The following is a 216,162-nucleotide window of genomic DNA, read 5'->3' on the forward strand; positions in this document are numbered from 1 at the left end:
CTTCGACAGAACCGTTGCGATTGCAGCGGTCAGCGTGGTTTTACCGTGGTCGACGTGGCCGATGGTGCCGACGTTGACGTGCGGCTTGGTCCGTTCGAATTTACCTTTTGCCATTTTGAACTCCTAATGATTTGATTAGATTGCTCAGGCACACGCCCGACGGTCTGGTTTGAATTGCTTCTGTGCTGCCTGCTGCGAATTCTGGTGCCCTTGACGTGGATCGAACACGTGGCCTCTCCCTTACCAAGGGAGTGCTCTACCACTGAGCTACAAGGGCTGTAATTTGTTGCATGCGATGCATCAAGCATCTGAACGGAAACTGGAGCGGGTGAAGGGAATCGAACCCTCGTCGTAAGCTTGGAAGGCTTCTGCTCTACCATTGAGCTACACCCGCGAGGTATCGTTCACTTTATCTTCACTTACTTGCTACTACCCAGTTTTCCTTGCAAAAACTTGGTGGAGGGGGCTGGATTCGAACCAGCGTACTCATAGAGAACAGATTTACAGTCTGTCGCCTTTAACCACTCGGCCACCCCTCCGCGGGAACCGCAGAGTATGAAGCATCTACTCACAACTGTCAACCTTATTTACTGATGCCTGACTGCTGCATTTGCGTATAAAGAAGAAGTTGGCTGCTTCGGGGCGTGATTATAAGCTCCCGATTTGAGAATGTGCAAGGGTTGGCGCGAAAAAGTCGACTTTTTTTCGCATTTTTTTATTCCCCCTGGCTACAAGCCGCATTTTCCCGTCATTCGTCCCGCTTTTTGCCTGTTTACCTTGTGTCAGGCGGATGCATCCAGGAGTTGCCTAGAGGCTTATATTTGCGCAACAACTGCTGATGCAGGCCCGATAGCACGGGCAATTTGGGGTTGCGCGGGTCCAGGCGGCGCACACCGGCAATAAAAGTCAGCGCCTGCTGCCCCATGCGTTCATCCCACCCTTCGTGTTCCAGGCATTTCAGTACCGCCACGGCCGCATTGAACATCACTTGCGGATTGTCGGGCAGGCGCGTGACGGCTTCGCCCATCAGATCGACGGCACCGCGGAAATCGCCTTCTCCCGCCTTGGCGGCGCCCGCCGCCACCATATCGGCCACTTCCTGGCGGCTTTGCCGCGCCAGTGCCTTGGCCAACTCCTCGCGCCCCGCCTGTTCGAACACGGCCATGGCGCGCGCCATGGCCGCGCTGTCGGGCGCATTGCGCATGACTTCGCGCATCACCTCGGCAGCACCGTCTTCGCGCCCATGCGCCAGGCAATGGCGCGCCAGTTCCGTCTTGAGCATGTTCGATCCACCCACGCTGTGGCGGTTGGCGGCCAGGGCGGCGTCGAGCGACTGCTGCAGCCGCTCCTCGTTGCCCGTATGTGCATGCAGCATGGCGCTGCACAGGGCGCTGCACAATTGCGTATTCTTTTGCCCGCCCATCGACTTGTCGAGGTCGCGGATCACGGCACCCACCTGCAAGGGGTCGCCCTTGCGCACCAGGGTCTGCACCAGGCGCACATGGTCTTCCGGGTCGCGGAATTCCGAATACTTGGCCTTGCTGACCACCAGCTTCAGGGCTTTTTCCGCCATCTCGATATCGTCGGCCGCCAGGGCCGCCTCGCCCAGCCGGCGCAAGCGGCGCACGGCATGCGGCGACAGGGCCACCGCCTCGCTCAGGGCTGCCTGCGCCAGTTCCGGCTTGCCTTGCGCCAAGTGCGTGCGCGCCAGCCAGTCATAGGCATCGAGAAAACGCTTGTTGTTTTCCAGCAACCCCTCCAGCGTACCCTGCGCCGCTTCGTAGTCGCCCAGCAGGAACTGTGTCTTGGCCTGCCCCAGACGCGCCCAGCCGATGGCCTTGGCGTCGTACAGGGCGGCATAAATCGGCTCCGCGTCGGCTGCCTCGCCCAGCAGCAAATGCAATTCCGCGCGCAGGCGCAGGAAATCAGTCGCGTAGCGCGGATACAGGCTGGCGCCCTCGGCGCAGGCGGCGATCGCCGCGCGCTCGTTGCCCACGTCGATCAGTTCATACACGGGCACGAAGGCATTGCGCTTGTCCAGCGCGCGGCCGATGCGCTCGAGCATGTTGTCAGCGGTGAATGGTTTGAGGATGTAATCGGTGGGCAACAGCTCGACAGCGCTGACCACCTTGGCGAAGCTGCCCTCGCCCGTGACCATGAAAAACATGGTCGATGCGTGCATTAATTTGTGGTGGCGCAAGTCTTCCAGCATCTGCTGGCCATCCTGACCGCCGTCGAGATCGTATTCGCACAAAATCAAATCATACGATTTGCTGCCCAGCATGCGGATCGCCTGGCCAGAGCTGGCCGCGTCATCGATCTTCGCCAGGCCGCACAGGTTGAGCATATTGTGCAGGCTGGCGCGCATGCCGGGATGCGGCTCGATGATCAATGCGCTAAGGCCCTTGAGTTCTTTCATGTCGTAATGTCCGAAAACTCTGCGGCGCGCCACACTGGTGCGTGGCGCCGGCCAGCATGAGGCAGCCGAGTATATGACGGCGCCGCGCGCAAGGGAATGGTGTCGTGCAGAAAAACGCCAGGGAAGCTGACCAGGAAGTGGCAACTCAAGCGGTGGCGCGCTCCGGATGCCACAGTTGCGGCTCGTGGTCGATCAAGTCCAGCAGCGCCGTCACCACTTCCGGATCGAACTGGCTGCCGCTGCGCTGTTCGATGTATTCGCGTACCTGCGGATACGGCCACGGCTCCTTGTAAGGCCGCTCGTGCAGCAGGGCATCGAAGACGTCGACCACGGCAACGATGCGCGCGGCCATGGGAATAGTGCGCCCCTTCAGGCCGTCCGGATAGCCGGCGCCGTCGAAATGCTCGTGGTGGCCGCCGGCGATCTGCGCGCCATACTTGAGGTAGCTGGCACCGTCGACCATATTGGCGGCCCGCTCGAGAATGCTGCGCCCGACACTGGCATGCAGCTGCATCTGCACCCGCTCCTCGTCGGTATGCTTGCCCGGCTTGAGCAGCACGGCATCCGGCGTGGCCACCTTGCCCACATCGTGCAAGATGCTGGCCAGGCCGATCATGTCGAGCAGCTGCGGCGTGAGCTCGTCGGCATACACGCCGCGCTGCTGCATGCGGCGGGCGATGGCGTCGGACAATTGCTGCACCCGCCGCACATGGCCGCCCGTGTCGCTGTCGCGGAACTCGGCCAGGTCGGCCAGCGCCACCACGGTCGCTTCCTGCGCCTTGCGCAGCTGGCCGAACATGTACAGGTTGTCGAAAGCGGCGGCGATGCGCTGGCAAAACACTTCCAGCAAGTCGCGCTGGATTTGCGCCAGCGGCCACGGCGGCGTGACGGAAATGGCCAGCTCTCGGTTGCCTTCCGTGTGAATGAACAGCACATTGGCCGGATGCTCGAACTGGCTGCGCTTTTCCGCAAACGCCTTGGCGATGGTGGGGGTGAGTGCATGGTCGGCCGGCAGGGCTTCAGACTCGGCCAGCATGGCATAGCTGCCCGTGGCGGCGACCACCTCGGGCCGCCCGGCGCCGCCCTGCATCAGGCACAGCACGCCGTCGGCACCCACATCGAGTATGGCGCTGACCTGGTTGAGCACGCCGGAAGCGAATTCGCGCAGCGAATGAATCTGGTACAGATTGGTGGCGCCGGCGAGGATCTTGCCCAAGCCGATGCGGCTGCGCTCGAGCATCATCAGGCTCTCGTAAGCGCGCAGGGCCGAGATGACGGTGGTAAACAGCTTTTGCGTCGTCAGTTCCGTCTTGGCCTTGTAATCGTTGATGTCGTATTCGATGATGACGCGCTGCTCGGGCGCCTGGCCCGGCTGGCCCGTGCGCAGCACGACGCGCACGATGGAGTTGTTCAGGTCGGCGCGGATGCGCTTGGCAAGGATCAGGCCGGCGTCATCCGTTTCCATCACCACGTCGAGCAGCACCAGCGCGATATCGGGCGTGTCGCGCAGGATCTCATACGCTTCGCGGCCGCTGTAGGCAGAGAACAGTTCCAGTTCGCGTCCCTTGAAACTGACATTGCGCAGCGCCAGCCGCGTGACCGCATGCACATCCACATCATCATCGACGATCAAGACACGCCACAGGCGCTGGTCGGGCGCGGCCAGCCCGGCAGGACTGGCCACCGGCTCATCCTCGTCGAGCAGCCAGTTATCATCTGCATCGGCTTTGAGGTCGGTCATGAATACTCCTAATGGATAAGTTCGATGTGGACGCTGCGTTGAGGCATATCAAGCATAATCAGATTAGATGCTGCTTACAACAGGATTCTTTGCACCCTCTTCGCCAACGGCCGGCGCGGGTGCCGATGCACCGCTGCGCGTAGTGCCCCCACAATTGTCCTGGCCCGGCGCGACTGCCTGGTAGCGCACTTCATACTTGCCTGCGCTGAGCTGCTCCACCAGCAGCTTGTCGTTAGCGAGGATGTACAGATAGCGCACGTTCGAGCGCCGCTCCGTGTCATACAGTTTGACGAACACGGGCGCGGTATTGTTGCTGTTGTCGATGCTGACGGCCAGCTCCTCGCCCTTGTTACCGATCGGGAATCCATCGACATAGCCGGAATGCACAGGCCAGGGTTCGCCATTCGGCGCCACCAGCGATGCGGACTCTGCCTTAGCTACGCCATCGCAGGCGGGCTGGATGGTTTTCAGACTCAGCTGGGAAACGGCCAGCACGCGGATCTCGGGCGTCTTCGCTTCCTGGGGTTCCGGTGCATACGGCTTGCCCACCGCCCAGCTATCGATGGCCACGGCCTCGCCTTTCGATGACGGCGGCGCGGCACTGGCCGTCGGCGCATGGGGCTTGGCGCCATCGCGGGCCAGCCCGCTCCAGGCCGATGCCAGCGCGGACGGCATGGGCTGGGAGGTATCGAGCATCAGCAAGGCGCCCAGCCAACCCAGCAACACACAGACGAGCAGGCTCAGCCACCAGCGCCAGTTGCGCCAGACGGGCTGCAGGCCGCGTCGCGGCTTGCCCTTTGCTGGCGGCACATCCTGCGCCCACGCGTGCTCTTGCGGCTGGGCATGGCCTTTCGCGCGGCCATCGCGGCTCTTGCCTTCTTCATGATGGGTGCTTTCCAGCCATTCGATTTCCCACTCTTCGGCGGCAATCCACTCGTCATGCTCGCGGCGCCGCTGCGGATCGGACAAAGTGCCATAGGCGCTGTTGAGGATCGCCATGATGCGGGCGGCTTTTTCGTCGCCGGGATTCTTGTCCGGGTGGTATTTCTGGCTGAGGGCTTTGTACGCGGCACGTATGACTTCCTGCGGCGCCAGGCGCGCCACCTTCAGGTTGTCATAGTGTGTATGTATCTTTCCCATCGTTTTATCTTGAAATCGGTGCGCGGCGACGGGTTCTTGCAGGATGGAACCGTGCTGTGTCGATCATCATAAACGATATGACAAGATAATAACCACCGGCGGACAGGAAATTGCAGGGCGAGACTGCCCTGCCTTGATATTGCAGCGCTTACAAGCGATGACTGCGGTCAGCGGACAACAGGGCTTCCGGCAACTCCACGCGGTGCCCCACCGCCAGCACCTTGAACAATTCCCCCATCTCGGCCGGCGATACCAGCTTTTGTACGGCGCTGGCCTGCGGCAGGTAGGTTTTGACCTGCTCAGGATCGGTGCGCAGCAGCAAGTCACCGATGCCAGCGCCCAGCAGGAAGGACGCCTGGTTCATGTACGCGAGCACATCGAGGCCGGCGTCCTGCGCCGCCACCGCCATGGCCGTGAAGTCGACGTGGGCCGTGATGTCCTGCAAGCCGGGCAGATAAAAGGGCTCCGCATGGGCGTGGTGGCGGTAATGGCACATCATGGTGCCCGTGGCGCGCAGGTCCAGGTAATATTCATGCGCGGGGAAGCCATAGTCGAACAGCACGGCCGCGCCACCCTTGCCATTGGTCAGCATGCGCGCCAGCGAGCGCATGAAGCCGCAGGCGACGCCGTGGATTTCGCTGACATAGCCAACCGGCAAGGCATCGGCGTCCGGCACCTGGGCGGCGATCTGCGCGGCGACGTCGGCACCGGCCAGGCGCTCGACAAAGACGAACTGGCCATCGGCGATGCTGACATCGAGCTCGCACCAGCCGGCGGGCGTCTTGCTGATCAGGTTGACGGGCATGGCGTCCAGCACTTCATTGCCGAACACGGCGCCTTCAAAAGCGTCGGGAAAGCCGTCGAACCACACCACTTGCGGGAAGGCGGCCAGCGCCAGCTCCTGGCGCGCGCGCAATTCGCCGGATAACTCGACGATCGCATACTGTTCTATAGGGATGCCGGCGCTGGCCGCTTCCGTCAGGATATCGAAGGCCAGCTTGCCCGTGCCGGCGCCGAATTCGAGGATGCGCGGGGCCGTTTGCGCCATAATAGCGGCTGCCACATGGGCCAGGGTGGCGCCGAACAGGGGAGAAATCTCTGGCGCGGTTGTAAAATCGCCATCTTTGCCCAGCTTGGCGGCGCCGCCGCTGTAATAGCCGAGGTCAGGCGCATACAGCGCCAGTTCCATGAAGCGGACAAAGGGAATGGCGCCGTCATTGCGCGCGATTTCGGCGGCAATCTGGTGCTGCAAGGCATGGGACGCGGCCAGCGCGTCGCTATCGGGTGCGGGAAGAGACATTCCCGCATTGTAGCGAATTGGCGGGCCACGGCGCCAGTAGCAGCCATGGCGGCCGAGGCGGCCATGCGCACTTCACTCACAAGCACAGTAAAAATAAAGACATGACTCCAGCATCGACATTGCCACACAGCACACCCCGGGTCGCCCTCGTCACGGGCGCGGCGCGGCGCATCGGCCGCGCCATTGCGCTGGGCCTGGCGCGCGACGGCTGGGATATCGCCGTGCATTACCGCGACTCGCGCGATGAAGCACTCAGCCTGGTAGCGGAAATCACCGCGCTGGGCCGCCGCGCGCAAGCGTTCCCCTGCGACCTGGCGCAGGAAGGCGCCGTGCGCCAGCTGTTGCCACAGGCACAGGCGGCGCTGGGGCCAGTTACTTGCGTGGTCAACAACGCATCGTTGTTTGAATACGACAATGCGGGCGATTTTTCCGTCGCCGCGCTCGACGCCCACATGCACGCCAACCTGGCCGCCCCCATCCTGCTGGCGCAAGCGCTGTACCAGGCCACCCCAAGCGGCGGGCAAGCCGTGGTCATCAACTTGCTGGATCAAAAACTGTACAATCTCAATCCTGATTTTTTGTCGTACACCCTGTCCAAGGCGGCGCTGCTGTCGGCGACCACCATGCTGGCCCAGGCGCTGGCGCCTAAAGTGCGCGTGGTGGGCATTGCCCCCGGCATCACCATGGTCTCGGGCGAGCAAACGCAAGCGAACTTTGCCAAGGCGCATGAAAACACGCCGCTGGGCCGCTCCAGTACGCCCGAGGATGTGGCCGACAGCGTCTGTTACGTGGCCGGTGCGCGCGCGCTGACGGGCACTACCCTGCTGGTCGATGGCGGCCAGCATTTGATCGGCTTGCCGCGCGATGTCATGTTTTTGACCAAATAATCAGCAGCCCTACCAAACAACCAGCATTCCAGCATCCCCTAAAAGGTAAAACTATGTCGTCCGCCCTGTCCCACCCTCGCCTGGCCGATTGCCGCCGCCTGTTCCTGCGCAATTACGAAATCCTCATCAACATCGGCGTCTACGACTTCGAGAAAAAGGGCGAGCAGCGCGTCCTCATCAACGTCGACCTGTACATTCCCCTGGCCCTGTCGACGCCGAAGGATGACCAGCTGGAAGAAGTGGTCGATTACGACTTCATGCGCGAAACCATCGCCAAACGCATGGCACAAGGCCATGTACAGCTGCAGGAAAGCCTGGTCGACGACGTGCTGGCATCCATGCTGGCGCACCCCCACGTGCGCGCCGCCCGCGTGTCGAGCATGAAACCGGACGTGTATCCCGACTGCGAAGGCGTGGGCGTGGAAGTATTCAAGATCAAGGATGAAGCATGAACAACATGAGCAATACCGCAGTGATGGAAACGACGACAACGGCCGTGGAATTCCCGGCCAACGTGGAAGCGCAGAAACTGGCGCGCAAGAAGGCGGAAAAGATCGCCCTGGAAAACAACAAGCTGCACAAGCGCCTGTGCCGCCTGGTGGGGCAAGCCATCGGCGATTTCAATATGATCGAAGACGGCGACAAGGTGATGGTGTGCCTGTCGGGCGGCAAGGATAGCTATGCGCTGCTGGACATCCTGATGACCTTGCGCGAACGCGCGCCGATTCACTTCGATATCGTCGCCGTCAACCTGGACCAGAAACAGCCGAACTTCCCACCGGAAATCCTGCCAGCCTACCTGACGGAACTGGGCGTGGCCTTCCACATCGAAAACCAGGATACCTACAGCATCGTCAAGCGCCTGATCCCGGAAGGCAAGACCACCTGCTCGCTGTGCTCGCGCCTGCGCCGCGGCATCCTGTACCGCGTGGCCGACGAGCTGGGGGCCAACAAGATTGCCCTGGGCCACCACCGCGATGACATCCTGGAAACTTTCTTCCTGAATATGTTCTTCGGCGGCAAACTGAAGGGCATGCCAGCCAAGCTGCAGTCGGACGACGGCAAGCACATCGTCATCCGCCCGATGGCGTATGTGAAGGAAGAAGATACGCAGCGCTATGCCGAAGTCAAGGGCTTCCCCATCATTCCATGCGACCTGTGCGGCTCGCAGGAAAACCTGCAGCGCAAGCAGATCAAGGGCCTGATGCGCGAATGGGACAAGAAATTCCCCGGCCGCGTGGAAAGCATCTTCTCTTCGCTGTCGAACGTGGCGCCGTCGCACCTGATGGACCCGAAACTGTTCGGCTTCAAGGATTTGAAGGCGGACGGCATGGCCAACCCCATGGGCGACATCGCCTTTGACGAAGAACCGTGCTCGACGCCGACGACGTTTGGCACCATCCCGCTGCAGCAAGGCTGACCTTGAGGCACGGCGCCATCATGGCGATGGCGCCATCGTCTGTCTTCATTTAAAACTCTTCCCAGTCGTCGCCGGCCAGCGCTTTCACGGGAGCTGACGGCTTCGCCTTGACGGCAATGCTGCGCGCTGCAACACGCGGCGTCGGCGCAGGGCGCGCGACTGCCGGCTGTGGCGCCGGGCGGCGCAGCAAACCTGGCTGTTCGCGCAGCTTGAATACGCTGACCACTTGCGCCAGGCCGTGCGCCTGCTCTTGCAGCGAACCGGCCGCTGCGGCCGCCTCTTCCACCAGCGCCGCATTTTGCTGCGTCACCTGGTCCATCTGCGTGATGGCCTGGTTGACTTGCTCGATGCCGTGCGTCTGCTCCTGGCTGGCACTGGAAATCTCGCCGATGATGTCGGTCACACGCTTGACGCTGGAAACCACTTCATCCATCGTCGCGCCAGCCTGGTCAACCAGCTTGGCACCCACGCCCACCTTGCTGACCGAATCGTCGATCAAGCCCTTGATTTCCTTGGCCGCCTGGCTTGACCTCTGCGCCAGGTTGCGCACTTCGGACGCCACCACGGCAAAACCGCGCCCTTGCTCGCCGGCCCGCGCCGCTTCCACTGCCGCATTGAGCGCCAGGATATTGGTCTGGAAGGCAATGCCGTCGATCACGCTGATGATGTCGACGATCTTGCGCGACGATTCGTTGATCGAGCCCATGGTCGCCACCACTTCGGCCACCACCGAGCCGCCGCGGCTGGCGATGCCGGCCGCCGTGATCGCCAACTGGTTGGCCTGGCGCGCATTGTCGGCATTCTGCTTGACGGTGCTGGTCAGTTCTTCCATCGACGAGGCCGTTTCTTCCAGCGAACCGGCCTGCTGTTCCGTGCGCGATGACAGGTCCAGGTTGCCAGCGGCGATTTCCGACGATGCCGTGGCGATGCTGTCCGTGCCGCTGCGCACCTGGCTGACGATGCTGACCAGGTTGTTGTTCATATTGCCCAGGGCCGTGAGCAGCGCCCCCATCTCATCCTTCGCCGTCGTGGCGACGGTCTGCGTCAGGTCGCCGGCGGCCACCGTTTCGGCCAGCGCCAGCGCCTGGCGCAGCGGACGCGTGATGCCCGTCGTCAGCAGCCACGAGCACAACACGCCGAACGCTACCGCGAACAGGGTCAGCAGGCTGATGACGGTGGTGTCATGCACGGCGGAGGCATCGATCTGCTTGGCCGTCGCATCGATGCTTTCCCGCTGCAAGGTCACCAGTTCCTGCAGCAGATCCTGGTAAACCTGGGCGGCCGGGGTAAACGCGGTGTCGAGGATTTTCGCCGCACCTTCCACGTCGCCATCGGCCTTGGCCTTGACGGCGCCATCGCGCGAAGCGCTGTACACCTTGCGCTGCTCAAGGATCTTGGCGAACAGGGCTTTTTCCTTCTCGCCCGCGACCAGCGGCTCGATCTGCTTGAGCAATTCGGCCGCTTTCTTCACCGAGGCGGCCGAGTCTTCCTTGAAATATGGCCCCAGCGCCGGGTCGCTGCTCTTGACGATAGCGGCCGTGCGGCGGATCGAGGCAAAGTTCAAGCCATACCAGTCGGTAATCAGGCGTTCCTTGGTCAGCGGTTCGGCCATCATGGCGCGCGTGGACGTCGCCACCTCATTCAGGCGCCACACGCCCACAGTAGCGATCAGAACGGTCATTGCCAGGATCAGGACAAAGCCGATACTCAGGCGCTTGCCGATTTTGATATTTGCGATAAAGCCCATGGTGTATTTTCTCTAAAATAATGCGTTGAAGATATTTCTAATTCCTTACGGAATTATTTATATTGCAGATTATACATTGTTGAAATATATGTAGCTGGTTTATTGATTTTGAGAAATGTTTCTGTTAATTTAAAAGTCTCCTCGGCAACTACAGGCGCGCGGCACATCTCCACACGTCTGCTACTCAAAGAAATCTATGAAATTTTCCGCCTCACCAATGACCAGCATCACCCTCGCCGCCACCCTCGCCTGTGCCGGTAGCGCCCACGGCGCAGCCCTGCCGCCGGCCATCGCAGCGCAACTGCATGCCAACTATCCCGCCGTGGAAAGCCTGTACCTGGACTTGCACCGCCACCCGGAACTGGCGTTCCAGGAAGTTCAAACGGCAAAAAAACTGGCCGAGAAAGTCAAGGCGCTCGGCTTTGACGTGACCACCGGCGTAGGCGGCACGGGCGTCGTCGCCATCTTGCGCAACGGCCCCGGCCCCGTCGTCATGCTGCGCACCGAAATCGATGCCCTGCCCGTGCTGGAAAAAACCGGCCTGCCGTTTGCCAGCAGCGCCGTGACGAAAAACGCGGCCGGCGAAAGCGTGCCAGTGATGCATGCCTGCGGCCACGACGTGCACATGTCGGCCTGGTATGGCAGCGCCAAGCTGATGGCAGACAACCGTCAGCAATGGAGCGGCACGCTGATGCTGGTCGGCCAGCCGGCAGAGGAACCGCTGCTGGGCGCGGCCGCCATGCTGAAGGACGGCTTGTTTACGCGCTTCCCGAAACCGGACTACGCGCTATCCTTCCACGACGAAGCCACGCTGCCATCGGGCACCGTCGGCTACCATGCCGGCTACTTCCGCGCCGCCGCCGACACCATCAGCATCACCGTGTATGGCCAGGGTGGCCACGGCGCTGCACCGCACGACACGCGCGACCCCGTCGTGATGGCCGCGCGCATCGTGCTGGCACTGCAAACTCTGGTCTCGCGCGAAAACAATCCGATGGACCCCGTCGTCATCACCGTGGGCAGCATCCATGGCGGCACCCAGGCCAACATCGTGCCCGACCAGGTCACCATGCAGCTGACAGTGCGCACCTTCAAGGATGCCGTGCGCAAGCGCGTGCTGGCCAGCATCGCGCGCGAAGTCAAGGGCGAGGCGTTTGCCGCTGGTGCGCCGAAAGAGCCGCTGGTGGAGATTCGTCCCGGCACGGACGCCGTCTACAACGACCCGGACCTGACCCTGCGCATGGTGTCTACCTTGCAAAAATCGCTGGGCGCGGCCAACGTGACGGAAATGCCGGCCAAGATGACGTCGGAAGACTTCGCCAACTACGGCCAGGCCGGCGTGAAAGCGGTGCTGCTGCATATCGGCGCGGTGGAGCCGGCCAAGCTGGCCGCCGCCAAGGCCAGCGGCAAACCGCTGGCCGGCCCGCACTCGCCGCAATGGGCGCCCGAGTACCAGCCGACCATCAAGGCGGCGATCACGGCGGAAACGTCGATCCTGCTCGACTTGCTGGGCAAGAAACAGTAAGCAGGCAGCTGTATCCGGGGGAGCTTTCTCTCCCGGTTCGTCTCCCATTCCCGTCGGTTTGTTCGGATGGCCACTTGCTGTAAATGCCAGCTATTTGGCCGCAAAACAATTCTGAACGGCACACCGTATTGGCCGGTCTGCCAAGGGGCATAGGTCCGTTGACCTGCCGCATGCCCGACAGGTGATCATCATCGCAGGTGCACTTTCTGCAATTTTCTTCCATCAGAACCATTTCCGCTCCTTCTGTTTGATCTACTTGCATGAGCCACCTCATGCTTGATGATAAAACGACGATGGCATCCCATTACACAGGCCACTGAACCTTGCAAGAACGACATCATGGATCAGATCGAGGCAATCGAAGCGAAGCGGGGGAAGTGATGCTGGAGTCAGACCGGCAACAACGTTAGCTCAGAGCTCGGAGTTAACTCAACCGGGGGGCTGACCCCGGAGTTTCCGCTTCCGCCGCTGCAAACGCCGCCGCATCGCTCTCGAACATGTCTTCCAGCTCCTCGCGCGCCTGGCGCGTGAGCGACATGACTTTTTGCTGGTCCTGGAAATGCGGCGCCACTTCCAGCAGGGTTTTGAGGTTATGCCGGCCAAAGATGCCGGCCGCGTGCTGCGCCCGCTCCGCGCTGAAGCCCACCTGCTGCAAGGTCTGCTCGCCCAGCAGCAGCGCCGCGGCAAAGGTCTCGCGCTCGATCAGGGTCACGCCGCGCTTCATCAATTCATAGTAATGCGTGACGTTGCGTGCGCGTGCCAGGATCGTCAGTTCGGGCAGGCGCAGGCGCACGGCGTCGACCAGGGCCAGGCTGTCGTCCACATTGTCGATGGCGATCACCAGCGCCTTCGCCTTTTCGATGCCGGCCGCCACCAGCAGATCGACGCGCGTGGCGTCGCCATAAAACACCTTGAAGCCGAACTTGCGCAACAGCTCGATCTGGTCCGGATCGTGGTCGAGCACCGTCACGCCGATCTTGTTCGCCGCCAGCAGGCGGCCGATGATCTGGCCGAAGCGGCCAAAGCCGGCGATGACGATGGGGTTGTCCTGCGCCTCGATATGGTCGTCGGGGCGGCGCTTCTTTTCGCCTTGCAGGCGCGGCGCGACGAATTTGTCGTGCGCCAGCAGCAGCAAGGGCGTGGCCACCATCGACAGGGTCACCACCACGACCAGCAGCGCGGCCGTCTGCGGCGCAAAGACATGCGCGGCCTCGGCGGCGGCAAACACGACGAAGGCGAATTCGCCCCCTTGCGACAGCAGCAGCGTGAAGAACAGCTGCTGGCCGCGGGGAATATCGACAAACTTCGACAACACATATAGCAAGGCGATTTTGACCGCCAGCAGGCCCGCCACCAGGGCCAGGATCAACAATGGCTGGGCGCGCAGCACGCCGAAATCGACGGACATGCCGACGGCGATGAAGAACAGGCCCAGGAGCAAGCCCTTGAACGGTTCCAGGTCGCTGATCAGCTCATGCCGGTATTCGGAGTCCGCCAGCAGCACGCCCGCCATGAAAGTGCCCAGCGCCATCGACAGGCCCACCGATTCCATCAGCACGCAAATGGCAATCACCAGCAGCAGGGCAAAGGCCGTGAAGATTTCGCGCAAGTCCGTTTTGGCGATGAAGCGCAGGATGGGGTTGACCAGAAAGCGCCCGCCGATCACCAGCGCCGCCAGCACGGCGGCCAGCTTGGCCACGCGCAGCCAGCCCGGTTCGCCGCTGTGCGTGACCAGCCCGCCCAGCAGCGGCACCAGCGCGATCATGGGAATGGCGGCGATATCCTGGAACAGCAGAATGGAAAAGCCGGCGGAACCGGCCGGCGTGCTCATCAGTTTTCGTTCGCCCAGGGTGGCCAGCACGATGGCCGTCGACGACAGAGACAAGCCCAGCGCGCCGACCAGCGCCGTGCGCCAGTCCACGCCGAACGCCATGGCTACGGCGCACAGCCCCGCGCTGACGAGGCCCACCTGCGCCCCGCCCCAGCCGAAAATGGGGCGGCGCAGCAGCCACAATCGTTTGGGTTCGAGCTCCAGGCCGATCAAAAACAACAGCAGCACCACGCCGAATTCGGAAAAGCTGAGGATCACCTCGACATTCTTGATCAGGCCCAGGCCCCAGGGACCGATGACGACGCCAGCCACCAGGTAGCCCAGCACGGCGCCCATGCCCAGGCGCTTGGCCAGCGGCACCATGATGATGGCGGCCACCAGGTAAAACAGTATGTTGATGAGAAAGCTGTGGTGTTCCATGCGGGTTCCGGAAAAACGTGATTGGAATCGCAATCATGCCTGATTCCGGCCCAGGCATGTCCAAATCCATGCCTGAAAGCAGGTTGGCACAGACAGCCAGACGATTGATCTGGCGCAGATGGCGCACGTCAAATAGGCGAAAAATCAAGCATGGTAGCCTGAGTGTCCCGGATACCCGGCCTGCCAATCGAGGAGCGGCCATCATGAGAGAACAGTCAGACGGCAACACCGAGTCCAGGTCGGCGCTGGTGGAAGAACAGCCACCGATGCCTGCGCCGAGCAGCGAGCTAATGGCATTGCTGCGCCAGGCCCACGCGCTGGGCACAATGAAAGATCCACCTTCACGTTCGATCACCACCAGCCTGATACTGTTCACCCTGGCCAGGGCCGATGACCTTGTGCAGCCATCAATACAGGCTACGCCCGAAGCGCTCTTTTTTAGCCGCGCACTCAAGGAACTGGCCGGTGAGAGGTTTCAGGCGACATGGTCCGGATACTTTCCGTTCCAATACAGCAGTATCAGCGCCCCCTTGGCCAGCGGGACCAGTCCGGACGAGCTTACCTATTCGACGAATGCCGAAAAATGGCTGAGAGATGCGGCCTTCGCGGCACGCCAGGCCGGCCGCGACAGCATCACGGTGAGCGACTTGATCGGCGCGCTATGGTCCTTAAAGGAAGGCAAATGCATGTCCTTGCTGCACAAGATGGGTATCGACATGGCACAGCTGCAAGCCGCCTACGAACGGCATCCGCTGGCCAAGGCGGCCCAGCAAACACCCGAGAACGTACTCGACATTCTGGCGCATGACCACCCTTCATTGCTGGACTACATGGAATTTTCGCAATACGCGATCGCGATCGTGGCTTTCCTCACCAGTGACCAAACCCGCGGCTCCATCAGTATCAGCATCCAGGCGCCGTGGGGCGCCGGCAAATCTTCGCTGATGCGCCAGATTCAGCATCAGCTCGATCCTCCGAGGCCTGCCGAGCCAGAAAGCGGCACGTTCAAGACGCGCGATGTGCTGCGCTTTCTCGACCGGAAATCCGGGCCCGACAAGCAAGTATTCGTCGACGAAAGCAAGCGCTGGACCGTCTGGTTCAATGCCTGGAAATACGAAAGTTCCGAGCAAGTCTGGGCCGGCCTGGTGGACGCCATCGTCAGTCAGGTCAGCGACCGCTTGAGTCCTGTCGAACGCGAGCTATTCCTGTTGCGCCTGAATCTGTCGCGCATAGACGATGGCGTGGTGCGCAGAAAAATCTATGACCGGGTCGGCACTTTCTGGTGGATCAAGGTGCGCCGCTGGCTGCTGGGGGCCATGGGCCTGATCATCAGTCTGGTGAGCGTGTCGCTCATTCCGCCCGATAGTCTGCCTGCGGCGATCAGGACATGGCTCGATGCCGCTGCCGTGGCCATTCCGACAGCCATCGGCACGCAAATTGCGATTACCGTGTATGCGGTACAGGCCTTCTTCAGCAGTAGAAAAAAGGTAGCGGACGAGCCTGCCAAATTCAGTCTGGCGGAATATGTACGCGTGCCCGACTATGCCAGGACGGTCGGCATCATGCACCAGATTCACCAGGATTTGCGACGCGTGATGCACTCTCTGCCCCAGCGTCACACGCAACATGGCGATGGCACGCCCGTCATCGCGCCACTGGTCATCTTCATCGATGACCTCGACCGTTGCTCGCCCGGCAAAATTGCCAGCGTCGTCGAGGGTATCAACACGTTCCTGGCAGGCGACCAGTCCGAATTCCTGTTTGTGATCGGCATGGATCCGCAGATCGTGGCGGCGGCGCTCGAGCACGCGCACAGGGACATCAAGAAGCAATTGCCCTCCTATGAAAAACTGGTGCCGCTGGGATGGCGCTTCATGGACAAATTCATCCAGCTGGCGTTTACCATTCCGCCCAGCCGGCATTTGAAAAATGGCAAATTTATCGATTATCTGATCGGCTCGGAATCGCAGGCCGGCGCTACCGCGTCGGCAGGATCCGCGGCACAACAGGCTTCCCATGCCGGCGCAGCGGAAGCGCAAACGCATGCCCGGACGAAAAGCGAGGCGCCACAGGACGCCAGTGAGCGGCAGCGCCGGGCCAGCTCGCAATTCATGCGGGATGGCAAAGACGTTCAGACCGTCCTGCGCGGCATTAGCAAAGAGTATGCGTGCGGGCCACGGGAAATCAAGCGCACGCTCAATTTCGTGCGCTTTGTGCTGTTGCTGCGCATTGCACGGATAAGCCATGGCTTGCCGGTGCCGTCGCTGGCGCAATACCAGCGCTGGATCGTGCTATGCATACGCTGGCCGGACATGGCCCTATGGCTGCAATGGGGTGGCTCGATGCCGCCCCATGCCAGCACCACGCCCAGCATGGATGATGTGGTCTCCAGGCGCTTGTGCTGTCTCGAGGAATGCAGCGCCTTGCCCGACAATGACCGTGAAAAATGGAGCACCAGCGCCGCTATCCGGCTAGGCCTGCCTTTCGGCCAAGTGAGCTGGCTGGAAGATCCCGATATCTACCATTTTTTTTCGCATGAAACATCGCTGCCAAGAGAAGAGCGCCTGTCCAGCGGCGCGGTGATCGGGTTTTATTAAATTGCCGCGAATGCGCGGTCAGTGCCGGCGATGAGAGACAGTCACGCCTCTCCATCAGCATGGCTCAGGGAGTCTTTCCGTCAATCTGCGCGCGCAGTGCTGCCACATCGACGCGCTTGAGGTAGCTTTCGATATTCTTCCACACGGCGTGATAGCCGTAACCGCCATTTTTAAGCTCGTCGATCGCCTTCTCGCGCGGCCAGTCCTGGTACAGCATGCGGTACATGGCGGCCATCATGCCCGTGCGGTCGGCGCCGTGCAGGCAGTGCAGCAGCACGGGTCCCTGCTGCCCGGCGGCGCGGATGGCGCGCATGGTGTCGATCACGTGCTTGTCGCGGATGGCCCAGGTATTGATGGGAATGCGCACGGCACGGATGCCGCTGCCATCGAGCACCTGCGTATCGGAGTGAAAGGAGCGCAGGCTGATCACCGTCTTCACGCCCAGCGCCTGCAGCTGGGCCACATCGCTACTATCGAGCTTGGCGCTGCGGTACAGGACGGGCGTGACCTGGTGCAGGTTCGACAGCTGCGGCAGCGGCGTGGCCCAGTCCGCATGGCGTTCCGGCGTCGCCGCCGTCTGCGCCACGGCAGGCGCGGCGGCCAGCCCCAGGGCGAGGGTCAAAAGTACTGCATGCAACATCATGGCTTCCTTGTTATCGAAGAGCGGCGCCAGCGCGCCCGTCGTCCAGTACCAGCGCCAGCACGTCGGCGGCGGCGCGCGGGCGCCCCAGGGCCAGCGCTTTCGCGCGCATCGATTGCAACTGCTGCGGATGGTTGAGCAAATGGCGCACGCGGTATTCCAGCGTCACGGCATCGAAGGCCTTCAGGGCCACGCCCTGCTCCAGCAGATAGTCGGCATTGCGCTCTTCCTGGCCGGGAATCGGCGCATTGACGATCATGGGCAAGCCCAGGGCCAGGCATTCCGAGGTGGTCAGCCCGCCCGGCTTGGTGATCACCAGGTCGGTGCACGCCATCAGGCGCTCGACTTCACCGGTAAAGCCTTGCGCCAGCAGGCGGCCCGGGTACTGGCCGGCCAGCACCTGCAGCGCCGCCAGCGCGGCGGCGTTTTTCCCCGCCAGCACGATCAGCTGGAAGTCGCCTGGCAGCGCCAGCAGGCGCGCGGCGACGGTATCGAGGCTGCCCAATCCCGCCCCGCCGCCCATCAGCAGAATCGTCGTGCGCTGCGGGTCGAGGCCGAATGCCTGCGCGCACTCCACGCGCTCGGGCACCTGCGCAAACGCGGGCATGATGGGAATGCCCGTCACGTGGATGCGGTCGGCGGGGATGCCTTCGTGGCGCATGCGGAACGCCACCTCGTCGGTGGCGGCAAAATAGCCTTGCATCCGTTCTTGCACCCACATGCGGTGCAAATCGAAGTCGGTGACCTGTACCCACACGGGGCAGGCCAGCTGTCCCTGGCGCAGCGCGCGCGACAGCAGTTCGGCCGGCAGAAAATGCGAGCAGATGATGGCGTCGGGCTGGAAGGCGGCGATCTGCGCCATCAGGGCGCGCGTGTTGAGGCGCTCGATGCCACGGCGCAGGCGCTGCATCTGGCTATCCTTGGGCGCGTCATGGCTGGCATGGTACAGATAGCCCCACAGCGCGGGCGCCTTGTTGACCAGCTTGATGTAAAAATCCGTGTACAGCTTGCGAAATGCGGGCGTGACAAAGTCCATCACATCCAGATGACGGGCCAGCGCAGGGGGACCGGCGCCGTCATCGCGCACCGCATACGCCTCGATGGCTTGCGCCGCGCGCATGTGGCCAGCGCCAGCCGAGACGCTCAACAGGAGAATTTTTTTCTGCTTTTTTTCTGTCATGGGAAACCGATGCATGGAACAGGTGGCCGCTGACGCGGAGGATAGAAAGAATAGTACTTCCGCATCACGGTCATAATGAGCCTTATCAATCCATGAAACTGACGGGCGCCACGTCGACGCGCATGACAGGATACAGGTTCAAGCGCTCATCCCAGGAAGCGTGGCGGCGGGCGAAAAACTCCAGGCGCGCATGCGGATTCTTTGCAAACGCGGGCTCGTCGGCCAGCTTCTGCCGGAATTGCGCCGCCAGCGCCGGGTCGGCCGCCAGCTGCGCGCGCGCCACGTCTTCGGCCACATAGTCTTCCATGTATTCCTTGCGCTCGAACGCCGTGTTGAAGCTGCCCCAGGCCAGCAGCGAATCGGGCGCGCGCGGCTCGAGCAGCGCCATCACCAGGCGCGCCTTCGGCTGGTTGACGGGTACATACAGCACGCCCGCATCGACCAGGCGCACTTCCTTCTGCCATTCGCCCTGTACCGCCAGCGTCTGGCGTCCTTCGAACGACTGCGCGCCAAACTTCACTTGCGTGGCGCGGAAGACTTCCACATTCTGTTTGGCGATGATGCTGCGCATTTCCTGGTAGGTGATGCCGTGCTGGCGCAGTTTGGCACCCACCATGGCCGCCTGCGCGCGCGGCACCAGGTAACCGGCCTTCGGCGCGGCCACCTGCAGGTCGGGCACGATCTCGTCGCGCAACGGTACGTTCCAGATTTGCGGCGTCTTTTCGTCATAACGCGTCATCAGCGCGCCCGAGACCTCGGACGGCGTGCGCGTATAGGCATAGCCGCGAAACGCGATCATGCGGCTTTTCTCCGTGGTCCTGTAACTGAGGGGAAGCGCGCTGCCGGCCAGCTGCATCGCGCGCAGGTCCGCCTCCATGGCTGTTTGTCGCCATGCGGCGCCGTGCTGCGCCATGTGCGACAGCAGGGAAATGATGGTGTTGCGCGTGATGCGCACGCGGGTCGGGTAGTCCTTCCACGAATGGGTTTCCACCAGCACGCCGAAACGGTTACGCAACAGGAAATAGCCGTGCGAAAAGCGCGGGTTCGGCGTCGAATCGACAAAACCCGACTGCGGATTGTCTTCTTCGGCAAACGCCATGTAGAACGGCTTCGGATCGGAACCCTGCTTCGCCAGGTCGGCCAGCACACCGTCGCGCAGCGCCGTTCCCGCTATGCGCAAGGCCGCATCGCCCGCATGCACGGGTTCGACCTGGATCGAGATATCGGGTTCGAACTGCGCGCCGTCCGTCACGTGCAAGTCGACGTACGCCAGCGGATCCCAGGCATTCACCAGCGCCAGCATGTGCTGCATCTCGGGAGAGTCGGCCTTCATGTAGTCGCGGTTCAAATTGAAATTCTGCGCCGTGCTGCGCCAGCCCATTTCCTGCGGCCCACGCTGGTTCGGGCGGTTCCAGGCACCGAAGCGCTCGTGGCCATCGACATTCAACACGGGCACGAACAGCAGCACCTGCTTGTCCAGCGCGCCGGCGGCTGCCTTGCCTTCCAAGACTTCGCGCAGGGCCAGGAAGCCTGCATCCTTGCCGTCGATTTCGCCCGCATGGATGCCGCCCTGCACCAGCAGTACCGGTATCTTGCGCAGCTTGGCCGCTTCCGGCGTCAGCGCGCCCGTGTTGGAAACGGCCAGCGCCAGCATGGGATGGTTTTCCGGCGTGCGGCCGAATTCAAAGCAGCGCACCTGTTTTGGATGATGGTCCTCGAAGCGCCGGCACAAGGCTTCCACCTCCTTGTAGCGGCCCGTCTCCTTGAAACCCGAGTACTCGGCCACCGTCTTCAGGGAAAACTGCCGCATATCGCGTGCGGCATGCGCGTTGACGGCAAACAGGGAAAACACGGCGGCGGACAGCAGGGCATGGCGTAGCATCGGACTAGCTCCATCAAGGGGACAAGCGGGCAATTATAGAGCGGCGGTCAGGTAAAAATGCTGCGGCCAATAAAAAAGCCGGAACAGCGTCAACTGCTCCGGCCTTGCTCTGGCAAACGTGAATTACGAGCCGAAGTGATAGTTAAATTCGACCCATCCCTGGCGGCCCTGCGGGCTGTAGCTGCCCACCGGATAGTACGGCCAGCCGCCGCTGTCGTCGCGCTTGATCTTGTCGAACACGTTGTTGACGATCAGTGACAAGGTGGCGCGGTCGTTGATGCGGTACACGGTGCTGATATTGGCCAGTGCCGTCGGCGTCAGGTAGCCGGTACCGGCGGCGTTCGGGATCTTGCTGTAGCGGCTGACCAGCAAGGTGTTGGACCAGTCGCCAGCGCTCCAGTTGACGCTCAGGTTCAGCTTGTCGCGCCAATCCGAATTGCTCAGCGATTTGAGCTCGTCGATCTCTTCGTCGCCGGCAAATTGCTGCGATTTATTGCTCAGTACCTTGGCGTAATTGGCCTTGAAGGCAAAGCGCCCATAGTCCGACGTACGCAGCAAATACTTGACGCTGATGTCGATGCCGCTGCTGCTCTGCTTGGCAGCATTGATAGGATTGACGGTGATGGTCTTGATCTCGCCGGCGCGGTTCAGGGCATTGGCCGCGAAACGCTCGACGCGGCCCAGGGTGTCGGCGCAGGTAGGCGAAGCGGCATCGAGCTTGCCCAGGCGGCAATCGGCTTCATCGCGCAGGATCTTGTCCGCGCTCAGGTTCGTCACCAGATCGTCGATCTTGATGTTCCAGTAATCGACGGAGACGTCGAAATTGGAACTTGGCGACCAGACGGCGCCCACGCCGAACGACTTGCCTTTTTCCGACTGCAGGTCGCGACTGCCGTTCTGCACATAGTCGGCGCCCGGCGACTTGCTGGCGAATTCGCACTTGTCGATGGCCTGGCCGGCAGCGTTGCAACGGTAATAATCGGTGGTGCTCGAATAGTAGCCGGTGCCGCGTGCCTTGTAGATGTAGTTCATGTCCGGCGCGCGGAAGCTGGTGGCGTAGTTGGCGCGGAACAGCAGCTCAGGCGCGGGACGCAGTTCCAGGCCGCCGTTGTAGGTGAACTTGCCTTCATGGCGGCCGGCAAAGCTGTAGCGGTCGTAACGGCCGGCCAGGGTACCGGTCAGCTTTTCATGCAGCGGCAGATTCACTTCCGCTCCCAGCGCATAGCGGGTACGCGTGCCGGCCGTGATATCGGACTTGGTGGCGACGTTGAAGTAACCGTCGTTCAGGCGCGCATCGGGAACATTGCTGAAGCCCTGCTTGCCCACTTCGGCAATAGTGGCGATCTTCGCCGCGCCAGCGGGCAGCTGGAACAGATCGCCATTGGTGGCCAGGCTCAGGGTATTCGTCCAGGCCTTGTCGTCGCTGTCGGAATTGCCCGTGATGCTGTCGAATTCGGCCGCCGTCACGCGGCGCGACAAGCGGGCCGGGTCCGGTGCGTAGATCGGCACGCCGGCAGCGTCGGTGCCCAGTTTCGGCCCCAGGAAGAAGCTGTCGATGTTGGCCAGCGCGCGCGGCGTGTGGCTTTCGCTCTTGTACACCGAGGCGTTGTAATTCGCTTCATACTGCCACGATGACGTGCCGGGAATGCGGCCCTTGGCGCCCAGCGAGATGGCTGTGGCCAGGTCGTCCCACTTGCGGTTGTAACGCTCCACGCCACCCATTTCCTCGGGCGACATATAGCGCGTCCACGCTTCGTAGCGATTGGTATTCTGGTTACGGAAATAGCTGCTGCCCGTCGACGACGACGTCCACGTGGGGCCGCGCGTATTGTTTTCTGTCGAGTTCTTGCCGATCAAGAAGTCGGCAAACAGGGTCGTTTCCGGCGACAGCTCGTAGTTGGCGCTGCCGAACACGTTCTGGCTACGGTTCTTCGTTTGCGTGGTCCAGTAGGTCGGCCCCACTTTCGGGCTGGCGCAATAGCTGCCGTTCTTCGCCTGGTACTTGATGACGCTGCCGCCGTACATGTCGCCAAACTGGCTGCACGTATCGCCCAAATCCACGTAAGTGCCGGAGGTGCCCGCTTGCACCACGCGGCGCGAAGCGATATTCGTCGGCGTGCCCGATTTGCTGGACATGAAGTCGCGGTCCAGGCTGGACAGCGGATCGCGCTGGCTCAGTTCCACGCTGAACAGGGTATGCAGCTTGTCGAAATTGCCGCCTCCCGTCAGTTGCACGCGCTGGTTGCCTGCGCCGCCGCGCGTGGTGCCGCCCGCCTTGACGTTGATATCGAAACCTTCCGTCTGCTTCTTCAGGATCACGTTCACCACGCCGGCGATCGCATCCGAGCCATAAATGGCCGAGGCGCCGCCGTTGAGTATCTCGATGCGGTCGACAATGCTCGACGGAATATTCGCCAGGTTGGTGAAGTTGACCGTGCCTTCATAGGCGACGGGGAAGTCGGCCAGGCGGCGGCCATTGAGCAGGATCAAGGTGTGGTTCGGACCCAGGCCGCGCAGGCTGATGGTATTGGCCGACGGCGTGAACGTGTTGCCGAAGTCCTCGCCTTGCGTAAAGCCGCTGTTCTGTACCTGGTTGGTCAGCGCATCGAAGACGTTCTTGTAGCCTTGCTTGGTGATTTCATCGCCCGTCAGGATGGTGACGGAGGACGGGCCTTCCAGGCTGGCGCGGGGAATGCGCGAACCGGTGACCACGACGGCTGGCGGGGTGGCCGCTGCCTGCTGACCCGCTGCGGGCGCTTGCGTCTGTGCGTGCGCCTGCCATGCGGTGCCGCCCAGGATGGCCAGTACGGCGACGGTGAGCGGTGGCAACTTGAATTGTATAGGCATCTTTGCGCTTCTCAAGGTTAGGGAGAAGGCGAAAGATATCAAGATGCCAGCAATTACAGAACGAATGGATTCATCTTTCCATATATCAAAATTGTTATATAGAAAGATTCATGAGCAGGAAAACGCCAGGCGCCATGGGGATTCCATGGCGGAAGCATGCGCTTTAACGGCGAATGATGGCAATTTCCTGATAGGCCGGCCGCAGCAAACGCATGGCCGTGTCAGCCGGACTCTCCATCGAACTCAACAGCCTGGTCGCCCCCGTGGCCGGCGTGCAGCTGCCGCTGCTGCGGTAGCGCAGCGCCGCCGCCAGCATGCCTTCCGCCGCATCGCCCAGCTGGTGCTGGTAATCGTCCGTCACGTCGCAGGTCGGCACCATGCCATCGGCAAAGTCGCCAAAGCCCTTGGCGTTGACGCCCTGGAACTGCACGGCAAAATACGTGGTGCCGCAATTGGGCGTGGGATAAAAACCGTAGGGCTTGCCGCACGTCGTGCCGCCGATCAGGTTGACCTGCACGTCCACGCCGCGCAAGCCGTTGATGATCGCTTCGCTGGCCGAGCAGGTATTGCCCGTTGTCAGCAAGGTCACCCGCTTGAGGCCCAGGGACGGCAGCGGCGTGCCCTTGGCGAGGGGATTCGGGCCGCCGAAGCCCTGGCTTAGCGCATGAAATGGCACGGGCGCTTCCGGACGCGTCTTGTCGTTGAAGAGCGTCTGCTCGAAGGTCTTGCCGGTGGTGACTTGCGGGCCGGCAATCATGTACGCAAGTTCGCTGGCGACATCCAGATAGCCGCCGCCGTTGTAGCGCACGTCGAGCACCAGGTCGCTGATGCCGGCCGCCTGGAAGCGGCGCATGGTCTCGACCAGCTGGCGCTCGGCGACATTATTGTGGGTGTTGAAGGTCAGATAGCCCACCTTGCCCGTGGGCGTGTCGATGATGCGCTCGTTTTGCACGGCGCTGGTGCTGACCTCGACCGCCTGCAGGGTGGCGCTCAGCGGCGTCCCACCACGGCTGAATCCCAGCGTGTGCGTGCCTTGCGCTGCAGGGAACAGGCCCGCGTTGATGATCTTCACACTGGCAGTGTCGGGGGAATTGACGAAATCGGTTCCGTCAACGGTTTGCAGCTCGTCGCCGCGCCGCAAACCCGCCAGTGCCGCCGGCGAGCCTGGCTCGACAATGGTGACCACGGCCTTGCGCGGCGGCGTGGTGCGCGTCAGCGCCAGCAACATGCCGTAGCCAAGCTCCACGCCATTGAGCGAGGCTTCCCATTCCGCCGTCGTATACGTGAAATGGAACTGGTCCTTCGGCTTGCCGGAAGCCGTCGTGGCCGTCGTTTTGAGCACATCGAAATACGCTTTCGGCGTGGCAAAGCTCTGCGGCTGGTAGGTGGTCGGCACTTCGCGGTACCACAGATAGGTTTCATCGATCCAGCTGCGCACCCACGTCAGTTCATCGAGCAAGGTGCCCTGCTTGTCGATGCTGCTGCCGCTGCGCGGCGCCTCGCAGCGGTTCGCGACCGTGGATGAAGCGACCAGCGCCGTGGGGCCTGTCGGCGTCACGGGCGGCACGACGGCCGTGCTGTCGCTGCCGCCGCCACCGCAGGCACTTAACAACAATACGAGAGGAACGGCCAGGGAAGAGAGGCGCAGGGAAGGCATGAGGAACTTTCCTAAAAGAAATTATCGGAAAATTATAATGTGTTTTGCCAGCAAGCGTTGTTTTCTTTAACACAGAAAAATGGCGCCCGCAGGCGCCATTGTTACAACGTCATACTAAAAACATCACGCCACGGTCGCCGCCACGGGTGCTGCCACGATGGGCGGCAACGGTGTCGGCGCGTTGAAGGCGATCAGCAGACTGGCTTCCTTCTCTTTCGCCGCCTCCAGGTGACGCTCCTTCACGTGACCATAGCCGCGGATATCTTCCGGGATGCTGGCAATGGCCACGGCTTGCGCCAGCTTGGCCGTCGTCAGTTTCGGCAGCAAGCCGCCCACCGTCGCACGGTATTCAAGAATCAGCGCACGTTCCATCTTGCGCTCGGCCGTATGGCCGAACACGTCGAAGGCCGTGCCGCGCAAGCCCTTGAACTTGGCCAGCACGCCGAACGCCTTCAGCATCCACGGGCCATACTCTTTCTTGATCAGATGGCCCTGGGCATCCGTTTTCGCCATGATCGGCGGCGCCAGGTGGAATTTGAGCTTGATGTCGCCTTCGAACATGGCGGCGATCTTCGCCTGGAAGGCGCCGTCCGTGTACAGGCGCGCCACTTCGTACTCGTCCTTGTAAGCCATCAGCTTGTAGAAGTAGCGGGCCACGGCTTCCGTCAGACGCAGATGCGGGCCATTCAGGGCGCTTTCGGCGGCGCGCACCTGGCCGACGAAGTCCAGGTATTGCTGCGCATACGCGCGGTCCTGGTAGGCCGTCAGCAAGGCCACGCGTTTTTCGATGATGTCGTCAAGCGTGTCGATACGCTTGAATTCCACCACTTTCGCTGGCGTCGTCATGCGCACCAGACTGGCCGTATCGTGGGCACCTGCGCGGCCCCAGTTGAAGGCGGCCTTGTTGAACGCTACCGAGACGTTGTTCAAGTCGATGGCCTTCATGATGGACGCTTCGGTGAGCGGCACCTTGCCCTTTTGCCAGGCATAACCGAGCATGAACATATTCGTCGCGATGGAGTCGCCCATCAGCGCCGTGGCGATCTGGCCTGCGTCGATGAAGTCCACGTGGTCGCTGCCGCACGCTTTTTCGATTTCCATGCGCGCCGAAGCGCCGGGGAATTGCCAGTCCGGGTTCTTCACGAAGGCGGCCGTCGACGAGCTGGTCGAGTTGATCATGGCCCAGCTGCGTCCTTCTCCCATGCGCGACAGCGCATCGCGGCTGGCCGTGACGATCAAGTCGCAGCCGATCACGAGATCAGCCGCACCCGTGCCGACGCGCGTCGAGTGGATATCTTCCTGGCGGTCCGCCAGGCGCACGTGCGACATCACGGGGCCGCCTTTTTGCGCCAGGCCGCTCATGTCCAGCACGGAACAGCCCTTGCCTTCCACGTGCGCCGCCATGGCCAGGATCTGGCCGACGGTGACGACGCCCGTGCCACCGATGCCGGTCACCAGGATGCCGAATGGCTCCGCCGTCGAAGGAATGGCTGGTGTCGGCAAGGCCGGCACGGCTGGCGCATCCTTGTCAGCGGCAGCTGCCTTCTTCGGCTTTTTCAAGCCGCCGCCTTCCACCGTGACAAAACTTGGGCAGAAACCCGTGGTGCACGAGAAATCCTTGTTGCAGGACGACTGGTTGATCTGGCGCTTGCGCCCCAGGTCCGTTTCCAGCGGTTCCACCGACAGGCAGTTCGATTGCACGGAGCAGTCGCCGCAGCCTTCGCAGACGGCTTCGTTGATGACGGCGCGCTTGGCCGGGTCCGGATACTCATTGCGTTTCCGGCGGCGGCGTTTTTCCGAGGCGCAGGTCTGATCGTAGATCATGGCCGACACGCCCGGCATGTCGCGCAATTCGCGCTGCACGTCCATCAGCTCCGAACGGTGGCGCACGGTGACGCCTTCCGCCCAGGCGTAATCGTCCGGGTATTTTTCCGGTTCGTCGGTGACGACGATGATGGGACCGACGCCTTCGGCGGCGATCTGGCGCGAGATGATGGCCGGAGACAGGGGGCCGTCGAATTCCTGGCCGCCCGTCATGGCCACCGCATCGTTGAACAGGATCTTGTAGGTGATGTTCACCTTGGCCGAGACGGCCGCGCGGATGGCCAGGATGCCCGAGTGGAAATACGTGCCGTCACCGAGGTTGGTAAACACGTGCTTTTCATTCGTGAACGGCGCCTGCCCCACCCAGGTGACGCCTTCGGCGCCCATGTGGGTAAACGTCGACGTCTCGCGGTCCATCCACAGCACCATGTAATGGCAGCCGATGCCGGCCAGCGCGCGCGAACCTTCCGGCACCTTGGTCGAGGTATTGTGCGGGCAACCGGAGCAGAAGAACGGCGTGCGGTCTTTCTGCGGATCGGGTTTCGCGCTGATCGCTTTCAGCACATTCTCTTTGGCTTCCAGGTAGGCAATGCGTTCCTTCACACGCTGCTCGACAGGATGACCGGCGTAGTAGCGCGAAATGCGGCTGGCAATCGCGCGCGCGATCATGGCCGGGTTCAGCTCGTACGTGGCCGGCAGCAGCCAGTCGCCGTGTCCCGTGCCCTTCTGGTTGCTCCATTCGCCCGTGTCGTCGAACTTGCCGACCACGCGCGGACGCTCGCCATCCTTCAGGTTGTACAGTTCTTCCTTCAGCGCGTATTCGAGGATCTGGCGCTTTTCTTCCACCACCAGGATTTCGTCGAGGCCCTTGGCAAATTCATGCACGCCGTCCGCTTCCAGCGGCCAGGTCATGCCGATCTTGTACAGGCGGATGCCGATGTCGGACGCCGTCTGCTCGTCGATGCCCAGGTCGGCCAGCGCCTGGCGCGTGTCCAGGTAGGATTTGCCGGCCGTGATGATGCCGATGCGCGCCTTCGGGCTGTCCCAGATGATCTTATTGAGCTTGTTGGCACGCGCATACGCCAGCGCCGCATACCATTTGTAGCTGTTCATGCGGACTTCTTGTTCCAGCACCGTATCGGGCCAGCGGATGTTCAGGCCACCGGCCGGCATCTCGAAGTCGGTCGGTAGCACGATCTGGACGCGGTCCGGGTCGAAATCGACGGCGGCGCCCGACTCGATGATGTCGGTCACGCATTTCATCGAGACCCACAGGCCCGTGTAGCGGCTCATGGCCCAGGCATGCAAGCCGTAGTCGATGTATTCCTGCACCGACGACGGGTACAGCACGGGGATGCCGCAGGCGTTCAGGATATGGTCGGACTGGTGCGCCGTGGACGAGGATTTGGCCGCATGGTCGTCGCCGGCCAGTACCAGCACGCCGCCGTGCTTGGCGGAACCGGCGTTATTGGCGTGCTTGAACACGTCGCCGCAGCGGTCGACGCCGGGGCCCTTGCCGTACCACATGCCGAATACGCCGTCATACTTCGCGTCTTCGAACAGATTCGTTTGCTGCGTGCCCCAGACAGCCGTGGCGGCCAGGTCTTCGTTCAAGCCCGGGTGAAATTTGACGTGGTGTTCATCGAGGTATTTCTTGGCCTTGATCGCCGTCATGTCGACGGACGTCACAGGCGAACCGCGGTAACCGGTGATGTAGCCGGCCGTATTCAGGCCAGCCTTCAAATCGCGCTCGCGCTGCAGCATGGGCAGGCGGATCAGCGCTTGCGTGCCCGTCATGAAGGCGCGGCCACGCTCCAGCGTGTATTTGTCGTTCAGGGAAATCTCGGACGCGTGCGCGCCCGGCTCAAGACTCGAGCCCTTGATAGCTGCATTCATTACTTGTCTCCATTATTCTCTGTGCTACGCGTGCAAAGTCGGTTGAACTCACACGTACCGGCCGCGCTTTGTGAGCATGCCGGTGCGGAAAAATGACTTGTTTGTCGTAGACTACCACAGGAATGCGCACAGTTCTTTGCTGCGCTGCACTCCCCGGCTGGTGCTATTTTTACTACTGCTTGTTACAAAGCAACATTACGCCGCATTCGTATCTTTCAGCACGCCGCGCTTGATCTGGTCCAGCTCGATCGACTCGAACAGGGCGCGGAAATTGCCTTCGCCGAAGCCCTGGTCGCCCTTGCGCTGGATGATCTCGAAGAAGATCGGACCGATCACCGTCTGCGTAAAAATCTGCAGCAGCAGTTCGCGTTCCGTTTCCGTGCTGTGGCCATCGATCAGGATGCGCAGGCGGCGCAGTTCTTCCAGCTGCTCGCCGTGGTTCGGCAAGCGGCGGTTGACCAGCTCATAGTAAGTTTCAATCGTGTCCTGGAAATCGATACTCGTATCGCGCATGCCTTGCACGGACGCGTAGATATTGTCCGTGCCCAGGGCGATGTGCTGGATGCCTTCGCCATGGTATTGATCCAGGTATTCGGCAATCTGCGATTTGTCGTCCGACGATTCATTGATCGGGATACGGATCTTGCCGCAGGGCGAAGTCATGGCCTTGGATTTGAGGCCCGTCAGCTTGCCTTCGATGTCGAAATAGCGCACTTCGCGGAAGTTGAACAGGCTTTCATAAAAGCTCGCCCATTCCTTCATGCGGCCACGGTGCACATTGTGCGTCAGGTGGTCGATATATGTCAGGCCGTGGCCGACGGGGTTGGCAACGGCGCCGGGAATGGCGACGAAGTCGACGTCATAAATGCTGATGTCGCCGATGCCGCCCGGTGCGGCCGCGTCCGGCTTGTCGGCGCCCTTGCCGCGCCAGCGGTCGACGAAGTACAGCAGCGAATCGCCGACGCCCTTGATGGCAGGGATATTGAGCTCCATCGGCCCCGTTTTATTGTCGAAACCCCAGGCCCCCAGTTCCAGCGCGCGGCGGTACACAAAGGCCGCGTCGTCGACACGGATGGCGATGGCGCACACGGACGGGCCGTGGTGGCGGGCAAAGCGCTGCGCGAACGAATCTTGTTCGGCATTGATGATGAAATTGATGTCGCCCTGGCGGTACAGGGTCACATCCTTGTGGCGGTGGCGCGCGATGGCCGTGAAGCCCATGTTCTCGAACAGCTTGCCCAATGCTTTTGGGTCTGGTGCTGCATACTCGACGAACTCGAAACCATCGGTACCCATCGGGTTATCCCAAGGCTGAAATTGCATGATGTCTCCTCCAAGAAGTAGCGCACAGTATAGGCGTGGGTCACGGGCATTAAATGCCAAAGATCTCCCGAACAATCATGATTTGCGCAATAATATTGCGTGAAATGAGAACCACCGGAGGAAGCATGAGCAAAATTACGCTGGATAAAACGGACCGCAAGATCCTTGCCGTCCTGCAGGCCGATGGCCGCCTGTCGAATCAGGACGTGGCCGAACAGGTCAGCCTGTCGCCGTCGCCATGCTTGCGCCGCGTCAAACGGCTGGAAGAAGCGGGCGTGATCCGCCAGTACGTAGCCCTGCTGGACCCGGAAAAGATCGGCCTGGGCTTGCTGGCCTATGTGAATGTGCGGCTGGAAAAGCACAGCGACGCCACCGCGCACAGCACGGCGCGCGTGCTGGCGCCCAACCTGGTGACGAATACCTCGCCGCGCGCCGACTTCGCCGTGGCCGTCGCGCATTGGCCAGAAGTCGTGGCTTGTTATGCGATGACGGGCGAAATGGATTATCTGCTGCGCGTGCACGTGGAAGACATGGAGCATTTTTCGCGCTTCATGATGGCGACCCTGCTGCGCCACCCGGCCGTGCTGGACGTGAAATCGAGCTTTGCCTTGCAGCGCATCAAGGATACGACGGCCCTGCCCTTACTGTGACGGCGGTGACGGTGGCTCGGGCTTCTTCTTGCGACCCGGCAAGCGATCCCACAGTTTGAATGCGGCGCGCGCGTTCGCCTTGAACGTGTAGTCGAACATGGCGAACTGCTCCTGCACCGCTTCCTGCAGCATGCTGGTCGGGTTCGGGGGCAATAGTTTCAGATAGGCATCAGCTTCGCCATAGTCGCGCTGAATTTCCATGCCCGCCTTCTTGGCGATATGCATCATCGTCTTGTTCGACGACAGACAATGCATGTACAGGGTATCGACATCGTTGTTACGGCAATGAATCGCCGCCCGCTCGAACAGTTTCGAACCGACGCCCATGCCGCGCATGGATTTCGACACGGACACGCCAAACTCGGCCACCTGCTCCTTATCCGTCACGACACTTTTCGCTGGCGACTTGTCCTTCGGCGCGAACGCCAGATGCCCCACGCCCACCAGCTTGAACAGGCTGTTGTAGACGCCATAAATCATGTCGCGCGAGAAATCCATCTTCTGCACGTACTGCGCCACCAGTTCATCGGGCAAGGCGCTGCCGAAACGCAGCAAACGATCGCTTTTTTCGAGCGACAGGAAATGCTTCATCATGCGGCGCCGGTCGCGCTCATGCAACTGCTTGACCAGCACGGTCGGGCGCCCGCCGCCGCTACGGCTGAGCCAGCGGCGAAACGGATTTTGAAATAGCTTGGGTAAGGTCACGACGACTCCAGGGGCGGTGCGGCGGCACGTCAGGCCGATATTGTGCAGTGCAACATTGTTGCGCCATTGTAGCCTATTCCCGCCATTCAAGCCTGGGCCAGGAATGCTTGCACGGCCGCCACGCGCGCCGCATGGATGACTTCGGGAATGCGTTTCGGCTCCGCGCAACCCTGCGCCAGCGCACCCGCGTTGACGGCGCGCGCCGCGTCCAGCCCGCCCTGCAGCCGTGCCGCCGGCGCAAAGTTGCCCGCGACCAGCCCATCGCACGCCACGGCCTGCAGCAGTTGCGCAAAGCGCTGCGGCTTGCGCAAGCCATCGCAGCGTTCGCACAAACTCACTACGGCTTCGGCGGTCAAGTCCAGCGCGCCGTTGATATTGTGCAACTCGCGCGCCGCCATGAGGGCCAGCTCGCGGCACTCGTTGGGCACGCGCAGGCGCTCGCTCAGCTGCTCGATGGCATCCTTGCTCACATGCAGCATCAGGGCGGCGAAGCGCACAGGTAATTCATGACCTTGCGCGGCGGCATGGTCGATGACCTGCAGCAAGCGCTCGCTGATGCTGATTTCGCCCATGATGCGCGCCAGCGCGCCGCACTCGTGCAGCACCGCCAGCATGCGCGAAGGGTGGCTTTCCAGCAGCCCCTTGGCCACTTCCTGCCACACGCGCTCGGCCACCAGAGCGTCAACTTCGCCATCAGCCACCATCCGGCGCATCAGGGCCATGGTGGCCGGTGCCACCGTAAAAGCGTCAAAACGGGCGGCAAAGCGTGCCAGGCGCAAGATGCGCACGGGGTCTTCGCCGAACGCGTCGGAAACGTGGCGGAAGATTTTGTTGCGGATATCCTCGATCCCGCCGAACGGGTCGGTCAGGCTGCCGTCTTCGGCTTGGGCGATGGCGTTGATGGTGAGGTCGCGCCGCACCAGGTCGTCTTCCAGGGTGACATCGGGTGCCGTGTGGAAGACAAAGCCCCGGTAGCCGGGCGCCGTCTTGCGCTCTGTGCGGGCCAATGCATATTCTTCCTGCGTCTTCGGGTGCAAAAACACGGGGAAATCCTTGCCGACGGGGCGAAAACCCTGGCGCAGCATGTCTTCGGGCGTGGCGCCGACGACGACGTGGTCGTGGTCTTTCACGGGTAAGCCCAGCAGTTGGTCGCGCACCGCACCACCGACCGTGTATATCTTCATCATCAACTTCTCTCTAATCGGGTAATTCCGCGTCGTGTTTGGCCGCCACTTCCGTCTCCGCCAGCGCTTCCGTGATCCAGCGCGCCACGGCCGGGTGCGCCTGCACGCGCTCGCAATACGCGTTCAGGGCCGGCGCCAGCGACACGCCATACGTACGGAAACGCATGACGACGGGAGCGAAATACGCGTCGGCGATGGAAAAATCGCCAAACAGGAACTGATGGTGGCCAAAGCGCGACAAACACTCTTCCCAGATTTCGCTGATGCGGCCTATGTCCGCCTGCGCGGCAGCCGTGCGGCCCCGGCCCGGCAACCTGGCCTTGATATTCATCGACATATCCGTGCGCAAGCCGGCAAAACCGGAATGCATTTCCGCGCAGACACAGCGCGCCATGGCGCGCGCGGCCACGTCTTGCGGCCACAGGTGTTTGTCAGGAAACTGCTCGGCCAGGTATTCGCAGATGGCCAGGCTGTCCCAGATCGTGATCTCGCCCGCCAGCAGCACGGGGACCCGGCCGCAGGCCGAATATTCGGCGATTTTGGTGGCCGTGTCGCTCTGATCGAGCAGCACGCGCACTTCCTGGAACGCAATGCCGAAAGCTGTCATGGCCACCCACGGGCGCATCGACCACGATGAGTAATTCTTGTTGCCGATGATGAGGGTCAGGCCCGGCTCGCGGGCGGCGGCCAGGGTTTGCGTCAGGCTGGGATCAAGGATGGTCGTTTGCATGGTCGGGTATCAATTCATTGGGTTACGGCAAATCGGCCGCGATGGCGCTGTTTTTCGGTCCCACGGTACCCAGGCGCGCTTTCAGCGATTGCGGGCGCTTCTCGAACAGGGCCGCGTAATAGGTGGCGTTGGCCATCACGTTTTTCACGTAGCCGCGCGTCTCCGTGTACGGAATCGTTTCGGCGAAGACGGCGCCTTCCAGCGGACGCGTCATGGTGGCGCGCCAGATGCGCAAGCGCCCCGGCCCCGCGTTGTAGGCGGCGCTGGCCAGCACTTGCGAACCATCGAGGCCACCGAGCACCATATTCAGGTAATTTGTGCCCAGCAAGACGTTGGTGCGCACATCGCTCAACGTTTCCGTGACGAAATCGGTGAGGCCGATCTTCTTGGCCACGTAGCGGGCCGTCGATGGCATCACCTGCATCAGGCCAGAGGCGCCCACATGCGACTGCGCATCCATGATGAAGCGCGATTCCTGGCGGATCAAGCCATACACCCAGGCTTTATCCAGGCCCAGCGTTTGCGTGGCCGGATGCATGACGTCGTCGTGCGGCGTCGGGTAGCGCTGCGTATAGTCCACTTCCAGGCGCGTGCGGTCCGAGGTATTGACCATGCGGTCGAGCACATTGTTCTGGCGCGCAAATTCCGCCGCCGCCAGATGCTGGCGATCCGTCATTGAGCGCAATTCCCAGTTCCACTCGCGCGTGCCTTCGAAGCGCAAGCGCATGTTGAAAAATTTCAAGGCGCGCTGCAAGCCCGGATTGGCGGCCATGGCGGCAATTTCCGCAGGCGTGACGGGCTGGCCCGGCGGCGGCAAGACCAAATGGTTGCCCAGCTCTTCATTGGCCAGCAAGCCGTAGAAATTGGACTGCTCGGAAATCGTGCGATACAGGGTGTCGGCCTGTGCATTCGGGCGACCCGGCGTTTCCGCCTGTTGTGCGCGCGCCATCCAGTAGACCCAGGTGGGGTCCGTGCGCAGGGAGGCCGGCATGGCCTGGATGGACGACTTCACCACGGCCCAGTTGCCTTCGCGCAAGGCAATGCGCGTTTTCCACTGCATCTGCTCCTGGGTCAATGGCGCGCCATTGGATTTTTGCCAATATTCAAACGCTTCCGGCGCCAGCGAATACGATGCCTGCAGGGCCAGGCTGGCCCAGCCGATGGCCTGCTCCTGCGCCGTCAGCTGCGCGCTGGCCTTTTGCAGCGCCACCACGCCCAGCTTCAGGGTGCTTTTCGCCATGCGGCCGACGGCCACCAGGTACATCTCGTGGTCGGCGCGACTTGGCCCCGGTCCCTTGGCCAGCATCAGCGCCGGCAAGTCGATGGCTTGCGCCATCTTCGCGTCGGATGCACCCAGCAGCAGCGCAATGCGGCGCGCCGGGCCCGTGGCATTCGTCTGGCCCGCCAGGCGGATCTGCGCCCACAGATCATTCGTGTCGAACTGGCCGTTTTGCGCCAAGACTGCGATCAGGCTGCCGCACGCTTCGCCATAGCCGGGCGGCGAGACGAGCAGATTGCGCGCCTCGGCCGCCACGTTCTGGCCCTTGGCGGCGCGCGACATCAGCGCGTAGCACTTGAGCTGGGTGTCGTCATCGAGGGCGAATTGCGGATATTGCTCATCAAACACGACCCAGTCGCGCTTGCGGCCCAGCTCCAGCAGCCAGTCGTTGCGGAAACGGTCGGCGATGGCGCTGCCCTTGTAGCGGTTCAGGTAATCGCGAAATTGCGCCTCGGTCAGCTGTTTGATGCGCGGTTTCAGCCGATAATAGTCAACATACGATGGAATCTGGTAATTCGTCAGGCGCCCCGCATAAAAGTCGACTTTTTCGACGTCATCCTTGCGCGCGGCGTCGCGCAGCAGCAGGAAGGCATCGTCCTCGCTGCGCGTGTCGGGTGCGGCAGGAGAGACGGTGGCGGATACCTGGGCCAGGGCGGCCAGGGGAGACAGGGCCGATGCAACACACAGCATCGTGCCGGCAATCCATTTCAGTGGGGAAATCAATGTACGACTCTCAATCTTAACTTGATGGTGATATGAATAGCGACCCTAGAATAACATGCGATCCGGCTACGCGGCCACCCATTGCGCCACAGGACAAAGCCGGCTTGCGCAAGGCCCTGCTGGCGGCCCGCCGCGCCCTGCCCGATGCCACGCGCGCACGGTGGGATGCGGCCATCGCGCAGCGCCTGCTGGACTGGTGCGCGCAAGAAAAAATCGGTGAACTGGGCGTGTACTGGCCCCTGCATGGCGAGCCGGACTTGCACGGCGCGTATGCGCAGCTGGCCGCGCGCGGCGTGAAATTATGCCTGCCGGTGGTGCTGGAAAAGCATGCGCCGCTGGCATTTTCCGACTGGAGGCCCGGTGTAGCGATGGTCAAGGATGGCATGGGCGTGGCCGTGCCGTCCCAGTTGCGCCTGCGCCCGGCGCCTGCCACCCTGCTGGTGCCCTGCCTGGGGTTTAATGAGCAACGTTACCGGCTCGGTTATGGCGGCGGGTATTACGACCGCACCCTGGCGACCACGCCGCGGCCGCGCACCCTGGGCATCGCCTATGCCTGCCTGGCGGCCAGTTTTCCCAACGGCGCATACGACATCGCCCTCGATCACATCATGACCGAGGGCGATCTTTACTGTCAGACGCGATAACCCCGAGGGATTACTTCACCAGGCGCTGCCACAATGCGGTCGTGGGCGCCGCCTGGTTCATGCTATAGAAATGCAAGCCTGGTGCGCCGCCTTCCAGCAAACGCTCGCACAAGCCCGTCACCACGTCCAGGCCAAAGGCCTTGATGGACGCGCTGTCGTCGCCAAAGCTGGCCAGTTTCAGACGCACCCAGCGTGGAATTTCCGCGCCGCACATGTCCGAAAAGCGCATCAGCTGCGTGTAATTCGTGATCGGCATGATGCCGGCCACGATAGGCACGTTGATGCCCATCTTCTGTGTCTGCTCGACAAACTGGAAATACGCATCGGCATTGTAAAAGTACTGGGTGATGGCAGCATCGGCGCCGGCCTGTACCTTGCGCGCGAACGCCTGCAGGTCGTCTTGCGGCGAACGCGCTTGCGGATGCACTTCCGGATAGGCGGCCACTTCGATATGGAAATGGTCGCCCGTCTCGGCGCGGATGAATTCCACCAGCTCGTTGGCGTAGCGGAATTCGCCCGAGGCGCCGTAGCCGCTGGGCAAATCGCCGCGCAAGGCCACGATACGGCTCACGCCGGCTGCCTTGAAGTCGGCCAGCACGGCGCGGATCGATTCGCGCGAACCACCGACGCAAGACAGATGGGGCGCGGCTTGTTCGCCGGCCGCCAGGATCTCGCGCACGGTGTCCAGGGTACCTTGCTGCGTGGTACCGCCGGCGCCAAAGGTCACCGAAAAATACTTCGGATGCAATTCAGATAACTTTGCACGCGTGGCGCGCAGCTTTTCCGCCCCTTCCGGGGTTTTCGGCGGGAAAAACTCAATACTGAAGTTATGCTTTTCCATCGTCATTACTCAAAAGTAAGGTCGACAAGGCCCAGGAAATGATGCTGTACAAAATGGCACCGCCCACGGCAGACCAGAAACTGGCGACATGGAAACCAGCTATCACCTGCGCCACCAGCCAGAACATGAAGCCGTTGATGATCAGGATGAACAGGCCCAGCGACAGGAATGTCACGGGCAGAGTCAGCAAGATCAGCAATGGGCGGATCAGCGCATTGACCAGCCCCAGCACGGCAGCGGCCAGCAGCGCGGTCCAGCCGCTGCTCATCGTCACCGAGTGCATCAGGTAAGGGACGGCAAACAGGGCTGCCGCATTGATAAACCAAATCAGTAGCAAGCGCATTTCTCTAGCCTGTCAAAAGTAGGGTCAGGCCGGCGGCGGGCGCCGGCCCTCAGAGGGTGAGTTACAGCCCCGGACTACCGATTAGTAACGGTAGTGCTCAGGTTTATAAGGACCTTCCGTGCGCACGCCGATGTAGTCGGCTTGCTCTTGCGTCAGTTCCGTCAGCTGCGCATTCAACTTTTTGAGTTGCAAACGGGCGACTTTTTCGTCCAGGTGTTTTGGCAGGGTGTACACGCCGACCGGGTAGTTGGCCGTGTTCGCGTACAGCTCGATCTGGGCGATCGTCTGGTTGGCGAACGACGAGCTCATCACGTACGACGGATGGCCCGTGCCGCAACCGAGGTTGACCAGGCGGCCTTCGGCCAGCAGGATGATGCGGCGGCCCGACGGGAAGATGATGTGGTCGACTTGCGGCTTGATATTTTCCCACTCGTATTGCTTCAACGAAGCAACATCGATTTCATTGTCGAAGTGACCAATGTTGCAGACGATGGCCTGGTCTTTCATGCGCGTCAGGTGATCGTGCGTGAGGATGTGATAGTTGCCCGTGCAAGTCACGAAGATGTCGCCATGTTCGCAGGCGTAATCCATCGTGACCACGCGGTAGCCTTCCATCGCCGCCTGCAGTGCGCAGATCGGATCGACTTCCGTCACCCATACTTGCGCCGACAGGGCGCGCATGGCTTGGGCCGAACCTTTACCCACGTCACCGTAACCGGCGATGACGGCCACTTTACCGGCGATCATCACGTCGGTGGCGCGCTTGATGCCGTCGACCAGGGATTCGCGGCAGCCATACAGGTTGTCGAACTTCGACTTCGTGACGGAATCGTTCACGTTGATCGCAGGGAAAGCCAGCTTGCCTTCCTTGTGCATTTGATACAAACGGTGCACGCCGGTGGTGGTTTCTTCCGTCACGCCCAGGATTTCTGGCAGACGCTTCGAGTACCAGGTCGGATCGACCAGCAAATGCCGCTTGATCGAGTTGAACATGCAGATTTCTTCTTCCGAACCCGGATTCGCCAGCACCGACAAATCGGTTTCCGCGCGCACGCCCAGGTGCAGCAACAGGGTGGCGTCGCCGCCATCGTCGAGGATCATGTTCGAGTAGACAGCCTTGCCGTCCGCGTTCGGCCATTCGAAGATGCGGTGCGTGTATTCCCAGTAGTCGTCGAGCGACTCGCCCTTGACGGCGAACACAGCCGTGCCGGCGGCAGCGATGGCGGCGGCAGCGTGATCTTGCGTGGAGTAAATGTTGCACGATGCCCAACGCACTTGCGCGCCTAATGCTTCCAGGGTCTGGATCAGCACGGCGGTCTGGATGGTCATGTGGATGGAACCGGTGATGCGCGCGCCTTTCAAAGGCTGCGCTGCCGCGAATTCTTCGCGGATGGCCATCAGGCCAGGCATTTCCGTTTCAGCAATCTTGATTTCTTTGTCGCCCCATGCGGCCAGAGTGATATCAGCGATGGTGTAGTCGTGTTGCGATTTGAGTACGGCGTTCATCACGCCCTCCTTTCAGTTGAAAAAGGTACGTGAGCGCAGTTGCAGGATATTCCGAGCCTGGCGAATTTCTTCGTCGCAACGCTCCTCGGACACTGGATTTTAACAGCGCAAAGGCCGCTGCGCCAGCCAAATTCGCCATACTTGCTACGTTACAACATCCAACCGCCCATAAAAAAAGCGCCCGTGGCCAGCTGGCCGGGGCGCTTTTCTTGCAAGCGGGCTAGATTACTTCAGGCCGGCGGCGTCGCGCAGCAGGGCGACTTTGTCGGTGCGCTCCCACGTGAATTCCGGCTCTTCGCGGCCGAAGTGGCCATAGGCGGCGCTCTTCTGGTAGATCGGACGCAGCAGGTCGAGCATTTGCACGATGCCTTTTGGACGCAGGTCGAAGTGCGCCAGCACCAGTTTGGCGATTTCCGCGTCAGGAATCACGCCCGTGCCTTCCGTGTAGACGGTGATGTTGATCGGCTTGGCCACGCCGATGGCATAGCTGACCTGCACCTGGCATTGGCGCGCCAGGCCGGCGGCGACGATGTTTTTCGCCACGTACCGGGCTGCGTATGCTGCGGAACGGTCGACTTTCGATGGATCCTTGCCCGAGAACGCGCCGCCGCCGTGCGGGGCTGCACCACCGTAGGTATCGACGATGATCTTGCGCCCGGTCAAGCCGCAATCGCCTTGCGGGCCGCCGATGACGAAACGGCCCGTCGGGTTGACGAGGAATTTGGTCTCGGTCAGCCATTCGCGCGGCAGGATGGGCTTGATGATTTCTTCGATGACGGCTTCTTCGATCTGCTTGTGCGAGATTTCCGGCGCATGCTGGGTCGACAGCACGACGGTGTGCACGCCAACCGGGCGGCCATCGACGTAGCGCAGGGTCACTTGCGATTTTGCATCCGGACGCAGCCATGGCAGACGGCCATCCTTGCGCAATTGCGACTGGCGCTCGACCAGGCGGTGCGCGTAATGAATGGCGGCTGGCATCAGCTCGGCCGTTTCATCGCAGGCGTAGCCAAACATCAGGCCCTGATCGCCAGCGCCTTGATCCAGGTCAATCCCCGCACCTTCATCCACGCCTTGCGCGATGTCGGGCGACTGCTTGTCATAGGCCACCAGCACGGCGCAACCCTTGTAGTCGATGCCGTATTCCGTGTTGTCGTAGCCGATACGTTTGATGGTTTCGCGCGCCACTTGAATATAATCGACATTGGCGTGCGTGGTAATCTCGCCAGCCAGCACCACCAGACCCGTGTTGCACAGGGTTTCGGCAGCCACGCGGGCGGTCGGATCCTGGGTCAGGATGGCATCAAGGATGGCGTCGGAAATTTGATCGGCAACCTTGTCGGGATGGCCTTCGGAAACGGATTCGGAAGTGAAGAGATAGTCGTTTGACATTGCAAGCTCCTGATTACTATGTGAATGTTCTGTCGCAGTAAAGAGGATTTTGCCTGCGACGCTTTAGCGATATTTATATTCCGCTTCGCAAGTTGTCTATTAACTCAGCGGTTACTGCATACGTGGTATTTTACGCTTCTTAAAAAATTTTGGCACAGCAACCCGCCATTCCTGGAAACAGCTTATTCATGTTAGTCCCAATTTTCCGCTTTTTATCCATCTTTCCCCTGCCCGTCCTGCATGGCCTGGGCGCTGCGCTCGGCTGGGTGATTTACGCCATATCCCCATCCTACCGGCGCCGCATGCGCGAGAACATGCAGGGTGCGGGGTTTTCGCAACACTTGCATACGGCCGTGGCCGAAGCGGGCAAGAGCGTACTGGAATTGCCCTTCATCTGGTGCGCGCCAGCCGAGCGCGTGGCGCGCCATGCGACGGTGGAAAACTGGGAACTGGTGGAAAAGGCGTTGCAACACGGCCGCGGCATCGTCTTCCTGACGCCGCACCTGGGCTGCTTTGAAATCGTCGCCCAGCAAATCGCCCTGCGCACGCCGCTCACCGTGATGTACCGGCCGCCCAAGCGCGCCGCGCTGAAACCGCTGATTGAAGGCGCGCGCGCACGCGAAAACCTGATGCTGGCGCCGGCTAATATGTCGGGCGTGCGCATCTTTGCCAAATGCCTCAAAAAAGGCCAGCCCATCGGCCTGTTGCCGGACCAGGTGCCACAAGAGGGCGAAGGCGTGTGGGCCGATTTCTTCGGCCGTCCCGCCTACACCATGACCCTGCCGGCCAAGCTGGCGCAGATGGGCGGCGCCGAAGTCATCATCACCTACGCCGAACGCCTGCCGGGCGGACGCGGCTATGTCGTGCATTTCGTGCCGTTCACCGAGTCGCTGGACAGCACCTCGGCCGGGCAGGCGCGCACCATCAATGCCGCCATGGAACAATTGATCGCGCGCAGTCCCGCGCAATACCTGTGGAGCTACAACCGCTACAAGGTGCCGCGCGGCGCGCCGCCGCCCACGCCAGCGACGCCGGATGCCGTCAAGGAGCAGGCATGAGACTGCTGATCGCCTTCATGTGGCTGCTGCACTGGCTGCCCTTGCCCATCCTCGGCCGCTTCGGCGTGGCCGTCGGCAGCGTGCTGTTCATCGCCATGCCCAAGCGGCGCGAGATCGCCCTGACAAATCTGCGCCTGTGCATGCCGGAATTGACGGAACAACAACGCGTGGCCCTGGCGCGCCAGCATTTCCAGGCCTATTCGCGCAGCGTGTGGGAGCGCAGCATCCTGTGGTGGTCGTCGGAAGCGCGCCTGAACCGCCTGATCAAGAAGGTGCCCGCCTTCCCGGGCCAGCAGATCGCCGCCAAGCCCACCATCTTGCTATGCCCGCACTTCGTCTGCCTCGACGTGGCCGGCGCCGCCACGGCCATGGAAATTTCCGCTTCATCGATGTATGTGCAGCAAAAGAATGCCGCCTTCGACCAGGCCTTGCGCAACGGCCGTTCGCGCTTCAAGCCGCCCAAGCTGTTTACGCGCCAGGACGGCATCAAGACGATTTTGCGCGCGCTGCGCGACGGCTTGCCCTACTTCATGCTGCCAGACATGGATTTCGGCGAGAAGGATGCGGAATTCGTGCCCTTCTTCGGCGTGCCCGCCGCCACCCTGACGGCCACGGCGCGCCTGGCGCTGGCCGCCAAGGCGCAAGTGATTCCCGTCATCGCCACCTTCCTGCCCAATTACCAGGGCTGGAAAGTGACCTATTACCCGGCCTGGGACGATTATCCGGGCGACGACATCACGGCCGCCACGCGCCGCATGAACGAATTCATCGAAGAGCGCGTGCGCGAAGCGCCGGCCGAGTATTTCTGGACGCATAAACGCTTCAAGACGCGTCCGGAAGGCGAAGCGTCGTTCTATAACCAGCACAAGTGATACGGCAGAACATGAAACTCCACTTTACCAAGATGCATGGCGCCGGCAATGACTTCATCGTCATCGATGCCATCAATCAAGATATCGACTTCACGCCGGCCCAGTGGCAGCGCCTGGCCGACCGCCGTTTCGGCATCGGCGCCGACCAGATCCTGGTGGTGGAAAAGCCACGCCTGCCCGGCTGCGACTTCCGCTACCGCATCTACAATAACGATGGCGGCGAAGTCGAACAATGCGGCAACGGCGCGCGCGCTTTCGTCAAGTTCGTCAGCGAAAAAGGCTTGTCAAGCAAGGACAGCATCCGCGTGGAAACCATGGCCGGCATCATTGCGCCGCGCCTGGAGCGCGATGGCAGCATCACGGTCGACATGGGTGCGCCCGTGCTGGAACCCGTGCTGGTACCGTTCGATGCAAACGGCCTGGACGGTGTCACGGAAGGCGACGACACCTTGTGGCCGCTGGACCTGGCGCTGCCAGGCCAGACGGCCCCCGTGCTGGTATCTGTCGTGTCGATGGGCAACCCACATGCCGTGCAAGTGGTCGAGGATGTCGACGCGCAAGACCTGGAACAATCGGGACCGCTGATCGAGCACCATCCGCGCTTTCCCCGCCGCGTCAACGCCGGCTACCTGCAGATCGTCGATCGCCATCACGTGAAACTGCGCGTGTTTGAACGGGGCGCGGGCGAAACGCTCGCTTGCGGCACGGGCGCCTGCGCCGCCGCCGTGGCCGGCATCCTGCGCGGCCGGCTCGACTCGCCCGTGCGCATCAGCGCGCGTGGCGGAGAGCTGTCGATCGCGTGGCAAGGCCCGGGCCATCCTGTCCTGATGACAGGCCCGGCCGTGACCGTGTTCGAAGGCACGATCGAGCTGTAGTCAAAGCGGCAAGCCGCCTCACATCATGCCGCCAGGAACTGCTGCTCCTGCGCGACACCCAGCTCGGCCAGGTAGCACTTCAGGCGGTACAGGCGTTGCCGGTAATTGCCTTCTGGCCCCGTCACGCCGCAATCGACGCGTTCGAACAGGCGCACTACCTGATCGAGCAGCTGGCGCTCCTGCGCCGTGCGGATCAATACCAGGCGCCGCTTGCCGCGCCCATGCGTGGCGCTGATATCGATCAGCAGGCAATGCCCCTGGTCGGCCGCATGCAGATCGAGCAGCAGCGCCTCGGCACGCGACAGATGAAAGCGGCGCGCCAGCTCCAGGCGCGCCGCCAGCAAGGGGTGACTCTGGCCCAGCTGGCGCAGCTGCCCATCGGCCTGCAGGGCGGCGCACTGGCCCCAGTCGCCGGGCTCGCCGTGCGGCGCGATCTTCGCCAGCGCCGCCTCCGCTTCACTGCTGCCTTGCGCCTGCGCCTGCAGCAGCCAATAGGCGGCACGCACATCGTTGTTGCCCCCATCGCGGCGATTGCGCCAGGCATGCATGCCGCACTCGAGCTGGGCCGGGCCATGCCCCAGGTCGGCGGCACGCTCCAGGCAGGAATGGGCTTCGACCACATTGCGCTGGGAAAATTCCGGTTTTGTATAGATGCGCGACAGCACGAACCAGGCTTCGGCCAGGCCCTGTTCGCCAGCCTGCGTCAGCCAGCGCACGGCCCGCTTGAAATTGGCCGCGCCATTGCGCGTGGCCAGCCGCTGGCCATGCGCATCCATGCGCGCATAGCCGAGTCCCAGCTCCAGCTGCGCCGTGCGGTCGCCGCCTTGCGCGGCCAGCTCGCAACATTGCCAGCCCTCGACATCGCCGCCTGGCGCCATCGCCTGGGCACAACGCGACAGCAACAGCACCTGCTGCGTGTCCAATGCGATCATGCGCGCCCCGGCGGCGGCCTGGCGCTGCAACAGCTCGCGCGCCAGCGGCAAGCCTTGCGACAGGAAGCCGGCATGGTTGCCCTGGCTCCAGGCCTGCTCCAGCCAGGCGTACAGGGGCGCGTCGCCGTCAAGCGCATGCTCGCCAGCGACGCCGGTGTCCGGCATGGAGGCTGCGGACGATCCTTCTTGCATGGATAACAACCATTGCGCATCGGGCAAACCGGCACACACGGCGGCGTCCAGCGCCACGCGCGCCTTGGCGCGCAAGGTTTCACAACTGCTGGCGTCGTTGCCCAGCACCAGTTGCGCCAGCACCAGGCCGGCCTGCACCAGACCCGCATCGAACGCTTGCGCGTAATACGGAATCAGCGTCCTGGCTGCCGCTTGCGCCACTTCGAACGGCACGTGCATGCCAATCAGCAAGCATGCTTCCTGGCTATCCTCCTGGGCCGCCCGCGCCAGCCAGTGCAAGGCGGTCGGCAAGCTCTGCGGCACACCCTGTCCGAACAGATACAGCCGTCCCAACGCCAGCTGGCAAGCCACATCGCCGGCGCGTGCACCCTTGATCAATCCTAATGTTTCGCGATTTGCCATCGATTCTCGATATTGAGTCAATGATTCTAATAATAGTGCGTCGTCTCCGGGCCCATCAGTGCAGGCCGTCCCTTAGTGTAACGTCCTTGCGTCATAAATCCGACTCAGCCGGCTTAAGAACTTGATTCAACGCAACAATCTCCAGGCCAAAACACGCCAAGATGGCAAGGCGCCGCCACCGTGGCGATGGGAGAACGCTGGACATCGGCGCAGGATCGGCAGAAACCACGCGTTACAAAAATACAACAGGGCCATGGATTTATGACGCTTTTCACCAATCTTTTCACGCATATTTGACCAATCCCGCACGTCTTGCGTGCCGACGAATTAAGGTTCATTCATCGAAACGCGATCGTTAGCGCATTTCAATCTGCTCGGATCTCGGACGGAACTCACTTTTAATAGGGAATAAGACATGAAAAAATCACTCGTTGCCCTCGCACTCTTCGGCGCCTTTGCCGCAACCGCACAAGCGCAGTCGTCCGTTCAAATCTACGGCACGATCGATGCAGGCCTGGGCAAAGCGACTGGTTCGACCACCGCCGTCACCAAGCGCGACAACAACAAGCTGGGTTTCAAGGGCACGGAAGATCTGGGCAATGGCTTGAAAGCTATTTTCCAACTGGAAATTCGCTATGAATCCGATACGGGTACGCTGGAAGGCAACTCCCGTCCGCTGTTCCAGGGTCAAAGCCGCGTCGGCCTGCAAGGCGACTTCGGTACCGTGCGCCTGGGCCGTGGCCTGACCGCCTTCCAGGAAGCGAGCACCGCGTTCGAACCATGGTCGGGCATGCCTACGACAGCAGGTTTCCAGACCGACATCACGGTCGCCGGTTACACCAGCGATCCGCTGAGCGCAACGGGCAATTCGAAAAACCGCTTCTCGAATGCCGTGTTCTATAACTCGCCAGTCATCAACGGCTTCCAGTTCAACGCCACCGTGGCCGCCAAGGAAGCCAATGGCTTCGGCGGCATCGGCCTCAACCAGCCAACGCCTGCTAACGTGGCCATACGTGCGAATCCAAGCGGCAACTACGCAGTGCTGGCAAACGCTGCGCCAGCGTCGAATCCATACTCGGTGTCGGGCACCTACACCAACGCGCAGTTTGCCGCCATGGCAGCCTACGAACGCAACGGCGTGCAAGCCAAACTGTGGTCGGTTGCCGCATCGTTCAATCCGGTCACGGAATTGAAACTGATGGCGTCGTATCAGCATCAGGATGATGGCAACTACAAGATCATCAATACCGATACCAAGGCATGGCTGATCGGCGCCAACTATGACGTCGGTCCGGGTAAGATCCGCGCCGGCTACGGTCAGAAAACGCCGGATGGCACCGTCAAAACCAAGCAAGCTTCGCTGGGCTACGATTACAACCTGTCGAAACGCACGTATGTCTACGCAGACATTTCGAATAAAAAAGCGGCCAACACGAGCAACTACAATGCATCGACCACCACCAACTACGTGGGCATCGGCGTACACCACAATTTCTAATCCCCCGCACGTCACCCTTCACGGGTGACTGCTGAGCAAGGAATGCAAGGCGGCATGGGCAACCATGCCGCTTTTTTCATGCGCGCGCGGAAAATGCATCGGCGCCCCGCCCTTTGCGCCTATGCCGGTGCACTCTCGGTTAGAATGAAGCGTTCATCCTTCACTGACAGACATTCTCAATGACCGCCACACTCGATTCCAGCACCGTCGCCCAATACCTGAGCGAGCATCCGACTTTCTTCGAAGAGCATACCGCGCTGCTCGGTGAGGTCAAGCTGAGCAGCCCGCTGACGGGACGCACCATCTCGCTGCAGGAGCGGCAGATGGAAGTGATGCGTGACAAGTACAAGGCGCTCGAACTGCGCATGTCCAAGCTGAGCCGCCTGGCCGAGGAAAATGGCGACATCGCCAGCAAATTCCACGGCTGGAACCAGGCCATGCTGCAAGTGCGCAGCGATGCCGAGATGCCGCGCGTGCTGGTCGACGCCCTGCAAAGCAATTTCGACGTGCCCTATGTCAGCCTGCGCCTGTGGCAAGTGCTGCCGGAACACGCCAATGGCTGGTTCACGGAAGATGTCACGGCCGACGTGCGCATGTTCGCCAACAGCCTGCAAGCACCGTACTGCGGCAGCAACCGCGACTTCGAAGCCGTGCACTGGTTGCAGGCCGACAAGATCGAATCGACCGTCATGATCGCCCTGCGCGCCCCGAACACCACGGGCACCTTCGGCTTGCTGGTGCTCGGTTCGCCCGACAGCGAACGCTTTACCTCCAGCATGGGCACCGACTTCCTCGTGCATATCGGCGCCACGGCCAGCGCCGCCCTGGCCGCGCTGCGCGCCGGCTCGCCTGCCTGAGAACGCCATGGGCAAGGCCGAATGGCTCGACGCCTACCTGGCGCAGCTGGCCACGCAGCGCAAGCTGTCGCCGCATACGCTGGACGCCTACGGGCGCGACCTGCGCGCCTTGCTGGAGCTGAGCGGCAACACGCCCTGGACGGCGCTGGCGCACAATGAAATACGCCGCTACACGGCCAAGCTGCATAGCGGTGGCCTCGACCCGCGTTCGATCGCCCGCAAGCTGTCGTCGTGGCGGGGCTTTTTCAACTGGCTCAGTGGCGAGACCAAGCTCGACGCCAACCCTGTCGACGGCATCCGCGCCCCCAAGCGGGCCAAGACCTTACCCAAGGCCCTGTCGGTGGACGATGCCGTGCGCCTCGTGGCGCCCGCGCAACACCAGCAGGGCGCCGCCGAGCTGGAACAACTGTGCAACCGCGCCATGTTCGAGCTGCTGTATTCGAGCGGCTTGCGCGTGTCGGAACTGACCAGCCTGGATACCCATTACTGCAAGGCCGAGGACGGCCGGGACGCCTCGCTGGGCTGGCTCGACATGGCCAGCTTCGAAGTCATCGTCACGGGCAAGGGCAGCAAGATGCGCAAGGTGCCCGTCGGCAAGGCGGCCCTCGTCGCCTTGACGGCCTGGCTGGGCGTGCGCCCGCCAGCAGCCGATGGCAGCGCTGCCTTGTTTTTAAGCACGCGCGGCACGCGCATCTCGCCGCGCGTATTGCAGCTGCGCCTGAAGGCGCATGCGCTGGCTACCGACATTCCCGCCAACGTGCACCCGCACGTGCTGCGCCACTCGTTCGCCTCGCACGTGCTGCAATCATCAGGCGACTTGCGCGCCGTACAGGAAATGCTGGGCCATTCCAGCATCACCTCGACCCAGGTCTACACGGCCCTCGACTTCCAGCACCTGGCGCATGTGTATGACCAGGCGCACCCGCGCGCCAAGCTCAAATAAGCAGCCGCGCCCGTTGACCAGCCTGATGCATATCAAGCGGATCGGCGCGCATTTGCAAGCATTTGCAAAATTCCGGCATAATCGTCCGCATTCTTCCGCTTGCGCGGTGGCACCATCGATTACAGCATAGGCATCCTTCATGGCACTGATTCCAACCACCATCCTCACCGGTTTCCTGGGCGCCGGCAAAACCACCTTGCTCAACCGCATACTGCAGGAAGACCATGGCATGCGCATCGCCGTGATCGAGAACGAGTTTGGCCAGGAAAACATCGACAATGAAATCCTGGTGCAGGATAGCAACGAGCACATTATCGAGATGAACAACGGCTGCATCTGCTGCACCGTGCGCGGCGACCTGATCGTGGGCCTGACGGAACTGGCGCGCAAGCGCGACGCCGGCCTGCTGGCGTTTGACCGCGTCGTCATCGAAACGACGGGCCTGGCCAATCCCGGCCCCGTGGCACAGACCTTCTTTGTCGATGAAGAAGTGGGCAGCCACTACATGCTCGATGCCATTATCACGGTAGTCGATGCCCGCCATGCAATGAAGCAACTCGATGAATATGAGGAAGCCCAGCGGCAAGTGGGCTTTGCCGACAAACTGCTGCTGTCAAAAACCGACCTCGTCAGTGAAGAGGACGTGGCCACGCTGACGCGCCGCCTGAAGCGCATCAATCCCCGCGCGCCCATCGCCAAGGTCGATTTCGGCCGCGCGCCGCTGGCCGAAGTGCTGGACATCCGCGGTTTCAACCTGAATGAAAAACTGGAACTGGACCCGGATTTTCTGGCCACCGAAACGGAGCACGTGCATGATCATGATCATGATAAAGCGCACGACCATGCGCACGGGCACGCAGATGAGCACGGCCACGAGCACAAGCATGCGCACGAGCACAGCGACGCCTGCGCCACCGATTGCGGCCACGCGGACCACCACCATGCGCAGCACAGCGACGATATCGCCGCTTTTGTTTTCAAGAGCACGCAACCGTTCGACAGCGCCAAGCTTGACGAGTTCCTCGGTGGCCTGGTGCAAGTGTATGGCCCGCGCATGCTGCGCTACAAGGGCGTGCTGCTGATGCAGGGTGCCGAACGCAAGGTGGTATTCCAGGGCGTGCACCAGTTGATGGGCAGCGACCTGGGTGCCAAATGGGGCGAGAATGAAGTGCGCGGCAGCAAAATGGTGTTTATTGGCAAGAATCTACCAAAAGACATTTTTATTCGCGGACTCGAACAATGTTTGGTATAAACTAGCCGGGTTTTGCAAAGTATTCTTTGCAAAGCAGAAACAAAAGGGAAAGTTAAGCACGCTTTCCCGCTGTCCGACACCCATCTTGCTGGTATAAACCAACAAGTAGTCGTCTCTGATCGGCTAGGCAACAAATCGGGATGGCAATATAAGGCAAAGCGTGCCAAAATCAGCGACGAAAACGGCCCATGTCGTTGGCCTGTCATGAAATGCTGGCAAACTGCCGCTGGCGACATGCCAGGCATGCAAGCGATCCACCCAACACGCCCGTTGTCGCGCGCAGAGCGCGACTGGCATAGAGCGGTAAAAAGTTATCAACATGGCACCATAGCCGGCCGGTAGTTCTGGCTTTCGCCGGCAAGCCAAGGTCGCAAGCAGTACATCCGGACAGCAATGCCCAGCGGAACCTGTACAGTTGCTCGGCATCGCCGCATCAACTGATCAATTTGAAAACTCTGTCGTATCGAAGGTAAGCGAAGTTATGACCAAAACTAATAAATCGACCCCGGCCGCCAACCAAGACATCCCTCTCATCAGCGAAGACCAAATTCGCGCCATGAGCGAAGATGACTACATGAATCCGGCACAACTGGCATTCTTCAAGGCGCGCCTGCAGCAGCTCGAGAAAGACTTGCTGAAAAACGCCGGCGAAACCACGGAACACTTGCGTGAAACCGTGCTGGTCCCGGACCCTGCCGACCGCGCCACCATCGAGGAAGAGCATGCGCTGGAACTGCGCACGCGCGACCGCGAACGCAAATTGCTGAAGAAAGTGCAGCAATCGATCGCCAGCATCGACGCCGGCGACTATGGCTGGTGCGAAGAAACGGGCGAGCCAATCGGCATCCCGCGCCTGATCGCCCGTCCGACCGCCACCCTGTCGCTGGAAGCCCAGCAACGGCGCGAACTGAAGCAAAAACTGTACGGCGACTGATCGCCCTTCCCCTTGCGGGGCCGCCCCGGCTGCCCCGCAAGAGCGATAAAAAAGCACGCAAGCTTCGGTTGCGTGCTTTTTTTTCGTCTTGCGCCGACTACACTGAAGCAGGCACTGCGGCTTGCAATTGCCTTTTCCATCCCCACTTTTGAGCCATGGGCGCGCACCGCATGACGCTGCACGCATAGGCACGAATCTTTTGAGGTCACTATGGAACAATTTCACGGCACCACCATCCTCTGCGTCCGGCGCGGCAAGCAAGTCGCCCTGGGCGGCGATGGCCAGGTAACTTTGGGCAACATCGTCATGAAGGGCACGGCCCGCAAGGTGCGTAAGTTGTATCAGGGCAAGGTCCTGGTCGGCTTTGCCGGCGGCACGGCCGACGCCTTCACCCTGCTCGACCGTTTTGAAGGCAAGCTGGAAAAGCACCAGGGCAATCTGCTGCGTGCCTCCGTCGAACTGGCCAAGGACTGGCGCACCGACCGCGTGCTGCGCCGCCTGGAAGCGATGCTGCTGGTGGCCGACAGCGAGTCGACCCTGGTCATCACGGGCAATGGCGATGTGCTGGAACCGGAAGACGGCATCGGCACCATCGGCTCGGGCGGCACCTACGCCCAGTCGGCCGCCAAGGCGCTGCAGGAAAACACAGACTTGTCGCCGGCCGAAGTGGTCAAGAAATCGCTGACCATCGCCGCCGAGCTGTGCATTTACACGAATATGTCCCACATCATCGAGACCTTAGACTAAATCTAAGCGCGCCAGAGCAAAGAATAGAAAGCCAACTATGATCATGAACATGACCCCGTCGGAAATCGTCACCGAACTCGACAAGCACGTGGTGGGCCAGGCCAAGGCCAAGCGCGCCGTCGCCATCGCTCTGCGCAACCGCTGGCGCCGCCAGCAGGTGGCCGAACCCCTGCGCCATGAAATCACGCCCAAGAATATCCTCATGATCGGCCCCACCGGCGTCGGCAAGACGGAAATCGCGCGCCGCCTGGCCAAGCTGGCCGAGGCGCCGTTCATCAAGATCGAAGCAACCAAGTTCACGGAAGTGGGCTATGTGGGGCGCGATGTCGACACCATCATCCGCGACCTGATCGACATCGGCATCAAGCAGACACGCGCGCTGGAGATGAAAAAAGTGCGCGCACGTGCCGAAGATGCGGCGGAAGACCGCGTCATCGATATCCTGGTGCCGCCGGCACGCGACTTCGGCTTCGCGCCGAATACGGCTGCGGCGGTGGACAGCGGCAGCGGCGACAGCACGCGCCAGACCTTCCGCAAGCGATTGCGCCAGGGCGAGCTCGATGACAAGGAAATCGAGATCGAGCTGGCCGAGGCAGGCCCGCAGATGGAAATCATGGCGCCACCGGGCATGGAAGAAATGACGGAACAGATCAAGTCCATGTTCTCGGGCGTGGGCGGGCAGCGCAAGAAGGCGCGCAAGGTCAAGATCCGCGAAGCATTGAAACTGCTGGTCGAGGAAGAAGCGGCCAAACTCGTCAACGAAGATGAGCTGAAACAGAAGGCCATCCAGAACGTCGAGCAGAACGGCATCGTCTTTCTGGATGAAATCGACAAGATCGCTTCGCGCTCGGAGTCCGGCGGCGCCGACGTCTCGCGCGCAGGCGTGCAGCGCGACCTGCTGCCGCTGGTCGAAGGCACGACCGTCAACACCAAGTACGGCATGATACGCACGGACCACATCCTGTTCATCGCCTCGGGCGCCTTCCACCTGGCTAAGCCGTCGGACCTGATTCCCGAACTGCAGGGACGTTTCCCCATCCGCGTGGAACTGGAATCGCTGTCGATCTCGGACTTCGAGCGTATTTTGACCAGCACCGACGCCTGCCTGACGATGCAGTACGAAGCCTTGCTGGCGACGGAAAACCTGACCTTGAAATTCGCGCCGGAAGGCATCACGCGCCTGGCGGAAATCGCCTATTCGGTCAATGAGCGCACGGAAAACATCGGCGCGCGCCGTCTGTACACGGTGATGGAAAAACTGCTGGAAGAAGTGTCGTTTACGGCCAGCGAAGGCAGCAGCAGCAGCACGGAAAACCTGCTGGTAATCGATGCCGCGTATGTCAACGAACGCCTGGAGGCGCTGTCGGTCAACGAAGACCTGTCGCGCTACGTGCTGTAGTCAGGGAGGGGAAGCGATGGCAAACAAGGCCTTGGCGACGCGGCAGAAAATGCAGTTCCGCGTCGAACCTTCGCAAAAACCACGTAACCCGGTGGCCACGGCCGCCTTGCAGCGCACTGCCGGGGCGCACGTGAAAACCGTGTCCGGCCAGCGCCAGCAGGAAAAACGCCTGCTGGCGACATTGCTGCTGAAAGTAGAAACGGACAAATAGGCCGCCCGCGGACACCCCTAGTCAGGGGCGTCCGCCATCAGGCCACTCTCTGCCGCTGCAGCATCCCCTTAGAAACGGTAGGACGCGCCCAGCGAAAACATGTCGACCTTGGTCGTTTGCTTGTCGTTGTACTTCACGGGTACGCGGTCCCAGTCGAGGTGCAGCGACCAGTTCTGGTTCAGTGCATATGCCGTGCCGATGCCGTAGATCAGGCCTGCCTTGTTCTTCTTGTCCGAACCGCCGCCCAGATAATCGACCTTGCCCTGCGTGTAGGCCACGCCGGCGCGCCCGCTCAGGGTGAACGCGTCAAACTGGTAGCCGAGCACGCCCTGCACGCCGACGCCGGTGAACTTGCCGCGGCCGGCGCGCTTGCCGACGCCCGTGTCGAAGCCCGACTTGACCTCTCCGCCCAGATACCCCACCAGCTCAACCGAAGACAGGGCCACGCCGCCCTGAAACGGCAGCGCGTCGACACTGTAACCCAGGTAGGCCTTGCCATTGCGCTTGCTGCTTTTGTCGCAATCGCCTTGTCCTGGCACGCAATCGAGGCCGGTATTGGCGCGAAAGCCGTAGCTGGCGCCCGCGTAGACGGGACCCGGCGCAGGTTCGGCTGCGGCCGCCACGGCATGCAGGGAAGCGATGCTGGCCAGCGCCAGCAGCGCTGCGGGGAAACGGAAAGATGGGAACATGGATAACCTCTACAAGTGGATGGATTGCCTGGTTGTAGCGCGCTGCGCGAGCCACAAGCGGGAGTGTCATCTCTTTTACCGAGAAGTACTATCACCTTGTGCAAAGTGCCATTTGCGGCTACATTCGGTACCGTCATCCGCTACCAAACTTGTAAAAAAGGATATCTCGTGAGTTCACCTGAACTGCTTTTGCGCGTGCTGCGCACCCAATTGCGTGCCGCCGGCATCACGTACAAGGTATTGGCCGAGCGCATCGGCATGAGCGAGTCGAGCGTCAAGCGCATGTTTGGCCAGCACGATATGTCGCTGTCGCGCCTGGCCCTGATCTGCAAGGCCTCGGGCATCGCCATGGAAGACGTACTGCGTGGCGCAGCCGACATCACGCCGCATGCCGACACGCTCACGCTGGTGCAGGAAAAGTCACTGGTGGCGCATCCGCGCCTGCTGCTGGTGGCAATCTGCTGCCTCGGTCACTGGAGCCTGGAGCAGGTGGTGGAAACGTATGCGCTGACGCAGGCCGAATGCATCAGCTGCCTGGCCGAGCTGGACCGGCTGGGCTTGATCGAACTCAAGCCGCTGAACCGCTACAGCCTGCGCGTCTCGAACGCCTTCCACTGGCTGGCCGACGGCCCGGTGCAGCAGTACTTCCGCGAACACGTGGTGGCCGATTATTTCAGCGGGCATTTCGATCGCGCCGGCGAGACGCTGATGTGTATCCCGGCGCGCCTGTCGCTATCGAGCGCGCAGGAACTGGTGCAAAAGATCCGCCAGCTGGCCGAGGAACTGGCGCGGCTGCACCAGAACGACCGGCGCCTGGCACCCGCCGAGCGCGATGGCTTTACCCTGCTGCTGGGATTTCGCTCATGGGAATTTGCCGCCTTCACGGCCCTGCGCCGCAGCACGGCGCCCGCCGCCCCGGCGGCGCCTTACCAGACCGGTCCCAGGAACAGATAAAGCGTGCTCTCGCCGCCCTTCGATGCACCCGAGGCCACATACACGGGACCGAAGCGCGTATCGACGGAGATGAAGGCACTGCTCGCCTGCGTGAATTTGGTGGCCTTCCAGCGCTCGCTCTGATCGAAGCCACCGCCCATTTCCAATGAAAAGCCGGCCCGCACGGCGCCGCCCAGAGTGCTGGGCAGGGAGCCGATGCGACGCGCCATCACGAAGCGCGCCAGGGCTACGCTGCGCCCCGTCACCGAATTGAATTCCGTGCCAGACAGGCGCAGGAAGCCGCCCAGGCTGAGCGGCGCCTCGCCCCGCTGCGCACGTGCCCATTCGCCATACACATGGCCGGCCCAGTTGCCGCTGCCAAACGCCTTCAAGCCCGTAATGGCCGAGCGCCCCAGACCCGTCTCGCCCGACCCGGTGGTCGAGGAGCGCGTCCAGGTAGCGTCGAGCAGCACGCCGCGCGTAGGGAAACCGGGCGAATCGAGCGTGTCGACGCGGAACTGGACGAACTGGTTGGTGCCCAGTGCCCGCTCCTTGGGATAGGTCGGGTCGGCGGGAATGCTGATGTCCGCCTTGACTTCGCTACGCGTGACGCCAAACTGCAGATCGCCCCAAAAGCCGAACTGGCGCCCCAGCACCAGGCTGGCACTCTGGCCGCTGTAGGCGACGCGCGCATTGCGCCGCCCCTTGTCGAACAGGTCGATCGCCTGAGAGCTGTACTGGATCGACGGCGCGATATACCACGGGTTGCCGGCACCCAGCGGCTGCCAGTACTGCACCCCGAAGTTGCGCGTGGTACCGATCTGCACCATGCTGCGCAATTCGCCGCCCCAGCTGTTCAAATTCGAGCGCACATGCAGCAGCTTCAGGGCAAAGGTATTACTGTCCTTGAAATCGCTGGCCATTTCCAGGCCCATGCGCAGGCGGCTGCTGGCCCACGGCGCTTCGACCGCCTTGATGGTGACCGAGCGCTGGTCGCCGGCATCGACCACGTCCGTCTCCACGCGCGCCACGTCGCCCCGGCCATACAGCTTGGCCGCCGCCTTGAGCACATCTTCCTGGCTGACCGCCTGCCCTTCCACCAGCCCCGACTGCGCCTGCAGGATGCGCGGATTGATATCGCCTTCGCTCTCCACGGCCAGGCGCGTGAGCGGCAAGGCCACATCCAGCAAGGCCGGCGCGGCCAGGCGCAGCTGCTCGCACGCCGCGTACTGTTCCGGCGGCAGGGCCAGCGGCGCCAGACGGGCGGCCAATGCCTGCGCCGCCTGCTCGCCGGCGCGCATGGCGCGCGCATAGTTTTCAAAGTCGAGGAAGCTCACGCCCGTCAGGTCCGGCGCCACCAGGATATCCTGCGGCTGCAATTCCTTGAGCGAGCGCTGCACGTTCTGTTCCGTGAGTATCTGCAGCATCTGCTGCGCCACGCCGATGGCGCTGCCCAGCTCTTTTTCCGGCGCCAGCGGCGTGCCCACGTTGACGGCGATGATGATGTCGGCACCCATGGCGCGCGCCATGTCGACGGGCAGGTTGCGCACCAGGCCCCCGTCCACCACCAGCCGGTTGTTCACGCGCACGGGAGCAAACACGCCCGGCACGGCCAGCGAGGCGCGCATCGACAGGAACAGCGGCGTGTCGACCAGCTCCACCAGCTCGCCATTGACCAGGTCCGACGCCACCGAGCGGAAAGGCAGCGGCAGCTGGCTGGCGGCACGGTCGCGCATGCCGGCCGGCAGCAGCCGGTTCAGCGCCATTTCCAGCGCCGCATTGCTGGCCGCGGCCGGCGGCGTGGAAATGCCGTTGCGGCTGGTGCCAAACTCGATGCGCGACGGCAGCAATAAATCTTCCTCGCGGCGGCGGAACGCCAGTTCATCGCGCGGCGGACGGTCGGCCACCACGCGCGCCCAGTTGGTTTCGCGCGCCATCTTTTCCAGGTCGGCCACGGAAGCGCCGGCGGCATACGCGCCGCCCACCACGCCCCCCATGCTGGTGCCCACCACCATGTCGATCGGCACATGCAGCTCCTGCAGCACCTTCAATACGCCGATATGCGCGAGACCGCGCGCGCCACCGCCCGACAGCACCAGGGCGATGCGCGGGCGCGCCGGTACGGACTCCGCCTGAGCGGCTGCCGGGGAAGCGGTGGCGGCGGCGCCAGCTTGTGGCAAAGCGCACAGCGCCGCCACGCAGCCTGCTGCCAGGACGGCACGGATCGAAAACATGAGGACTCCTGTCACGATGGCGGCACGGCGCCATCAGCATGATGGTAATGGGGTAGGCGGGGTAAATCCGACAATCAGCTCAATTCGACGGCGGCGTGCTGGTGGTGCTCACTTGCGGCGCCGGCATCATGGTTGCCGGACGCTGCTGCTCCATCGGCAGCGGCGGCGGCACCAGGTTCGTGACGGGCGCAGGGGCCGGTGCCGGTGCCGGGGTAGCAGACACTTGCGCCGGCAGGGCCAGCGCCTTGTCGTCGGCCACCAGGTCGATGCGCTTGCTCACGCCTCCATCGCGCAGCAGCACATGGCGCGCATGCACTTCCAGCACTGTCACGCCTGGCACCACCTCGGCGCCTTCGGGCAGGGCTACGGAGGGCTTGCCATCGGTCGAGATGATGGCCACGCTGCCGCGGCCGTTGCTGGCCGCTACCACGCCCTTGAGCTGGTAGTTGCTGGCCGTGGCCACGCTGATCTGCCCGCCGAACAGCGAAGCACCCGCCTCCACGCTGGCATCCTGCACCACCGGCACGGCGGGTGGATTGATGGGGCGTTGCGGTGCCTTGAACAGCTGCATGGCCCAGTAGGCCAGCGACACGGACAGCGCCACGACGGCGAGCAAACTTGTAAATTGAGGCAAACGCTTCATGGTTTCCTTGAGTTTCTTATCTGACGAGCTGATTGATTTCGATAATCGGCATCAGCACGGCCAGCACGATCAGCAGCACCACCACGCCCATGGCCAGGATCAGGGCCGGCTCCAGCAAGCCGGCGATGGTCAGGGTGCGGCGTTCCAGGTCCTGCTCCTGCGCGCTGGCGGCGCGTTCCAGCATGGCCGGCAGCTCGCCCGTGATTTCGCCGGCGCGTATCATGTGGATCAGCATGGGCGGAAAATGCTTTTGCGCCGACAGGGCGCGCGCCAGGCTGACACCCTCGCGCACGGCGCCGCTGGCCTCGGCCACCAGTTCCTGCATCGCCACATTGGTCAAGGTATCGCGGCTGGTATCGAGCGCGCGCAGGATCGGCACGCCGGAGCCCGTGGTGATGGCCAGGGTGCTGGCGAAACGCGCCGTATTCAGGCTGCGCTCGAACTTGCCGTACAGTGGTGCCGTCAGCAGCCAGGTATGCCAGCGCCGTTTCAAGGCAGGCTGCTGCAGCGCGCGGCGCCAGGCCACCCAGGCGCCGACGAGGGCAATCGCCACGACGATGCCGTAGTTGCGCACGAAGTCCGACAACGCCAGCATGATCACCGTCAGCATGGGCAGCTTTTGCTTGGTATTGGCGAACACGGAAACGATCTGCGGCACCACGTAGGTGAGCAGGAAGATCACGATGGAAAACGCCACCACCGTGACGATGGCCGGATAGGTAAACGCCAGCTTGACCTTCTGCACCAGCGCATTGCGCCGCTCGATATAGTCGGCCAGGCGCGACAGCACGCGCGACAAATGGCCGATCTGCTCGCCGGACGCCACCAGCGCCCGATAAATTTCCGCAAAATCGCGCGGATGGCGCGCCAGCACGTCGGAAAACGCGGCGCCACCGATCACTTCCGAACGGATCGAGGCGATCAAGTCGCGCAGGTACGGCCGCTCGGCCTGTTCCAGCAGCGCGGAAAACGCTTGCTCCAGCGGCAGGCCCGCTTCCAGCAGGCTGGCCAGCTGGCGCGTAAACAGGGCCAGCTCGGTACTCGACAGGCGTTCGCCGAAGCCGCGCCGCTTGGTGACGCCGGCGGCATCGACCTGCGCGGCGATCGGCTCGACGGCCAGCGGCACCAGGCCTTGCACGCGCAGCTCGGCGCGCGCGGAACGGGGACTGTCGGCATTGAGCACGCCCTTGCGGGTGGCGCCCTGGGCATCGACGGCTTCATAACGGAATGCGGGCATGGTGGCGGGCCTAGTCTTTGGTCACGCGCAGCAATTCGGCTTGCGTGGTGGTGCCGTCGCGCAGCCAGCGTTCGCCGTCGTCGCGCATGCTCGTCATGCCGTCCTGCAGCGCGACGGCGCGCACGTCCGCTTCCGACGCGCGGTTGTGGATCTGCGCGCGGATCTGCTCCGTCGTGCGCAGCAGCTCGTATACGCCCACGCGGCCCTGGTAGCCGGTCTGGCCGCACTGCTCGCAACCGACCGCCTGCCAGTATTGCCCGTCGAAGGTCTTGCAGGAGCCGCACAACTTGCGCACCAGACGCTGCGCCAGCACACCAAGCAAGGAGGACGACAGCAGGAACGGTTCGATACCCATGTCCAGCAAGCGCGTGACGGCCGCCGAGGCATCGTTCGTGTGCAGGGTCGCCAGCACCAGATGGCCCGTCAGCGAGGCCTGCACGGCGATCTGCGCCGTTTCCAGGTCGCGGATTTCGCCGATCATGATTACATCGGGATCTTGCCGCAGGATCGCCCGCAGCGCCTTGGCAAAAGTCATGTCGATGCGTGGGTTGACCTGCGTCTGGCCCACGCCAGCCAGGTCGTACTCGATCGGGTCTTCCACCGTCAGGATGTTCGTCGTCGTGGCGTTGAGCATCGACAGCGCCGCGTACAAAGTCGTCGTCTTGCCCGAGCCGGTGGGCCCGGTAACGAGCACGATGCCGTGCGGCTGCGTGATCAGGCCATCGAACTGCTTCAGCATGGGCGCGCTCATGCCCAGGTGCTGCAAGTCGAGGCGGCCCGCTTCCTTGTCCAGCAGACGCAATACGGCCCGTTCGCCATGCCCGGTCGGCAGGGTCGAGACGCGCACGTCGACGGGTTTCCCGCCCACGCGCAGGGTGATGCGGCCGTCCTGCGGCAAGCGTTTTTCGGCGATGTCGAGCTGCGCCATGATCTTGATGCGCGAAATGAGCGAACCGTGGATGGCCTTGCGGGGGCGCACCACGTCGCGCAGGCTGCCGTCGATGCGAAAGCGCACGACGGAGGTCTGCTCGAACGGTTCGATGTGGATATCGGAAGCGCCTTCGCGCAGCGCCTGCGTCAGCAGCGCGTTGATCATGCGGATGACGGGCGCGTCGTCGGACGATTCGAGCAAGTCCTCGATGGCCGGCACGTCCTGCAGCAGCTTGGTCAAGTCCAGGTCGGCGTCGAATTCATCGGCCATCTGCGACGCGTCGCCGCCGCCGCCCGCGTAGGCGCCGGCAATGGCCGCATCGAGTTCGCCGCGCGACAGCACCGTCAATTGAATCTGGCCGAAACGGCGCGACACTTCGGCAATGGCCGCCGGTGCCGTCGATGCGGCCACCAGCACGTCGACCGGGGCGCCATCGACGGTGCCGGGCCGGGCCAGCAGGCCGAAATCGCGCGCGTAGGCGTAGGGAAGCAGATTACTCATGGCTGTCCCATCACTTCTGCTGCTGCGGCGGCGTGGCCGCGTTGGCCGGCGCGCCTGGCGGCGGCGTCGGTGCCGGCGGCACAGGGCGCGTCACCATGTTGCCGCCCAGCGGCTGGCCATCCTGCAGGGCCGGCAAGACGGGCGTGCCCAGGTCTTTCAGCATCAGATTGCCCGTGGCCGGCACGGCTGCCGTCTCGGCCGAGCGCATGTAGTCGTAGCGGTCGGCCGCCAGGCTGCCGCTCTGCTCCTTGTTGCGCACGATGACCGGGCGCAGGAAGATCATCAGGTTGGTTTTCTTGCGCTCGCGCGTCTGGTACTTGAACAGGTTGCCAATCAGGGGGATATCGCCCAGGCCGCGCACTTTCTCCGCGTTGTCGCCCGTGCTGTCCTCGATCAGGCCACCGAGCACGATGATCTGGCCATCGTCTGCCAGCACATTGTTTTCGATCACGCGGTTGTTGATGGTGATGCCGCTGACGGCCGTCGACGTGGATTTGTCCACGCTCGACGTCTCGTGATAGATGCCCAGCTTGATGGTACCGCCTTCGGAAATCTGCGGACGCACCTTCAGGGTCAGGCCCACTTCCTTGCGGTCGATGGTCTGGAACGGGTTCGTGTTGGTGCCGGCCGTGCTGGTGTACTGGCCCGTCAGGATAGGCACGTTCTGGCCCACCTTGATGGTCGCCAGTTCATTGTCCAGGGTGATCAGGTTCGGCGTCGACAGGATATTCGCGTTGCCGTCCGATTCCAGCGCATGCGCCACGGCGCCCAGGCCCAGCGCGCCGTTGATCTGCTTGAAGATGCCGACCGTCAGACCGCCCGTCGGCAAGACCTTGCCGCCGCCCGTGGCGATGGCGCCGATGTTGTTACTGGTGCCGGAAGCGAACGATTGCAGCGCCCCGACGCGGTAATTGCTTTTGCTGTCGCCCGTCAGGCCCAGCCACTGCACGCCGAATTCGGACGCCTTGGACGACGTCACTTCGACGATCAGCGCCTCGATGTAGACCTGGGCGCGGCGCACGTCGAGCTGGTCGATCACGGCGCGCAGGTTACGGTAAACGGCCTCGTTACACGTCAAAATCAGCGTATTCGTCGATGCATCGGCCTGGATGAAACCGGCCGCGCCGCCCGACGACAGCTGCTGCGGCCCGTTGTTCAGCGAAGCGCCACCCGTGCTGCCGCTTTGCGTATTGCCGCCCAGGCCAGTGCTGTTCATGCCGCTGTTGTTCTGGCTGATCTGGTTATTCGTGCCCTGGTTGCTGGTGCCCTGCTGCGCCGTGGCAGCCGTGCCATCCGACGTCACCACCGAACGCAGGGTTTGCGCCAGCTTGGTGGCGTCCGCGTTCTTCAGGTACACCACGTGCACATTGCCCAGCTGCGTGGTCGGCTGGTCCAGCTTGGAAATGAGCGACTTGGCCAGGTTGGCGCGCGCCGCCGACGGCGCGCGCAGCACCAGCGAATTGGTGCGCGGGTCGGCCAGCACGGACACCTTGCCCGTGTCGGCGGCCGCGCCGGCGCCCGCATTTCCGCCTTCCATCAGTTTATTCACCATCGAAGCCAGGTCGGAAGCGATGGCATAGCGCACGGGGATCACGTCCAGGTCCGTCGAGGCGGGCACGTCGAGCGCGGCGATGATCTTCGCCATGCGCTTGAGGTTATCCGCGTAATCGGTGATCACCAGCGAGTTGTTGCCCGGGTTGGCGTTGATCGTGTTGTTCGGCGAAATCAGGGGCCGCAGCACGGCCAGCAGGTTGGCCGACGATTCGTAGTTCAGGTAAAACACCTGAGTGGCGATCTGGTCGCCCTTCACCTGGCTGGCGCCATTGCCTACCTGGGTCGGCACGGACTGCAGCTTGGCGTCCGCTTCCGGCACCACTTTCGCGTAGCCGTCGCCGGAGACCACCGCATAGCCCTGCAGGCGCAAGGCTGAGGCCAGCAGCCCGAAGGCCTGCGTCTTGCTGATCGATTTTTCCGACACCAGGGTGATCGTGCCCTTGACGCGCGGGTCGATGACGAAATTGATGTTGGTGTAATGGCCCACGGCCTTGATCACCGATTCGATGTCGGCGCCGACGAAATTGAGCGCCGCTTCATCGCCGGGCGCGGCCCAGGCGGGTGCCGGCATGCCGGCCACGGAACAGCACAGCAAGGCGGCGGCCGACAGGCGGCGCAGCGAGAAGGAGAAAGTATGGGGGCTCACGGATGGTTTTTTCATTGTCTGAACTCTAAGGCGATGATGTTTTTTTCGCTATTGCTACGGCGCTGTCCCAGCAAATTCAACAAACTCGCCAAGGTCTCTTCATATCCTGCTGCGGCCTGGGCCTGGCCGGAAAACTGCATGCGCCCCTGTTGCAGGCTGCCGCTGCCGTCGAGCAGCAGCGGTCCCTTGATGGAGCGCAAGGTCAACGTCGCCTGCTGCCCCTGCCAATCGAAATCAAGCTCGTAGCTGCCCAGCGGACGCAGCGACGACAGGCGCGACGCCATGTCCGTCATCTGCAAGGTGGTGCGGCCGACGGCGGAAAACTGCCGCTGCTCCAGGGCCAGCTCCAGCGTGCTCCACGACAGGCGCATGCTGCCCGTCGGCGCCACGGTATTTAACGGCGCGCCCAGGCCACCGAGGCCATCGGCCGGCAACAGCAGTGCCGCCGGACTGACCTGCCAGTGCGACCACGAACCGCGCAAGTTCACCGGCTGCGACAGCGCCTGCGGGTTTTGCAATTCCACGTCCGCCGATCCCCACAGCACCGAGGGCGAAATGCGCCAGCTGAAACGCCCCGGCAGCAGGGGCGTCACGGCGCCGTTCGCGCTGGCCGCCCCGCCGATAAAGGCCGAACCGCGCCACAGGGTACCTTGCGCGTCGCCCAAGGTCAAACGTCCGCCCGTCTGCTTTTCCACGATGCCGGCGACCCAGCCGGCCGGGAAAAATACCAGCAGGGTGACGCAGACGCTGAAGATGATGGCCAGCAGCCAGCCAAGCAAGCGCCTCATCGTGCCGCGCCCGGGCTCTGGTGCAGGGTCAGGCTGGCATCGACCAGCCCTGCCTTGCCCTGTGCCGTGATCTTCGCTTCCTGCACCGCCACGCGGCCTTCGCGGCGCAAACCGTCCAGCCACAACATGACGCTGGCAAACGGCACGCCATTGAGCTGCACGCGCGCGTATTCGCCCGTCAGCGACAGCGATTGCGGGCTCAGGCCGCGCGCCTTCAACGAGGCGTCGAGGCTTTCACGGCCCATGGGCGCGACCTGCACGGGCGCCTGGCGCGCCAGTTCGCCCGCTTCGCGCGCCAGCGCCTGCAACTGCGCCGCGTTCTGGCGCAGCTCGGGCAAGCTCTTTTGCAAGGCGATGCGGCCCGTCCAGGCCGGTTCGAAGAACACCGCGTAGACGACGGCCAGGCCCGCCACCACGCCGCCGATGGTCAAGAGCTTGCGCTCCTGCTGCGTACGTTCGGCCCAAAAGGCCTGCATGGCCTGCTGCTGCCGCGTCAATGCGGCGCGCGCCTTGTTGACTGCTGCACTCATGTTTTTGCTCCCGTGGCCGGCGTGATTTTCCACACGCCCGGCGCCGTTTCATTCAAGGCCAGCTTGCGCGCGGCCAGGCCGTCGCGCACCTGCGCCTGGGCGCTGGCGTCGAGCAAATCCGGTTTCAGCTTGACGATCAGGCTGCGCTCGCGGTATTCCAGCGAGGCCACCACGCCGCGCCCGGCCAGGCCGCCCAGCGCCTCGCCCAGCGCCGCGCTCATGCTGGTGAAGTCATCCATGCTCGCCTGCCCGCTTTGCAGGCGGGCAGCAGCGATATTGCGCCGCATCTGCTCCGCTTCCAGGCCATACACGGGCGCTTCATTCGGATACGCGGCCTTGAAGGTTTGCTGCATCGAGGTGCGCACGGTGGCGGCCTCGCGCTTCAGGCGCATCCATTCGATATTCATGCCGGCCAGGTTGACGATCACGGCCAGCAGCGCCAGGCGCAGCGGCCAGCGCCAGCGGCGCCATTCGGTGGCCGATCCCGTGGCCGTGCCCAGCGCGGGCGCCAGGTCCAGCCCCGCGCCCTTGGCACCGGCGATCCAGTGCGCCCAATGCTCGCTCTCCAGCGTCACGCCATCCATGCCGGCAGCGAGCTGTTGATATTGTGCCAGCTCGGCCTGCGCCACGTAGACCGTCAGCGGCACGTCGCCGGCAAACGCGCGCGTCGTCAGCAGCGCCTGCTGCGGCTGAGCCGGCAAGACCAGGCCCAAACCCTCTTGCGGCGCCTGGCGCAAGGCCAGTTCCAGGCCGTCACCGGCCGCGTGCAAGGATGCCGTCACACTGCCAGGCTGCAAGGGCAGGCACAGCTGCGATGGCAGCAGCACCACCTTGCGCGCGCCCTGCGCCAGCAAAGCCTTGACCAGTACCTCGGCCCAGGAGCGCTGCGCCACGGCCACCGTGCGCATGCCGGCAGCGTCGGGCGCGCCGGCGGCCAGCAGGCAATCCTGAGTGTCACCGAGGATATGTTCTTCCACCAGTCCAGGCAAGGCCGCGCGCAGGCGGGCGCCGGCCAGCGGCGGAGTTTTCAGGCGCAGCAGGGTCACGTCGGCCGCCGCCAGCAGCAGTACCACCTGCTTCGCGCCGGCGATCAGCTGACCCAGGCTACCCAGCGACGCGCTGCCCTGCTGCAACAGGGCGCCGCCGTCGCCGGCCAGCACGAAGGAACAGGCAGGCGCGTTGTCGGTGGACGCCTTGGCCGGGTGACGGATATACAATATTGTCAAAGTGACTCGCTTTCAGCTGTTAATTTTCCCGCAACCAGACCAGGCTGGTGGTGCACTTCGGATCCGTTTTTCGATTAACGAGCGCCACGGCATCGAGGGCCGCGCGGTCCAGCCGCACTCGGATGACGGTGAGGAAATAGCGGCTTTTCACATCGACTTCCACGCCAGCAATTACCGCCTTGTTATTGAGCTTGATATTATTTCGGAAATCTGGTCCATCGACAAACTTTTTACGTGGATTACTCAAGGTCAGTGCACTTGCCTCAGATACCGACATGTCGGTAATGGCCGCCAGCACCTCGGGCGACGCCGTATTCACGTTCACCGCCGTCATGTCCCCCACATTCAGTTTCGGCAGCACGATGATAAAGTCGCGCAGCTTCTCGATGGCTTGCGGCGTATAGCCGGGCACGGCCAGCAAATCATCGACCTGCGTGAACGCCACCGGTTCGCTGCCGCCGCCCGTACTGTTGGCCGGGGTCTTGCCATCGGGGGCACGCAGTTTCGGCCACGTGCGCACCACGGCATCGGCCGTGGCCTGCGCCAGGGAACTATCGAGCCGCAAGTTGGCCAGCAGCCGCTGGTAGGCCTGCACGTTGGGCTGACTGACCACGACCTCGCCCGCGGCGGTGACGATGGCCAGGTTGATAATATTAAACCGCGCCTGCGCATCAAGCGCGCGGCCCGAGACGGTGGCGTCGAACTTTTCCGTGTCGACTTTTTCGCGGTCCACATAATCGTCCAGCCGCGCTTCCTCGATGGGCGTGGCCCAGATCCCGTCCGCAGTTGTCAGAAAATTATTAGGATTCGAAAGACATTCCTGGCGCAACCAGAAGCGGGCGAAGTCGACCATGCCGCGCATGGCCCACTGCGTCTGCAGGCGCAAACGCTGGTTTTCCATCGAACGCACCTGCACCTGCTGCTGCCAGAACAGGCTGGCGACGACCGTGATGGCCAGCGCCGTCAGCAGCAGGGCTGTGATGACGGCTACGCCACGCTGGCGCGCAGGGAACTTGACGGGCTTCATCCCGGCCCCAATAGGAAGACTTTGGACAGGCCCGCATCCTGCCCCGGCATTTGCAAGGTCACTTCCAGGCCCGGCACTTGCGTGGAGATGGTGGCGCCGGCCGTCAGCACATTCCAGGCGCCATTGCTCCAGCCGCGCATGACCATGCTGTCGACGCCGCGCATCAGGGCCACGTCGGCGTTGGAGGTAACGGTATCGTCGCGCGCCGCCTGCCACAGGGTGTCGAGCACGGCCAGGTCGCGCGTGCCATTCGACTCGCGCCGTGTCAGCACGCCGCCGCGCAGACGGTAAGTGACCACTTGCAACTGCTGCGACTCCTGCTCCGACGCGGCCAGGCGCACCAGGGTCAGGCGGTCGGTCTCGGCGCTCAGGTTGGTGCGGCCATTCAGCAGGGTATTGCCCTGGCCGGCACCGGCCAGGTGGTCGCAATCGCTTTGCATCTGGGCAAACGCCAGTTGCATGCCACGCGCCTGCTCCAGCTGGCTGGTCAGCACTTCGCGCGAACGCATGATGCTGTCCAGGCCACGCCAGCCCAGCACGGCGACCATGGCCAGGATGCCGATCGCCACGAGCAGCTCGATCAGGGTGAAGCCCGCGGCGCAGTGATTGCGGCGCGCCATCAGTCGTTGAACGCCAGTAAAACCAGACGCACGATGCGCCGGGCCGGGTATTGCACGTCGTACACGTTGACGCGCACTTGCCGGATGCGGGGATTCGGCGTGGCCACCACCTCCTCTTCACAGATGAGTTTTAAATCGCCCTGTGGGCAGTCGACCGTGCGCTTGCCCGTCTGCGGGAAGGTTTTCGCCAGGCGCAGCCGCACCAGATGGTTTTCCGCCGACCAGGTGGCCATCATGGCGCTGCGCAAGCCATCGCTGTTCTGCGTCAGGCTGCCCACGGCGCGCAGCGAGGCGCCCAGGGCCGTGCCGACGATGACCAGGGCCACCAGTACTTCCAGCAAAGTGAAGCCGCGCGGGTGGCGGCGAAATGAGCGCCGCATCATTGCTCGACCGTGAAGTGGCCGATGCCGTCGGCGCGGATGGCCACGCTGCGCTCGCCGCTGGCCAGGGTCAGCACGAAAGGCTTGTCGACCGGTTCGCGGCCGAAGATGATGCGCAGTGGCTGGGCCACGCTGTTCGACGGCTGCACGCTGAGCAGCATGGGCGTGTTGGCAAACGCGCGCTCGCGCAACAAATCGTCCTGCGTCACGGGTTGCCACAGCTTTTCATTGAGCACCAGGAAACGGTATTGATTTTCGTCCGCCTCGAACGCCACCTGCCGGCTGCGCACGATGGCTTCATCGCGCGCCAGCTGCAGCAGCAGGGCGATGCGCTCGGCTTCCTTTTGCAAGGCTTGCTGGCCATTCGGCATGGCGTTCAGCGACACCAGGCCCAGGGTCACCCCGATGATGACCATCACCACCAGCAATTCGATCAGCGTGAAGCCGCGCTGGTGCAGCTGGCGACCGGTGGTCATGGCAGGCATGCAATGGAAAACTTACAGTTCCCAGGAGCCGATATCGGCATCGTCGCCGCTACCGCCTGGCTGGCCGTCGGCGCCCAGCGAAATCAGGTCGACTTCGCCTTTCACGCCCGGCGACAGGTACTGGTATGGGTTACCCCATGGATCTTTCGGCATCTTTTCCAGGTAGCCACCCGCCTTCCAGCCATTCGCGGCCGGTCCCGTGGTGGGTTTTTCGATCAGCGCCTGCAAGCCCTGCTCGGTGGTCGGGTAGCGCTGGTTATCCAGGCGATACAGTTTCAAGGCTTGCATCACGGTGGCGATGTCGACTTTCGCCGCCGCCACTTTCGACTCGCCCGTGCGGGCGATCAGCTTGGGCACCACCAGCGAAGCGAGGATGCCCATGATCACCACCACGACCATGATTTCGATCAAGGTGAAACCGCGCGCGCGGCGCTGGCGGGTCGGATGGTTTGCTGCGTTTTGCATAAGAAAGAGAGAAGAAGGTGAGTAATGAGTGCAGAGTATAAAGCGGAAATATGACAAAGCCTGTCATATGGGGAAAAATTTCTGCGCGGCTTCTCAGAGCGGCAAGACCACGTCACCGCAAACGGCGCAGCCGGGGTCGCGCGCCACCTGCATGCTGCTCCATTCCATGTGCAAGCCATCGAGCAGCAACAGCCGTCCCGCCAGTGATTCCCCGACGCCCATGATGAGTTTCAGCGCCTCGGCCGCCTGCATGGCGCCCACCACGCCCACCAGCGGCGCGAACACGCCCATGGTCGAGCACGCCTCATCCGTGAACTGCTGCTCGTGCGGAAACAGGCAGGAATAGCACGGCTGCGTGCCGGTGCGCGGGTCGAAGACGCTCACTTGCCCGTCGAAACGGATCACGGCGCCCGACACCAGCGGCACCCTGGCCGCCACGCAGGCGCGGTTGACGGCGTGGCGCGTGGCGAAGTTGTCGGTGCAGTCGAGCACCACCGTGCTGGAGCAGACCAGTTCGGCCAGGCGCGCACCGTCGAGGCGCTCTTGCAAGGCGACGATGTCAATCTCGGGATTGATGCCAGTCAAGGTTTCGCGCGCCGATGCCACTTTCGGCTGGCCCACGCGGGCCGTCGTGTGGGCGATCTGGCGCTGCAGGTTGGTCAGGTCGACCGTATCGTCATCGACCAGGGTCAGCTTGCCGACACCGCTGGCGGCCAAATACATGGCGGCCGGCGAGCCGAGCCCGCCCGCACCGATCACCAGCACATGCGCGTCGAGCAAGGCTTGCTGGCCTTCGATGCCGATCTCGTCTAGCAGGATATGGCGCGAATAGCGCAGCAGCTGATGGTCGTTCATGGCCACGACTACGGTTTTTGCACAGGGATTTTCTTGTCGTCCGCCTTGATGTCGGAAGCAATTTCCGGCTTGGCGCCGATCTTCTCGCCCTTCGCGTCGACCTTGGCCAGCTGCACCGGCAAGCCCTGGAAGTGGTTCAAGGCTTGTTGCAGCTGGAAGTCATCCTTGGCGCCGTATTCGAGCGGCTTGCGCTTTTTCGCCGTGGCGATCAGGCGCTGCTCTTCTTCCAGTTGATCCTGCATGCCTTCCATGGTCGGCTTGGCCGCTTCCGGCTTGCCATCGTTGCTGCTCAAGTGTTTTTCCAGGTCCGCCTCGCGCACGCGCAGGCTGTTCCAGCCATCGCCTTCGGCCGTTTCATCGACCAGCAAGTCGGGCACGATGCCGCGCGCCTGGATGGCGCGGCCTTTCGGCGTGTAGTAGCGGGCCGTGGTCAGCTTGACGGCCGTGTCGGCGGTGATCTGGCGCAAGGTTTGCACGGAACCCTTGCCGAACGTCTGCGTGCCGATGACGGTGGCGCGCTGGTAATCCTGCAAGGCGCCGGCGACGATTTCCGAGGCGGACGCGGAACCGGCATTGACCAGCACCACCAGCGGCACGGTTTTCAGCGCGGCCGGCAGCTTGGCCAGCGGGTCAGCCTTGGCGCCCGGTGGCGCATAGAATTCGCGGCGGCCATAAAACACTTGTTTCGATTCCGGCAACTGGCCCTTGGTGGAAACGATCACGGAATTACCCGGAAGGAATGCTGTCGCCACGCCGATGGCGCCCGGCACGACGCCACCGGGATCGTTGCGCAAGTCCAGCACCATGCCCTTGAGCTTGGGGTCTTGCGCATACAGCGCGTTGATCTTTTTGACCATGTCATCGACGGTCGGTTCCTGGAACTGGGCGATGCGCAGCCAGGCATAGCCAGGCGCGACCATCTTGGCCTTCACGCTTTGCACGCGGATTTCCTCGCGCACGATGGGGAAGACCAACGGCTTGCTTTCGCCCTTGCGCGACATGGTCAGCACCAGCTTGCTGCCGGGCTGGCCGCGCATCTTCTTGATGACGTCCTCCAGCTGCAAGCCTTTCAGCGGGATATTGTCGAGACGGGTGATCAGGTCGCCCGCCAGGATACCGGCCTTGGCGGCGGGGCTGTCCTCGATGGGCGAGACGACTTTCACGTAGCCGTCTTCCATGCTCACTTCGATGCCGATGCCGACAAACTTGCCCTGCACGCTTTCGCGCATTTCCTTGAAGGCATTCTTGTCGAGGTAGACAGAATGCGGGTCCAGCGACGACACCATGCCGGAAATGGCTTCCGTCAGGAGTTTCTTGTCTTCCACCTTCTCGACATAATCGGACTTGATCAGACCGAAGACGTCGGACAGCTGGCGCAGCTCGTCGAGCGGCAGCGGGGCATTCGTGATTTTCTGCGCCACGGCCGGGAACTGCAGCGACATGCCGATACCGGCCAGGACGCCCAGACCAATCAGGCCGATACTTTTGACTTTAATACCCATGTATTCTTCGCAATCTACAAATTCGCTGGGGAACTTAAAACTTCACCCAGGTGGCGGGGTCGAAGGCGCGGCCCTGATGGCGCAATTCAAAGTATAGCCCTGATTCCTCGTTGCCGCCGCTGTTGCCCGCGCTGGCAATGGCGTCGCCGCCCTTGACGGCATCGCCCACCCGTTTCAGCAAGGATTGGTTATTGCCATAAATACTCATGTACTGGCCGCCATGGTCGACGATGATCAAATTGCCGAAGCCGCGCAGCCAGTCGGAAAACACCACGCGGCCGCCGGCGATGGCGTGGATCTCGCTGCCTTCGCCCGTGCGGATGAACACGCCCTTCCAGCTGGGGCCGTCACCGCGCTTGCTGCCGAAGCGGGCGGCGATCTTGCCCGCCACGGGCGCGCGCAACTGCCCTTTCATGCTGGCAAAGGCGCCGGCCGGCGCGGCCGGGCCCAGGCTCGGGCGTTCCGGCTCCGGCTCCGGTTCCGGCTTGGGCTCGGGCTTGGGCGCCACCTTGGCTACTTGCGGCGGCTCGTCTTCATCGATCGGTTCCAGTTTCACAGGCGGCGGTGGCGGCGTCTGCGGCTTGATCTTGCCCGATTTGTTTTGTTGCTCTTTCGCCAGGCGTTCGCGTTCGGCCTGCGCCTGGGCGGCCTTGGCGCGCGCGGCCAGCAGGCGTTCGCGTTTTTCCGCCGCGATCTTGGCATCGGCGGCCGCTTTCGCGGCGGCGCGCTGCTCGGCCAGCAATTGCTGGCGTTTCTTTTCGGCCGCGGCAGCAGCAGCCTGCTCTTCGATCAGTTTCGCCAGCTTGTCGACCAGGTTGCCCATGCGCTGTTCGTCGCGCTCGACATTGCCCACTTCCTTGCGCTGCGCCACCAGGCGTTGCGACAAGCTCGTCAGCAGGGCGGCGCGGCGCGCCTTTTCCTGCACCAGCAGGGCCTTCTGGTCGCGCTCTTCCTGCGCGATTTCTTCCAGCTCATCCTTGGCGTTCTGCACGTCCGCCTGGTTTTTCTCGACCGCCAGCAAGTTGGCGCGCAAGGCTTCCAGCAGGCGCGCCTGCGCCTGTGACACATACGCCATCAGTTGCAAGTCGCGGTTGATGCGGTTCGGGTTGTCACCCGACAAGAGCAGCTTGATGCGGTCTTCGTTGCCGGCGACATATTGTTCACGCAGCAACTTTGACAGCTGCGTTTTCTGTTTCTCGACGGTGGCCGTCAGTTGCTGGTGCTCCTGCCCCAGCGCATTGAGTTTCACACCCGTCGCGCTTTGCTCCTGTGCCAGGTCGCGCAAGGCGCGGTTGGCGTTGGAAATGGCCTCTTCCGATTCGGCCAGAGTATCGGCCGCGTCATCCTTGGCGCTTTCCGTGCGGCTGATGTCGCGCTTGAGCGCCGTCAGCTTTTGTTGCAATCCAGCACGTTGTGCTTCCGCAGCCGCTTTCTGCTTGCTGCGTTCGGTGGGCTTGGCACCCTGTGCGGCACCGCTCGACAACAGCAGCGCTGCGCACAGCATGGCGCCGGCGCGCCACGCCGGCAGGGGTCGTTCAGCAGAGGGGGCGATCGCTGTGCCGCGGAAGAAAGACAACAAGTTACTTGGCCTTCCCTTGGTTCGCCACGGCCGCTTGCGCTGCCGCAATCGCTGCCGGGTCGCCCAGGTAGTAATGGCGAATCGGTTTCAGGTCGGCATCCAGTTCATACACGAGCGGCTGGCCGTTCGGAATGTTCAGGCCCACGATATCGCTGTCGCTGATGCCATCGAGCATCTTGATCAGCGCGCGCAGGCTGTTGCCGTGGGCCGAAATGATGATTTTCTTGCCAGCGCGGATGGCCGGGGCGATTTCTTCATCCCAGGCTGGCATCACGCGCGCCACGGTGTCCTTCAGGCATTCGGTCAGCGGAATCGATGCTTTCGGCAAGCCGGCATAGCGCGGGTCGTTGTATGAGGCGCGGTCGTCGTTCGCTTCCAGCGGCGGCGGCGGCGTGTCGTAGCTGCGGCGCCATACCAGTACTTGCTCGTCGCCATACTTGGCGGCCGTCTCTCCCTTGTCCAGGCCTTGCAGGGCGCCGTAGTGGCGCTCGTTCAAGCGCCAGTCGTTCTTGATCGGCAAATACATCATGTCCATCTCGTCGAGCGCCAGCCACAGGGTACGGATGGCGCGCTTCAGGACGGAAGTGTAGGCCACGTCGAACGTAAAACCTTCCTGCTTGAGGATCTGGCCGGCGGCCTTGGCTTCGTTGACGCCCTTTTCCGTCAGATCGACGTCGGTCCAGCCAGTGAAGCGGTTATCGAGGTTCCAGGTGGACTCGCCATGACGCATGAAAACGATTTTGTACATAGTTCTATCTTCTCAAGGGGTTCAAATCAAAAAAGCAAAACGTAAAAAGACCTCGTCCAGCTTCTATTTTATAATGCGCGGATTGACTTAAACCATTGGACCCTACGTGAAATTCATTATCGACCACATTTTTCTGTTTGCCATCGTCATTATTTCCGGCGGCGCCCTCCTCTGGCCATTGCTGTCGATGCGCGGCAAGCGCGCGACCGTGCTGGAAGTCACGCAACTGATCAACCGTGGCAAGACCATCATCGTCGACGTGCGCAGCGCGGAAGATTTCGCCACGGGCCACTTGCCTGACGCGAAAAACATGCCGCTGCCGGAACTGGCAAAACGCCTGGGCGAGCTGGAAAAATTCAAAACGCGCCCCATTGTAGTGGTTTGCCAGAAAGGTTCGCGTTCGGCAACGGCAGTCGGCCTGCTGGGTAAAGCCGGTTTCGCTGAGGCAACGAGCCTGGAAGGCGGACTCGACGAATGGAAAAAGCAAGGTTTGCCATTGAAAACCTTGTCGCTGGCCAAATAAGTCCGTATTACAACACCCAACAAAACCGTAGCGAGCGGATGGGAGTTGTGGTTGAGAAGCGCAACTGTGCGAAGGCACAGTGAGCATCGCAGACCGCAAATCACGACGCGCAGCAGGTTTGGTTCGGTGTTTTTAACTGAAGGAATCATCATGACCGTCCCAGTAATTGTGTATAGCACCGCCGTGTGCCCTTATTGCGTGCGCGCCGAGCGCTTGTTGGAAGCCAAGGGCGTGACCGTGCAAAAGATCCGCGTCGACCTCGACCCGGAAGAGCGCATCAAGATGATGGAACGCACGGGCCGCCGCACGGTGCCGCAAATCTATGTGGGCGACACCCACGTGGGCGGATTCGACGATTTGTATGCGCTCGATCAAGCTGGCAAGCTCGACCCCTTGTTAAATGGCACGGCAGCCTGATATAAAGCGGGTTCGAGAAATTGCTTGGTTTTTTGTCGTATTGTTTTGATACAATTGCCTCGCACCTGATCTGGCCGCGCCTATCCGGCGCGGTTTGAATACCGCAAGTACCATATCTGAACGGTGTGCCGTTCTTGTCCTTTACAACGAAAGCGTTCCATGTCTGACGAAAATCTGCAACCAGTCTTCCAAATCCAACGCGTCTACCTGAAAGACATGTCGCTGGAACAACCAAATTCCCCAGCTATTTTCCTGGAACAAGAAGCACCAGCCATCGAAGTCGCTCTGGACGTGGGCGCTGCGCCTCTGGCCGACGGCATCTTCGAAGCCACCGTGACCATCACCGTGACCGCCAAAGTCGGCGATAAGGTCGCTTTCCTGGTAGAAGGCAAGCAAGCCGGTATCTTCGAAGCACGCAACATTCCTGCCGATCAACTCGATCCGCTGCTGGGAATCGGCTGCCCGAACATCATCTACCCTTACCTGCGCGCCAACATCGCCGACGTGATCACCCGTGCAGGCTTCCCGCCAGTGCACCTGGCCGAGATCAACTTCGAAGTGTTCTACCAACAACGTCTGCAAGCTATTGCTGACGCCGCTGCCGCAGCACCAGCAGCCAGCGAAACGCACTAAGAACATCTCACCAAACCTGCTGCGCGGCGCGCCTGGCAAGCCGCGATGCTCGCTGTGCTCTAGCACAGCTGCGCTTCTCGGCCACAATGCACTGCCCCTCGCGACGGTTTTGTGAGTGCTCTATACTGCAGCTAAGAAACGGCGGCCTGGCCGCCGTGTTTCGTTAAGGTTCAAAAAATATCATGTTGAATAGTGCGCTCTTGAGCAAGTTCCGCTGGATGGCCGGCGCCGTGCTGCTGCTGGCCACCGCCGCCAGCCACGCCGTCGATTTCAAGACGGTGGGAGCCGCCCCCGTGATCCTGTACGACGCGCCGTCCGCCAAGGGCGGCAAGCTGTATGTGGCGCCACGCGGCATGCCGCTGGAAGTCGTGCTCAGCTACGGCGATTGGGTCAAGGTCCGCGATGCCAGCGGCGAAATGGCCTGGACCGAAGCCAAGGGCCTGTCGGCCAAGCGCACCGTCGTGGCGCGCGCCGCGAACCTGAAGGTACGCGCCAGCCCCGACGACACCGCCTCGCCCATCATCCTCGTCGACAAGGGCGTGCTGCTGGAAATGAGCGAGCAGCCCAGCTCCGGCTGGGTCAAGGTGCGGCACAAGGAAGGCCAGAGCGGCTACGTCAAGACCAGCGAAGTGTGGGGCCTGTAAGCACCGCGCCCGTTCCCCCTGCCCCGTTGAGGTTGCATGCAAGTTTCTCCTGAAGTCACTCCCGATATGATTCCCGCCGTCCGCAAGATCACCATCCTGGGTGCCGGCGCCTGGGGCACTGCCGTGGCCATGGCTTTGGCCAGCCGCCACGACGTGCTGCTGTGGGGCCGCAATAGCGATGCCATGGCCGCCATGGCCGCCAGCGGCGAAAACAGCTATCTGCCCGGTTTTACTTTGCCGCCGCAGCTGCGCATAGGCGCCGATTTCGACGCCGCCGTCGCGCATGCCAGCGGCGAACGGGGCCTCTTGATCGCTGCCTGTCCCGTGGCAGGCCTGCGGCCCCTGCTGCTGCAACTGAAAGACAAGGCCATCGGCAACCTGGTGTGGCTCTGTAAAGGCTTTGAAGGCGGCACGGGCCTGCTGCCGCACCAGATCGTGCAGGAAGTGCTGGGCGACATGGTCGCCGGCGGCGCCCTGTCCGGCCCCTCGTTCGCACAGGAAGTGGCGCGCGGCCTGCCGTGCGCGCTGACCATCGCCTCGCACAGTGCCGCCTTGCGCGGCGCCGTCGTCTCGGCCTTGCATGGCGGCACCATCCGCGTGTATGCGAGCGAAGACCTGGTGGGCGTGGAAGTGGGCGGCGCCGTCAAGAACGTGCTGGCGATTGCCACCGGCGTCGCTGACGGCCTGGGCCTGGGCTTGAATGCGCGCGCCGCACTGATCACGCGTGGCCTGGCGGAAATCACGCGCCTGGGCACGGCTCTGGGGGGCCAGACGGAAACGTTCATGGGCTTGACGGGCATGGGCGATTTGATCCTGACGTGCACGGGCGACCTGTCGCGCAACCGCCGGGTCGGACTGGGCCTGGCGCAAGGCAAGGCGCTGGCAACCATCGTGGCCGAACTCGGTCATGTGGCCGAAGGCGTACCCTGCGCGAAAGCCGTGCGCGAACTGGCACGCCGCATGGGCGTCGACATGCCGATCACCAACGCGGTAGCCGGCGTGCTGTTCGATGGCGACGTGCCGCACGTGATGGTGCAGCAGCTGCTGTCGCGCGATCCGCGCGCCGAGGCGGCCTGACCACGTGTACGAGTAATAACGCCTAACAAAACCGTCGCGAGCGGCAGTGAGTTGTGGCTGAGAAGCGGAACTGTGCGAATGCACGGGGACGCCGAGTCAGTGAGCATCGGAGGCCGCGACCCGCGCCGCGCAGTAGGTTTGGTTAGGTGTCCCTAGCGCCCCGCCTTGGCCATCAATATCGTCAGCAGCACCAGACTGTCTTCGCGCGCGGCCAGCGCATGCGCCTGGCCGCCGTGCAGGTACAGCATCTGCCCCGGCCCCAGCAACTGCTCCCCGCCATGCGCCGTCACCGCCACTTGCCCTTGCAGGCACAGCAGGGTGATTTCACCAAGCACATGATGCTCGGGCATGATCTTGCCCTTGGGCATGCACATGCGGATCAATCCCAGTTCGTCCGTCTTGGCCAGCGCGATGGCGGAAAACTGCGACAAGTCGTCGCCATTCCTGCGCAGCACCTCGATCACCTGCCCTGAACTTGCGTGCTCCAATGCCATCATGTGCTCCTTCAGCAATTACTCGGGGACTTCCTCCGGCTCTTTCGCGCCGCGCATCCACTCGACCAGCGGCCACGCATCCTGCAAGCCTTCCGCCAGGGTCAGCAGCAGTTTTTCCGGTTCGTTCACGGGCAGCGGCACTTCGGTCCAGACAAAAAAGCTCTTCAGCTTGATGAATTCGATATGTTCGACATCCGCCTCGAAACCCTTGGGCGGGCGCTGCAACTTGCCCTCGTTCTGGATGGTGCCGAAACGCGCCTTCAAGCGCTTATTTTTCAGCACTTTGGAAAAACCTGGCGCGTCGTTGACCATGTGTTCGCGCAGCGCCTTCAAGCGACCCGGTGGCGGCATGTATTCGCCGGCGCCGAACAACAAGTTACCCTGACCATCGATCTGCAGATAATACGTGGGGCCGCCCGCCTTGCTGGGACGGCGCATGTCATTCGGCGCGATGGCGGCCGAAAAACGCGTTTTATACGGGCTCTTGTCGTGCGCAAAACGCACGTCGCGGTTGATGCGAAATAAGGCCTTCTTCGGATTGCAGTACTTCACGGCCGGATCGAACTTGCCGAGTTCAGCAATGAGTGACGTCACCAGCGCGAGGAATTCTTCGCGCAGGATGTCGTAGCGGGGCTTGTTCATGACAAACCAGGGACGGTTGTTGTTGTCGCTCAGTTCACGTAAAAATTGGGTCAAATCACGCACATGCATGTGTCAAATTCCGATCAGCAACTATTTGGAAAGCTCTTTCGGGAGGGGGCGCTTGCCCACCATCACGTCGAGCGCCGCTTCGCGATTCTTGCGCAGCACCGTCATTTTAGCTTTTCCGCCGGGCGGCAGTTGGGCGATCAGGTTCAGCATTTCCGTCGTGTCGCCCACGGGCTTGCCTTCCACCGTCAGCAGGATGTCGCCAGGCACGATGCCTGCCTTGTCGGCCGGCCCGTTGCGCACCACACCGGCAATGATGGCCCCGCTTGAGCGCTGCAAGCCGAAGCTTTGCGCCAGCTCGGGCGTGATGTCCTGCGTTTCCACGCCGATCCAGCCGCGCACCACGTGGCCATCCTTGATGATGGCTTCCATCACCGTCTTGGCCGTCGAGACGGGAATGGCGAAGCCGATGCCGACCGAGCCGCCGCTTTGCGAATAGATCGCCGTGTTGATGCCGATCAAGTTGCCGCGCGTATCGACCAGGGCGCCGCCCGAGTTGCCGAAGTTGATGGCCGCATCCGTCTGGATGAAGTTTTCAAAGCTGTTGATATGCAGATTGTTGCGGCCCAGGGCGGAGATGATGCCCATGGTCACCGTCTGGCCCACGCCGAACGGGTTGCCGATGGCCAGCACCACGTCGCCCACGCGCGCCAGTTCCGACTGGCCCAGCACGATGACGGGCAGTTTGTCGAGGTCGATCTTGATCACGGCCAGGTCCGTTTCGGGATCCAGGCCCACGACCTTGGCCGGCGCCTTGCGGCCATCGGTGAGCACCACTTCGATTTCGTCGGCGGCTTCCACCACGTGGTTGTTGGTGAGAACATAGCCTTCATGGCTGACGATGACGCCCGAACCGAGGCTGTTTTTCAAGTTCTCGTCATCCTCGCCGTCCGGGTCGCGGTCGCCGAAGAAACGTTTGAAGAAGGGATCGCGCGCCAGAGGATGGGCGCCGCGCCTGGGCACTTGCAGAGTGAGGATATTGACGACGGCGGGCATGGCGCGCGCCGCCGCGTCGCGGTAGGAACCGGGCGCCAGGCTGCTGGACGCCGTTTCCACCACGGGCACCGGTTTCGCAGCAGAGCCCAGTTGCTGTACCCGGCTGGCCGGGCGCAGCGCGCCGTACACAAAGTACAGCGCCAACGCGATGGTCACGGTTTGTGCAAACAATAACCAGAATCGTCGCATAGCGTTCTCTGCCCAGGTCAGCCGGCCATTGCCGGAACGACTTATTTTGCCAGATTGTTGCTGTTGCGTGCGTTCTGCTGCAGGGAGTCGCGGATTTCACGCAGCAGCACGATGTCTTCCGGCGTGGCCGGCGCCGGGGCCGGCGCGACCGGTTCGCTGCGGCGGGCCTTGTTCATCAGGCGCACCATCTGGAAGATGATGAAGGCAAGAATGACAAAGTTGAGCAAAATGGTCAGGAAGTTACCGTAGGCCAGCACGGCGCCCGCCTTTTTCGCTTCCACCAGGGTCATCGTCGTGGCCTGGCCGTTCAGGGGCAGATAGTAATTGGCGAAATCGAGGCCGCCGAAAATGCGGCCGATAGGCGGCATGATCACGTCTTGCACCAGGGAATCGACAATCTTGCCGAAGGCGCCGCCGATAATGACACCGACCGCCAGATCGACGACGTTGCCTTTCATTGCAAATTCTTTAAATTCCGTCATCATTGCCATGAATTTCTCCTTCGGATATGTATAAAAAACATGCCGATCATACTATTGATTCCCGGTGCCACCAACTTATGGTTGTCGGCAGGACCAATTCGGGCACAGCCGGGCGCATCTAGTTCGAAAGAACTAGCCACCTCCTGCAAAAGTATATAAATTATGGTACAAGCAACGTTTTTGTTCTATTCGTTGTTTGCTTCACTTATAATTTGCGGTTGCCAGAAGTGGCTTTTTCACTTCCGGATAATCAACAAGAAACTGGCACGGGCTGCGCCATTGGCCGAAGTTCCGCAGGGATGTTGCCACTTTACCGTACAAAGATGCGGGTTGCGGCAATCAGTGGGAAAGAGCTTCGGCGACGGGTTTTTCGCGGCTGCCACTCATAATAAAGATTCGCATTTTGACTGATTGGGGTTTGCATGAGTAACGAAAAGCAGGTCGATTCAGGCCGTCGCGGCTTGCTCGTCGCCACGTGCGCGGCGGGCAGTGTAGTTGGATTGGCAACCGCAGGAGCCTTGGTAAGCACCTTCCAGCCGTCGGAGCGCGCGAAAGCGGCTGGCGCGCCGGTCGAAGTAGACATCACCACCTTGCAACCCGGCGAAATGCGCACCGTCGAATGGCGCGGCAAGCCGGTCTGGATTCTGAAGCGCACGCCGGAAATGATCGCGTCGCTCAAACAAACCGATGGCAAGGTCGCCGATGCCAAGTCCCAACGCAACCCCGACGAATTTACGCCACCGTACTGCATGAACGAGGCACGCTCGATCAAGCCTGAAATTCTCGTCGCCGTCGGCATCTGCACCCACCTGGGCTGCTCCCCTTCCTCGAAATTTACCCCCGGCCCGCAACCGTCGCTGCCCGATGACTGGGAAGGCGGCTTCCTGTGCCCTTGCCACGGCTCCACCTTCGACATGGCAGGCCGCGTGTTCAAGAACAAGCCGGCGCCGGACAACCTGCAAGTGCCGCGCCATATGTACCTGAGCGACACCAAATTGCTGATAGGTAAAGACGAGAAAGGCGAGGCTTGATCATGGCTGCTTTTAAAGAAACGAAATTCCCGGCAGACGCTCCCGTCGCCGAAAAAGCGCTGGGCTGGGTCGATGACCGCTTTCCCCTGACCAAGCTGTGGAATGACCAATGGGGCAAGTACTACGCCCCGAAAAACTTCAATTTCTGGTACATCTTCGGCTCGCTGGCCATGCTGGTGCTGGTCTTGCAGATCGTCACCGGCATCTTCCTGACCATGCACTACAAACCGGATGCGGCCCTGGCCTTCAATTCCGTCGAGTACATCATGCGCGAAGTACCGTGGGGCTGGCTGGTGCGCTACATGCACTCGACGGGCGCCTCGGCCTTCTTCATCATCGTCTACCTGCACATGACGCGCGCCCTGCTGTACGGCTCGTACCGCAAGCCACGTGAGTTGATCTGGCTGTTCGGTTTCGCCATCTTCCTGTGCCTGATGGCAGAAGCATTCTTCGGCTACCTGCTGCCATGGGGCCAGATGTCGTACTGGGGCGCACAAGTGATCGTCAACCTGTTTGGTGCCATCCCCTTCATCGGCCCTGACCTGTCGCTGTGGATACGCGGCGACTACGTTGTTTCCGACGCGACCCTGAACCGCTTCTTCGCCTTCCACGTGATCGCCATCCCGCTCGTATTGCTGGGCTTGGTTGCAGCGCACTTGATCGCCCTGCATGAAGTCGGCTCCAGCAACCCGGACGGCATCGAAGTGAAGGAAAACCTGGGCGCCGATGGCCACCCGCTCGATTCGATTCCTTCGCATCCTTACTACACCGTGCACGATCTGTTCGGCGTGTCGATCTTCCTCGTCATTTTCAGCGCCGTCGTGTTCTTCGCGCCGGAAATGGGCGGATACTTCCTGGAATACAACAACTTCCTGCCCGGCGATTCGCTGAAAACCCCGCTGCACATCGCGCCAACCTGGTACTTCACGCCGTTCTACTCGGTACTGCGTGCCACCACGGCCGACTTCATGTACGTGCTGATGGGTGTCGTGGCCGCCTACGTGGTGTTTATCTGGCTCAAGTCGCGCCTGCCGACGACCGTCAAGTCGGCCATCGCCGGCATCGCCATCGTCGCCATCATCGGCATGCTGCCGCAGGTGCTGGACGCGAAATTCTGGGGCGTGGTGTTCTTTGGCGGTTCCGTCGTGATCCTGGCCTTCCTGCCATGGTTAGATCATTCGCCCGTGAAATCGATCCGCTACCGTCCGGACTGGCACAAATATGTGTACGCCATCTTCGGCCTGTCGTTCCTGATCCTGGGCTACCTCGGTACCCAGGCGCCAACGGATACGAAAACCATCGTGTCGCAAGTGTGCACACTGATTTACTTCAGCTTTTTCCTGCTGATGCCATGGTGGAGTGCAATGGGCAAGTTCAAGACCGTGCCGTCGCGTGTGACGTTTCACCCGCACTAAGCCGCTCTCACGCCACGCTCAAAGGACCTTACATGAAATTTTCAAAAAAACTGCTCGCCATCCTGGCCTTCGTGCCTGTCATGGCTCTCGCCAGCGAAGGCGGCTTTCCGCTGGACAAGGCACCTGACCGCCAGACCAACATGGCAGCGCTGCAACATGGCGCCAAATTGTTCGTCAATTATTGCCTGAATTGCCACGCCGCCGTGTCGATGCGTTACAACCGCCTGCGCGACCTGGGCTTGACGGAAGTCCAGATCAAGCAGAATCTGTTGTTCTCCGGTGATAAAGTAGGCGACCTGATGACAACAAGCCTGGCACCGCAGGATGCCAAGGCCTTCTTTGGCGTCGTACCGCCGGATTTGTCGGTAATTTCGCGCGCGAAATCATCTTCCGCTGGCACAGGCGGCGACTACCTGTATACTTACCTGCGTACGTTCTATAAAGACGACACTCGGCCGACCGGCTGGAACAACATGGTCTTGCCGAATGTTGCCATGCCGCATGTATTATGGGAATTGCAAGGTGTCCAGACTGCCAAGTTCGTGGAAGAAAATGATCCGCACGAAGCTGGCAAGAAGATCCACAAATTTGCCGGCTTCGAGCAGGTCAAGCCAGGCACGTTAAACAAGATCGAGTATGACAATGCGGTAGCCGACCTGGTCGGCTACATGGAGTGGATGGCCGAACCGGCACAGCAAACACGCAAACGCCTGGGCGTGTGGGTGCTGCTGTTCCTGTCGGTATTTGCTCTGCTGGCATGGCGCCTTAACGCGTCGTTCTGGAAGGAAGTCAAATAAGTGAGGCGCCGGCCATAGGCCGGTTTATGCCTGTTTCTGCGTTGTCCGCATGAGTGGACAAGCGACCTGGGGTGAGCCGTTCGCGGCTTCACCCCCTTTGTTTCTAAGGAACTATAAAAAATGATGGTTCTCTATTCGGGTACAACCTGCCCATTTTCGCAACGCTGCCGCCTGGTCCTGTTTGAAAAAGGCATGGACTTCGAAGTGCGCGACGTCGACCTGTTCAACAAACCGGAAGACATCTCGACCATGAACCCGTATGGCCAAGTGCCTATCCTGGTCGAGCGCGAACTGATCCTGTATGAATCGAACATCATCAACGAGTACATCGATGAGCGCTTCCCGCATCCGCAACTGATGCCGGCCGATCCGCTGATGCGTGCCCGCGCGCGCCTGATGCTGTTCAATTTCGAAAAAGAACTGTTCGTGCACGTGCACGTGCTGGAAAGCGAACGCGCCAAGAGCAACGACAAGGCCCACGACAAGGCACGCGCGGAAATCCGCGACCGCCTGACGACCCTGGCGCCGCTGTTCCTGAAAAACAAGTACATGCTGGGCGACGAATTCTCGATGCTCGACGTGGCTGTCGCGCCGCTGCTGTGGCGCCTGGACCACTACGGCATCGAACTGTCGAAGACGGCTGCGCCGCTGATGAAATACGCTGAACGCATCTTCTCGCGTCCTGCGTACATCGAAGCGCTGACTCCTTCCGAAAAGGTCATGCGCCGTTAAGATATTCCCGGCAAGCCACGCTTGCCGGGGCATCTTGGGCCAACTGTCATTCTTTGCTCTTTTATTGAATTAGTTGTCCCATCGTTTCATTGAACTACCGGTGCGCCCGCCTCATGCCTGACGGGGGGGCGCTCCCGCCTCACAGTGCCTATCATGTCTGAAATCTCAACCAAACCTTATATGCTGCGCGCCATCTACGAATGGTGCACCGACAGCGGCTACACGCCTTATCTCGCGGTCAAAGTCGATTCGCGCACCACGGTACCGATGGAATACGTGAAAAAGGGCGAAATCGTGCTCAACATCAGCTTCGGCGCCACCAGCGGCCTGAAGATGGACAACGACGCCATCCGCTTCCACGCCCGCTTTGGCGGTGTCTCGCGCGAAATCTACGTGCCGGTCGACAACGTGATGGCCATCTACGCCAACGAAAACGGCCAGGGCATGGCCTTCGAGCCCGTGCTAGGCAACGATGACCCCGACGCGCAACCGACCGACAGCCCCGCCTCGACCGACGTACCGCCACCAGTACTCGCCCCGGTCTCCAGCGCCCCGGCCCTGTCCTCCGTGCCGACCAGTTCCCCCGAACAGCGCGACAACGCCACGCCCGGCGACGACGAGCCACCAAAAAAAGGCGGCCGCCCGACCCTGACACGCATTAAATAGCGTATAATTCGCAACGCGCAGTTTTTGCCGACTTAGCTCATTTGGTAGAGCAGTTGATTTGTAATCATCAGGTGGCCAGTTCGAAACCGGCAGTCGGCACCAATAAATTCAAGCACTTAGCCCAATCCTCAGGATTGGGCTTTTTGCTTTCTGGACGCCATGTAACCCCTGTGTAACCCGGCTTGATCAATCAAGCCAGACGGGCCAGCGACCTGTCGCACCATGCATAGGCGATCAAAGAGCCCAAACGGCTCTTATCGAATCATCGTATGTACAGGTGCGACGCCCTTCTCTCAAGCACCAAGAACGCGCCGGATAGCCTCTACCGGCCAGGCCAGCCGGCCGTTCACCCGAACCGGTCGCAGAGGTCCATTTTCGGCGGACGCCCATACCCGCAGTGTCTGCGGTTTTCTCCCCAAGTGGTAAGCAGCACATGCAGTATCGACATGTGTCCGCCGTTCCACGTCAAGCGGCATGAAGCCCTGCCAAGATTGAGAACTTGCCATCTGGTGTTGTACTGCTCGCGGTTGTTGCTGATCCATCCATCGCCTCGAAATTTGAGCGCCGAACAACAGGCCAACCTCAATGGTCAGCGCCACATTGTCCAGCACATGTCCGACAACGCCGGGGCACTGCCCCAGCCCAAGAATACTGTTCCGTATCGACGTCGCCCCTGACGCGCAGTCAATACCCAAACGCCTTTCCGCGCTTGCCCCCGCCCCACCCGGTTTCTAAAGTCGAGCACAATTCTCTTCCGGTCCTCCGCTTCGCACTACCTACAAAAACAGCTCATTGCTGGCGCAAAACCCGTTTTCCATATTCGGAGATGGCGCGGCAAACGTCGCCCCATCCATTTGGCTTGACTCATTTTTCAGGGCGGCCACTAGACTGACCTGAACCGGCGAAGAACTTTTGTGATGACGAGAACAGGCGCTGTTGATCATCTACAGCAAGCAAACTCTAAGGCAAAATTGAAGTCGTTTCGGGATGGTTCCCTTTTCGCGTATTTGCTGCAGCATCTGACGTACGCGACGTGTAGTAACTCCTAAAATCTGCGCAAGGTCAGCGGTAGATTTGCCGCTTAAATAGCGTGCGACCGCCAGCATCTCGGCCATGGTCGTCTCGTCCGACAGGAACGTTTTTTCTTCGCTATCGTCGGCAGCCGGTACAGTCCTATTTTCAATCAATGTGCGTGCTTGGGCGCCAATAATATCGTCACTGTCGAACGAGATTGCGAACGTGTGGTAATCCCCCCACCAAATGATCGCGTTTAAAAGTAGAATTTTCCAAACTCAGATTTTTTGAAAGTTCTGCATGAAGACGTCCCGTTTTACCGATAGCCAGATCATCGCCATCCTCAAGCAAGCCGAGGGCGGCTCGCCAGTCCCTGAACTGTGCCGCGAACACGGCATCAGCAACGCCACGTTCTACAAATGGCGCTCCAAGTTCGGCGGCATGGACGCCTCGCTGATGGCCCGCATGAAGGAGTTGGAGGACGAAAACCGGCGCCTGAAAAAGATGTATGCCGAGGAGCGTTTGAAAGCCGAGATCGTCGCGGAGGCCCTGACAAAAAAATGGTAGCGCCATCTCAGCGGCGGGAGATGGCGCAATGGGCCGTGGCCCAGCGTTCAGCCACCATAGGACTGGCCTGCCATGCGTTCGGCATCAGCCAGACCTGCTATCGCTATCGTGCCAAGCTCGACGCGGAAAATGCTGTTGTGGCTGACTGGCTGGTACGCCTGACCAACAACCAGCGCAACTGGGGCTTCGGCCTGTGCTTCCTGTATTTGCGCAACGTGAAGGGGTTTAAATGGAACCACAAGCGTGTCTACCGGATCTATCGTGAGCTGGAACTTAACCTGCGGATCAAGCCGCGACATCGCCTGGTGCGCGAAAAACCGCTGCCGCTGGCCGTGCCTGCACAAATCAACCAGACCTGGTCGATGGACTTCATGCACGACCAGCTGGCTGATGGCCGTAGCATCCGCTTGTTCAACGTGATTGACGATTACAACCGTGAGGGTCTCGGCATCGAGGTTGATTTCTCATTGCCGTCCGAACGCGTCATCCGCTCCCTCGACAGGATCATCGAATGGCGTGGCAAACCCCAAGTCATTCGCTGCGATAACGGCCCGGAGTACATCAGCGCTGTGACGTTGGCCTGGGCCGCCAAGCGCGGCATTCGCATCGACTTCATCCAGCCTGGCCAGCCGCAGCAGAACGCTTATGTCGAGCGCTATAACCGCACGGTGCGCTACGATTGGTTGGCCCATCACCTGTTTGAAACGCTCGATGAGATCCAGGATTTTGCAACCCGCTGGCTGTGGACTTACAATCATGACCGGCCCAATATGGCACTTGGCGGCATCACGCCAAAACAGAAGCTTGCCCTGGCCGCTTAACCTCTACTTTTAGCGCGCTCTAAAAATGGGGGGATTACCCATGATGCTACGCCCCTGTGCGATGTCGCTAACTTTTAAACTCAGTAAGTCGCAGCCGCGAAGCTTACTATCGATGGCAAGGGTCAGCGCACGAGGTTGTTGCTATCGGAGCAAGTAAGAGGTTTTGTTTGGCGCACTTAGATTTGAAGGCGGCGCGGACTGGTACCCAGCAGTATACAGGGGTACGTCTTCGGACCCGACGTTGTACGTTTAAATTCGCTTAACATCTCGTTTAATAGACCAGCTACTCAATAACCAGACGGGATGTCGAAGTAACGAACACCATACTTTTGACCGCACCGGCAAACAGCTGCCGTCCAACACATATGTTAGGCCGCTCCCTCGTAAAATTGGAAATTAATCGACTTCAAATTTCTGAAAACGGGAGGTGTGTAATCAAGATCCGGGATACTATTTAATTTCACATACGGACTATCTCCGGACAGTTCGAGCGATTTGTCATAGATTGGATAAGAAAAATTTCTTATGTGTGACAGGGTGGCTCCCTCAATGCGGTCTAGTTGCTCAGAAAATTGATTGCACTGCGCAGAAAGAAGCCGCAGCAATGCGCTATCAGAAAAAATGTTCTCTTTATAACACTCCGCGTATAGCACCGCTAACGAAACAAGTTTATCGTTATCCTTACTTGGGGTCACACTGTCTGGCCTGCCAAGAAAAGGTATAGCGAGATACGAGTACGCGACGTCGTCGATTGATCTCTCATCTCCGCTACCACGCATATCTTCCCCCAACGCTGCGACCAGTGCCTCGTCGGAAGAAAATTGAGCGGTATGATGCATCTTTTGGCTGCGAAAAGCTGCACCTATAATACCGCGGTCTACAGGGAATATTCGCCCTGAACCGCGCTCGGCCTCCTTCGACGATGCAATGTAATTCACGGTCTGTTGCAGATAAACCTTATCATGTCGACACATTGTACGATGAAGTGTTACCCGGTAGCCAGTCTGCTTTCCCCATACACTCAGTATGCCCGCGATACCGGCGAGAAATGGGATAACCAATAACTGAGTGGTTTCAGCTATGTCTTCGTATGTATCACGGTTTGTGTTCATAATTTCGCTCCCGGAAAAGTTGGAAACCAGCCCGCCGGCCAAAGTATATTTGACTGTTGGGTTCCATCTATCAAGCGTTTTAATGTGGGTTCTGGCAATGGATCATGAAAAATATTTTTTAGCACATCGATTGGCTTCGTGCCATGTCGGCAAATGATATCTTCATCAGATGGACGATAATTCCCAGCGACTTCGTCTAGGAGCGCAAAACTGGGAATGAAAGCTCCGCATCGATAAAGAAGAAACACCAGTAGCTTATTTAGCACTGAGCTTTTCTGCTCTAGAGCTGACTCAAGGCTACGACATTCCCCTTTAGGCCCGGCGAGATGCAATATGACGCGCGTATCTTTTCTAAGTCTTACGCGCAAAAGTTCAAGAGCCGATTCTAGCCTCGCTCCCGCCAAGAGATCTTGGAATATCATCCAATATGTTTTCTTCACTTGCCTGGCTCGTAGTGCTTTGCGCAGCTCAGCTTCTAATTGTTCAGGCTGCGCACCGAAGATTTCATAGACAATCCTGTCCTGGCGAAACCTTTCAACGGTAAGCCTTAATAGATCGACAAGTGCTCCATCACCGGCACCAGAGATAATATAGGTGCGCGCCTCATTTGTAATTCGTGGTTTACTTAAATCGTCATTCTGCCAATACAATCTTTTGACGCCATAAGGTCCAGAATTTTCACGGCCGAAGCCCGTTGTAATAACTATCAAATCAAACGATTTTGATTCTCCGAGACTGCGCTTTTTCTGGAAAAACCCTTTTGATGCTTCGGTTTCATACCCTACCCAAGAAATCTTGCGCGGATCGGAAATCTTAAGCTCCTTGACGTCAAGGAAAACTTCCATGCGCTGTGATCCTACGTCTTCATAAAGTTTAGCAAACTGTTTCAAAATCTGTGACGCAACGTCTGAGGCTCGACCTTCTCGCCATGTGAGAAAGGGGAGCGTGGCTGTAGGCTGACGGCTACCGAAGTCCGGCCACTCATAGATATTGGGATGAAGCCAGCGAGAGTCCGAACCTTGCTGCAGAGGACACAGATCAGCATGTTGCTCAAATAAGCTTACTTCGCATGATGGATGTTTCAAAATAAAGCTCGAAGCCGCCGTAATCCCAGCAATGCCCCCACCAATGATCGCAATTTTTGGATTTGCCGCGTTTATAAGATTATTCTGCGTCAGAACATAGGTAAGGTTTAGTGACCGTACTTGTTGATTGTAAACAGTTACGCCTGTTTGAGTTACCCCGACCACATAGATTCCCTCACTAAAACGGCTTGCATCTAAGTATGAATTTAGCAAGTCACGATTCGCTTCACCGATCATTTTCACTCCCTCTTGTTATAAATTATTTGGCTTCATTCAGAAGAGTTCAGTATTTCGAAGCGACTCGCGGAAAAATAAAGAGGCGAGGTCTGACAAAGTCCAGCTTTTGTAATCGTCTCGTGTTCTTGATCTTGGTATTATCCAGCGCTCCAACGCAAGTTGACCGATTTCTGAAATGTTTCTAAGATTGCGAATATCGGGAGGCGCATCGGCACCATCTTTTAATATGGAAATTGCGTTTGTTGCTAGCTCAGAAATAAAAACTTCTCGCCTTACACCGTGACGTAATAAATCGTCTGTAATTCCAAGTTTGGAGAATGCCGCACGAATGTTGCGTAGCCGCCAATTACTTCCGTCTTCAAAGGAGTGACTATCCGCATAGCTATGCCCAAGTTCTCTGAGATAAGATCGTAGCTCGAAAAATATTGGATCAGGAATGTGGAAATGTCCCCACCCTCTAGTATACCCTAGACTCTTAAAATAATGATCCGAATCGAGCTTTAGTCGATTGTAAATCGAAGACCGCCCCAAAGATGACGACGTCGTAACAGCTATTAAATTTGCTTTCTTGTTCTCTTTAGAAAGTATCCCGGTGCTATGATTGTATTTCCGGTTAAATTCTTGATAGACCTCAAGACTGCGCGGCAGGCAACCAACGAGCTTACCGCCCAGCAAAATGTTATAGGGAGGAACGGAGCCTAATACGAACGCGTCCATAATATTTACGAGACGCTGTTTCCTTTCTTCTCCACTCCATCCAATGTATCCGTCGCGTACCGCCAAGTTAAACACTGGGTCGCCAAGTGCGAATATCCCTATCAGTTTCTCGTTATGCTGATCCCAAACCAGGAAACGCATCCGTCGCCCGTAGCCACGCGAAACAGGAACTGACCAGGTGAGGCTGGCCATTTTAAATAGCGAAGCTTGCCATGTATGGCTTTTTACTAGTTCTAATCGAGGGATAATTTTTAAGGGATCAATGTCTTTGCCAGATGCGAAATATGGCAGCAATTTAGGTAAGTTTACACTTATAAATTTGGAGTTCCCTCCTAAAAGATGGTCCTTTTGAATCCCGTGTAATAATCGGATTTGGTCCTTTGAATGCTGCGGCGCAATAAGTCCAGTTCCCGGATCATGGACGTAGCCCATCTTAGAAAAGTGGCCATAGACGCGCGTTAGGATTGCCTTTTCTTTTAATGCTCTATACTTTTCGATGGCCAGTTCATTCATAAATTAGTTTCAAATAAATCTATGCATCAGTCGGTTATTATTGCTGATTTCCGCTATTGAACAGCGCCATAACGGATCTATCTACACGTCCATGAAAAGTAACGAGATTTTTACAATTTCAGCCACCGATAAAATTTTAATCTCGTCCCGCGTTTGATTTTCGACGACCCGCCGTTGAAAAGAAGAACGCATATTTTGGGGAGGCGACTCTACGTTTGGGTCGCATAGTTAACTGCGTCCTGTGATTACGGGAGAATAGCAAGTTTGTCGCAAGAAAGATATTAAATTGTCGCGAACACTGGACGTCGACGAGGGTCCTTATTGTGAGCACTCAGCATTAGCTATGAGAGCGCTTTACGAGCGTCGTTTGTTAGCTTGGCATCGTCAGATCTTCCGCTCGAATTAAGAACGCCTAGCAAACCTCTCGATATACCTCCAACAGATGAGCGTGCAGGCTAGCGAGAGGAAAGCCGAGTGAATGTCGGTTCGACGTTCAAAGAGGATACGTAGTCGGCGAAATCGATGGAGCCAACCAAGTGTTCGCTCTACGACCGATCGCCATCAGCCAAGCCTTTCGCGCGACTGCACTCCAGGCATTCCCATCCTTCCATTTTTACTGCGTTAGCATTGCCGAAAGTCAGCTTTTGGCCGAATCCGGCAGTTCGGACCAGCATAGCAGGTTGTCAGAGTGAAAATCTAGCGGCTGCATCGGCAGGCTGCATTCGACCAATGCTGACATCCAGCCAACCTTGGCCAAACGTCTGTCAGAGAAAATTGGAAACGAGATCAGGGCTCATTTTTTAAAATAACAGGAGAAAACGGGTAGCGAAATCTATCCCATTTCGGTTCTTGAAAGTCACCGATCCGAATGAACGGAGCTAAAGCAGCTGTTGCTTCTCGCCCGTTACTTGGTTTTGGGTAGAGATTTTTCCGGAACCACGACAAGCCCTTCAATCACCTGGCTGGAGGCCTCATGCATGCTCGCGGCCAGCGGCGTGCCGGCGGAGATCGCCGCCCGTGTACTGGCCTGGAGCACGGCGCCAAGACCTTAGGGCACCCAGCCAGCACGACGGATGACCAGCGGACGGCGATGATTTCACGGTTCAAAGCCGGCGAGTCGATAAGCGCCTTGGCTCGGGACGACGACGTCTCGCGTGTGTGCGTGATGCGTATCGTGAAACCGGCTTCTACCGGCGCCCCTTAGAACTACTAATCCTGTCCTTCCGGCTGCTCGAAGAGCAGTTTTCCGATCCACCAAACCGAGCGGCCGAAGTTGAGAATGAGCCGCTCACCTTGCCTAAAAAACGAATGATCCTCATCAATTTCAGCCAGCTTTAACGCATCTGTTATTTTGGAACTGGTCGGATGTGCATCACCCAATCGCATGTCGTAAGCGCCAGCAATCGGACCAAACACTAGGCGAGCTTTCTCAGGACCTACCCTCTGAGCCAAGACATCTTGAAGGAGCTTGTTCGAACCAAGCTTTTCCTTGTCTGCATGAGTCGAAAGCTTGCGAAGCGCGCGCACATCAAGTCGCTCTGAGAACACGCGGACAATATCTTTCGCTAATCGCAGCAATGACGCTTGATCCTTGCTTACGAAACGGGAAATTTGTTGCATCACTGCCGTATCGTCTATGTCGTGCGTGTACAGGCTAACATTGAACTTCTGCCGGAAGCCATTCTGTAGCAACCGCATGGAAACGAACAGCAATTCTTCAACAGCGTGTGTGGTCGCCGGTTTGACTTTTACTTGCGACGCTAGCAATTCACCAGAAACTTTCCCATCGGGGACAACATTATGGGCAGCCCAAATGTGCTGCTCCCATGGGGCAAGGCGAGCAACGTCGTGAGCATAGACCGTAATTAAATCAGAGGAGTTAATCCCAAAGTGCACCACATAACCAGATGTGGAATGGATGCCACCTGTTTCAGCCGTGGCCCAACTCAGGGAAAAGGCGCGATGGTTGAGAAGCTCATTGACAATGGCGGGACGAAACCAGAGCCATCGGCCAATCTCTTCGTGGTTGAGGTCGGCAGATGCCATTCGTGTTCCATCTGTCTCGACGATGAATTGAGGGAGATTCTTTTCTTCATCCCCCCGAACACGCACACTCTGCCCTTGATGTTCGATCCATTCGTTTCGGTAAAATTGGCTCTCTACCCGGACTCCGCTGTAGCCACTGCGATGGCCCTGAGCTTGCTCATAGCCAGTATTGTCATTGTGTTCCGGCCCCATCACCGGGGCGTCTTCATCCTCGTCAACATCCGTTCGCCATACCCGGAAAGAGGACCAACTGCCCCCATAAACATGATCTAAGTCGCGTATCAAAAGCTCAAACTGTCCGCTGTCTCTTTCCTCTTCGTGATCCTTTAAGGTCTCATATGCACTGCCCTCCAATGCCGCCACATTCTCAACTCGTTGGCGAAGATACGATAGGCGGAGCGAAAGATTCCTGGCCGCCAAATAATCCATCAGGAATTCACGTTTGATCTCGATTAGGCGATGATTTCCTTGCTCATCAAAGAATTCGCGCGCCACGACAACAAAATCTTCTGCTGGCCTCACCCAATTGTGTCCATCTTTTATCAGGTGCAGAGCAATAACCAAATCGGGATTGAGAATCCAGAGCGTCCCCCCGACCACCGGCTGAGGATGCTCGAAAACGAGTCGAACCCCAATTGGCTCTTTGTCGTTGTATTGGTACTGTTCAACAGAAGCGTAGTAGCCATCCTCGTAAGCGTACGGTGTCCCGCCTCGACCGATGCCAAGATCGCTCCACGTTAGCGTCTCAGCGAATTCCCGCTGCTCCGGCGGGAACGCAGCGGAGCCACATCCGAAATATTCGTCAACGTAGCCAATCTCCTTCACATTGCCTCTCTCTTCTTCACGGGATTCCCTGAGGGGAATCCAAGTCGCGTTTGAGAACGATCGGCGAATTTCTTTTGTTTGAAGAATCCAGTCTTTATCCATCTCCAACCCCTTGGCGTCTGGTGAATTTCCTATTTTGCTTCAAGAACGACCGCTACTGGCCGGACGCAGGCTATCATCGACCGCCAGCAACCCAGAGCTGACAGATGAAGGCATATCTGCACGAGATTCTAGTTAAACGAGAAAATATTCGGGCTGAACATCACTCACGCAGAACCAAGAGCCTGGCCAAGAGCCTGAAGGCCTACAGCGCAAGCCGCCAAGGCGGCGCCGCATGAATTCCATTTGGATTGAGCAGAAAATGTGGCCGACATGTCCCATCCATCGAGCGAGACACTCCCAAGATTGGGTGTTTCGCCCTTTCGAAGCGCTTCCTTTTTTCGTTGATCAACTGCTTCTTCGCGACTAATTTTTACCGTACTTGCATAGAGCCAAGCAGCCGCCGACATAAATCCGGAAACGACAGATGCAGTGGTAATGGTTACCAAAATCAAATGAGCCATGTTTTTTGCCTTGATTTTATTGACGAATCGTATTTCGACCGATTTAAAAAGTCGCTGTCATCGTGCGTTTTTGGCCGAACTCGGCCGTTGAGTCAGCGTAGCAAGTTGTGGCGCTGAAAAATCACCGACAATCTCGACCGGCCGGACCTGACCCGAAGTGGCCATGCATTGAACACATTGCCTCACCATCGGTAATGCGTCCAGAACATTCTCGCTTATCGGCTGTCTTCCCTAGTTTTTTCGTCGAATTCCTCGTACGCGCCGCGACCGCACCAATATGCCTCTGCCGCTTCAGAGCCTTCGCGACTCTCAGCTTCCTCAAGCTCAGCCTGACGGTCCAATTCTTCATGATCATTTTGCCTCTCCTTCACTAATTGAATGAGCTTGGAGGGCGAGTTGTTTTTTGCATGCGCCCCACGAAATATGCTTGGAGAGCGCGCCCCACATACGGAGCAAATAAATTTTGATCTATCTTGAATAGTGAGATAAGGTGAGCGGTTACTAGTGTGTCGGAGCCTTCCGCTAACCTCTTTGAGCCATGTTCCGTTTACTCTATGGTGGTGATAACACGCATCGCAGACGATGCAGTCGCCCGGTGCAATCTGCGGGTGACAAGGGCAAAAGTTAGTGCGTTCGTTCGCGTAGCGCTCCCCATATTTCAATCTCTTTACGCTGGTTGACATCTGGCACTCTGGACATGCCTCTAGGCCGTCCGGCGCTCGCCAAACCATGCTACAGGGCGCACACCCAAGGTATTGCGTTTCTATTTCCATCAATTACTCCGGCGTTGGTAGCCCGCTTTGCTAGTGACCGCTTTTGGCCGAGCCCGGCCGTTCGGCCCAGCATAGCAGGTTGTCAGATGAAAAATCCATTGCGCCACACGACAGGCTGGATTCGCACTCCAAACCCGCCATTCGTGCCTCATTAAAGCCGCCGCTAAAACTTGAATACTGTGGTGGTCAAGTTATTTCGGATACAACGATAGGTTCACGTGCTGCCATTTTCCGTTCGTAGACAGTGGGCGGCAGATTGACCAGTGCCGAATTGATACACTTGCAGTCGTAGAAGCCGACGATGCAATCGGTGATGTTGGCCCTGGCCTCGGCATGATTGGCATACTGCCGAGGCCAGACGCGCTCCATCTTGAGGTTCAGGAAGAAGCGTTCTGCCACTGCATTATCCCAACAATTGCCCTTGCGGCTCATACTGCAAATGAAACCGTGCCGCCTCAGCATCTCCTGGTGCAGCGCGCTGGCATATTGGCTACCCCGGTCCGAATGGACGATCAATCCCGGCGCGGGTTGCCGCTGCCCGATGGCCATGCTCAAGGCATCGCAGACCAGTTTGGCGGGCATGTCCGGCGCCATCGCCCAGCCAATCACCTTGCGTGCATACCGATCGAGGACGGTGGCCAGGTACAGCCATCCAGCGCCGGTCCGGCTGTAGGTGATGTCGCTGACATAAGCGAGATTCAGCCCGGCCGGATTGAACTGCCGGTTCAGCGCATTGGCGGCGACCGGCAAGCCGTGTTTGCTATCTGTCGTATGTACGAATTTACGCTTCCAGACGGGCTTCAGGGCCGCCTGGCGCATCAGCCTGCGCACTTTGTGGCGCCCCATCTGGAAACCAGCGTTGGCCATGGCCGTAACCAGTCGGCGGCTTCCGTAGCTCTGGCTTGCCATGAACGAGAACTGCTCTTAGATATCGACTTGCGCAAGGAAGAACGGGACTTACGATAACTCTTGTCGCGGTCACATATACCGCTCAACCAACCCCACTAAGGGAGTTATTTGATGAGTACCGATAAAGTCATGAACCTGACCATTTTTACTACCGACTGGGCGAAAGAAGATCGCCGATCTGTGAAGGCCTACCTCAATGGCAAAGGCGACGGCCGGGTCCTGTGGTGGAACATCAATCGTTGGGCTCACCAGCATTTCTGGTCCAAAGCTTCACTCGAGAAGATTATGTTTTGCTTCCACTCACGCCACCAAACGCTCACCTTGCTCAACCTGGAATATCGAGCCGACGTCCAAGAGGTGGCAAAGGCAATCCAGTCCGAGGGAGTTGTGGCAGGAATTCGATTCGCGATTTCCTCAGCCTGTAAGACGCGTTTTTCTGAAGGATCCACGTACTCGCAGCTCTCCTGCCATAAGGATACCAAGCCATGAACGAGGTTGGCGAAGTCCGGACATAGTGGTTTCACCCTGAACATCATGAAGACAAAAAAATGAACAAACTTATTGAGCATATTAAAAAAGTAGCGATCGACGACATCCACCTTTTTTTCGAACCGTTCACCATAGTGACACGCCTGATTCGTCGCCTGGCCATAGCCGTGATTTCTCGTTTCAGAAGATCGAAGACAAAGGACAAGAAGGAAGGTGATCAATGAAAAGTAGCGCTTTCTATTTGTTACTTTATTTCCATCCGCTAGTGAAAATGCTCCTCACAATTGTGTGTCGGGTTTTCGGCTTCCTCGCGGTCATCATGCTGATCGCGATATTCTTCAACGACTCTTGGGCGGACATTCTCGCGATTACTGCACTATTCTTTGTGGTATCGATCAGCGCCGCGATTCTTCAGGCAAAGTACACCAGGCTTCTGCTGAAACTCCAACCTGATGAGACTGAATACATTTTTTACGACTGATTGAACAGCCAAGGCCGACCGTCACCTGATAGGCGGCCTTGGTACCTCACATACCTCGGTGAAACACGAGGAGAATCTGCAGCATCTTCCGGCCAACTGTTCGTTATCTCTTCCCCGCTTTATCTGTCCTTCAGCTATTTCTGATACATCCGTTATTCAGATATCTTGACTTTATCTGCATTTCAGATAATATTGATATATCTGAATAACGGATACCACACATGTCCTTCTCACCCACCACCCACCGTCTCCTCACGGCGTCGCAGCTCGGCCAGTTGCTCGCATCGACCCGCAAACGGCATAAGATCACCCAGGCGACTGTAGGTACGCGTGTCGGCTTGAGCCAGAATCGCATCTCCTACCTGGAGAGTCATCCTGACGAAATCAGTGTCAAGCAGTTACTCAGCTGGTGCTCCGCACTCGAGCTGGAGCTGCAGTTGGGCGAGCGCGATACCTCCACCACAAGCAATTCGGCCGAGTGGTAATCATGGGCCGCCGCTCACACAGCCAGACGCTCCATCTTTGGGCAAATGGCGACTATGTAGGACGCTGGACGGTCAAGGCCAACGGCGACTCCGAACTCCAGTACGATGCGTCCTGGCAAAGCTCAAGGCTCGGGCGCCCGATCTCGCTGTCGCTGCCGTTCAATCTACGCAATGAACCGCTCAAGGGTGCCAGTGTTGCAAACTACTTTGAGGGCTTGCTGCCGGACAGTGACATCATTCGCAAACGCGTTGCGACCCGGTTCAAGACAGGCTCTCTCGAACCGTTCGACCTGCTCGCGGCTATCGGCCGGGACTGCGTCGGCGCCTTGCAGCTGCTGCCCGAAGGAGGCAAACCGGAAGGACTGGCCCAGGTCGATGGCATCGCACTTGACGAGGAGGACATCGAGCGGCACCTGCTCGAGGTGGTCAGCTCGGAGCGACACGGCGCCACCGATGACGCCGACGATGATTTCCGCATTTCGCTGGCTGGCGCGCAAGAGAAAGACGCCTTCTTGTGGTGGGATGGGAAATGGATGAAGCCGCGTGGCGCTACGCCCACAACGCACATCTTCAAGCTTCCGATCGGGATGGTAGGCGGAAAAAAAGCCGACTTCAGCACGTCGGTCGATAACGAGTGGCTATGCCTGCGGCTGTTCAAGGAGTACGGGCTGCCCACGGCAAATGCCGAGATTGCGACCTTCGGCGAGCAGCGGGTGCTCGTCGTCGAGCGTTTTGACCGCGTACGATCAAACGATGACAAGCAGCTATTCCGGCTGGTTCAGGAGGATTTTTGCCAGGCAACGGGAACATCACCGCTGCTGAAATACGAAAATGACGGTGGGCCGGGGCTAAAACAGATGTTTACCTTACTGCAGCAATCGCAGCAGAGCGCTGCCGACATGTACACGCTGATGGCCTCCCAACTTCTATTCTGGATGCTGCGCGCACCCGATGGTCACGCTAAAAACTTCAGTATCCAGCTACTCGCGGGCGCCGGCCGGTTCAAGCTGACGCCCATCTATGATGTGATGTCCGGCTATCCTGTGATCGGCCCTGGTCCCAACCAGTGGGCCGAACGCAAACTCAAGATGGCGATGGCGCTACTCGGAAGCAACCGGCATTACCTCGCGCATGGCATACAGCGGCGACACTTCAATAGCACTGCAAAAGCGGTCGGCTATGGCGCGGACGCCGAACCGCTCCTGCTCGATTTCATTGCCCGCACACCTGCCATTGTCGACAAAGTGCGCAGCGAACTGCCTGTGGGATTTTCGGAGAAAGTGGCCGACAGAATTCTGGACGGCCTAATTGCCTCAGCGGAAGCCCTTCAACGGATGCCACCAGCCTGACCGGGTACCTCGCAGACGGCGCGGCCGCGCATCGGGCAGCAACACGAAAAAAAACAGGATTTTAACCTTGGTAAGCGTATGTTTAACATTTCAGAGAGTCAGCCTGCGCGGCAAGTCATCAGCAGCAGTGCCAGCAGGCTGAATATCATGTATTCATCTTATTTGCATGTTGGCTTTGTAAAATGAGAGCGATTTCGGGTCCTCGCCCAAGTAGCGAGCCCGATCTGCGATGAGTTCGTCGAGCGATTGCGGGCTCGTCAGGCTTGCCTTTTTCTCCGTGACAATCCTCATCGCTTCGCGCAGCAGGTCGGGCCAAATCAACGGTATATAAACCTTGACCAGCCAAGCCCTGAGAGTCTTGACCGCATGCTCGCCCTTTGCTCTGAAGGAAATGACTGACATGTTGAAAATAATACCCTCTTCGTTAGGGACAATAATACGATGCCGAAGTGGATGCCAATAGTACAACCAAGTAAATAGGTCCACGAGGTGCCAGCGACCCGGGAATGCCAGCGATACGTCGCGCGCCGCAAACTCAAATTCGACGCACGGAAGGCCCATTTCCTCCTTCACTCCTTCGGTAACAGATTCGCTCAACAGTCCCCACGAAAAAGGATACGAATGCGTTCGAACCATAGGGCATTCGTGTTCAAACAGATCCAAGGCGCTTTGGTCGACAATCGCTTTTTTATTACTATCCAATCTACTTCTCCTCTTGGTTTTACAACAAAAAATCTATTAACAGGGCCTCAGCCGTGGCGCGCAGCGCAAGTGGGATTTCGCGTTCCGGTGTCATCCACTCCACGCCGTTGCGACGGGAGTTCTTCGCCCACAGCATATGAATCTGCTTTTCAGGCACGTCGAGGCCAAGGACGGTCATAGTGTTTACGATCAATCGGCAGTCGCTCACCCGCTCGGCGGGGACATCCGGCAATCCGACCACCTCAAGAATTCGCAGCGCTTTCTGAATGGTCTCCACACCTTGATCGTCCGCCTGGCCGCATCCGCCAGCCTTGAACGAACCGATGTAAGCGCTAGTGACGGACGGCCGGTTGTGTCCTAACGCTTGCGCCACCTTCGCCTTCACTACACCCACTCCGTCGCCATTCAACTGCCCTGCGTCTCCACCCATCGTGGGCGGCATCAGTCCAAGCAGTAATGCTTGGTTCTCGGCGAACTGCGCTCGTAGGCCGTGCCCGGTTACGCCGGCGTCGGCCTTAGTGAATCCAAGCGACGTCATCAAATTTTCATACCGTCGAATGTTTTGCTCGAGGGTGACGGCCTTGCCGGTTTCCGAGTACTCCCACCCAAGCGGTTTATTTTTGGCGACACGCACCTTGACGTAATCGAGTAGCGCGCGCTGCGCGCTTGACGTGATCTGGATATTGCGCCAGCGCCCCCCCTTCCCCATTCCTGGAAAGACCTGCAGGTATTGGCCAAAGTCCTGGGCGTGCGGATTGCATTTCAATACTTCTTCGCGGCGCAGACCGAAGCCGAGCTCCAGGCGCAGCATCAAACCGAGTCGGCGATCGCGCTCGTCCACCTCTTCAAATTTCGTTACCAGGTCAATCCCTTGTCCAGACCACGACTTCGTTGTTTGCGCGGCCGTGCGGACCTTCAACAACTGCGGGTCCACATCCGGGAGATATTTCTGCACGGCGCCTACCATCCCTGGCTTGCCAAGCATCGCGCAAAACACGCGCAGGCGGGAAAGCTCGTTCTGAATGGTCTTGATCTTCTTTTGTTTGCAGTACCACGAATCCTTCACGAGTACGTCGATGTGCCGCTCCCCCAGGTTCTTCGGGTCCTGAATCTTGTAGCCGAGCTCGTGCAGCCGTCGGCCCGCTGCGTTTACGACTTCCTTCGTTAGTGTCTGGGTTCGTTCGGACGCCACCTTGCCATTTACTCGACGGGTGCCGGCCGAATCCATAATCGCGTTCACTTTTTGCTTCCACATTTAGCGCTCCAAGAAACTATCCATACTGCTTATCGCCGGAGGCGGAAGCATTGGCATCTCGATGCGGCGGGGGTAAGGCGCCCGTCGTAAATAAACCGATTTCGCATCCGTGAGCCTTACTGCCAATCACGAATACGCCGATCCCTTGCGGTAATCGGTCTCTCTTCCGAGGAAGAGAACTGAACGTTAAAGCGGTTTCTCGCTGCGCATTCCTGGAACAAGTCCGGGCGTGAGGATGCGCGCCTCTAGGTGGCGGGGAAACCAGTGGGAGCTGGCGTGAGATTCATAGGTGCCGTGCGAACGAGCACAAGCGGCCTGAGGGGTGACTAGCCCGATCACGATGTTTGCAGTTGAAGTATTGGAGGCTGGTGCTCTTCGGAGCGAAGAGCGAATGGAGATATGGCTATAGCGTGGCCGTCCGCCCTAACGACTCAAGCAGGAACGCCGATCTGTGATCGAGTTTTCCCTGCCATTGCGCTGAAAAGCCGATGACGACACGTTTTGGGGATCACTCTGTACCTGCCTGTAGAGCCTTGCAGACAAGACTAGGCCAGATAAGAGCTGATTTTTTGATGGTGATTAGTGCTAGCGATCGGATGAAAGCGAGCGATGCCAAACGCTTGGCGTTGCGGAAAGCTGTTCTCTCTCAGTGGACAGAACAACTTGAAAATTAATCTATAAAAATGCCGAAAGGCCGACGCTGGCTACTTTATCCAAGCGTGGCTAGCGTGTCAAGAAACATTGTTTGCAGTGCCGCCTGTCTGGATTTCCGCACCTGGTGATAGCTAATGACGGCGCATTTTCGAACCTCGATATTCGACACGGACTGCTTTCTGGTTCCGGTTGCGGCTCATGGTCGCGATAGAAACCTGACTTGCGCACGCCGGCTTGCGCTTTACATTAAATCTTTCACTGACACTTGGAGTTTTAAATGGAAAACATCTCAATCGCAATCGATGGCGGCCACTCAATGTTCAAAATACGCGCAGCCTCGCTGGCTTCGCCAGCCGAGCGTCATTCGTTTCAGATCCCCACTGTCGTTATCCCCGCAATCACGCTGACGAACGAGCAAACACGACAAAAAGCTGAACTCGAGACTGTCGAGGTGGATGGGCGCAGATACTTCTTCGGCGATACCGCGTTGCGGCAAGGCCGCTCGGAAGTGTACACAGGACAAAACGCGGATTGGATCGAGAGCCCCCAGCACGATGCATTGGTGCTGGGAGCATGGCGCAAGGCCATGCAGGCATTTGGCAATCCTTCGGCAAGGGTGCATCTGGTGATGGGTTTGCCAGCCAAGTTCGTAGGGCCGCAGCGCGACACGCTGCGCGACCGCATCGTGGCTTTGCTGACACCACGCCTTCTGCCAGGCCAAACGCTCAGGGTGATGGTGCAGAGCCAGGCGGATGCACCGCTGCAGTGGCTCTCGATCCAGAATAACGGTTGTCTCCATCCACAGCGAGATCTCGACAACGAGGCCTGGGGCGTCATCGAGATCGGCCACTACACAACCGACTTCGCGCTGTGCGATCGCGGCTCCATGATGGAATATGCGGCCATATCGTGCGCAGGCATGCATCTGGTCTACGACGGCATGTCCAGCGCACTGGCGCAGGCCAAGCTGCCAACATCACTGGACGTGGTCGATGCGGCAGTGCGTAGCGGAAGCATCAAACACTTCGGGCAGCGCGTCGACGTCTCTCCCTTGCTCAATCAGGCGAAAGCAGGCTTCGAAGCCGTCGTCATGGATGAAGCCAACCGCGTATTTGGCCAAAAAGCAGCCGTATTGGACGGCATCATCATTGGCGGTGGAGGTGCTGAAATTCTTCTTGATGGACTCAAACAACGATATCCCAATGCTGTGACCAGCGACGAACCGCGGATGATGGTCGCGGAAGGCTTCTGCCGTCTGGGCCTGCTGTCACTGCTGCAGTCCTGATCCAGGGATCTGCCATGTCGACACCAATGGATAAGCCGCCGAAAATCGGTACCGAGATCACGGTCCGAATCAGCCTGACTTTTCAGGAGGCACCGGACGTTCACACGCTGTTGGCGATGACGCCAGTGCGCGAACGAGGTAAGCTCGTGCGCCTGGCCTTGGAGCGATACATCGCGGAGATAGGTCATCCAGCAGGTGACGTCGAACAGCAGATCCATGCAATCTCGTCATGGCTGAGATCTAGAAGTGGACGGGAAGAATCGATAGTGGCTGCTGCAGGCAGTTCCGAAGCGACCCGCTTGGTCAGGGCTGTGAGCACAACCCACATCCGCGATACAGGAAAGCCTGAGCCAGCATCAGATGAACTACGTCCGAAAGAAACATCCGGTTCTTCATCACCCATTGCGAGATGGCTTCAGACCTAAGCGGACAATCTGATGAGCGATTGAATCCGTAGACTAAGCCGGTCCATAAAGGAAGGTCTAGATGGCAACTAGAAACGTGCATCGACGAACATATTCTGACCATTGGTGACAGAAACGCGAGAAAATGCTTTTTTGTCACCGTCAACGATGAATTCACACCGTCAAACCAAGCGAATAGCCAATTGCCAGAACGTGCCATACTGATCCACGGCTGACATTTGCCAAAAAGATACTTACACATCACATCCTGCCGAGATGGCTGCGCGGTTGCTGTGCACCGGAAGAGGTTAGAATACGATGATAATTTTCCTGAAAGAAACACATGGAACAACACGACGATTTGCTGAATTTTGCTGATGATGCCGACGACGAACTCGATAAACGAGAGCGCCCAGATTTTTTTGCGCAAGCAGTACTATATGGAACTGACTGGACTGTTAGGACGATACTTCAACAGATTGAGGACGGAAACATCGATCTGTCTCCCGATTTTCAACGTCGAGATGCCTGGTCGTCTAAGAACAAGAGTAGATTTATTGAATCAGTCGCCCTTCAGATCCCAATTCCTCAAATAGTATTGGCAGAAAGAAAGGAGCAGCGAGGTACCTACATTGTGCTCGATGGAAAACAAAGGCTGATTACGCTAGCTCAATTTGCGGCAGAATTAGATGCTACGCATCCTGTAGTTTCTATGTCAAAGGAAAGCCCCCCTTTGCGACTAAGTGGCTTAAAAATATTGGATCAGTTAAACGGAAAGTCCTACGAAAATATTGGCAAAGATCCAACATTATCAACAATAAAAACGCAGTTTGACAATCATACCATTCGTAGCGCCTTAATCCGAAATTGGCCGGATGAAGATTATTTATACGAGGTTTTTATTCGTCTAAATACCGGTAGCGCAAAGCTCTCTCCGCAGGAACTACGTCAGGCAATGAAACCGGGAGCGTTTACCGAATTCTTAAGCGTAAAATCTTCGAAAAGCGATATATTACAGAAGATATTGAATATAAACGGACCCGATTTCCGCATGCGCGATGTCGACTTATTGTTGCGTATGATTTCATATTCTTACCGACTTCCCGCTTATAAGGGCAATCTAAAATCATTCCTAGATGAAACACACGATCAACTTAATCAAAAATGGGATGTACACGGAACGCTCATCGCACAACTAGTTGACGAAATCGAGACCAGTTTAGTTTTTTTGGCAAAGAATTTCGATTCTCCTCTTAGAGTGGGGCGCAGAGTGAAAAATGGTGAGTGTGAATCAGCGGTTAACCGGGCGCTTTTAGATGTGCAGTTAGCATCAGTCATGTCGAAGAATAATAAACGCATCTATGAAGAAAATGGAATTAATTTCTCTGATATAACATACGAATTGTGCATGAATAATGCTGAATTTGTTGACGCGATATCCGGAACGACAAAATCCATCGCCGCTGTTCGGACTAGATATTCTATTTGGCGGTCGGCCATTGAATTGCGAGTAGGTAAAATTGAAATGGCGGAACTGCCATAATGCCAGCGCCCTCATTGCATTTCTCAAATTTGCGTTTGGCACATGATACTTTAGTTTCCATTTACCTACCCAACATTGCAGCTATTGGAATTCCGACTCCGCAGGAGCAGGAAATGACACGGGCGTTTGTTGCCTTGGCACACGCGGAGATCGAGTTTTATTTCGAATCTATTTGTGAAGAAATTGTTATAGCTACCGAAACTGAATATAAGGCAGGACGTATTACATCAGTTGCGCTGGGACTAATTACATTTTCTGGCCTTCCCATTCTTAATGGTGGCGATCGGTTAATTCCAGACAAAAAAGGGGTTCTTCGAAAGACCTCGGAACGATTCTACTCAGCGGCTGCTATTTACCGAAAGACCTTGGCAGATAATCACGGCATTAGACAAAAATATTTGGGACTGCTACTTACTCCGCTCGGATTAACTCAAGAAAATGTTGATCCAAACTGGATCGTGTTGATGGATGCCTTTGCAGGAAAAAGAGGTGCAATAGCGCATAAGTCGATGTTTCATATAGAGGCCCAATCAAAAAATATTAATCCAATCGACGAGGCACTTCAAGTCAAGAGATTATTATTTGATGATCCAAAATTGAAAGTGGCGGGGTCGATTTCCTCTATTGAAAGTTTCGATGCTTGGGCCATGCATCAGATTGTTACGCCAAATAATAAAATTCTTCAAGGTCATCGAAGATATAACGGATTCTTCAAGAAAATGCTTTGGCGGATTGTTCAGATCGCCGAGAGCTATTGATTCGTCGATGCACGCCCCCCCGTTTGCGAAGGCGCGTGGCGGCCCCGCCCTGCAGTCGCTTGACCAGGTACATTGCCGCATCCTCGGTCTCCAAGTAACTTTTCACGCAATCCTGCCGGTTGGGCGCGGCCGCGTTCACCCGATGGATCTGATTCTTATGGCCGCACATGAAGGCGATGACATTATCGAACCGTGCGCACGGTCCCTAACCCATCAATTTTAGTTTCTGAGGGTGTCGCTAAGCTTGACCATGCCCCGCTTGAAGCCGCTTCGGACAATCTGCTCAAGAAGATGGGAGTTCCAGTTTTCTATGTATGACGTCGAGCCATAAGTTTTTTTTTCGCTTTTGTGACCGACGAAAAAGCTACCGTCCGCGCTCCATACCTGGACATCATTCCAACTCAAGCGGACTCGTGCGTTCGGCGATAAAAGCCGGCGCTTCGTGAGGGTCACAGCATCGTCCTCGACGGTGATGTCGCCGAAGTTCATGCTGCGGCCCGCCGCTAATTGCTCGATGATGCTGACCACCAGCCGCACGCAAACCGCCTTCCAAAGCGCGTCGAGAAATCCCGAGTAGGTAGCCTCCTTGCGCAGCTCGACGACGTGCTGCGAATGCGCATCGCCAAAGGCGACGGTGTAATTCGTTCCGGTTGGGATCCCATTGAAGGAATTGCGCACTCCACCCCAACGAACTTTCGTGATCGTGTCGAGCGGAAAGGTCTCCCCCTTCCAACGGATGCCGTCTGGCCCGACAGCGAGCTCGTTTTTAAACATGACGCCCACCTCAGCCCGGAACGAGATTTCCCGAGCCAATCGCACTCGATTCTCCTCCTCCTCGCGTGTTTGACTGCGAAGCTCCGCGATGGTTTCCGCGTCCTCGTGCAAACGCTCCACGACTTCCGGCAGCTCCGCGAAGAGCTCCTGGAGCAACACCGTCATCCGATGGGCCTGATCCAGCATGTGATGATCATTGTTGAGGTCGATGCCAAGGCTGCGCAACTCGTAGGCGACGTCTCGACTTGGACGATGCTGGATGCCACGTGATTTTGCGCTAAGTTGGATGGGCTGCGCGACGCGGTCCCAATTGCGCGCGACGCGTTCAAGTCTGTCCATGATCGGAGCGACAGCCGGTTGACCAAGAGGCGCGGCCTCCCTGACGCTTTCGATCAATGTGGAGATGTTGTCGGATTCCTGCTGGAGAAAGCCCTGCGTCTCGAGTTCATAGGCGTCCGCCAGTTCGTCGATCAGCGCCGGGCCTTGTTCTTCGCCATTCTCAGTCGCCACCGAAACCACGTCCGTCATGGCGTCTACGAGCCTGTCAGGATCCATCGAATTGAGCATGTTCCTCAATACGGTGCGATAAGCCTTGCGGCGCTCGACCAACACCTCCTCGATCAATTCGACCGCCTTGATTTCAGGGAACCCGGAAATGGCCCGGTCCTCATTGACGTCCCTCAGAACGTCGTTGGCATCGATTCCCTCAACGACCCATGCGAAGCTGCGGATGTATTCAGAGGCAGACTCCGCTGTCTCATTTTCACAGGCCAATTCGAGGGCGGAGGCCATCAGATTTGCCCTGGCAAGTTCGGGAAGGCTTTGGTCCGATCGGAAGGATGTGGAATCCACGAGCAAGGCCGCCGCGAGTTTTTCGGCAACGCGCGGCGCCACGCCAGGCATCCAAGACATCTCCGCAGAGAGCCTAGTCCTTGGGTTGGTTAAATCCGAGCGAGCCTTCTGGCAGGTATCGTGGTCGATGTGCAGCGCACGCTCTTCGGCCATGTCGACAATCTTGCGCCGATCATCCCTGGTGGTGATTCCGAGCACGTGGAACGGATTCGCGTGCAGCGAGGCAATCTTACTCATTTCTCTGTGGTCCTAATTTTTGTGTCAAACATCTATTGTATGCAGCCGGGCCCTCCAAGAGTTTTTGGCCGGAGCAAGCGCTTTCGATCGACTCGCGTCGCGCATCGCTCAAGTTCGACAAATCGACATTGCGCGGTCCGGCCTTAAGTGAAGCAAGTTTCTTCGACAGACATCGGTTGTATGCCGCCGGGCCTTCCAGCAGTTTGGGGGCCGAGCACGCACTCTCCATCGATTCCTGCTCCGACTGGCTCAACGCCGACAAATCGATGTTGCGAACTCCCGCTTTGAGCGAAGAAAGTTTTCTCAACAGGCATGCATTGAATTCCGCCGGGCCTTGCAGAATTTTTTGAGCTGAACACGCGCTTTCAATCGATTCTCGCTCGGGCGCGCTCAGCCCTGTTAGGTCGATATGTCGAGGCCCCGACGCGAGGGTAGATTTTTTTTTCGACGCACACGTTTCGTAAGCCGCTTCCCCATAAAGGGTCTTTTGATCCGCGCAGGCGCTGTCGATGGATTGTTGCTCGTCATCGCTCAGGAACATTTGCGAAGCGGCTGGTTCAGGCCTCTCGCCATGAGATTGCCCGATTGTGAATGGCACCGGCTCGTCATTGCGCTCGGCCACAAGAGGGGCTGAAGTCCCCGCCCTTGCCTGAATCCATTCGGTCTTCGACGTCGACGCGATCGACTCCTGTTGAATCGCCAACTCGCGCTCGACCTGCTCTACCTGGCCCTGGCGATACCTGAACTCAGCGCAGCGACTGTTGTAATCATCGATCCTGGCATTGAAAATGCCCACCTCGCGTTCGTATGCATTATTGATGACATTTTCAATCGCGTTGATCCTAATTTTCTCGCGCTTACACCAACGGATCTGCGCGATGCCTAAAACAATATTGCGGCCCACGGGAGGCACTTGCTCATCCGATGTCGCCAAATCAGCATTCGTCGGAGCTCCGATGGTCGCATCGGGCAAGAAGGTTGTCGCCGGTTGGCTTTGAGTCAAGGGCGGCTGAGAGCTGTCGCCGGAGCCGGAGCTGGTCATCCAAATCACGAAGACCGCGATGCCGGCGGCGATCCATGCCAAGCCGGTTTTGCTGGACCTGGCAGCGGGAGACAATTCGGCTTGGAAGGGTTTTGGTTTGGCGCTCGCGGGATACTGCAGCGGGAGCGACTGGGCGGCCTGCGACACTCGCGGGGAGGCCTCCGCCGCCGCGGGAGCCCGCGCAGCATCCTCCGAGACGTCCGACACCATGGACGACAAGCCGGCGAATCCCTTCGCTCTCTTTTTGTTCGATTCGGAATCTGTCATATCTCTCTCCGATCAAACGAAGCCAATACGCCGAGCCGGCTCGTCGCCGGTTCTCGAACACGCTTCGTCCATGGCCGCCAGCAAAAAGGCTTGCCCAAGTTTTTCTGCCCCAGCCTTCGCGGCACGTCGCGAGCCTTCGCGTACAATGAACACGACGTCAGAAAGCGGGCGGCCCGCGAGTTGCTCTGCCAACGTGGTTGGATCGACGGTACCATCTTTGGGGAGCGTCTCCAGCAGTTTTCCCAGCAAAGCCAGCACCTCCTCAGCACTTGCATAGTCCACCTTGATCACGTGGTCAAACCTTCCCCTTCTCATAATGGCCGAGTCGATCATATCGATGCGGTTTGTCATTGCGACGATCAATACTTCATTGGCGGACGCCTCGGGTATGCGGCGAAGGAACTCCGCGACCTCTTCGACCCGGTGGTGGCTTCCACCTCCGCCCATGCCCCTGTCGGCGAGGAATGCCTCCATTTCGTCGATGACCAGGACAGAAGGGGAGTTTTGAATCGCCTTCTCGAACACTTCAGCGACCTTCTTGCTGGTTTCGTGGATGTAGGGGCTGGCCACGCTCGACGCGTCAATTTGAAAACTCGGCCAGCCGAGGTATTCGATGAGCTGCTCGACCGCGAAAGTCTTGCCGCACCCAGGAGGGCCGTGGAGAACCACCGCCGCCGGGAAGCCGACGCCGAGCGCCTTGTAGCGCTTTTGGTGGACAATGATGTCGACGACATGCTCGTTGAAGAACGCCTCCAGCTCTGGCCGCCCCGACAGTTTGAATGGCCCTCGGAAAATCTTCGCAAGCCCATCTCCAGCGTACTGAAAGGTGCCGCCTTGCGCCATCGACGATGAGGCTTCAGCGCCAGAGGTCGAGTTAGCCGCCGGCGACGTAGGAACTGTGGGCATTAGTTCCTTAACCGCAAATCCGGCGGCAGTCACGACGTCACGCAGCTGCTCGGGGCCCATCCACGACAGCATGTCACGCAGCTGGCGGAACGACTTGGCGGACACCTGCGCCCCGCCAGTGAGCCAGGTTCCAACGACCACGTCATCGTCCATGCCAGAAGCGGCCACGTACGTGGGCAACAGACGGCTGAGCTTCTCGACATAGATGCCGTCCTGCAGCGGGCTTTGCGGATCAATGTCGCGGGTGGCGCGAAACGCCATGGCGAAGGCCAGGGCCTCGCTCTCAGTATCTGGCGAACGGCAATCGAGCGTTGGGGCCAATATCTGGCCGGGACCGCAGGAAACCTCGCAAAATGCAGCCGAGCCGAAGGAAAACGCCCGCAACTCCTGCTCCTCAACCAAGCCGGATTCGATCCATCTAGCCGCGAGATCCACATTCACAAGCAAGGCGCGGCCGCCGCCCTCCGTCTCGACGATTTGCCAGTCGGAGCCGCCGCGTGACGCTTTGCCGCAGTGGGCCCCGTCGGGCAGCTCGAACCCGATGGGCAGCCAGTTTTCAGTCCGCATGAATCAACCCACCACAATGTTCGAGCCGGCGGCCATGTCATCCTCGCTGGCGATTCCAACGCGGATCGAGTCGAGGTGCGAGACGACCTGCCGAAGCTTGTCGATGTCGTTGGCTTGGAGGGCTTGCTGGCCGACCTTGCATAGTTCGGCGTGCTCAGCGGCATCGGTGAACAGGAAGGCGTCCTCGGCCAGCCATTTGAAGCGATCGATCACGAACCAGTCTTGCCTCCAAAGGATCGTGAAATTTTTACCGCGGAGCTCGTCAAGATGGGACTCGAAGTCGCCGCCGTTGTTACTTATCAGGCGCAGTGCCGTCTTAGCGAGGTTGTCGAAGGCCGCCGCTTCGGCGGGCCGCGCGAATTGGCGGACGCGCGCTTCGAAAAACTCGACGGATCTGTCGAGCTCCAGCTGGCGGATGACTCTGAGGTTGTCCTTGCGAGCTTGGGCCATCAGCTTCTTGGCCTCTTGGATGTCATCCATCGACTGCTTGGCGGTCTCCGGATCGCCGTCACTTCCGTTGGCAGCGGCGGCGCGGTCCAAACGCTCACGGGCTTGGACCAAGCGTGAGTCGTCCACTTTGGATTCGATCTCGTCGAGGCGCGCGGCGACGCGGCTGGCCTCCTCGTCGATGCGCTTGGAGGCTTTGGTGTAGTCGATTTGGCCCTCCTGGCGGGAGTAGAAGTTGCGCCCGCTGTTGAATGTTCCTCCGATCGATGGGACGGAAACGTCCAGTACAATGTTGCCGGAGTCGAGAACCTCATATTCGCAAATGAGATCGGCGCCTTTGGCGATCACGCCATCCGAGAAGTCGGCTCCCCGAATCTCGAATATGCCGATGAAGCGATTGTCCGACACCGGATCTTCAATGCCGCCTTCCCACAGCTTCAACTTGATGGAACCCGCCGCGCCAGCGCGAAGGGACTCGGCGGCCTTGAATGTCTTTTTGCCCTTTTTGGGCAATTGGTCGCCTTCGCGCACCAGGTGGTCTAGGACCAACCGTCCCCCCATCTTCTCCAACGCCTCGACTCCTACGGAGTGCGAGGCCGGAATGGCGTCGATCTGAGCGGCGGTGCGAGAAATGACGATCCTGTCCTGCGCGAGCTTGACGGGGCCGCCTGCGGCGTCGAAGACGAATACTTTGAAGAGGTTCTCGCCTGGCTTGGACAAGGCCACTTCGACGACGGCACCATCATTGAGATGCACCTTGCCTGATGACCAGCCGGTGTCCAAGCTGTCGACCTGGAAAGCCGCGCCATCCACCGTCTGCCCACCGACCTTGGCGACCACCTTGGCCTTGGCGTCGGGAGTCCGAGCCTGATAGTTGAACGACAAGTCGAGACCGCCGCCAGCGGCCAAGGCTCCGCGCCCACTCTTGCGGCCGCGGTTTTGGCTGGACCAGTCGATGGACTCGGCGAAGACCGCGGCCCCTTCCGCGACGGCGGTCATAGGGTTGACGTCGGTGGATGCTGCGATGCCCAGTTCAAAGGCCACTTTGTCGCGCAGAGGTTTGTATTGGGTCGGACCACCGACGAACACGACTCGGCCGATGTCGTGAGGGCTCAGGCCCGCCTTCTCCATGGTCTCGCGCGCCGACGCGATCGACTCCTCAAGCTTAGAGGCGATCAATTCGTCGTAAACAGCCCGGGTGATGGAGATGTCGATGTAGACATCCGCGCCGGACTCATCCTTGACGCGCAGCTCACTGTCGTCGAGTGTGACGACAGCTTCCTCGCTGGAAGACAGCTCGATCTTGGCTTTTTCCGCAGCCCACGTCGCCATGTGGCGCAGCGTGGCGTAGCGCCTGTCGGAGGAAAAGTCCTCTGGCAGATCGAAGTTCGTCAACAGCCAGGGCTTAACGACATTGTCCAGCAGCAGGCGGTCGAAATCCCGGCCTCCGCACATGGCGATGCCGCCATGTGCGAGGAGGCTCACCCTGCCATTGATGCTCTCGGCGATGGCGATGTCGAGGGTTCCGCCGCCCAGATCGTAAACGAGAAACATGCCGTCGCCCTTGCGGTGACGCATCACGCTCATGACGGCGGCGACGGGCTCTTGCATGAGCGCGACCTTGCCAAGGCCAGCCATTTCGGCAGCCGCCATGGTCGCATCTTTTTGCATTTGGTTGAAGGCGGCCGGGACCGTGATAACGGTGCCGGTGTCTGGCGCATTGCGAATCTCCTCGGGCAGGTAGCCGAAAAGAATCCGCAATATCTCAGCGCTGCATTCCTCCGGGGTCATGGTCAGGTCCACAGCCGGGAGCTTCACCGGCGTGCTCGTGCCCATCAACCGCTTGAACAGCGTCGCCGCGCTTTCAGGGGCGCGGGCAGCATTGTCGTAGGCGCGCTTTCCAACGTACTTGTTTCCGCGCCGGTCGATGAAAATGGCCGAGGGGGTGACATCGTTCTGGTCCGGGCTTTTGAACAAACGCAGGGTCTCGCCATCATAGGCGCTCACCGCGCTGTTGGTGGTCCCGAGATCAATTCCGATGTAGTTCTTCATGATTGAGATGCTTTCGCGACCATGACGGTTCCGCCCCGTACAAGGCCATCAGGCCCCATCACGATAGGTTCGACCGTCTGTTCGATGACTAGGATGTCGTCCGGGCCGAAATCGGCGATATTCAGGGCGGAGACTGCCATACCGGTATCGTAAGGTTGTCCTTCCAGACTAACGATGCGCAATCCAAAGCTTTCGAGGCCATCGTCGAGCTTTTTGAGGAAGTAGCGCGCTTGATTGGCGTAGCGTGAGGCCTCGCCGGCGTCGAGCTTGGAGATCATTCGACCAAAAACACGCGCGAAGCGCCAACCTTCGATTGAGATGTCAATCAATGCCTTGTGTTCGGAGTCAACTGCCGAAGCGCTAGTCGAGTGGTCCATTCAACTTCCTTTGTTGTTGTCGCGTCTTGGACCTGACTGACGGACCTTCCATTTGACAAAAAGTGGAAGGCCGATTCCATTCACACGGTGGTCAGAGCGTCATGTTGTTATAAGTGATACATCCATTATGACTTATGGCGACATTCAAATCCAGCAAGAAGGATAGATTTCGGGAAAGTTTCGGTATGGGGAAGCAATGTCCGGCGTTCGGCCGATCCGTGACCGATCCATATTTTTCGAACGGCTACTCATATCCTCGGAAAAGCCCGTCGCAGAAATTTCAAAGATTCAGAGGTGTGCGATCAACCCGCTACTAGGTCCGTCGGGTATGCTAGGATGGATAGGCATGCACACCGCTGTACGCGTCAATCGGAAGCAACCATTGTCCAGCTAAGCGCTTACAACGCGCAATATTGCCGGAAAAAATACAGGCTCCACACCCGCTTGCTCAAGAATCCAAACTTCAATCTTCGCGTGCCAAACACGAAGCAGGTCAAGCGGTCGGCGAATGTAATTTTGCTCCCGCACCCCTTGCGGCGCGTGCCCTTGAATCTGCGCGGCGATACCGTTCGGCATCTCGATCCACTCGCTTAATGTGGCAAATGATCTTCGCAGGCCGTGCAGTGTAAGTTGCGGCAAATTCGCCACCGCGACGGCCTCGTTATGCGCGATTCGCGGCTCTGCGATATGTCCCGATGCAGAAGCGGGACTGGAGAAGACAAAGGCATTCCTGCGCGGCAGGCTGGCCAGGAGCTGAGCAACAAAGGGAGTCAGCGGGACCATCCGAAAATCCTCGACCTTGTCGGACAGTTTGATACTGCCCCACTGGAAATTCACGTCTGCCCACTTCAGTGCCGCGAGCTCCTCGCGCCTGGCGCCGGTGAGCAGCAGAACTTGCAGGTAGGCGGCAATGACCGGGTTTCCGATCTTGCGCACGGCGCTGAACCATGACTCCAGCATCTCGCGTTGGAGAACGTCATGGCGCCGCTTCTCTTTGCCGAGGCTCTCGCGCACTCGCGCGCTCTTTGTCGGATTGCTAGTGACCATGCTCGAATACGTCTTGTGCGAAACGCACCAGTTCATGAAGGCTTTGAGCAGTCGCCATGCCAGCCGTGCGCTGGATGGACGGGTCTTTGCTTCTTCTCGCGCCCAGGCTTCCACGCGCTCGTTTGTCAGATCGATGAGGCGAAGCGCGGACAAGGACCACAGTGGACCGGCTTTCGTCAGCGCTGGACTGCGTTTTCGCGGCTGGCCGCCATCCTGAATGATCTTGCGATGCGCGGCAATATGATGCTCTGACCAGCCGGCTTCTCGCGTGGCAATGCGATCAGCAATGTACTCAGGCCAGACGCCGCCCAAGGTCACTGACTCCCGCAGCTGCTTTTCCTGTTCCGCCACAATGACAGCTTCCTGCATTGCGCGCGCGTCTCGCTCTGCAGCAAGCGCATCTTCCCGTACCTTTCTCGGATCCTGTCCGTTGTCGAGCAGGACCTTGAGGCGCCGTGCTTCGGCCTGGGCCTTGGCAATGTCCCATGTGCGAGGATCACCGATCGTCAGCCGGATGGTGGCGCCGTCCAACTTACCCTGAAAAATATAGGACTTCGCGCCCTTCGACGTCACCCGCAAACCGAGGCCTGGTGAAGCGGTATCCCAAAGGAATGACTGACTTTTTCCACCCTCACAGGCGAACTCTTCCACCCTACCCGCCGCGAACTTTATTTTTTTCACTATTACCTCAAGAAGACGTGCTGTGTAAGCGCCATGTAACCGCCATGTAACCCAAATGGTAGCATAACGATCAACAGTCATCTGCAGGAAATAAAAATAGAAATTTCGTAAGTATATGATTTTTAAGAATATAGTTGAAAATTTCAACGTTCATCAACGATCCTGAATATCGACTTGCGATGATTTGTAATCATCAGGTGGCCAGTTCGAAACCGGCAGTCGGCACCAGAATTCAGTAGGAAATCAAAGGGTTACCCGCTTCGGCTGGTAGCCCTTTTTTCTTTTGTCACGCCTGTGAAAGCCATCCAGGACACTGAAAAGCATCGTCATCGAGGTTGACGCATTGCTGCACCGCGCAATGACGTCCAGCACATTTAGGCGCAAGATGAGCATGTGCTTGCGCAAAGCAGGCTCCCGATGTCCGGCCTTCCTACCTGGGGAAACATCATGTCCGCACACACTTACAAGCTGATCGAACTGGTCGGTACGTCCACCGAGAGCAGCGATCAGGCGATACGCGATGCCATTGCCAAGGCGGCGCTGACGGTCAAGCACATGGACTGGTATGAAGTGACAGAGTCGCGTGGCCATATCGTCGACGGCAAGGTGGCGCACTTCCAGGTCACGCTGAAGGTCGGCTTCCGGCTGGAATAGCGTACTGGGGCGCATTCACCGCCGCCCAGGCAGTCCCCGGCTCTCCAGCCACTCCCGGCCGCCGGCCTCCAGCGCGGTCTCAATGACCTTTTCCGGCAAGCTGTATACCGTCGCCCAACTGGCGCGACCATCCTGCGTGTTGGCGGGAAAGCTGTGGGTTTCAATCGGCCAGTGGTATTTGCGTTTCAGCGCTTTGACGATGGCGGCCAGGGAGACGCGGCCTTGCAGGGGTTCGGCGCCGGACTGGTCGCGGTTCGACAGCAGCACGGCCAGGACCTGGCCGCGGCCCGTGCGTGCGCCGGGGAAGGTGGGAGTTTTGTTTGCCATGGCCTATTTTACGGGCAATGATCGGACGAGATCCGATGTACCGCAGCTTTAATATGGCGCAAGCGCCGCTCTCGCAGCCTGGGCCACTCATCACGGGGCACGGGAGCCTAGCATCCACAGCTGAACATCCATGCCATGCAATGGCAAGCCCTTGCCGATATTTCCGCCGTCGATCCGCTGCTGCCTGCGGATCTGGCTTGCTTTCGCGAATTGCGCGACGTACTGCAGCGCTATGGCGCGCTCGACCACTTCGGCATTTTCCTGATCCACCACCATTTCGACATCGCCGACGATGAGGAACTGATGAAATACACGGATGTGGAAGCACGCACGCTGACGGTGAAACCTGTCAAGAAAAGCGACATCGACTGGCAGCACACGACGATTACCAACTGGAAATTGACGGAAGGCGAGGAAGTGGTGCGCATCGGTTGCGGTTGCGCAAGCAATTCGGGTGGCCGCAAAACCACTACGCACCCAGTTCCATTCACGCGCCGGCGCCAGCCGACATAGCAAACGGCACGTTCAAAGCACGCCAGCAGAGGCGTTTTAACCGAGACGTGCCAGCGCCTGGCGCGCCAGCTGCAATTGCTGCAGATAATAGCGGTGCAACACGGCCGGCTCACTCAGGTCGCGCCCCAGTACCAGGCGCAGCTCGCTGGCAGGGCAGTCGGCGGCCTGGGTCTGCACCTGCGTTTGCACCTGCGTCCCCAGCTGGCGGGCCAACTGGCGCGCCGCCTGCGCTTGCGCGGGCCGGTATTCGACGCGCGTGCGCGCTACCTGGAAGCTGGTTTCATTGGCCAGGCGCACCACTTGCACGGGAACGCCGGCCAGGCTGCGCGCCAGCGCGGCGGCCATGCCCGGCACGCCGTTGCCATTCACAATTTCCAGACGCGGCTGCGGCGCGGGCGCCGCCGGCATGGGCCGCTCGGGCACTGCGGCGGGTACGCTGCGCACCGCTGCCGGTACGCGCTGCAAGCGGGCCATGCCATCGCTCTGCGTGATTTCCACGCGCGCCATGGCGCGCGCATCCTGCACCGGCGCGGGCGCAGGCGCGGTCACCGGCTGCGGCGGCGCCGCGTCGCGCAACAAGGCCATGTCGCGCCGCAAGTCGTGTTCCTGCAAGCTGGCCGCCTGGCGCCGCATGAGGGCTGCGCGCTCGTGCTGTCCCAGGCGCTCCAGCACCTGCGCCAGATGCTGCCAGGCCAGCACATTGAGCGGATCGAGCAGACACGCCTGTTCCAGCGCAGTTGACGCTTGCGCGTCGCGCCCGCTCAGAGAATAGGCATGGCCGAGATTGCTGAACAGATAGGCCTGCTGCGGCCGCGCCATGCCCGTTTCCTGCGTCAGCGCCTGCCACTGGGCGATGGCCGCGTCATGCTCGCCCCGCTGCGCGTGCAGCACGGCCAGGCCGTTGCGCGCGTTCACGTGGCGCGGCGCATGGCGCAGGGCTAGCTCATAGGCCGCCTGCGCAGCGGGCAGGTCGCCCCGCTCGAAAGCCTGGCGCCCCGCCACATAGGCGGCATCGGCGCCAGGCCACGCCGGCACCGGCGCATGCGCCAGTTGCGTGGTACAGGCGGCCAGGCACAGGCAGGCACAAGCGGCGGCGAGGCGGGAGAGTGTCAAGCGCATGGTGACTCCTTTCAGCGGCTGGCCATGGCCGGCACGAGCACGCGATAGACTTCGATCACGGCCGGCCCCATGAGCACCAGCATCAGGGTGGGAAAGACGCAAAAAATCAGCGGGAACAGCAGTTTCAGGGCGATCTTCGCCGCCGCCTCCTCGGCCAGCAGACTGCGCTTGCTGCGCAGGTTTTCCGAATGCACGCGCAGCGAATCGCCCATGCTGGTGCCGAAGCGTTCCGATTGGATCAGCATGGCGACGAGGGTATCGACATCTTCCACGCCGCTGCGCAGGGCCAGGTTGCGCAGCGCCTTTTCCTTGGAAAAGCCGGCGCGCATTTCCATCAGCACCAGTTGCAATTCCTGCGCCAGCACCACGCTTTTGATGTGGATTTCGCCCGACACCTTCACCAGCGCGCGCTCCAGGCTCAGGCCCGCCTCAACGCACACGGTCAGCAAGTCGAGCGCATCGGGGATGTTTTCAAAGATGTCGCGCTGGCGCCGTTTGGCCGTGCTGGCCAGCACCAGGTTCGGCAGGTAATAGCCGATGGTGGCGCTGACGCACAGCAGCAACAGCAGCACGCTGCGCAACTGCGCCGCCATGGCGCTGGCCGCATACAGCCCCAGCACGGTGGGAAACAGCAGGGCCAGCATGGTTTTCGCCGCAAAGTACAGGGCGGGCGCACTCGCTTGCCGCCAGCCCGCGTTCATGAAGCGCGTGCGCAGCGGCGAACGTTCCCAGCCCTCTTCCGGCAGCGACAGCTTGCTGAACGGCTGCGCCACGCGTGCCACCCGCTCCACCCAGCCATGGTCGGCCACCGCGTCGCTGGCAGCCGGCACCATGGCGCCAAACAGGCGCTGGCGCAAGGGGCCGGGAAAGAAGATCAGCCACCCCAGCAGGGCCAGCGCCACGACCACGACGAAGACAATCACGAGAAACAGCAGTTGCGAACCGTTCATGCCACCCCCTGTTGTTATATCCTGATACGTATCACATTGCGCATCCAGACCACGCCCAGCGCCACCATGCCGGCCGCGTACCACAGCAGTTTGATGCCGCTGGGATCGGTCCACAGCAGGCGGATGTATTGCGGGTTGACCAGCGCCATGACGCCGATCATCACCACCGGCATCAGTCCCAGCACCCAGGCCGACATGCGCCCCTCGGCCGACAGCACGCGCACCTGTCCCAGCAGTTTTAAACGGGCGCGGATGATGCGCGCGATGGTGACCAGCACTTCGGCCAGGTTCCCACCCGATTCGCGCTGCACCAGCACGGCGATGACGAGGTAGCGCAAGTCCGTCAGTGGAATGCGCGCGGCCAGGTTTTGCAGCGCCTCGTTCATCGGCACGCCGTAATTGATTTCTTCATGCGCCATCTTGAATTCGCCGCTGATCGGCTCGCTCAACTCTTCGCCCACCATTTGCAGCACATTCGAAAACGAGTGGCCGGCGCGCAGCGCGCGGGCCAGGAAATCGGCCGCTTCCGGCAATTGCGCCTCGATCTTTTTCAGCCGCGCCGCGCGCGCGCGCAGGACGAACAAACACGGTGCGCTCACGGCGCTGGCCAGCAGCAGCAAGGCGCCGGGAAAAGGCATGGAGCAGGCTACCAGCAGCAGCAAGGCCGCCAGCAACAGGGCCACGGTGACGCCGATGAATTGCGCCACCGACCAGGACAAGCCCGATTGCAGCAGCAGGTAATCGAGCTGCGCCGCCTGCGGCGTGCGCCGCAGCAAGCGCTCCAGGCCGGGCGCACGCGCATAGCGGCGCTGCTTGAGGATGGAGACCCGCTCCCCGCCCGCCTCGCCGCGCGCCGCCATCAGCCGCAAGCGCCGGTTGATGCGCCGCGCCGCGCCGCCGTATGTGCCCGACCACCACAGCCAGGCGCCTTCCACCATCAGGATGCAGGCGGCAAACAGCAGCACGGCGAAGCCGTAGAAGACCAGGTCCATGATCGCTCCCCCTTACTCATAAATTCGATCCGGGTCAAACACCGTGTCCGGCACGGGCGCGCCAAACATGCGCAGGCGTTCCGTGAAGCGTGGCCGCACGCCCGTGGCGCAAAAGTGGCCGAGCACCTTGCCATCAGCATCGACGCCGGTCTGCTCGAAGCGGAAGATTTCATGCATGGCGATGATGTCGCCTTCCATGCCAGTCACTTCCTGCAGGCTGACCAGCTTGCGCGCGCCGTCCGTCAGGCGCGACACTTGCATCACCACTGTCACGGCCGAGCAAATCTGCTGGCGCGTGGCGCGCGGCGTCAGGTTCACGCTGGCCATGCCGACCATGTTTTCCAGCCGCGCCAGCGCATCCCTCGCCGTATTCGAGTGGATAGTCGCCAGCGAACCCTCATGGCCCGTGTTCATCGCCTGCAGCATGTCGAGCGCCTCAGCGCCGCGCACCTCGCCCAGGATGATGCGGTCAGGCCGCATGCGCAGCGCATTGCGCACCAGCGCGCGCTGGCTCACTTCGCCCTTGCCCTCGATATTCGGCGGACGCGTTTCGAGGCGTACCACGTGCGGCTGGCGCAGCGCCAGTTCGGCCGCATCCTCGATGGTGACGATGCGCTCGCTGCCGGGAATGAAGCCGGACAGCACGTTGAGCAGGGTCGTCTTGCCGCTGCCGGTGCCGCCCGAAATCAGGATGTTGACCTTGGCCTGGCCCAGCGCCTGCAACACCTGCACCATGGGCGGCGTCAGGCTCTTGTAGTCGAGCAGGTTGGCGATGCTCAAAGGCTGCACGGCAAAACGGCGGATCGACAGGATCGGGCCATCGACGGCCAGCGGCGGAATGATGGCGTTGACCCTGGAGCCGTCCGGCAGGCGCGCATCGACCATCGGGCTCGATTCGTCGACGCGCCGTCCCACGCGCGAGACGATCTTTTCGATGATCTTCATCAGGTGCGCATTGTCGTGGAACGTCACGTCCGTCAGCTGCAGCCGCCCGCCCCGCTCGACATACACCTTGTCGCAGGTATTGACCAGGATGTCGGACACGCTGGCATCGGCCAGCAATGGTTCCAGCGGGCCAAAGCCCAGCATCTCGTGCTGGATGTCGAGCACCAGGCTATGCCGCTCGTGCTGGTTCAGCACGATGCGCTCTTCCTCGATCACGCGCTGCACCAGCAGCGCCAGTTCGTGCTTGAACTGCTCGGCCGTCAGGCGCTTCAGGCGTTCCAGGTCGATACGGTCGAGTATCGTCTGGTGCATGGTCTTTTTCAGCTCCTGGTAAGCGTGCAGCGCCAGCGCCCCTTGCCCATTGCTGGCGGGGCGCACCGTTTCATTCGCCGCCAGGCGTTCGCGTAAAGTCATCTCGCCTCCCATGATGGCCCCCGGCGGGAGCCTTGACATCTATTGCAGTCCTAAGCCTCGCTGCGGCTGAACAGACGGTCGAACAGGCCGCGGCTTTCCGTCACGCGGCGCGCCGTCACCAGCTCCACCAGCTCGGCCAGGCTGCGCGCCACGGCGCTGGTGCGCGACAGCTGCAGCAGCGGAATGCCCTGGTTGACGGAGTCCGTGGCGGCGACGTAATCGTTGGGCACCGTGTGCACCACGTCCGCGCCCAGCGCCTGTTCCAGGTCCGCCAGGCGCAGGCGCCCGCCCTTTTCATAGCGGTTGACGATCAGGCGCAAGCGCTCGCCCGGATAGCCGAGCGAGCGGAAAATATCGAGCAGGCGGCGCCCGTCGCGGATGTCGGGCAAGGCCAGTTGCAGCACCGGGTAGATAGCGTCGGCGTTGTCGAGCGCGCGCAGCGACAGCGCATCGATCTGGCGCCCCACGTCGAGCACGATGTAGTCGTAGTGCTGGCGTGCCACGGCCAGGATGCGGTCCATGTGCTCGGGCTGCATGTCGACCTTGTGCGCGGGGTCGTCGGCCGCCGCCAGCACGCCGAAGTTCGGCGTCACGTGCACCAGGCACGAGGCGAGGAAAGCGCCATCCATGCGCGCGATCTGGGCGCAGATATCGGACAGGGTCATGGCCGGCTTCTGGTCCGAGACATACAGGGTGGCGTCGCCGAACTGGCCGTGCAGGTCGATCAGCAGCACCTTGCAGCCGGCCAGGCTGGCCAGCGCGTAGGAAAAATTCGTCGACAGGAAGGTGGCGCCGCTGCCGCCCTTGCACGAAATGAAGGCAAGGACCTTGCCGTCGCGCATCTGCGTGACGCCGGCCTGGATATCGACGCGGTCCATCGCTTCATGGAAGGCCTTGTGTACCAGCGGCAGTTGCAGCACTTCGCGCATGCCGGCGCGCATGGCGCGGATCAGCACATCCTGCTGCTGGCCGCGCGTGAGCAACATCAGCACGGCCAGCGGATACTGGCGCGCCAACCGTTCCAGCAAGTCCGCCTCGTCGGCGTCAAGGCCGCTGGCGTCGACGATCACCAGTTCGGGCGCTTCGGGCAGCATGCGCTCGACGGCGTCGCGCAGGCCACTGCGCCGTTCCAGCAACCGCAGCACGGGCATGCGGGCCGCGCCTTGCGCCGCGATTTCATCGTGCAAGCTGGCGTCGCGGGTAATCATCAAGGCTTTCATGCCCCCTCCTTCACTCAATACAACACATTCGGCTGCGCCCGCGGATCGGCGCTCATGGACAAAAACCGGGATTGTCCGGATAGCCCAGCGACTCGGCCACCGCCATGGTGGCCCCGCTGGGAAAACGTATGGCGCCTGCGCCGGAGGGAAACATCACCCCCAGCAGCGGCAGGACGGGCCGGTACGGCACTGCCTCGCAGCGCGCGCCGTCGCTCGGCACGCACAGGCGCGCGCGCACGAAGCGGATGCAGCTGGCGCCATGCGGGTCGTCCAGGCAATTGATGCGGTTGCGTTGCGGACAGCCTGGCATCACCGTCACGGGCACTGCCGCCAGCGCGGCGCCGCCGCTGCTCTCCGACAAATAATCGATGCGCACATTCGCGTCGCTGATGCCGCCGCCCAGCGGCAGCGCGCCCGGCGTGGCGCGCAGCACGGCTTGCGTGCGCACGGCCTGCAGCGCGCCGGCATTGCTGAAATCGGTGACGGCGGCGGCGCGCGCCGCCCGCCGGGTAATTTCGTGCACCATGTTCCACACGTACACGGCGCGCGCCACTTCCAGCATGGCAAACAGGAAGAGGAAGAACAGCAGCGCCAGCATGGCGAACTCGACAGCGAAGACGCCGCCCTGGCGCTGCCGCCACTGCCAGATATGCAGGTTAGTTGACATAGCGTAATGTCGCATTCGCACGCAGCGGGATCGGCGCCAGCTGCGGCAGCCACTTGCGCGTCAGCTCGGGCAGGATATCGACGGGCATGTCCACCGACACCTTGATGCGTACCTGCAGCGGCGCCGTCGGGTAGTTGCCGCAGCTGTAAAAGTCATCGTTATAGATGCAATCCACGTTGACTTTCCCGCTGCTCATGCCTGGCCAGGATTCCAGCATCGCCTGCCGCACCATCTGCCGGGCAAACACGACACCCTGCTCCGCCGCATCGGCATTGGCCATCTGCGACAGAGGCATGGTCGCCAGGTAGCGCGCCGCATCGTGCGTACTTTTTTGCAGGGCCGTGTACACCAGCAGCGCGCGGCCGAACAGCAGCACGAAGGGCAGCAGCGCCATAAAAAACAGCAGGATCAGCGCCAGCTCGATGGCGGCGACACCGCCCTGACGACTTGGCACGCGGCAAAGCGGCTTCATTGCAGCAGCTCCGCCGGGCCGATCAGCGTACCCTCGGCCACCAGACCGGCAAATTCGGCGCTCAGCACGCCATTGCTGGCCGGCGCCGTCATGAAGAAACGGCCGATGCCGCGCACCTGGGCCAGCACGTCACTACCGGCCGGCACGGGGCAAGCCAGCAGCGCAATATGCAGCAAACGCCGCTGCGCCACGCCCGTGTTGCCGGTCGGCGCCGTCTGGTAAGCCAGCGTCTGGTATGGCGGCGTGGCAGGATAGCCGGACTTGGCGGCCGGCGCGGCCGGGGCAGCGGGATACAGCCTGGGCCAGTCGCTGGTGGCAAACGGCAGATAGCCGCCGGGCGGCTTCACGCTGCTGTACTTGACTGCCTTGGCAAACGACCACAGCGGTCCATAACTACCGAGCGTGGGAGGCGTCGCGTTCGATTCCGGGTCGGCCACGGACAGCAGCGGATTGCCGGTGCTCAGGGCGCTTGGCGCATCGGGCGTATTCGTCATCCACCAGTTCGCCGCCGTATTCGGATACGCGCGGATGTTCGTGTCGGGCGGCGCCGTGACGGGATGGCAGCCGCTGCCCGCATGCTGATTGAAGCGCGCGTTGAAGGCGGGCCACAGCGCGGCAGGAAAGGGCCGATGCACGTGCACCGACGCACTGCCGATGCGCGGATACAGCACCGTGCCGCTGCAGACAAACGGCAGCACGCTCGCCTCGCTGACGTGCAACGACGATCCAAGCATGCCCGGCCGGCCCAGCGGATTGAGCACGAAATGTTCGGCCGCCGGGCCATGCGGGTTAAGCTTCAACAAGTTATACGCCACGCCACGGCGAAAGCCATATTCCAGCAACTCGACGGCCGGCAGCAGGGCGGCATTCGTACGCGGGCTGGCGGCACTGCCCGACAGCGCGCAGATGGCCAGCGGGGTCAGGTGCAGGCTGGACCGTCCCGCCACCGCGCGCGCGCCCGTGTCCAAGGTGCGCAGCGCCGGCGACCAGGCGCCCAGGAACGCCGTCGCCACCCGACCCAGCGACGGGTCATTGGCCTGCGTATCGACGCGCACGAACAGCGCCGTGGTGGCGTCGGGCACGGCGCCCGCCGCATGCCACTCGCTGGCGGGAGCGTCGGGTGTGCTGGCGAAACGGATGCTGGCATCCGACAGGATGGCGCCCTCCATGCGGCGCCGCCATGCGCTCCTGTCGGCCGCACTGTGCTTGGCTTTCGCTACGGCAATGAGCAGACCCTCGGGCGTGCCGACCAGTTCCGCCGCCGCCGCCAGCGCCGCGTTGTCGGCCAGGTTCTGCAATTCCGTCTTGCGGCCGATGACCTGCCCCACGTCGAGCGCCAGCCCGATAAAGCCCAGCACCACGATGAGCAGGATGGAAAAGGCGATCAGCATCGCCCCGCGCTGGCACCGGCGTCTATTTGCCATTGCCGCTTCCCAACATGAATTGCACGGGCTGCGGAGCCTGCGCGTTCGGTTCGGCAAACGAAGCGCGGTAGCGCTGCATGACGGCGTGCGCACTGGGGCCATCGAGGCCATCGGCTGGCAGGCGATTGCCGAGGCTGGCCGGATCGCGCACCTGCTGCGCCATGGCCAGGCGCACGGCGTCGCCGAAGCGCCGGTCCAGCTGCGGCGTGCTGCCGTGCGCGCAGGCGGCCAGCTGCAGTACCAGCAGCAGCGCCGCCAGGCGCCGCAGCGACATCAAAAGCGAGTTCGGCATGGCATGTCTCCCCATCTCATTTCAGCTCGAAACCATTCGCCGCGCGCAGCGTCGGCACGGACGGCGGCGCCAGCGTCCCTTCCATCTTGCCGCCCAACATCAAGTCCGTGCGCGAAGGGGGCGCCAGCTGCGCCGTCGGCAGCACGGTATCGGCCGGCAAGGGCTTCACCAGGTGCGCGGTAATGACGAACAGCAATTCCGTGCGGTCATGCTGGAAATCCGTGCTGCGAAACAGCGCACCCAGGATGGGCACTTCGCTGAGCCAGGGCACGCCCGTGATGTTGCTCACCTGGTTGTTCTTGATCAAGCCACCGATGGCATAGCTCTGGCCGTCGTACAGCTGCACCGTGGTCGAGGCGCGCCGCGTGGTGATGACAGGCAGGATAGAGCGGCCGCTGACGCCGGCGGCGGAAATGCCCACTCCTTCGCGCGACAGTTCCGACACTTCCGGCGCCACCTTCAGGTTGATGCGTCCGCCCGACAGCACGGTCGGAGTAAAACGCAGGCCGACGCCATACTCGCGCTCTTCCAGGGTGATCTTGTTGTTGTCCTGGCCGACGGGAATGAAGATCTTGCCGCCGGCCAAAAAACTGCCTTCCTGCCCGCTGATTGCCATCACCGTCGGCTCGGCGAGGATGCGCACCAGGCCATCCTGTTTCTGCGCCTCGATGGTCAGCTGCTGGCCATTCGACTTGCGCACGTGGAGCAAGCCATTGGCCGTGCCGCTGAGGAAATTCGACAGCAAGGTGGTGGCCCAGCTGCCGGACGCGAAGCGCAAGGTGGCTCCCACTTCCAGCCGCTCCAGCAGGGACTTCGACACTTCGGCAATCTGCACGGCCAGCATCACCTGCTGCGGCGCACTGACGTCGAGCATATTGATGACGCGGCTGTTCGCGCCGCCAGCGGGCGCCGTGGCCGCCACCGGCGCAGCCATGGCGCCATCGGCGGGCCTGGGCAGCGTTAACGGAGCGGTGGCGCGGCGCACGTAGGCGTGTGCCAGCTCGACGGCGCGCAGCACGGCGCCCGCATCCTGCACCGTGCCCGACAACACCAGTGTATCGGCCACGGCCGTCACGCGGAGGGCTTTTTCTTCCGGCATCAGTGACGCCAGGGTCGCTTGCAAGCTGGACGGGTCCATGCTGACGCTGACGTTCACCACGCTGCACACGCCGCTGCGTCCCTGGATGATCATATTCGTGCTGCCCACATCGACGCCCACCACGTACAGGGTGTCGGGTGCCACCAGCATGGCTTGCAGCACGGCCGGATTGCCGACGCTGCGGGCCAGCACCGCCTCGGGCAGGCGCAGCATGCTCGACTTGCCCACCTGTAGCTGCAAGTTGCCGGGTGTAGCCGCTTCTCCGCCGCAGCGCGGGCCGGGATCGGCCGCCGCGCCGGCAAGCGGCAACAGCAGGCAGCACAGTGTCAGCAGGGCGCGGTTCATGAGCGTGTCCATGGTTGAGCAAGGCAACAAGACTAAAAGCATTCGCGCGACTGGCGCGTCCCGTCGATGACGCCGCTGCACTGGCGCGGCGGTTCCGGCGGCGCCTTTGCCACGCGCACCGGGCGCGGCGCGGCGGCCAGCACGGGCGCGGCGATGGCGGGAGCGGGCTCGGCCTCATGCGGTCCGCCCAGCAGGGTCAGCTTGGTCGCGCCCGCCGTCACGCCCGGCTGCGGGTCGACCTGGTTGCGCAGCACCAGCGACAGGCTGCCCACGCTGCGCGCCAGGTCCAGGTTTTCCGCCTGTTCCGGCGTCACTTCCAGGGTCACCGCATTGACCACGCGCGGCTTGGTCTCGTCGCGTCCCACTTCCTGCGCCACGGCCAGCACCAGGATGCGTTCGAGGACGATCTTGGAAATGTTGCGGCTTTGCGGAAACGCGCGCTCGCCGGCATCCTGCTGGGTGCTCACGATGATATCGACATAGTTGCCCGGCAAGGCAAAGCCGGCAACGCCGATCACATCGTTGACGCGCACGGTGATGGCGCGCCGCCCTTCCGTGATCAGGGCCGACAGGCCGCCCAGGGTGCCCACCGGTGCCAGCTTGGCTTCGCTCAGCGGTTCGCCGCGCAGCACGCTGGTTTTCAGCACCCGTCCCGCCAGTTTTGCCGGGTCTTGCAGCGCGCCCTGCGGCAGGCTTTCCGCAGGCCACTCGGCCAGGCGCAGCATCTCGGGTGTCAGACGCTGGCCCAGGTTGACATCGCTGGCGGCGACGACGATCTTGCCCTTGCCGGCCGGCGTCTGGCGCAGCAGCCAGTGCGAGGCCAGCAACACGGCCAGCAGGCCCAGCACCACCGCCAGGGCCATCATCAGCAGGGCGCGCCGGTGTTTCATGCGATGCGCTCGCACAGGCTGGCGGTCGGCATGTCGCAGCTGGCAAACAGGCTGTTCCAGGCCTGCTCCAGGGCGGCCACCGTCAGGCGCGCTTCGCAGCCGGCAAAGCCGGCAAAGTCGCCTATGCGCGCCAGCAATTCCTGCGGATAGCTGGCCAGCAAGGGCCGTCCCTGCGCCGCATGCAGCTGCAGCAGGTGGTTCACGGCCAGTTCATCGATGGCCATGCCGGCCAGGCGGCATTGCTGGCGGAACAGGGCGCGATAGGCGCTCTCGGCCAGCGGCCCCACCTGCACCTTGTAGCCGATGCGGCGCAGCAAGGCAGGATCGAACAGCTCGCCCGGCGGCATATTCGTGGCCAGCACCAGGGCGTTGTCAAACGGCACGCTAATCTGCACGCCGCCGGGCAAGCCCAGCTGGTCGCTGCCGCGCGCCAGCGGCAGCATCAGCCGCGTCAGCAGCTCTTGCGCGCCCAGGCGCTGGCGGCCCAGGTCATCGATGATCAGCATGCCGTTATTGGCCCGCACATGGGGCGGTGCCTGGTAGCAGCCGCCGCTGGCGTCATGGCGCAGCTCCAGCATGCCGGCGTCGAGCTCGGCGCCCACATGGATCACGGGACGCTGGCACAGCACCCAGCGGATGTCGGTGCTGCGCCGCTCCAGCGCCTGGCGCGCATGGCTGACATGCTGCGGCGCGGGCGGCAGGTGCTGGGCCGGATCGTACAATTGAATGATGTCCTGGCCGACAACGATGGCGTACGGCACGGCGACCAGCCCGTGCAGCAATTGGCCCAGCTGCAGCGCCAGGGTCGACTTGCCGCTGCCGGGCGGACCGTACAGCAGCAGCGAGCGCCCCGAATGCAGGGCCGCGCCCACCACGTCGAGCATGCCCGGCCCAGCATGGGCGCTGCCCAGCACGGCGGCCAGGTCATCGCTGCCCACGCGCTGTTCCTGCGCCAGCCACGACTGGCGTGTCACCATGGCGCGGTACGCTTCCAGCGTGACGGGAGCGGCGCCGATATACGCGCAGCGCTCGAGGAAGGCGCTGGCGCGCTGCTTGCCGGCACCCGTCAGTTGGTACTGCACGTCGATCTCGGATTCGCCGCGCCAGGCCACTTCGGCCATCTGCTCGGCCACCATGAAATCGAGCACTTCGCGCAAGACATTGATCGACAGGCGCAAGCGCGTCGTCAGTGCGGACAGGTGCGTCTTGCCGCCCACAAACATCAGCTTGGCGATCAGTTCGACCACCAGCGGGCGCTCCAGGCCCGTTTCGCGCAGGCTCTTCGGCTGCGGCGGCAAGGGCGGCATCAGGTTCGCGTCGGCGGGGCGCGGCGCACTCTCGCTGCTCATGGAATAGTCGACCTCGGTCATGCTGTGTCTCCAAGCCGGTTAAGACTGCATTGAACAGAGTTCATTCTAGCCAGCGGGAACCGGCGCCCATTGATTCAGAGCAATGAATGCCAATCAGAAATAATGCCGCCCTTGCACCGCCAGACAGCCCAGGGCAATGGCCAGTCCGTACGGCATGTTGCCCACGCTGGCGCCGCTGCCCAGGGCGGCGGGCGCCAGGGGAATGCCAGCCATGCGCGCGATCATTGGCCACAGCAGCTGGCGCAGATTGCCCAGGCAGGCACGCCACTTGCCTTGGTACGTGATCATCAGCACGGCCATCAGGCCGCCCAGCACAAAGGTGGCGAAACAGATCTGCAGCACGGGCCAGGGACCGGCAAAGGCACCCACCATGGCGATCAGCTTGACGTCGCCAGCGGCCATGCCGCGCAGCACGTATAGAGGCAGGAACAGGAAGAAGCCCGTCGCCATGCCGCCCAGCCACAACGACGGCACGCTTTGCGGCCACAGCCACAGGTGCAAGGTCAGCGCGGCGAGGATGCCCGATAGCACCAAACCATTCGGTATCTTGCGTCGGATCAAATCACTGACGGCGGCTCCCGTCACAAAGCACAACAACAGCAGGTCGCACAAGGCAGTTGCAGGCATGGCATACCCCATGAAAAAAACCCGCCACCGGACGGCTGATGGCGGGTACCCGCTTAGGGCGTCAACACCAGGTTCGATGAAATGTCGGTGAGGACGGCCAGCAAGTTGGTCTTGATCAGCAAGAAACCGGCCGTGATGGCGGTAGCCATCAAAGCCGCAATCAAGCCGTATTCGATTGCCGTAATGCCATCCTCATCCTTGACAAACTGCTGTACTGCCGACAGGAAGGTATGCATGACAAGCTCCCAAAAGTGAATCACAAGTCCCTGGCGCAATCGGGTGTGAAACATTGCCCATTCCTGCTAATATGTTTCCTGCCGTAAATTTCTGCGCCATTGCGTTGACTATAAAGCGTCTATATTTTGGCAAATTGACGCGCCACAAGTTTCCACATGGAAATTATCAAACCTTGTTGAAATGAGGGCTGACGCAAACAAATGTTGCGATCAGGATTGAAAGCCTTCGTCAATGCAAGTTTTTTGCAACGCAGTGCATGAATCTCATGTATTTACATGAAATATTGCATACGTTAATTGCCTATTAGGCAAAAAGACATTATCCTGCTTAGCTCTTCTTTGGAAAGGCCGCTCGCCCTGCGGTAAAGAGCGTCATGCCACCAAATAAATCTTGGCTTCTTGTAGACGGACGCGAATTGCTTGATGCAATGCTGCTATGACGACACTTGTGTGACTACTTTCCAGAGAACGACAATGGATTCCCTACTGAAACACATGGTGGACATGACCGGGCACCGCGACCATACGATGCTCGACATCTCCGTGATCTCGGCAGTTCAGGAACTCGCTTCCGCGTCGCAGACCCGTGTGCTGGCACTGACCACCGTGCGTGGCCAGGTGTTCGTGCGGTCGCGGGCCATCATCGTGGCGGGCAGCGTGGCCCGCATGGAAGAGCATAACGACCCTACTCTGCCGGGCGAACCGCTGTCGGACTATCCGGCGCTGGCTGCCTGCATCGCGCACCATGAAGCGAGCGCCGATACCCTGTGCGCCGACGGCCGCCACCTGCTGTGGCTGCCCATCTGGATCGGCGACCAGGTCACCACCTGCCTGGAAATCACCAACCCCACGCCGTACACGGGCGCCACCATCCAGGTGATCGGCGGCATCGTCAGCGTGTACCGCAATTTCCAGAACCTGCTCGACTACAGCGAACGCGATTCGCTCACCGGCTTGTTGAATCGCAAGACCTTCGACGACCAGCTGGCGAAAATCCTGCATAGCCGCGGCGAACCGGAAGCGGAGAAGCCGCGTCCCGTCGATGAAGAACGGCGCCACCATACGGACACGGAGCGGCAATGGCTGGCCGTGATCGACGTCGATCATTTCAAACTGGTCAACGATAAGTTCGGCCACCTGTATGGCGATGAAGTGCTGATCCTGATCGCCAACCAGCTGCAATCGTCGTTCCGCTCGCAAGACCGCATCTTCCGCTTCGGCGGCGAGGAATTCGTCGTGCTGCTGCGCTCGATCACCCTGGAAAATGCGCAGAAAATCATCGACCGATTCCGCACCAATGTCGAGGCGCATGACTTCCCGCAAGTGGGCAGAGTCACCGTCAGCGTGGGCTTCGTCAGCATCAACGCCTACGAGGCACCGGTCATCATTCTCGGCCGCGCCGACCAGGCCCTGTACTACGCGAAAAGCCATGGTCGCAACCTGGCTTGCCACTATGACGAGCTGGTCGCCAAGGGCCTGTTAACTACCATCGCCTCGAACGATACGGCGGAGTTCTTCTAGGCATCCGCTAGCGATAAAAAGCGCATGGGATCAACCTGCCACTTGGCGGCCGACTCATGGCCGACGATCTTGTCGCCGCCGCCGAAGCCTAAGCCGCGCGACAGGTCGACTGTCTCGGGCTTGATGTAGGCATTGCTCTTCGTACTGAAAAACACATTCACTTTCGGCGCCAGCAGATTGCTTTCGTGCGCCTCGATAACGACGGCCAGGCGGCCCGATTCCAGCATCACCATGGTGCCGACCGGATAGATGCCCACGCAGCGCATGAAATCCTGCGCGAACACGGGGTTGAAATGAAATTTGCTCCACTCATAGATCTTGCGCAGGGCTTCGGCAGCGGGAATACCCTTGTGATAGCTGCGGTCGGACGTCAGCGCGTCATACACGTCGACGATGGCGGACATCTGCGCCAGCTCGCTGATGGCGTCGCCGGCCAGCTGGTCCGGGTAGCCGCTGCCATCGCGCCGCTCATGGTGGTGCAAAGCGATGTCGAGGGGAATGGCGCCCAGCTCGGGCGAACGGCGCAGGATGTCGTAGCCATCGCGCGGATGGCGCTTGATCAGGGCAAATTCTTCCGGCGTCAGGGGGCCGGGTTTGTTCAGCACGCTGTCGGGCACTAGCGCCTTGCCCGTGTCGTGCAGCAAGCCGCCCAGGCCAGCCTGGTGCGTGGTGTCCCCATCGACGCCCCGCGAGCGGCAAAACGCCACCAGCAGCGCGCACACGCTAACGGAATGCAAGAAGGTGTAGTCGTCCTTGCTCTTGATGCGCAACAAGCCGACGAGGGCGCCGGGATTGCGCAAGATCGATTCGGTGATATCTTGCACCGTGTGCTGCACGCGGTCGATCTCGACGGCCTTGCCCAGGCGCACATCGGCCATCACCGTGCGCACCAGGCTCGATGCCTGCTGCCGCACCTGCGTGGCACGCGCCAGTTCCATGCCCAGCGACACGCGCGTGACCACCTGCGGCGGCGTGGCGATCTGCACCAGTTCGCGTTCCGTCTCTGCCCGCGCCTGCGCCACCGTGGGCGCATCCTGCACGTCGAGCCCCTTGCCGCTGTCGATCACCACGTCATGGATGCCGGCTTGCACGATCTTGCGGATTTCATCATCGCTGCGCAACAGGAAACGGTTGCGCACGAACGGATGCGTCATCCAGTCGCAACTGAGGTCGTGGATGTACATGCCCACTTTTAATTGAGACGAATCAACTTTCTTGAGCATGCTGTCTTTCCACAAATACACGTCTGGAGCACCGAAGGCGCTAGAATGAGTATAACAAAATTGTTATTCTGCTGGCCGCGTTTGGCGCTGCGGCGCAACAGCCTGTTTTTTCCGCTCACCACACAGCGTCTGGGACCCATGGAACTGCGCCAACTACGCTACTTTGTTGCCATCGTCGACCACGGTTCGCTGTCGCGCGCGGCCCTGATCCTGCATGTGGCGCAGCCAGCCCTGACGCAGCAGCTGCGCCAGCTGGAAGAAGAACTGGGGGTGCAGCTGCTGCACCGCTCGGCCCAGGGCGTGCTCAGCACGGACGCGGGCAAGGTATTTTACGAACACGCGCAGGCGATCCTGAAACAGGTGGCCGACGCCCGCTCGGCCGTCACGCAAAGCGCCACGCGTCCATCCGGCAACGTCACCCTCGGCTTGCCGCACAGCATCTCCGGCGCGCTGGCCCTGCCCTTGCTGCTCGCCGCGCGCGAGCGCTACCCCGAAATCACCCTGCAGTTGACGGAAGAAATCACGGGCAACCTGAACGAACAATTGAAATCAGGCCGCATCAACCTGGCCGTGCTGTTTGACGATGGCCAGCTCACGCCGTTTGCCTGCAGCCCGCTGGTGGAAGAAGAGATGCGTTTTATCTGCCGCAGCGATTCGCCGTTCGCGCCCCCGGGCCATGCGCTGTCGTTCCCGCAAGCACTGAGTGCCACCCTGATCCTGCCGGGCTTGCAACATGGCGTGCGACCGCGCATCGACAGCCGCGCGCGCGAACTGGGCCTGGAAACGGCGAACGTGATCGAGATCAACTCGATCGCCATCCTGAAATCGGCCATCCTGGCCGGCATGGGCGCCACCATCTTGCCGGCCGCGCCCCTGCTGGCCGAACTGGACAGCGGCGCCATGCGCAGCTATGCCATCCACAGCCCCGTGCTGTCGCGCACGGTGGCCCTGTGTGCGTCGAAGAACATTCCCCTGACGAATGCGGGCAACGCCGTCAAAAACCTCGTCCTGCAAGTGGCCGCCGAGCTGTGCGGCAGCGGACGCTGGGTGGGGGCGCATGTGCTCTCGCCCATGGCATAAGTATTTCTTATACCCCCATCGCCAAAGCGTATTTGCCGCTTCCTTCTCCCCGTTCTACACTGACCACATTAACTATTTTAAATTTAAAATAGCTATGTGCCGCCCACACGCGGCCATCCCGTCTGCACAGCGCGCGCCTTACCGGGCGCGACCTTGTACAGCCGCTATCTGAAACACCCTTTTGGAGACAGCCATGTCCGTGACCACGGAAAACGGCTCCGCAGCGTTCGCTAGAAACGCCGGTGCCGCGCCATCTACGCCCCCCGACACTTCCCGTTTGACCACCGTCAGCCTCGACGACAAATACACGGCCACTTCCGGCGCCATCTTCCTGTCCGGCATCCAGGCCCTCGTACGCCTGCCCATGATGCAGCGCCTGCGCGACCAGGCTGCCGGATTGAATACGGCCGGCTTCATTTCCGGCTACCGCGGTTCGCCCCTGGGCGGCCTCGACGAAAACCTGTGGAAAGCCAAGAAACAGCTGGAAGCCCACCACGTGCAGTTCGTGCCCGGCGTCAACGAAGACCTGGCCGCCACGGCCGTCTGGGGTTCGCAGCAGGTCGACCTGATCGGCCCGGCCAAGTACGACGGCGTGTTCGCCATGTGGTACGGCAAGGGCCCGGGCGTGGACCGTTGCGGCGATGTCTTCAAGCACATGAACCATGCGGGCACGGCGAAACTGGGCGGGGTGCTGCTGGTGGCCGGCGACGACCATGGCGCGTACTCGTCGACCCTGCCGCACCAGTCCGACCATCTGTTCTCCGCCTCGATGATTCCCGTGCTGTACCCATGCAATGTGCAGGAATACCTGGACCTGGGCATCCACGGCTGGGCCATGTCGCGCTTTTCCGGCTGCACGGTGGCCTTCAAGGCGCTGGCCGACACGGTCGAATCGTCGGCCTCCATCGATGCCGACCCATTCCGCGTGGAAGTCAAGATTCCACAGGATTTCATCATGCCCGAAGGCGGCCTGAACGCGCGCCTGTCGAGCATTCCGCTGGGCCAGCAGGCGCGCAACCAGGAAGCGCTGATGCAGGACTACAAGATTTATGCGGCCCTGGCCTACGCGCGCGAAAACAAACTCAACCACACCACTATCGACAGCCCGAACGCCAAGCTGGGCATCATCGCTTCCGGCAAATCCTACCTCGACGTGCTCGAAGCACTGGAAGAGCTGGGCATCGACGAGCAAATGGCGGCCGACGTCGGCATGCGCCTGTTCAAGGTGGCCATGCCGTGGCCGCTGGAACCGGACAGCGTGCGTGAGTTTGCGCAAGGTCTCGATGAAATCCTCGTGGTCGAAGAGAAGCGGCAAATCGTCGAATACCAGCTCAAGGAGCAGCTGTACAACTGGCGCGACGACGTGCGTCCGCGTGTCATCGGCAAATTCGACGAAAAAGGCGAATGGGTGGCACCGCGCGGCGAATGGCTGCTGACCTCCAAGGCGGATTTTTCCGTCTCGCAAGTGGCGCGTGTCATCGCCAGCCGCATCGCGCGCCTGATTTCCGACCCCGTCACCTGCGACCTGATCAAGGCACGCCTGAGTTTCCTCGACGCCAAGGATGCGGTCCTGAAAAAGGCCGTGAACACGCCGTTCCGCCCCGCGTTTTACTGCTCCGGCTGCCCGCACAATACCTCGACCAAGGTGCCGGACGGCAGCCTGGCGCTGGCCGGCATCGGCTGCCACGTGATGGCCACGTCGATCTACCCGGAAATGAACAAGCTGACCACGCACATGGGCGGCGAAGGCGCTCCGTGGATCGGCCAGGCCGCGTTTTCCACATTGCCGCACGTGTTCCAGAACCTGGGCGACGGCACGTATTTCCACTCGGGGTATTTGGCCATCCGCGCCGCGCAAGCCGCCAAGGTCAACATCACCTACAAGATTCTGTATAACGACGCCGTCGCCATGACGGGCGGCCAGCCCGTGGACGGCTTGATCACCGTGCCCATGATGGCGCAGCAAGTGGCGGCCGAAGGCATCGCCCGCATCGCGCTGGTGACGGAGGATCTGTCGCGCTATAGCGACCGTTCGAACCTGCCCGCCCATCTGACCTTGCACGACCGCAAGGACATGGATGCCGTGCAGCGCGAATTGCGCGAAGTGCAAGGCGTGTCGGTGCTGATCTACGACCAGACCTGTGCGGCCGAAAAACGCCGGCGCCGCAAGAAAGGCGAATATCCGGACATTGCCAAACGCATGGTCATCAACGACGCCGTCTGCGAAGGCTGCGGCGACTGCGGCGTGCAGTCGAACTGCGTGTCGATCTTGCCGAAAGAGACGGAATTTGGCCGCAAGCGCACCATCGACCAATCCTCGTGCAACAAGGATTACTCGTGCGCCAAGGGCTTTTGCCCCAGCTTCGTCACCGTCGAGGGCGGCAGCCTGAAAAAAACAAAAACAGGCGCCGGCAAGCCGGGCGAGACGGATAACTTCGGCCCCTTGCCGGAACCCACCCTGCCAGCCTGCGACGCGCCGTATAACATCCTCATCAATGGCATCGGCGGCACGGGCGTCATCACCGTCGGCGCGCTGATGGGCATGGCAGCCCACCTGGAAGGCAAGGGCGCCTCCGTGCTGGACATGACGGGCATGTCGCAAAAGAACGGTTCCGTCACCTCGCACGTAAAAATCGCCAAGTCGCCGGCGCATATCCGCGCGCAGCGCATCGCCACGGGCGAAGCGGACCTGATTTTAGGCTGCGACATGCTGACGGCCGGCGCGCAGGATGCCGTGTCGAAAATGCGCCCGGGCCGCAGCCTGGCCGTCGTCAACCTGCATGAGCAGCCGCCGGGCACGTTTGCGCAGAATGCCGACTGGCAATATCCGACGGCGGAAGTGCGCCAGCTGATCGAGGAATCCGTGGGCGGCGCCGACGCGGCCGACTTCATCGACGCGACCAAGCTGGCTACCGCGCTGATGGGCGACTCGATCGCCGCCAACCTGTTCATGCTCGGTTACGCCTGGCAAAAGGGCCGCATCCCGTTGACGGAAGCGGCGCTGCTGCGCGCCATTGAACTCAATGGCGTAGGCATCGAATCGAACAAGAAAAGCTTCCTGTGGGGCCGCCGCGCCGCCGTCGACGTGCGCCGTGTCACGCAGATCGCCACGCCATCGCAAGCGATCATCGTGCAAATGCCGCAAAGCCTCGATAGCGTCATCAAGAAGCGCGTGGAGTTCCTCACGGCGTATCAAAATGCCGCGTATGCGGACGGTTATCTGACCCTGGTCAAACAGGTGCGCGACCGCGAGAATACCCTGGGACTGGGCCAGAAGCTGTCGACGGCTGTGGCCAAGAGCTACTTCAAATTGCTGGCCTACAAGGACGAGTACGAAGTGGCGCGCCTGTACACGGATGGCCGTTTCGTGGAGCAATTGCAGCAGCAGTTCGAAGGGAATTTCTCCGTGAAATTCAACCTGGCGCCACCGCTGTTCGCGAAAAAGGATGCGAAAGGGCATCTGGTGAAGGCGGAGTTCGGTTCCTGGATGTGGCGCGCCTTCAAGCTGCTGGCGAAAGCCAAGGGTCTGCGCGGCGGCACGTTTGACGTCTTCGGCTATACGGCCGAGCGCAAGATGGAGCGCGCCCTGATCGTCGAATACCGCGAACTGCTGGCGGGAATGCTGGTCAACCTGACGCCGGAAAACCTGGCTACCTGCGTGGAATTGGCGAGCCTGCCCGAGAAAATCCGCGGCTTCGGCCACGTCAAGGAAGCGGCCGTCGATACTTACCGCAAGGACAAAGCGCGATTGCTGGCGGTGCTGGCCGATGGAAGCAAGCACGCGGCCTAAGCCAGTCAAAGGCCTTGAAGTAAAAACGCAGAGCCTCGGCTCTGCGTTTTTTTTCATTCAGGGCAACGCCCCACCGTCGCCCCCGGCAACAGCACCGGCTGCCAGATTTCCTGCAGCTTTTCCGGCGGCGTGCCTGCCAGTAAGGATTGCAGCATCTCGACCATCTTGGCGCCGGCGCGGCGCAGGTCGGGCTGGTCGATGGTGGTGACATTGATGCCGATCAAGGTGTCTTCCACATTGCCCCAGACGATGACGGAGATTTCCTTGCCGATCTCGATGCCCGCATCCATCAGCGCGCGTACCACGCCCACGCCGGACAGATGGTTGTCGACGATGACGGCCGTGGGGCGGGGCGAGCAAGTCAGCAATTGCTGCATGGCCTGGTAGCCGCTGCGGCGATCAAAAGTATTGTCGAGCAGATAGTGCGGGTCCAGCGGCAAGCCCGCTTGCGCCATGCAGCGGATAAAGCTTTCCTTGCGCTCGTAGGCGAAATGCAAGTCCAGCGGCGCACTCAACAAGGCGATGCGCTGGTGGCCGTGCGCCGCCAGGAAGGACACGGCCAAGTCGATGCCCGTATCGTTGTCGTAGTCAAAATACGCATACGGCGCGTCGATGCGCGTGCGACCATTCGCGACAAAGGGAAAGCCCACCTTCGTCAGGTAGGCGATGCGTTCATCGACGACCTTGGTACGGCCCACCACCAGGCCATCGACCTGGCGCCCGCGCACCATGGTTTCATACGAAGGCTGTTCATTCTGCGGCGACACGGGGGCGATGATGAGACTCATCTTCGACGCTTCCACGGCGTCCGACATGCCATTCACCACGGAAAGAAAGACGCTATCGCCCAGGTCGCTGGGCAGCAGGGGATAGATCATGCCCAGCACATTGGTGCGGCCGACGGCCAGGCTGCGCGCCAGCGGGTTAGGCCGGTAGCCGACTTTCTTGGCGGCGGCCAGGACGATTTCACGGGTGCGGGAATTGACTTCCGGATAGCCGTTCAACGCCCTGCTGACCGTCGTTTTCGACATGCCGAGGGCAATTGCGAGGCTCTTGAGATTCATGTGTTAACTACCTGTCTGTATGGCAAAAGAAACCAACTCTGACCGTCAATTATAGCCCAGAGCGCCAAACAGACCGCGCATTACCGTGCACAGCAATGGTAGAAAAACAACAACATATTGACACTTTGAAAAGTACCTTTCAAAGGCGGACATTTTTGCCACATCCGCAGCATGGCAGCGGAAATCGCATACTAACAAGGGCAAAAATCGACAGTGTGCACTCACTTTACCAAGCATGTGGGAGCTTCGGCATGCCGGTTTGGCAACCCAGGGCGCGCACGATAAAATTATCAAGAAAGCATAATGGACTGGAACTATGCGAGAATTTGTCCTGCTCTTGATTCAGGTAAAGATTACCTGCAGATATGTCGCGCCCCCGGCCTGACCTTTCCCCTTCTGCGCGCGCCTGGATATACTTTCAAAGGTGAACAATGTGGTCACGCTAACGTCCGTCAACAATCTGCAAGCCTCGCTGGCCACGGCGCAACGGCGCGTCGAGCAAGGCCAGAACCATGTACAGCGCGACAGTGAACAACTGGCGCAAAGCCGCCAGTCGCTGGCGCGGGAACAGGAATCGCTGAGCCAGACGCAGCGCAGCAGCCAGCAAGCCCCGGCCGCCGTCAAGGCGCCGCAGCTGGAGCAGGCGATCAAGGTGGCCGTGCCGCAGCAAGCGGCTCCCGCTGCGCCGAAAAGCACGCCCCAGCTGAACAGCTATGGCCAGACCCTGGGCCGCCTGATCAACGTGACAGCGTAAAGCGCGCCTATTTGGCCATTTCCTCTTCCAGCATCGCCAGCCACCACTTATCTCCGTTCTGCGGCTGCGTCAGGTCGACCACCTCGCCCATCTGCGGCGTGGCCAGGTTCACGCCCTGCTTCGCCGCCAGCCCCGTGATGCGGTCGAACGGTTCATGCCAGGCATGCAAACCCAGGTCAAAGGTGCCGTTATGCACGGGCATCAGCCACTTGCCGCGCAAGTCCAGGTGGGCTTGCAGGGTTTCCTCCGGCTGCATGTGCACGTCAGGCCACAGCTTGTCGTAGGCACCCGTCTCGATCATGGTCACGTCAAACGGCCCGTACTTGTCGCCGATCTGCTTGAAACCGCCGAAATAGCCGGAATCGCCGCTGAAAAACACGCGCACGTCCGGCGCGTCGATGACCCATGACGCCCACAGGGTTTGATTGCCATCAAACAAGCCGCGTCCCGAGAAATGCTGCGAGGGCGTGGCGACGAGTTTCACGCCGCCAATCGTTGTGCCCTGCCACCAGTCGAACTGCTGCACCTTGGCGGCCGGTACGCCCCATCGAATCAAGGTATCGCCCACGCCCAGCGGCGTGACGAAGTGCTCGGTCTTGGCGGCCAGTTGCAGCACGGCGGCATGGTCGAGATGATCGTAATGGTCGTGCGACAAGATGACGGCCTTGATCGGCGGCAAGTCCGCGATGCTGATCGGCGGCTGGTGGAAGCGCTTCGGCCCCGCCCACTGTACGGGCGAGGCGCGCTCGGAAAATACGGGGTCGGTGAGGAAGAATTCATTGTTCAGTTTCAGCAGCAGGGTCGAATGGCCGAGGCGAAACAGGCTGTTGTCCGGCGCGGCCAGCAGTTGTGCCTGGCTCAAGGCTTGCACGGGCACGGCTGCAGCCGGCACCGTGCTGTCGGGCTTGTCAAAGAAAAATGTCCACATCAACTTGAGCGTGGCGGTCGTGCCCAGCTTGTGCATCTGCACGGGATTGCGAAACTTGCCGTCGTGGCGTTGTAAGGATTCAACAAGCGCCGCAGACTCGGCGCGCAAGGTGCAAGAACTCATGATGATCAGGACTCCCAAGAATAAGATGCGGTGCAAGTGCATATGTGGCTCGGTAAATAAAATGCAAGGATTAAATTACACTACACAGTGTAGTTCCTATTTTGAGCAAAGTAAACCAAGAGGTGTAAAATATTGTTTTCAAAGGAGATTTCCCGCCATGGCCGCACCGCAACGCCTCACCGACCGCAAGCGCGTCGCCATCGTCGATGCCGCTATCGCCGAGTTTCGCGAGCACGGTTTTGATGCGACCAGCATGGACAAGATCGCCGCCACGGCAGCCGTTTCCAAGCGCACCGTGTACAACCATTTCCCCAGCAAGGATGAGCTGTTTGCGGAAATCCTGCAGCGCATGTGGGAAAGCAGCGTGGCCCAGCCAGCCGTGCCCTATGTTGCCGACCAGCCGCTGCGCCCGCAGGTGCTGGCCTTGGTCGAGCAGAAAATGGTCTTGCTATGCGATGCGGCATTCATGGACCTGGCGCGCGTGATCTTTGGCGAAACCATCCACTCGCCCGAGCGCGCGCAAGCCATGGTGGCGCGCCTGAATGAAAAGGAAACAGGCCTGAATATCTGGATCCGCGCGGCGCAGCAAGATGGGCGCATTAAGGCGGGCGAGACGCTGGAAGTGGCGCACCTGCTGATGTCGCCTTTAAAAACCTTTGCCTTCTGGCCGCAGATCACCCTGGGTGAGCCTCTGCTGGGCCCGGCACGCCGGCGCGAAGTGACGGAACTGGCCGTCGATATTTTCCTGTGCTATTACGGCGTGGCAAAACAGACGGCATAAACGGGCGGCAAATGGGCAGACAGCGTCTGCCAATGCTCGCCCGCGTCGCCGGAATACCAGGCGTCGCCCGTGGTGGAGGCCATCAGCAGGCTGCGCCCATCATCGGCCAGCGCCAGCCCGTGACGGTAGACAAGGTCGTAGCAATGCTGCTGCGGCAAGCCCGCGCGCAACACCTCAAACGTTTTGCCACCGTCGCGCGTGCGCGTCACAGCCAGCGCGCCATCGATGGGAATGCGCAGCACGTCCGCCTGCGCCGGCACGAACCAGGCCGTGTCGCCATCGCGCGGATGCACGGCCACGGCAAAGCCGAAATACGACAGTGACGCCGTGGTCACTTCCTGCCAGTGCCAGCCGGCATCGGGCGTGCCGACGCTGCGCACGATGCGGTGCGGGTCTTGCACGGCTTCGTTTTCTAGTCCGCTTTGCCGACGATACAATGGCGCATGCCCTAAAATAGGGCCGGGCACACAAGGAGGCCAGGCATGACGATTACCCCGGAAGAACTAGCGGTGCTGATGCAGGAAGTGGAAGTGGCCGATCCCATCGATTTTGCCGACCTGCCTTTCGACGAGCAGGAATTGCGCGGCCTGATCGCCAACCACCTGTGCGAGATGGCCGACGCGATGGAAAGTTTCAGCCCGGAAGACCGCAACCTGGCCTTGCTGGCCGTGGCGGCCAAGCTGGTGCTGGAAAACCTGGTGCTGCACGTGCAGTTGCTGCGCCGCCACGGCTTGCCCGTCAGCGACAGCGTGGACGCGCTGCTGCAGCGCCTCAAGGGCGGCAAGCCGTTGTGAGAGCCTATTCCGGTAGGGAGCGTCTGCTGCTGGCAGTGTATTCGGGAGCGCGGACAAGGCGTGAGGAGGACGCGTGGCGAGCCACGCGACGACGAGCAACGCAGTCCCCGCTTCCGAGGCGCGCCAGCAGGAGATGTATTCATCTACCGGGATAGGCTCAAAGTCAGGCGCCCGTGCGCACGGCGCGCGCCTGGATAGTGATATCGCTTTCAGCCACAGCAACGCAGGGCAGGATATAGCCGTCGAGCCGCTCATCGGGGCTGATGCCGGGCCAGTCCACCGTGTAGTGTATTTTTCCTTCGGGCATGTGGCAGATGCACGTGCGGCAGGTGCCGTTGCGGCAGGAACTGAGCAGGCGGATGCCGGCCAGCTCGGCGGCGGCCAGCACGGTGGTGCCGGCCTCGGCCGGGAATTGCCAGCCTAGCGGGAGGATGGTGATAGTAAAGGGTGCGCTCATGCGCCCAGTTTAACAGTCAGCCATGGTCGTCCACTGCGCGCCAGCCGCATGGCTGCGCAGCACGGCTTCGGCAAAGGCCAGGCCCGCCACACCATCATTGACGGTAGGCAGCCAGCGCGCCGCCTCCGGTATGGGCGCCCCTGCCTGCAAGGCGCGAATGCGCAAGGCGGCATCCAGATACAGCTGGGCGAATGCTTCAAGATAACCCTCCGGATGGCCGGCCGGCACGCGCGTAGCGTGGCGCGCGGCCGCGCTGTCGACCCGCCCCGGGCGCAGCAGCTGGCGGTTGCCGCCCTGCGGCGTACACCACAGTTGGTTCGGCTGTTCCTGGTCAAAGTCCAGCTGCGCCTTGCTGCCGAACAGGCGCAGGCGCACCGTGTTTTCACAGCCCGTCGCCACCTGGCTGGCCCACAGGGTGCCCTTGGCGCCATTCGCATAGCGCAGCATCACCTGCACATGGTCGTCCAGGGTGCGCTTGGGAACAAAGGTGGACAATTCCGCCAGCACGGCGTGCGGCGTCAAGCCGCTGACGAACTGCGCCAGGTGATAGGCGTGCAGCCCCACATCGAGCAGGGTGCCACCGGGCCCGGCCTTGCGCGGGTCGTTATGCCAATTGCCCTCGTTCATGCCGCCTGCCGTGATCGCATCGGCCAGCCAGTCCTGCGAATACTCGACTTGCACGAGGCGCAGCTCGCCGATCTCGCCCGCCTCGACCATGGCTTTCGCATGGCGCAGCAGCGGGTAGCCGCTGTAGGTATGCGTGAGCGCAAACAGCAGGTTCTGACGTTGTGCCAGCGCCGCCAGCGCCTGGCCCTCCGCCAGCGAAATACCCAGCGGCTTGTCGCAAATCACGTGGATGCCCGCTTTCAGGAAAGCCGTGGCGACGGGCGCATGTAAATGGTTGGGCGTGACGATGGCCACCGCTTCGATACCATCCGCCTTGGCAGCCTCCGCCTGCGCCATGGCGCGGTAATCGCTGTAGCAGCGTTCGGGCGCCAGGTGCAGCGCAGCGCCGCTGTCGCGCGCACGCTGCGGATCGGACGACAGGGCGCCCGCCACCAGCTCGTACTGGTCGTCGATGCGCGCCGCGATACGGTGCACGGCGCCGATGAACGCGCCCTGCCCGCCCCCTACCATGCCCAGCCGTAAGCGTCGCTGCATGTTCTTTCCTTATTTCAAGCCAAGCAAGTGATGAATTTGATCCTGGTCCACCGCACTGCCCGCAAAATCATCGAAAGCGCGTTCGGCCACATGGATGATGTGTTCGCGGATGAAGCGTGCCCCTTCGGCCGCCCCATCTTCCGGGTGTTTCAGGCAGCATTCCCATTCCAGCACGGCCCAGCCCGGGAAGTCGTACTGCGCCATCTTGGAAAAAATCGCCTTGAAATTGATCTGCCCGTCGCCGAGCGAGCGGAAGCGCCCGGCCCGGTCTTGCCAGTCGCCATAGCCGCCATACACGCCCTGGCGCCCGTTGGGCCGGAATTCCGCATCCTTCACATGGAAGGCCTTGATGCGCGCATGATAAATGTCAATGAAGGCAAGATAGTCGAGCTGCTGCAGCACGAAATGGCTGGGGTCGTACAAAATGGAGGCACGCGGGTGATCGTTGACGGCGGCAAGAAAGCGCTCGAACGTCACGCCGTCGTGCAAATCCTCGCCCGGATGCAATTCATAGCAGAGGTCCACGCCGGCCGCATCGAACGCATCGAGGATGGGCAGCCAGCGCTTGGCCAGTTCCCCGAATGCTGTCTCCACCAGGCCAGCGGGACGCTGCGGCCACGGGTACAGATACGGCCAGGCCAGCGCGCCGGAAAACGTCACGTGCGCAGCGAGACCCAGGCGCTGCGAGGCGGTGGCCGCCCACAGCAATTGCTGCGTGGCCCAGGCCGTGCGGGCCGCGCTATCGCCACGCACGTGCTCAGGCGCAAAACCGTCGAACAGGGCGTCGTAGGCGGGATGCACGGCGATCAGCTGGCCCTGCAAGTGCGTCGACAATTCCGTCACCTGCAAGCCATGGCGCGCCAGCAAGGCCTTGACATCATCGCAGTACTGCTGGCTGGCGGCCGCCTGTTCCAGGTCGAACAAGCGCGGCGCCGTGGGCAGCTGCAAGCCCTTGTAGCCCAGGCCGGCCGCCCATTGCGCCAGGTGTTCGAGCGAATCGAACGGCGCTTCATCGCCGAGAAACTGGGCCAGGAAAATGGCCGGGCCCTGGATGGTTTTCATAAAAAGTCCTTATCAACCCCAGGGGCAAAATCCGGGGTCAGACCCGACGGGTCTGACCCCAGCACTTGCTGTTGGGTGCATTACGAAAAAATCAAAAAGGCGAGTTCGGAAAGTAGAATTGCCTGGCGTTCTCGCGCGTGATCAGCACCGAGGGAATGATCGTGTTGGCCGGCAATTTATCCCCTTTCAGGCGCGCTTCCGTCGTCAGCTTGATGGCGTCGTACATGAACTTGGGCGAGTACGACACGTCGGCCACGATCAGCGGGTCGGAGCCGTCCATGATTTTCTTCACGGCGCCCTTCGCGCCCGCGCCGCCGAACACTTGCTTGATGTCCGTGCGCTTCGCTTGCGCGATGGCCTTCTGCACGCCGATAGCCATGTCGTCATCGGCCGCCCAGACGGCGTCGATATGCTTGAAGCGCGTCAGATAATCCTGCATGACCTTGAAGGCATCGTCGCGGTTCCAGTTGCCATACTTGGCGTCCAGCACCTTGATCTCGGGATGGCCTTTCATGACGGCAGAAAACGCATCGTAGCGCTCGTTGTCCAGCGTGGTCGGCATGCCGCGCAGCACGACGATATTGCCCTTGCCATTCAGGCTCTTCGCCAGATACTCGGCCGGCAGCTTGCCAAACGCCGTGTTGTCACCGGCGATGTACGCATCCTGCGACTGCGTATTCGTCAAGCCGCGGTCCACCACGGTTACGTACACACCCTTGTTTTTCACTTGCGCCACGGGCTGCGTCAGGGACGCCGACTCGATGGGGAAGATCACCAGAGTGTTGATCTTGTTCACCGTCAACATATCCTGCAACTGGTTTGCCTGTTCGGGCGCCGTGGCGGCCGTCTTGACGATGATCTTCAGGCCCGGATGGGCTTTTTCCAGCTCCGCCTTGGCCTGGTTGGCCCACCACACGATGCCCGAGGTAAAACTGTGCGTGGCCGTGGGAATGGCCACGCCGACGACGAGCTTGTCAGCGGCCTGCGCCTGCGCACTTGACAGCGCCCACGCCTGCATCACCAGCACTGCCATCCCTGCTACCCGTATAAAGCTCTTCATGCTGCTCTCCTCCAAGGTTGTGAGCGCCCGGTGGCCGCCCTTTCAGAACGCCGCTCTTTTTCTATTTGCGGCCTCGCTGCAGGAAGGCGACGGCGATGATCACCACGCCTTGCACTGCGGCATTCAGGTAGACACTGATGATGCTGGTCAAATTCAGAATATTGCTGATGACGGAGAGCAGGATGGCGCCGATGACGGTGCCGACGATGCGCCCTTCTCCCCCTTTCAGGGCCGTGCCACCCACGACGACGGCAGCGATGGCTTCAAGTTCCCACAGCAAGCCCGTAGTCGGCGTGGCCGAGCCCAGACGCGGCACGTACAGCACCGTGGCGATGCCCACGCACACGCCCAGCAGCATGTAGGTGGCGATCTTGACCTTGTCGACATTGATGGCCGCATAGCGCGCCACTTGCTCGTTGGAACCAATCGCCTGCACGTGGCGGCCAAACGTCGTGCGGTTGAGGATGATGGCGCCAGCCGCCGCGACGAACAGGAAAATCCAGATCGGAATCGGCGCGCCCAGCACGCTTGTGTAGTAGACGGGGCTGTACAGCTCAGACAGGGTCGCGTCCAGGGTCAGCGCGCCGCCATCGGCCAAATACGTCAGCACGGCGCGGAAGATGCCCAGTGTTCCCAAGGTGACGATGAACGGTTCGATATTGCCCTTGCTGATCAGCAAGCCATGCATCAGGCCGAAGCCCGCGCCCAGCACCAGCGCCATGGCGATGCCCAGCACCAGCATGGTGATCGGCGCCAAGCTCCCCCCCGCCCCTTGCGCCAGCGCATTCATGAAATAAATCATGCAGCCGGCGATCAGGGCCGCCATGGAGCCGACGGACAGGTCGATGCCGCCCGAGATAATCACGAAGGTCATGCCGACGGCGATGATGCCGATGAAGGCCGTGCGCGTGAGCACGTTCATCAGGTTGTCCAGGGTGGCGAAGTCGCCATTGAGCAAGGTGCCCGCGATGCACAGGGCCAGCAGGCCCAGCACGGGGCCAAAGCCCTTGATGCGCGCGCCAAAGCGGGCAACGGCGGCGGCAATCGGGGATACGGTGGTGTCAGTGCGTGCCGGTTGCATGGGCAATCAACTCCTCTTCAGTCAAGTGGTCAGCAGCCAGAGTGGCTTGCAAGGTGCCGGCGCGCATCACCGCCACGCGGTGGCACAAGCCAATCAATTCGATCAGTTCGGACGAAATCACGATCACGGCGCGCCCTTCGGCGGCCAGGCGGTGGATCAGAAAGTAAATGTCGCGCTTGGCGCCCACGTCCACGCCACGGCTCGGCTCGTCGAGCACGACGACGCGCGGGTCCGAATGCAGGTATTTCGCCAGCGCCAGCTTTTGCTGATTGCCGCCCGACAGCATGCGCGCGCGGCTGTCGAGGTCGCCCGTGCGGATATTGAAGTCCTCGACGGCCGTGGCCAGCGCCTGCTTCTCCGCCTTAACATCGAGCCAGGGCCGCGCATAGCGCTCCATCGTCATCATGGTGAGGTTTTCGCGCAAGCCCAGGTGCACATGCAAGCCCTTGCCCTTGCGGTCTTCGCTCAGGTAGGTCATGCCGTGCTGCATGGCTTGCCTGGGTGTGCGGATGTCCACGGGCTGGCCATTGAGAAAGATCTTTCCCGCGCTGCGCGGGCGCAGACCCAGCAGCGCCTCGAACGATTCCGTGCGCCCCGCGCCCACCAGGCCCGCAAAACCCAGCACCTCGCCGGCGCGCACCTCGAACGACAAGTCTTTCGACCAGCCGGGCACGCACAAACCCTCCACTTTCAGGAGCACAGGAGCTTCTTTCGCCAGCGCCGCCTTGGCGGGGAACATGTCGGACAATTCGCGTCCCACCATCAGGTTCGCCATCTGCTGGCGCGTCAGGCTGGCCGTCGGCTCGCGCGTGACGAAACGCCCGTCGCGCATGACGATGACTTCGTCCGTGTTGCGCTCCACTTCGTCGAGCTTGTGGGAAATATACAAAATCGTGACACCATCCGCTTTCAGCTGGGCCATCACGGCGAACAGGCGCTGGGTTTCCGATGACGTCAGGGTGGCCGTGGGTTCGTCCATGATCAGGAAGCGGGCGCGGCGCGACAGGGCCTTGGCGATTTCCACAAGCTGCTTTTCAGCCACGATGAGGTCGCGGATTTTTGTATCGGGCGACACCTCCAGGCCCACCTGTTTCAGGTAGCGCGACGCTTCCATGCGCATGGCGGCCTCATCGAGCAGCCAGCCACGCGTCTTTTCATGGCCCAGAAACATATTTTGCGCCACCGTCAAGTGTTCGGCCAGGTTGAATTCCTGGTGGATCAGCACGATGCCGGCGCTCTCCGCCGCGCGCGAACTGCTGAAGCGCCGGGGCTGGCCATCGATCAGCAGCTGCCCCTCGCTCACGGCTTCGTAGCCGGCGAGGATTTTCATCAGGGTCGACTTGCCCGCGCCGTTTTCGCCCAGCAAGCCATACACGCGTCCGGGCGACAAGGTAAAACTGACGCCATGCAAGACGCGCACGGGGCCAAAATCCTTGCACACCCCCTCGAAACCGACGGCAACGCTCACTATGCACTCCCTCGCAGAATTAATCGGTGTTGCAGTAGCACACCCGGCACGCTGGCCACAGGGTTGGCCAGGCGCTGCAGCAATAATCGGGCCGCCGTCTCACCCAGTTCGCGCATCGGCTGCGCGATGGTGGTGAGACCGGGAGCTATCTGCGCGGCAATGGCGATATCGTCGAAGCCGATGACGGCCACGTCTTCGGGCACGCGCTTGTTCAGCTGGCGCAGCGCGCTCAGCACGCCGATGGCCAGGGTGTCGGAGACGGCAAAGATGGCGGTGGGCACATCCGGTCCCGCCATCATCTGCAGGGTGGCGGCCGTGCCCGCTTCGTAATCGAGGCTTTGCACCGTGTGCACCCATTCCGGCTGCACGGGCAAGCCGGCGCCCGCCAGGGTGTCCAGATAGCCTTGCTGGCGTTGCCGCGCGTACAGATAGCGCTCGTCCGAATTGATCAGGCCGATGCGCGTGTGGCCGCGCGCCAGCAAATGCGCAACAGCATCGGACGCAGCCCGGTGGTTGTCGATGCCGACATAGGGCACGGCCACGGCAGGGTCGAATTCGCAGCACGCCACCCACGGCAAGCTGACGGATTCATGCGACAGGGCATGCTGCACCGTGTCCGGGTCCAGGCAAATGGCGCCGTCGGCGCGGTGCATGCGCAGCAAGTCGAAATACGAGCGCTCGCGGCCCGCATCGGCGCCCGTGTCGCACAGCAGCACGAAATAGCCGTGTTCGCGCGCCACCGTGTCGATGCCACGCACGATCTGCGCATAGAAGGGATTGCCCACGTCGGGCACCATGGTCAGCAGCATGCGGCTCTCAGCCGTGCGCAGGCTGCGCGCCAGATGGTTCATGCGGTAGCCGAGCGCCGCCACGGACGCCAGCACCTTGTCGCGCGTGGGCGCCCGCACTCCTGCCTGCTCGTTCATCACGCGCGAGACGGTGGCCACCGACACGCCCGCATGCGCAGCAACGGCGCTGATGGAGACGGTTTCTGTCGGCAAAAGAGAAGGAACGGCTGGCTGCATGGGCTTTTGAATTAAAATGTAATCGATTACATTTATAGGCCAGTCAGGCGCGCCATGCAAACATTATCGATGCTGCAATGCGCAAAAAATGTACAAAAAGCGGCCCTGCACGGGCCGTTGGAAGCTGCTATTTCTGGAGTGGGAAGGCGCTCTGCTGCACGGCAAAACCATCGTGTCGCAGAGAAGGGTTAGCTTACTTCATCATCGCGCAAAACGTTTCGGGATTGCCGTCAAGAATGACGCCGCTGGGCCAGCGGTGGCTGCGCTGCTGGGCACGCAGCAAGGATGCGGCCAGGGCCGAATCGCCATCGACGGCGTAGACGAAGACGGGCATGCTCAGGCTGGCGGCGTCCATCAGCAAATTCGGATTGGCATCCAGGCTGCGCGCATCCACGTGCACGCCGGCAGGCATGCCGATCTGCTGCTGCACGCGCTGCAGCCACGGCTTGTCGAGCTTGGGCGGACGGGCATTTTTCGCGATATAGCGGCTGACCCGGTTCGCGCCGGCCGCCTGCGCATTGCGCGCGTCAAACACCAGCAAACCCAGATAACCCTGCGGATCGGCGCGGCGCGCACAAGCGAGGTTGTTCGGCACGCCCGAAGTCAGGAACCAGTTGCCATGCTTGATGTTCGCACGCAACTGCCCCACCAGGGTGGCGATGGGCGCGCACGACGACACGACATCCTTGATTTCCGCATTCAGGGTTTTAGCCGGGAAAGCCGTCGCCAGGTCGGCGACATCGCTGACGAACGGCGGCGTTTCCGCCGTCAGCACGCCGCGGTTCTTCATGCTGGCGGCGCGCCAGTCGTCGGCCGTCAGTTGCTTCACGGTACGCGGTGATCCCGTGTCGACGACTCTCCCCGTCAACAGATCGTGATGCACCACCCAGCTGCCGTCGCCCAGCAGCTGCAAATCCGTCTCGACACCGTCCCAGGTGCCGAAATACGTGTTGCGCAGCGCGCTCAGCGAGTTTTCCGGCGCATTGCCGGCGCCACGGTGGGCATGCACCTTCATGCCCAGGCAGTCGGCGTGGACAGCCGTGCTGGCCATGCAGAGCAGCAGGGCCAGTGCGGCCGCCTTATTTTTGTTGCGGATGATAACCATATTCGATTCCCTGCAAAACATTGATGCGGATCGCTTCGTTGACGGGGTAGCTGTAGCCCTGCCCCACCGCCACGACGTGCGTGATATTGGCCAGCAAGCCCTTGCCGGCGATTTGCCAGCGCGTGCTGTCGTCGGCCGCCTGGCGGTTCCAGTCCAGCATCTGGCGAAACAAGTCGCTGCGCGTGACATTATTGTCCGAGAGGCTGAAGATACCCCAGGTTCCCAGGAAGGCGCCGGCCAGCACGCCCGTGGCGATCCAGGCGGAACGACGGCTCAGCTGGCCATCGGCGCCCGCCTGCTCACCCCGGCGCGTCGCCAGCACCAGCAAGCCCACCGTGGCGATCAGGTACAGCAGTTTCGAGAAGTGGCCGATGGCGCCCAGCAAGGAGAAAAACAGGGCCACGGGCGGTACGATGGCCGCGCGCGCCGCTTCCTTGCCCTCTTCAAAGTACTTGCCGCCCACCTCGAAGTCGTTGGGGCTGGCGCGGTATTCCACCAGCTTTTCCGCCGTCTGGCGCGCGGCGAACTGGTCGAACAAGCGGCTGAACTCGGCAGGGCTCGCATATGCGTCTTGCACCACGGCGCCTTTGGGCAGCCGCAAGCCCTTGCTCGCTTCGCTACCGTCGCCACCGTCGGGCCCGTCGCGCAGCACGGCCTGGATGCCGGGGCGCGCCACGAAGGCGGGGAAGGACAAGCCAGGCGGAATACGCTCGCCCTTGATGCTCAAGCCCTTGCTGGCCGCTTCCGACGCATAGCGGCGCTTGACTGCCAGGCGGAACGATATCTGGTCGGCCGGGTGCCAGTTGGCCGAGACGGGCACTTTCTTGCGCACATTATTGACCACCGCCGCGCGCCGGCGCGCCGGCACCGATTCCGGTTGCCAGCCATGGCGCGACAGGCTTTGACGGTAATCGCTCCATGCCGATTCCTGCTGCTGGCGCAAACCCGCATCGTCGTCGGGAATCATGCCCGAATACAATTTCCACTTGTCGTGCACTTCGCCGATCGCCTGCTGGTACTTTTCGTAATACCCGGCCGCGCCGCCAGCGATCTTGCGGACGTTGAAATTGATCAACTGCTCCTTGGCGGGTTCCATGCGCTCGTCCAGATGGCCGACCGACACGGCCAGGAAGGGAAACAGCGCCAGGAAGGCCTTGCCTTCGGGCTTGGCAAACAGGGTGGGATCATCCACCAGGCCCTGCAATTGCAAGCTGCCGCCCACCAGCGAGCGCTGCATCAGGGTGGTGTTGAAGGCCAGGCGGCGAAATTGCGCATCGCGCGTTTCGACCAGCACCGTGACCGTGGTCTTCAAAATGCCGAATACGACCGCAGCCGTGGCGACACAGCAAAAGATGATTTTTTTCCAGCTGGGGCCGCTGCCATTGTTCTTCTGGCGGCGGCGCCACATCAGTTGCAGCACCACCAGCGCGGCGGCGATGCCCGACAGGCTGCGGCCATAAAATTCCACGCCCTCCACGTCGTGCGGCTTGACGTCGCCGCCCACCACGTCGAGCAGGCGGGCATTGAAGCCCAGCTCGAAGCACAGGTAAATAATCGTCAGGACGATCAGGATCAAGGTCTGCCGGATCTGCAGACTGCGTAAACTCGCGGCCATCTTATTTCCTCAAATCGATGACGACGGGCTTGATCTCTTCGGCCTGGAAGATCATCGGCGCTGCCGACGCTGAAGTGGCGGTACGCGGCGCGGGCAGGCTGATGGCGGCGGGTGCCGACGCCCTGGCCTGGGCCTCCTGGCGGCGCGGCCTGGCGCTGGCGCGGCTGCCCGTTTTCGGCGCGCTAGCGGGCGCCGGGGTGGCAGCCGGTGGCGCAGGGATCACGCGGCCGCTGTCGTTGCCCGGCACGGTGGCGATCGCCGGGCCGGTGGCGCGCAAGGCATCGTCGGCAAACGGCTGCGCGCGCGTATCGACGCCGGGCGGCACGGCCACGCTGGCGTTGAGCAGGCGGTTGTCCGTGTAGATCATGCGCGACAGGCGGTTGTAGTTGGGAAAATCGATATTCAGCGATTTCGCGTCCGCCGCCAGTTCCACACGGGGGCGGTCCTTGCAATTACCCACCGTCCACTGCAGCACGTCCGTGCCCTGGAAAGCCAGCACTTCATAGCGGTAGGCGCAACCGCGCTCCTGGGTTTCGACGATCACCACGGTGCGCTCGCCCACGTTTTCCACGCGCGCCACGCGGGCCGTGATGGCGTTGGCCAGCGGCACGACGCGAAACGCCTGCGACAGCTTGATCGAATACTTGCCTTGCGGGTCCTTGCGCAAGGTGCCTTCCGTGCCGTCGCGCAGGCGGAAGGTGGAAATCGGCGTGCCGAACAACTCGGCCGTATCCAGTCCCACCATCACGCCGCCACGGCCGTTCGGCGTCATGGCGCAACCCGTCAACAGGATGCCAGCTGCCACGCCGGCGACTAATTTGCGCCAATGCGCGGATGCAAAATTCTTATACGTTGTCATACTGGATAACTTTCTCTTATTTCACAATTCAGGGATTGACGACGGCCAGCGGATTGCCCGGACCTGGCGGCGGCAAGACTTTCTGACGGTCGCGCGACAGCAGGGTAAAGGCGCCCAGGGTGTCCGGTCCGGCGACAATTTCCAGCTGCTCGCGCTGCAGCCAGGTACGGATTTCCGCTTCTGTTGCCTCGGCGCGGAACAACACGCGCAGGCGCACGCCCGTCTCGACGCCGCTGCGTTGTGGAGCACCGTTGCGGAACTCCGCATTGCCGACGACGGCATTCTCTTTCGGCAGGAACAGCCATGCCGATTGCGCCACCATCACGCTGGCGGCCACGGCCGTGACGAGCTTCAGCCAGCGGCTGGCGTTGGCCGCCTGCACAGGCTTAGCTACCGGTGCAAGCGCATCGGCGCTAGCGATCTGCAACTGCTGCAGTCCCTGGCGCAGCAATTGCCGGTAAGCCACGCGGCCATCCTTGCCCAGCTCGCTCGACAGGGGCGTGCCCGTCAGCACATAGTCGTCGCCAGGCAAGGCCACGCGGGCGATCACGCCCGGCGCCGCCTTGGCGGCATTGGCGCGGCCATGCATTTCCAGCCAGCGCGCCGCCTGCAAGCGCTCCTGGCTGAACACGCCCAGGCAAGCGCCCAGGTCCGTCACGGCCAACGTCACGGGCAGGTCGCACAGCACCAGCCCCGCACGCGGGTCGACGGGTGCGTCGCGCTCCTCGACCACGAGGCCGCAGGCATCCGCATACGCTGTGTCGGGCGTGACGAGCCAGCCGCGCCAGCGCTGCCGCGGGCTATCCCAGGCATCGAGCAGCACGGCGCCAAAGCCGGGGCGGCGCGCCAGCACATGGATTTGTCCGCCTGCGATGGGCCGCGCGGCCAGCGGCGCGGCGTCGCTGCGGCGCGCAAAGCCTGCCAGCACGTGCTCCGGCACGGCAATGCCGCGCCAGTCGGGGGTATCACCGCTGACATCCGCGTCCAGCAGCTCGGCGGAAGATGGGGGGGATGGCAGGCGCGCGGCAACGATGGCCAGCGAGGGCGTCAATGCAGTCATGCCGGTGGCCTTTCATCAGTATTGTGAGAATTGGACACGGTGTCCAGTTGCAGGGATAACGCGGCCACGCACAAAATATCCAAAACTATTTGTGCCGCCTGCATATCGCGCGCGGTCAAGGCATCGCCCACGCGCAGCTTGAGCAGGCTCAAGACCCAGCTGCCCAGCAGGGTAGAACGGTGGGCCGGTTCGACGATCTGGCGTCCCGCGCTGAGGCTATCGCCGTTCTGCCTGTGCACCAGGCCCAGCTTGCCGCCGTGGTAATGCGCGGAAGCGATCTGCTCGGCCAGTTCCCTGACGGGCATGCCGCCACAGCCGCAATGGCGCAGCAGCAAGATCAAGTCCCGCGGCAAGGTGGTGATAAAACTGTCGGCCGCGTCGCGCACCTGCTGTGGCGTGAGCTGATAGTCGCGCAGCGGTTCCGCATAGGCGTCGGGCGCGCGCAGCTCGCAACCTTCTTGCGCATCGGCATCTTCGTCATCGCGCTGCTTGCGCAGCTGGTCGATAATGAAGCGCTTGAAGTACAGGAACAAAGCACCCACGTGGTGGGGTGCGGCGTCGCTATCGCTGTGGAGGACTTTTTCAATGAAAAACTGGTGGCGCAAATCCGCGAGGGAATCGCCGAGCGACGCCGCCTCGCGCGGACGGCACGGCGTCAGCGCGGCGATGACGCGCTGGTAAAACTCGCCCAGTTCGCCTTGCGTCAGCTGCGGGCGGCGGGTCCAGAAAGCATGAATTCGTTCAAATTGTTCCGATTGCACAGCCGGTCCGATCGTGTGTTGGGCGGCACGCGCCACTGGCCGGGGGCGACGCGCACCGTGCGCTGGCCAGACAAGAGAAACTTGTCAGTAAGGTAAAATGCATTTAAGCAATTTTCTCATATCACAGTAAAAATCGCTAACTTTTGTTACATTCACGACAATTCCCGAGACGCCCATGCATCGCCTGATTCCCCTGTTCTTGAGCCTGTTCTTTTTGCTGGGCAGCAACGTAGCGCACGCCGCCGTGCCAGCGCCTGTGCAAGCGACTCCCGGCAAGCGCATCGCCCTGGTGATCGGCAATGCGGCCTATCCGCAGCCGCTGTTGAATCCCGTCAACGATGCGCGCGCCATGGCCGAACGCCTGCGCCGCCTGGGCTTTGAAGTACTGTTGCGCACGGACATCAATGCGGCGCAGCTGCAAAAGGCGTCGGCCGAGTTTTCCATGCAGGCACGCGGTGCCGATATCGCCCTCGTGTTTTACGCGGGCCACGGCGCGCAGGCGGGCGAAGCGAACTATGTGCTGCCGCTGGGCGCCAACATGAATGCGCTGAGCGCAGCGGCCATCGCCGCGCAGGGCGTGTCCGTTTCCAGCCTGGCGGGCGATTTGCAGCGCACGGGCGCGCGCGGCGCCGTGCTGATCCTCGACGCTTGCCGCCAGGAATATACGCGCGGCGGTGCAATGGTGCCCGTGCCCGGCGGCAGCAATGCGGCCAGCCACGGTTTTGCCGACACGCAAGCGCCACGGGGCGTGGTGATCGCCTATTCGGCGGGACCGGGCGCCCTGGCGCGCGATTTCTGGTCGCCCGATTCGCGCAACAGCCCCTACACGAGCGCCCTGCTCGACGCGCTCGATGCCCCGGGCTTGCCGATGGGCGACGTCTTTTCGCAGGTGGCGGCAAGGGTGGCGGCCATGACGCACGATGTGCAAAAGCCCCGCGTCTCGTTTGGCGAAACGTCGGCGCGTCTGGTGCTGAACATGGGCAGCGGCAAGGGCGTCAGCCCGCCTCCAGCCAGCGTGCTGACCGGCTCGCAAGGCCAGGGCGGCATGCGCGCACCGGTCCCGGCGCCAGCGCCAGCGGTGGAAAATCCAGCCACAGCCGGCGCGAAGGTGTGGCCAGGCAACGTCTTACAAGACATCAACTATGAAATCCGCATGCAGATCGCGGCACGGCCGTTTCCCCGCCAGCAGCTGGAAAAGCGCGCGCGCGGTGGAGATTTAGTAGCGCTGACGGCCCTCGGCTATGGCATCGGCGGCGGCGATGCGGGCATCAAACAGCCGAAGGCGGGCATGCAGTGGCTGGAAAAGGCCGCCGCGAAAGATTTCCCGATCGCCCAGACCTATCTGGCCGAATTGCTGATGGTCAAGGGCGACCAGGCATCCTTGAAACGGGCCGGCGTGCTGCTGGACGCCGCTACGCAAGCGGGCTACAGCCCCGCCCATGCGTATAAATTCGACCTGGCGCGGCGTACGGGTGCGCCGCCGCAGGATGCGGCCCGGCATTTGCAGGATGCCTTCATGGGTTTGATGAAGGATTACCAGGGCGCCGCCAAGGACGTATTGCAGCCGCCGAAAAAATAACTCAAAATACTTTTGGATTTTCCTGAACTGCCCCCGTTATCCGTGGGTACATGCAATACAGCATGACAGTGACCAGGGAAATCTCATGCAACCATTCACCACCACCGGCCAACGGGGCCGCATCCTCGCCTACCAACCGAGCGGACAAGGTTCCGTCAGCGTGGCCGGCATTCAACATGCGTTCGACGTCACTACTCACTGGCGCTCGGACGTGGCGCCCGCCATCAACGCCGTCGTCGACGTGCGCTTCGATGACGCTGGCAGCCTCGCCACCGTCAGCGCCGTGGCGACGCAGCAACTGGCGCAGGAAGAGATGGCCGGCGCGGCGAAACTGGCGCGCGACAAGGGCCAGCAGCTGTGGGGCCAGGCAGTCTCGGCGCTGGGCATCAAGGTGCTGGCCAGCCTGGGTGTATTGATCGCCGGCGCCTTTATCTTCAACACCATCGGCATCCGTTTGTTCGCCTCCGTCTCGCGCACCTATTGGCAGTTGCTGGGCCTGTCCGCCGACAGCCTGGAAAGCTTTGCCCGCGATGGCGGCGGCGGTTTTACCTCCGCACAATGCTTCTTCCTGCTGGCGATTGCCGCCTGCTGCGCCACCATGGCCAGCAGCCACCCGAAAGCGGCGCTGGGCAAGTGCGCGCCGCTGCTGTTCGTCGTCATCCACAGCAGCGTGCTGTTCATCAAGATCAAGGGCGCCGTCAGCGATGCGGGCAACGCCATGGGCGGCATCATGGGCAGCCGCGCGGCCCGCATGGCCGAGCAGATGGCCAGCGAAATGCTGGGGCAAGTGTGGCAAGGCTTGTCCTTCGGCATCGGCTTTTACCTGGTGCTGGCAGCCAGCATCGTCCTGGCCGCTTACGGCGTTGGCGAATACAAGCGCAAGAACGTTTGCTAAACCCGTCGGCCAAGTCACCTCTTACACACTCATTGAAGGAAATATCATGCAACGTACCCTCCCCGCCCTGCTCGCCATTACCGTCCTGCTGTCCGCCTGCGGCAAGTCCGACACCGCCGCGCCGGCCGCTTCTGCCCCCGTCGCGGCGAATGTCGCCGACCTGGCCGCGAAAGCGCAAGTCAAGGCGGCCGCCGCCAGCCTGCCGCAAGCGGACACTGCCACGCCAAGCGCCAGCTATGTCGACATCAGCAGCGGCAACCAGTTGATGTATAGCTACATCGCCCTGTCCGGCGTGCCGCCCGACTACGCGGCCGTGGCACAGCGCATCTCGCGCGAATATGCGGGCAGCAACGACGCCTTCCGCAAGCAGGAAGTGCTCGATGCGCTGAAACCGCAGATCGACGCCAAGGTCAGCGAAGCGAAAACCACACGCTACCTGCGCTACCAGATCAATGGCCAGGGCGCGCTGTCGCCATACGCGATGGACAAGGCCGCCTTCCCCGCCAAGTTCGCCGAAGCGGGCACGTATTACTACATGTACGACAACGGCGACTACAAGCTGGCGTTCACGAATGGCGACGGCTACTCGCTACTGAAAGTGGACCAGGAGGCGGCCCGCAAGATCGAGGCGGCGCGCAGCGGCTACAAGGACTTCGCCATCATCGTGTATGCCTACGCCCAGGAAGCGGACATGGCCAGCAACCAGGTCAAGGCGCAGATCGTCAAGGTGGCGATCAAGCTGAACGGGGAAGAAATTCCCGTCAGCCAGGCGCGGTAGAACGGGCTCGGTTACACTGTTCGCCACATTGCATCGGGATCGGGACATGGGCGAACAGACACTGGCGGAACAACAACTGGCAAACGGGCAACGGCTGCAGCAGCAAGGCAAGCTGATCGAAGCGATCAACGCCTACCAGGCTGCCTATAAACTGGACCCGGCCCTGGCGGAAGCGCAGCATTTCCAGGGCCTGGCCATGCTGGAACTGGGCCAGGGTACCATCGGCCTGGGCCTGTTAAAACTGTCGCTCAGGCAGCAGCCGGACAATGCCCTGTTCCACTACAACCTGGGCAATGTGCTGCGCGGCACGGACAGCGAGGCGGCGCTGGCCAGCTATGCCACGGCTGCGCGACTGGCACCGCACGAGCACGATTTCGCGATTCTTCATGCGGAATTGCTGATGGGAAAACAGCGGCTGGCCGATACCATCGCCGAACTGGAACGGGCCCACGCCCTGCGCCCGCAGCGCTGGCAAACCCTGCAGGGATTGGCCGAACTGTATTACCGCACGGGACAGCAGGATCTGGCTTTGGCCCGCTATGCGCAGGCCCTGGCGCTGCATCCGGCGCTGGCGCAAACGTGCCGCATCGGCTTTGCCAGTCCGCAAGCGGAACAGGCAGAAACGCTGACACCGATCAACGTCTCGCCAGCGCTGCAGGATTTCCTGCGCGAAACGGATTTGCACATCCTCGACGATTTCCTGCCCGATCCCAGCGCCGGGCGCGCGCAGGCGCTGGCTTTACCATTTGAGCAGCAGCGCTATGCGGGACAGAACTATCCTGGCAGCCAGACGGCGGGCCAGCCTTGCCAAGCCATCATGGAACGAATCGCCACGGCGCTGGGCCGCCCCATCCGTTTTATTTCGCCTGACAACGGCTCGTACCGCCTCAGCTATGCCGACGCCATGGCACGCACGGATATCCATGTAGATAACGAGACGGGGAATAATTTCAATTTCTATGCGGGCGTGCTGTATTTGAACCCGCCCGAGCAGTGCCAGGGCGGCACCACCTTCTGGCGCCACCAGCCCAGCGGCTGGTACCGGCGCTTGCCCGAAGCGGACGTGAAAGCGGGCGGCTACGCCAGCTTCAAGGATTTCCAGAAGCGCTGGTTGCCAAACAGTAAAGTGCAGAAATTCAACGACTTACAGGAACAGCGCGACAGTTGGCAAGCGCTGCTGGAAGTGCCGATGCGCCACAACCGCCTGATCGTGTACAAGGGCCATTACTTTCACTCGATCAGCAATGTGTTTGGCGACACGCCGGAGAATGGCCGGCTGGTGCAGCTGTTCTTTTTTGAAGTGCCGGAGTGAACACGCCGGGCTAGTGCCGGATGACGCAGCATAAATCCGGGGTCAGACCCGGCGGGTCTGACCCCAGCTCTTCAGCCGTCGAGTCAATACATGTCAGCGGCCGTGGCGCGTACAGCTTTTAAAAGCATATCCGCCCCCGGCGACAGCAAATGATCCTGCTGCCGGATGATGCCGAACGCATCCATCTTGCAAGGCAGCTCGATGGGCAAAATGCTCAGCACGTTCAACGACGCGTAGTAATGCGCCACTTCCGTGGGCATCACGTGCAATGAATCCGTTTGCTGCAGCAAGGACGTGATCAGCAGCAAGGCGGTGGTGTCGACCACGTCGACGGGCGGTTCCAGGCTGGCGCGGCGGAACATCATGTCGAAGCGGTGGCGCAGGATGCTGCCTTGCGGCGGCAAGATCCACGGCTGGCCCGCCAAATCCTTCAATTGCAGATTCTTGCGCGACAGCAGCGGGTGGCCATTGCGCGCCACGGCGCTGGCCGGCTCTTCCGTCAATTCCTCGTAGATGAGGCCGGCGCTGCTTTCCTTTTCCAGGATGCGCCCGATCATGAAATCGAGCGTGCCGTGCTGCAGCATGTCCATCAGGGTATTGCTGTGCTCCAGGTGCACGCCGATGCGCATCAATGGCGCCTGCTGCTTGATGCGGGCAATCGCGCGCGGCAGCAAGGCCATGGCCGGCGTCATGATGACGCCCACTTCCACCTGGCCCGTCAGGCCCGACTTCAGGGCGACGATGTCGTCATGCGCCAGGGAGAGGCTCGTCAGGGCCATGCGCGCGTGGCGTATCATCGTTTCGCCGTAAATGGTCGGCTCCATGCCACGCGGCAACCGGTCGAACAGGCGCACGTCGAGCATCTCTTCCAGGTCCTTGATTTGCTTGGACGCGGCCGGCTGCGTCATGTGCAATTCTTCCGCCGCGCGGTGGATGTTGCGCTGCTCGTCCAGGGCAATCAACAGCAGCAATTGCCGCGTCTTCAGGCGGGCTCGCAAGAACCAGTTGGGGTTGAGGGTATCCATCAATAAATCATATCATGATCGATATCAGTTTTAATTCAATATCGATACTACTGATATCGGTGTGTCTGGTGCATCGTCAGCAAGCGTTCAGGATGCCTTGCAGGCGGCGCCGGGATCGGCTGCGGGGCCATCCGTTTGATGGATGAACTCGATGCCGCCGTCCGGCTTGTACGCAAGTGTGTGTTGCTTCAACATAAAGCTTAACTCTCGTTGGTATTTTTCTGCCCCATGGCCATCAATCTCTGCACGACGCAAAAGACGAACAGCAGGCCGCCAATGACGATCTTGGTCCACCACGAGCTGAGCGTGCCGTCGAAGGCGATCAGGGTCTGGATGGTGCCCAGCACCAGCACGCCTGACAGGGCGCCCGCCACGTAGCCGTAGCCACCGCTGAGCAGGGTGCCGCCGATGACGACGGCGGCTATCGCGTCCAGTTCCGTGCCTTGCGCATGCAAGCCATAGCCGGACAGCATGTAAAACGAAAACAGCACGCCGCCCAGCGAGGCGCAAAAGCCGCTGAAGGCGTAAATCAGCACCTTGGTGCGCCCCACGGGCAAGCCCATCATCAGGGCCGACTGTTCATTGCCGCCGATCGCATACACGGCGCGGCCGAACGGCGTGGCGTGCGCCAGCCAGATGGCCAGCAGCAAGGTCAGCACGGCAATCACCACGCCGGGCGAGACGAAGCCGCCCAAGAGCCCCAATTGCGTCTGCGACATGGCCACGAACAGCGGGTTATCGATGGTGATGGAATTGATGCTGATCAAATAGCACAGACCCCGCGCCAGAAACATGCCAGCCAGGGTGACGATGAATGGCTGCAATTTGAAATAATGGATCAGCGCACCCATGCCGGCACCAAAAATGGTGCCCAGCGCCAGCACGGTGGCGATCACCAGCAGCGGCGGCCAGTGCGCCACGTGGAGCAGCCAGGCGGCGATCATGGTCGACAGGGCCAGCACGGAGCCGACAGACAAATCGATGCCGCCAGAGACGATCACGAAGGTCATGCCGACGGCGATGACCAGCAAAAAGGCGTTATCGATCAATAAGTTAAAAATGACCTGCGTCGACAGCAAGCCCGGATAGGCGGCGCCACCCAGGCCCAGCATCACCACCAGCAGCAGGACCGTGACGAGCGAGGTGAAATACGGGGTGTGCAGCAAGCCCTTCATGCTTTTCTCCGATGCAGCAATTGCTTGAATTGCGACGATTGCGACAGGCAGACGAGGAAGACGACGACCGACTTGACGACCATGTTCACTTCCGGCGGCACGCCCAGCGAATAGATGGTGTAGGTGAGGGTCTGGATGATGAGCGCGCCTATCATGCTGCCCACGAGACTGAACTTGCCGCCGGCCAGGGACGTCCCGCCCAGGGTGACGGCCAGGATGGCGTCCAGTTCCAGCATCAGGCCCGCATTGTTCGCGTCCGCGCTCTTGATGTTCGAGCTGATCATCAGTCCCGACAAGCCCGCGCAGGCGGCGCAAAACACGTAGACGAAAAAGATCAATGTCGCCGTCCTGATACCGGCCAGGCGCGCGGCGACAGGATTGATGCCGACCGCCTGGATGAACAGGCCCAGCGCCGTCTTGCGCATCAGCACGGCCGTGATGATAAACACGGCAGCCACGAGGAACAGCGAGAACGGCAAGCCGAACAGGTAGCCGCTGCCGATGAAGAAGTACGGTTGATAGTAGACGGTGACGATTTGCCCATCCGTCAACAGCTGCGCCAGGCCCCGCCCGGCCACCATCAGAATCAGGGTCGCGACGATGGGTTGCAAGCCCAGGCCGGCCACCAGCACGCCATTCCAGGCGCCGCACAGCAAGGCCGCGCCCAGGGCCGCCGCCAGGGCCCAGCCCATGGGGATGTTGCTCACATACGTCGCCACGCCATTCTCCATCACCATGGTGCCGCCGATCAGCATGGCGGCCACGGTGCCGGACAGGGCCACGACGGCACCCACGGAAATATCGATGCCGCGCGTGGCAATTACCAGGGTCATGCCCAGCGCGGCCAGCATCAAGGGTGCGGCGCGGTTGACGATGTCGATCACGCTGCCGTACAGATGGCCGTCGCGCACTTCCAGGTGGAAAAATCCTGGGATGGCAAAGAAATCGACCAGCAACAGCAGCAACAGCGCGGCCAGGGGCCGGCTCAGGGGATGGTGTAAAACGGTATGCACAATGGATGAATCCGTGGTGGCAGCCGCCCGCGCCACAGGGGCGGTGGGCGACGGTGTGGTCATGCTCATGCTGTATCTCCGGCGATCACTTGCAGCACGGAACTGTCATCGAGCTCGCCACGCGCATAGTCGCCGCAAGCCTTGCGGTCGCGCATGACCAAAATACGGTCGCTGCAGCGCAGCACTTCGGGCAATTCGGACGAGATGAACAGAATCGCCATGCCCTTGCGGCACAGCTTGCTTACGTAAGTCATGATTTCCTGCTTGGCGCGCACGTCGATGCCGCGCGTCGGTTCGTCCAAAATCAGCATGGCGGGCGACGTCACCAGCCAGCGCGCCAGCAAGGCCTTTTGTTGATTGCCGCCCGACAAGCTGCCGATCGGCGTCTCGATGCTGGACGTCTTGATGCCCAGCGCCTTCACATATTCGTCGGCCAGCGCCTGCTGGCGTTTGAACGGGATAGCGCGCAGCAAACCCATGCGGGCTTGCAAAGCCAGGATGATGTTTTCGCGCACGGACAGCGACAAAATCGCCCCCTCGTGCTTGCGGTCTTCCGAGCAAAAGCCGATATCGTGGGCAATCGCGTCGCGCGGCACGCTGAACTGGCGCAGCTTGCCCTGCATGGTGATGCAGCCGGAATCGGCCTTGTCGGCGCCGAACAGCAATCGTGCGAGTTCCGTGCGGCCCGATCCCAGCAAGCCGGCCAGGCCCAGCAATTCGCCCTGGCGGATGTGGAAATCCATGGGCAGCAAGGCGCCCTTGCGGCCCAGTCCCTGTGCTTCCAGCACGCTGGGACCAAAGCTGGCGGCGCCCGCGTCTTGCGCCAGATCCAGCGCTTGTTCCGGTGTATCAAACGCCACGCCGATCATTTTATTCACCAGTGCCAGGCGCGACAGCTCGCTGCACGCGTATTCCCCTTCGCGCTCGCCATTGCGCATCACCGTGATGCGGTCGGAAATGGCGTAGGTCTGGTCCAGGAAGTGGGTGACGAACAGGATCGCCATGCCTTGCTCGCGCAGGCGGCGCAGCACGGAAAACAGCAGAGTGACTTCCGCCTCGTCCAGGCTGGACGTGGGTTCGTCAAGGATCAGCACGCGGGCAGAAATGTTCAGCGCGCGCGAAATGGCCACCATTTGCTGGATGGCCAGCGGAAAGCTGGACAGCTGCGCCGTGACGTCGATATCGATCTGCAATTGCTGCAGCAAGGCACGCGCCTGGTGCTGCATGGCACGCCAATCGATGAGGCCAAAGCGGCGTGGATAACGGCCGATAAAAATGTTTTCCGCCACCGACAGGTTCGGGCACAGATTGACTTCCTGATACACGGTGCTGATGCCCAGCGCCTGCGCATCCGAGGTGGATGCGGGCGCGATGGGCTTGCCGTCGAGCAAGATCTGGCCGCTGTCGGGCGTATAGACGCCCGTCAGCACCTTGATCAGGGTCGATTTACCGGCGCCGTTTTGCCCCATTAAGGTATGCACTTCGCCCGGATACAGGCGCAGGGCAACATCGCTGAGGGCTTTGACGCCGGGAAAGGATTTGCTGATGCCGCGCAACTCCAGCAGGGGAGTTGGCGCGGCGTTGTGATGCGCTTGCGTCTTCATCATGCGGCAAGCTTAGTACTTACGGTTCGGAAATTCCTTGGCGGCCACCTCGGCAGGGAACACGCCTTCCACCGTCGTGATGCGCGCCGGCACGGGCTTGCCGGCCACCACGTCGCGGGCGATGGACATCAGTTGCGGGCCCAGCAGCGGGCTGCATTCGACGGTGACATTCAGCTTGCCGGCGATCATGGCTTCGAATGCGCCTTTCACGCCATCGATGGAGATGATGATGATGTCCTTGCCCGGCTTCATGCCCGCTTCTTCGATGGCCTGGATGGCGCCGATGGCCATGTCGTCATTGTGCGCGTACAGCACGTTGATCTTCTTGCCTTCGGCCTTCAGGAAGGCTTCCATCACTTCCTTGCCCTTGGCGCGCGTAAAGTCGCCCGTTTGCGAACGGATGATCTTCAGCTTGGGATTCTTGCCGATGACTTCCTGGAAGCCTTCCTTGCGGTCGATGGCCGGGGCGGAGCCGACCGTGCCCTGCAGTTCGACGATATTCAAGGTGGTATCCGGGGTTTTCTTGGCGTGCTCGAGCAGCCATTGGCCGGCGCGGCGGCCCTCTTCCACGAAATCGGAACCAATGAAGGTCACGTACAGCGATTTGTCGGCCACATTGACGGCGCGGTCCGTCAAGATGACGGGAATCTTGGCCGCCTTGGCTTCGCGCAAGACGGTATCCCAGCCCGATTCAACGACAGGCGAAAAGGCGATGACGTCGACTTTTTGCGCGATGAACGAGCGCAGCGCCTTGACCTGGTTTTCCTGCTTTTGCTGCGCGTCGGCAAATTTCAGGGTGACGCCGTCTTTCTTGGCGGCATCCTTGATGGAGACGGTATTGGCGGTGCGCCATTCGCTCTCGGCGCCTACCTGCGAAAAGCCCATGACCAGGGGCTTGGCGGCAAACGCCGACGAGGTAGCGAAGGTGGTGGCGGAAAAGGCCAGCAGCATGGCGCTGGCGAGGAGGTTGCGGCGGCTCAAAGTCATTCTTGTCTCCAGTTTTTTTTGGAATACCATCACAGCCGGATGCCGGATGGGCGGTTTTTTATGAACCCATGGTAGGAGAAAGCAACATAGCCATCCAATCAATTCTTTTTCGCTTGCGATACCGATTTTCGTATCCCCTGGCACACAACTCCTGGCCCCTTAGCGTTTGGCAGCTGGTAATTGGCGGCTTTGATAGCGGTTCAAGTCGCGCGCATCGACTTGCGGCCAGCCCTTGGTATGCGGAATCGAAGAGTCCAGCCCCACCCACATGCCTTTGTAGATGCCCGTGCCCAGGTGCTCGGCGCACTGGCCGTAGTCATTCTTGTTGCTTACGGGACCGGGCCTGGCTAGACAGTACGCTGGTACATCAGTACGATGACATCCGACCCTGCAACAACGCCCTGGACGTTTTGTCAGACCCAGCCGGCATCCACGATGAACTCCTGGGAAGAACACATCGCACTGTCATCGGAAGCGAGGAACAACACCATGGCGGCGATGTCTTGTGGCATCAGCTTGCTTGGCAAGCACTGGCTTTTCTTGATTTCCACTTCCGCCGCGTCGTCGACCCACAGGTCGATCTGGCGCTGCGTCATGACCCAGCCGGGCGTGACCGTGTTGACGCGGATATTGTGGGCGCCATAATCGCGCGCCAGGCCCCGCGTCAGGCCCACGACGGCCGCCTTGGTGGTGGCATACACAGGATAGCCGCCCGACTTCATGTGCCAGGAAATCGAGCTGACATTGATGATGGAACCGCCGCCCTTGCGCTTCATGCCCTCGAACACGGCCTGGCAAGTGAAGAACATGGGACGTTGATTGATCGCAATGCGCTCGTTCCAGTATTCGAGGGTCACGTCCTGCGCCTGGTGGCGCTGGTCGTTGGCCGCATTATTGACGAGAATATCGAAGTCGCCCAGCTTCTCCGCCAGTTCCGCCATGACGGCTTGCAGCGAGGCAATATCCGTGATGTCGCAATGGCGGAACAGGGGTGCCGCCATACCCGCTTCGGCCAGGCGGCGGCACAGGGCCTCGCTCGCTTCCACGGCAATATCGACAAACGCCACCAGCGCGCCCTGGGCGGCAAATTCCGCCACCATGGATTCGCCGATGCCGCTGCCCCCGCCCGTAATGAACACGCGCTTGCCCTGCAAGCTGCCATATTTCGCCAATTGCTTCATCTTGTCTCCACCTGTTTATGTGTATTTTTTATGATTAAAGTTTGCCCAGCACGCCATCCTTGCGGCGCCATATCCCCAGCCGATTATCATCGCGCAGCGCTTCCGGCAGCAAGTCCTGCAGCAGGTTCTGGTACGACACGGGGCGCAGGAAGCGGTTGATGGCTGCCGTGCCCACGGACGTGCTGCGGCCGTCCGACGTGGCCGGGAACGGGCCACCGTGCACCATGGCCGTCGACACTTCCACACCCGTCGGGAAACCGTTGGCCAGGATGCGGCCCACGCGGCGTTCCAGCACGGGCAGCAAACGGCGCGCATCAATCAGGTCGCCCGCCTCCATTTGCAGGGTAGCCGTCAGCTGGCCTTCCAGGCTTTCCGTAATCGCCAGCAATTGTTCCATGTCGCGGCACGCCACCAGCAGGGAGGCCGGGCCAAACACTTCATCGCGCAAGTCGTGCCTGGCCAAAAACGCCTCGCCCGAAGTGACGAACAGGGCGGCGGCGCCCTTGCCTTCCTCGCCCGCGTTTTGCACCAGCGATGTCACGTCGGCGTGCTGCGCCAGCGCGGCCACACCCTTGGCATAGCTGCTGGCGATGCCAGCCGTCAACATGGTGGCGGCGGGCGCGGGCGCCAGCGCTTCGGCGGCAGCAGCGGCAAAGGCCGTAAAGTCAGCGCCGGCCAAGCCCAGCACCAGACCGGGATTGGTGCAGAACTGGCCCACGCCCATCGTCAGCGAGGCGGCAAAGCCGCTGGCAATCGCCGCACCACGGGCAGCCAAGGCTTGCGGCAGCACGAACACGGGGTTAATGCTGCTCATTTCAGCATATACGGGAATTGGCTGCGCACGTTCGGCCGCCACCTTCATCAGGGCGATGCCGCCCGAACGCGATCCCGTAAAACCGACGGCCTGGATGGCCGGATGGGCCACCAAAGTCTGGCCGATGCCATTGCCCGTGCCCGACAGCAAGGCGAACACGCCGGCCGGCAGCTGGCAAATCCCGATGGCTTTCACGATGGCGCGCGCCACCAGTTCAGACGTGCCCGGATGCGCCGAGTGGGCTTTCAGCACGACAGGGCAGCCGGCGGCCAGCGCCGAGGCCGTATCGCCACCGGCCACGGAAAAGGCCAGCGGGAAGTTGCTGGCCGCAAACACGGCGACGGGGCCCAGGCCGATCATGCGCAAGCGCAAGTCTGGACGCGGCGGCACCCGCTCAGGCAGGGCGCTGTCGATGCGCGCATCGGTCCACGATCCTTCGCGCAGCAAGCCGGCGAACAATTTCAACTGACCCACCGTGCGGCCACGCTCGCCTTCCAGGCGCGCGCGCGGCAAGCCGCTTTCCGTCATGGCGCGCACGATCAGCTCGTCGCCCAGTTCGCCGATTTGCGCGGCGATGGTGTCCAGAAAATCGGCACGCTGCGCATCCGTGGTGGCGCGGAAAGGGTCGAACGCCGCTTGCGCCAGACGGCAAGCCTCGTCGATTTGCGCGGCATCGACCATGTGGAAGGCGGGCGCAATGTGTGCGCGCGCGGCCGGGTCCCACGCTTCGAAGGAGCCGCCATTGCCCTTGACGGCGACGCCGCCGATCAATGCATCACCGGTGATATTGACACTCATAATGTGCTCACTTTCGCAAATACGGTTGGGAAGACGTCGAGGCGGTTGCGCAAGGCAGGGCCAAAGGCCGGCGCTTCGATTTCAAAGGTTTCGCCCGGCGCCACGCTCACGCCATCGGCAAAGCTCAGGGTGGCCGTGCCGAAGAAGTGCACGTGCACGTCGCCAGGGCGCTTGAACAGTGGATACTTGAAGTGATGGTGTTCCAGGTTGGCAATCGTGTGCGACATATTGTCTTCGCCGCTGACAAAGGCCTTTTCCCAGCGCACATTGCCTGCCGCGTCGAGCACGCGCGAAGTACCAGCGATGTGCGCGGGCAATTCGCCCACCAGCAAGGCCGGGCCTACGCTGCACATGCGCAGCTTCGAGTGAGCCAGGTACAGATAATTCTGGCGCTCCGTGACGTGGTCCGAGAATTCATTGCCGATAGCGTAACCGACTCTATACGGCTGGCCGTCGTCGCCGATCACGTACAGGCCGGCGATTTCCGGCTCTTCGCCGCCATCGAGGGCAAAGTCCGGCATACGCAGCGGCTGGCCGCCAGCGCGCACGATGGAGCCGTCGCCTTTATAAAACCACTCGGGCTGGGCGCCAGCCGTGCCCTCAGCCGGCTTGCCGCCTTCCACGCCCAGACGGAACATTTTCATCGAGTCGCTCAAGGACTCCGCATCGCCGCCGATCTTCTTGTGCATGGCGTCGCGCGCACCGGCACTGCCCAGATGGGTCAGGCCCGTGCCCGTCACGTAGCAGTGCGCTTCATCCGCATGGTCGAGCGGTGCCAGCAGGCGGCCGCTGGCGGCCACGTCCGCATACAAATGCATGGTATTGCCGACGCTGGCGTTGACCAGTTCCGCCAGGTTGCCCTTCTTGCGGATGGCGTCCTGCGCCAGCGCATACGTCGTGTTGTAGCCTTCGATGACGCGGATCTGGTCGTCTTGCAGCAGGCCGACCAGACGCCCGCCATGTTCATTCTTAAATTGCAGCAACAGCATGGGATTCTCCGCTTAATGTGAGTGACGCGGCACGGCGGAACCGCGATTGCCGACCAGGAAGTCGAAATCGCAGCCTTCATCGGCTTGCAACACGTGTTCGATGTACAGCTGCTGGTAGCCGCTCTTCGGTCCAGGCGCGCTGCCCAGCTCGCGCTTCGCCAGGCGCTCGGCGATTTCCGCATCGCTGATGTCAATATTCAGGCTGCCGGCGTGGCAATCGAGGGCGATCATGTCGCCATCCTTGACGATGCCCAGCGGGCCGCCCGCCATGGCTTCCGGCGCCACGTGCAAGACGACGGTGCCGTAGGCCGTGCCGCTCATGCGCGCATCCGAGATGCGCACCATGTCGGTGATGCCTTGCGCCAGCAGTTTCGGCGGCAAGCCCATGTTGCCCACTTCGGCCATGCCGGGATAGCCTTTCGGGCCGCAATTTTTCATGACCAGCACGGAGTCGGCATCGACATCGAGGTCCGGGTCGAGAATGCGCGATTTATAGTGCTCGAAATCCTCGAAAACGACAGCCTTGCCACAGTGCTGCATCAAATGCGGCGAGGCGGCTGACGGTTTCAGGACGGCGCCACGCGGCGCCAGGTTGCCGCGCAACACGCAAATGCCGCCATCGGCCAGCAGCGGGTTGTCCAGGGTGCGCACCACTTCATCGTTATAGATGGGCGCTTCGACGCAGTTGTCCCAGAGCGACTTGCCATTCACGGTCAGCGCATTCTTGTGCGGCAGCAAATCGCCTTCGCCCAGGCGGCGTATCACGGCCGGCAAGCCGCCCGCATAGTAAAACTCTTCCATCAAGAAACGGCCCGACGGCAGCAAGTCGACGATGGTTGGCGTGCCACGGCCCACACGGGTCCAGTCTTCCAGCTCCAGGGGCACGCCGATGCGTCCGGCAATCGCCTTCAGGTGGATCACGGCATTGGTCGAGCCACCGATGGCGGCGTTGACCTTGATGGCGTTTTCAAACGCTGCGCGCGTCAGCACTTTCGACAGGCGCAGGTCTTCGTGCACCATTTCGACGATGCGGATGCCCGACATGTGCGCCAGCACGTAGCGGCGCGAATCGACGGCGGGAATGGCCGCGTTATGCGGCAGGGACGTGCCCAGCGCTTCAGCCATGCTGGCCATCGTCGAGGCCGTGCCCATGGTGTTGCAGGTACCGGCCGAGCGCGACATGCCGGACTCGGCCGACATGAACTGGTGCAGGGTGATGGAACCGGCCTTCATCTGTTCGTGCAACTGCCACACGGCCGTGCCGGAACCGATGTCCTTGCCGTTCAGCTTGCCGTTCAGCATGGGGCCGCCGCTGACGACGATGGTGGGAATGTCGACGCTGGCCGCGCCCATCAGCAGCGCCGGTGTCGTCTTGTCGCAGCCCACCAGCAGCACGACGGCGTCCATCGGGTTGCCGCGGATCGATTCTTCCACGTCCATCGAGGCCAGGTTGCGCGTCAGCATGGCCGTCGGACGCAGATTCGATTCGCCGTTCGAGAAGACGGGGAATTCCACTGGGAAACCACCCGCCTCCAGGATGCCGCGCTTGACGTGTTCGGCCAGCTGGCGGAAATGCGCGTTGCAGGGGGTCAGTTCGGACCAGGTATTGCAGATGCCGATGATGGGCTTGCCATGAAATTCGTGGTCAGGTATGCCCTGGTTTTTCATCCAGCTGCGGTACATGAAGCCATTCTTGTCCTGCGAGCCAAACCACTCGGCCGAGCGCAAGGCAACCTTCTTTTTTGTCTCAGACATGCCATTCTCCTGGTTGTGCCATGCCGGATATAAGCTCGTCGGCCCGGGCAGCGATGTTGGAATACTAAAGAATCCAGCCATGCCTTTCCAATCAATTTTTAATGCGTTCCGATATCGAAAACGGTATCTTCATGTCCCAATGAAAACGCCCTGCGGGCGCGTGGCGGCAGGGCGTGGGCTGTTTTTTCTCGGGTGCTTACTCGGTGGAAAAGCGGTACACGGTTTGCGTCTGATACACCTGACCCGGGCGCAAAATGGTGCTGGGGAAGTGGGACTGGTTCGGCGAATCAGGGAAATGCTGGGTTTCCAGGCACAGTGCGCCGCGGTAGCAGATGGGGCCCTGCTTGCCGTGCTGGCTGCCGTCGAGGAAATTGCCCGAATAAAACTGGATGCCCGGTTCCTGCGTGTACACCTGCATCACCCGCCCCGAAACGGGCTCGCGCACGCTGGCGGCCAGCGTCATCCCTTGATCTGCCTGTTGATTAAGCACAAAGTTATGATCGTAGCCGCGGCCGATGCAGATCTGCTCATGCGGCAGGGCGATGCTGTCGCCGATGACGGTGCTCTGGCGCAAGTCGAACGGCGTGCCGGACACGTGCGCCAGTTCGCCCGTGGGGATGGACCCGGCATCGACGGGCAGGTAGCGGTCTGCGTTGATCGTCAGCGCGTGGCCGAGGACAGTGCCCTGCCCCGCCAGGTTGAAATAGCTGTGGTTGGTCAGGTTGACAGGCGTGGCCTGGTCCGTCACGGCGTGGTAGCGCAGGCTCAGGGCGTTGTCGTTGTCCAGTTCGTACACGACGGTGACGTCAAGCTTGCCCGGATAGCCATCTTCGCCGTCCGGACTGCTGCGCGTGAACGTCACGCCCACGGCATCGTCCCTGGTGAATGGCTCCGCCTGCCACATCACCTGGTGAAAGCCCTGGTTTCCGCCATGCAAGTGATTGGGCGCATTGTTGACGGCTAACTGGTAATCCTTGCCGTCCAGACTGAAACGTCCCTCGGCGATGCGGTTGCCGAAGCGCCCGATGACGGCGCCCAGGAAAGCGCTGTTGGCCAGGTAGGGTTCGATACGCTCGAAACCCAGCACCACGTCGGCAAAGTTACCGTCGCGGTCGGGCACGTGGATTACGCTGATGATGGCGCCAAAATCGAGCACCTTCACCTGCATGCCCTGGCGGTTCGTCAGGGTAAACACGCTGACGTGTTGTCCATCGGGCAGGTCGCCGAACGGCGCTTGCGTCACTGAAACAGAGTCAACTGGGGTCATGGCGTAGGGTCCAGGTTTTACAGGGTCGATGAGCGGCCAAACACGGGCATGCCTTGCGCATCCCGGCGCAGCGGTTGGATAAACGTGTGGCGAACCGGATTCCACAGCGGGTGGCCGACGATGTCCGTGTAGGTGCGGGCATGGTATTGCGGATCGCATACATACGGTGCTGGAACAATTTATCTTTGATTTCGGGGCTCGGTGCGGCGGCCAGGCCGGCGATGCTGTCGGCGCGGCACACCCCGCTGACGGTCACAACCGACACTCCCACCGCAGGCTCGCCACTGGCGTCCGCCACCACCGCGTCCTGCGCCCATACCGAAGCCGTCCTTAGCAGGCCGATACCGACCGATGCCGCAACGGCTGCCTTCGAGATGATTGGACGAGGAGAAGTGGCCGCGAGCGGGCCGGTGGTGTTGCGCATCATGCATCTCCAGAGACTGTATTGATATTGTTATGCTGCTTGCATGTCGTTCGCATGCTCGGCATTTATCTTAGGGGCTGGACGATAATCCCACCAATCAATATTTCCGCAGTTTCGATATCAATTTTGATATCGGCGTCTGACCGATACTGGCGCTTGCAAAGCGATAATGGCAAGGGCTTCAGGGGCGTTTTCGGGTAAGCGACGCACAAAGAGTGGCATCCCTGGCACGCAGCGATACAGACCATGTCAGGCTTGCGGAAGTCATAGTGGGAGTGGGGATACGGCATGCAGCCAGCATGGCAATGCTGACTGGATAAAACGGGAGTCTTGATTTGTCTGGTGCGGCTGGCGGGGATCGAACCCACGACCCTTGGCTTCGGAGGCCAATACTCTATCCACTGAGCTACAGCCGCGTAGGGGGAATTTCTGAAGTGATGCGAAGGATACCGTTTTTCTTTACCTACGTCTACGGAAACTGTCGTATCACTGGCAATTGCATGTCACTGCTCAATTTTTGTGCCTATAATTGTGGGTTTCATAAAGGTTTACATCCAAGCATGTAAAAATGCTACCTTACACGGCCATCAGTTTCAAATCTGGACTAAGGACATCATGAGCGACGCACATAACGAACAACAATCAGCGATCAAAACGCCTAAACAATTGCTTGCCGCCGTAGCTGGCTTCTTCCTCCTCACCGTCATTGGCATCATCTTGCTGGTGCAGTTCGTCACGGCGCAAAAACTGACGGGCGCGGGCACGGACAGCCAGTCGCCGGAAGCCATAGACGCCCGCCTGAGTCCGGTGGCCAATGAAGGCTTTACCTTCAAGGATGCCAGCGGTCCGAAGGTGCTGCAAGGCGGCGAAGCCGTCTACACAGCCACCTGCGTGGCGTGCCATGGCGCCGGCGTGGCCGGTGCACCGAAGTTTGGCGATGCGGGCAGCTGGTCGGCACGCCTGGCCCAGGGCTACGATACGGTCCTGAAACACGCCATCGAAGGCTTGCGCGCGATGCCGGCCAAGGGCGGCAATCCCGACCTCGACGATGTGGAAGTAGCGCGCGCCGTGGTCTACATGGCCAACGCTTCGGGCGGCAAATTCAAGGAACCGGAAGTGCCGGCGCCGGCCGCAGCCGCTGACGGCGCTGCTCCTGCAGCCGAGCCTGCCAAATAATTCAGCCAGCGCGCTGGACCAGGAACCGCCCGGATGGGCGGTTTTTTTTCGCCCGCAGTTTATGCCAGATCACCCGACGTAAAAAAGCCGCCCGGCTTGCGCGGGGCGGCTGGCAACTTATGCCTGGGACAACTGTCTTACCACATGATGACGCGGTCTTTCGGTGGCAGATACATCTTGTCGCCCGGTTTCACGTCGAAGGCCTGGTAGAAGCCGGGCTGGTTGCGCATGGTACCGTTGGCGCGGAACTGGCCTGGAGAGTGCGGGTCCGTTTTCAGCAAGACCAGTTGCTGCGCTTCGCGCATCTTCATGCGCCAGACCTGAGCAAAGCCCGCATAGAAGCGCTGCTCGCCCGTGAAACCGTCGATGACAGGGGCTTTCTTGCCATTCAGCGACAATTTATACGCTTTGTAGGCGATCGCCACGCCGGAATTGTCGGCGATGTTTTCGCCCAGGGTCAGTTCACCGTTGACGAAGTGGCCCTTGACGGGGCTGAAGCCGTTGTACTGCGCCACCAGTTGCTTGGTTTTCTTGGCGAAGTTTTTATGGTCAGCCTTGGTCCACCAGTCGCGCAGATTGCCGTCGCCGTCGTACTGGGCGCCCTGGTCATCGAAGCCGTGGCTGATTTCATGGCCGATCACGCCGCCGATGGCGCCATAGTTGACGGCATCGTCCGCATTGGCGTCGAAGAACGGCGCTTGCAGGATGGCGGCCGGGAAGACGATTTCGTTCAGTTCCGGGTTGTAATAAGCGTTCACGGTTTGCGGCGTCATGCCCCACTCGTCGCGGTCGATGGGCTGGCCCAGCTTGTTCAATTCGCGGTTGTAGTTGAGCAGATGCGAACGCTGGATGTTGCCGATTAAATCGTCCTGCGCCACCGTCAGGCCCGAGTAATCGCGCCATTTGTTCGGATAGCCGATCTTGGTGGTGAACTTGGCCAGCTTGATCTGCGCCTGTTTCTTGGTGACAGGGCTCATCCAGTCGAGCTTGTCGATGCTTTGCTTGTAGGCCGTCATCAGGTTTTTCACCAGCGCTTCCATGCGCACCTTGCGCTCGGCCGGGAAATATTGCTCGACGTACAGTTGGCCCACGGCTTCGCCCAGCGCGCCTTCGACGGCGCCCACGCCGCGTTTCCAGCGCGGACGCATTTCCGTCACGCCCGTCAGGGTGGTGCCATAAAACGCGAAGTTTTCATCGACATACGCTTTCGGCAGGTAGCCGGCGTTGGCGTGCAGCAAGTGCCACTGGAAATACGCTTTCCATGTGTCCAGCGGCGTCTTGTTGGCGATCTCGGCAAAGCCTTTCAGGTAGCTGGGCTGGCTGACGATCACATAATTGACCTTGCCGGCGATGCCCGTGTCCTTCAGGTAACGGGCCCAGTCGTAGCCTGGCGCCATGGCAGCCAGTTTCGCCAGTTCCACCTTGTTGTAGGTCTTGACGGGATCGCGGTTCTGCACATTGCTCCATTGCGCCTTGGCCAGTTCCGTTTCCAGCGCCAGGATAGCCTTGGCGTTGGCAGCAGCATTCGCGTCGCCGGCCAGGCTGAGCATTTTTTCCACGTGGGCCAGGTATTTGGCGCGCGTGTCGGCCTTGCCCTCTTCCAGGTAGTAATCGCGGTCAGGCAAGCCCAGGCCGCTTTGCACGATGTCGGCCACGTATTTGGTGGAATCCTTGGCGTCCTGGTGGATGCCGAAGTCATACGGCGAGGTCACGCCCAGCTTGCTGAAATGGGCGATCACGGCAGGCAACTCCGCCTTGTCGTGCAGTGCGGCGATCTTCGCCAGCTCCGCGTTCAAGGGCGTCAGGCCCAGGCTTTCCAGCTTGGCTTCATCCATGAAGCTGTTATAGAAATCACCGATTTTCTGGGCATTCGAGCCAGCCGCGCGGGCCTTGTCGGCGCTAGCACCTTCGACGATGCCGCGCAGCTGCGTTTGCGTATCGTCGGCCAGCTTGGCAAAGCTGCCCCAGCTCGACTTGTCGGCAGGAATGACGGTTTCCGCCAGCCATTTGCCATTCAGGTGCTGGAACAGGTCGTCCTGCGCGCGCACGGCAGGGTCGACGTATTCGATGGCGATGCCGGACGTCAGCGCCGCAGCGGCGGCGGCCGTGGCGGTGGCAGGCGCGGCAGCGGTTTTCTTGGCGGTATCAGCGGCGCCAGCCATGCCGGACACGCCGGCCAGCAAACTCAGGGTCAATGCACTTAACAAATATCGATTCACAGTAGTTAGTCCTCAGTATTGTGTGGAAACATAAGGGTCAGAACGCCCAGGGCTTCTGGCCCGGTTTTTGACTGTAGCATACCGACCGAAAGCGGAGAAAGAACTTTGGCAGAAATACAAAAGAGACCACGCGCGGTGGTCTCTTTATTACTACAGTATCAAGCTTGTTACGTTCACCAGATAATCACGCGGTTTTCCGGCGCGACATACATCTTGTCGCCCGGTTTCACGCCAAACGCTTCATAGAAACCTGGCTGGTTGACCATGGTGCCATTCGCGCGGTACTGGCCCGGCGAATGCGGGTCGGTCTTGATTTGCACGATCTGCTGTGCTTCGCGCATCTTGCTGCGCCACACCTGCCCAAAGCCCATGTAGAAGCGCTGGTCGCCCGTCAGGCCGTCCAGCACGGGTGCCGGCTTGCCACCCAGCGAAATCTTGTACGCCTTATACGCAATCGCCACGCCCGAGTTGTCGGCGATGTTTTCGCCCAGGGTCAGCGCGCCGTTGACGTTGTAGCCCGGCAATGGGCTGTAGCCGTCGTATTGCTTGGTCAGCGCGTCGGCCTTGGCCGCGAAGTTCTTGCGGTCAGCCGGGGTCCACCAGTCGCGCAGGTTGCCGTCGCCATCGGACTGGCTGCCCTTGTCGTCGAAGCCATGGCTGATTTCATGGCCGATGACGGCGCCGATGGCGCCATAGTTGACGGCGTCGTCCGCGTTGGCGTCAAAGAATGGCGGCTGCAGGATGGAAGCGGGGAAGACGATTTCATTCATCGTCGAGCTGTAATAAGCATTCACCGTTTGCGGCGTCATGCCCCACTCTTCGCGGTCGATCGGTTTGCCCAGCTTGGCCACCTGGCGCGCCGAAGCGAAGTTCGCTGCGCGCATCATGTTGCCCACCAGGTCGCCTGGGACGATTTGCAACTTCGTGTAATCGCGCCATTTGTTCGGATACGCGATCTTCGGCGTAAACTTGGCCAGCTTGGCTTGCGCTTCTTTCTTGGTTTCCGGGCTCATCCAGTCCAGCGTGTCGATGCTGTCCTTGTAGGCGGCCAGCACGTTTTTCACCAGTTCCTGCATGTGCGCCTTGCGCTCTGCCGGGAAATATTGCGCGACATACAGTTTGCCCACGGCTTCGCCCAACACGCCTTCGACGGCGCCCACGCCACGCTTCCAGCGCGGCTGGTTTTCCGTCACGCCGCTGAGTACCGTGCCGTAGAAGGCAAAGCTCTCGTCGACGAAGTTTTTCGACAGGTAGCTGGCGTAGCTGCGCAGCAACTGCCATTCGAAGTAGGCTTTCAGGGTGTCCAGGTCGCTTGACGCCAGCACCTTGTTGTAGCCGGCCAGGTAGCTCGGCTGGTTGACGATGACGTAATCGACCTTGTTGGCGATGCCCAGGGCCGCCAGGCCCGCTTTCAAGTCGTAGCCGGGGGTCAGCTCATTCAGCTTGCCAATCTCGGTCTTGTTGTAGCGTTTCACGGGGTCGCGGTTCTCGACCTTGGTCCATTGCGCTTCGGCCAGAGCCGTTTCCAGCGCAACGACAGCCTTGGCGCGGGCGGCGGCGTTCTTGTCGCCGGCCATGGCCAGCATCTTTTCCACGTGCGCCTGGTATTTCTCCTTGACGCCAGCCTGCCTGGCTTCCAGGTAGTAGTCGCGGTCGGGCATGCCAAGGCCGCTCTGGCTCACGTACGCGGCATACTTCGTCGAAGCGCGCGCATCCTGGCCCACATACACGGCGTACGGCGTCGATACGCCCGTCTGGCTCAGGTGGGCGATCAGGGCGGGCACGCCCTTCTTGTCGCGCAGCGAGCGGATACGGTTCAGTTCGCCTGCCAGCGGCTTCGTGCCCAGCGCATCGAGCTTGGCTTCATCCATGTAGCTGGCGTACATATCGCCGATTTTCTGCGCTTCGGAACCGGCCTTCTTGTGCTTGTCCTGTTGTGTGGCTTCGATGATGCCGCGCAACTGTGGCGTGGTGTCATCGCGCAGCTTGGCGAACGAGCCCCAGCTCGACTTGTCGGCAGGGATCTCGGCCGTGGCCAGCCACTTGCCGTTCAAATGGGTGAAGAAGTCGTCCTGCACGCGCACGGCAGGGTCGATGTACTGCACATCGATGCCGGAAACGACGCCAGCGGCGGAAGGTGCGGAAGGTGCGACACCGGGCGCCACAGTTGGTGCTGCCACGGAGGATGCGGCGGATACGGGTTCGGCGGCATGGGCAAACGCAGCCAACAGGGTCAGGGTCAGACTGCTCAAGAGATAGCGATTCACGAATTGTCCTTATGGGGCATGTCAAAAAGACCGGGCGGATAGCTTCGGGCGGATAGCCTGCCGCGCCAGGCGCTGCAGGAATGTAGCACGCGAGCAGGACATTTGACCATCGTTGCCCCCGGACGGCCCGTGAATCGCCGCTCAGTTCGACCTGGCTCTAGGGGGTCCGGTGAGCATGGCGTGGGCTGGAACAGTGAGTGCGGCGTTTATCCATGCAAATAGAGCAGGTCGTCGATCAACTCCAGCGCCTGTTGCGAGAACTGCGTGTTGTTGAACTGCCCGATATCTTCGAGCACACCTCTACTCTAAATGAGCCTGAGCCCACGGATAAAAAAAAGCCTGCGTCCGCAGACGCAGGCAAAACCACTTCGGGTCGAGAATGCGAGTCCACTATAGGGCCGCCGCAGACGCTTTTTTTCGACTCTTACAAATGCTTACTCCCCTCAAGAGTAACTATACATCGCATACAAAGCCGCAACATTTGGCAAGCTGGCAGTCCCGTCTTCGCGCGTAGACTGGGCCCAGGCACGCTTTTTCCACGGCCGGCCCACGCTGGCAGAGATTCGGGTCTATACTTTCAACAAAGCGCCGCTCCACCGGGACTGGCGCTTGTGCAAGACACGCTAGCTGCAAAGGTGCAATGATGGGCAAACTCAAAAATACCGGCTTGATCGGCCTGGGCGTGGTGGCCGGCGTCGCCGTGTCGCTGCAATTTTCAGCCATGGCGCAAAAAAACGTCGAGCCGCCCCTGCCGCTGGAAGAGCTGCGCCAGCTGGCCGATGTGTTTGGCCTGATCAAGTCCGATTACGTCGAGCCGGTGGAAGACAAGAAACTGCTGGAAGACGCCATTTCCGGCATGGTCGCCTCGCTCGACCCCCATTCCGCCTACCTGGACAAGAAAGCCTACGCCGAGCTGCGCGAAGGCTCCGAAGGCAAGTTTGTCGGCCTGGGCATTGAAATCGGCCTGAACGAAGACGGCTACATCAAGATCGTCTCGCCCATCGAGGATTCACCGGCCTACCGCGCCGGCATCAAGGCCGGCGACCTCATCACACGCCTGGATGGCCAGCCCGTGAAAGGCGTGAGCCTGGACGACAACGTCAAGCGCATGCGCGGCGAACCGGGCACCAAGGTGTCGCTGACCATTGCCCGCAAGGATGAACCACAGCCGCTGGCCTTCACCATCACGCGCGAGGAAATCCATCAAAAAAGCGTGAAGGCGAAGATGGTCGAGCCGGGCTACGCCTGGCTGCGCGTGTCGCAATTCCAGGAACCGACCGTCGACGACATGGCCGCGCAGATCACGGCGCTCTACAGGCAAGATCCGAACCTCAAGGGCATGGTGCTGGACTTGCGCAACGATCCGGGCGGCGTGCTGCAGGGCGCCATCGGCGTCTCGGCCGCCTTCCTGCCGAAGGACGCGGCCATCGTCTCGACCAACGGCCAGTTACCCGACTCGAAACAGGTGTTCTACGGCCGCGCCGAATACTATACTTTCCGCTCGGAAGGCGATGCGCTGGCGAAATTGCCGGCTGCCATCAAGAAAGTGCCGCTGGTGGTGCTGGTCAACACCGGCTCGGCCTCGGCTTCGGAAATCGTCGCCGGCGCCCTGCAAGACTACAAGCGCGCCACCATCATCGGCACGCAAACCTTCGGCAAGGGTTCCGTGCAAACCATCCGCCAGCTGACCGCCGACACGGCCGTCAAGCTGACGACGGCCCGCTACTACACGCCGAACGGTCGCTCGATCCAGGCCAAGGGCATCGTGCCCGACCTGCTGGTAGATGAAAATGCGGACGGCGACGGCTTGAACGGCTTGCGCATCCGCGAAGCGGACCTGACCAAGCACCTGAGCAACGACCGCGACCAAGGCAGCGCCAACAACGGCGCCAAGGCCGCGCCCGTCAACGACGAGATGGAAGAGCAATTACGCATCATCGCCCTGGAAAAAACCCGCAAGCCGCTGGAATTTGGCAGCAAGGACGATTTCCAGCTGCACCAGGCGCTGAACCACCTGAAGGGTTTACCGGTGCAACTGGCCAAGGCCGAACCGGTGGTGGTACAGGCCGACGTCAAGAAAGAGCAAAAGAAATAAGCAACACCGTGGGGGGCGCAATGCCCCCCCGATAACCCGCCCACGCGACAAAAATCCATCTTCCGCCACACTTCCCCCTTCCCCGCAACACGAAACTCTCTACAGTCGAGTCCGTTTGTGTAAAATTTGCTTCACTTATCGGCAGCACGCCGATTGCCAAATTTGAAAGTTTAACCATGAAACAAGTCGTCATCAGCGGTACCGGACTGTACACGCCGCCATTTTCGATCTCCAACGAAGAGCTGGTCACCTGCTTCAATGCCTACGCAGAAAAGTTCAATGCCGACAACGCCGACGCGATCGCCGCAGGCACGGTGACGGCGCTGGACCTGTCGAGCGTGGCCTTCATCGAAAAGGCGTCCGGCATCAAGTCGCGCTTCGTGATGGAAAAGGAAGGCATCCTCGATCCGGCCCGCATGGTCTCGCGCATGGCGGAACGGGGCGATGACGAACTGTCTTTGCAGGCCGAGATGGCTGTCGCCGCCGCGCGCGATGCGCTGGCGCGCGCCGGCCGCACGCCGGCCGACATCGACATGGTGCTGGTGGCGTGCAGCAACATGCAGCGCGCCTATCCGGCCATGGCCGTGGAAGTGCAGGATGCGCTCGGTATCGACGGTTATGGTTTTGACATGAACGTGGCGTGTTCGTCCGCCACCTTTGGCATCCAGCAAGCCGTGGCCGCCGTGCAAAGCGGCCAGGCGCGCGCCGTGCTGGTCCTCAATCCCGAAATCACCAGCGGCCACCTGAACTGGCGCGATCGCGACAGCCATTTCATTTTCGGCGACGCGTGCACCGCCATCATCGTCGAAGCCAAGGATACGGCCGTCTCGCAGCACCAGTTCGAAATCATCGGTACGGAACTCAAGACGCGCTTCTCGAACGCCATCCGCAACAATTTCGGCTTCCTCAACCGTTTTGACGAATCCGGCGTGGGCAAGGCCGACAAGCTGTTCCGCCAGCAAGGCCGCAAGGTCTTCAAGGAAGTGTGCCCGATGGCGGCCGAGATGATCAAGGCAACCCTGGCCAAGGCCGGCGTGGAAGTGGCGCAAGTGAGCCGCTACTGGCTGCACCAGGCCAACCTGAACATGAACCTGCTGATCGCGCGCCTGATCCTTGGCCGTGACGCCGAGGCCAACGAGGCGCCCGTGATCCTCGACACCTACGCCAACACCTCGTCGGCCGGTTCCATCATCGCCTTCCATAAATATCAGGATGACATGGCGGCGGATAGCACCGGCGTCATCTGCTCGTTCGGCGCCGGCTATTCCATCGGCTGCGTGGTGGTGCGCAAGGTGTAGGCGTTTGGGGCGGGATGCGCCTGATTGCCTCAAATAGGCGCAGATCGCAGTGGATGGCATGCGTTCGCGACCACCTGGACGAAGATATAGCGCAAATTTTTTGTAAAAAAAGCGGCAGGAAAATTCCAGCCGCAGCTTTGTTGCGTTTATACTCGATCGCTGAACCCCCTCTTTTTCCATCCGCACGTCCCCATAAGGAACCCACCACGCATGCCCCATGACATCAGTCTGATCACCACCATCGCCGCCGCCCTCGGGGTCGGCCTCATCTTCGGCTTCATCGCCGCGCGCCTGAAACTGCCGGCATTGGTCGGCTACCTGGCTGCCGGCATCATCATCGGACCGGCCACGCCCGGTTTTGTGGCGAATGCGGAAATAGCCGGGCAATTGGCGGAAATCGGAGTGATGCTGATGATGTTCGGTGTCGGCCTGCACTTTTCCATCGACGATTTGTGGGACGTGCGCAAGATTGCGCTGCCCGGCGCCATCCTGCAGATCGGCGTCGCCACGGCGATGGGCATGGGCCTGGCCCACTGGTGGGGCTGGACCCTCGGTGGCGGGCTGATCTTTGGCCTGGCCCTGTCCGTGGCCAGTACCGTGGTGCTGCTGCGCGCGCTGGAAGAGCGGGGCATCCTCGACTCGCTCAACGGGCGCATCGCCGTCGGCTGGCTGGTGGTGGAAGACCTCGTCACTGTACTGGTCCTCGTGTTGCTGCCGGCGTTTGCCGGTGTGCTCGGTGGCAAAGTCGCGCCGGATGCCGAGGCCGTCAGCCTGTGGCAAACCCTGGCCGTGACGCTGGGGCAAGTGGCCGGTTTCATCATCTTCATGCTGGTGGTGGGCCGCAAGCTGTTCCCATGGATTTTGTGGCAAGTGGCGCGCACCGGTTCGCGTGAACTGTTTACACTGTGCGTGATCGCCGCCGCCGTCGGCATCGCCTACGCTTCGACCAAGCTGTTTGGCGTGTCGTTCGCGCTGGGCGCCTTCTTCGCCGGCATGGTGCTGCGCGAATCCGAACTCAGCCACCGCGCCGCGGAAGAGTCCTTGCCGCTGCGCGACGCGTTTGCCGTGCTGTTCTTCGTTTCCGTCGGCATGCTGTTCGAGCCGAATATTCTCATCGACAAGCCGCTGCAAGTGCTGGCCGTGTGCGCCATCATTATCTTCGGCAAGTCGATCGCCGCCTTCTTGCTGGTGATGGCCCTGCGCTATCCGCCGAAGACGGCCATCATCGTCTCGGCCAGCCTGGCGCAGATCGGTGAATTCTCGTTCATCCTGGCCGCCCTGGGCCTGTCGCTGGGCCTGATGCCGCAGGAAGGGCAAAGCCTGATCCTGGCCGGCGCCATCCTGTCCATCGCCCTCAATCCCCTCGTGTTCAGCATGGCCAAGCCGCTGCTGCGGGTGATCGGCAACAGCGATTTCGCGCGCAAGTTCGAACGCACCACCGACCCGCTGGCCGAGCTGCCAATGACGGTGCCGCAGGAAAAACTGTCGGGACAAATCGTCCTGGTGGGCTATGGCCGCGTGGGTCGGCGCATCGCCGCCGCCCTGATGGAGCGGGGCATCCACTTTGTCGTGGCCGAGGAAAACCGCGAAATCGTCGATCAGCTGCGCAAGCAGGGCATCCCCGCCGTGGCCGGCAATGCGGGCGAACCGGCCGTGCTGATCCAGGCGCACATCACGCACGCCACCATGCTCGTCATCGCCACGCCAGACACCTTCCACGTACGCGCCATGATAGCGACGGCGCGCGCGCTGAACCCCGCCATCATGACGGTGGTGCGCACGCACAGCGAGGAAGAGGCGGAATTGCTGCGCGCGGAAAACGCGGGCAAGGTCTTTATTGGCGAGCACGAGCTGGCGAACGGCATGGCCGCGCACGTGCTGCAGAGTTTTGAGACGGTGAAAAAGGGCCACGGCGCGCACTAAACCAGCGCCAGCGCCTTTTCCGTTCAGCAAGCCTGCCCGCTTCCCAGCCGGCAGGCTTTCTTTTTACAAACTCGCGGCCAGCTCCGCCCCTTCCCGTATGGCCCGCTTGGCGTCGAGTTCCGCCGCCAGCGCAGCGCCGCCGATTTTATGGAAACGGGGGCCGCCCGCCTGCAGCGGCTTGCCATCCTTGTCGACGGGCGGCATGAGTTCCGTCAAGCTATCCTGGCCCGCGCAGATGACCACGTTGTCCACCGCCAGCAAGCGCTGCTCGCCGCCCACGGTGATGTGCAAGCCCTGCCCGTCGATCTTGTCGTACGTCACGCCGGCCAGCATGGCCACGCCATTGCGCGCCAGGGCCGCGCGATGCACCCAGCCCGAAGTCTTGCCCAGGCCCGCGCCCACTTTCGACGTCTTGCGCTGCAACAGGAAAATCTGCCGCACGGGCACAGGTGCCACGGGTGGCACCAGGCCGCCACCCGTGGCCGCATCCAGGTCCACGCCCCACTCGCCCGCCCAGGTCGCCACAGACTGGGGCAGCGGGTGCGCCGGGTCGTGCAGCAAATACTCGCCCACGTCGAAGCCGATGCCGCCCGCGCCGATGATGGCCACGCGCGCGCCGACAGGCTTCTTGGCTTGCAGCACGTCCAGATACGACAGCACTTTCGGATGCTCGATGCCGGGAATGGCCGGCAGGCGCACCTTGATGCCCGTGGCGACGATGACGTCGTCATAGCCGCCGTCCAGCAATTGCTCGCGCGTCACGCGCTGGCCCAGGCGCAGCTTGACTTCCAGCAGCGCCAGCCGGCGGGCAAAGTAACGGATGGTTTCCGTAAATTCTTCCTTGCCAGGTATCTGCATCGCCACCTTGAACTGGCCGCCCACGCTGTCACTGCTGTCGAACAGGGTCACCTCGTGCCCGCATTCGGCGGCCACGCAAGCGGCCGACAGGCCGGCCGGGCCGGCGCCGACAACGGCTACCTTGCGCGCCACGGCCTTTTTCGCGTACACGAGTTCCGTTTCATGACAGGCGCGCGGGTTGACCAGGCAGCTGGCGCGCTTGTTGGCAAAGGTGTGGTCCAGACATGCCTGGTTGCAGCCGATGCAGGTGTTGATTTCGTCGGCGCGGCCCGAGGCCGCCTTGGCGACAAAAAACGGGTCGGCCAGGAAGGGGCGCGCCATCGACACCAGGTCGCAATCACCGCGCTCCAGGATGGCGTTCGCTTCGTGCGGCATGTTAATACGGTTCGACGCCACCACGGGTATCGTGACTTCGCGACGCAGCCGGCCCGCCACGCTGGCAAAGGCGGCGCGCGGCACCGAGGTGACGATGGTAGGGACGCGCGCCTCATGCCAGCCGAAGCCCGTATTGAGTATCGTTACGCCGGCGTGCTCCAGCGCCTTGGCTACCGTCACCACATCATCCCAGGTATTGCCGCCCTCGACCAGGTCGAGCAGCGAGTGGCGGTACATGATGATGAAGTTGGGACCGACGGCGGCGCGGATGCGGCGCACGATTTCCACGGGCAGGCGCATGCGGTTCTCGATCGTGCCGCCCCAGCGGTCCTGGCGCAGATTCGTGCGCGCACACAGGAACTGGTTCAACAGGTAGCCTTCGCTGCCCATCACTTCGATGCCGTCATAGCCCGCCTTTTGCGCCAGGCGCGCGCAGCGCACGTAGTCGCAGATGGTGCGCTCGATGCCCCGCTCGCTCAAGGGACGGGGACGGAATGGCGAAATCGGCGATTTTTTCGCCGACGCCGAGACGACAAAGGGCTGGTAGCCGTAGCGGCCCGCATGCAGGATCTGCATGACGATCTTGCCGCCCTCCTCGTGCACGGCGCGCGTCACCTTGCGGTGGTTCGGCACGTCGCCGAGGAAATTCAAGGTACCGCCGAACGGCAGCAGCCAGCCCTGGCGGTTCGGCGAGATGCCGCCCGTGACGATCAGGCCCACGCCACCGCGCGCGCGCTCGCGGTAAAACGCGGCCAGCTTGCCATAATGATAAAACCGGTCTTCCAGGCCCGTGTGCATGGACCCCATGATGACGCGGTTGCGCAAGGTGGTGAAGCCCAGGTCGAGCGGGGCCAGCAAATGGGGATAGGCAGTCATGGTCGGTCCGATAGATGGTGGTATGCAGGCCGTACGGTAACAAGCATTGCTGGCCGCCGCAGCGTATTTCTCTAGACCGGGAGTTCTAAATCGCCGGGCGGGCCCGCCGGCGATGCGTACAGCTTGTGCCGGGCGCTAGTTTCCCGTAGGCTAGGTGGCATGAAGCGACTCTTCCTCTGCCTGCTGATGCTGTGCGCCGTTGCCACCCCGGCGGCGGCACAAGCGCAGATGCAAGCGCCACGTCTGGACAGGCTGAAGGTCGACGTCAAGCGCATCGAGGTCGATGGGCAGCGCATGTATGAAGTCGATGCCAGCGGCAGCGTGCAGGCGCCGCCGGCGTCCGTCTGGAAGACCTTGACCACCTACGAACGCATGCATGAATTCGTGCCCGACCTCAGCTCTTGCCGCGTACTGTCGCGCAACGGCAATGAAGTCATCATCGAGCAGCAGGGCATGGCGCGCTTCCTGTTCATGAACCACGCCATCCACCTGGTGGTGCGGGCCACGGAGACCCCGTTTACGGCCATCGACATCGCCCTGATCTCCGGCGACATGCGGCATTACGCATCACGCTGGAATTTGTATCCGATTCCCGAGACGGGCGGCACGCGCATCGTCTTTTCCAGCCGGCTGATGCCGGGCTTCTATGTGCCCGGCATGCTGGGCACGACCATGATACGCAGCGATATCGAGCGCATGATGGCGGCAGTATTGGCCCGCATCGACAGCCAGCACGCCGATAAATCCGGATAAATCAGGCTCAATTACGCTAAATACGTGTCGCGGTCACGGATTTCCGCGAAGTTTTCCAGGCTGCCCAGTTTTACCGTGACGGGGTTCAGGCTGGCCTGCGGCTGCATCGAGCGCCAGGCGAACAGCCATTCCTGCTCGGGCGCTTCCGCGCGCGTCTTGCTGAAGGCGGCGCCCAGAGCCGCGCGCTGGCCATATTCGACGACGCCGTCGATGCCGGCCCAGCTAGGCAAGGTGCGCTGCACGGCGCGGTGCAGGCGTTCGCCGAATTCTTCCGTATTGTGGATGATCAAACAGGCGTCGGCCGGGGCGAACAGGTCGAACAGTTGCTTGTCCCACACTTGCGAAAAACTCAGGGTCAGGCAATTGCCCGCTGGCGCCAGGCGGAACTGGCCCAGGCTCAGCGCCAGTTCGAGTTCGCTGCGCTGGCCATAGCGGTGCAGGGTGGGGGGACGTTTGTAATCGTGCATGCTGGACTCGTTCTTCAATAGTAAGGTAAACCGGCGCGCCGCTTAACGTGGCGGGCGGATATGGCGTCGGATGCGCTGGGCCGTCGCGGCCAGGTAAATTTCGCGCAGTAAATAAATAAAACAGCCGATCAGGCAAATCACGGCCAGCACAAAGAAGGCCGCGATGTATTTGTCCAGGGTCAGGTTCAGGATGTCGCCCAAAAACAGCATGGCGATGATGACGCAGACAAAGAAACCGCAGGCCGTGCTGAGCGAAATCGAATAATTGATCAAATGGGTACGCGTATAGAGCGTATCTAACTCATCCATATAGAAATCGTTGTAGCCGATGTCGAGCCGATCTTCCAGCACGCGCGTGCGGTCGATGATGCGGCCCAGGCGGTTCGTCAGCACCACCAGCATGGTGCCGATACCGGTCAACAGAAAAACCGGCGCAATCGCCAGCTGGATGATATGGCCGATGTCGCCGATCTGTATGTTCATGGATAAAAAGTCGTGGGTTTACACCGGCGCCCGACCCTGGCGCCAGCACAGGCCGTAGTGTAGCAGGTGGCGCACGCCGGCTGGCAGCTTTGCCAACCGGCATGTTTTAACGTCATGCGAAGCCGCGCCCCGGCACGAAGCGTTCGGTAGCGCGCACCAGCGCCGAAGCGATGCCGTGCTCGAGCGCGCCATGGCCCGCGTCCGGGATCATCTCCAGCTGCGCACCGGGCCAGGCCTTGTGCAGGCGGTAGGCCGACAGGGGCGGGCAAATGGCGTCGTAACGCCCCTGCACGATGACTGCCGGCAAATGCGCGATGCGCCCCATGTTGCGGATCAGCTGGTCTTCCTCGAAGAAACCGAGATTCGCCATGTAATGCGATTCGAGCCGGCCCACGCCCAGGTCCAGCGCATCGTTCGGCGCATCTTCCGGCTGCGGCATCAGGTACACGCGGCGGCCCTCGAAGCGGCTCCAGGCGCGCGCGGCGGGCCAGTACACGGCGGGGTCGCTGCTGAGGATGCGTTTCACATAGGCGGCCAGCAAGTCGCCCCGTTCCTCTGGCGGAATGGGGGCGGCAAAGTCTTCGTACAGTTCCGGATAAAACCAGCGCACGCCTTCGATGAACCAGTCGATTTCCGCCTGCGTGCAGAGGAAAATGCCACGCAACACGAAGCCGAGGCAAGCTTCGGGGTGTGCCTGGCCATACGCCAGCGCCAGGGTCGAGCCCCAGGAACCGCCAAACACCAGCCATTGGGCGATGCCGAACTGGGCGCGCAGCACTTCGATATCGTCGATCAGCAGCTGCGTCGTGTTGTTGCGCCATTCGCCCAGCGGCGTGGACTTGCCCGCGCCGCGCTGGTCGAACAGGATCACGCGGTAGCGTTGCGGATCGAAAAAGCGGCGGTGCTGCGGCGACAGGCCCGCGCCGGGGCCGCCATGCAGGAACAGCACGGGAATGCCATCGGGATTGCCGCACTCTTCCCAATATATGGTGTGGATGTCATCGACCGCCAGCATGCCGTGCCGGTTCGGCGACAGGACGGGAAACAGGGGCGACAGGGAATCGGGCATGGCGGTCCTCGTAGACGGTCTGGAAGCCAGGCAGCGGATGCCTGGCAAAGACCCAATTATAGTGCGATAGTGCGCCCCGGCGCCTCAGGCCAGCGGCAAGGGCAGGCGGTTCGACGACTTGATTTCGCGCATCGACAGGCTGGACTGGATTTCCGCCACGCCGGGCAGGCGGCGCAGCACGGTCGAAACGAATTCGCCATACGCTTCCAGGTCGCGCGCCACTACTTGCAGGAAATAATCGGCTTCGCCCGCCACATTGTGGCACGACAATATCTCGGGAATCGTCGCGATGGCTTGCTCGAACTGCGACGGCTGCTCGCCGCCATGGTTGGCAAACACGACCCGTACAAACGCCACCAGGCCGATGCCCAGCTTCTTGCGGTTGAGCAAAGCCTGGTAGCCGGTAATAAAACCTTCCTCTTCCAGGCGGCGCAAGCGGCGCCAGACAGGGGTTTCGCTGAGCTTCAAGCGCTCGGCCAGGCGCGCATTGGACAGCCGTCCTTCATCCTGCAACAGCCTGAGTATCTGCAAATCGGTGGCATCAAGGCTAACTTCTGAAATTTTCATCTATTTTTTGTTTTTATAGGAGTGGAATCTACCCGAATACTAGGGCATACAGGGCAGGAAAAGCAAGCACATTTCATCACAGCAAGAACATAATGGGGCCCGGCGAGCAGGCCGCATCGTGCGCCTGCTCCCGCTTTCTTTTCGACTGACTTCATGTCCGATTCTACCTTCCTGATGTACCTGCTGGCACTGGCCGGCGCCTTTTTATTGCCCGGCCCCGACATGGCGCTGGTGCTGGCGACAGGTGCCGCGCGCGGCGTGGCCACGGCGCTGGTGACGGCCCTGGGCATCGCTGGCGCGCGCGCCGTGCATGTGGCGCTGTCGGGCGCGGGCCTGGCGGCGCTGATGGTCACGCATCCGCAAGCCCTGCAGTGGGTCAAATGGGCGGGCGCCGCCTACCTGCTGTACCTGGCGCTGCGCCTGCTGCAGTCGGCCCTGTCGAAAAAAACGGCGCAGGAAGAAACCGCCCCCGCCACGGCGCACAGCGCCCGCGCCAGCCTGGTGCGCGGCTTCCTGACCAATCTGCTCAATCCGAAGGCACTGCTGTTTTGCAGCATGTTCCTGCCCCAGTTCGTCACCGGCAGCGACAGCGTCGGCATGCAATACCTGCGCCTGGGCGCCGTCCTGGTGCTGGTGGGGCTGCTGTTCGACGCCGTGTACGCCGTACTGGCCGCGCGCCTGGCGCGCCGCCTGCGCGGCAAACCTTCGCCTTATGGCAAGTTCGTGCTGCCTTCCGTCTTCGTGCTGCTGGCCGGGCGGCTGGTGTTGGGCTGAACGTCAGGCGCAAGCGTCGACCCTCGGGCAAAGAAGGCGGGATAGTCGTGCAACAGGCTACGCTCCAAATCGTTGACCTTGCGAAATTGCCGCAGCGATGGCGCCATGGCCCGGCCCGCATCCCAGCTGCGCCAGGCGTTCGGCGCATCGAATTGCGCGTATAGCGCGTCGCCCAGGTCCTGGTACGCGGCCGCCATGTGCGGCTTGGCCTGCAGTACTTGCAGATACAAGGCCATCGCTGCCTGCCGTTGCCCCAGCTTGGCGCGCAGATTTCCCTCGAACAAAGCCAGTACCGGCTGCTCCAGGCCGTGCTGCTGGCGCAAGCCCTGCACGGTGGCCAGCGCGGCCTGAATGCCTTCCTTATCCTTGGCCAGCAGTGCCCGCGTCAAGTCATGGATGGGCTGGCACGCCTGCATGGCCAGTTGCTGCTGCGGCGACAGTTTGTCGACCAGCGCCCCCGTGGAAAAATGATCTTCCAGCATGCTCAAAAAAGCCTCGAAGGGCTTTTCTGCCGCAAACAGGCGCTCCGCTTCGGCCCGCAGCGCAGGGTGGGCCTGAGGCGCCTCGGGTCCCAGCGGCGGCAGCAGCGCCGCCTGCGCCAGCACGCGTTCGAGCGCCGGCGCATCGGCCGCCAGCGGGCGTGGCCGGTACGCGGCCAGCGTATACGTGGCGGGCGCATCCACCGTCATGGCGCTGATGCGGAAATGGCGCGTGACTTTGCCAGCAATCTGCAGGTGATGCAAGGTGAATGCGGCGGGAATGCGCTTGCCGTCGGCCAGCATCGTCAGCACCGCCGGGTGGCCGCCCCAGGTGTAGCGCACATACTGGGCAAACGCCGTCGCATCGTTGCCGCTGACGGGGCTTCCAGCAATATCCAGGCGCAGCAGGGGCTGCTCATCGAGCGACCACAGTACGGCGCCGTCGAGCACTTGTGGCAGCAAGGGTCCTCGCCGCTTGTTGTCCAGCACCGACAAAGCTTGTTCCTCATACACAGGCGGCGTTGCGTGCTGTTCAAGGCCGCTCAGCTTCAACATGCCGGCGATCCCCTGCCGGTGGTGCAGCTCGGCGGCGCGAGAACCCGCCACGTCGAACAGCGAATACGTGTCGTAGGTGGACGCCGCCGTATCGATCATGTAGCGGCGGCGCGTGGCAAAATCGAGCACGGACAAGGTGTGGCCGTCGCGCACGCTGATGAAATGTTCGCCCAGCACGACGTCGCTGTCCTGCGTATCGCGCGCGGGCAGGCTGGTGTTCACGCCGGGCTTGTTGACGCGCTCGGTCATCACCGTGACGTGGAACGCGACGCTGGCCTGGGCCGCGCTGGCGTCCAGGAAAAGGATGGCGGCCACACTGGCGCGGCGCAAGGCAGGAAAGAGGGTCATGGAGATGATGCCGTGGAGAAATACTGATTCTAAGGCAAAGCACGCGCCCCGCCTGTTTTGCTTGCAAGCATAAAAAAAGACAGCCGCAGCTGTCTCTCTGTTGTACCTCAATACCGATTACGACATGTGCTGGCCGCCGTTGATCGAGATATTCGCGCCCGTGACGAACGCGGCTTCATCGGAGGCCAGGTAGGCCACCAGACCGGCCACTTCTTCCGGCTTGCCCAGGCGCGCCATCGGAATTTGCGGGATGATTTTGCTGTCGAGCACTTCCTGCGGAATCGCCATGACCATCTTGGTGCCGATGTAGCCTGGCGAAATGGTGTTGACGGTAACGTTCTTGCGCGCCACTTCCAACGCCAGCGACTTGGTGAAACCATGCATGCCGGCCTTCGCGGCCGAATAGTTGGTCTGGCCGAAAGCGCCCTTCTGGCCGTTCACGGACGAGATATTGATGATGCGGCCCCAGCCACGTTCCACCATGCCGTCGCAGACGGGCTTGGTCATGTTGAAGACGGAATCGAGGTTGGTGCCCATCACGGCATCCCAGTTCGGCTTGTCCATCTTCTTGAACGTCATGTCGCGCGTGATGCCGGCGTTATTCACCAGCACGTCGACAGGACCGATGTCCTTTTCCACGGCAGCCACACAGGCGGCGGCCGAATCATAGTCGGCCACATCGCATGGATATGCCTTGAAGTCATAACCCATGTCCTTGGTTGTCGCCAGCCAGTCAGCGACCTTCGGATTGCCCGGGGAATATGTGGTTACCACGCGATAGCCGAGCGCCGCCAGCTTGAAACAGACCGCTTCGCCCAGACCACCCATGCCACCAGTTACCAATGCAACTCTTGCCATTTTCATCCCCTCAGTGTCGTTCTGTTGCTAAAAAGTTAATTATTTAATCAAAACAGTCCAAAAACGCCGCGTGACGGCGATGTACCGCAGCGTACCCAAGCGTAGCGAGCGGTGATGATTTGTGGCTAAGAAGCGCAACCGTGCTCTAGCACGGTGAGCATCGCAGGCCGCAAAGCGCGCCGCGCAGTAGCTTGGGTGCGGTGCCAGCTACTTAGTCGCGCTCGATGGCCAGAGCAACGCCCATGCCGCCGCCGATGCACAATGCAGCCAGGCCTTTCTTGGCGTCGCGGCGGATCATTTCGTGGATCAGGGTGACCAGGATGCGCGCGCCGGAGGCGCCGATCGGGTGGCCGATGGCAATCGCGCCACCGTTCACGTTGATCTTGCTGGTATCCCAGCCCATTTCCTTGTTGACGGCAATCGCTTGCGCGGCAAACGCTTCATTGATTTCCATCAAGTCCAGCTCTTCATGCGTCCAGCCGGCTTTTTTCAGGCACAAACGCGATGCGGAGACAGGGCCCATGCCCATGACGGCCGGGTCCAGGCCCGACGAGGCGTAGGCCTTGATGCGTGCCAGCGGCTTCAAGCCCAGTTCCTTCGCTTGCGAAGCGGACATCATGATGACGGCAGCGGCGCCATCGTTCAGGCCCGAAGCGTTGCCGGCGGTGACGGTACCATCCTTGGCAAACGCGGGGCGCAGGCCCGTCAGCGATTCCAGGGTCGAACCGGGCTTGATGTATTCGTCGCTGTCGAAGACAACGGTGCCTTTTTTGTTGGCGATTTCCAGCGGCAGGATTTCATCCTTGAACTTGCCCGCTTTTTGCGCCGCTTCCGCCTTCAATTGCGATTGCAGCGCGAATTCATCCTGCTCGGCGCGCGTCACTTCGTATTTCTTGGCGACGTTTTCCGCCGTGATGCCCATGTGGTACTGGTTGTACACGTCCCACAGGCCGTCGACGATCATGGTATCGATCATCTTGAAGTCGCCCATGCGGAAACCGTCGCGCGAGCCGTTCATGGCGTGCGGCGAAGCACTCATGTTTTCCTGGCCACCGGCGATGATGATGTTGGCGTCGCCGCACTTGATCGCTTGCGCCGCCAGGTGCGTGGCCTTCAGGCCGCTGCCGCATACCTTGTTGATGGTGAATGCCGGGATGGAGCTGGGCAGGCCTGCCTTGATGACAGCCTGGCGCGCAGCGTTCTGGCCGACGGCAGCCGTCAGCACCTGGCCCAGGATCGCTTCGCCGATCAGGTTCGGGTCGATGCCGGTTTGTGCCAGCAAGCCCTTGATTACATGCGCGCCCAGTTCGGACGCAGGAATCTTGGCCAGGCTGCCACCGAATTTGCCGACTGCGGTACGGCCAGCGGCCACGATTACGACATCATCCATTTATTTCTCCGATATGCAGGCCACGAGGGCCAAGGTCAAGGTGTTAATAGAATCCAGTGAATCCGGGAATACACAGCAAGCTGCGTTTCATTCTAGCGCGGCATGCGCCGCAGTTCCAGCGCCGGACCGCAGGCGGCGGCGATGACAGCCTGCTTGCGGTGGCGGCGGGCGGCCTGGCGCGGCGGATAGCCGCTGCCGGGCCGCAACACGCCTACGTTTGACGAGCGGGACGCGTGTTTTTATTTTTATCATACCCTTCATCGGCGCCGCCGAAAGTGGTTTTTAGAAAATTATTGAAGGGAATAATCAGGGGCACGGGCGTTTGCTTTACCACCTGCAACAGCTCGCCAAATTTTTGACGCGATGCAGCAAACTCACCCTTTGTCACAGTGTCGAATTTCTCATGGGTTTCCTGAGCAACATCCTTTGCCTGGCGGCCATATGCACCGATGCATTCGATGGCCAGTTGCGACTGCGTGCGCGACAGTTGCAGCAGCGCTTGCGGATCCTTCACGGACAGCAACTGATTGCCCGCCACCGTAGCGGCGGCCAGTGCCGCACGGCCCGCATCGATCTGCCAATCGAGCACGCTGGCACCGCTGTCGACCGCAGCCTGGACATACGCTTGCGCACTGCTCAACTGTGCTTCCACCACGGCCTTGCCGGCGAGTGCCCATTGTTCGGAAAATGAAAACATGTCCTTCCTCTCCAAAGAGTAGACGGCGCCATGTTGCGCCGCACAGTGCTCAACTGTAAGCGGTGGTTCATTACTAAACCTTGATATTTATCAAGCTTTCCTGTTGCTTTGTTTCCCACTCAACGTTAATCAGGACAACAACTTGATGCCGTCGAGCGAGGCCGCACACTGTTCGCGTATCACACTGACGAAATCGCGCACATACGCCTTGTCCTGCAAATGGTCGGGTACGGACACGTACAAATCGCTCCACAAGCCGTGCTCACCCACCGGGCGCGCCACCACATAATCGTAATCGACGTAATTCTTGATGGCCCAGTTCGGCAAAGCGGCGATGCCGCGCCGGCTCGCCACCAGTTGCAGCACGGCCACCGTCAGCTCCGCCGTGCGGCGCTCGAAGACGATGCCGGCGGGCTTCAGCACTTCGCGGATCAGATCGATGCGCTCTTCCGGCACGGGATAGGTGATCAGGGTCTCGCCAGTAAAGTCGGCCGCCACCAGCCGGCGCTGCGCCTGCAGCCGGTGCTTCTGCGCCATCACCACCAGCATTTCAAAGCGGAACAGGGGAAACACAGTGAAATCGGGGCCATACGGCGAGCCGATCACCAGATCCGCCTCACCCGAGCGCAGCAGCTCCGCTGGTTCGCTGTGAAAGCCCGACACCAGGTCGATCTCCACTTCCGGCCAGCGCTGGCGGAACGCATCCATCACCGGCATCAGCCAGTCGAAGCAGGTATGGCATTCGAGCGCCACGCGCAGTTGCCCCTTGTCGCCCTGCGACAGGCGCGCCACGTCGCGCTCGGCCAGCTCGATCTCGGGCAGCAACTTGTCGGCCAGCTCCAGCAGCCGGCTGCCCGTGGCCGTAAAGGCGATCGGCATCGACTTGCGCTCGAACAAGGGCGCCTTGTAGCGCTCTTCCAGCAAACGGATCTGGTGCGACAGGGCCGACTGGGTCAGATTGAGCAGTTGCGCGGCGCGCACCAGGCTGCCGGAGGAACGCAAGGCACTCAGGGTGCGCAGGTGACGGATTTCTAGCATCGGGAAAATGGGGGATGTACGTGAAAAATTTTCATGTTATTCGTCAAAATGTTTCGTTTTTATTATAGATCAAGTTGCCGCACACTCTAGCGCATTCACATTAAATCTCGATGACATCATGACCATTCGTACCCACATCCTTGGCTTTCCCCGTATCGGCGCCGCGCGTGAACTGAAACTGGCGCTGGAAAGCCACTGGCGTGGCGAGGTGTCCGAGGCTGCCCTGGAAGCCACGGGCCAGCAACTGCGGGCGCGCCACTGGGCGCTGCAACGCGACGCCGGACTGGCTTACGTTAGCGTGGGCGACTTCGCCTTTTACGACCAGGTGGCCAGCCATATCCAGCTGCTGGGCTGCGAACCGGCGCGTTTCCGCTTTGACGCAGCACAATCGCCGCTGTCGCGCTATTTCACGATGGCGCGCGGCAACGACAACCAGGCGGACCACGCCGGCTGCACGCACAGTCACGCGCACCATGACCACACCGCCGGCAACCACGCACTGGAAATGACCAAGTGGTTTGACACCAATTACCATTACCTGGTGCCCGAATTGTCGCCGCAGACCCAGTTTTCGCTGGCCTGCGAGCGCCTGCTGGCAGAAGTGGCCGAGGCGCAGGCACTGGGCCACCAGGTCAAGGCGGCCCTGATCGGCCCCCTCACCTTCCTCTGGCTGGGCAAGGAAAAGACGCCGGGCGAGTCCGACTTCCATCGGCTGGCCCTGCTGGAACAATTGCTGCCCGTCTACGGCGCCCTGCTCGACCGCCTCAAGCAGCAAGGCGTGAGCTGGGTGCAGCTCGATGAACCGATCCTGGGCCTGGACTTGCCCAGCGCCTGGCGCAGCGCCTTCGAGAGCGCCTACTGGCAGCTGAACCAGGTGGGCGTGAATATCCTGCTGGCCACGTATTTCTCGCCGCTGGAAGAAAACCTCAGCCTGACCTGCCGCCTGCCCGTGGCCGGCCTGCACGTGGACGGCATCCGCGCGCCACACGAGCTGATCAGCGTGACGGACTGGTTGCCCGCGCATAAGGTCTTGTCGATCGGCATCGTCGACGGGCGCAACATCTGGCGCACCGACCTGGACGCGGCCCTGGCCGTGCTGCAACCGCTGGCGGCCAGGCGCAATGGCCAACTGTGGCTGGCGCCGTCGTGCTCATTGCTGCACCTGCCATTCAGCCTGGAAGCCGAGACGGAGCTCGATAGCGAAATCAAGACCTGGCTGGCGTTTGCCACGGAGAAATTGACGGAACTGTCGCTGCTGAAGGACGCGCTGGCGGGCCATCCCGATGACGCCGCACTGGCAATGTCCCGCCTGGCCATCGCAGGGCGGCGCGCCAGCCCCCGCGTGCACCGCGCGCAAGTGACGCAGCGCCTGCAACGGCCAGACTTCCCGACAACGACCATCGGCTCCTTCCCGCAAACGACGGCCATCCGCCAGGAAGCGCTGGGCCTTGACGTACTCGTGCATGGCGAAGCGGAACGCAACGACATGGTCGAATACTTCGGCGAGCAATTGGACGGCATCACCTTCACGCGCCTGGGCTGGGTGCAATCGTACGGCTCGCGCTGCGTCAAGCCGCCCATCATTTACGGCGACGTGCAGCGCCCGGCCGCCATGACCGTCGAGTGGACGGTCCATGCGCAAAGCCTGACGAATAAACCGATGAAGGGCATGCTGACGGGGCCGGTGACGATCTTGCAATGGTCGTTCGTGCGCGACGACCAGCCGCGCGCCACCACAGCGCTGCAACTGGCCCTGGCTATCCGCGACGAGGTGGCAGACCTGGAAACGGCCGGAATCGGCAGCATCCAGATCGACGAGCCGGCCATCCGCGAAGGCTTGCCGCTGCGCCGTGGCCAGTGGGACGCCTACCTGGACTGGGCCACGCGCGCCTTCCGCATCGCCATGATTGCGCCAGCCCATTTACGGGTGAACCCGGACTGCGGCTTGAAGACGCGGGGCTGGGTGGAAACGGAAGCGGCGTTGCGCAATATGGTCGCAGCGGCACAGCAGATGCGCGCAGCCTGATCCGGGACAGCGCCGTCAGGGCGCATGTCCGGCTGCTTGCAGGGCGGCGCAACGGTTTTCCGGGGCGTCGCCCTTGTTTTTTGACAAGAAGTCACTGTTGCCCTGTGGAATAGCACACTCCAGGTCCCTGACGGTGATTTTTTTGCAGTAGAATGCAAGAAATTTACTGCTCCTCATTGTTGCCGTACGGAACAGTTGGCCTGCCGCAGTTTCACTTTGATAAATGTTTATGTCCAAAAGCCCGTCGCAGAAGCCTATCGAAATCAAGATTTCCACCGTCGTTGCTGTCTCCGCCATTGTGCATAGCGCCGATACGCAGGCACTCGATGCCGCCTTGCGCGACATGACGGGGGGCGTGGCGGACTTTTTCGAGGATGACCTGGCCGTGCTGGACGTGGCTGCCTTGCCGCCCGGCAGCGTGCCCATCGACTGGGCCGCCCTCGTGGCCCTGCTGAAAAAATACCGCTTGAATGCCGTGGCCGTGCGCAATGCGCCGGCCGACATGCATGACGCCATCCTGGCGCAAGGCTTGAGCCTCGACAGCGGCAAGACGCGCGACGATGCGCCGCCCAAGGATGGCCCCACGGCGGCGGCCCAGGCGGGTGCCGAAGCGCAGGTGATGGTGATCGACACGCCCGTGCGGGCCGGCCAGCGCATTTACGCGCGCGGCTGCGACCTGATCATCACGGCTGTCGTCAACAATGGCGCCGAAATCATCGCCGACGGCAGCATCCATGTGTACTCCTCGCTGTATGGCCGCGCGCTGGCCGGCGCCTCGGGCAATGCCCAGGCGCGCATCTTCGCACTGGCCATGGAACCGGAACTGGTCTCGATCGCCGGCGTATACCGCACGTTCGAGGATGGTTTCCCCGCAGAAATGGCGCGCGGACCCGCGCAAATTCGTTTGGCTGGAGACAGAATCGATATACACTCTGTCAATCCGGTCACTCCCGTGAACCGCTCTTAAGCTGCACAATTCAAGAGATATCTGAAAAGGATTATTTGTGGCAAGAATTATTGTTGTGACGTCCGGCAAGGGCGGTGTCGGCAAGACGACCTCTAGCGCCAGTTTTGCCACTGGTCTGGCCATGCGCGGCCACAAGACAGCCGTGCTCGACTTCGATGTGGGCCTGCGTAACCTCGACCTGATCATGGGTTGCGAGCGCCGCGTCGTGTATGACTTGATCAATGTGATCAATAAAGAAGCCAGCCTGAACCAGGCCTTGATCAAGGACAAGCACTGCGACAACCTGTTCATCCTGCCCGCCTCGCAAACGCGCGACAAAGATGCTTTGTCGGAAGAAGGCGTGGAACGCGTGTTGAACGACCTGATCAACATGGGCTTCGAATTCATCATCTGCGATTCGCCGGCCGGCATCGAGCATGGCGCGCTGATGGCGCTGACGTTTGCCGACGAAGCCATCATCGTCACCAACCCGGAAGTGTCATCGGTGCGCGATTCGGACCGCATCCTGGGCATCCTGCAAGCCAAGTCGCGCCGCGCGCAGACGGGCGGCGAGCCGGTCAAGGAACATTTGCTGATCACCCGCTACTCGCCGAAACGCGTGGAATCGGATGAAATGCTGTCCTACCAGGACGTGCAGGAAATCCTGCGCATCCCGCTGGTGGGCATCATTCCGGAATCGGAACAAGTGCTGGCCGCCTCGAACCAGGGCAATCCCGCCATCCATTTCAAGGGGACGGACGTGGCGCAAGCCTATGAAGACGTGGTCTCGCGTTTCCTCGGCGAAGAGGTCGAGTTGCGCTTTACCAACTATGAAAAGCCTGGATTACTCCAGCGCATTTTTGGGGCGAAGTGATATGGCCTTGCTTTCTTTCCTGTTCCCCCCCAAGCCGAAGACGGCCACCGCGGCCAAGGAACGCCTGCAGATCATCATCGCCCGCGAACGCAACGGACGCGATGGTCCGGACTTCCTGCCCGCCCTGCACAAGGAATTGATCGCCGTCATTTCCAAGTACACCAAGGTCAATGCCGATGACATCAAAATCTCGCTGGACCGCCAGGGCAACCTGGAAGTGCTCGACGTCAACGTGGTGCTGCCGGACGCTTAAAGTCTTTAATCCGGCCTCACCGTGAGCAATTCCTGCGCCACCGCGGCGCAGGCATTCACGTGCTGGTTGCCGATCTGGCGGAACACGGCGTAGCCGATGGCTGCCGCCACCGCCTGGCCGGCAAACGGCACGAAGCGCGCCACCTGCTTGGTGGCAATCTTGACGCCACTGCGCTTGAGCAGGTGGAGGATCAGTTCGCGCGACACCAATTTCCCCACCAACATGCCGCCCATGCCCACCGCCGCGCGGTAGGCCATCATCTTGAACTGCGGATTGAGGCGCTCGATCTGCTCGGGCGTGAGGCCGAATTCGTGGTTGATATCATTGATCAGCATGGAAAACAGGCCCACGTCGGACATCAGGTCGATGCCGGGAATGGGAATGGCCGAGGCGCCCGCCGACATCATGGCACGCCGCTGCACCAGGCGACGGCAACGCTCACGCACTCGCTCGATGTCGGCATGACTGGCCGGTATCAGGGTCCAATCGGTGCTGCTCTTGTCTGCCATGCGCGTTTCTCCACTAGTAGGGGTAGATGAACAAGTGTAACGTAAAGAATGTCGCCGCTGATTTCACTGGACACAGTTGCAATCTCTGTTATATTTCACTTGAGCATTCCTTAACATTACGATAAGCAGAGCGGACCGTCTGTTTGTTGCTACACATTCCAGCCCATTATGCGAATTGCCGTACTCGATAGCGATCATAGTCAGGCAGAACTGATCTGCCAGGTGCTCACCGCCGCCGGCCACGCTTGCCACGAGTTTCAGAGTGGCAAGGAAATGCTGGGGCAATTGCGCAAGGACAGTTGCGACATGCTCATCCTCGACTGGCATGTGAGCGATCTGGATGGTGCGGAAGTATTGCGCCGTGCCCGGGAAAAACTGGCGCCGAAGGCGCCCGTGTTGTTTATGACCAACAGCTCGGGCGAAGACGATGTGGTGGCCGGCATGACGGCGGGCGCCGACGACTACATGATCAAGCCCTTGCGGCGCAGTGAACTGACCTTGCGCACCCAGGCGCTGCTGCGCGTGGCCTACCCGGCGCAGAATGGCGCCGAGTACTTGCAATTCGGTCATTACACGTTTGAAACCCGCCCCGGCCGCCTGCTGAAGGATGGCGAAGTGCTGGACGTGACGCACAAGGAATTCGCCCTGGCGCTACTCTTTTTCCGCAACCTGGGCCGTCCCCTGTCGCGCGCCTACATCCATGAAGCCGTGTGGCAGCGCGACACGGCCCTGCCCTCGCGCACCATGGATACCCACGTCTCGCGCGTGCGCAACAAGCTGCAGCTGAAACCCGAACACGGCTACCGCCTGGTGCCCGTCTACAGTTATGGTTATCGCCTGGAAAAACTGGGTGGCTGAACGGAAGCAAACGGCTGACCTGCTCAAAGCGCGGGCACAAGGCGCTATAATGTCGGCATAAGTCATCCCAACAGCTCTGAAATGCAACTGCTCGCCGTCGGCCTCAACCATACCACCGCCCCAGTGTCGCTCCGCGAACAGCTGGCGTTTGCGCCTGAGCATCTGGGTTCGGCGGTGATGGCGGCGCGCACCTGGTTCCAGCGCATCGACCTGCGCGACAATGACGAAGCGGCCATCCTCTCGACGTGCAACCGCACCGAGCTGTATGCGGCCAGCCATGTGCCGAACCCGCTCGACGCGGGCGCGCATTTCCTGGCCGATTATCACAAGCTCAACTACAGCGAGCTGCGCCCGCACTTATATATGCTGCCGCAGCACGATGCCGTGCGCCACACCTTCCGCGTCGCCTCCGGGCTGGACTCGATGGTGCTGGGCGAAACGCAGATCCTGGGGCAGATCAAGGATGCCATCCGCACGGCCGACGAGGCCGGCGGTCTGGGTACGTATCTGCACCAGTTGTTCCAGCGCAGTTTTTCCGTCGCCAAGGAAGTGCGCAGCAGCACGGAAATCGGCGCCCACAGCGTTTCCATGGCGGCCGCCGCCGTGCGCCTGTCGCAGCGCATCTTCGACAAGATTGCCGAGCAAAACGTGCTGTTCATCGGCGCCGGCGAAATGATCGAATTGTGCGCCACGCACTTTGCCGCGCAAAATCCGAAAAGCATCACCATTGCCAACCGCACCATGGAACGGGGCGAGGAACTGGCGCACCGCTTCAATGGCAAGGCCATCCGCCTGGCCGACCTGCCGGAGCAACTGCACCAGTTCGACATCGTCATCTCGTGCACGGCGTCGTCCTTGCCGCTGCTGGGCCTGGGCCTGGTCGAACGCGCCATCAAGGCACGCCGCCACAAGCCCATGTTCATGGTCGACCTGGCCGTGCCGCGCGACATCGAATCGGAAGTGGGCCGCCTGAACGACGTCTTCCTGTACACGGTCGACGACCTGGGCAAGGTCGTGCAGACGGGCCTGGAAAGCCGGCAAGCGGCAGTGGCGCAAGCCGAGGCCATCATCGAGACGCGCGTGCAATCGTTCATGAGCTGGGTCGATGACCGCGCCATGGTGCCCGTCATCCAGCATTTACATGAAAACAGCGAAGCGCTGCGCCTGATGGAAGTGGAACGGGCGCGCAAGATGCTGGCCAAGGGCGCCGACATCGATGCCGTGCTGGAAGCGCTGTCGAAAGGCTTGACGGCCAAGTTCCTGCACGGTCCGCAACAGGCGCTGCACCATGCGCAAGGCGACGAGCGCAAGCAACTGGTCACCCTGCTGCCGAAACTGTTCCGCCCCCGCCGTTAGCGCAGCCCCGCTGGCCGCCCGCGCGGCCGCCCCCTGCCCGCCTGCCGGGCTTGCCGGACCCGCACCATCCTTACACTCTTTTACCGCGAATCGCTATGAAACCATCCATGCTGGGCAAACTCGATCAACTGGCGAACCGCCTGGTCGAACTTGACGAACTGTTGATGCACCCGGACGCCACGTCGAACATGGACAGCTACCGCAAGATGACGCGCGAGCATGCCGAACTGGGGCCGCTGGTGGCCCTGTACCATTCCTACCAGGAAGCGGGCAACGATATCGCCACGGCGCAAGAGATGCTGGGCGACCCGGACATGAAGGAATTCGCCCAGGAAGAAATCGAGGCGGCGAAAGCCACCATGGCGCGCCTGGAACGCGAATTGCAAACCATGCTGCTGCCGAAGGATGTCAATGACGAGCGCAATATCTTCCTGGAAATTCGCGCCGGCACGGGCGGCGATGAGTCCGCCCTGTTCGCCGGCGACCTGCTGCGCATGTACTCGCGCTTTGCCGAGCGCAACCGCTGGCAAGTGGAGCTGGTGTCGTCGTCCGACTCCGACCTGGGCGGCTACCGCGAAGTGATCGTGCGCGTGGTCGGCAATGGCGCGTATTCGAAGCTGAAATTCGAGTCGGGCGGCCACCGCGTGCAGCGCGTGCCGGCCACGGAAACCCAGGGCCGCATCCACACGTCCGCCTGCACGGTGGCCGTGATGCCGGAAGCGGACGAAGTGGAAGACGTCAACATCAACCCGGCCGACCTGCGCATCGATACCTACCGCGCTTCGGGCGCGGGCGGACAGCACATCAACAAGACGGATTCGGCCGTGCGCATCACCCACTTGCCGACCGGCATCGTCGTCGAATGCCAGGATGACCGCAGCCAGCACAAGAACAAGGCACAAGCGATGAAGGTGCTGGCCGCCCGCATCAAGGACGTGCAGCTGCGCGAACAGCAGTCGAAGGAAGCGGCCACGCGCAAGAGCCTGATCGGCTCAGGCGACCGCAGCGAGCGCATCCGTACTTATAATTTCCCGCAAGGCCGCCTGACGGATCACCGCATCAATCTGACCCTGTATAAGCTGGACTTCATCATGGACGGGGATTTGACGGATTTGACGAATGCGCTGGCGGCAGAACACCAGGCAGAGCTGCTTGCCGCGCTGGGCGATTAAAAAGCGTCCATGGCGGCGTTGCATCGCCTGGCCGTACATTCGTACTGCCTGCGGCGCTGCGCCTTGCCCTGAACACTTTTTAAAGCGCCCAGCCAGATCAAGGGTTTAAGTAGCGGCTAAGCAATAAAAATCGGCCCTTGTGCGAGAATGCCTAGCTCGATTCCATCCACCTCACCGTGTAGCCCATGAAAAATTCACGCATCGTCCTCCTGTTGATCGCCGCCCTGTGTTTCCTGATGCTGGGCGTGGCCATGTATTTGCAGCATGCCATGAACATGGCGCCGTGCCCGCTGTGCGTGATCCAGCGCTATCTGTTCCTCGCCATCGGCATCGCCTGCCTGGCCGGCGCAGCGGCCAACCAGCCGAAAATCGGCGCCGGCATCGGCGTTCTGGCGGCCCTGGGCGGCCTGGGCGTGGGCGCCAAGCATTTGTACGTGCTGGCCCATCCCGGCTTCTCGTGCGGCATCGACCCGGTGGAAACGGCGCTGAACAAGATTTTCACGGCGCAAGTCATGCCCTTCATGTTTGAATCGTATGGCGCCTGCGAAAACGCCGGCGAGCCGTTTTTCGGCCTGTCGATCCCGCAATGGGCGTTCATCTGGTTCGCCATTTTTACCGTAGGCCTGCTGTGGACCTTGCTGCGCCGTCAGAAATAATTGAAAGCACTATGCCAGAAACACTGATCCCCGCCGGCAGCACTGTCGGCGCCCTGCAAATCCGTCCGCTGCTCGACCCGCTCGACAACCGCATCCTGCTGAGCCACGCGCTGGGCCTGTCGCGCGTGAGCCTGATCACACAATCGGAGCGCGTGCTCACCAACGACGAAGCCGAGCGTTTGTCCGCCTTGCTGGCGCGCCGCCTGCAAGGCGAGCCGATCGCCTATATCGTCGGCCAGCGCGAATTTTTCGGCCTGCCGTTCGAAGTGAACGACGCCGTGCTGATTCCCCGTCCCGACACGGAAGTGCTGGTGGAACTGGCGCTCGAGCGCCTGCCGCCCGGCGGACGGGTGCTCGACATGGGCACGGGCAGCGGCGCCATCGCCGTCGCACTGGCGTACACACGGCCCGATGCCGTCGTCACGGCCCTGGATGTGAGCAGCGCGGCCCTGGCCGTGGCGCGCCGCAACGCCAGCGCCAACGGCGTCAACATCACCTTCATGGCCAGTGACTGGTTCGAAGCGCTGGGCACGGAAAAGTTTGACCTGATCGTCTCCAATCCCCCCTACATCGCCAGCGGCGACCGCCACCTGGCCGAAGGCGATTTGCGCTTTGAACCGACGGGCGCGCTGACCGACCATGCGGATGGCCTGTCGGCCCTGCGCACCATCGTCTCCGGCGCCGCGCGCCACCTGGCGTCAGGCGCCTGGCTGCTGATGGAACACGGCTATGACCAGGCGGCCCAGGTGCGCGAGCTGCTGGCCGCTGCCGGCTACAGCAAAGTGCAAAGCTGGCGCGACCTGGCCGGTATCGAAAGAGTCAGCGGCGCCCGCCTCGGCTGACTGCGCAAAGCTTGACCCGGCGCGCGCCAGATCCCCCCGCAGTTTGTTAAAATATCAAGCGAATTCCTGACCGAAGCGCCGTCCCCATTCCCTGGGGCGGACGCTGGCGACGCGGCGTTTTTTAGGCCGGCGCCGACGCATTTGCCAAAATTCGGTTAATCTCAGCACAAATTATTTATATGCTGCACAAGAAAGGAAGCTCAAATTGCCCAACCTGTTGACTCGCCGCCTGGCATTGCTGACCGAAGATGCCAACCGCGCGCTGCTGGGCGGCTTGCGCGGCATCGAGCGTGAAACCCTGCGCGTCGACCATGCCGGCCATCTGGCTTCCACGCCCCACCCCGCCGCCCTGGGCTCGGCGCTGACGCACCCTGAAATTACCACCGACTACGCCGAAGCGCTGCTCGAATTCATCACCCCGGCTGAAAGCGACATCGCCGTCACGCTCGACAAGCTCGATACCGTGCACCGCCACGCCTACAGCCGCCTCGGTGACGAGTTGCTGTGGAGCCAGTCGATGCCCTGCCAGCTACCGCCCGAAGCGGACATCGAAATCGCCAACTACGGCACGTCGAACATGGGCATGCTCAAGCACGTCTACCGGCGCGGCCTGGCCTTGCGCTATGGCAAGGCCATGCAATGCATCGCCGGCATCCATTACAACTACTCGCTCGACGAGCAGCTATGGCAAGTGCTGGCCAGCCATCCGGACACCAGCGCCACGCAGACAGCTGCCACGCCGAAAGACGTGCAGTCGGAAAGCTATCTGGCGACGATCCGCAATTTCCGCCGCTACAGCTGGCTGCTGATGTATCTGTTCGGCGCCTCGCCGGCCCTGTCCGCCGGTTTCCTGCGCGGCCGCGCGCACAAGCTCGATACCTTGTCCGACGACACGCTGTTCCTGCCGTACGCTACCAGCTTGCGCATGAGCGACCTCGGTTACCAGAACGATGCCCAGTCCGGCTTGCGCCCGCACGAAAACAGCCTCGATGATTACGTCAACGCCCTCACGCATGCCGTCAACGACCCGTATCCGCCGTATGCGGCGCTGGGCACAAAAAAAGATGGCGAGTGGATTCAATTGTCCACCAACGTGCTGCAGATCGAAAATGAATACTATTCGACCATCCGCCCGAAGCGCGTGATCCGCACGGGCGAACGCCCGATCCAGGCCCTGTGCCTGCGCGGCGTGCAATACATCGAAGTGCGCTGCATGGATGTCGACCCGTTCGAACCGGTCGGCATCAGCCTGGAAACGGGCCGTTTCCTCGATGCGTTTTTGCTGTTCTGCGCGCTCGACGACAGCGCGCCCATCTCGGCCGAGCAAAGCGCCTGCTACACGAACAATTTTGCGCGCACCGTCAAGGAAGGCCGCACGCCGGGCCTGACCCTGCGCCGCGACGGCGAGGAAATCACCCTGCAGGCGTGGGGCGAGCAATTGCTGGCCCGTATCGCCCCCGTGGCGGCCTTGCTCGACGCGCGCCAGGGCGGCACGTCGCATGCGGACAGCCTGGCGGCGCAAGCCATCAAGCTGGCCGACCCTGACGCGACACCATCGGCAAAGGTCCTGGCCGAGCTGCGCGCCAACGGCGGCTCGTTTGCCGCCTTCGGCCTGCGCCAGAGCGAGCGCCACGCCGCCTACTTCCGCGCGCAGCCGGCAACAAAGGAACAAAGCGCGTATTTCGACGAGATGGCCGCCAGCTCGCTGGCCGAGCAGCGCGCCATGGAAGCGGCGCCCGCCGGCAGTTTCGACGATTTCGTCGCCGCCTATCGCGCCAGCACCCTGTGTTCGCACACCTGACCTTGCGCAAACGCCCCGATGCTGACCTTCTACAATGAATTGCACAGCCAGCACCGGGGGCGCTTCGAGATGTTTCGCGGCACCATGGTGCCCTGCTTCGAGACGCCCGAACGGGCCGACATGGTGGTGGCCGAACTGGGGCGGCGCAACCTGGGCCGCATCGTCACGCCGCACGGCGTGCCGCTGACGTCGCTGGAACGCATCCACACGCCGCGCTACCTGCATTTTTTGCGCCACGCCTGGCAAGACTGGCTGGCGCTCGACCCCGCCAATGCGGGCAAGGACGCACTGCCATCCGTGTGGCCCGTGCGCACCTTGCGCAGCGATATCGAACCGGACGACTTCACGGCCAAGCTGGGCCTGTACTCGATGGACAATGGCACGCCGCTGACGGCCGGCACGTGGACGGCGGCCAAGACGGGCGCCGACTGCGCCGTCAACGCAGCCCACGCGCTGCGCCTGGGAGAGCGGGCCACGTTTGCCCTGACGCGCCCTCCGGGTCACCACGCGGGCAGCGATTTCTTTGGCGGCTACTGTTTTCTCAACAACGCTGCCCTGGCCGCGCAGCATCTGCTCGACGACGGCGCCCGCAAGGTCGCCATCCTCGATATCGATTACCACCACGGCAACGGCACGCAAAGCATTTTCTATGCGCGCGACGACGTGCTGTTCGCCTCCCTGCACGCCGACCCGCGCAGCGAATATCCGTTTTACCTCGGCCACGCCGATGAAACGGGCAGCGGTGCGGGGCTCGGCTACAACGTCAACCTGCCGCTGCCGGCCGGCACGTCCACAGCCAGCTGGTTCGCCGCGCTGGAAACGGCCTGCCTGCGCATCAATATGTACGCGCCCGACGCGCTGGTGGTCTCGCTCGGTGTGGATACTTTCGCCGGCGACCCGCTGTCGCACTTCTCCCTGCAAAGCGGCGACTACCTGCGCGTGGGCGAGCGCCTCGCGCATTTGAATTTGCCCACCGCCTTCATCCTCGAAGGCGGCTATGCGGTGAAGGAAATCGGCATCAATGTGGTGAACGTCCTCGAAGGTTTCGAGACGGCTGAATAGAGGCGACGCTCAAACCGGCAAGCCCTGCTTCAGCAGAAGTCTTACGGCGGCGTAACCGCGCAAGGCACATGAGTGCCAGGCCGGCGGGCAGCATCAACGCGACCGTTGGCTCAGGAACGGGTGCCGGGGAAATCGTAAAGGTCGTCTGGTCGGACCAGTCATAACGATTTTCCCATCGTGTTCCCGGCCTACTCCCACCTCTGAGGAAGTAACTGCCGATAACGGCCTGGCTATACCAGGAGTGCGGACCATCATAGCCATAAGTCTTGGTTGCATAATTCAGTTCACCGTCCAGCGTATAACTGAAATTTTTGATTTCACACCGGAGGAAGGAGGAAGTATTGCATCCATAATCGCCTTTCCGGATAGGCAACAACAGTTGACCCAGGGTGAGGAAATAGCTCAGCTCATCAACTGTAATCACGCTGTCCGCATTTCTGTCCTCCCCGCTAAAGCTACCGTGGAAAGTCGCATCGGAATCGAATACGCCAGTAGCCGCGTTGACAAAGCCTTGATAGGTAAATTCCCACGTCGTCGGCTGCGCATGGGCAGCAGATATTCCAGCGACAAGTAGCATGGCGCACAACAGGTTCTTTTTCATGGTTTCCTCATATTTTTGCAAAGCGCCATAAAGGCGCTTCAGGTAGATATGCCAATCACATCTGACGGCATGCCGTCACGTTAATATTATCATAATTAAATATAAATATGACAATGAACGATGGGCGAAGAAAGTATGAAAAAGCCTGCGCTACGGTTTTGAAACGGGGCAATAGCGGCTACATATTGCGGAACAATGCCATGAACGGCTGGCTCACGGCCAGGGTTTCCGGCCGCGTTTTCAGACGCAAGGCGCCGCGTCCCACCTCGTCGCGCGTGACGGATGCCACCATCTTCATGTTGACGATGGTGGAGCGGTGGATCTGCTTGAAAATCGCCGGGTCGAGCACGTCGAGCAATTCGCGGATCGGCTTGCGCAGCAGCGCCTCGCCGTCTGCCGTCATGACGGCCGTGTACTTGGTGTCGGACTGAAAATAGGCGATGTCTTCCACCATGATCAGCCGCGTATCCTTGCCGCTGCTGGCCGTCAGCCACACCAGCGGCGGCGACTTGGCCACCGCCGGCAAGGTGCGGCTTAATTGCTGCAGCAGTCCGGCCAGCGCGCCGTCGCCCGCCTGGGCCTTGCCGGCGCGCGCCTGCACGCGTTGCAAGGTCGCTTGCAGGCGCTCGCGGGCGATGGGTTTTAATAAATAGTCGACGGCGCCCTTGTCGAAGGCATCGATCGCGTACTGGTCGTAGGCGGTGACGAACACCACCTGGGTGCCGGGACTCGCATCGCGCGCGCCGGCCGCCACTTCCAGCCCTGTCAGGCCCGGCATGCGGATATCCAGGAAGGCGATATCGGGCTTGTGCGTGGCGATGGCGTCGAGCGCCGTACCGCCATCGTCGCAGGCGGCGACGATGCGCAGTGCCGGCCACTCTTCGGCCAGCAAGGCCACCAGCGCATCGCGCAGCAGGGTTTCGTCTTCAGCGATGACGCAAGTCATCTCAGGCTGATGCATACGAGACTCCTTGCGCCGTGCTGTCGGGCACCGTGATAGTGGCCGTCACGCCATCGGGAAAATTGGCGACAATGGCAAACGCGGCGGTATTGCCGTAGGTCAGGCGCAGGCGTTCGCGCACATTGCGCAGGCCGATGCCCGTGCCGGCACCGTCGTCGCTGAAACCCTTGCCGTCGTCGGCCACCGTGACGATCACCGTGCCGTTGCCGCTGCGCGCCATGATCCAGATGGTGCCGCCGCCGCTCTTCGGCTCCAGGCCATGCTTGATGGCGTTTTCCACCAGGGTTTGCAGCATCATCGGCGGCAGCTCCACCTGGCGCAGGTATTGCGGCACTTCGATCTGCAGGTTCAGGCGGTTACCCATGCGGATTTTCAGGATATCGAGGTAGGCGCGCGCACGTTCCAGCTCCGTGCCCAGGGTCGACATCGCTTGCTCCGTGCGCGGCAGCGAATGGCGCAGATATAAAATCAGGTTGCCCAGCATCTCGTCGGCGCGCACGGGATCGCTGCGCGTGAGCAACTGCGCGCTGGCCAGGGTGTTGTACAGGAAGTGCGGCTCGACCTGCGCATGCAGCAGGCTCAGTTTGGCCACCGTGAGTTCCTTTTCCGTCACCGTCTGGCGCGCCTCGGCCTGCTCGCCGCGCCGGCGCTGCGCCACCCGGCGCGTCATCGCCCGCGTCACCGCTTCCGCATTTTCCAGGTTGCTGCCATGGTCGACGAGGAACCAGTCGGTCCAGGCATTGCGCGCCGGCTCGCAGATCAGGGTCACGCTGCCCGCCTCGCCATTCGGCGTGACGGTGGCAAGGATCTGGTTCGGACGCGGCTCAAGGAAACCCAGCAGGCGCATGCGGGGCAAGCCCGTGTGCGTGTAGGGCGCGGCGCGGCGCACGCGGGCCTGCACCTGCAGGCTGTCGCGCGCGCTTTCGACCACTTCGCTGCCCGGCAGTTCGCGGATGGCCGCGTCGATCATGTCGAACACCTCGCCCGCCTCGAACGGGATCTCGATCTGGCGCCGCTGGCGGCTCGACAGGGTGCTGGCATTGACGGCGTCGGCGATCAGACGCACGCGGCGCACGTGCGAAAACGCATTCGTGATGACGGCGCTGGCCAGCAGCGCACCGACGATGACAAAGAAGCCTTCCGTGTGTCCGAAAATGTGGCGCAGAAAGGTCTCGACCAGGAGGGAGGTGGCGATGATGTAGGTGAGCATCGTGGCCAGGGTGAGGCGGAAAATAAAAAAGAGGCTGGTCATGATTTTTCCTTGGTATTGAAGTGGGCCCAGCATAACCATAGCCCTCGGCGACGGTGGCCATTATGCGATGGAAGGGCAATACTGGCGACAAAGGCAAGAAAATAAAGCACAAATGGGCGTCGATTCGAAATAAAATCGCTTGCAATTAAATAGCGCACGATATATATTGAACACATGGACGCCGGCAATCGCTTCTTCAGACGGGCATCCTGGGGCACCAGCCCACGAAACAAGTAGTACACTATTTAGTAGTCACCTATTTATCTATCTAAAGGAAACCATCATGTCGATCAAACAAGTCCTGTACCGCGCTGTAGCTACCGCCACCGGAGGCCGCGAAGGCCGTGCCGTGTCGTCCGACAATGTGCTGGACGTCAAGCTGACCACGCCAAAAGAACTGGGCGGCAATGGCGCCACCGGCACCAATCCGGAACAACTGTTCGCCGCCGGCTACTCGGCCTGCTTCATCGGCGCCATGAAATTCGTCGGCGGCCGCGACAAGATCGCCCTGCCGGCAGACCTGTCCATCGAAGGCAAGGTCGGCATCGGCGCCATCGACACGGGCTTCGGCATCGAAGTGGAACTGACAATTTCGCTGCCGGGCATGGAACGCGCCGCCGCCGAAGCGCTGGTCGCCGCCGCCCACATCGTGTGCCCTTACTCGAACGCCACGCGCGGCAACATCGACGTCACCCTGACGATCGTCTGATCGCGCCTGACATAAGCGACTGCGCATCGCCATCAAAACCGCACTGCCTTGAAGGCAGTGCGGTTTTTTTTCACGTGTACCTTTAGAATGGCGCTCTTTTCCTGATTTTTCCGGAGTACGCATGATCGCCTGGCAATGGAACACGTTCGATGAACTCGGCCCCCACGATTTGTACCAGGTGCTGGCCTTGCGCCAGCGCGTGTTCGTCATCGAACAGCAATGTATTTACCCGGACCTGGATGGCCATGACCAGCAAGCCATGCACTTGCTGGGCTGGCAGACGGTCGATGGCCAGCGCCGGCTGGGCGCCTACCTGCGCGTGCTGGCACCCGGCGCCAAATACGTGGAAATGTCGCTGGGCCGCGTGCTGACGGCGCCCGAAGCGCGCACCACGGGTGCCGGCAAGCAGCTGCTGGCGGAAGGCATCGCGCGCGCCGAACGCCAGCACCCTGGCCACGCCATTCGCATCGGTGCGCAGCAGTACCTGGAGCGCTTCTACCAGTCGTTCGGTTTTGTCACCGTCAGCGCCCCCTACGACGAAGACGGCATACAGCACATCGACATGCTGCGCGCGGCGCAGCCGGGAGCGGCAGCATGACGACGGCGCTCATCTCCTGGAGCGGCGGCAAGGATTCCTGCCTGGCCCTGTGGCGCGCACGCAACGCCGGCATGCGCGTGCCGCTGCTGATCACGGCCATGGATGAAGATGGCCGCAAGTCGCGCTCGCACGGCGTGCCGCCGGAACTGCTCGAAGCGCAGGCAGCCAGCCTGGGGGCGCGCCTGCAGCGCTATCACGCCAGCTGGGCTAGCTACGAAGAGAAATTCATCGCCATGCTGCGCGCGGCGAAGGACGAGGGCATAGACCACGCCCTGTTTGGCGACATCGACCTGCAGCCGCACCGCGACTGGGAAGAAAAAGTCTGCGCCACAGCCGGCCTGACGGCCCATCTGCCCTTGTGGGGCGAAGCACGACGCGCGCTGGTCGACGAATTTCTCGCCGCCGGCTTCAAGGCCATCGTCGTCTGCATCAATGGCCGGCACCTGCCACGCGAATTTTGCGGGCGCGAGTTCGACTCTTCTTTCCTCGCCGACCTGCCGCCTGGCGTCGACGCCTGCGGCGAAAACGGCGAATTTCACACCTTCGTCTACGACGGTCCCGCCTTCAGCGCCCCCGTGGCGCTGCGCCGCACGCAGGTGCTGCAATATGACGCACCGGCCGATCTGGGCGGCGCCACGTATTACTTCCAGGAACTGGCGCCAGCCTGAAGGGGACAGGGCCCGCAAAGCAAAAAGGGCGATTCCGTGGAATCGCCCTTGGTAGTAGCTGCCCTGCGTGTGCCTACTTTTTTTTCTCCACGCCGATCAGCTTGACTTCAAACAGCAAGCCCGCGTAGCCGGGAATCGCCGGCGGCTTGCCCGCCTTGCCATAGCCCTGGTCATACGGAATGGACAGGATGCGGGTGCCGCCAACCTTCATGCCGACCAGGCCGCGGTCCCAGCCCAGGATGACCTGGCCGACACCGAGAGGGAAAGGGAAGCCTGCGCCCGTCTGATTCGCATCGAACTGCTTGCCCTTGTTGCCCGGCTTGCTTGCGTCATACAGCCAGCCCGTGTAAAGCACGGTCAGGGTATCGCCCGCGGCCGCCGTTGTGCCGGTGCCAACCACCACGTCGGGGAAGGTGAGTTCCTTCACCTGCGTATTCGGGTCGAGCACGACCGGTTTTTCGGTGTTGGCAGCGGCGCCGCAAGCGGTCAGGGCCACGGCGCAAGCAAGCGTGGCGATCAATTGAAATACCGATTTCATCGTTTCCCTTTAAATATTGGTGTGTGACTGAGGCCCGTACGGTGCGGACCGGTACGGGCTGCAGTTTAACAGGAGTCGCCCGCCCAATTTGTAAGCAGTCGTAAGCAAGCCGTGAAATTTATGCGTCAACGCAACATTGCCACAATTATCACATTGTTCAGATTTCCACCTGCGTGCCCAATTCGATCACCCGGTTGCTCGGGATCTGATAGTAATCGGCCGCCGTGCGTGCATTGCGCGACATGGTGACGAACAGGTGCTCGCGCCACGGCATCATGCCGGCACCCGGCGTCGAGATGATGGTCTGGCGCGCGATGAAGAACGACGTTTCCATCATTTCGAAATCGAGCCCCTGGTCGGCGCAGCGGGCCAGGGCCTCCGGAATGTCCGGTTCATCCTTGAAGCCGTAATGCACGTTCACCTGGAAGCACTGGTGGCCCAGGTCCACCACGCGCACCTGCTCGGACGGCGCCACCCACGGCTCTTCATGCATGTAGACGGTGAGGAAAATGACACGCTCATGCAGCACCTTGTTGTGCAGCAAGTTATGCAACAGCGCATGCGGCACGCCATCCGTTTCGCCGCGCAGGAAGATGGCCGTGCCGGGCACGCGCAGCGGCGGCGCGATGAACAGCGACGAAAGGAACTCGTTGAGCGGGATCGCGTGTTTTTCCAGGTTCTGGAACACCAGCTGGCGACCCCGTTTCCAGGTCAGCATGATGGTGAACAGAATGGCGCCCAGCAGCAGCGGGAACCAGCCGCCGTGGAACAGCTTCAGGGAGCTGGCTGCGAACAAGTTCACATCGATGATCAGGAAGAAGCCCGTGGCAGCCCAGCACAGCAGCAAATTCATCTTCCAGCGATAGCGGATGACGAAGAAGGTCAGGATGGTGGTGGCCAGCATGGTGGCCGTGACGGCGATGCCGTAGGCGGCGGCCAGCTTTTCCGACGAACCAAAACCGACTACGGCCATCAGCACGACGGCCAGCTGCAGCCAGTTGACGGCAGGAATGTAAATCTGGCCGATTTCGCTTTCCGACGTGTGGCGCACGCGCATGCGCGGCAAGAAGCCCAGCGCGATGGCTTGCTTGGTCATCGAGAAGGTGCCGGAAATGGTTGCCTGCGAGGCGATCACGGTGGCCATGGTCGACAAAATCACCAGCGGGTACACGCTCCAGGCGCCCAGCTGCTGGTAAAACGGATTCGAAATGGCTTCCGGGTGCGCCAGCAGCAGCCCGCCCTGGCCCAGGTAATTCAGCGCCAGCGCGGGAAAGGCGATCAGGAACCAGGCCATGCGGATTGGCTTCTTGCCGAAGTGGCCCATGTCGGCGTACAGCGCCTCGGCGCCCGTCAATGCCAGCACCACGGCGCCCAGCGACAGGAAGGCGATACGGCCATTGTCCAGCAGGAAAGCTACCGCGTGCAGGGGATTGACGGCGGCCAGGATGCCTGGCGACTTGATGATATTGACCACCCCCATGCAGGCGAGCGCGATAAACCATATCAGCATGATGGGAGCGAAGAAGCGGCCGATGCCGGCCGTACCATGCGACTGCACCGAATACAGTGCCACCAGCACGGCAATCGTCAGCCACACCACATACGGGCTGAACGCAGGCGTAGCCACTTCCAGGCCTTCGATGGCCGACAGCACGGAAATGGCCGGCGTGATCACGCTGTCGCCATAGAACAGGGTGGCGCCAAAGACACCGATCACCATCAGCGGCACATGCCAGCGCGACGACTTGCTGACCGATGACAACACCAGCGCCATCAGGGCCATGATGCCGCCCTCGCCGCGGTTGTCGGCACGCAGCACCAGGGTCACGTACTTGAGCGAGACAATCAGGGTCAGGCCCCAGAAGATCAGCGAGACGATGCCCAGCAGGTTGTTATGCGTGACCGCCAGGCCGTGGGCAGGATCGAAGACCGTCTTCAGGGTATACAGCGGACTGGTGCCGATATCGCCGTAAACGATGCCGACGGCAGCCAGTGTCAAGCCGACCAGGCTGCTTTTTTTGTGTTCCGACGTCAAGATTGCACCCGTTTTTGTTTTGTTGCATCGCACAATATGATAGGTATTAGCAAATAGCAAGAGTATTTTTGCATGGTTCCGCAGCTGCCCCAAGGTCGTGGTTTTGTGCCGCTCCGCCTTGCTGCGCGGGCTTGCGGCAATTGATTTGTTGCCATTCTACGCCTCGTCAGCGGCGCCGGGCAGCCCAAGATGTTTTCAGCCATAATGACAGACTGTCTACTCTCCATCGAAGCCCACCATGAATCCAGGCATGTTGTACGCCTCCCTCGCCTTCCTGTGCTGGGGCCTGTTTCCCCTGTATTTCCATGCCATCGTTGAGATCGCACCGCAGGAAATCCTGGCGCACCGCATGGTATGGTCACTGTTGTTCCTTGGCATCGTGCTGACCGTGCGCCGGCAGTGGCGCTGGCTGGGCAGCCTGAAAGCGCAGCCCAGGGTCGTGGCCAGCTTCGTCGCCAGTGCCTTTTTGCTGTCCGCCAACTGGTTCATTTATATCTGGGCCGTCAACAACGGCCACGTGGTCGACGCCAGCCTCGGCTACTTTATTACGCCCCTGATTAATGTCATGCTGGGCTTCTTGCTGCTGCACGAGCGCCTGCGCCGCCTGCAGTGGCTGGCCATCGGCCTGGCCGCCTGCGGTGTGGCCTGGCTCACTTGGCAGGCGGGGCAAGTGCCCTGGATCGCCCTGCTGCTGGCAGCCACCTTTGGCGGCTATGGCTTGCTGCGCAAGACGGCTGCGCTCGGTGCCCTGGAAGGCCTGTCGTTTGAAACATTGATTCTGTTCCCCCTGGCGCTGGCCTACATGCTGTGGCTGGGCTGGCATGGCCAGAGCGGCTTCGTCAATACTGACTCGTCCGCCACCCGCGCCCTGCTGCTGGCGTCCGGCCCCATCACGGCCATTCCCCTGCTGCTGTTTGCCGCCGGCGCGCGCCGCCTGCCACTGGCCGTACTGGGTTTGCTGCAATATATTGCCCCCACAGGACAGCTGCTGATCGGCGTATGGGTCTTCCACGAATCGTTCACGCCCGAGCGCATGCTGGGCTTCCTCGTCATCTGGGCGGCGCTGGCCCTGTACGCGGCCGAGGGACTGTGGACAGCCCGCAAGGCACGCGCCAGCGCCTAGCTTTGCCCCTGGCGTCCGTTTTCGCAGCGCGCAGCGCTGGCCGGAAGCGGGCGTTTACCGTATCCTGTTCGTCTTTGTATATCACCCGAGATTTCTAATGGCAAATTACGTCTACACCATGAATCGCGTGGGCAAAATCGTCCCGCCCAAGCGCCAGATTCTGAAAGATATTTCCCTCTCCTTCTTCCCAGGCGCGAAGATCGGCGTGCTGGGCCTGAACGGTTCCGGCAAATCGACCCTGTTGAAAATCATGGCAGGCATCGATACCGACATCCAGGGCGAAGCCGTGCCGATGCCAGGCCTGAACATCGGCTACCTGCCGCAGGAACCGCAGCTGGACCCGGAAAAAACCGTGCGCCAGGAAGTCGAATCGGGCCTGGGCGAAGTGTTTGAAGCGCAAGCCAAGCTGGAAGCCGTGTACGCCGCGTATGCCGAGGAAGACGCCGATTTCGACGCCCTGGCCACGGAACAGGCACGCCTGGAAGCGATCATCTCCACTTCGGACGGCGGCAATTTGAATTTGCAGCTGGAAATGGCCGCCGACGCGCTGCGCCTGCCGCCATGGGACGCCCAGATCGGCGTGCTGTCCGGCGGTGAAAAGCGCCGCGTGGCGCTGTGCAAGCTGTTGCTGTCCAAGCCCGACATGCTGCTGCTCGACGAGCCGACCAACCATCTGGATGCGGAATCGGTGGACTGGCTGGAACAATTCCTGTTGCGCTTCCCTGGCACCGTGGTGGCCATCACCCATGACCGCTACTTCCTCGACAACGCGGCCGAGTGGATCCTGGAGCTGGACCGCGGCAGCGGCATTCCATGGAAAGGCAATTACTCGACCTGGCTGGAGCAGAAGCAAGCCCGCCTGAAGCAGGAGGAATCGACCGAATCGGCACGCCAGAAGGCGCTGCAGAAGGAATTGGAATGGTCGCGCCAAAACCCGAAAGCGCGCCAGGCCAAGTCCAAGGCCCGCCTGGCCCGCTTCAACGAACTGTCCGAGCACGAATACCAGAAACGCAACGAAACGCAGGAGATCTTCATTCCCGTGGCCGAACGCCTGGGCAATGACGTCATCGAGTTCAAGAACGTGTCGAAAGCGTTCGGCGACCGTTTGCTGATCGACAATCTGAGCTTCACCGTGCCGCCAGGCGCCATCGTCGGCATCATCGGCCCCAACGGCGCCGGTAAGTCGACCCTGTTTAAGATGATTACAGGCAAGGAACAGCCCGACAGCGGCGAAGTGGCCATCGGCCAGACCGCGCGCGTGTCCATCGTCGACCAGAACCGCGATTCGCTGGCCGACAACAAGTCCGTCTTTGAAGATGTGTCCGGCGGCGCCGACATGCTGACCGTGGGCCGCTTCGAAATGCCGTCGCGCGCCTATCTGGGCCGCTTTAACTTCAAGGGTTCGGACCAGCAGAAAATGGTCGGCAATCTGTCCGGCGGTGAACGGGGACGTCTGCACCTGGCCAAAACCCTGCTGATGGGCGGCAACGTCCTGCTGCTTGATGAACCGTCAAACGATCTGGACGTGGAAACCTTGCGCGCGCTGGAAGATGCCTTGCTGGAATTTGCCGGCAGCGTCATGGTCATTTCGCATGATCGCTGGTTCCTCGACCGTATCGCCACGCACATCCTGGCCTTCGAAGGCAATTCGCAAGTCACCTTCTTTGACGGCAACTATCAGGAATATGAAGCCGACAAGAAAAAACGCCTGGGTGAAGAAGGCGCCAAGCCGAAACGTATCCGCTACAAGCCATTGACGACCTAAGTTTTACGTCTGGCCATGCAAAAAGGCAGTTACCTCGCGGTAACTGCCTTTTTTTTCAGCAAACTTCTAAACCATTAGAAGTTGTAGCGTGCGCCTAAAGCGAGGCCCGTGGCCTTGCGGCCCTGGTCGGCACTCTTGCCGAAGTGTTCCACTTCCGCCGTCAGCGAGACTTTCTCGTTGATCGCGTACTGGGCACCGACGGAAGCGTACACGCCCGTCTTGTCGTTGCCGCTGATGCCGGTCGACAGGCCCGTACCGCTCAAGCTATTGTTGACCTTGGCCACACCGAGCTTACCGAACACGCCCACTTTATCGCTCACCGGCATGCTGGCCTTGCCGGCCAGGTAGTAGCCGTGCGAATCGCTTTTCACGGAACCGTTGCCAGCGCTGGTGACATAACTGTAATCCTTGCTGCCGAAATCGGCGTAACCGCCCTCGACCGCCCAGGTTTTGTCGAAATCGTAACCGGCGAAAACCTTGGCGCCTGCCTTGTAGCCGCTGTGATTATCGGCGCTGGTGGCGCCAGGAATGTCAAAATTGTAGCGGTTACCCGTGATGCCGGCACCCACATAGGCGCCTTCAGCGTGCGCGGCGCTCATGCCGGTCAGTGCGGTAACGGAAGCGATCATTGCAAACAGGATTTTCTTTTTCATCGTGTTCTCTCTCAAATAGTTGACGTGCCTGAATTCGCAGTTCAGCGAAGTGCGATGACTACACAATAACAGCCGAAAAAAGCTACGTCTTTCTCCATTCCGTAAGAACTGTGACAAGATGTAAGCCGACATTGCAAACTGACAATAACGTCAAAATAAGCAATTTTGAGCGAACTTAAGATAGACTTAAGAGCATTAGCGATTTTCGGTCAAAAAGAGAGGTGCATGCACAAACGCCATTTTCTCGCCGCCGGTATGGCCGTCGCGGCCCTGCCCGCCATCGCCCGGGCGGCGCCCGCCGGCCTGCGCGGTCCGGCCCTGCTGACCATCACAGGCAGCATAGCCAAGCCTAACCGGGGCCCGTTCGACGCCCTGCGCGACCAGATGATGCACAAGCAAAAGATCAGTTTTGAGCGGGCGCACGCATTCGACTTTGCGGCGCTGACGAACTTGCCGGCGCGCACCATCCACCCCACGCTGGAGTACGATGGCAAGGCACATGCCCTGCGCGGACCGCTGCTGGTCGATGTCTTGAAGGCGGCGGGCACCCCGGAGGAAGATGAGGTGCGCCTGCTGCTGCGCGCCGTGGACGGCTATGCGGCGGCGCTCACCGTGGCACAGGCGCGCGCACAGCGTTTTATTAGGCTATGTCACCGTAAGGTGTGGGAACTCTCCCATGGTTGCCTTCAACAATGTTTCTGGGGAGCGGATGCGTCCGGCGTCGAGTATCCAGCGCCACCCCAGATAATTCGGCAGG

General features: G+C 61.2%; 192 protein-coding genes, 5 tRNA genes, 4 pseudogenes and 1 riboswitch. Of the genes and pseudogenes, 74 read left to right on the top strand and 127 right to left on the bottom strand.

What is annotated here, in order from left to right; translation table 11 throughout:
• The 8 genes from ACQ4WN_RS10245 to ACQ4WN_RS10280 all read right to left on the bottom strand — a co-directional run.
• Positions 1-114, bottom strand: a 114-nt coding sequence (locus ACQ4WN_RS10245) for a GTP-binding protein (RefSeq protein WP_204317187.1), incomplete at its 3' end; no start/stop codon positions are given.
• An 88-nt stretch (positions 115-202) separates the two neighbouring features.
• Positions 203-277: transfer RNA gene (locus ACQ4WN_RS10250), tRNA-Thr, on the bottom strand.
• 43 nt (positions 278-320) lie between these two features.
• A tRNA-Gly gene (locus tag ACQ4WN_RS10255) sits at positions 321-394 on the bottom strand.
• Positions 395-454: 60 nt separating this feature from the next.
• Positions 455-539 (bottom strand) — tRNA-Tyr (locus tag ACQ4WN_RS10260).
• Between the two features lie 233 nt (positions 540-772).
• A complete protein-coding gene (locus ACQ4WN_RS10265) occupies positions 773-2,419 on the bottom strand; it encodes a response regulator (RefSeq protein WP_436551447.1) in 1,647 nt (548 codons plus the stop codon).
• Positions 2,420-2,564: 145 nt separating this feature from the next.
• Positions 2,565-4,160: a DUF3369 domain-containing protein gene (locus ACQ4WN_RS10270; protein ID WP_436551448.1), complete on the bottom strand. Its 1,596-nt coding sequence runs from the start codon at positions 4,158-4,160 to the stop codon at positions 2,565-2,567.
• A 63-nt stretch (positions 4,161-4,223) separates the two neighbouring features.
• Positions 4,224-5,300 carry a J domain-containing protein gene (locus tag ACQ4WN_RS10275; protein ID WP_436551449.1) on the bottom strand — a complete coding sequence of 359 codons (1,077 nt, stop codon included), beginning with the start codon at positions 5,298-5,300 and terminating at the stop codon, positions 4,224-4,226.
• Between the two features lie 148 nt (positions 5,301-5,448).
• A complete protein-coding gene (locus ACQ4WN_RS10280) occupies positions 5,449-6,600 on the bottom strand; it encodes a class I SAM-dependent methyltransferase (protein WP_436551450.1) in 1,152 nt (383 codons plus the stop codon).
• A 101-nt stretch (positions 6,601-6,701) separates the two neighbouring features.
• Between ACQ4WN_RS10280 and ACQ4WN_RS10285 the strand changes: the two genes are divergently transcribed.
• The 3 genes from ACQ4WN_RS10285 to ttcA are packed head-to-tail and all read left to right on the top strand — an operon-like array spanning position 6,702 to position 8,907.
• On the top strand, positions 6,702-7,487 hold the full coding sequence (locus ACQ4WN_RS10285) for an SDR family oxidoreductase (RefSeq protein WP_436551451.1): 786 nt from the start codon (positions 6,702-6,704) through the stop codon (positions 7,485-7,487).
• 53 nt (positions 7,488-7,540) lie between these two features.
• A complete protein-coding gene (locus ACQ4WN_RS10290; RefSeq protein WP_436551452.1) occupies positions 7,541-7,939 on the top strand; it encodes a dihydroneopterin aldolase in 399 nt (132 codons plus the stop codon).
• Between the two features lie 5 nt (positions 7,940-7,944).
• Positions 7,945-8,907, top strand: a complete 963-nt coding sequence (ttcA, locus tag ACQ4WN_RS10295; protein WP_436551612.1) for a tRNA 2-thiocytidine(32) synthetase TtcA — start codon at positions 7,945-7,947, stop codon at positions 8,905-8,907.
• A gap of 49 nt (positions 8,908-8,956) precedes the next feature.
• On the opposite strand, the gene ACQ4WN_RS10300 is transcribed toward ttcA, so the two are convergent.
• A complete protein-coding gene (locus tag ACQ4WN_RS10300) occupies positions 8,957-10,654 on the bottom strand; it encodes a methyl-accepting chemotaxis protein (RefSeq protein ID WP_436551453.1) in 1,698 nt (565 codons plus the stop codon).
• 196 nt (positions 10,655-10,850) lie between these two features.
• Between ACQ4WN_RS10300 and ACQ4WN_RS10305 the strand changes: the two genes are divergently transcribed.
• Positions 10,851-12,179, top strand: a complete 1,329-nt coding sequence (locus tag ACQ4WN_RS10305) for an amidohydrolase (protein ID WP_436551454.1) — start codon at positions 10,851-10,853, stop codon at positions 12,177-12,179.
• A gap of 424 nt (positions 12,180-12,603) precedes the next feature.
• On the opposite strand, the gene kefC is transcribed toward ACQ4WN_RS10305, so the two are convergent.
• The gene (kefC, locus tag ACQ4WN_RS10310) at positions 12,604-14,430 is read right to left on the bottom strand and encodes a glutathione-regulated potassium-efflux system protein KefC (protein WP_436551455.1); all 1,827 of its coding nucleotides are present in this window, start codon (positions 14,428-14,430) and stop codon (positions 12,604-12,606) included.
• A gap of 35 nt (positions 14,431-14,465) precedes the next feature.
• On the opposite strand from kefC, the gene ACQ4WN_RS10315 reads away from it, so the two are divergent.
• A complete protein-coding gene (locus ACQ4WN_RS10315; RefSeq protein ID WP_436551456.1) occupies positions 14,466-17,027 on the top strand; it encodes a KAP family P-loop NTPase fold protein in 2,562 nt (853 codons plus the stop codon).
• Between the two features lie 64 nt (positions 17,028-17,091).
• Here ACQ4WN_RS10315 and ACQ4WN_RS10320 read toward each other — a convergent pair whose 3' ends face one another.
• The 7 genes from ACQ4WN_RS10320 to hppD form a co-directional block, all read right to left on the bottom strand.
• Entirely contained in the window at positions 17,092-17,670 is a 579-nt protein-coding gene (locus tag ACQ4WN_RS10320) for a tyrosine-protein phosphatase (protein WP_436551457.1), read from the bottom strand.
• 10 nt (positions 17,671-17,680) lie between these two features.
• Positions 17,681-18,847 carry an MGDG synthase family glycosyltransferase gene (locus ACQ4WN_RS10325; RefSeq protein ID WP_436551458.1) on the bottom strand — a complete coding sequence of 389 codons (1,167 nt, stop codon included), beginning with the start codon at positions 18,845-18,847 and terminating at the stop codon, positions 17,681-17,683.
• An 85-nt stretch (positions 18,848-18,932) separates the two neighbouring features.
• Positions 18,933-20,729, bottom strand: coding sequence for a M14 family metallopeptidase (locus ACQ4WN_RS10330; protein WP_436551459.1), 1,797 nt, complete (start codon positions 20,727-20,729; stop codon positions 18,933-18,935).
• A 123-nt stretch (positions 20,730-20,852) separates the two neighbouring features.
• Positions 20,853-23,576, bottom strand: a complete 2,724-nt coding sequence (locus tag ACQ4WN_RS10335; RefSeq protein ID WP_436551460.1) for a TonB-dependent receptor plug domain-containing protein — start codon at positions 23,574-23,576, stop codon at positions 20,853-20,855.
• Positions 23,577-23,739: 163 nt separating this feature from the next.
• On the bottom strand, positions 23,740-25,233 hold the full coding sequence (locus ACQ4WN_RS10340) for a S41 family peptidase (protein ID WP_436551461.1): 1,494 nt from the start codon (positions 25,231-25,233) through the stop codon (positions 23,740-23,742).
• Between the two features lie 123 nt (positions 25,234-25,356).
• On the bottom strand, positions 25,357-28,953 hold the full coding sequence (locus ACQ4WN_RS10345) for an indolepyruvate ferredoxin oxidoreductase family protein (protein WP_436551462.1): 3,597 nt from the start codon (positions 28,951-28,953) through the stop codon (positions 25,357-25,359).
• A 195-nt stretch (positions 28,954-29,148) separates the two neighbouring features.
• On the bottom strand, positions 29,149-30,276 hold the full coding sequence (gene hppD, locus ACQ4WN_RS10350; RefSeq protein WP_436551463.1) for a 4-hydroxyphenylpyruvate dioxygenase: 1,128 nt from the start codon (positions 30,274-30,276) through the stop codon (positions 29,149-29,151).
• Between the two features lie 125 nt (positions 30,277-30,401).
• Between hppD and ACQ4WN_RS10355 the strand changes: the two genes are divergently transcribed.
• Positions 30,402-30,926, top strand: coding sequence for an Lrp/AsnC family transcriptional regulator (locus ACQ4WN_RS10355; RefSeq protein WP_070220829.1), 525 nt, complete (start codon positions 30,402-30,404; stop codon positions 30,924-30,926).
• Here the strand turns inward: ACQ4WN_RS10355 and ACQ4WN_RS10360 are convergent.
• The 4 genes from ACQ4WN_RS10360 to ACQ4WN_RS10375 all read right to left on the bottom strand — a co-directional run bounded on the left by ACQ4WN_RS10360 (position 30,918) and on the right by ACQ4WN_RS10375 (position 35,514).
• Entirely contained in the window at positions 30,918-31,631 is a 714-nt protein-coding gene (locus ACQ4WN_RS10360) for a GNAT family N-acetyltransferase (RefSeq protein WP_133988845.1), read from the bottom strand. The genes ACQ4WN_RS10355 and ACQ4WN_RS10360 overlap by 9 nt on opposite strands.
• Positions 31,632-31,717: 86 nt before the next feature.
• A complete protein-coding gene (locus ACQ4WN_RS10365; protein ID WP_436551613.1) occupies positions 31,718-32,815 on the bottom strand; it encodes a tRNA nucleotidyltransferase/poly(A) polymerase-related protein in 1,098 nt (365 codons plus the stop codon).
• Between the two features lie 13 nt (positions 32,816-32,828).
• Positions 32,829-33,545 (bottom strand): glutathione S-transferase family protein, encoded by a 717-nt coding sequence (locus ACQ4WN_RS10370; RefSeq protein ID WP_436551464.1) that lies wholly within the window; start codon positions 33,543-33,545, stop codon positions 32,829-32,831.
• Between the two features lie 22 nt (positions 33,546-33,567).
• Positions 33,568-35,514, bottom strand: coding sequence for a lytic transglycosylase domain-containing protein (locus ACQ4WN_RS10375; protein WP_436551465.1), 1,947 nt, complete (start codon positions 35,512-35,514; stop codon positions 33,568-33,570).
• Positions 35,515-35,579: 65 nt separating this feature from the next.
• Between ACQ4WN_RS10375 and ACQ4WN_RS10380 the strand changes: the two genes are divergently transcribed.
• Positions 35,580-36,191 carry a 5-formyltetrahydrofolate cyclo-ligase gene (locus ACQ4WN_RS10380; RefSeq protein ID WP_436551466.1) on the top strand — a complete coding sequence of 204 codons (612 nt, stop codon included), beginning with the start codon at positions 35,580-35,582 and terminating at the stop codon, positions 36,189-36,191.
• A 10-nt stretch (positions 36,192-36,201) separates the two neighbouring features.
• On the opposite strand, the gene metF is transcribed toward ACQ4WN_RS10380, so the two are convergent.
• The 4 genes from metF to metK all read right to left on the bottom strand — a co-directional run bounded on the left by metF (position 36,202) and on the right by metK (position 40,273).
• Positions 36,202-37,032 (bottom strand): methylenetetrahydrofolate reductase [NAD(P)H], encoded by an 831-nt coding sequence (gene metF, locus ACQ4WN_RS10385; RefSeq protein ID WP_436551467.1) that lies wholly within the window; start codon positions 37,030-37,032, stop codon positions 36,202-36,204.
• Complete coding sequence (locus tag ACQ4WN_RS10390; protein WP_436551468.1) at positions 37,019-37,375, bottom strand: phage holin family protein; 357 nt, start codon at positions 37,373-37,375, stop codon at positions 37,019-37,021. The genes metF and ACQ4WN_RS10390 overlap by 14 nt, the downstream gene beginning before the upstream one ends.
• Before the next feature lie 81 nt (positions 37,376-37,456).
• Complete coding sequence (gene ahcY, locus ACQ4WN_RS10395) at positions 37,457-38,881, bottom strand: adenosylhomocysteinase (RefSeq protein ID WP_436551469.1); 1,425 nt, start codon at positions 38,879-38,881, stop codon at positions 37,457-37,459.
• 24 nt (positions 38,882-38,905) lie between these two features.
• Positions 38,906-38,974: riboswitch (S-adenosyl-L-homocysteine riboswitch) on the bottom strand.
• Positions 38,975-39,106: 132 nt separating this feature from the next.
• Positions 39,107-40,273, bottom strand: a complete 1,167-nt coding sequence (metK, locus tag ACQ4WN_RS10400; RefSeq protein ID WP_101483530.1) for a methionine adenosyltransferase — start codon at positions 40,271-40,273, stop codon at positions 39,107-39,109.
• A 188-nt stretch (positions 40,274-40,461) separates the two neighbouring features.
• On the opposite strand from metK, the gene ACQ4WN_RS10405 reads away from it, so the two are divergent.
• From ACQ4WN_RS10405 to dapF, 3 genes are read left to right on the top strand one after another with little or no spacing between them, the layout of a single operon-like run.
• Positions 40,462-41,331, top strand: a complete 870-nt coding sequence (locus ACQ4WN_RS10405) for a lysophospholipid acyltransferase family protein (RefSeq protein ID WP_436551470.1) — start codon at positions 40,462-40,464, stop codon at positions 41,329-41,331.
• The gene (locus ACQ4WN_RS10410) at positions 41,328-42,203 is read left to right on the top strand and encodes an LpxL/LpxP family acyltransferase (RefSeq protein ID WP_436551471.1); all 876 of its coding nucleotides are present in this window, start codon (positions 41,328-41,330) and stop codon (positions 42,201-42,203) included. Before ACQ4WN_RS10405 ends, ACQ4WN_RS10410 begins: the two co-directional genes overlap by 4 nt.
• Before the next feature lie 11 nt (positions 42,204-42,214).
• A complete protein-coding gene (gene dapF, locus ACQ4WN_RS10415) occupies positions 42,215-43,078 on the top strand; it encodes a diaminopimelate epimerase (protein WP_436551472.1) in 864 nt (287 codons plus the stop codon).
• Between the two features lie 23 nt (positions 43,079-43,101).
• On the opposite strand, the gene ACQ4WN_RS10420 is transcribed toward dapF, so the two are convergent.
• Positions 43,102-44,604, bottom strand: a complete 1,503-nt coding sequence (locus ACQ4WN_RS10420; RefSeq protein ID WP_436551473.1) for a tetratricopeptide repeat protein — start codon at positions 44,602-44,604, stop codon at positions 43,102-43,104.
• A 415-nt stretch (positions 44,605-45,019) separates the two neighbouring features.
• Here ACQ4WN_RS10420 and ACQ4WN_RS10425 point away from each other — a divergent pair, with 415 nt between their 5' ends.
• The 8 genes from ACQ4WN_RS10425 to ACQ4WN_RS10460 all read left to right on the top strand — a co-directional run bounded on the left by ACQ4WN_RS10425 (position 45,020) and on the right by ACQ4WN_RS10460 (position 52,445).
• Entirely contained in the window at positions 45,020-46,102 is a 1,083-nt protein-coding gene (locus tag ACQ4WN_RS10425) for a porin (RefSeq protein ID WP_436551474.1), read from the top strand.
• 179 nt (positions 46,103-46,281) lie between these two features.
• Entirely contained in the window at positions 46,282-46,959 is a 678-nt protein-coding gene (locus tag ACQ4WN_RS10430; protein WP_436551475.1) for a DUF484 family protein, read from the top strand.
• 7 nt (positions 46,960-46,966) lie between these two features.
• A complete protein-coding gene (locus ACQ4WN_RS10435) occupies positions 46,967-47,902 on the top strand; it encodes a tyrosine recombinase XerC (RefSeq protein ID WP_436551476.1) in 936 nt (311 codons plus the stop codon).
• A 139-nt stretch (positions 47,903-48,041) separates the two neighbouring features.
• Positions 48,042-49,154: a CobW family GTP-binding protein gene (locus tag ACQ4WN_RS10440; RefSeq protein ID WP_436551477.1), complete on the top strand. Its 1,113-nt coding sequence runs from the start codon at positions 48,042-48,044 to the stop codon at positions 49,152-49,154.
• A gap of 481 nt (positions 49,155-49,635) precedes the next feature.
• Positions 49,636-50,088 carry an RNA polymerase-binding protein DksA gene (gene dksA / locus ACQ4WN_RS10445; RefSeq protein WP_034753066.1) on the top strand — a complete coding sequence of 151 codons (453 nt, stop codon included), beginning with the start codon at positions 49,636-49,638 and terminating at the stop codon, positions 50,086-50,088.
• Between the two features lie 210 nt (positions 50,089-50,298).
• On the top strand, positions 50,299-50,835 hold the full coding sequence (gene hslV, locus ACQ4WN_RS10450; protein ID WP_436551478.1) for an ATP-dependent protease subunit HslV: 537 nt from the start codon (positions 50,299-50,301) through the stop codon (positions 50,833-50,835).
• A gap of 43 nt (positions 50,836-50,878) precedes the next feature.
• Positions 50,879-52,234 carry an ATP-dependent protease ATPase subunit HslU gene (hslU, locus tag ACQ4WN_RS10455; protein WP_436551479.1) on the top strand — a complete coding sequence of 452 codons (1,356 nt, stop codon included), beginning with the start codon at positions 50,879-50,881 and terminating at the stop codon, positions 52,232-52,234.
• A 16-nt stretch (positions 52,235-52,250) separates the two neighbouring features.
• The gene (locus ACQ4WN_RS10460) at positions 52,251-52,445 is read left to right on the top strand and encodes a hypothetical protein (RefSeq protein ID WP_436551480.1); all 195 of its coding nucleotides are present in this window, start codon (positions 52,251-52,253) and stop codon (positions 52,443-52,445) included.
• Positions 52,446-52,513: 68 nt separating this feature from the next.
• Here the strand turns inward: ACQ4WN_RS10460 and ACQ4WN_RS10465 are convergent, their stop codons facing one another.
• The gene (locus ACQ4WN_RS10465) at positions 52,514-53,134 is read right to left on the bottom strand and encodes an outer membrane protein (RefSeq protein ID WP_436551481.1); all 621 of its coding nucleotides are present in this window, start codon (positions 53,132-53,134) and stop codon (positions 52,514-52,516) included.
• A gap of 168 nt (positions 53,135-53,302) precedes the next feature.
• Between ACQ4WN_RS10465 and ACQ4WN_RS10470 the strand changes: the two genes are divergently transcribed.
• A complete protein-coding gene (locus ACQ4WN_RS10470; protein ID WP_436551482.1) occupies positions 53,303-54,088 on the top strand; it encodes a helix-turn-helix domain-containing protein in 786 nt (261 codons plus the stop codon).
• Here ACQ4WN_RS10470 and ACQ4WN_RS10475 read toward each other — a convergent pair.
• The 17 genes from ACQ4WN_RS10475 to gpmA all read right to left on the bottom strand — a co-directional run bounded on the left by ACQ4WN_RS10475 (position 54,061) and on the right by gpmA (position 72,018).
• On the bottom strand, positions 54,061-56,301 hold the full coding sequence (locus ACQ4WN_RS10475) for a patatin-like phospholipase family protein (RefSeq protein ID WP_436551483.1): 2,241 nt from the start codon (positions 56,299-56,301) through the stop codon (positions 54,061-54,063). The two genes, ACQ4WN_RS10470 and ACQ4WN_RS10475, sit on opposite strands and share 28 nt — an antisense overlap.
• 79 nt (positions 56,302-56,380) lie before the next feature.
• Positions 56,381-56,944: a type II secretion system protein N gene (locus ACQ4WN_RS10480; protein ID WP_436551484.1), complete on the bottom strand. Its 564-nt coding sequence runs from the start codon at positions 56,942-56,944 to the stop codon at positions 56,381-56,383.
• Between the two features lie 16 nt (positions 56,945-56,960).
• Complete coding sequence (gspF, locus tag ACQ4WN_RS10485) at positions 56,961-58,181, bottom strand: type II secretion system inner membrane protein GspF (protein WP_436551485.1); 1,221 nt, start codon at positions 58,179-58,181, stop codon at positions 56,961-56,963.
• A gap of 10 nt (positions 58,182-58,191) precedes the next feature.
• On the bottom strand, positions 58,192-59,613 hold the full coding sequence (gene gspE, locus ACQ4WN_RS10490; RefSeq protein WP_436551486.1) for a type II secretion system ATPase GspE: 1,422 nt from the start codon (positions 59,611-59,613) through the stop codon (positions 58,192-58,194).
• Positions 59,614-59,623: 10 nt separating this feature from the next.
• Positions 59,624-61,828: a type II secretion system secretin GspD gene (gspD, locus tag ACQ4WN_RS10495; protein WP_436551487.1), complete on the bottom strand. Its 2,205-nt coding sequence runs from the start codon at positions 61,826-61,828 to the stop codon at positions 59,624-59,626.
• A complete protein-coding gene (locus tag ACQ4WN_RS10500; RefSeq protein ID WP_436551488.1) occupies positions 61,825-62,601 on the bottom strand; it encodes a type II secretion system protein N in 777 nt (258 codons plus the stop codon). Before ACQ4WN_RS10500 ends, gspD begins: the two co-directional genes overlap by 4 nt.
• Positions 62,598-63,131, bottom strand: a complete 534-nt coding sequence (locus ACQ4WN_RS10505) for a type II secretion system protein M (RefSeq protein WP_436551489.1) — start codon at positions 63,129-63,131, stop codon at positions 62,598-62,600. Before ACQ4WN_RS10505 ends, ACQ4WN_RS10500 begins: the two co-directional genes overlap by 4 nt.
• Positions 63,128-64,357 carry a type II secretion system protein GspL gene (gene gspL, locus ACQ4WN_RS10510; RefSeq protein ID WP_436551490.1) on the bottom strand — a complete coding sequence of 410 codons (1,230 nt, stop codon included), beginning with the start codon at positions 64,355-64,357 and terminating at the stop codon, positions 63,128-63,130. The genes ACQ4WN_RS10505 and gspL overlap by 4 nt, the downstream gene beginning before the upstream one ends.
• A gap of 19 nt (positions 64,358-64,376) precedes the next feature.
• The gene (gspK, locus tag ACQ4WN_RS10515; protein WP_436551491.1) at positions 64,377-65,384 is read right to left on the bottom strand and encodes a type II secretion system minor pseudopilin GspK; all 1,008 of its coding nucleotides are present in this window, start codon (positions 65,382-65,384) and stop codon (positions 64,377-64,379) included.
• Complete coding sequence (locus ACQ4WN_RS10520) at positions 65,381-66,004, bottom strand: PulJ/GspJ family protein (RefSeq protein WP_436551492.1); 624 nt, start codon at positions 66,002-66,004, stop codon at positions 65,381-65,383. Before ACQ4WN_RS10520 ends, gspK begins: the two co-directional genes overlap by 4 nt.
• Positions 66,004-66,384 carry a type II secretion system minor pseudopilin GspI gene (gene gspI, locus ACQ4WN_RS10525; RefSeq protein WP_289950767.1) on the bottom strand — a complete coding sequence of 127 codons (381 nt, stop codon included), beginning with the start codon at positions 66,382-66,384 and terminating at the stop codon, positions 66,004-66,006. The genes ACQ4WN_RS10520 and gspI overlap by 1 nt, the downstream gene beginning before the upstream one ends.
• Entirely contained in the window at positions 66,384-66,869 is a 486-nt protein-coding gene (gene gspH / locus ACQ4WN_RS10530) for a type II secretion system minor pseudopilin GspH (RefSeq protein ID WP_436551493.1), read from the bottom strand. Before gspH ends, gspI begins: the two co-directional genes overlap by 1 nt.
• A gap of 12 nt (positions 66,870-66,881) precedes the next feature.
• Complete coding sequence (gene gspG / locus ACQ4WN_RS10535) at positions 66,882-67,334, bottom strand: type II secretion system major pseudopilin GspG (RefSeq protein ID WP_436551494.1); 453 nt, start codon at positions 67,332-67,334, stop codon at positions 66,882-66,884.
• Between the two features lie 93 nt (positions 67,335-67,427).
• Positions 67,428-68,189, bottom strand: a complete 762-nt coding sequence (locus ACQ4WN_RS10540) for a HesA/MoeB/ThiF family protein (protein WP_436551495.1) — start codon at positions 68,187-68,189, stop codon at positions 67,428-67,430.
• Positions 68,190-68,197: 8 nt separating this feature from the next.
• Positions 68,198-69,691, bottom strand: a complete 1,494-nt coding sequence (locus tag ACQ4WN_RS10545) for a S41 family peptidase (protein WP_436551496.1) — start codon at positions 69,689-69,691, stop codon at positions 68,198-68,200.
• A 34-nt stretch (positions 69,692-69,725) separates the two neighbouring features.
• Entirely contained in the window at positions 69,726-71,195 is a 1,470-nt protein-coding gene (locus tag ACQ4WN_RS10550) for a murein hydrolase activator EnvC family protein (RefSeq protein WP_436551614.1), read from the bottom strand.
• Between the two features lie 76 nt (positions 71,196-71,271).
• A complete protein-coding gene (gene gpmA / locus ACQ4WN_RS10555) occupies positions 71,272-72,018 on the bottom strand; it encodes a 2,3-diphosphoglycerate-dependent phosphoglycerate mutase (RefSeq protein ID WP_070220895.1) in 747 nt (248 codons plus the stop codon).
• A 106-nt stretch (positions 72,019-72,124) separates the two neighbouring features.
• On the opposite strand from gpmA, the gene ACQ4WN_RS10560 reads away from it, so the two are divergent.
• From ACQ4WN_RS10560 to ACQ4WN_RS10580, 5 genes are all read left to right on the top strand, one after another.
• Positions 72,125-72,541 (top strand): rhodanese-like domain-containing protein, encoded by a 417-nt coding sequence (locus ACQ4WN_RS10560; RefSeq protein ID WP_436551497.1) that lies wholly within the window; start codon positions 72,125-72,127, stop codon positions 72,539-72,541.
• 150 nt (positions 72,542-72,691) lie between these two features.
• Entirely contained in the window at positions 72,692-72,958 is a 267-nt protein-coding gene (grxC, locus tag ACQ4WN_RS10565) for a glutaredoxin 3 (RefSeq protein ID WP_034783579.1), read from the top strand.
• 159 nt (positions 72,959-73,117) lie between these two features.
• Positions 73,118-73,591: a protein-export chaperone SecB gene (secB, locus tag ACQ4WN_RS10570; RefSeq protein WP_010394167.1), complete on the top strand. Its 474-nt coding sequence runs from the start codon at positions 73,118-73,120 to the stop codon at positions 73,589-73,591.
• Positions 73,592-73,773: 182 nt separating this feature from the next.
• Complete coding sequence (locus tag ACQ4WN_RS10575) at positions 73,774-74,235, top strand: SH3 domain-containing protein (protein WP_436551498.1); 462 nt, start codon at positions 73,774-73,776, stop codon at positions 74,233-74,235.
• 36 nt (positions 74,236-74,271) lie between these two features.
• Positions 74,272-75,312, top strand: a complete 1,041-nt coding sequence (locus ACQ4WN_RS10580) for an NAD(P)H-dependent glycerol-3-phosphate dehydrogenase (protein ID WP_436551499.1) — start codon at positions 74,272-74,274, stop codon at positions 75,310-75,312.
• A 152-nt stretch (positions 75,313-75,464) separates the two neighbouring features.
• Here the strand turns inward: ACQ4WN_RS10580 and ACQ4WN_RS10585 are convergent, their stop codons facing one another.
• From ACQ4WN_RS10585 to mscL, 4 genes are read right to left on the bottom strand one after another with little or no spacing between them, the layout of a single operon-like run.
• Positions 75,465-75,809: a cupin domain-containing protein gene (locus tag ACQ4WN_RS10585; protein WP_436551500.1), complete on the bottom strand. Its 345-nt coding sequence runs from the start codon at positions 75,807-75,809 to the stop codon at positions 75,465-75,467.
• Positions 75,810-75,824: 15 nt separating this feature from the next.
• Positions 75,825-76,517: a DUF2461 domain-containing protein gene (locus ACQ4WN_RS10590; RefSeq protein ID WP_436551501.1), complete on the bottom strand. Its 693-nt coding sequence runs from the start codon at positions 76,515-76,517 to the stop codon at positions 75,825-75,827.
• A 21-nt stretch (positions 76,518-76,538) separates the two neighbouring features.
• Entirely contained in the window at positions 76,539-77,699 is a 1,161-nt protein-coding gene (locus ACQ4WN_RS10595) for a Do family serine endopeptidase (RefSeq protein ID WP_436551502.1), read from the bottom strand.
• A 41-nt stretch (positions 77,700-77,740) separates the two neighbouring features.
• Complete coding sequence (gene mscL, locus ACQ4WN_RS10600; RefSeq protein WP_436551503.1) at positions 77,741-78,190, bottom strand: large conductance mechanosensitive channel protein MscL; 450 nt, start codon at positions 78,188-78,190, stop codon at positions 77,741-77,743.
• 413 nt (positions 78,191-78,603) lie between these two features.
• On the opposite strand from mscL, the gene petA reads away from it, so the two are divergent.
• The 7 genes from petA (at position 78,604) to ACQ4WN_RS10635 (ending at position 85,224) form a co-directional block, all read left to right on the top strand.
• Positions 78,604-79,212 carry a ubiquinol-cytochrome c reductase iron-sulfur subunit gene (gene petA / locus ACQ4WN_RS10605; RefSeq protein WP_096233250.1) on the top strand — a complete coding sequence of 203 codons (609 nt, stop codon included), beginning with the start codon at positions 78,604-78,606 and terminating at the stop codon, positions 79,210-79,212.
• A 2-nt stretch (positions 79,213-79,214) separates the two neighbouring features.
• Entirely contained in the window at positions 79,215-80,627 is a 1,413-nt protein-coding gene (locus ACQ4WN_RS10610; protein ID WP_436551504.1) for a cytochrome b, read from the top strand.
• 32 nt (positions 80,628-80,659) lie between these two features.
• Positions 80,660-81,424 carry a cytochrome c1 gene (locus ACQ4WN_RS10615; protein WP_436551505.1) on the top strand — a complete coding sequence of 255 codons (765 nt, stop codon included), beginning with the start codon at positions 80,660-80,662 and terminating at the stop codon, positions 81,422-81,424.
• Positions 81,425-81,544: 120 nt separating this feature from the next.
• Positions 81,545-82,156, top strand: coding sequence for a glutathione S-transferase N-terminal domain-containing protein (locus ACQ4WN_RS10620; RefSeq protein WP_010394154.1), 612 nt, complete (start codon positions 81,545-81,547; stop codon positions 82,154-82,156).
• 153 nt (positions 82,157-82,309) lie between these two features.
• The gene (locus tag ACQ4WN_RS10625) at positions 82,310-82,822 is read left to right on the top strand and encodes a ClpXP protease specificity-enhancing factor (RefSeq protein WP_436551506.1); all 513 of its coding nucleotides are present in this window, start codon (positions 82,310-82,312) and stop codon (positions 82,820-82,822) included.
• A gap of 26 nt (positions 82,823-82,848) precedes the next feature.
• A tRNA-Thr gene (locus tag ACQ4WN_RS10630) sits at positions 82,849-82,924 on the top strand.
• A gap of 1,212 nt (positions 82,925-84,136) precedes the next feature.
• Positions 84,137-85,224 (top strand): IS3 family transposase gene (locus ACQ4WN_RS10635; protein ID WP_436551507.1). Its coding sequence is split into 2 segments (ribosomal slippage): positions 84,137-84,389 and positions 84,389-85,224, totalling 1,089 coding nucleotides; the frame shifts between segments, so codons are not numbered across the junction.
• A 368-nt stretch (positions 85,225-85,592) separates the two neighbouring features.
• Here the strand turns inward: ACQ4WN_RS10635 and ACQ4WN_RS10640 are convergent.
• The 7 genes and pseudogenes from ACQ4WN_RS10640 to ACQ4WN_RS10670 form a co-directional block, all read right to left on the bottom strand.
• Positions 85,593-86,336 carry a hypothetical protein gene (locus tag ACQ4WN_RS10640; protein WP_436551508.1) on the bottom strand — a complete coding sequence of 248 codons (744 nt, stop codon included), beginning with the start codon at positions 86,334-86,336 and terminating at the stop codon, positions 85,593-85,595.
• Positions 86,333-87,658, bottom strand: coding sequence for a hypothetical protein (locus ACQ4WN_RS10645; protein WP_436551509.1), 1,326 nt, complete (start codon positions 87,656-87,658; stop codon positions 86,333-86,335). Before ACQ4WN_RS10645 ends, ACQ4WN_RS10640 begins: the two co-directional genes overlap by 4 nt.
• 36 nt (positions 87,659-87,694) lie before the next feature.
• Positions 87,695-88,888 carry a Druantia anti-phage system protein DruA gene (locus tag ACQ4WN_RS10650; protein ID WP_436551510.1) on the bottom strand — a complete coding sequence of 398 codons (1,194 nt, stop codon included), beginning with the start codon at positions 88,886-88,888 and terminating at the stop codon, positions 87,695-87,697.
• Positions 88,889-89,290: 402 nt separating this feature from the next.
• A pseudogene (locus ACQ4WN_RS10655) lies at positions 89,291-89,449 on the bottom strand (IS5/IS1182 family transposase); the annotation flags it as partial.
• A 648-nt stretch (positions 89,450-90,097) separates the two neighbouring features.
• Positions 90,098-91,861 (bottom strand): hypothetical protein, encoded by a 1,764-nt coding sequence (locus ACQ4WN_RS10660; RefSeq protein ID WP_436551511.1) that lies wholly within the window; start codon positions 91,859-91,861, stop codon positions 90,098-90,100.
• Between the two features lie 164 nt (positions 91,862-92,025).
• Positions 92,026-92,322, bottom strand: a complete 297-nt coding sequence (locus ACQ4WN_RS10665) for a hypothetical protein (protein ID WP_436551512.1) — start codon at positions 92,320-92,322, stop codon at positions 92,026-92,028.
• A 959-nt stretch (positions 92,323-93,281) separates the two neighbouring features.
• A pseudogene (locus tag ACQ4WN_RS10670) lies at positions 93,282-94,016 on the bottom strand (IS3 family transposase); the annotation flags it as partial.
• A gap of 99 nt (positions 94,017-94,115) precedes the next feature.
• Between ACQ4WN_RS10670 and ACQ4WN_RS10675 the strand changes: the two are divergent.
• The 5 genes from ACQ4WN_RS10675 to ACQ4WN_RS10695 all read left to right on the top strand — a co-directional run bounded on the left by ACQ4WN_RS10675 (position 94,116) and on the right by ACQ4WN_RS10695 (position 96,808).
• Entirely contained in the window at positions 94,116-94,493 is a 378-nt protein-coding gene (locus ACQ4WN_RS10675; RefSeq protein ID WP_436551513.1) for a hypothetical protein, read from the top strand.
• Between the two features lie 59 nt (positions 94,494-94,552).
• Positions 94,553-94,717: a hypothetical protein gene (locus ACQ4WN_RS10680; protein WP_436551514.1), complete on the top strand. Its 165-nt coding sequence runs from the start codon at positions 94,553-94,555 to the stop codon at positions 94,715-94,717.
• Positions 94,714-94,974, top strand: a complete 261-nt coding sequence (locus ACQ4WN_RS10685) for a hypothetical protein (RefSeq protein ID WP_436551515.1) — start codon at positions 94,714-94,716, stop codon at positions 94,972-94,974. Before ACQ4WN_RS10680 ends, ACQ4WN_RS10685 begins: the two co-directional genes overlap by 4 nt.
• 221 nt (positions 94,975-95,195) lie before the next feature.
• Entirely contained in the window at positions 95,196-95,459 is a 264-nt protein-coding gene (locus ACQ4WN_RS10690) for a helix-turn-helix domain-containing protein (RefSeq protein WP_035823794.1), read from the top strand.
• A 2-nt stretch (positions 95,460-95,461) separates the two neighbouring features.
• Positions 95,462-96,808 (top strand): type II toxin-antitoxin system HipA family toxin, encoded by a 1,347-nt coding sequence (locus ACQ4WN_RS10695; RefSeq protein ID WP_436551516.1) that lies wholly within the window; start codon positions 95,462-95,464, stop codon positions 96,806-96,808.
• A gap of 153 nt (positions 96,809-96,961) precedes the next feature.
• On the opposite strand, the gene ACQ4WN_RS10700 is transcribed toward ACQ4WN_RS10695, so the two are convergent.
• Positions 96,962-97,510, bottom strand: a complete 549-nt coding sequence (locus tag ACQ4WN_RS10700) for a hypothetical protein (protein WP_436551517.1) — start codon at positions 97,508-97,510, stop codon at positions 96,962-96,964.
• Between the two features lie 19 nt (positions 97,511-97,529).
• Positions 97,530-98,765, bottom strand: a complete 1,236-nt coding sequence (locus tag ACQ4WN_RS10705; RefSeq protein ID WP_436551518.1) for a phage integrase N-terminal domain-containing protein — start codon at positions 98,763-98,765, stop codon at positions 97,530-97,532.
• Between the two features lie 931 nt (positions 98,766-99,696).
• On the opposite strand from ACQ4WN_RS10705, the gene ACQ4WN_RS10710 reads away from it, so the two are divergent.
• The 4 genes from ACQ4WN_RS10710 (at position 99,697) to ACQ4WN_RS10725 (ending at position 103,409) form a co-directional block, all read left to right on the top strand.
• A complete protein-coding gene (locus ACQ4WN_RS10710) occupies positions 99,697-100,704 on the top strand; it encodes a ParM/StbA family protein (protein ID WP_436551519.1) in 1,008 nt (335 codons plus the stop codon).
• Positions 100,705-100,718: 14 nt separating this feature from the next.
• Positions 100,719-101,129: a hypothetical protein gene (locus ACQ4WN_RS10715; protein ID WP_436551520.1), complete on the top strand. Its 411-nt coding sequence runs from the start codon at positions 100,719-100,721 to the stop codon at positions 101,127-101,129.
• A 322-nt stretch (positions 101,130-101,451) separates the two neighbouring features.
• Positions 101,452-102,651, top strand: a complete 1,200-nt coding sequence (locus tag ACQ4WN_RS10720) for a GmrSD restriction endonuclease domain-containing protein (RefSeq protein WP_436551521.1) — start codon at positions 101,452-101,454, stop codon at positions 102,649-102,651.
• Positions 102,651-103,409 carry a hypothetical protein gene (locus ACQ4WN_RS10725; RefSeq protein WP_436551522.1) on the top strand — a complete coding sequence of 253 codons (759 nt, stop codon included), beginning with the start codon at positions 102,651-102,653 and terminating at the stop codon, positions 103,407-103,409. Before ACQ4WN_RS10720 ends, ACQ4WN_RS10725 begins: the two co-directional genes overlap by 1 nt.
• A 219-nt stretch (positions 103,410-103,628) precedes the next feature.
• On the opposite strand, the gene ACQ4WN_RS10730 is transcribed toward ACQ4WN_RS10725, so the two are convergent.
• The 6 genes from ACQ4WN_RS10730 to ACQ4WN_RS10755 form a co-directional block, all read right to left on the bottom strand.
• Entirely contained in the window at positions 103,629-105,272 is a 1,644-nt protein-coding gene (locus tag ACQ4WN_RS10730; RefSeq protein ID WP_436551523.1) for a hypothetical protein, read from the bottom strand.
• A complete protein-coding gene (locus ACQ4WN_RS10735; protein ID WP_436551524.1) occupies positions 105,265-106,581 on the bottom strand; it encodes a hypothetical protein in 1,317 nt (438 codons plus the stop codon). The genes ACQ4WN_RS10730 and ACQ4WN_RS10735 overlap by 8 nt, the downstream gene beginning before the upstream one ends.
• A 12-nt stretch (positions 106,582-106,593) precedes the next feature.
• On the bottom strand, positions 106,594-108,054 hold the full coding sequence (locus ACQ4WN_RS10740) for an ATP-binding protein (protein WP_436551525.1): 1,461 nt from the start codon (positions 108,052-108,054) through the stop codon (positions 106,594-106,596).
• Positions 108,055-108,057: 3 nt separating this feature from the next.
• A complete protein-coding gene (locus tag ACQ4WN_RS10745; RefSeq protein WP_436551526.1) occupies positions 108,058-110,553 on the bottom strand; it encodes an Hsp70 family protein in 2,496 nt (831 codons plus the stop codon).
• The gene (locus ACQ4WN_RS10750) at positions 110,550-110,930 is read right to left on the bottom strand and encodes a hypothetical protein (protein WP_436551527.1); all 381 of its coding nucleotides are present in this window, start codon (positions 110,928-110,930) and stop codon (positions 110,550-110,552) included. Before ACQ4WN_RS10750 ends, ACQ4WN_RS10745 begins: the two co-directional genes overlap by 4 nt.
• A gap of 390 nt (positions 110,931-111,320) precedes the next feature.
• Entirely contained in the window at positions 111,321-112,658 is a 1,338-nt protein-coding gene (locus ACQ4WN_RS10755; RefSeq protein ID WP_436551615.1) for a tyrosine-type recombinase/integrase, read from the bottom strand.
• Positions 112,659-113,105: 447 nt separating this feature from the next.
• Between ACQ4WN_RS10755 and ACQ4WN_RS10760 the strand changes: the two genes are divergently transcribed.
• On the top strand, positions 113,106-113,312 hold the full coding sequence (locus tag ACQ4WN_RS10760) for a dodecin (protein ID WP_034753599.1): 207 nt from the start codon (positions 113,106-113,108) through the stop codon (positions 113,310-113,312).
• A gap of 15 nt (positions 113,313-113,327) precedes the next feature.
• Here ACQ4WN_RS10760 and ACQ4WN_RS10765 read toward each other — a convergent pair whose 3' ends face one another.
• On the bottom strand, positions 113,328-113,639 hold the full coding sequence (locus tag ACQ4WN_RS10765) for a hypothetical protein (protein ID WP_436551528.1): 312 nt from the start codon (positions 113,637-113,639) through the stop codon (positions 113,328-113,330).
• A 135-nt stretch (positions 113,640-113,774) separates the two neighbouring features.
• On the opposite strand from ACQ4WN_RS10765, the gene ACQ4WN_RS10770 reads away from it, so the two are divergent.
• Positions 113,775-114,152, top strand: a complete 378-nt coding sequence (locus tag ACQ4WN_RS10770; RefSeq protein WP_436551529.1) for a hypothetical protein — start codon at positions 113,775-113,777, stop codon at positions 114,150-114,152.
• A gap of 36 nt (positions 114,153-114,188) precedes the next feature.
• Here ACQ4WN_RS10770 and ACQ4WN_RS10775 read toward each other — a convergent pair whose 3' ends face one another.
• The 14 genes from ACQ4WN_RS10775 to ACQ4WN_RS10840 all read right to left on the bottom strand — a co-directional run bounded on the left by ACQ4WN_RS10775 (position 114,189) and on the right by ACQ4WN_RS10840 (position 127,214).
• Complete coding sequence (locus tag ACQ4WN_RS10775) at positions 114,189-115,271, bottom strand: LytR C-terminal domain-containing protein (RefSeq protein WP_436551530.1); 1,083 nt, start codon at positions 115,269-115,271, stop codon at positions 114,189-114,191.
• A gap of 11 nt (positions 115,272-115,282) precedes the next feature.
• Positions 115,283-116,221 (bottom strand): type II secretion system F family protein, encoded by a 939-nt coding sequence (locus ACQ4WN_RS10780; RefSeq protein WP_436551531.1) that lies wholly within the window; start codon positions 116,219-116,221, stop codon positions 115,283-115,285.
• A gap of 14 nt (positions 116,222-116,235) precedes the next feature.
• Positions 116,236-117,213, bottom strand: a complete 978-nt coding sequence (locus ACQ4WN_RS10785; protein WP_436551532.1) for a type II secretion system F family protein — start codon at positions 117,211-117,213, stop codon at positions 116,236-116,238.
• 12 nt (positions 117,214-117,225) lie between these two features.
• The gene (locus tag ACQ4WN_RS10790) at positions 117,226-118,572 is read right to left on the bottom strand and encodes a TadA family conjugal transfer-associated ATPase (RefSeq protein WP_436551533.1); all 1,347 of its coding nucleotides are present in this window, start codon (positions 118,570-118,572) and stop codon (positions 117,226-117,228) included.
• 50 nt (positions 118,573-118,622) lie between these two features.
• The gene (locus ACQ4WN_RS10795) at positions 118,623-119,792 is read right to left on the bottom strand and encodes a CpaE/TadZ family protein (RefSeq protein ID WP_436551534.1); all 1,170 of its coding nucleotides are present in this window, start codon (positions 119,790-119,792) and stop codon (positions 118,623-118,625) included.
• 52 nt (positions 119,793-119,844) lie between these two features.
• Entirely contained in the window at positions 119,845-120,459 is a 615-nt protein-coding gene (locus tag ACQ4WN_RS10800; RefSeq protein ID WP_436551535.1) for a TadE/TadG family type IV pilus assembly protein, read from the bottom strand.
• Positions 120,449-120,931 carry a TadE/TadG family type IV pilus assembly protein gene (locus ACQ4WN_RS10805; RefSeq protein ID WP_436551536.1) on the bottom strand — a complete coding sequence of 161 codons (483 nt, stop codon included), beginning with the start codon at positions 120,929-120,931 and terminating at the stop codon, positions 120,449-120,451. Before ACQ4WN_RS10805 ends, ACQ4WN_RS10800 begins: the two co-directional genes overlap by 11 nt.
• Complete coding sequence (locus tag ACQ4WN_RS10810) at positions 120,928-122,355, bottom strand: TadE/TadG family type IV pilus assembly protein (RefSeq protein WP_436551537.1); 1,428 nt, start codon at positions 122,353-122,355, stop codon at positions 120,928-120,930. Before ACQ4WN_RS10810 ends, ACQ4WN_RS10805 begins: the two co-directional genes overlap by 4 nt.
• Positions 122,345-122,647, bottom strand: a complete 303-nt coding sequence (locus ACQ4WN_RS10815) for a hypothetical protein (RefSeq protein WP_436551538.1) — start codon at positions 122,645-122,647, stop codon at positions 122,345-122,347. The genes ACQ4WN_RS10810 and ACQ4WN_RS10815 overlap by 11 nt, the downstream gene beginning before the upstream one ends.
• 16 nt (positions 122,648-122,663) lie before the next feature.
• Positions 122,664-124,091 carry a type II and III secretion system protein family protein gene (locus ACQ4WN_RS10820; protein WP_436551539.1) on the bottom strand — a complete coding sequence of 476 codons (1,428 nt, stop codon included), beginning with the start codon at positions 124,089-124,091 and terminating at the stop codon, positions 122,664-122,666.
• 32 nt (positions 124,092-124,123) lie between these two features.
• Positions 124,124-124,981 (bottom strand): Flp pilus assembly protein CpaB, encoded by an 858-nt coding sequence (cpaB, locus tag ACQ4WN_RS10825; RefSeq protein WP_436551540.1) that lies wholly within the window; start codon positions 124,979-124,981, stop codon positions 124,124-124,126.
• Entirely contained in the window at positions 124,978-126,351 is a 1,374-nt protein-coding gene (locus ACQ4WN_RS10830) for an ATP-binding protein (protein ID WP_436551541.1), read from the bottom strand. Before ACQ4WN_RS10830 ends, cpaB begins: the two co-directional genes overlap by 4 nt.
• 93 nt (positions 126,352-126,444) lie before the next feature.
• On the bottom strand, positions 126,445-126,978 hold the full coding sequence (locus tag ACQ4WN_RS10835; RefSeq protein WP_436551542.1) for an A24 family peptidase: 534 nt from the start codon (positions 126,976-126,978) through the stop codon (positions 126,445-126,447).
• 53 nt (positions 126,979-127,031) lie between these two features.
• Positions 127,032-127,214: a Flp family type IVb pilin gene (locus tag ACQ4WN_RS10840; protein WP_034752975.1), complete on the bottom strand. Its 183-nt coding sequence runs from the start codon at positions 127,212-127,214 to the stop codon at positions 127,032-127,034.
• Between the two features lie 474 nt (positions 127,215-127,688).
• Here ACQ4WN_RS10840 and ACQ4WN_RS10845 point away from each other — a divergent pair, with 474 nt between their 5' ends.
• On the top strand, positions 127,689-128,735 hold the full coding sequence (locus ACQ4WN_RS10845; RefSeq protein WP_436551543.1) for a GGDEF domain-containing protein: 1,047 nt from the start codon (positions 127,689-127,691) through the stop codon (positions 128,733-128,735).
• Here ACQ4WN_RS10845 and ACQ4WN_RS10850 read toward each other — a convergent pair.
• Positions 128,732-129,958 carry an HD-GYP domain-containing protein gene (locus ACQ4WN_RS10850; protein WP_436551544.1) on the bottom strand — a complete coding sequence of 409 codons (1,227 nt, stop codon included), beginning with the start codon at positions 129,956-129,958 and terminating at the stop codon, positions 128,732-128,734. The two genes, ACQ4WN_RS10845 and ACQ4WN_RS10850, sit on opposite strands and share 4 nt — an antisense overlap.
• A gap of 138 nt (positions 129,959-130,096) precedes the next feature.
• Between ACQ4WN_RS10850 and ACQ4WN_RS10855 the strand changes: the two genes are divergently transcribed.
• Positions 130,097-131,038: a LysR substrate-binding domain-containing protein gene (locus tag ACQ4WN_RS10855; RefSeq protein WP_436551616.1), complete on the top strand. Its 942-nt coding sequence runs from the start codon at positions 130,097-130,099 to the stop codon at positions 131,036-131,038.
• A gap of 193 nt (positions 131,039-131,231) precedes the next feature.
• A complete protein-coding gene (locus tag ACQ4WN_RS10860) occupies positions 131,232-134,828 on the top strand; it encodes an indolepyruvate ferredoxin oxidoreductase family protein (protein ID WP_436551545.1) in 3,597 nt (1,198 codons plus the stop codon).
• A gap of 53 nt (positions 134,829-134,881) precedes the next feature.
• Here the strand turns inward: ACQ4WN_RS10860 and ACQ4WN_RS10865 are convergent, their stop codons facing one another.
• The gene (locus ACQ4WN_RS10865) at positions 134,882-135,892 is read right to left on the bottom strand and encodes a substrate-binding domain-containing protein (protein ID WP_436551546.1); all 1,011 of its coding nucleotides are present in this window, start codon (positions 135,890-135,892) and stop codon (positions 134,882-134,884) included.
• A 433-nt stretch (positions 135,893-136,325) separates the two neighbouring features.
• Between ACQ4WN_RS10865 and ACQ4WN_RS10870 the strand changes: the two genes are divergently transcribed.
• Positions 136,326-136,646, top strand: a complete 321-nt coding sequence (locus ACQ4WN_RS10870; RefSeq protein ID WP_436551547.1) for a hypothetical protein — start codon at positions 136,326-136,328, stop codon at positions 136,644-136,646.
• Positions 136,647-136,653: 7 nt separating this feature from the next.
• On the opposite strand, the gene ACQ4WN_RS10875 is transcribed toward ACQ4WN_RS10870, so the two are convergent.
• Positions 136,654-137,697 carry an MBL fold metallo-hydrolase gene (locus ACQ4WN_RS10875; RefSeq protein ID WP_436551548.1) on the bottom strand — a complete coding sequence of 348 codons (1,044 nt, stop codon included), beginning with the start codon at positions 137,695-137,697 and terminating at the stop codon, positions 136,654-136,656.
• A 157-nt stretch (positions 137,698-137,854) separates the two neighbouring features.
• Here ACQ4WN_RS10875 and ACQ4WN_RS10880 point away from each other — a divergent pair, with 157 nt between their 5' ends.
• On the top strand, positions 137,855-138,478 hold the full coding sequence (locus tag ACQ4WN_RS10880; RefSeq protein ID WP_436551549.1) for a TetR/AcrR family transcriptional regulator: 624 nt from the start codon (positions 137,855-137,857) through the stop codon (positions 138,476-138,478).
• Here ACQ4WN_RS10880 and ACQ4WN_RS10885 read toward each other — a convergent pair.
• Positions 138,451-138,885, bottom strand: a pseudogene (locus ACQ4WN_RS10885) (WD40/YVTN/BNR-like repeat-containing protein); the annotation flags it as partial. The gene ACQ4WN_RS10880 and the pseudogene ACQ4WN_RS10885 overlap by 28 nt on opposite strands.
• A 75-nt stretch (positions 138,886-138,960) precedes the next feature.
• Between ACQ4WN_RS10885 and ACQ4WN_RS10890 the strand changes: the two are divergent.
• Entirely contained in the window at positions 138,961-139,272 is a 312-nt protein-coding gene (locus ACQ4WN_RS10890) for a hypothetical protein (RefSeq protein ID WP_436551550.1), read from the top strand.
• Between the two features lie 163 nt (positions 139,273-139,435).
• On the opposite strand, the gene ACQ4WN_RS10895 is transcribed toward ACQ4WN_RS10890, so the two are convergent.
• The 12 genes from ACQ4WN_RS10895 to ACQ4WN_RS10950 form a co-directional block, all read right to left on the bottom strand.
• Entirely contained in the window at positions 139,436-139,729 is a 294-nt protein-coding gene (locus ACQ4WN_RS10895; protein WP_436551551.1) for a 2Fe-2S iron-sulfur cluster-binding protein, read from the bottom strand.
• Positions 139,730-139,738: 9 nt separating this feature from the next.
• On the bottom strand, positions 139,739-140,890 hold the full coding sequence (locus ACQ4WN_RS10900) for a Gfo/Idh/MocA family protein (RefSeq protein WP_436551552.1): 1,152 nt from the start codon (positions 140,888-140,890) through the stop codon (positions 139,739-139,741).
• Positions 140,891-140,899: 9 nt separating this feature from the next.
• Entirely contained in the window at positions 140,900-141,952 is a 1,053-nt protein-coding gene (locus ACQ4WN_RS10905; RefSeq protein ID WP_436551553.1) for a sugar phosphate isomerase/epimerase family protein, read from the bottom strand.
• A gap of 91 nt (positions 141,953-142,043) precedes the next feature.
• On the bottom strand, positions 142,044-143,012 hold the full coding sequence (locus ACQ4WN_RS10910; protein WP_436551554.1) for a substrate-binding domain-containing protein: 969 nt from the start codon (positions 143,010-143,012) through the stop codon (positions 142,044-142,046).
• A 61-nt stretch (positions 143,013-143,073) separates the two neighbouring features.
• Complete coding sequence (locus tag ACQ4WN_RS10915; RefSeq protein ID WP_436551555.1) at positions 143,074-144,093, bottom strand: ABC transporter permease; 1,020 nt, start codon at positions 144,091-144,093, stop codon at positions 143,074-143,076.
• The gene (locus ACQ4WN_RS10920) at positions 144,074-145,561 is read right to left on the bottom strand and encodes a sugar ABC transporter ATP-binding protein (protein ID WP_436551556.1); all 1,488 of its coding nucleotides are present in this window, start codon (positions 145,559-145,561) and stop codon (positions 144,074-144,076) included. Before ACQ4WN_RS10920 ends, ACQ4WN_RS10915 begins: the two co-directional genes overlap by 20 nt.
• Positions 145,561-146,586: a LacI family DNA-binding transcriptional regulator gene (locus ACQ4WN_RS10925; RefSeq protein ID WP_436551557.1), complete on the bottom strand. Its 1,026-nt coding sequence runs from the start codon at positions 146,584-146,586 to the stop codon at positions 145,561-145,563. The genes ACQ4WN_RS10920 and ACQ4WN_RS10925 overlap by 1 nt, the downstream gene beginning before the upstream one ends.
• Positions 146,587-146,779: 193 nt before the next feature.
• Positions 146,780-147,691: a glycerophosphodiester phosphodiesterase gene (locus ACQ4WN_RS10930; protein ID WP_436551558.1), complete on the bottom strand. Its 912-nt coding sequence runs from the start codon at positions 147,689-147,691 to the stop codon at positions 146,780-146,782.
• The gene (locus ACQ4WN_RS10935) at positions 147,666-149,306 is read right to left on the bottom strand and encodes a hypothetical protein (RefSeq protein ID WP_436551559.1); all 1,641 of its coding nucleotides are present in this window, start codon (positions 149,304-149,306) and stop codon (positions 147,666-147,668) included. The genes ACQ4WN_RS10930 and ACQ4WN_RS10935 overlap by 26 nt, the downstream gene beginning before the upstream one ends.
• A 1-nt stretch (position 149,307) precedes the next feature.
• Positions 149,308-150,111 carry a hypothetical protein gene (locus tag ACQ4WN_RS10940; RefSeq protein WP_436551560.1) on the bottom strand — a complete coding sequence of 268 codons (804 nt, stop codon included), beginning with the start codon at positions 150,109-150,111 and terminating at the stop codon, positions 149,308-149,310.
• An 82-nt stretch (positions 150,112-150,193) separates the two neighbouring features.
• Entirely contained in the window at positions 150,194-151,225 is a 1,032-nt protein-coding gene (locus ACQ4WN_RS10945; protein WP_436551561.1) for a hypothetical protein, read from the bottom strand.
• A complete protein-coding gene (locus ACQ4WN_RS10950; RefSeq protein ID WP_436551562.1) occupies positions 151,222-151,986 on the bottom strand; it encodes a hypothetical protein in 765 nt (254 codons plus the stop codon). The genes ACQ4WN_RS10945 and ACQ4WN_RS10950 overlap by 4 nt, the downstream gene beginning before the upstream one ends.
• A gap of 175 nt (positions 151,987-152,161) precedes the next feature.
• Between ACQ4WN_RS10950 and ACQ4WN_RS10955 the strand changes: the two genes are divergently transcribed.
• From ACQ4WN_RS10955 to ACQ4WN_RS10970, 4 genes are all read left to right on the top strand, one after another.
• Complete coding sequence (locus ACQ4WN_RS10955; protein ID WP_436551563.1) at positions 152,162-153,565, top strand: caspase family protein; 1,404 nt, start codon at positions 152,162-152,164, stop codon at positions 153,563-153,565.
• An 85-nt stretch (positions 153,566-153,650) separates the two neighbouring features.
• Positions 153,651-154,460 carry a hypothetical protein gene (locus tag ACQ4WN_RS10960; RefSeq protein WP_436551564.1) on the top strand — a complete coding sequence of 270 codons (810 nt, stop codon included), beginning with the start codon at positions 153,651-153,653 and terminating at the stop codon, positions 154,458-154,460.
• Between the two features lie 46 nt (positions 154,461-154,506).
• Positions 154,507-155,238, top strand: coding sequence for a hypothetical protein (locus tag ACQ4WN_RS10965; RefSeq protein ID WP_436551565.1), 732 nt, complete (start codon positions 154,507-154,509; stop codon positions 155,236-155,238).
• 46 nt (positions 155,239-155,284) lie between these two features.
• The gene (locus ACQ4WN_RS10970) at positions 155,285-156,550 is read left to right on the top strand and encodes a DUF6445 family protein (protein ID WP_436551566.1); all 1,266 of its coding nucleotides are present in this window, start codon (positions 155,285-155,287) and stop codon (positions 156,548-156,550) included.
• A gap of 83 nt (positions 156,551-156,633) precedes the next feature.
• Here the strand turns inward: ACQ4WN_RS10970 and ACQ4WN_RS10975 are convergent, their stop codons facing one another.
• The 12 genes from ACQ4WN_RS10975 to ACQ4WN_RS11030 all read right to left on the bottom strand — a co-directional run bounded on the left by ACQ4WN_RS10975 (position 156,634) and on the right by ACQ4WN_RS11030 (position 169,998).
• Positions 156,634-157,575, bottom strand: coding sequence for a LysR family transcriptional regulator (locus ACQ4WN_RS10975; protein WP_102292709.1), 942 nt, complete (start codon positions 157,573-157,575; stop codon positions 156,634-156,636).
• A gap of 200 nt (positions 157,576-157,775) precedes the next feature.
• Positions 157,776-158,750: a galactofuranose ABC transporter, permease protein YjfF gene (gene yjfF / locus ACQ4WN_RS10980; protein WP_436551567.1), complete on the bottom strand. Its 975-nt coding sequence runs from the start codon at positions 158,748-158,750 to the stop codon at positions 157,776-157,778.
• The gene (locus tag ACQ4WN_RS10985; RefSeq protein WP_436551568.1) at positions 158,747-159,832 is read right to left on the bottom strand and encodes an ABC transporter permease; all 1,086 of its coding nucleotides are present in this window, start codon (positions 159,830-159,832) and stop codon (positions 158,747-158,749) included. Before ACQ4WN_RS10985 ends, yjfF begins: the two co-directional genes overlap by 4 nt.
• Positions 159,829-161,370 carry a sugar ABC transporter ATP-binding protein gene (locus ACQ4WN_RS10990; RefSeq protein WP_436551569.1) on the bottom strand — a complete coding sequence of 514 codons (1,542 nt, stop codon included), beginning with the start codon at positions 161,368-161,370 and terminating at the stop codon, positions 159,829-159,831. The genes ACQ4WN_RS10985 and ACQ4WN_RS10990 overlap by 4 nt, the downstream gene beginning before the upstream one ends.
• Before the next feature lie 9 nt (positions 161,371-161,379).
• Positions 161,380-162,354 carry an ABC transporter substrate-binding protein gene (locus ACQ4WN_RS10995; RefSeq protein WP_436551570.1) on the bottom strand — a complete coding sequence of 325 codons (975 nt, stop codon included), beginning with the start codon at positions 162,352-162,354 and terminating at the stop codon, positions 161,380-161,382.
• Between the two features lie 413 nt (positions 162,355-162,767).
• Positions 162,768-163,535, bottom strand: coding sequence for an SDR family NAD(P)-dependent oxidoreductase (locus tag ACQ4WN_RS11000; protein ID WP_436551571.1), 768 nt, complete (start codon positions 163,533-163,535; stop codon positions 162,768-162,770).
• 34 nt (positions 163,536-163,569) lie between these two features.
• A complete protein-coding gene (locus ACQ4WN_RS11005; RefSeq protein ID WP_436551572.1) occupies positions 163,570-165,147 on the bottom strand; it encodes an aldehyde dehydrogenase (NADP(+)) in 1,578 nt (525 codons plus the stop codon).
• Entirely contained in the window at positions 165,144-166,136 is a 993-nt protein-coding gene (gene araD1 / locus ACQ4WN_RS11010) for an AraD1 family protein (RefSeq protein WP_436551573.1), read from the bottom strand. The genes ACQ4WN_RS11005 and araD1 overlap by 4 nt, the downstream gene beginning before the upstream one ends.
• A gap of 12 nt (positions 166,137-166,148) precedes the next feature.
• Positions 166,149-167,891 carry an IlvD/Edd family dehydratase gene (locus tag ACQ4WN_RS11015; RefSeq protein WP_436551574.1) on the bottom strand — a complete coding sequence of 581 codons (1,743 nt, stop codon included), beginning with the start codon at positions 167,889-167,891 and terminating at the stop codon, positions 166,149-166,151.
• A gap of 196 nt (positions 167,892-168,087) precedes the next feature.
• On the bottom strand, positions 168,088-169,158 hold the full coding sequence (locus ACQ4WN_RS11020; RefSeq protein WP_436551575.1) for an aldose epimerase family protein: 1,071 nt from the start codon (positions 169,156-169,158) through the stop codon (positions 168,088-168,090).
• Positions 169,145-169,585 (bottom strand): hypothetical protein, encoded by a 441-nt coding sequence (locus ACQ4WN_RS11025; RefSeq protein ID WP_436551576.1) that lies wholly within the window; start codon positions 169,583-169,585, stop codon positions 169,145-169,147. Before ACQ4WN_RS11025 ends, ACQ4WN_RS11020 begins: the two co-directional genes overlap by 14 nt.
• Positions 169,586-169,922: 337 nt before the next feature.
• Positions 169,923-169,998: transfer RNA gene (locus tag ACQ4WN_RS11030), tRNA-Arg, on the bottom strand.
• Between the two features lie 199 nt (positions 169,999-170,197).
• Between ACQ4WN_RS11030 and ACQ4WN_RS11035 the strand changes: the two genes are divergently transcribed.
• Positions 170,198-170,758: a c-type cytochrome gene (locus ACQ4WN_RS11035; protein ID WP_436551577.1), complete on the top strand. Its 561-nt coding sequence runs from the start codon at positions 170,198-170,200 to the stop codon at positions 170,756-170,758.
• 137 nt (positions 170,759-170,895) lie between these two features.
• Here ACQ4WN_RS11035 and ACQ4WN_RS11040 read toward each other — a convergent pair whose 3' ends face one another.
• Positions 170,896-172,977 (bottom strand): M13 family metallopeptidase, encoded by a 2,082-nt coding sequence (locus ACQ4WN_RS11040; protein ID WP_436551578.1) that lies wholly within the window; start codon positions 172,975-172,977, stop codon positions 170,896-170,898.
• 173 nt (positions 172,978-173,150) lie between these two features.
• Positions 173,151-175,244: a M13 family metallopeptidase gene (locus ACQ4WN_RS11045; RefSeq protein WP_436551579.1), complete on the bottom strand. Its 2,094-nt coding sequence runs from the start codon at positions 175,242-175,244 to the stop codon at positions 173,151-173,153.
• Positions 175,245-175,884: 640 nt separating this feature from the next.
• On the opposite strand from ACQ4WN_RS11045, the gene ACQ4WN_RS11050 reads away from it, so the two are divergent.
• The 3 genes from ACQ4WN_RS11050 (at position 175,885) to ACQ4WN_RS11060 (ending at position 180,560) form a co-directional block, all read left to right on the top strand.
• Positions 175,885-177,339 (top strand): S41 family peptidase, encoded by a 1,455-nt coding sequence (locus tag ACQ4WN_RS11050; protein ID WP_436551580.1) that lies wholly within the window; start codon positions 175,885-175,887, stop codon positions 177,337-177,339.
• Positions 177,340-177,515: 176 nt separating this feature from the next.
• Entirely contained in the window at positions 177,516-178,637 is a 1,122-nt protein-coding gene (locus ACQ4WN_RS11055; protein WP_436551581.1) for a beta-ketoacyl-ACP synthase III, read from the top strand.
• A gap of 210 nt (positions 178,638-178,847) precedes the next feature.
• Positions 178,848-180,560, top strand: a complete 1,713-nt coding sequence (locus tag ACQ4WN_RS11060) for a cation:proton antiporter domain-containing protein (RefSeq protein WP_436551582.1) — start codon at positions 178,848-178,850, stop codon at positions 180,558-180,560.
• A gap of 63 nt (positions 180,561-180,623) precedes the next feature.
• Here the strand turns inward: ACQ4WN_RS11060 and ACQ4WN_RS11065 are convergent, their stop codons facing one another.
• Entirely contained in the window at positions 180,624-182,669 is a 2,046-nt protein-coding gene (locus ACQ4WN_RS11065; protein ID WP_436551583.1) for a 2,4-dienoyl-CoA reductase FMN-binding domain-containing protein, read from the bottom strand.
• Positions 182,670-182,828: 159 nt separating this feature from the next.
• Between ACQ4WN_RS11065 and ACQ4WN_RS11070 the strand changes: the two genes are divergently transcribed.
• Positions 182,829-183,422, top strand: a complete 594-nt coding sequence (locus tag ACQ4WN_RS11070) for an SRPBCC family protein (protein ID WP_436551584.1) — start codon at positions 182,829-182,831, stop codon at positions 183,420-183,422.
• An 11-nt stretch (positions 183,423-183,433) separates the two neighbouring features.
• On the opposite strand, the gene ACQ4WN_RS11075 is transcribed toward ACQ4WN_RS11070, so the two are convergent.
• The 4 genes from ACQ4WN_RS11075 to ACQ4WN_RS11090 form a co-directional block, all read right to left on the bottom strand.
• A complete protein-coding gene (locus tag ACQ4WN_RS11075; RefSeq protein WP_436551585.1) occupies positions 183,434-183,889 on the bottom strand; it encodes a hypothetical protein in 456 nt (151 codons plus the stop codon).
• A 42-nt stretch (positions 183,890-183,931) separates the two neighbouring features.
• Positions 183,932-184,372, bottom strand: a complete 441-nt coding sequence (locus tag ACQ4WN_RS11080; RefSeq protein ID WP_436477652.1) for a DUF2721 domain-containing protein — start codon at positions 184,370-184,372, stop codon at positions 183,932-183,934.
• A gap of 112 nt (positions 184,373-184,484) precedes the next feature.
• Positions 184,485-185,441, bottom strand: a complete 957-nt coding sequence (pip, locus tag ACQ4WN_RS11085) for a prolyl aminopeptidase (protein ID WP_436551586.1) — start codon at positions 185,439-185,441, stop codon at positions 184,485-184,487.
• An 84-nt stretch (positions 185,442-185,525) separates the two neighbouring features.
• Positions 185,526-186,008: an Lrp/AsnC family transcriptional regulator gene (locus ACQ4WN_RS11090; RefSeq protein WP_010393611.1), complete on the bottom strand. Its 483-nt coding sequence runs from the start codon at positions 186,006-186,008 to the stop codon at positions 185,526-185,528.
• Between the two features lie 153 nt (positions 186,009-186,161).
• On the opposite strand from ACQ4WN_RS11090, the gene ACQ4WN_RS11095 reads away from it, so the two are divergent.
• Positions 186,162-186,782, top strand: coding sequence for a LysE family translocator (locus ACQ4WN_RS11095; protein ID WP_436551587.1), 621 nt, complete (start codon positions 186,162-186,164; stop codon positions 186,780-186,782).
• Here ACQ4WN_RS11095 and ACQ4WN_RS11100 read toward each other — a convergent pair.
• The 5 genes from ACQ4WN_RS11100 to ACQ4WN_RS11120 form a co-directional block, all read right to left on the bottom strand.
• Positions 186,719-188,164 carry a tetratricopeptide repeat protein gene (locus tag ACQ4WN_RS11100; protein WP_436551588.1) on the bottom strand — a complete coding sequence of 482 codons (1,446 nt, stop codon included), beginning with the start codon at positions 188,162-188,164 and terminating at the stop codon, positions 186,719-186,721. The genes ACQ4WN_RS11095 and ACQ4WN_RS11100 overlap by 64 nt on opposite strands.
• A 117-nt stretch (positions 188,165-188,281) precedes the next feature.
• Positions 188,282-189,022 carry an acetoacetyl-CoA reductase gene (phbB, locus tag ACQ4WN_RS11105; protein WP_099377910.1) on the bottom strand — a complete coding sequence of 247 codons (741 nt, stop codon included), beginning with the start codon at positions 189,020-189,022 and terminating at the stop codon, positions 188,282-188,284.
• 211 nt (positions 189,023-189,233) lie between these two features.
• Positions 189,234-190,412, bottom strand: coding sequence for an acetyl-CoA C-acetyltransferase (locus ACQ4WN_RS11110; protein WP_426073533.1), 1,179 nt, complete (start codon positions 190,410-190,412; stop codon positions 189,234-189,236).
• Positions 190,413-190,623: 211 nt separating this feature from the next.
• Positions 190,624-191,109 carry a phasin family protein gene (locus ACQ4WN_RS11115; protein ID WP_436551589.1) on the bottom strand — a complete coding sequence of 162 codons (486 nt, stop codon included), beginning with the start codon at positions 191,107-191,109 and terminating at the stop codon, positions 190,624-190,626.
• 129 nt (positions 191,110-191,238) lie between these two features.
• The gene (locus ACQ4WN_RS11120; RefSeq protein WP_436551590.1) at positions 191,239-192,147 is read right to left on the bottom strand and encodes a LysR family transcriptional regulator; all 909 of its coding nucleotides are present in this window, start codon (positions 192,145-192,147) and stop codon (positions 191,239-191,241) included.
• A gap of 118 nt (positions 192,148-192,265) precedes the next feature.
• On the opposite strand from ACQ4WN_RS11120, the gene ACQ4WN_RS11125 reads away from it, so the two are divergent.
• From ACQ4WN_RS11125 to minE, 4 genes are all read left to right on the top strand, one after another.
• Positions 192,266-194,173 (top strand): 5-methyltetrahydropteroyltriglutamate--homocysteine S-methyltransferase, encoded by a 1,908-nt coding sequence (locus ACQ4WN_RS11125; RefSeq protein WP_436551591.1) that lies wholly within the window; start codon positions 192,266-192,268, stop codon positions 194,171-194,173.
• A gap of 229 nt (positions 194,174-194,402) precedes the next feature.
• Positions 194,403-195,140 (top strand): septum site-determining protein MinC, encoded by a 738-nt coding sequence (gene minC / locus ACQ4WN_RS11130; protein WP_436551592.1) that lies wholly within the window; start codon positions 194,403-194,405, stop codon positions 195,138-195,140.
• Between the two features lie 37 nt (positions 195,141-195,177).
• Entirely contained in the window at positions 195,178-195,993 is an 816-nt protein-coding gene (minD, locus tag ACQ4WN_RS11135) for a septum site-determining protein MinD (protein WP_436551593.1), read from the top strand.
• 1 nt (position 195,994) lies between these two features.
• A complete protein-coding gene (minE, locus tag ACQ4WN_RS11140) occupies positions 195,995-196,246 on the top strand; it encodes a cell division topological specificity factor MinE (RefSeq protein ID WP_436551594.1) in 252 nt (83 codons plus the stop codon).
• A 5-nt stretch (positions 196,247-196,251) separates the two neighbouring features.
• Here the strand turns inward: minE and ACQ4WN_RS11145 are convergent, their stop codons facing one another.
• Complete coding sequence (locus tag ACQ4WN_RS11145) at positions 196,252-196,755, bottom strand: hypothetical protein (protein WP_436551595.1); 504 nt, start codon at positions 196,753-196,755, stop codon at positions 196,252-196,254.
• 168 nt (positions 196,756-196,923) lie between these two features.
• On the opposite strand from ACQ4WN_RS11145, the gene ACQ4WN_RS11150 reads away from it, so the two are divergent.
• The 7 genes from ACQ4WN_RS11150 (at position 196,924) to ACQ4WN_RS11180 (ending at position 204,502) form a co-directional block, all read left to right on the top strand.
• Positions 196,924-197,613 (top strand): response regulator transcription factor, encoded by a 690-nt coding sequence (locus tag ACQ4WN_RS11150; RefSeq protein WP_101483426.1) that lies wholly within the window; start codon positions 196,924-196,926, stop codon positions 197,611-197,613.
• Between the two features lie 81 nt (positions 197,614-197,694).
• Entirely contained in the window at positions 197,695-198,969 is a 1,275-nt protein-coding gene (gene hemA, locus ACQ4WN_RS11155) for a glutamyl-tRNA reductase (RefSeq protein ID WP_436551596.1), read from the top strand.
• A 95-nt stretch (positions 198,970-199,064) separates the two neighbouring features.
• Positions 199,065-200,141 carry a peptide chain release factor 1 gene (gene prfA / locus ACQ4WN_RS11160; RefSeq protein WP_071079939.1) on the top strand — a complete coding sequence of 359 codons (1,077 nt, stop codon included), beginning with the start codon at positions 199,065-199,067 and terminating at the stop codon, positions 200,139-200,141.
• Positions 200,142-200,326: 185 nt separating this feature from the next.
• The gene (locus ACQ4WN_RS11165) at positions 200,327-200,797 is read left to right on the top strand and encodes a disulfide bond formation protein B (protein WP_436551597.1); all 471 of its coding nucleotides are present in this window, start codon (positions 200,327-200,329) and stop codon (positions 200,795-200,797) included.
• Between the two features lie 11 nt (positions 200,798-200,808).
• Positions 200,809-201,639: a peptide chain release factor N(5)-glutamine methyltransferase gene (gene prmC / locus ACQ4WN_RS11170; protein ID WP_436551598.1), complete on the top strand. Its 831-nt coding sequence runs from the start codon at positions 200,809-200,811 to the stop codon at positions 201,637-201,639.
• Positions 201,640-201,844: 205 nt separating this feature from the next.
• Positions 201,845-203,440, top strand: a complete 1,596-nt coding sequence (gene gshA, locus ACQ4WN_RS11175; RefSeq protein ID WP_436551599.1) for a glutamate--cysteine ligase — start codon at positions 201,845-201,847, stop codon at positions 203,438-203,440.
• 18 nt (positions 203,441-203,458) lie between these two features.
• Positions 203,459-204,502 carry a histone deacetylase family protein gene (locus ACQ4WN_RS11180; protein ID WP_101483420.1) on the top strand — a complete coding sequence of 348 codons (1,044 nt, stop codon included), beginning with the start codon at positions 203,459-203,461 and terminating at the stop codon, positions 204,500-204,502.
• On the opposite strand, the gene ACQ4WN_RS11185 is transcribed toward ACQ4WN_RS11180, so the two are convergent.
• From ACQ4WN_RS11185 to ACQ4WN_RS11195, 3 genes are all read right to left on the bottom strand, one after another.
• Positions 204,459-205,103, bottom strand: coding sequence for a PEP-CTERM sorting domain-containing protein (locus tag ACQ4WN_RS11185; protein WP_436551600.1), 645 nt, complete (start codon positions 205,101-205,103; stop codon positions 204,459-204,461). The genes ACQ4WN_RS11180 and ACQ4WN_RS11185 overlap by 44 nt on opposite strands.
• Before the next feature lie 178 nt (positions 205,104-205,281).
• Entirely contained in the window at positions 205,282-206,064 is a 783-nt protein-coding gene (locus tag ACQ4WN_RS11190) for a LytR/AlgR family response regulator transcription factor (RefSeq protein WP_436551601.1), read from the bottom strand.
• A complete protein-coding gene (locus tag ACQ4WN_RS11195; RefSeq protein ID WP_436551602.1) occupies positions 206,051-207,316 on the bottom strand; it encodes a histidine kinase in 1,266 nt (421 codons plus the stop codon). Before ACQ4WN_RS11195 ends, ACQ4WN_RS11190 begins: the two co-directional genes overlap by 14 nt.
• Before the next feature lie 283 nt (positions 207,317-207,599).
• Here ACQ4WN_RS11195 and ACQ4WN_RS11200 point away from each other — a divergent pair, with 283 nt between their 5' ends.
• The 3 genes from ACQ4WN_RS11200 (at position 207,600) to ACQ4WN_RS11210 (ending at position 209,291) form a co-directional block, all read left to right on the top strand.
• Positions 207,600-208,025, top strand: coding sequence for an organic hydroperoxide resistance protein (locus ACQ4WN_RS11200; RefSeq protein WP_436551603.1), 426 nt, complete (start codon positions 207,600-207,602; stop codon positions 208,023-208,025).
• Between the two features lie 121 nt (positions 208,026-208,146).
• Positions 208,147-208,623, top strand: a complete 477-nt coding sequence (locus ACQ4WN_RS11205; protein WP_436551604.1) for a GNAT family N-acetyltransferase — start codon at positions 208,147-208,149, stop codon at positions 208,621-208,623.
• Positions 208,620-209,291, top strand: coding sequence for a Dph6-related ATP pyrophosphatase (locus ACQ4WN_RS11210; RefSeq protein ID WP_436551605.1), 672 nt, complete (start codon positions 208,620-208,622; stop codon positions 209,289-209,291). The genes ACQ4WN_RS11205 and ACQ4WN_RS11210 overlap by 4 nt, the downstream gene beginning before the upstream one ends.
• 73 nt (positions 209,292-209,364) lie before the next feature.
• Here ACQ4WN_RS11210 and ACQ4WN_RS11215 read toward each other — a convergent pair whose 3' ends face one another.
• The gene (locus tag ACQ4WN_RS11215; RefSeq protein WP_436551606.1) at positions 209,365-209,829 is read right to left on the bottom strand and encodes an FKBP-type peptidyl-prolyl cis-trans isomerase; all 465 of its coding nucleotides are present in this window, start codon (positions 209,827-209,829) and stop codon (positions 209,365-209,367) included.
• A gap of 157 nt (positions 209,830-209,986) precedes the next feature.
• Positions 209,987-211,864: a potassium transporter Kup gene (locus ACQ4WN_RS11220; protein WP_436551607.1), complete on the bottom strand. Its 1,878-nt coding sequence runs from the start codon at positions 211,862-211,864 to the stop codon at positions 209,987-209,989.
• A gap of 238 nt (positions 211,865-212,102) precedes the next feature.
• Between ACQ4WN_RS11220 and rarD the strand changes: the two genes are divergently transcribed.
• Both rarD and ettA read left to right on the top strand, forming a co-directional pair.
• Complete coding sequence (gene rarD / locus ACQ4WN_RS11225) at positions 212,103-212,987, top strand: EamA family transporter RarD (RefSeq protein WP_436551608.1); 885 nt, start codon at positions 212,103-212,105, stop codon at positions 212,985-212,987.
• A 97-nt stretch (positions 212,988-213,084) separates the two neighbouring features.
• A complete protein-coding gene (gene ettA / locus ACQ4WN_RS11230) occupies positions 213,085-214,752 on the top strand; it encodes an energy-dependent translational throttle protein EttA (protein ID WP_436551609.1) in 1,668 nt (555 codons plus the stop codon).
• A gap of 74 nt (positions 214,753-214,826) precedes the next feature.
• Here ettA and ACQ4WN_RS11235 read toward each other — a convergent pair whose 3' ends face one another.
• From ACQ4WN_RS11235 to ACQ4WN_RS11245, 3 genes and pseudogenes are all read right to left on the bottom strand, one after another.
• The gene (locus ACQ4WN_RS11235) at positions 214,827-215,405 is read right to left on the bottom strand and encodes a porin family protein (protein WP_436551610.1); all 579 of its coding nucleotides are present in this window, start codon (positions 215,403-215,405) and stop codon (positions 214,827-214,829) included.
• A 195-nt stretch (positions 215,406-215,600) separates the two neighbouring features.
• Positions 215,601-215,906: a hypothetical protein gene (locus tag ACQ4WN_RS11240; RefSeq protein ID WP_436551611.1), complete on the bottom strand. Its 306-nt coding sequence runs from the start codon at positions 215,904-215,906 to the stop codon at positions 215,601-215,603.
• Positions 215,907-216,050: 144 nt separating this feature from the next.
• Positions 216,051-216,162 (bottom strand): annotated as a pseudogene (locus ACQ4WN_RS11245) (IS1595 family transposase); the annotation flags it as partial.

The sequence above is a fragment of the Janthinobacterium pasteuri genome (assembly GCF_051380775.1).
In the GTDB taxonomy this organism is placed as follows: domain Bacteria; phylum Pseudomonadota; class Gammaproteobacteria; order Burkholderiales; family Burkholderiaceae_D; genus Janthinobacterium.

What these genes read in the sequence shown, in the direction of transcription:
- ACQ4WN_RS11075 (WP_436551585.1), bottom strand. Translation starts at nt 183,889, where the DNA reads ATGCACGATTACAAACGTCCCCCCACCCTGCACCGCTATGGCCAGCGC.
- gspK (WP_436551491.1), bottom strand. Translation starts at nt 65,384, where the DNA reads ATGAAGCCCGTCAAGTTCCCTGCGCGCCAGCGTGGCGTAGCCGTCATC.
- ACQ4WN_RS10645 (WP_436551509.1), bottom strand. Translation starts at nt 87,658, where the DNA reads ATGATCGGTGAAGCGAATCGTGACTTGCTAAATTCATACTTAGATGCA.
- ACQ4WN_RS10890 (WP_436551550.1), top strand. Translation starts at nt 138,961, where the DNA reads ATGACGATTACCCCGGAAGAACTAGCGGTGCTGATGCAGGAAGTGGAA.
- ACQ4WN_RS10410 (WP_436551471.1), top strand. Translation starts at nt 41,328, where the DNA reads ATGAGACTGCTGATCGCCTTCATGTGGCTGCTGCACTGGCTGCCCTTG.
- ACQ4WN_RS10675 (WP_436551513.1), top strand. Translation starts at nt 94,116, where the DNA reads ATGAGTACCGATAAAGTCATGAACCTGACCATTTTTACTACCGACTGG.
- gspI (WP_289950767.1), bottom strand. Translation starts at nt 66,384, where the DNA reads ATGCGGCGCTCATTTCGCCGCCACCCGCGCGGCTTCACTTTGCTGGAA.
- ACQ4WN_RS10915 (WP_436551555.1), bottom strand. Translation starts at nt 144,093, where the DNA reads ATGCAACCGGCACGCACTGACACCACCGTATCCCCGATTGCCGCCGCC.
- ACQ4WN_RS11090 (WP_010393611.1), bottom strand. Translation starts at nt 186,008, where the DNA reads ATGAAAATTTCAGAAGTTAGCCTTGATGCCACCGATTTGCAGATACTC.
- ACQ4WN_RS10970 (WP_436551566.1), top strand. Translation starts at nt 155,285, where the DNA reads ATGGGCGAACAGACACTGGCGGAACAACAACTGGCAAACGGGCAACGG.
- ACQ4WN_RS10800 (WP_436551535.1), bottom strand. Translation starts at nt 120,459, where the DNA reads ATGTCAACTAACCTGCATATCTGGCAGTGGCGGCAGCGCCAGGGCGGC.
- ACQ4WN_RS10975 (WP_102292709.1), bottom strand. Translation starts at nt 157,575, where the DNA reads ATGGATACCCTCAACCCCAACTGGTTCTTGCGAGCCCGCCTGAAGACG.
- ACQ4WN_RS11080 (WP_436477652.1), bottom strand. Translation starts at nt 184,372, where the DNA reads ATGAACATACAGATCGGCGACATCGGCCATATCATCCAGCTGGCGATT.
- ACQ4WN_RS11035 (WP_436551577.1), top strand. Translation starts at nt 170,198, where the DNA reads ATGAGCGACGCACATAACGAACAACAATCAGCGATCAAAACGCCTAAA.
- ACQ4WN_RS11120 (WP_436551590.1), bottom strand. Translation starts at nt 192,147, where the DNA reads ATGCTAGAAATCCGTCACCTGCGCACCCTGAGTGCCTTGCGTTCCTCC.
- dapF (WP_436551472.1), top strand. Translation starts at nt 42,215, where the DNA reads ATGAAACTCCACTTTACCAAGATGCATGGCGCCGGCAATGACTTCATC.
- ACQ4WN_RS10905 (WP_436551553.1), bottom strand. Translation starts at nt 141,952, where the DNA reads ATGAAAACCATCCAGGGCCCGGCCATTTTCCTGGCCCAGTTTCTCGGC.
- ACQ4WN_RS10790 (WP_436551533.1), bottom strand. Translation starts at nt 118,572, where the DNA reads ATGACTTTACGCGAACGCCTGGCGGCGAATGAAACGGTGCGCCCCGCC.
- ACQ4WN_RS10690 (WP_035823794.1), top strand. Translation starts at nt 95,196, where the DNA reads ATGTCCTTCTCACCCACCACCCACCGTCTCCTCACGGCGTCGCAGCTC.
- ACQ4WN_RS10985 (WP_436551568.1), bottom strand. Translation starts at nt 159,832, where the DNA reads ATGAGCATGACCACACCGTCGCCCACCGCCCCTGTGGCGCGGGCGGCT.
- mscL (WP_436551503.1), bottom strand. Translation starts at nt 78,190, where the DNA reads ATGGCAATGATGACGGAATTTAAAGAATTTGCAATGAAAGGCAACGTC.
- ACQ4WN_RS11025 (WP_436551576.1), bottom strand. Translation starts at nt 169,585, where the DNA reads ATGATGCGCAACACCACCGGCCCGCTCGCGGCCACTTCTCCTCGTCCA.
- ACQ4WN_RS10425 (WP_436551474.1), top strand. Translation starts at nt 45,020, where the DNA reads ATGAAAAAATCACTCGTTGCCCTCGCACTCTTCGGCGCCTTTGCCGCA.
- ACQ4WN_RS11020 (WP_436551575.1), bottom strand. Translation starts at nt 169,158, where the DNA reads ATGACCCCAGTTGACTCTGTTTCAGTGACGCAAGCGCCGTTCGGCGAC.
- cpaB (WP_436551540.1), bottom strand. Translation starts at nt 124,981, where the DNA reads ATGAAACACCGGCGCGCCCTGCTGATGATGGCCCTGGCGGTGGTGCTG.
- ACQ4WN_RS10780 (WP_436551531.1), bottom strand. Translation starts at nt 116,221, where the DNA reads ATGAACGGTTCGCAACTGCTGTTTCTCGTGATTGTCTTCGTCGTGGTC.
- ACQ4WN_RS10465 (WP_436551481.1), bottom strand. Translation starts at nt 53,134, where the DNA reads ATGTTCCCATCTTTCCGTTTCCCCGCAGCGCTGCTGGCGCTGGCCAGC.
- ACQ4WN_RS10665 (WP_436551512.1), bottom strand. Translation starts at nt 92,322, where the DNA reads ATGGCTCATTTGATTTTGGTAACCATTACCACTGCATCTGTCGTTTCC.
- ACQ4WN_RS10830 (WP_436551541.1), bottom strand. Translation starts at nt 126,351, where the DNA reads ATGACCGAGGTCGACTATTCCATGAGCAGCGAGAGTGCGCCGCGCCCC.
- ACQ4WN_RS10865 (WP_436551546.1), bottom strand. Translation starts at nt 135,892, where the DNA reads ATGAATCTCAAGAGCCTCGCAATTGCCCTCGGCATGTCGAAAACGACG.
- ACQ4WN_RS10995 (WP_436551570.1), bottom strand. Translation starts at nt 162,354, where the DNA reads ATGACTTTGAGCCGCCGCAACCTCCTCGCCAGCGCCATGCTGCTGGCC.
- ACQ4WN_RS10375 (WP_436551465.1), bottom strand. Translation starts at nt 35,514, where the DNA reads ATGCTGTGTGTTGCATCGGCCCTGTCTCCCCTGGCCGCCCTGGCCCAG.
- ACQ4WN_RS11190 (WP_436551601.1), bottom strand. Translation starts at nt 206,064, where the DNA reads ATGCATCAGCCTGAGATGACTTGCGTCATCGCTGAAGACGAAACCCTG.
- petA (WP_096233250.1), top strand. Translation starts at nt 78,604, where the DNA reads ATGAGTAACGAAAAGCAGGTCGATTCAGGCCGTCGCGGCTTGCTCGTC.
- ACQ4WN_RS10270 (WP_436551448.1), bottom strand. Translation starts at nt 4,160, where the DNA reads ATGACCGACCTCAAAGCCGATGCAGATGATAACTGGCTGCTCGACGAG.
- ACQ4WN_RS10345 (WP_436551462.1), bottom strand. Translation starts at nt 28,953, where the DNA reads ATGAATGCAGCTATCAAGGGCTCGAGTCTTGAGCCGGGCGCGCACGCG.
- ACQ4WN_RS10520 (WP_436551492.1), bottom strand. Translation starts at nt 66,004, where the DNA reads ATGGCGCGCCGCAATCACTGCGCCGCGGGCTTCACCCTGATCGAGCTG.
- ACQ4WN_RS10320 (WP_436551457.1), bottom strand. Translation starts at nt 17,670, where the DNA reads ATGATGTTGCATGCAGTACTTTTGACCCTCGCCCTGGGGCTGGCCGCC.
- ACQ4WN_RS11055 (WP_436551581.1), top strand. Translation starts at nt 177,516, where the DNA reads ATGAAACAAGTCGTCATCAGCGGTACCGGACTGTACACGCCGCCATTT.
- ACQ4WN_RS10580 (WP_436551499.1), top strand. Translation starts at nt 74,272, where the DNA reads ATGCAAGTTTCTCCTGAAGTCACTCCCGATATGATTCCCGCCGTCCGC.
- ACQ4WN_RS10300 (WP_436551453.1), bottom strand. Translation starts at nt 10,654, where the DNA reads ATGGGCTTTATCGCAAATATCAAAATCGGCAAGCGCCTGAGTATCGGC.
- gspD (WP_436551487.1), bottom strand. Translation starts at nt 61,828, where the DNA reads ATGAAAAAACCATCCGTGAGCCCCCATACTTTCTCCTTCTCGCTGCGC.
- ACQ4WN_RS10990 (WP_436551569.1), bottom strand. Translation starts at nt 161,370, where the DNA reads ATGATGAAGACGCAAGCGCATCACAACGCCGCGCCAACTCCCCTGCTG.
- ACQ4WN_RS10325 (WP_436551458.1), bottom strand. Translation starts at nt 18,847, where the DNA reads ATGACAGAAAAAAAGCAGAAAAAAATTCTCCTGTTGAGCGTCTCGGCT.
- ACQ4WN_RS10305 (WP_436551454.1), top strand. Translation starts at nt 10,851, where the DNA reads ATGAAATTTTCCGCCTCACCAATGACCAGCATCACCCTCGCCGCCACC.
- ACQ4WN_RS10820 (WP_436551539.1), bottom strand. Translation starts at nt 124,091, where the DNA reads ATGAACCGCGCCCTGCTGACACTGTGCTGCCTGCTGTTGCCGCTTGCC.
- ACQ4WN_RS10845 (WP_436551543.1), top strand. Translation starts at nt 127,689, where the DNA reads ATGGATTCCCTACTGAAACACATGGTGGACATGACCGGGCACCGCGAC.
- metK (WP_101483530.1), bottom strand. Translation starts at nt 40,273, where the DNA reads ATGTCAAACGACTATCTCTTCACTTCCGAATCCGTTTCCGAAGGCCAT.
- ACQ4WN_RS10710 (WP_436551519.1), top strand. Translation starts at nt 99,697, where the DNA reads ATGGAAAACATCTCAATCGCAATCGATGGCGGCCACTCAATGTTCAAA.
- gspH (WP_436551493.1), bottom strand. Translation starts at nt 66,869, where the DNA reads ATGCCTGCCATGACCACCGGTCGCCAGCTGCACCAGCGCGGCTTCACG.
- ACQ4WN_RS11100 (WP_436551588.1), bottom strand. Translation starts at nt 188,164, where the DNA reads ATGACCCTCTTTCCTGCCTTGCGCCGCGCCAGTGTGGCCGCCATCCTT.
- ACQ4WN_RS10275 (WP_436551449.1), bottom strand. Translation starts at nt 5,300, where the DNA reads ATGGGAAAGATACATACACACTATGACAACCTGAAGGTGGCGCGCCTG.
- ACQ4WN_RS11050 (WP_436551580.1), top strand. Translation starts at nt 175,885, where the DNA reads ATGATGGGCAAACTCAAAAATACCGGCTTGATCGGCCTGGGCGTGGTG.
- ACQ4WN_RS11240 (WP_436551611.1), bottom strand. Translation starts at nt 215,906, where the DNA reads ATGTGCCTTGCCATCGTACTCCAGCGTGGGGTGGATGGTGCGCGCCGG.
- ACQ4WN_RS10330 (WP_436551459.1), bottom strand. Translation starts at nt 20,729, where the DNA reads ATGCTACGCCATGCCCTGCTGTCCGCCGCCGTGTTTTCCCTGTTTGCC.
- ACQ4WN_RS11070 (WP_436551584.1), top strand. Translation starts at nt 182,829, where the DNA reads ATGAAGCGACTCTTCCTCTGCCTGCTGATGCTGTGCGCCGTTGCCACC.
- ACQ4WN_RS10785 (WP_436551532.1), bottom strand. Translation starts at nt 117,213, where the DNA reads ATGGACCTGGTCTTCTACGGCTTCGCCGTGCTGCTGTTTGCCGCCTGC.
- ACQ4WN_RS10725 (WP_436551522.1), top strand. Translation starts at nt 102,651, where the DNA reads ATGCCAGCGCCCTCATTGCATTTCTCAAATTTGCGTTTGGCACATGAT.
- ACQ4WN_RS10640 (WP_436551508.1), bottom strand. Translation starts at nt 86,336, where the DNA reads ATGAACACAAACCGTGATACATACGAAGACATAGCTGAAACCACTCAG.
- prmC (WP_436551598.1), top strand. Translation starts at nt 200,809, where the DNA reads ATGCCAGAAACACTGATCCCCGCCGGCAGCACTGTCGGCGCCCTGCAA.
- ACQ4WN_RS10280 (WP_436551450.1), bottom strand. Translation starts at nt 6,600, where the DNA reads ATGTCTCTTCCCGCACCCGATAGCGACGCGCTGGCCGCGTCCCATGCC.
- ACQ4WN_RS10460 (WP_436551480.1), top strand. Translation starts at nt 52,251, where the DNA reads ATGGCAAACAAGGCCTTGGCGACGCGGCAGAAAATGCAGTTCCGCGTC.
- ACQ4WN_RS10575 (WP_436551498.1), top strand. Translation starts at nt 73,774, where the DNA reads ATGTTGAATAGTGCGCTCTTGAGCAAGTTCCGCTGGATGGCCGGCGCC.
- prfA (WP_071079939.1), top strand. Translation starts at nt 199,065, where the DNA reads ATGAAACCATCCATGCTGGGCAAACTCGATCAACTGGCGAACCGCCTG.
- yjfF (WP_436551567.1), bottom strand. Translation starts at nt 158,750, where the DNA reads ATGAAGGGCTTGCTGCACACCCCGTATTTCACCTCGCTCGTCACGGTC.
- ACQ4WN_RS11210 (WP_436551605.1), top strand. Translation starts at nt 208,620, where the DNA reads ATGACGACGGCGCTCATCTCCTGGAGCGGCGGCAAGGATTCCTGCCTG.
- minC (WP_436551592.1), top strand. Translation starts at nt 194,403, where the DNA reads ATGTCCAAAAGCCCGTCGCAGAAGCCTATCGAAATCAAGATTTCCACC.
- ACQ4WN_RS10815 (WP_436551538.1), bottom strand. Translation starts at nt 122,647, where the DNA reads ATGCCGAACTCGCTTTTGATGTCGCTGCGGCGCCTGGCGGCGCTGCTG.
- ACQ4WN_RS10935 (WP_436551559.1), bottom strand. Translation starts at nt 149,306, where the DNA reads ATGGCCGCGAGTTTACGCAGTCTGCAGATCCGGCAGACCTTGATCCTG.
- ACQ4WN_RS11215 (WP_436551606.1), bottom strand. Translation starts at nt 209,829, where the DNA reads ATGAAATCGGTATTTCAATTGATCGCCACGCTTGCTTGCGCCGTGGCC.
- ACQ4WN_RS10695 (WP_436551516.1), top strand. Translation starts at nt 95,462, where the DNA reads ATGGGCCGCCGCTCACACAGCCAGACGCTCCATCTTTGGGCAAATGGC.
- metF (WP_436551467.1), bottom strand. Translation starts at nt 37,032, where the DNA reads ATGGAAAAGCATAACTTCAGTATTGAGTTTTTCCCGCCGAAAACCCCG.
- ACQ4WN_RS10855 (WP_436551616.1), top strand. Translation starts at nt 130,097, where the DNA reads ATGGAACTGCGCCAACTACGCTACTTTGTTGCCATCGTCGACCACGGT.
- ACQ4WN_RS10615 (WP_436551505.1), top strand. Translation starts at nt 80,660, where the DNA reads ATGAAATTTTCAAAAAAACTGCTCGCCATCCTGGCCTTCGTGCCTGTC.
- ACQ4WN_RS10265 (WP_436551447.1), bottom strand. Translation starts at nt 2,419, where the DNA reads ATGAAAGAACTCAAGGGCCTTAGCGCATTGATCATCGAGCCGCATCCC.
- ACQ4WN_RS10875 (WP_436551548.1), bottom strand. Translation starts at nt 137,697, where the DNA reads ATGAGTTCTTGCACCTTGCGCGCCGAGTCTGCGGCGCTTGTTGAATCC.
- ACQ4WN_RS10390 (WP_436551468.1), bottom strand. Translation starts at nt 37,375, where the DNA reads ATGCGCTTGCTACTGATTTGGTTTATCAATGCGGCAGCCCTGTTTGCC.
- ACQ4WN_RS10590 (WP_436551501.1), bottom strand. Translation starts at nt 76,517, where the DNA reads ATGCATGTGCGTGATTTGACCCAATTTTTACGTGAACTGAGCGACAAC.
- grxC (WP_034783579.1), top strand. Translation starts at nt 72,692, where the DNA reads ATGACCGTCCCAGTAATTGTGTATAGCACCGCCGTGTGCCCTTATTGC.
- ACQ4WN_RS11110 (WP_426073533.1), bottom strand. Translation starts at nt 190,412, where the DNA reads ATGGATGATGTCGTAATCGTGGCCGCTGGCCGTACCGCAGTCGGCAAA.
- ACQ4WN_RS10610 (WP_436551504.1), top strand. Translation starts at nt 79,215, where the DNA reads ATGGCTGCTTTTAAAGAAACGAAATTCCCGGCAGACGCTCCCGTCGCC.
- ACQ4WN_RS10650 (WP_436551510.1), bottom strand. Translation starts at nt 88,888, where the DNA reads ATGAATGAACTGGCCATCGAAAAGTATAGAGCATTAAAAGAAAAGGCA.
- ettA (WP_436551609.1), top strand. Translation starts at nt 213,085, where the DNA reads ATGGCAAATTACGTCTACACCATGAATCGCGTGGGCAAAATCGTCCCG.
- ACQ4WN_RS10480 (WP_436551484.1), bottom strand. Translation starts at nt 56,944, where the DNA reads ATGAAGCGTTTGCCTCAATTTACAAGTTTGCTCGCCGTCGTGGCGCTG.
- ACQ4WN_RS10405 (WP_436551470.1), top strand. Translation starts at nt 40,462, where the DNA reads ATGTTAGTCCCAATTTTCCGCTTTTTATCCATCTTTCCCCTGCCCGTC.
- ACQ4WN_RS11165 (WP_436551597.1), top strand. Translation starts at nt 200,327, where the DNA reads ATGAAAAATTCACGCATCGTCCTCCTGTTGATCGCCGCCCTGTGTTTC.
- gspE (WP_436551486.1), bottom strand. Translation starts at nt 59,613, where the DNA reads ATGAGTAATCTGCTTCCCTACGCCTACGCGCGCGATTTCGGCCTGCTG.
- ACQ4WN_RS10365 (WP_436551613.1), bottom strand. Translation starts at nt 32,815, where the DNA reads ATGAAGATATACACGGTCGGTGGTGCGGTGCGCGACCAACTGCTGGGC.
- ACQ4WN_RS10705 (WP_436551518.1), bottom strand. Translation starts at nt 98,765, where the DNA reads ATGTGGAAGCAAAAAGTGAACGCGATTATGGATTCGGCCGGCACCCGT.
- ACQ4WN_RS10955 (WP_436551563.1), top strand. Translation starts at nt 152,162, where the DNA reads ATGCATCGCCTGATTCCCCTGTTCTTGAGCCTGTTCTTTTTGCTGGGC.
- ACQ4WN_RS10745 (WP_436551526.1), bottom strand. Translation starts at nt 110,553, where the DNA reads ATGAAGAACTACATCGGAATTGATCTCGGGACCACCAACAGCGCGGTG.
- ACQ4WN_RS10880 (WP_436551549.1), top strand. Translation starts at nt 137,855, where the DNA reads ATGGCCGCACCGCAACGCCTCACCGACCGCAAGCGCGTCGCCATCGTC.
- ACQ4WN_RS10765 (WP_436551528.1), bottom strand. Translation starts at nt 113,639, where the DNA reads ATGGCAAACAAAACTCCCACCTTCCCCGGCGCACGCACGGGCCGCGGC.
- phbB (WP_099377910.1), bottom strand. Translation starts at nt 189,022, where the DNA reads ATGGCAAGAGTTGCATTGGTAACTGGTGGCATGGGTGGTCTGGGCGAA.
- pip (WP_436551586.1), bottom strand. Translation starts at nt 185,441, where the DNA reads ATGCCCGATTCCCTGTCGCCCCTGTTTCCCGTCCTGTCGCCGAACCGG.
- ACQ4WN_RS10620 (WP_010394154.1), top strand. Translation starts at nt 81,545, where the DNA reads ATGATGGTTCTCTATTCGGGTACAACCTGCCCATTTTCGCAACGCTGC.
- ACQ4WN_RS10900 (WP_436551552.1), bottom strand. Translation starts at nt 140,890, where the DNA reads ATGCAGCGACGCTTACGGCTGGGCATGGTAGGGGGCGGGCAGGGCGCG.
- ACQ4WN_RS10315 (WP_436551456.1), top strand. Translation starts at nt 14,466, where the DNA reads ATGCCTGATTCCGGCCCAGGCATGTCCAAATCCATGCCTGAAAGCAGG.
- ACQ4WN_RS11150 (WP_101483426.1), top strand. Translation starts at nt 196,924, where the DNA reads ATGCGAATTGCCGTACTCGATAGCGATCATAGTCAGGCAGAACTGATC.
- ACQ4WN_RS11180 (WP_101483420.1), top strand. Translation starts at nt 203,459, where the DNA reads ATGCTGACCTTCTACAATGAATTGCACAGCCAGCACCGGGGGCGCTTC.
- ttcA (WP_436551612.1), top strand. Translation starts at nt 7,945, where the DNA reads ATGAGCAATACCGCAGTGATGGAAACGACGACAACGGCCGTGGAATTC.
- ACQ4WN_RS10435 (WP_436551476.1), top strand. Translation starts at nt 46,967, where the DNA reads ATGGGCAAGGCCGAATGGCTCGACGCCTACCTGGCGCAGCTGGCCACG.
- ACQ4WN_RS10715 (WP_436551520.1), top strand. Translation starts at nt 100,719, where the DNA reads ATGTCGACACCAATGGATAAGCCGCCGAAAATCGGTACCGAGATCACG.
- ACQ4WN_RS11015 (WP_436551574.1), bottom strand. Translation starts at nt 167,891, where the DNA reads ATGTCTGAGACAAAAAAGAAGGTTGCCTTGCGCTCGGCCGAGTGGTTT.
- ACQ4WN_RS10735 (WP_436551524.1), bottom strand. Translation starts at nt 106,581, where the DNA reads ATGACAGATTCCGAATCGAACAAAAAGAGAGCGAAGGGATTCGCCGGC.
- ACQ4WN_RS10760 (WP_034753599.1), top strand. Translation starts at nt 113,106, where the DNA reads ATGTCCGCACACACTTACAAGCTGATCGAACTGGTCGGTACGTCCACC.
- ACQ4WN_RS10795 (WP_436551534.1), bottom strand. Translation starts at nt 119,792, where the DNA reads ATGAAAGCCTTGATGATTACCCGCGACGCCAGCTTGCACGATGAAATC.
- ACQ4WN_RS10720 (WP_436551521.1), top strand. Translation starts at nt 101,452, where the DNA reads ATGGAACAACACGACGATTTGCTGAATTTTGCTGATGATGCCGACGAC.
- ACQ4WN_RS10730 (WP_436551523.1), bottom strand. Translation starts at nt 105,272, where the DNA reads ATGAGTAAGATTGCCTCGCTGCACGCGAATCCGTTCCACGTGCTCGGA.
- ACQ4WN_RS10850 (WP_436551544.1), bottom strand. Translation starts at nt 129,958, where the DNA reads ATGCTCAAGAAAGTTGATTCGTCTCAATTAAAAGTGGGCATGTACATC.
- ACQ4WN_RS11200 (WP_436551603.1), top strand. Translation starts at nt 207,600, where the DNA reads ATGTCGATCAAACAAGTCCTGTACCGCGCTGTAGCTACCGCCACCGGA.
- ACQ4WN_RS11115 (WP_436551589.1), bottom strand. Translation starts at nt 191,109, where the DNA reads ATGTTTTCATTTTCCGAACAATGGGCACTCGCCGGCAAGGCCGTGGTG.
- ACQ4WN_RS10595 (WP_436551502.1), bottom strand. Translation starts at nt 77,699, where the DNA reads ATGCGACGATTCTGGTTATTGTTTGCACAAACCGTGACCATCGCGTTG.
- ACQ4WN_RS11205 (WP_436551604.1), top strand. Translation starts at nt 208,147, where the DNA reads ATGATCGCCTGGCAATGGAACACGTTCGATGAACTCGGCCCCCACGAT.
- ACQ4WN_RS10805 (WP_436551536.1), bottom strand. Translation starts at nt 120,931, where the DNA reads ATGAAGCCGCTTTGCCGCGTGCCAAGTCGTCAGGGCGGTGTCGCCGCC.
- hslV (WP_436551478.1), top strand. Translation starts at nt 50,299, where the DNA reads ATGGAACAATTTCACGGCACCACCATCCTCTGCGTCCGGCGCGGCAAG.
- gpmA (WP_070220895.1), bottom strand. Translation starts at nt 72,018, where the DNA reads ATGTACAAAATCGTTTTCATGCGTCATGGCGAGTCCACCTGGAACCTC.
- ACQ4WN_RS10680 (WP_436551514.1), top strand. Translation starts at nt 94,553, where the DNA reads ATGAACAAACTTATTGAGCATATTAAAAAAGTAGCGATCGACGACATC.
- ACQ4WN_RS10930 (WP_436551558.1), bottom strand. Translation starts at nt 147,691, where the DNA reads ATGGTTATCATCCGCAACAAAAATAAGGCGGCCGCACTGGCCCTGCTG.
- ACQ4WN_RS10285 (WP_436551451.1), top strand. Translation starts at nt 6,702, where the DNA reads ATGACTCCAGCATCGACATTGCCACACAGCACACCCCGGGTCGCCCTC.
- ACQ4WN_RS10685 (WP_436551515.1), top strand. Translation starts at nt 94,714, where the DNA reads ATGAAAAGTAGCGCTTTCTATTTGTTACTTTATTTCCATCCGCTAGTG.
- ACQ4WN_RS11145 (WP_436551595.1), bottom strand. Translation starts at nt 196,755, where the DNA reads ATGGCAGACAAGAGCAGCACCGATTGGACCCTGATACCGGCCAGTCAT.
- ACQ4WN_RS10625 (WP_436551506.1), top strand. Translation starts at nt 82,310, where the DNA reads ATGTCTGAAATCTCAACCAAACCTTATATGCTGCGCGCCATCTACGAA.
- ACQ4WN_RS10335 (WP_436551460.1), bottom strand. Translation starts at nt 23,576, where the DNA reads ATGCCTATACAATTCAAGTTGCCACCGCTCACCGTCGCCGTACTGGCC.
- ACQ4WN_RS10475 (WP_436551483.1), bottom strand. Translation starts at nt 56,301, where the DNA reads ATGTTTTCGATCCGTGCCGTCCTGGCAGCAGGCTGCGTGGCGGCGCTG.
- ACQ4WN_RS10500 (WP_436551488.1), bottom strand. Translation starts at nt 62,601, where the DNA reads ATGAGGCGCTTGCTTGGCTGGCTGCTGGCCATCATCTTCAGCGTCTGC.
- ACQ4WN_RS10420 (WP_436551473.1), bottom strand. Translation starts at nt 44,604, where the DNA reads ATGGCAAATCGCGAAACATTAGGATTGATCAAGGGTGCACGCGCCGGC.
- ACQ4WN_RS10290 (WP_436551452.1), top strand. Translation starts at nt 7,541, where the DNA reads ATGTCGTCCGCCCTGTCCCACCCTCGCCTGGCCGATTGCCGCCGCCTG.
- ACQ4WN_RS11065 (WP_436551583.1), bottom strand. Translation starts at nt 182,669, where the DNA reads ATGACTGCCTATCCCCATTTGCTGGCCCCGCTCGACCTGGGCTTCACC.
- ACQ4WN_RS11185 (WP_436551600.1), bottom strand. Translation starts at nt 205,103, where the DNA reads ATGAAAAAGAACCTGTTGTGCGCCATGCTACTTGTCGCTGGAATATCT.
- ACQ4WN_RS10775 (WP_436551530.1), bottom strand. Translation starts at nt 115,271, where the DNA reads ATGCGCTTGACACTCTCCCGCCTCGCCGCCGCTTGTGCCTGCCTGTGC.
- gspG (WP_436551494.1), bottom strand. Translation starts at nt 67,334, where the DNA reads ATGCAAAACGCAGCAAACCATCCGACCCGCCAGCGCCGCGCGCGCGGT.
- ACQ4WN_RS10895 (WP_436551551.1), bottom strand. Translation starts at nt 139,729, where the DNA reads ATGAGCGCACCCTTTACTATCACCATCCTCCCGCTAGGCTGGCAATTC.
- ACQ4WN_RS10545 (WP_436551496.1), bottom strand. Translation starts at nt 69,691, where the DNA reads ATGGGTATTAAAGTCAAAAGTATCGGCCTGATTGGTCTGGGCGTCCTG.
- ACQ4WN_RS11060 (WP_436551582.1), top strand. Translation starts at nt 178,848, where the DNA reads ATGCCCCATGACATCAGTCTGATCACCACCATCGCCGCCGCCCTCGGG.
- ACQ4WN_RS10840 (WP_034752975.1), bottom strand. Translation starts at nt 127,214, where the DNA reads ATGCATACCTTCCTGTCGGCAGTACAGCAGTTTGTCAAGGATGAGGAT.
- gspF (WP_436551485.1), bottom strand. Translation starts at nt 58,181, where the DNA reads ATGCCCGCATTCCGTTATGAAGCCGTCGATGCCCAGGGCGCCACCCGC.
- ACQ4WN_RS11005 (WP_436551572.1), bottom strand. Translation starts at nt 165,147, where the DNA reads ATGAGTGTCAATATCACCGGTGATGCATTGATCGGCGGCGTCGCCGTC.
- ACQ4WN_RS10925 (WP_436551557.1), bottom strand. Translation starts at nt 146,586, where the DNA reads ATGCAGCCAGCCGTTCCTTCTCTTTTGCCGACAGAAACCGTCTCCATC.
- hppD (WP_436551463.1), bottom strand. Translation starts at nt 30,276, where the DNA reads ATGCAATTTCAGCCTTGGGATAACCCGATGGGTACCGATGGTTTCGAG.
- rarD (WP_436551608.1), top strand. Translation starts at nt 212,103, where the DNA reads ATGAATCCAGGCATGTTGTACGCCTCCCTCGCCTTCCTGTGCTGGGGC.
- ACQ4WN_RS10965 (WP_436551565.1), top strand. Translation starts at nt 154,507, where the DNA reads ATGCAACGTACCCTCCCCGCCCTGCTCGCCATTACCGTCCTGCTGTCC.
- ACQ4WN_RS10660 (WP_436551511.1), bottom strand. Translation starts at nt 91,861, where the DNA reads ATGGATAAAGACTGGATTCTTCAAACAAAAGAAATTCGCCGATCGTTC.
- ACQ4WN_RS10505 (WP_436551489.1), bottom strand. Translation starts at nt 63,131, where the DNA reads ATGAGTGCAGCAGTCAACAAGGCGCGCGCCGCATTGACGCGGCAGCAG.
- ACQ4WN_RS10370 (WP_436551464.1), bottom strand. Translation starts at nt 33,545, where the DNA reads ATGCAAACGACCATCCTTGATCCCAGCCTGACGCAAACCCTGGCCGCC.
- ACQ4WN_RS10340 (WP_436551461.1), bottom strand. Translation starts at nt 25,233, where the DNA reads ATGCCTTCCCTGCGCCTCTCTTCCCTGGCCGTTCCTCTCGTATTGTTG.
- ACQ4WN_RS10945 (WP_436551561.1), bottom strand. Translation starts at nt 151,225, where the DNA reads ATGACTGCATTGACGCCCTCGCTGGCCATCGTTGCCGCGCGCCTGCCA.
- kefC (WP_436551455.1), bottom strand. Translation starts at nt 14,430, where the DNA reads ATGGAACACCACAGCTTTCTCATCAACATACTGTTTTACCTGGTGGCC.
- ACQ4WN_RS10835 (WP_436551542.1), bottom strand. Translation starts at nt 126,978, where the DNA reads ATGCCTGCAACTGCCTTGTGCGACCTGCTGTTGTTGTGCTTTGTGACG.
- ACQ4WN_RS11095 (WP_436551587.1), top strand. Translation starts at nt 186,162, where the DNA reads ATGTCCGATTCTACCTTCCTGATGTACCTGCTGGCACTGGCCGGCGCC.
- ACQ4WN_RS10585 (WP_436551500.1), bottom strand. Translation starts at nt 75,809, where the DNA reads ATGATGGCATTGGAGCACGCAAGTTCAGGGCAGGTGATCGAGGTGCTG.
- hslU (WP_436551479.1), top strand. Translation starts at nt 50,879, where the DNA reads ATGAACATGACCCCGTCGGAAATCGTCACCGAACTCGACAAGCACGTG.
- ACQ4WN_RS10430 (WP_436551475.1), top strand. Translation starts at nt 46,282, where the DNA reads ATGACCGCCACACTCGATTCCAGCACCGTCGCCCAATACCTGAGCGAG.
- ACQ4WN_RS10750 (WP_436551527.1), bottom strand. Translation starts at nt 110,930, where the DNA reads ATGGACCACTCGACTAGCGCTTCGGCAGTTGACTCCGAACACAAGGCA.
- secB (WP_010394167.1), top strand. Translation starts at nt 73,118, where the DNA reads ATGTCTGACGAAAATCTGCAACCAGTCTTCCAAATCCAACGCGTCTAC.
- ACQ4WN_RS10355 (WP_070220829.1), top strand. Translation starts at nt 30,402, where the DNA reads ATGAGCAAAATTACGCTGGATAAAACGGACCGCAAGATCCTTGCCGTC.
- ACQ4WN_RS11125 (WP_436551591.1), top strand. Translation starts at nt 192,266, where the DNA reads ATGACCATTCGTACCCACATCCTTGGCTTTCCCCGTATCGGCGCCGCG.
- ahcY (WP_436551469.1), bottom strand. Translation starts at nt 38,881, where the DNA reads ATGAACGCCGTACTCAAATCGCAACACGACTACACCATCGCTGATATC.
- ACQ4WN_RS10770 (WP_436551529.1), top strand. Translation starts at nt 113,775, where the DNA reads ATGCAATGGCAAGCCCTTGCCGATATTTCCGCCGTCGATCCGCTGCTG.
- ACQ4WN_RS10860 (WP_436551545.1), top strand. Translation starts at nt 131,232, where the DNA reads ATGTCCGTGACCACGGAAAACGGCTCCGCAGCGTTCGCTAGAAACGCC.
- minE (WP_436551594.1), top strand. Translation starts at nt 195,995, where the DNA reads ATGGCCTTGCTTTCTTTCCTGTTCCCCCCCAAGCCGAAGACGGCCACC.
- hemA (WP_436551596.1), top strand. Translation starts at nt 197,695, where the DNA reads ATGCAACTGCTCGCCGTCGGCCTCAACCATACCACCGCCCCAGTGTCG.
- araD1 (WP_436551573.1), bottom strand. Translation starts at nt 166,136, where the DNA reads ATGCTGTTGCTGCAATTTAAGAATGAACATGGCGGGCGTCTGGTCGGC.
- ACQ4WN_RS11000 (WP_436551571.1), bottom strand. Translation starts at nt 163,535, where the DNA reads ATGAAGCAATTGGCGAAATATGGCAGCTTGCAGGGCAAGCGCGTGTTC.
- ACQ4WN_RS10440 (WP_436551477.1), top strand. Translation starts at nt 48,042, where the DNA reads ATGGCACTGATTCCAACCACCATCCTCACCGGTTTCCTGGGCGCCGGC.
- ACQ4WN_RS10380 (WP_436551466.1), top strand. Translation starts at nt 35,580, where the DNA reads ATGAATAGCGACCCTAGAATAACATGCGATCCGGCTACGCGGCCACCC.
- ACQ4WN_RS10960 (WP_436551564.1), top strand. Translation starts at nt 153,651, where the DNA reads ATGCAACCATTCACCACCACCGGCCAACGGGGCCGCATCCTCGCCTAC.
- ACQ4WN_RS10810 (WP_436551537.1), bottom strand. Translation starts at nt 122,355, where the DNA reads ATGGCAAATAGACGCCGGTGCCAGCGCGGGGCGATGCTGATCGCCTTT.
- ACQ4WN_RS11195 (WP_436551602.1), bottom strand. Translation starts at nt 207,316, where the DNA reads ATGACCAGCCTCTTTTTTATTTTCCGCCTCACCCTGGCCACGATGCTC.
- ACQ4WN_RS10740 (WP_436551525.1), bottom strand. Translation starts at nt 108,054, where the DNA reads ATGCGGACTGAAAACTGGCTGCCCATCGGGTTCGAGCTGCCCGACGGG.
- ACQ4WN_RS10540 (WP_436551495.1), bottom strand. Translation starts at nt 68,189, where the DNA reads ATGAACGACCATCAGCTGCTGCGCTATTCGCGCCATATCCTGCTAGAC.
- ACQ4WN_RS10550 (WP_436551614.1), bottom strand. Translation starts at nt 71,195, where the DNA reads ATGCTGTGCGCAGCGCTGCTGTTGTCGAGCGGTGCCGCACAGGGTGCC.
- ACQ4WN_RS10910 (WP_436551554.1), bottom strand. Translation starts at nt 143,012, where the DNA reads ATGAAGAGCTTTATACGGGTAGCAGGGATGGCAGTGCTGGTGATGCAG.
- ACQ4WN_RS11235 (WP_436551610.1), bottom strand. Translation starts at nt 215,405, where the DNA reads ATGAAAAAGAAAATCCTGTTTGCAATGATCGCTTCCGTTACCGCACTG.
- dksA (WP_034753066.1), top strand. Translation starts at nt 49,636, where the DNA reads ATGACCAAAACTAATAAATCGACCCCGGCCGCCAACCAAGACATCCCT.